The 230,686-nt window shown below is 73.4% G+C and carries 189 protein-coding genes (2 of these 189 only partly in view); 79 read left to right on the top strand and 110 right to left on the bottom strand.

What is annotated here, in order from left to right:
• Together ACZ6O5_RS01350 and ACZ6O5_RS01345 are read left to right on the top strand one after the other, a co-directional pair.
• Positions 1 to 190: the 3' portion of a SpoIIE family protein phosphatase gene (locus ACZ6O5_RS01350; RefSeq protein ID WP_465973936.1), read on the top strand. 3,965 nt of this gene lie to the left of the window's left edge; 190 of the gene's 4,155 nt are visible here — the last part of the coding sequence; its start codon lies off the left edge, out of view; its stop codon occupies positions 188 to 190.
• Entirely contained in the window at positions 187 to 486 is a 300-nt protein-coding gene (locus tag ACZ6O5_RS01345) for an STAS domain-containing protein (RefSeq protein ID WP_465973935.1), read from the top strand. The genes ACZ6O5_RS01350 and ACZ6O5_RS01345 overlap by 4 nt, the downstream gene beginning before the upstream one ends.
• An 11-nt stretch (positions 487 to 497) precedes the next feature.
• Here ACZ6O5_RS01345 and ACZ6O5_RS01340 read toward each other — a convergent pair whose 3' ends face one another.
• Positions 498 to 1,163 (bottom strand): GAF and ANTAR domain-containing protein, encoded by a 666-nt coding sequence (locus ACZ6O5_RS01340; protein WP_465973934.1) that lies wholly within the window; start codon positions 1,161 to 1,163, stop codon positions 498 to 500.
• 370 nt (positions 1,164 to 1,533) lie between these two features.
• Here ACZ6O5_RS01340 and ACZ6O5_RS01335 point away from each other — a divergent pair, with 370 nt between their 5' ends.
• The 6 genes from ACZ6O5_RS01335 (at position 1,534) to ACZ6O5_RS01310 (ending at position 9,457) form a co-directional block, all read left to right on the top strand.
• Positions 1,534 to 3,516, top strand: coding sequence for an alpha-L-fucosidase (locus ACZ6O5_RS01335; protein WP_465973933.1), 1,983 nt, complete (start codon positions 1,534 to 1,536; stop codon positions 3,514 to 3,516).
• 34 nt (positions 3,517 to 3,550) lie between these two features.
• Positions 3,551 to 4,621 (top strand): sugar ABC transporter substrate-binding protein, encoded by a 1,071-nt coding sequence (locus tag ACZ6O5_RS01330; protein ID WP_465973932.1) that lies wholly within the window; start codon positions 3,551 to 3,553, stop codon positions 4,619 to 4,621.
• Positions 4,618 to 6,159, top strand: coding sequence for a sugar ABC transporter ATP-binding protein (locus tag ACZ6O5_RS01325; protein WP_465973931.1), 1,542 nt, complete (start codon positions 4,618 to 4,620; stop codon positions 6,157 to 6,159). Before ACZ6O5_RS01330 ends, ACZ6O5_RS01325 begins: the two co-directional genes overlap by 4 nt.
• The gene (locus tag ACZ6O5_RS01320) at positions 6,152 to 7,198 is read left to right on the top strand and encodes an ABC transporter permease (RefSeq protein WP_465973930.1); all 1,047 of its coding nucleotides are present in this window, start codon (positions 6,152 to 6,154) and stop codon (positions 7,196 to 7,198) included. The genes ACZ6O5_RS01325 and ACZ6O5_RS01320 overlap by 8 nt, the downstream gene beginning before the upstream one ends.
• A gap of 61 nt (positions 7,199 to 7,259) precedes the next feature.
• Positions 7,260 to 8,579, top strand: coding sequence for an enolase C-terminal domain-like protein (locus tag ACZ6O5_RS01315; RefSeq protein ID WP_465973929.1), 1,320 nt, complete (start codon positions 7,260 to 7,262; stop codon positions 8,577 to 8,579).
• Positions 8,576 to 9,457, top strand: a complete 882-nt coding sequence (locus ACZ6O5_RS01310; protein WP_465973928.1) for an amidohydrolase family protein — start codon at positions 8,576 to 8,578, stop codon at positions 9,455 to 9,457. Before ACZ6O5_RS01315 ends, ACZ6O5_RS01310 begins: the two co-directional genes overlap by 4 nt.
• 9 nt (positions 9,458 to 9,466) lie before the next feature.
• Here the strand turns inward: ACZ6O5_RS01310 and ACZ6O5_RS01305 are convergent, their stop codons facing one another.
• Complete coding sequence (locus tag ACZ6O5_RS01305) at positions 9,467 to 10,162, bottom strand: FadR/GntR family transcriptional regulator (protein ID WP_107155194.1); 696 nt, start codon at positions 10,160 to 10,162, stop codon at positions 9,467 to 9,469.
• A gap of 157 nt (positions 10,163 to 10,319) precedes the next feature.
• Between ACZ6O5_RS01305 and ACZ6O5_RS01300 the strand changes: the two genes are divergently transcribed.
• Genes ACZ6O5_RS01300 through ACZ6O5_RS01285 form a run of 4 tightly spaced genes read left to right on the top strand, consistent with a single transcriptional unit; the run spans position 10,320 to position 13,381 of the window.
• On the top strand, positions 10,320 to 11,264 hold the full coding sequence (locus ACZ6O5_RS01300; RefSeq protein WP_465973927.1) for an aldo/keto reductase: 945 nt from the start codon (positions 10,320 to 10,322) through the stop codon (positions 11,262 to 11,264).
• 19 nt (positions 11,265 to 11,283) lie between these two features.
• The gene (locus ACZ6O5_RS01295; protein ID WP_425786781.1) at positions 11,284 to 11,601 is read left to right on the top strand and encodes an L-rhamnose mutarotase; all 318 of its coding nucleotides are present in this window, start codon (positions 11,284 to 11,286) and stop codon (positions 11,599 to 11,601) included.
• Complete coding sequence (locus ACZ6O5_RS01290) at positions 11,598 to 12,623, top strand: zinc-dependent alcohol dehydrogenase (protein WP_465973926.1); 1,026 nt, start codon at positions 11,598 to 11,600, stop codon at positions 12,621 to 12,623. The genes ACZ6O5_RS01295 and ACZ6O5_RS01290 overlap by 4 nt, the downstream gene beginning before the upstream one ends.
• A complete protein-coding gene (locus tag ACZ6O5_RS01285; protein ID WP_465973925.1) occupies positions 12,620 to 13,381 on the top strand; it encodes an SDR family oxidoreductase in 762 nt (253 codons plus the stop codon). The genes ACZ6O5_RS01290 and ACZ6O5_RS01285 overlap by 4 nt, the downstream gene beginning before the upstream one ends.
• 85 nt (positions 13,382 to 13,466) lie before the next feature.
• Here ACZ6O5_RS01285 and ACZ6O5_RS01280 read toward each other — a convergent pair whose 3' ends face one another.
• Both ACZ6O5_RS01280 and ACZ6O5_RS01275 read right to left on the bottom strand, forming a co-directional pair.
• Positions 13,467 to 15,116, bottom strand: a complete 1,650-nt coding sequence (locus tag ACZ6O5_RS01280; RefSeq protein WP_465973924.1) for a glycoside hydrolase family 27 protein — start codon at positions 15,114 to 15,116, stop codon at positions 13,467 to 13,469.
• Between the two features lie 103 nt (positions 15,117 to 15,219).
• Positions 15,220 to 17,295, bottom strand: coding sequence for a family 43 glycosylhydrolase (locus ACZ6O5_RS01275; protein ID WP_465973923.1), 2,076 nt, complete (start codon positions 17,293 to 17,295; stop codon positions 15,220 to 15,222).
• 310 nt (positions 17,296 to 17,605) lie between these two features.
• Here ACZ6O5_RS01275 and ACZ6O5_RS01270 point away from each other — a divergent pair, with 310 nt between their 5' ends.
• The 3 genes from ACZ6O5_RS01270 (at position 17,606) to ACZ6O5_RS01260 (ending at position 19,599) form a co-directional block, all read left to right on the top strand.
• The gene (locus tag ACZ6O5_RS01270; RefSeq protein WP_465973922.1) at positions 17,606 to 18,085 is read left to right on the top strand and encodes a hypothetical protein; all 480 of its coding nucleotides are present in this window, start codon (positions 17,606 to 17,608) and stop codon (positions 18,083 to 18,085) included.
• A gap of 77 nt (positions 18,086 to 18,162) precedes the next feature.
• Entirely contained in the window at positions 18,163 to 19,431 is a 1,269-nt protein-coding gene (locus ACZ6O5_RS01265) for an MFS transporter (RefSeq protein WP_465974317.1), read from the top strand.
• A gap of 3 nt (positions 19,432 to 19,434) precedes the next feature.
• Positions 19,435 to 19,599, top strand: a complete 165-nt coding sequence (locus ACZ6O5_RS01260; protein ID WP_465973921.1) for a hypothetical protein — start codon at positions 19,435 to 19,437, stop codon at positions 19,597 to 19,599.
• A 53-nt stretch (positions 19,600 to 19,652) separates the two neighbouring features.
• On the opposite strand, the gene ACZ6O5_RS01255 is transcribed toward ACZ6O5_RS01260, so the two are convergent.
• Entirely contained in the window at positions 19,653 to 21,854 is a 2,202-nt protein-coding gene (locus tag ACZ6O5_RS01255; RefSeq protein WP_465973920.1) for a carbohydrate-binding module family 20 domain-containing protein, read from the bottom strand.
• A gap of 299 nt (positions 21,855 to 22,153) precedes the next feature.
• Between ACZ6O5_RS01255 and ACZ6O5_RS01250 the strand changes: the two genes are divergently transcribed.
• Positions 22,154 to 22,981, top strand: a complete 828-nt coding sequence (locus ACZ6O5_RS01250; RefSeq protein WP_465973919.1) for a hypothetical protein — start codon at positions 22,154 to 22,156, stop codon at positions 22,979 to 22,981.
• On the opposite strand, the gene ACZ6O5_RS01245 is transcribed toward ACZ6O5_RS01250, so the two are convergent.
• Positions 22,959 to 23,642 (bottom strand): hypothetical protein, encoded by a 684-nt coding sequence (locus ACZ6O5_RS01245; protein ID WP_465973918.1) that lies wholly within the window; start codon positions 23,640 to 23,642, stop codon positions 22,959 to 22,961. The genes ACZ6O5_RS01250 and ACZ6O5_RS01245 overlap by 23 nt on opposite strands.
• A 134-nt stretch (positions 23,643 to 23,776) precedes the next feature.
• On the opposite strand from ACZ6O5_RS01245, the gene ACZ6O5_RS01240 reads away from it, so the two are divergent.
• The 3 genes from ACZ6O5_RS01240 (at position 23,777) to ACZ6O5_RS01230 (ending at position 26,308) form a co-directional block, all read left to right on the top strand.
• Positions 23,777 to 24,940: a sensor histidine kinase gene (locus ACZ6O5_RS01240; RefSeq protein WP_465973917.1), complete on the top strand. Its 1,164-nt coding sequence runs from the start codon at positions 23,777 to 23,779 to the stop codon at positions 24,938 to 24,940.
• Entirely contained in the window at positions 24,919 to 25,641 is a 723-nt protein-coding gene (locus tag ACZ6O5_RS01235; protein WP_465974316.1) for a response regulator, read from the top strand. Before ACZ6O5_RS01240 ends, ACZ6O5_RS01235 begins: the two co-directional genes overlap by 22 nt.
• Before the next feature lie 103 nt (positions 25,642 to 25,744).
• Positions 25,745 to 26,308, top strand: coding sequence for a GNAT family N-acetyltransferase (locus ACZ6O5_RS01230; RefSeq protein WP_465973916.1), 564 nt, complete (start codon positions 25,745 to 25,747; stop codon positions 26,306 to 26,308).
• 77 nt (positions 26,309 to 26,385) lie between these two features.
• Here ACZ6O5_RS01230 and katG read toward each other — a convergent pair whose 3' ends face one another.
• The 3 genes from katG to ACZ6O5_RS01215 all read right to left on the bottom strand — a co-directional run bounded on the left by katG (position 26,386) and on the right by ACZ6O5_RS01215 (position 30,250).
• Positions 26,386 to 28,662 (bottom strand): catalase/peroxidase HPI, encoded by a 2,277-nt coding sequence (gene katG, locus ACZ6O5_RS01225; RefSeq protein WP_465973915.1) that lies wholly within the window; start codon positions 28,660 to 28,662, stop codon positions 26,386 to 26,388.
• A gap of 43 nt (positions 28,663 to 28,705) precedes the next feature.
• Complete coding sequence (locus tag ACZ6O5_RS01220; protein WP_465973914.1) at positions 28,706 to 29,134, bottom strand: Fur family transcriptional regulator; 429 nt, start codon at positions 29,132 to 29,134, stop codon at positions 28,706 to 28,708.
• A gap of 117 nt (positions 29,135 to 29,251) precedes the next feature.
• A complete protein-coding gene (locus tag ACZ6O5_RS01215) occupies positions 29,252 to 30,250 on the bottom strand; it encodes a glycoside hydrolase family 11 protein (protein ID WP_465973913.1) in 999 nt (332 codons plus the stop codon).
• 481 nt (positions 30,251 to 30,731) lie between these two features.
• Between ACZ6O5_RS01215 and ACZ6O5_RS01210 the strand changes: the two genes are divergently transcribed.
• On the top strand, positions 30,732 to 31,130 hold the full coding sequence (locus ACZ6O5_RS01210; protein WP_465973912.1) for an ArsR/SmtB family transcription factor: 399 nt from the start codon (positions 30,732 to 30,734) through the stop codon (positions 31,128 to 31,130).
• A 3-nt stretch (positions 31,131 to 31,133) separates the two neighbouring features.
• Positions 31,134 to 31,601 carry an SRPBCC family protein gene (locus tag ACZ6O5_RS01205; RefSeq protein WP_465973911.1) on the top strand — a complete coding sequence of 156 codons (468 nt, stop codon included), beginning with the start codon at positions 31,134 to 31,136 and terminating at the stop codon, positions 31,599 to 31,601.
• Between the two features lie 18 nt (positions 31,602 to 31,619).
• Here the strand turns inward: ACZ6O5_RS01205 and ACZ6O5_RS01200 are convergent, their stop codons facing one another.
• A complete protein-coding gene (locus tag ACZ6O5_RS01200; protein ID WP_465973910.1) occupies positions 31,620 to 32,483 on the bottom strand; it encodes an NmrA family NAD(P)-binding protein in 864 nt (287 codons plus the stop codon).
• A gap of 85 nt (positions 32,484 to 32,568) precedes the next feature.
• Here ACZ6O5_RS01200 and ACZ6O5_RS01195 point away from each other — a divergent pair, with 85 nt between their 5' ends.
• The gene (locus ACZ6O5_RS01195) at positions 32,569 to 33,291 is read left to right on the top strand and encodes a TetR/AcrR family transcriptional regulator (RefSeq protein WP_465973909.1); all 723 of its coding nucleotides are present in this window, start codon (positions 32,569 to 32,571) and stop codon (positions 33,289 to 33,291) included.
• 22 nt (positions 33,292 to 33,313) lie between these two features.
• On the opposite strand, the gene ACZ6O5_RS01190 is transcribed toward ACZ6O5_RS01195, so the two are convergent.
• A complete protein-coding gene (locus ACZ6O5_RS01190) occupies positions 33,314 to 34,279 on the bottom strand; it encodes a PaaX family transcriptional regulator (RefSeq protein WP_465973908.1) in 966 nt (321 codons plus the stop codon).
• Positions 34,280 to 34,466: 187 nt separating this feature from the next.
• On the opposite strand from ACZ6O5_RS01190, the gene ACZ6O5_RS01185 reads away from it, so the two are divergent.
• Entirely contained in the window at positions 34,467 to 35,822 is a 1,356-nt protein-coding gene (locus ACZ6O5_RS01185; RefSeq protein WP_465973907.1) for an extracellular catalytic domain type 1 short-chain-length polyhydroxyalkanoate depolymerase, read from the top strand.
• A 157-nt stretch (positions 35,823 to 35,979) separates the two neighbouring features.
• Here the strand turns inward: ACZ6O5_RS01185 and ACZ6O5_RS01180 are convergent, their stop codons facing one another.
• Positions 35,980 to 36,957 (bottom strand): aldo/keto reductase, encoded by a 978-nt coding sequence (locus tag ACZ6O5_RS01180; protein WP_465973906.1) that lies wholly within the window; start codon positions 36,955 to 36,957, stop codon positions 35,980 to 35,982.
• Positions 36,958 to 37,056: 99 nt separating this feature from the next.
• On the opposite strand from ACZ6O5_RS01180, the gene ACZ6O5_RS01175 reads away from it, so the two are divergent.
• Both ACZ6O5_RS01175 and ACZ6O5_RS01170 read left to right on the top strand, forming a co-directional pair.
• Positions 37,057 to 38,223, top strand: a complete 1,167-nt coding sequence (locus ACZ6O5_RS01175; RefSeq protein ID WP_465973905.1) for a sensor histidine kinase — start codon at positions 37,057 to 37,059, stop codon at positions 38,221 to 38,223.
• Positions 38,220 to 38,870: a response regulator transcription factor gene (locus tag ACZ6O5_RS01170; protein WP_465973904.1), complete on the top strand. Its 651-nt coding sequence runs from the start codon at positions 38,220 to 38,222 to the stop codon at positions 38,868 to 38,870. The genes ACZ6O5_RS01175 and ACZ6O5_RS01170 overlap by 4 nt, the downstream gene beginning before the upstream one ends.
• A 5-nt stretch (positions 38,871 to 38,875) precedes the next feature.
• On the opposite strand, the gene ACZ6O5_RS01165 is transcribed toward ACZ6O5_RS01170, so the two are convergent.
• On the bottom strand, positions 38,876 to 39,190 hold the full coding sequence (locus tag ACZ6O5_RS01165) for a hypothetical protein (RefSeq protein ID WP_465974315.1): 315 nt from the start codon (positions 39,188 to 39,190) through the stop codon (positions 38,876 to 38,878).
• A gap of 186 nt (positions 39,191 to 39,376) precedes the next feature.
• Here ACZ6O5_RS01165 and ACZ6O5_RS01160 point away from each other — a divergent pair, with 186 nt between their 5' ends.
• Together ACZ6O5_RS01160 and ACZ6O5_RS01155 are read left to right on the top strand one after the other, a co-directional pair.
• Entirely contained in the window at positions 39,377 to 40,174 is a 798-nt protein-coding gene (locus tag ACZ6O5_RS01160) for a helix-turn-helix domain-containing protein (protein WP_465973903.1), read from the top strand.
• Positions 40,165 to 40,365 (top strand): DUF397 domain-containing protein, encoded by a 201-nt coding sequence (locus ACZ6O5_RS01155; RefSeq protein WP_465973902.1) that lies wholly within the window; start codon positions 40,165 to 40,167, stop codon positions 40,363 to 40,365. The genes ACZ6O5_RS01160 and ACZ6O5_RS01155 overlap by 10 nt, the downstream gene beginning before the upstream one ends.
• A 242-nt stretch (positions 40,366 to 40,607) precedes the next feature.
• Here the strand turns inward: ACZ6O5_RS01155 and ACZ6O5_RS01150 are convergent, their stop codons facing one another.
• From ACZ6O5_RS01150 to ACZ6O5_RS01085, 14 genes are all read right to left on the bottom strand, one after another.
• Entirely contained in the window at positions 40,608 to 41,624 is a 1,017-nt protein-coding gene (locus ACZ6O5_RS01150) for an ABC transporter permease subunit (protein ID WP_465973901.1), read from the bottom strand.
• Positions 41,621 to 42,499 (bottom strand): ABC transporter ATP-binding protein, encoded by an 879-nt coding sequence (locus ACZ6O5_RS01145; RefSeq protein ID WP_465973900.1) that lies wholly within the window; start codon positions 42,497 to 42,499, stop codon positions 41,621 to 41,623. The genes ACZ6O5_RS01150 and ACZ6O5_RS01145 overlap by 4 nt, the downstream gene beginning before the upstream one ends.
• Before the next feature lie 116 nt (positions 42,500 to 42,615).
• The gene (locus ACZ6O5_RS01140) at positions 42,616 to 44,046 is read right to left on the bottom strand and encodes a glycoside hydrolase family 19 protein (RefSeq protein WP_465973899.1); all 1,431 of its coding nucleotides are present in this window, start codon (positions 44,044 to 44,046) and stop codon (positions 42,616 to 42,618) included.
• A gap of 6 nt (positions 44,047 to 44,052) precedes the next feature.
• Positions 44,053 to 45,795 (bottom strand): type IV secretory system conjugative DNA transfer family protein, encoded by a 1,743-nt coding sequence (locus tag ACZ6O5_RS01135; protein ID WP_465973898.1) that lies wholly within the window; start codon positions 45,793 to 45,795, stop codon positions 44,053 to 44,055.
• Positions 45,792 to 47,555 (bottom strand): ATP/GTP-binding protein, encoded by a 1,764-nt coding sequence (locus ACZ6O5_RS01130; RefSeq protein ID WP_465973897.1) that lies wholly within the window; start codon positions 47,553 to 47,555, stop codon positions 45,792 to 45,794. Before ACZ6O5_RS01130 ends, ACZ6O5_RS01135 begins: the two co-directional genes overlap by 4 nt.
• Positions 47,552 to 49,051, bottom strand: coding sequence for an SCO6880 family protein (locus ACZ6O5_RS01125; protein ID WP_465973896.1), 1,500 nt, complete (start codon positions 49,049 to 49,051; stop codon positions 47,552 to 47,554). Before ACZ6O5_RS01125 ends, ACZ6O5_RS01130 begins: the two co-directional genes overlap by 4 nt.
• Positions 49,052 to 49,071: 20 nt before the next feature.
• Entirely contained in the window at positions 49,072 to 50,424 is a 1,353-nt protein-coding gene (locus ACZ6O5_RS01120) for a hypothetical protein (RefSeq protein ID WP_465973895.1), read from the bottom strand.
• On the bottom strand, positions 50,417 to 51,163 hold the full coding sequence (locus ACZ6O5_RS01115; protein ID WP_465973894.1) for a DUF8175 domain-containg protein: 747 nt from the start codon (positions 51,161 to 51,163) through the stop codon (positions 50,417 to 50,419). Before ACZ6O5_RS01115 ends, ACZ6O5_RS01120 begins: the two co-directional genes overlap by 8 nt.
• A gap of 2 nt (positions 51,164 to 51,165) precedes the next feature.
• A complete protein-coding gene (locus ACZ6O5_RS01110) occupies positions 51,166 to 51,537 on the bottom strand; it encodes a hypothetical protein (protein WP_465973893.1) in 372 nt (123 codons plus the stop codon).
• A gap of 65 nt (positions 51,538 to 51,602) precedes the next feature.
• Complete coding sequence (locus ACZ6O5_RS01105) at positions 51,603 to 52,292, bottom strand: hypothetical protein (RefSeq protein WP_465973892.1); 690 nt, start codon at positions 52,290 to 52,292, stop codon at positions 51,603 to 51,605.
• A complete protein-coding gene (locus tag ACZ6O5_RS01100) occupies positions 52,289 to 52,792 on the bottom strand; it encodes a hypothetical protein (RefSeq protein ID WP_465973891.1) in 504 nt (167 codons plus the stop codon). Before ACZ6O5_RS01100 ends, ACZ6O5_RS01105 begins: the two co-directional genes overlap by 4 nt.
• A 206-nt stretch (positions 52,793 to 52,998) precedes the next feature.
• Positions 52,999 to 54,219, bottom strand: coding sequence for a ricin-type beta-trefoil lectin domain protein (locus ACZ6O5_RS01095; RefSeq protein ID WP_465973890.1), 1,221 nt, complete (start codon positions 54,217 to 54,219; stop codon positions 52,999 to 53,001).
• A 129-nt stretch (positions 54,220 to 54,348) separates the two neighbouring features.
• On the bottom strand, positions 54,349 to 55,530 hold the full coding sequence (locus tag ACZ6O5_RS01090; RefSeq protein ID WP_465973889.1) for a zf-HC2 domain-containing protein: 1,182 nt from the start codon (positions 55,528 to 55,530) through the stop codon (positions 54,349 to 54,351).
• A gap of 99 nt (positions 55,531 to 55,629) precedes the next feature.
• The gene (locus tag ACZ6O5_RS01085) at positions 55,630 to 56,196 is read right to left on the bottom strand and encodes a sigma-70 family RNA polymerase sigma factor (RefSeq protein WP_396773271.1); all 567 of its coding nucleotides are present in this window, start codon (positions 56,194 to 56,196) and stop codon (positions 55,630 to 55,632) included.
• A 532-nt stretch (positions 56,197 to 56,728) separates the two neighbouring features.
• On the opposite strand from ACZ6O5_RS01085, the gene ACZ6O5_RS01080 reads away from it, so the two are divergent.
• Complete coding sequence (locus tag ACZ6O5_RS01080; RefSeq protein ID WP_465973888.1) at positions 56,729 to 58,225, top strand: ricin-type beta-trefoil lectin domain protein; 1,497 nt, start codon at positions 56,729 to 56,731, stop codon at positions 58,223 to 58,225.
• A gap of 73 nt (positions 58,226 to 58,298) precedes the next feature.
• Here the strand turns inward: ACZ6O5_RS01080 and ACZ6O5_RS01075 are convergent, their stop codons facing one another.
• On the bottom strand, positions 58,299 to 59,783 hold the full coding sequence (locus tag ACZ6O5_RS01075) for a S8 family serine peptidase (RefSeq protein WP_465973887.1): 1,485 nt from the start codon (positions 59,781 to 59,783) through the stop codon (positions 58,299 to 58,301).
• Positions 59,784 to 60,031: 248 nt separating this feature from the next.
• On the opposite strand from ACZ6O5_RS01075, the gene ACZ6O5_RS01070 reads away from it, so the two are divergent.
• Positions 60,032 to 61,990, top strand: a complete 1,959-nt coding sequence (locus ACZ6O5_RS01070) for a hypothetical protein (RefSeq protein WP_465973886.1) — start codon at positions 60,032 to 60,034, stop codon at positions 61,988 to 61,990.
• On the opposite strand, the gene ACZ6O5_RS01065 is transcribed toward ACZ6O5_RS01070, so the two are convergent.
• The 7 genes from ACZ6O5_RS01065 to ACZ6O5_RS01035 form a co-directional block, all read right to left on the bottom strand.
• On the bottom strand, positions 61,951 to 63,729 hold the full coding sequence (locus tag ACZ6O5_RS01065) for a hypothetical protein (protein ID WP_465973885.1): 1,779 nt from the start codon (positions 63,727 to 63,729) through the stop codon (positions 61,951 to 61,953). The two genes, ACZ6O5_RS01070 and ACZ6O5_RS01065, sit on opposite strands and share 40 nt — an antisense overlap.
• Before the next feature lie 118 nt (positions 63,730 to 63,847).
• Complete coding sequence (locus ACZ6O5_RS01060; RefSeq protein WP_281942285.1) at positions 63,848 to 64,333, bottom strand: hypothetical protein; 486 nt, start codon at positions 64,331 to 64,333, stop codon at positions 63,848 to 63,850.
• A gap of 69 nt (positions 64,334 to 64,402) precedes the next feature.
• Positions 64,403 to 65,347 carry a hypothetical protein gene (locus tag ACZ6O5_RS01055; RefSeq protein WP_465973884.1) on the bottom strand — a complete coding sequence of 315 codons (945 nt, stop codon included), beginning with the start codon at positions 65,345 to 65,347 and terminating at the stop codon, positions 64,403 to 64,405.
• A 41-nt stretch (positions 65,348 to 65,388) separates the two neighbouring features.
• Complete coding sequence (locus ACZ6O5_RS01050; protein ID WP_465973883.1) at positions 65,389 to 67,041, bottom strand: class I adenylate-forming enzyme family protein; 1,653 nt, start codon at positions 67,039 to 67,041, stop codon at positions 65,389 to 65,391.
• Between the two features lie 109 nt (positions 67,042 to 67,150).
• The gene (locus ACZ6O5_RS01045; protein ID WP_396773283.1) at positions 67,151 to 67,915 is read right to left on the bottom strand and encodes an ABC transporter permease; all 765 of its coding nucleotides are present in this window, start codon (positions 67,913 to 67,915) and stop codon (positions 67,151 to 67,153) included.
• Positions 67,916 to 67,917: 2 nt separating this feature from the next.
• On the bottom strand, positions 67,918 to 68,895 hold the full coding sequence (locus ACZ6O5_RS01040) for an ATP-binding cassette domain-containing protein (RefSeq protein ID WP_396773284.1): 978 nt from the start codon (positions 68,893 to 68,895) through the stop codon (positions 67,918 to 67,920).
• 150 nt (positions 68,896 to 69,045) lie between these two features.
• A complete protein-coding gene (locus ACZ6O5_RS01035) occupies positions 69,046 to 70,197 on the bottom strand; it encodes a glycosyltransferase (RefSeq protein ID WP_465973882.1) in 1,152 nt (383 codons plus the stop codon).
• A 71-nt stretch (positions 70,198 to 70,268) separates the two neighbouring features.
• Between ACZ6O5_RS01035 and ACZ6O5_RS01030 the strand changes: the two genes are divergently transcribed.
• Both ACZ6O5_RS01030 and ACZ6O5_RS01025 read left to right on the top strand, forming a co-directional pair.
• Positions 70,269 to 71,207: a 3-oxoacyl-[acyl-carrier-protein] synthase III C-terminal domain-containing protein gene (locus tag ACZ6O5_RS01030; RefSeq protein WP_465973881.1), complete on the top strand. Its 939-nt coding sequence runs from the start codon at positions 70,269 to 70,271 to the stop codon at positions 71,205 to 71,207.
• Positions 71,208 to 71,219: 12 nt separating this feature from the next.
• The gene (locus tag ACZ6O5_RS01025) at positions 71,220 to 72,038 is read left to right on the top strand and encodes a serine/threonine-protein kinase (RefSeq protein ID WP_465973880.1); all 819 of its coding nucleotides are present in this window, start codon (positions 71,220 to 71,222) and stop codon (positions 72,036 to 72,038) included.
• Between the two features lie 48 nt (positions 72,039 to 72,086).
• Here the strand turns inward: ACZ6O5_RS01025 and ACZ6O5_RS01020 are convergent, their stop codons facing one another.
• Positions 72,087 to 72,989: a LysR family transcriptional regulator gene (locus ACZ6O5_RS01020; protein ID WP_465973878.1), complete on the bottom strand. Its 903-nt coding sequence runs from the start codon at positions 72,987 to 72,989 to the stop codon at positions 72,087 to 72,089.
• Positions 72,990 to 73,194: 205 nt separating this feature from the next.
• Here ACZ6O5_RS01020 and ACZ6O5_RS01015 point away from each other — a divergent pair, with 205 nt between their 5' ends.
• The 3 genes from ACZ6O5_RS01015 to ACZ6O5_RS01005 are packed head-to-tail and all read left to right on the top strand — an operon-like array spanning position 73,195 to position 75,461.
• Positions 73,195 to 73,344 (top strand): hypothetical protein, encoded by a 150-nt coding sequence (locus ACZ6O5_RS01015; protein WP_465973876.1) that lies wholly within the window; start codon positions 73,195 to 73,197, stop codon positions 73,342 to 73,344.
• Complete coding sequence (locus ACZ6O5_RS01010) at positions 73,341 to 74,633, top strand: MFS transporter (RefSeq protein ID WP_465973874.1); 1,293 nt, start codon at positions 73,341 to 73,343, stop codon at positions 74,631 to 74,633. Before ACZ6O5_RS01015 ends, ACZ6O5_RS01010 begins: the two co-directional genes overlap by 4 nt.
• A 48-nt stretch (positions 74,634 to 74,681) precedes the next feature.
• Positions 74,682 to 75,461 (top strand): GNAT family N-acetyltransferase, encoded by a 780-nt coding sequence (locus tag ACZ6O5_RS01005; protein WP_465973872.1) that lies wholly within the window; start codon positions 74,682 to 74,684, stop codon positions 75,459 to 75,461.
• Between the two features lie 132 nt (positions 75,462 to 75,593).
• Here ACZ6O5_RS01005 and ACZ6O5_RS01000 read toward each other — a convergent pair whose 3' ends face one another.
• The 6 genes from ACZ6O5_RS01000 to ACZ6O5_RS00975 form a co-directional block, all read right to left on the bottom strand.
• A complete protein-coding gene (locus tag ACZ6O5_RS01000; RefSeq protein ID WP_465973870.1) occupies positions 75,594 to 76,616 on the bottom strand; it encodes an aminotransferase class I/II-fold pyridoxal phosphate-dependent enzyme in 1,023 nt (340 codons plus the stop codon).
• Positions 76,613 to 77,890 carry an FAD-dependent oxidoreductase gene (locus ACZ6O5_RS00995; RefSeq protein WP_465973868.1) on the bottom strand — a complete coding sequence of 426 codons (1,278 nt, stop codon included), beginning with the start codon at positions 77,888 to 77,890 and terminating at the stop codon, positions 76,613 to 76,615. Before ACZ6O5_RS00995 ends, ACZ6O5_RS01000 begins: the two co-directional genes overlap by 4 nt.
• Positions 77,887 to 79,587: a prenyltransferase/squalene oxidase repeat-containing protein gene (locus tag ACZ6O5_RS00990; protein ID WP_465973866.1), complete on the bottom strand. Its 1,701-nt coding sequence runs from the start codon at positions 79,585 to 79,587 to the stop codon at positions 77,887 to 77,889. The genes ACZ6O5_RS00995 and ACZ6O5_RS00990 overlap by 4 nt, the downstream gene beginning before the upstream one ends.
• Entirely contained in the window at positions 79,584 to 80,612 is a 1,029-nt protein-coding gene (locus ACZ6O5_RS00985; protein ID WP_465973864.1) for a UbiA family prenyltransferase, read from the bottom strand. Before ACZ6O5_RS00985 ends, ACZ6O5_RS00990 begins: the two co-directional genes overlap by 4 nt.
• Positions 80,609 to 81,628, bottom strand: a complete 1,020-nt coding sequence (locus ACZ6O5_RS00980; RefSeq protein ID WP_465973862.1) for a polyprenyl synthetase family protein — start codon at positions 81,626 to 81,628, stop codon at positions 80,609 to 80,611. The genes ACZ6O5_RS00985 and ACZ6O5_RS00980 overlap by 4 nt, the downstream gene beginning before the upstream one ends.
• 209 nt (positions 81,629 to 81,837) lie before the next feature.
• Complete coding sequence (locus ACZ6O5_RS00975; protein ID WP_465973860.1) at positions 81,838 to 82,860, bottom strand: methyltransferase; 1,023 nt, start codon at positions 82,858 to 82,860, stop codon at positions 81,838 to 81,840.
• 159 nt (positions 82,861 to 83,019) lie between these two features.
• Between ACZ6O5_RS00975 and ACZ6O5_RS00970 the strand changes: the two genes are divergently transcribed.
• A complete protein-coding gene (locus ACZ6O5_RS00970; protein ID WP_465973858.1) occupies positions 83,020 to 83,883 on the top strand; it encodes a TauD/TfdA dioxygenase family protein in 864 nt (287 codons plus the stop codon).
• A gap of 9 nt (positions 83,884 to 83,892) precedes the next feature.
• Here the strand turns inward: ACZ6O5_RS00970 and ACZ6O5_RS00965 are convergent, their stop codons facing one another.
• Entirely contained in the window at positions 83,893 to 85,086 is a 1,194-nt protein-coding gene (locus ACZ6O5_RS00965; RefSeq protein ID WP_465973856.1) for a cytochrome P450, read from the bottom strand.
• Between the two features lie 156 nt (positions 85,087 to 85,242).
• Here ACZ6O5_RS00965 and ACZ6O5_RS00960 point away from each other — a divergent pair, with 156 nt between their 5' ends.
• Both ACZ6O5_RS00960 and ACZ6O5_RS00955 read left to right on the top strand, forming a co-directional pair.
• Positions 85,243 to 86,412 (top strand): nucleotide disphospho-sugar-binding domain-containing protein, encoded by a 1,170-nt coding sequence (locus ACZ6O5_RS00960; protein ID WP_465973854.1) that lies wholly within the window; start codon positions 85,243 to 85,245, stop codon positions 86,410 to 86,412.
• A gap of 22 nt (positions 86,413 to 86,434) precedes the next feature.
• A complete protein-coding gene (locus tag ACZ6O5_RS00955; RefSeq protein WP_465973852.1) occupies positions 86,435 to 87,637 on the top strand; it encodes a cytochrome P450 in 1,203 nt (400 codons plus the stop codon).
• A gap of 15 nt (positions 87,638 to 87,652) precedes the next feature.
• Here the strand turns inward: ACZ6O5_RS00955 and ACZ6O5_RS00950 are convergent, their stop codons facing one another.
• Positions 87,653 to 89,065 (bottom strand): condensation domain-containing protein, encoded by a 1,413-nt coding sequence (locus ACZ6O5_RS00950; RefSeq protein ID WP_465973850.1) that lies wholly within the window; start codon positions 89,063 to 89,065, stop codon positions 87,653 to 87,655.
• 65 nt (positions 89,066 to 89,130) lie between these two features.
• Between ACZ6O5_RS00950 and ACZ6O5_RS00945 the strand changes: the two genes are divergently transcribed.
• Genes ACZ6O5_RS00945 through ACZ6O5_RS00935 form a run of 3 tightly spaced genes read left to right on the top strand, consistent with a single transcriptional unit; the run spans position 89,131 to position 91,456 of the window.
• Positions 89,131 to 89,856 (top strand): 4'-phosphopantetheinyl transferase family protein, encoded by a 726-nt coding sequence (locus tag ACZ6O5_RS00945; RefSeq protein ID WP_465973848.1) that lies wholly within the window; start codon positions 89,131 to 89,133, stop codon positions 89,854 to 89,856.
• On the top strand, positions 89,850 to 90,131 hold the full coding sequence (locus ACZ6O5_RS00940) for a phosphopantetheine-binding protein (protein ID WP_281942333.1): 282 nt from the start codon (positions 89,850 to 89,852) through the stop codon (positions 90,129 to 90,131). Before ACZ6O5_RS00945 ends, ACZ6O5_RS00940 begins: the two co-directional genes overlap by 7 nt.
• Entirely contained in the window at positions 90,128 to 91,456 is a 1,329-nt protein-coding gene (locus tag ACZ6O5_RS00935; protein WP_465973846.1) for a glycosyltransferase family 2 protein, read from the top strand. The genes ACZ6O5_RS00940 and ACZ6O5_RS00935 overlap by 4 nt, the downstream gene beginning before the upstream one ends.
• A gap of 83 nt (positions 91,457 to 91,539) precedes the next feature.
• Here ACZ6O5_RS00935 and ACZ6O5_RS00930 read toward each other — a convergent pair whose 3' ends face one another.
• The 4 genes from ACZ6O5_RS00930 to ACZ6O5_RS00915 form a co-directional block, all read right to left on the bottom strand.
• The gene (locus tag ACZ6O5_RS00930) at positions 91,540 to 92,784 is read right to left on the bottom strand and encodes a beta-ketoacyl-[acyl-carrier-protein] synthase family protein (protein WP_465974314.1); all 1,245 of its coding nucleotides are present in this window, start codon (positions 92,782 to 92,784) and stop codon (positions 91,540 to 91,542) included.
• The gene (locus tag ACZ6O5_RS00925; protein ID WP_107155127.1) at positions 92,781 to 93,041 is read right to left on the bottom strand and encodes an acyl carrier protein; all 261 of its coding nucleotides are present in this window, start codon (positions 93,039 to 93,041) and stop codon (positions 92,781 to 92,783) included. The genes ACZ6O5_RS00930 and ACZ6O5_RS00925 overlap by 4 nt, the downstream gene beginning before the upstream one ends.
• 40 nt (positions 93,042 to 93,081) lie before the next feature.
• Complete coding sequence (locus tag ACZ6O5_RS00920) at positions 93,082 to 94,362, bottom strand: cytochrome P450 (protein WP_465973844.1); 1,281 nt, start codon at positions 94,360 to 94,362, stop codon at positions 93,082 to 93,084.
• Positions 94,363 to 94,455: 93 nt separating this feature from the next.
• Complete coding sequence (locus tag ACZ6O5_RS00915) at positions 94,456 to 95,250, bottom strand: endonuclease/exonuclease/phosphatase family protein (protein WP_465973843.1); 795 nt, start codon at positions 95,248 to 95,250, stop codon at positions 94,456 to 94,458.
• 214 nt (positions 95,251 to 95,464) lie between these two features.
• Here ACZ6O5_RS00915 and ACZ6O5_RS00910 point away from each other — a divergent pair, with 214 nt between their 5' ends.
• Together ACZ6O5_RS00910 and ACZ6O5_RS00905 are read left to right on the top strand one after the other, a co-directional pair.
• Positions 95,465 to 95,806 carry a GlsB/YeaQ/YmgE family stress response membrane protein gene (locus ACZ6O5_RS00910; protein ID WP_465973841.1) on the top strand — a complete coding sequence of 114 codons (342 nt, stop codon included), beginning with the start codon at positions 95,465 to 95,467 and terminating at the stop codon, positions 95,804 to 95,806.
• Positions 95,806 to 96,345 (top strand): P-loop NTPase family protein, encoded by a 540-nt coding sequence (locus ACZ6O5_RS00905; RefSeq protein ID WP_465973839.1) that lies wholly within the window; start codon positions 95,806 to 95,808, stop codon positions 96,343 to 96,345. The genes ACZ6O5_RS00910 and ACZ6O5_RS00905 overlap by 1 nt, the downstream gene beginning before the upstream one ends.
• A 37-nt stretch (positions 96,346 to 96,382) precedes the next feature.
• On the opposite strand, the gene ACZ6O5_RS00900 is transcribed toward ACZ6O5_RS00905, so the two are convergent.
• The 3 genes from ACZ6O5_RS00900 to ACZ6O5_RS00890 are packed head-to-tail and all read right to left on the bottom strand — an operon-like array spanning position 96,383 to position 98,887.
• Entirely contained in the window at positions 96,383 to 97,324 is a 942-nt protein-coding gene (locus ACZ6O5_RS00900; RefSeq protein WP_465973837.1) for an acyltransferase domain-containing protein, read from the bottom strand.
• 54 nt (positions 97,325 to 97,378) lie between these two features.
• Complete coding sequence (locus ACZ6O5_RS00895; RefSeq protein WP_199199507.1) at positions 97,379 to 97,549, bottom strand: hypothetical protein; 171 nt, start codon at positions 97,547 to 97,549, stop codon at positions 97,379 to 97,381.
• A gap of 54 nt (positions 97,550 to 97,603) precedes the next feature.
• Positions 97,604 to 98,887, bottom strand: coding sequence for a multidrug effflux MFS transporter (locus ACZ6O5_RS00890; RefSeq protein WP_465973835.1), 1,284 nt, complete (start codon positions 98,885 to 98,887; stop codon positions 97,604 to 97,606).
• Positions 98,888 to 99,056: 169 nt separating this feature from the next.
• On the opposite strand from ACZ6O5_RS00890, the gene ACZ6O5_RS00885 reads away from it, so the two are divergent.
• Positions 99,057 to 99,659: a TetR/AcrR family transcriptional regulator gene (locus ACZ6O5_RS00885; protein ID WP_465973833.1), complete on the top strand. Its 603-nt coding sequence runs from the start codon at positions 99,057 to 99,059 to the stop codon at positions 99,657 to 99,659.
• 26 nt (positions 99,660 to 99,685) lie between these two features.
• Complete coding sequence (locus ACZ6O5_RS00880) at positions 99,686 to 100,354, top strand: lysophospholipid acyltransferase family protein (RefSeq protein ID WP_465973831.1); 669 nt, start codon at positions 99,686 to 99,688, stop codon at positions 100,352 to 100,354.
• A gap of 29 nt (positions 100,355 to 100,383) precedes the next feature.
• Here ACZ6O5_RS00880 and ACZ6O5_RS00875 read toward each other — a convergent pair whose 3' ends face one another.
• Genes ACZ6O5_RS00875 through ACZ6O5_RS00845 form a run of 7 tightly spaced genes read right to left on the bottom strand, consistent with a single transcriptional unit; the run spans position 100,384 to position 109,725 of the window.
• Positions 100,384 to 100,737 carry a CU044_2847 family protein gene (locus ACZ6O5_RS00875; protein WP_465973830.1) on the bottom strand — a complete coding sequence of 118 codons (354 nt, stop codon included), beginning with the start codon at positions 100,735 to 100,737 and terminating at the stop codon, positions 100,384 to 100,386.
• Positions 100,738 to 100,752: 15 nt separating this feature from the next.
• Positions 100,753 to 102,096, bottom strand: coding sequence for an ABC transporter substrate-binding protein (locus ACZ6O5_RS00870; RefSeq protein ID WP_465973828.1), 1,344 nt, complete (start codon positions 102,094 to 102,096; stop codon positions 100,753 to 100,755).
• Positions 102,093 to 103,205, bottom strand: a complete 1,113-nt coding sequence (locus ACZ6O5_RS00865) for a hypothetical protein (protein WP_465973826.1) — start codon at positions 103,203 to 103,205, stop codon at positions 102,093 to 102,095. The genes ACZ6O5_RS00870 and ACZ6O5_RS00865 overlap by 4 nt, the downstream gene beginning before the upstream one ends.
• Positions 103,202 to 104,680 (bottom strand): VWA domain-containing protein, encoded by a 1,479-nt coding sequence (locus ACZ6O5_RS00860; RefSeq protein ID WP_465973824.1) that lies wholly within the window; start codon positions 104,678 to 104,680, stop codon positions 103,202 to 103,204. The genes ACZ6O5_RS00865 and ACZ6O5_RS00860 overlap by 4 nt, the downstream gene beginning before the upstream one ends.
• Before the next feature lie 29 nt (positions 104,681 to 104,709).
• Positions 104,710 to 106,944, bottom strand: a complete 2,235-nt coding sequence (locus ACZ6O5_RS00855) for a serine/threonine-protein kinase (RefSeq protein ID WP_465973822.1) — start codon at positions 106,942 to 106,944, stop codon at positions 104,710 to 104,712.
• The gene (locus ACZ6O5_RS00850; RefSeq protein WP_465973820.1) at positions 106,941 to 108,617 is read right to left on the bottom strand and encodes a S1 family peptidase; all 1,677 of its coding nucleotides are present in this window, start codon (positions 108,615 to 108,617) and stop codon (positions 106,941 to 106,943) included. The genes ACZ6O5_RS00855 and ACZ6O5_RS00850 overlap by 4 nt, the downstream gene beginning before the upstream one ends.
• A gap of 52 nt (positions 108,618 to 108,669) precedes the next feature.
• On the bottom strand, positions 108,670 to 109,725 hold the full coding sequence (locus ACZ6O5_RS00845; protein ID WP_465973818.1) for a LacI family DNA-binding transcriptional regulator: 1,056 nt from the start codon (positions 109,723 to 109,725) through the stop codon (positions 108,670 to 108,672).
• A 536-nt stretch (positions 109,726 to 110,261) separates the two neighbouring features.
• On the opposite strand from ACZ6O5_RS00845, the gene ACZ6O5_RS00840 reads away from it, so the two are divergent.
• Positions 110,262 to 112,298, top strand: coding sequence for a cellulase family glycosylhydrolase (locus ACZ6O5_RS00840; RefSeq protein ID WP_465974313.1), 2,037 nt, complete (start codon positions 110,262 to 110,264; stop codon positions 112,296 to 112,298).
• A 48-nt stretch (positions 112,299 to 112,346) separates the two neighbouring features.
• On the opposite strand, the gene ACZ6O5_RS00835 is transcribed toward ACZ6O5_RS00840, so the two are convergent.
• Positions 112,347 to 113,831 carry a hypothetical protein gene (locus ACZ6O5_RS00835; RefSeq protein ID WP_465973816.1) on the bottom strand — a complete coding sequence of 495 codons (1,485 nt, stop codon included), beginning with the start codon at positions 113,829 to 113,831 and terminating at the stop codon, positions 112,347 to 112,349.
• A gap of 179 nt (positions 113,832 to 114,010) precedes the next feature.
• On the opposite strand from ACZ6O5_RS00835, the gene ACZ6O5_RS00830 reads away from it, so the two are divergent.
• The 3 genes from ACZ6O5_RS00830 (at position 114,011) to ACZ6O5_RS00820 (ending at position 116,710) form a co-directional block, all read left to right on the top strand.
• Positions 114,011 to 114,604 carry a TetR family transcriptional regulator gene (locus tag ACZ6O5_RS00830; RefSeq protein WP_465973814.1) on the top strand — a complete coding sequence of 198 codons (594 nt, stop codon included), beginning with the start codon at positions 114,011 to 114,013 and terminating at the stop codon, positions 114,602 to 114,604.
• A 118-nt stretch (positions 114,605 to 114,722) separates the two neighbouring features.
• Positions 114,723 to 115,919 (top strand): SRPBCC family protein, encoded by a 1,197-nt coding sequence (locus tag ACZ6O5_RS00825; RefSeq protein ID WP_465973812.1) that lies wholly within the window; start codon positions 114,723 to 114,725, stop codon positions 115,917 to 115,919.
• Positions 115,916 to 116,710 carry an alpha/beta fold hydrolase gene (locus ACZ6O5_RS00820; RefSeq protein ID WP_465973810.1) on the top strand — a complete coding sequence of 265 codons (795 nt, stop codon included), beginning with the start codon at positions 115,916 to 115,918 and terminating at the stop codon, positions 116,708 to 116,710. Before ACZ6O5_RS00825 ends, ACZ6O5_RS00820 begins: the two co-directional genes overlap by 4 nt.
• Before the next feature lie 5 nt (positions 116,711 to 116,715).
• Here ACZ6O5_RS00820 and ACZ6O5_RS00815 read toward each other — a convergent pair whose 3' ends face one another.
• Positions 116,716 to 117,612, bottom strand: a complete 897-nt coding sequence (locus tag ACZ6O5_RS00815; protein WP_465973808.1) for a LysR family transcriptional regulator — start codon at positions 117,610 to 117,612, stop codon at positions 116,716 to 116,718.
• 95 nt (positions 117,613 to 117,707) lie between these two features.
• Here ACZ6O5_RS00815 and ACZ6O5_RS00810 point away from each other — a divergent pair, with 95 nt between their 5' ends.
• Together ACZ6O5_RS00810 and ACZ6O5_RS00805 are read left to right on the top strand one after the other, a co-directional pair.
• Positions 117,708 to 118,757: a saccharopine dehydrogenase family protein gene (locus ACZ6O5_RS00810; protein WP_465973806.1), complete on the top strand. Its 1,050-nt coding sequence runs from the start codon at positions 117,708 to 117,710 to the stop codon at positions 118,755 to 118,757.
• Complete coding sequence (locus ACZ6O5_RS00805; protein ID WP_465973804.1) at positions 118,754 to 119,203, top strand: SRPBCC family protein; 450 nt, start codon at positions 118,754 to 118,756, stop codon at positions 119,201 to 119,203. Before ACZ6O5_RS00810 ends, ACZ6O5_RS00805 begins: the two co-directional genes overlap by 4 nt.
• 20 nt (positions 119,204 to 119,223) lie before the next feature.
• Here ACZ6O5_RS00805 and ACZ6O5_RS00800 read toward each other — a convergent pair whose 3' ends face one another.
• The 3 genes from ACZ6O5_RS00800 to ACZ6O5_RS00790 are packed head-to-tail and all read right to left on the bottom strand — an operon-like array spanning position 119,224 to position 122,662.
• Positions 119,224 to 119,877, bottom strand: a complete 654-nt coding sequence (locus ACZ6O5_RS00800; RefSeq protein ID WP_465973802.1) for a nitroreductase family protein — start codon at positions 119,875 to 119,877, stop codon at positions 119,224 to 119,226.
• 44 nt (positions 119,878 to 119,921) lie between these two features.
• Complete coding sequence (locus tag ACZ6O5_RS00795) at positions 119,922 to 120,629, bottom strand: VOC family protein (protein ID WP_465973800.1); 708 nt, start codon at positions 120,627 to 120,629, stop codon at positions 119,922 to 119,924.
• Positions 120,630 to 120,655: 26 nt separating this feature from the next.
• Positions 120,656 to 122,662 carry a putative bifunctional diguanylate cyclase/phosphodiesterase gene (locus ACZ6O5_RS00790; RefSeq protein ID WP_465973798.1) on the bottom strand — a complete coding sequence of 669 codons (2,007 nt, stop codon included), beginning with the start codon at positions 122,660 to 122,662 and terminating at the stop codon, positions 120,656 to 120,658.
• A gap of 217 nt (positions 122,663 to 122,879) precedes the next feature.
• Here ACZ6O5_RS00790 and ACZ6O5_RS00785 point away from each other — a divergent pair, with 217 nt between their 5' ends.
• Positions 122,880 to 123,428 (top strand): hypothetical protein, encoded by a 549-nt coding sequence (locus ACZ6O5_RS00785; RefSeq protein WP_465973797.1) that lies wholly within the window; start codon positions 122,880 to 122,882, stop codon positions 123,426 to 123,428.
• Positions 123,429 to 123,463: 35 nt separating this feature from the next.
• Positions 123,464 to 123,589 carry a hypothetical protein gene (locus ACZ6O5_RS00780; protein ID WP_465973795.1) on the top strand — a complete coding sequence of 42 codons (126 nt, stop codon included), beginning with the start codon at positions 123,464 to 123,466 and terminating at the stop codon, positions 123,587 to 123,589.
• An 88-nt stretch (positions 123,590 to 123,677) separates the two neighbouring features.
• Here the strand turns inward: ACZ6O5_RS00780 and ACZ6O5_RS00775 are convergent, their stop codons facing one another.
• Entirely contained in the window at positions 123,678 to 124,583 is a 906-nt protein-coding gene (locus ACZ6O5_RS00775; RefSeq protein WP_465974312.1) for a TerC family protein, read from the bottom strand.
• Between the two features lie 302 nt (positions 124,584 to 124,885).
• On the opposite strand from ACZ6O5_RS00775, the gene ACZ6O5_RS00770 reads away from it, so the two are divergent.
• The gene (locus ACZ6O5_RS00770; RefSeq protein WP_465973793.1) at positions 124,886 to 127,057 is read left to right on the top strand and encodes a BTAD domain-containing putative transcriptional regulator; all 2,172 of its coding nucleotides are present in this window, start codon (positions 124,886 to 124,888) and stop codon (positions 127,055 to 127,057) included.
• A 33-nt stretch (positions 127,058 to 127,090) separates the two neighbouring features.
• On the opposite strand, the gene ACZ6O5_RS00765 is transcribed toward ACZ6O5_RS00770, so the two are convergent.
• The 7 genes from ACZ6O5_RS00765 to ACZ6O5_RS00735 all read right to left on the bottom strand — a co-directional run bounded on the left by ACZ6O5_RS00765 (position 127,091) and on the right by ACZ6O5_RS00735 (position 133,658).
• Positions 127,091 to 127,645: a murein hydrolase activator EnvC family protein gene (locus ACZ6O5_RS00765; protein WP_465973791.1), complete on the bottom strand. Its 555-nt coding sequence runs from the start codon at positions 127,643 to 127,645 to the stop codon at positions 127,091 to 127,093.
• A 255-nt stretch (positions 127,646 to 127,900) separates the two neighbouring features.
• The gene (locus ACZ6O5_RS00760; RefSeq protein ID WP_465973789.1) at positions 127,901 to 128,836 is read right to left on the bottom strand and encodes a peptidoglycan-binding protein; all 936 of its coding nucleotides are present in this window, start codon (positions 128,834 to 128,836) and stop codon (positions 127,901 to 127,903) included.
• 289 nt (positions 128,837 to 129,125) lie between these two features.
• Entirely contained in the window at positions 129,126 to 129,503 is a 378-nt protein-coding gene (locus tag ACZ6O5_RS00755; protein WP_465973787.1) for a UBP-type zinc finger domain-containing protein, read from the bottom strand.
• 109 nt (positions 129,504 to 129,612) lie between these two features.
• On the bottom strand, positions 129,613 to 129,843 hold the full coding sequence (locus tag ACZ6O5_RS00750) for a ferredoxin (RefSeq protein WP_465973785.1): 231 nt from the start codon (positions 129,841 to 129,843) through the stop codon (positions 129,613 to 129,615).
• The gene (locus tag ACZ6O5_RS00745; RefSeq protein WP_465973783.1) at positions 129,840 to 131,060 is read right to left on the bottom strand and encodes a cytochrome P450; all 1,221 of its coding nucleotides are present in this window, start codon (positions 131,058 to 131,060) and stop codon (positions 129,840 to 129,842) included. The genes ACZ6O5_RS00750 and ACZ6O5_RS00745 overlap by 4 nt, the downstream gene beginning before the upstream one ends.
• 343 nt (positions 131,061 to 131,403) lie before the next feature.
• A complete protein-coding gene (locus tag ACZ6O5_RS00740; RefSeq protein ID WP_465973781.1) occupies positions 131,404 to 132,543 on the bottom strand; it encodes a glycoside hydrolase family 53 protein in 1,140 nt (379 codons plus the stop codon).
• An 11-nt stretch (positions 132,544 to 132,554) separates the two neighbouring features.
• Positions 132,555 to 133,658, bottom strand: a complete 1,104-nt coding sequence (locus ACZ6O5_RS00735) for a cellulose binding domain-containing protein (protein ID WP_465973780.1) — start codon at positions 133,656 to 133,658, stop codon at positions 132,555 to 132,557.
• Between the two features lie 123 nt (positions 133,659 to 133,781).
• On the opposite strand from ACZ6O5_RS00735, the gene ACZ6O5_RS00730 reads away from it, so the two are divergent.
• On the top strand, positions 133,782 to 134,768 hold the full coding sequence (locus ACZ6O5_RS00730; RefSeq protein WP_465973778.1) for a TIGR01777 family oxidoreductase: 987 nt from the start codon (positions 133,782 to 133,784) through the stop codon (positions 134,766 to 134,768).
• 56 nt (positions 134,769 to 134,824) lie between these two features.
• Positions 134,825 to 136,339 carry a cellulose binding domain-containing protein gene (locus tag ACZ6O5_RS00725; RefSeq protein WP_465973777.1) on the top strand — a complete coding sequence of 505 codons (1,515 nt, stop codon included), beginning with the start codon at positions 134,825 to 134,827 and terminating at the stop codon, positions 136,337 to 136,339.
• An 88-nt stretch (positions 136,340 to 136,427) separates the two neighbouring features.
• On the opposite strand, the gene ACZ6O5_RS00720 is transcribed toward ACZ6O5_RS00725, so the two are convergent.
• Positions 136,428 to 138,857, bottom strand: a complete 2,430-nt coding sequence (locus tag ACZ6O5_RS00720) for an ATP-binding protein (protein ID WP_465973775.1) — start codon at positions 138,855 to 138,857, stop codon at positions 136,428 to 136,430.
• 263 nt (positions 138,858 to 139,120) lie between these two features.
• On the opposite strand from ACZ6O5_RS00720, the gene ACZ6O5_RS00715 reads away from it, so the two are divergent.
• Both ACZ6O5_RS00715 and ACZ6O5_RS00710 read left to right on the top strand, forming a co-directional pair.
• The gene (locus ACZ6O5_RS00715; RefSeq protein ID WP_465973773.1) at positions 139,121 to 141,877 is read left to right on the top strand and encodes a glycosyltransferase; all 2,757 of its coding nucleotides are present in this window, start codon (positions 139,121 to 139,123) and stop codon (positions 141,875 to 141,877) included.
• Positions 141,877 to 143,331: a radical SAM protein gene (locus ACZ6O5_RS00710; protein ID WP_465973771.1), complete on the top strand. Its 1,455-nt coding sequence runs from the start codon at positions 141,877 to 141,879 to the stop codon at positions 143,329 to 143,331. Before ACZ6O5_RS00715 ends, ACZ6O5_RS00710 begins: the two co-directional genes overlap by 1 nt.
• A 4-nt stretch (positions 143,332 to 143,335) precedes the next feature.
• Here ACZ6O5_RS00710 and ACZ6O5_RS00705 read toward each other — a convergent pair whose 3' ends face one another.
• The 10 genes from ACZ6O5_RS00705 to ACZ6O5_RS00660 are packed head-to-tail and all read right to left on the bottom strand — an operon-like array spanning position 143,336 to position 154,740.
• Positions 143,336 to 144,577 carry an MFS transporter gene (locus ACZ6O5_RS00705; protein ID WP_465973769.1) on the bottom strand — a complete coding sequence of 414 codons (1,242 nt, stop codon included), beginning with the start codon at positions 144,575 to 144,577 and terminating at the stop codon, positions 143,336 to 143,338.
• Positions 144,574 to 146,337, bottom strand: a complete 1,764-nt coding sequence (locus tag ACZ6O5_RS00700) for a carbamoyltransferase family protein (RefSeq protein ID WP_465973767.1) — start codon at positions 146,335 to 146,337, stop codon at positions 144,574 to 144,576. The genes ACZ6O5_RS00705 and ACZ6O5_RS00700 overlap by 4 nt, the downstream gene beginning before the upstream one ends.
• Before the next feature lie 37 nt (positions 146,338 to 146,374).
• Complete coding sequence (locus ACZ6O5_RS00695; RefSeq protein WP_465973765.1) at positions 146,375 to 147,733, bottom strand: ATP-grasp domain-containing protein; 1,359 nt, start codon at positions 147,731 to 147,733, stop codon at positions 146,375 to 146,377.
• Positions 147,721 to 147,966, bottom strand: coding sequence for a hypothetical protein (locus ACZ6O5_RS00690; RefSeq protein WP_107155089.1), 246 nt, complete (start codon positions 147,964 to 147,966; stop codon positions 147,721 to 147,723). The genes ACZ6O5_RS00695 and ACZ6O5_RS00690 overlap by 13 nt, the downstream gene beginning before the upstream one ends.
• Before the next feature lie 11 nt (positions 147,967 to 147,977).
• Positions 147,978 to 148,904 (bottom strand): ornithine carbamoyltransferase, encoded by a 927-nt coding sequence (locus ACZ6O5_RS00685; RefSeq protein ID WP_405090020.1) that lies wholly within the window; start codon positions 148,902 to 148,904, stop codon positions 147,978 to 147,980.
• Positions 148,901 to 149,959 carry a hypothetical protein gene (locus ACZ6O5_RS00680; protein ID WP_465973763.1) on the bottom strand — a complete coding sequence of 353 codons (1,059 nt, stop codon included), beginning with the start codon at positions 149,957 to 149,959 and terminating at the stop codon, positions 148,901 to 148,903. Before ACZ6O5_RS00680 ends, ACZ6O5_RS00685 begins: the two co-directional genes overlap by 4 nt.
• The gene (locus ACZ6O5_RS00675; RefSeq protein WP_465973761.1) at positions 149,956 to 150,876 is read right to left on the bottom strand and encodes a diiron oxygenase; all 921 of its coding nucleotides are present in this window, start codon (positions 150,874 to 150,876) and stop codon (positions 149,956 to 149,958) included. The genes ACZ6O5_RS00680 and ACZ6O5_RS00675 overlap by 4 nt, the downstream gene beginning before the upstream one ends.
• Entirely contained in the window at positions 150,873 to 151,883 is a 1,011-nt protein-coding gene (locus ACZ6O5_RS00670) for a pyridoxal-phosphate dependent enzyme (protein WP_465973759.1), read from the bottom strand. Before ACZ6O5_RS00670 ends, ACZ6O5_RS00675 begins: the two co-directional genes overlap by 4 nt.
• Before the next feature lie 4 nt (positions 151,884 to 151,887).
• Complete coding sequence (locus ACZ6O5_RS00665; RefSeq protein WP_465973757.1) at positions 151,888 to 153,291, bottom strand: amino acid permease; 1,404 nt, start codon at positions 153,289 to 153,291, stop codon at positions 151,888 to 151,890.
• 3 nt (positions 153,292 to 153,294) lie between these two features.
• Positions 153,295 to 154,740 (bottom strand): coproporphyrinogen-III oxidase family protein, encoded by a 1,446-nt coding sequence (locus ACZ6O5_RS00660; protein ID WP_465973755.1) that lies wholly within the window; start codon positions 154,738 to 154,740, stop codon positions 153,295 to 153,297.
• A gap of 474 nt (positions 154,741 to 155,214) precedes the next feature.
• Between ACZ6O5_RS00660 and ACZ6O5_RS00655 the strand changes: the two genes are divergently transcribed.
• The gene (locus tag ACZ6O5_RS00655; protein ID WP_465973753.1) at positions 155,215 to 155,706 is read left to right on the top strand and encodes a YbaK/EbsC family protein; all 492 of its coding nucleotides are present in this window, start codon (positions 155,215 to 155,217) and stop codon (positions 155,704 to 155,706) included.
• Positions 155,707 to 155,709: 3 nt separating this feature from the next.
• Here ACZ6O5_RS00655 and ACZ6O5_RS00650 read toward each other — a convergent pair whose 3' ends face one another.
• Together ACZ6O5_RS00650 and ACZ6O5_RS00645 are read right to left on the bottom strand one after the other, a co-directional pair.
• Positions 155,710 to 156,924, bottom strand: coding sequence for an MFS transporter (locus ACZ6O5_RS00650; protein WP_465973752.1), 1,215 nt, complete (start codon positions 156,922 to 156,924; stop codon positions 155,710 to 155,712).
• Positions 156,921 to 157,898 carry a GNAT family N-acetyltransferase gene (locus ACZ6O5_RS00645; protein WP_465973750.1) on the bottom strand — a complete coding sequence of 326 codons (978 nt, stop codon included), beginning with the start codon at positions 157,896 to 157,898 and terminating at the stop codon, positions 156,921 to 156,923. Before ACZ6O5_RS00645 ends, ACZ6O5_RS00650 begins: the two co-directional genes overlap by 4 nt.
• Positions 157,899 to 158,380: 482 nt before the next feature.
• On the opposite strand from ACZ6O5_RS00645, the gene ACZ6O5_RS00640 reads away from it, so the two are divergent.
• From ACZ6O5_RS00640 to ACZ6O5_RS00610, 7 genes are read left to right on the top strand one after another with little or no spacing between them, the layout of a single operon-like run.
• Entirely contained in the window at positions 158,381 to 159,397 is a 1,017-nt protein-coding gene (locus ACZ6O5_RS00640; RefSeq protein ID WP_465973748.1) for a hypothetical protein, read from the top strand.
• Positions 159,394 to 160,002, top strand: a complete 609-nt coding sequence (locus ACZ6O5_RS00635) for an anthranilate synthase component II (RefSeq protein WP_465973746.1) — start codon at positions 159,394 to 159,396, stop codon at positions 160,000 to 160,002. The genes ACZ6O5_RS00640 and ACZ6O5_RS00635 overlap by 4 nt, the downstream gene beginning before the upstream one ends.
• Positions 159,995 to 161,401 carry a coproporphyrinogen-III oxidase family protein gene (locus ACZ6O5_RS00630; RefSeq protein WP_405090032.1) on the top strand — a complete coding sequence of 469 codons (1,407 nt, stop codon included), beginning with the start codon at positions 159,995 to 159,997 and terminating at the stop codon, positions 161,399 to 161,401. Before ACZ6O5_RS00635 ends, ACZ6O5_RS00630 begins: the two co-directional genes overlap by 8 nt.
• 7 nt (positions 161,402 to 161,408) lie before the next feature.
• Positions 161,409 to 162,731 carry a chorismate-binding protein gene (locus ACZ6O5_RS00625; protein ID WP_465973744.1) on the top strand — a complete coding sequence of 441 codons (1,323 nt, stop codon included), beginning with the start codon at positions 161,409 to 161,411 and terminating at the stop codon, positions 162,729 to 162,731.
• Between the two features lie 14 nt (positions 162,732 to 162,745).
• Entirely contained in the window at positions 162,746 to 164,542 is a 1,797-nt protein-coding gene (locus ACZ6O5_RS00620) for a carbamoyltransferase family protein (protein WP_465973742.1), read from the top strand.
• On the top strand, positions 164,532 to 166,331 hold the full coding sequence (locus ACZ6O5_RS00615; protein WP_465973740.1) for an anthranilate synthase family protein: 1,800 nt from the start codon (positions 164,532 to 164,534) through the stop codon (positions 166,329 to 166,331). Before ACZ6O5_RS00620 ends, ACZ6O5_RS00615 begins: the two co-directional genes overlap by 11 nt.
• Positions 166,316 to 167,614: a hypothetical protein gene (locus tag ACZ6O5_RS00610; protein ID WP_465973738.1), complete on the top strand. Its 1,299-nt coding sequence runs from the start codon at positions 166,316 to 166,318 to the stop codon at positions 167,612 to 167,614. Before ACZ6O5_RS00615 ends, ACZ6O5_RS00610 begins: the two co-directional genes overlap by 16 nt.
• Here ACZ6O5_RS00610 and ACZ6O5_RS00605 read toward each other — a convergent pair.
• From ACZ6O5_RS00605 to ACZ6O5_RS00590, 4 genes are read right to left on the bottom strand one after another with little or no spacing between them, the layout of a single operon-like run.
• On the bottom strand, positions 167,579 to 169,126 hold the full coding sequence (locus ACZ6O5_RS00605; RefSeq protein ID WP_465973736.1) for an amino acid adenylation domain-containing protein: 1,548 nt from the start codon (positions 169,124 to 169,126) through the stop codon (positions 167,579 to 167,581). The two genes, ACZ6O5_RS00610 and ACZ6O5_RS00605, sit on opposite strands and share 36 nt — an antisense overlap.
• Positions 169,123 to 169,884, bottom strand: a complete 762-nt coding sequence (locus tag ACZ6O5_RS00600) for a hypothetical protein (RefSeq protein WP_465973734.1) — start codon at positions 169,882 to 169,884, stop codon at positions 169,123 to 169,125. Before ACZ6O5_RS00600 ends, ACZ6O5_RS00605 begins: the two co-directional genes overlap by 4 nt.
• A 14-nt stretch (positions 169,885 to 169,898) precedes the next feature.
• Entirely contained in the window at positions 169,899 to 172,832 is a 2,934-nt protein-coding gene (locus ACZ6O5_RS00595) for a type I polyketide synthase (protein WP_465973733.1), read from the bottom strand.
• Positions 172,829 to 176,260, bottom strand: a complete 3,432-nt coding sequence (locus ACZ6O5_RS00590; protein ID WP_465973731.1) for a non-ribosomal peptide synthetase — start codon at positions 176,258 to 176,260, stop codon at positions 172,829 to 172,831. The genes ACZ6O5_RS00595 and ACZ6O5_RS00590 overlap by 4 nt, the downstream gene beginning before the upstream one ends.
• 295 nt (positions 176,261 to 176,555) lie before the next feature.
• Between ACZ6O5_RS00590 and ACZ6O5_RS00585 the strand changes: the two genes are divergently transcribed.
• Entirely contained in the window at positions 176,556 to 177,752 is a 1,197-nt protein-coding gene (locus ACZ6O5_RS00585; protein ID WP_465973730.1) for an MFS transporter, read from the top strand.
• An 87-nt stretch (positions 177,753 to 177,839) separates the two neighbouring features.
• Positions 177,840 to 178,895, top strand: coding sequence for a thioesterase domain-containing protein (locus tag ACZ6O5_RS00580; protein WP_465973728.1), 1,056 nt, complete (start codon positions 177,840 to 177,842; stop codon positions 178,893 to 178,895).
• A gap of 60 nt (positions 178,896 to 178,955) precedes the next feature.
• Here ACZ6O5_RS00580 and ACZ6O5_RS00575 read toward each other — a convergent pair whose 3' ends face one another.
• Positions 178,956 to 179,495 (bottom strand): copper resistance CopC family protein, encoded by a 540-nt coding sequence (locus ACZ6O5_RS00575; RefSeq protein ID WP_465973726.1) that lies wholly within the window; start codon positions 179,493 to 179,495, stop codon positions 178,956 to 178,958.
• On the bottom strand, positions 179,492 to 179,965 hold the full coding sequence (locus ACZ6O5_RS00570; protein WP_396773445.1) for a hypothetical protein: 474 nt from the start codon (positions 179,963 to 179,965) through the stop codon (positions 179,492 to 179,494). Before ACZ6O5_RS00570 ends, ACZ6O5_RS00575 begins: the two co-directional genes overlap by 4 nt.
• A 253-nt stretch (positions 179,966 to 180,218) precedes the next feature.
• Here ACZ6O5_RS00570 and ACZ6O5_RS00565 point away from each other — a divergent pair, with 253 nt between their 5' ends.
• The gene (locus tag ACZ6O5_RS00565) at positions 180,219 to 181,571 is read left to right on the top strand and encodes an FAD-dependent oxidoreductase (RefSeq protein WP_465973724.1); all 1,353 of its coding nucleotides are present in this window, start codon (positions 180,219 to 180,221) and stop codon (positions 181,569 to 181,571) included.
• A gap of 74 nt (positions 181,572 to 181,645) precedes the next feature.
• Here ACZ6O5_RS00565 and ACZ6O5_RS00560 read toward each other — a convergent pair whose 3' ends face one another.
• From ACZ6O5_RS00560 to ACZ6O5_RS00525, 8 genes are all read right to left on the bottom strand, one after another.
• Positions 181,646 to 182,494, bottom strand: a complete 849-nt coding sequence (locus tag ACZ6O5_RS00560) for a maleylpyruvate isomerase N-terminal domain-containing protein (RefSeq protein ID WP_465973722.1) — start codon at positions 182,492 to 182,494, stop codon at positions 181,646 to 181,648.
• Positions 182,495 to 182,716: 222 nt separating this feature from the next.
• The gene (locus ACZ6O5_RS00555) at positions 182,717 to 183,772 is read right to left on the bottom strand and encodes an enediyne biosynthesis protein (RefSeq protein WP_465973720.1); all 1,056 of its coding nucleotides are present in this window, start codon (positions 183,770 to 183,772) and stop codon (positions 182,717 to 182,719) included.
• Positions 183,769 to 185,739 carry a CRTAC1 family protein gene (locus ACZ6O5_RS00550; RefSeq protein WP_465973718.1) on the bottom strand — a complete coding sequence of 657 codons (1,971 nt, stop codon included), beginning with the start codon at positions 185,737 to 185,739 and terminating at the stop codon, positions 183,769 to 183,771. Before ACZ6O5_RS00550 ends, ACZ6O5_RS00555 begins: the two co-directional genes overlap by 4 nt.
• Before the next feature lie 87 nt (positions 185,740 to 185,826).
• Positions 185,827 to 187,155, bottom strand: coding sequence for a cytochrome P450 (locus ACZ6O5_RS00545; RefSeq protein ID WP_425786970.1), 1,329 nt, complete (start codon positions 187,153 to 187,155; stop codon positions 185,827 to 185,829).
• Between the two features lie 29 nt (positions 187,156 to 187,184).
• A complete protein-coding gene (locus ACZ6O5_RS00540) occupies positions 187,185 to 187,718 on the bottom strand; it encodes a flavin reductase family protein (RefSeq protein WP_465973716.1) in 534 nt (177 codons plus the stop codon).
• A complete protein-coding gene (locus ACZ6O5_RS00535; protein ID WP_281942478.1) occupies positions 187,715 to 188,155 on the bottom strand; it encodes an acyl-CoA thioesterase in 441 nt (146 codons plus the stop codon). Before ACZ6O5_RS00535 ends, ACZ6O5_RS00540 begins: the two co-directional genes overlap by 4 nt.
• A 2-nt stretch (positions 188,156 to 188,157) precedes the next feature.
• Positions 188,158 to 193,944 carry a type I polyketide synthase gene (locus tag ACZ6O5_RS00530; RefSeq protein WP_465973714.1) on the bottom strand — a complete coding sequence of 1,929 codons (5,787 nt, stop codon included), beginning with the start codon at positions 193,942 to 193,944 and terminating at the stop codon, positions 188,158 to 188,160.
• Positions 193,941 to 194,936, bottom strand: a complete 996-nt coding sequence (locus tag ACZ6O5_RS00525; protein WP_465974311.1) for a DUF1702 family protein — start codon at positions 194,934 to 194,936, stop codon at positions 193,941 to 193,943. The genes ACZ6O5_RS00530 and ACZ6O5_RS00525 overlap by 4 nt, the downstream gene beginning before the upstream one ends.
• 948 nt (positions 194,937 to 195,884) lie before the next feature.
• On the opposite strand from ACZ6O5_RS00525, the gene ACZ6O5_RS00520 reads away from it, so the two are divergent.
• The 4 genes from ACZ6O5_RS00520 (at position 195,885) to ACZ6O5_RS00505 (ending at position 200,785) form a co-directional block, all read left to right on the top strand.
• Positions 195,885 to 196,712, top strand: a complete 828-nt coding sequence (locus ACZ6O5_RS00520; protein WP_465973712.1) for a helix-turn-helix domain-containing protein — start codon at positions 195,885 to 195,887, stop codon at positions 196,710 to 196,712.
• 896 nt (positions 196,713 to 197,608) lie between these two features.
• The gene (locus ACZ6O5_RS00515; RefSeq protein ID WP_465973710.1) at positions 197,609 to 199,153 is read left to right on the top strand and encodes an MFS transporter; all 1,545 of its coding nucleotides are present in this window, start codon (positions 197,609 to 197,611) and stop codon (positions 199,151 to 199,153) included.
• Positions 199,131 to 199,781 carry a MerR family transcriptional regulator gene (locus ACZ6O5_RS00510; protein ID WP_281942485.1) on the top strand — a complete coding sequence of 217 codons (651 nt, stop codon included), beginning with the start codon at positions 199,131 to 199,133 and terminating at the stop codon, positions 199,779 to 199,781. Before ACZ6O5_RS00515 ends, ACZ6O5_RS00510 begins: the two co-directional genes overlap by 23 nt.
• Positions 199,782 to 199,909: 128 nt before the next feature.
• A complete protein-coding gene (locus ACZ6O5_RS00505; RefSeq protein ID WP_465973708.1) occupies positions 199,910 to 200,785 on the top strand; it encodes a S41 family peptidase in 876 nt (291 codons plus the stop codon).
• Positions 200,786 to 200,988: 203 nt separating this feature from the next.
• Here ACZ6O5_RS00505 and ACZ6O5_RS00500 read toward each other — a convergent pair whose 3' ends face one another.
• The 6 genes from ACZ6O5_RS00500 to ACZ6O5_RS00475 form a co-directional block, all read right to left on the bottom strand.
• Positions 200,989 to 202,581: an alpha/beta hydrolase gene (locus tag ACZ6O5_RS00500; RefSeq protein ID WP_465973706.1), complete on the bottom strand. Its 1,593-nt coding sequence runs from the start codon at positions 202,579 to 202,581 to the stop codon at positions 200,989 to 200,991.
• A gap of 192 nt (positions 202,582 to 202,773) precedes the next feature.
• Positions 202,774 to 203,490 (bottom strand): enoyl-CoA-hydratase DpgB, encoded by a 717-nt coding sequence (gene dpgB, locus ACZ6O5_RS00495; protein WP_465973704.1) that lies wholly within the window; start codon positions 203,488 to 203,490, stop codon positions 202,774 to 202,776.
• On the bottom strand, positions 203,487 to 204,674 hold the full coding sequence (dpgA, locus tag ACZ6O5_RS00490; protein ID WP_465973703.1) for a 3,5-dihydroxyphenylacetyl-CoA synthase DpgA: 1,188 nt from the start codon (positions 204,672 to 204,674) through the stop codon (positions 203,487 to 203,489). The genes dpgB and dpgA overlap by 4 nt, the downstream gene beginning before the upstream one ends.
• A gap of 490 nt (positions 204,675 to 205,164) precedes the next feature.
• Positions 205,165 to 206,325 carry an epoxide hydrolase family protein gene (locus ACZ6O5_RS00485; protein WP_281942497.1) on the bottom strand — a complete coding sequence of 387 codons (1,161 nt, stop codon included), beginning with the start codon at positions 206,323 to 206,325 and terminating at the stop codon, positions 205,165 to 205,167.
• Positions 206,326 to 206,449: 124 nt separating this feature from the next.
• Positions 206,450 to 207,631, bottom strand: a complete 1,182-nt coding sequence (locus tag ACZ6O5_RS00480; protein WP_425786915.1) for an acyl-CoA dehydrogenase family protein — start codon at positions 207,629 to 207,631, stop codon at positions 206,450 to 206,452.
• Between the two features lie 137 nt (positions 207,632 to 207,768).
• The gene (locus tag ACZ6O5_RS00475) at positions 207,769 to 209,151 is read right to left on the bottom strand and encodes an FAD-dependent oxidoreductase (RefSeq protein WP_465974310.1); all 1,383 of its coding nucleotides are present in this window, start codon (positions 209,149 to 209,151) and stop codon (positions 207,769 to 207,771) included.
• Between the two features lie 403 nt (positions 209,152 to 209,554).
• Between ACZ6O5_RS00475 and ACZ6O5_RS00470 the strand changes: the two genes are divergently transcribed.
• Positions 209,555 to 211,192: a B12-binding domain-containing radical SAM protein gene (locus ACZ6O5_RS00470; protein WP_465973700.1), complete on the top strand. Its 1,638-nt coding sequence runs from the start codon at positions 209,555 to 209,557 to the stop codon at positions 211,190 to 211,192.
• A 534-nt stretch (positions 211,193 to 211,726) separates the two neighbouring features.
• Complete coding sequence (locus ACZ6O5_RS00465) at positions 211,727 to 212,848, top strand: pyridoxal phosphate-dependent aminotransferase (protein ID WP_465973698.1); 1,122 nt, start codon at positions 211,727 to 211,729, stop codon at positions 212,846 to 212,848.
• Between the two features lie 74 nt (positions 212,849 to 212,922).
• Here the strand turns inward: ACZ6O5_RS00465 and ACZ6O5_RS00460 are convergent, their stop codons facing one another.
• The gene (locus ACZ6O5_RS00460; protein ID WP_465973696.1) at positions 212,923 to 217,917 is read right to left on the bottom strand and encodes an amino acid adenylation domain-containing protein; all 4,995 of its coding nucleotides are present in this window, start codon (positions 217,915 to 217,917) and stop codon (positions 212,923 to 212,925) included.
• An 811-nt stretch (positions 217,918 to 218,728) separates the two neighbouring features.
• Here ACZ6O5_RS00460 and ACZ6O5_RS00455 point away from each other — a divergent pair.
• Positions 218,729 to 220,456 (top strand): hypothetical protein, encoded by a 1,728-nt coding sequence (locus tag ACZ6O5_RS00455; protein ID WP_465973694.1) that lies wholly within the window; start codon positions 218,729 to 218,731, stop codon positions 220,454 to 220,456.
• A gap of 91 nt (positions 220,457 to 220,547) precedes the next feature.
• Here ACZ6O5_RS00455 and ACZ6O5_RS00450 read toward each other — a convergent pair whose 3' ends face one another.
• The gene (locus ACZ6O5_RS00450; RefSeq protein WP_281942511.1) at positions 220,548 to 222,302 is read right to left on the bottom strand and encodes a hypothetical protein; all 1,755 of its coding nucleotides are present in this window, start codon (positions 222,300 to 222,302) and stop codon (positions 220,548 to 220,550) included.
• A gap of 198 nt (positions 222,303 to 222,500) precedes the next feature.
• Positions 222,501 to 222,899 (bottom strand): hypothetical protein, encoded by a 399-nt coding sequence (locus ACZ6O5_RS00445; protein ID WP_465973693.1) that lies wholly within the window; start codon positions 222,897 to 222,899, stop codon positions 222,501 to 222,503.
• Positions 222,900 to 223,158: 259 nt separating this feature from the next.
• Here ACZ6O5_RS00445 and ACZ6O5_RS00440 point away from each other — a divergent pair, with 259 nt between their 5' ends.
• Positions 223,159 to 224,364, top strand: a complete 1,206-nt coding sequence (locus tag ACZ6O5_RS00440; protein WP_465973691.1) for an FAD-dependent oxidoreductase — start codon at positions 223,159 to 223,161, stop codon at positions 224,362 to 224,364.
• Positions 224,365 to 224,470: 106 nt separating this feature from the next.
• Positions 224,471 to 225,268: a hypothetical protein gene (locus tag ACZ6O5_RS00435; protein ID WP_465973689.1), complete on the top strand. Its 798-nt coding sequence runs from the start codon at positions 224,471 to 224,473 to the stop codon at positions 225,266 to 225,268.
• Between the two features lie 412 nt (positions 225,269 to 225,680).
• Here ACZ6O5_RS00435 and ACZ6O5_RS00430 read toward each other — a convergent pair whose 3' ends face one another.
• Entirely contained in the window at positions 225,681 to 226,676 is a 996-nt protein-coding gene (locus ACZ6O5_RS00430; protein ID WP_465973687.1) for a DUF1702 family protein, read from the bottom strand.
• Positions 226,677 to 226,732: 56 nt separating this feature from the next.
• Positions 226,733 to 227,812 (bottom strand): carboxymuconolactone decarboxylase family protein, encoded by a 1,080-nt coding sequence (locus ACZ6O5_RS00425; protein WP_465973685.1) that lies wholly within the window; start codon positions 227,810 to 227,812, stop codon positions 226,733 to 226,735.
• A gap of 310 nt (positions 227,813 to 228,122) precedes the next feature.
• Here ACZ6O5_RS00425 and ACZ6O5_RS00420 point away from each other — a divergent pair, with 310 nt between their 5' ends.
• Positions 228,123 to 228,935: a TIGR03084 family metal-binding protein gene (locus tag ACZ6O5_RS00420; protein WP_405090068.1), complete on the top strand. Its 813-nt coding sequence runs from the start codon at positions 228,123 to 228,125 to the stop codon at positions 228,933 to 228,935.
• 353 nt (positions 228,936 to 229,288) lie between these two features.
• Entirely contained in the window at positions 229,289 to 230,185 is an 897-nt protein-coding gene (locus ACZ6O5_RS00415; RefSeq protein WP_465973683.1) for a helix-turn-helix domain-containing protein, read from the top strand.
• A gap of 73 nt (positions 230,186 to 230,258) precedes the next feature.
• Here ACZ6O5_RS00415 and ACZ6O5_RS00410 read toward each other — a convergent pair whose 3' ends face one another.
• Positions 230,259 to 230,686: the 3' portion of an SCP2 sterol-binding domain-containing protein gene (locus ACZ6O5_RS00410; protein WP_465973681.1), read on the bottom strand. It continues 22 nt past the right edge of the window; 428 of the gene's 450 nt are visible here — the last part of the coding sequence; its start codon lies beyond the right edge, outside the window; the stop codon is at positions 230,259 to 230,261.

Raw genomic sequence — 230,686 nt, 5'->3', positions numbered from 1 at the left:
CGCCGCCGCCACCGCCGACGCGTTGCGGCTGAGCGTCACCGACAGCGGGCACTGGCGGGACCGGGACCGGCCGTCGGACCCGCACCGGGGCCGCGGGCTGGTGCTGATGCGTGCTCTGATGGACTCCATCACGGTGACCCCGGGGGCCACCGGCACCACCGTCGACATGCAGGCAAGGATCATCCGATGAGTACGGCCCTGACGCTCACCACCGGCGGCGACCCCGACGGGGGTCGCGTGCTGACCGCGGTCGGCGAGATCGACATGAGCAACGCGGCTGCCTTCGCCGCCGCGCTCGACGACGCCGTCCGGCCCGACGGCGACCCCCTCGTGGTGGACCTCACCGCGGTGGAATATCTCGACAGCGCCGGCCTGGCCGTGCTGTTCCCGCACGCCGAACGCATCGCGCTCGTCGCCGGTCCGCTGCTGGAACCGCTGCTCACCATCTCCGGGCTGGCCGACCTCACCACCGTGCGCAGCGGTTGAGGCGGGGACGGTCACCCCGGGGCGGGGAGTTCGCCGGACTCGGCCAGGTGACGCGCCACGTCGAGCAGCCTGGTGTTGGTGTGCTGGCTACTCAGGGCGAGTAGGCGGAACGCCTGCTCGCCGGTGAGCCGGTGCCGTTCCATCAGGATGCCCTTGGCCTGGCCGATCACGTCCCGCGCACCGAGGGCCTGGGTGAGCTGGGTGATCTGCCGGGCGTCGGACATGGCGACCGCGGCGTGCGCGGCGAACAGCAGACCCACCTGCTCCGACTCGTCGGTGAACGCGTCCGCCCGCCGGGCGTAGAGGTTCAGCGCACCGAGGTTGTCGTCCGAGACGTAGAGCTGGAACGACAGCATGCTGCCGATGCCCAGCCCGGCCGTCCCCGCGCTGAACCGGGGCCAGCGGGCGTCGTTGCGCACGTCGGCCACCCGCACCGTCGTCTCGTCGTACAGTGCGGACAGGCACGGCCCCTGGTTCGTGTCGTACTGCACCTGGTCGACGTCGCACACCACCTGCCCGGTGGCGGCGGTGGTGCGGATCCGCCGTCGAGCGCGGATCTCCGAGATCGCGGCGTGCTCGGCGCCGGGGATGGTGTCGACGGCGGACCTGACGATCGCGTCGAGGGTGCTCTGTTCGTCCTTCTCGTGTTCGAGGCGACGCGCCAGGTCGACGAGCACGGCACCGAGGTGGTCCAGTTCCGCCCCGCCGTACTCCGACGACGGCTGGCCCGTCCGTTGTCGTTCCGGTCGCCCATGGCCGTCCCTCGCTTCCGCTCGGGCGGCTCCGCCCGCCGGATCCCCTCGGAAGCTGTCCTCCCTACCCGGTTCCCGCAGCGCCGAACCGCCGCGCTTCCGGAGACCTTCAGCACCATCGATGTTAGCGTTAACGCAGGTGGCGGCGTTGACGCGGAATTCATAAGACGTGTGGCCTCTTGACTGGTCGCTCCGGCCGGGACGAAGACGTTGACGTTACGCAGATGTAACGCTTAACGTCTGATGTCTCAGCCCTGTGACCCCCTCACCCACCACCGCTTCCGGAGGGATCACCATGTCCCGTCCCCACCTCACCCGTCGTTCACTCCTGGCCGCTCTCGGTGCCGGCGGGGCCGCGGTCGCCGCCGGCGGCGTCCTCCGTCCCGGGTCCGCCGCCGCCGCCATCCCCGGGCCCACCAGCTACGCCGAGACGTGGGCGTCGGTCGGTCAGCACCCGGCCGCGCCGGAGTGGTTCCAGGACGCCAAGTTCGGCGTCTACTTCCACTGGGGAGCGTTCAGCGTGCCGGCGTACGCCAACGAGTGGTACCCGCGCAACATGTACAACAACGGCTCCAACGAGAACAACCACCACAAGTCCGTCTACGGTGACCCGTCGGTCTGGCCGTACCACCACTTCATCAACGGCGCGAACGACCGGTCGGGCCGGTTCGTGCAGTTCGCGCCCCGGCTGCGCTCGGCCGGCGGCAACTTCGACCCCGGCGAGTGGGCCCAGTTGTTCGCCGACGCCGGCGCGAAGTTCGCCGGGCCGGTGGCCGAGCATCACGACGGCTTCTCCATGTGGAACAGTCAGGTCAACGAGTGGAACTCGGTGGCCCGCGGCCCACGGCTGGACCTGCTCCGCCTGCACACCGACGCGATCCGGGCCCGCGGCCTCAAGGTCATGGTGGCCATGCACCACGCCTACAACTTCACCGGCTTCTACCAGTGGGCGCCACAGCAGTCCGACGCCAGCCTGCGCAAGCTCTACGGGCAACTGGGCACCGCGGCGGAGGAGCAGCTCTGGTACGACAAGCTCCGCGAGGTCATCGACCAGGCCCAGCCGGACATGATCTGGCAGGACTTCAACCTCACCCGGATCAGCGAGGCGCAGCGGCTGCGGTTCCTGGCCTACTACTACAACCGGGCCGTGGCGTGGAACAAGGAGGTCGTCGCCACCTACAAGGACGGCTTGGACCTCGGCGGCACGGTCTTCGACTACGAGCGCGGCGGACCCGCCGCACTGCGTCAGCCGTACTGGCTCACCGACGACAGCATCAGCAGCTCCAGTTGGTGCTACACGGTGGGGATCGGCTACTACTCGCTGAGCCAGATGCTGCACTCGCTGCTCGACCGGGTCAGCAAGAACGGCAACATGGTGCTCAACATCGCGCCGACGGCCGACGGCACCATCCCCGACGGACAGCGCAGCATCCTGCTCGCCATCGGCGACTACCTGCGCCGCTTCGGCGAGTCCGTCTACGCCACCCGGGCCTGGACCACGTACGGCGAGGGGCCCACCCAGATGGGCGGCGGTTCGTTCAGCACCCCGCGCGCCGGCACCGCCCGGGACATCCGGTTCACCCGCAGCAAGGACAACCGGGTGCTGTACGCCACGTTCCTCGGCTGGCCGGGCAGCACCGCCACCATCACCACGCTGGCGTCGGGCCGGATCAACCTCGGCACCCTGACCGGCGTGCAACTGCTCGACACCAACGCCGGCAGCTACGTCAACCTGCCGACCCGCACCCAGGACTCCGGCGGCCTGCGGATCACCATGCCGTCCGCCGGCGCGCCGTTCAACGCGCCCGCGTACGTGGTCAAGCTGACGTTCAGCGGCCCGATCCCGGCGCTCGGCGGCGGCTCGACCACCTGGCAGCGGATCACCAACGTGACCAACGGCCTGGCGCTCGACAGCGGCGGCAACGTCGCCTCCGGCTCCCCGCTGAAGCAGTGGAGCTGGGACGGCAGCCCGAACCTCCAGTGGCAGCTCGTCGACCTGGGCACCGGGTACCACCGGATCGTCAACCGGACCAACGGCATGGTCGTCGACGGGTTCGGCCAGACCACCAACGGCGCCGCCGCCCAGCAGGCGCCCTGGAACGGCGGCAACAGCCAGCAGTGGCAGCTCACCGACCAGGGCAACGGGCGGTACCGGATCGCCAACCGGGCCACCGGCCTGGTGCTCGACGGGGGCGGCCAGGTCGCCTCCGGCTCCCCGGCCAAGCAGTGGAGCTGGGACGGCAGCACCAACCTGCTGTGGACCCTCGCCACCGTCTGAATCTTCGCGTCCACGTCCGACCTGGAGGACCACGATGACCAAGAGAGCTCTGCTGGGGCTGGGCCTGACGATGACGCTCGTCGCCTCGGCCACGCTCGCCGCCGGCTGCGGCGACGGTGCGGGGAAGGACAGCGGCTCGGGCGGCTCCGCCCCGCTCGTCGGGGTGGACTACCCCCGATCCGACACCGACTTCTGGAACTCGTACATCAGGTACGTGCCGACGTTCGCCGACGAGCTGGGCGTCGACCTGAAGACCACCAACTCGCAGAACGACATCGCCAACCTGATCTCGAACGCCCAGACCTTCATGAGCCAGGGGGTCAAGGGCGTGGTGATGGCCCCGCAGGACACCGCCGCGATCGCGCCGACGCTCCAGCAACTGGCCGCCAAGAAGATCCCGGTGGTCACCATCGACACCCGCCCGGACACCGGCGACGTGGCGATGGTGGTCCGCGCCGACAACCGCGCCTACGGCACCAAGGCGTGCAAGTTCCTCGGCACCAAGCTCGGCGGCAGGGGCAAGGTGGTGATGTTGCAGGGCGGCCTCGACTCGATCAACGGCCGGGACCGGACCGAGGCGTTCCACGAGTGCATGCGCGCCGACTACCCGGGCGTCACGGTGTTCGGCGAGGCGACCGACTGGAAGGCCGACGTGGCGGCCAGCAAGCTCCAGACCCGGTTCGCGTCGGACCCGGACATCAAGGGCATCTACATGCAGTCCTCGTTCGCGCTCTCCGGCACGCTCCAGATCCTCAAGCAGCGCGGCCTCCAGGTCCCGGCGAGCGACCCGAAGCACGTCTTCGTGGTCTCCAACGACGGCATCCCGGAGGAACTGGCCGACATCGGCCGGGACCTGATCGACGCCACCGTCAGCCAGCCCGCCGACCTGTACGCCAGGTACGGCCTGGAGTACGTGAAGGCGGCGATCGACGGCAGGACGTTCCAGCCCGGCCCGACCGACCACCACAGCACGATCATCCAGGTACGGGAAGGGCTGCTGGAGGACCAGCTCCCCGCGCCGCTGGTGACGAAGGACGGCGCGCCGGTCGCGGGCGAGCCCACCCTGAAGTTCGACGACAGGTCCCTGTGGGGCAACACCGCATGAGCGTCCGCTCACCCGCCTCGACCGACCCGCCGGCCGGCGACCTCCGGCCCGTCGTGGAGGCCGTCCACATCACCAAGCGCTTCGGGTCGACGACCGCCCTCTCCGACGCCGGCATCCTGGTCCGGCCCGGCGAGACGCACGCCCTGGTGGGCCGCAACGGCGCCGGCAAGTCGACGCTTGTCGGCATCCTCACCGGCCTCCAGGCGCCGGACGACGGGGCGGTGGCCTTCGACGGCCGGCCCGCGCCGCCGCTCGGCGACCGGGCCGCCTGGCGGCGGCGGGTGGCCTGCGTCTACCAGAAGTCCACGATCATCCCCACGCTCACGGTGGCGGAGAACCTGTTCCTCAACCGGCACGACCGCGGTCGCGGCGGGCTGATCCGCTGGTCGCGACTGCGTCGCGCGGCGCAGGACCTGCTGGCGACCTGGTCGGTCGACGTGGACGTACGGCAGCCCGCCTCGACCCTGTCGGTCGAGCAGCGGCAGTTCGTGGAGATCGCCCGGGCGCTGTCGTTCGGCGCCCGGTTCATCATCCTCGACGAACCGACCGCGCAGCTCGACGGCGCCGGCATCAACCGACTGTTCACCCGCCTCCGTGACCTGCGTGCCCACGGGGTGACCTTCCTGTTCATCAGCCACCACCTCCAGGAGATCTACGAGATCTGCGACCAGGTGACGGTCTTCCGCGACGCCCGGCACGTCGTCACCGCACCGGTGGCCGAGCTGAGCCGTCCGGCCCTGGTGGCGGCCATGACCGGGGAGGACGTGACCATGCCCGCGGCCGACCACCCGCCGCTGCCGGCCGACGCCCCGGTGCTGCTGTCCGTCCGCGACCTGGTCACCCCGTCCGGCGCCGAACTGTCCCTGGAGACCCGGGCCGGCGAGGTGGTCGGCATCGCGGGCGGCGGCGGCAGCGGCAAGGTCGAGGTGGCCGAGGCGATCGTCGGCCTGACCCGCCGCGCCGGTGGAACCGTCGCCGTCGACGGGCGCGTGCTGCGGCCGGGCAGCGTGCCCGACGCCCTCGACGCCGGGGTGGGCCTGGTGCCGCAGGACCGGCACCGCGAGGGCCTGGTGCCACTGCTGTCCATCGCGGAGAACGTCACGATGACCGTGCCGGAGCGCATCGCGCGGCATGGGCTCATCTCGCCGGGACGTCGGGACGTCGTGGCCCGCACCGCCATCACCGAGCTGGCCGTCAAGGCGGCCGGACCGCACGTCCCCGTCGCCGACCTGTCCGGGGGCAACCAGCAGAAGGTGGTGATGGGCCGAGCGTTGGCCAACGACCCGAAACTGCTGGTGCTCATCACGCCGACGGCCGGCGTCGACGTGCGGTCCAAACAGACCCTGCTGGGTGTGGTGGAACAGGTACGCCGCCGGGGCGCCGCCGTCCTGATCGTCTCCGACGAACTCGACGACCTGCGGATCTGTGACCGCGTCCTGGTCATGTTCGCCGGGCGGGTCGTCCGCGAGCTGGCCCACGGCTGGCCCGACAACGAGCTGGTAGCCGCCATGGAAGGGGTGGATCTCCACCATGCCTGAGACGCTGTCCGCCACGACGTCGCCGCCGGCCGGGGCGTCCCCGCCGGCCCCGCCGTCGCCCTCCGCACGGAGCCTGGTCCTCACCCGCCTGCGGGACCTGGCCCTGGTGCCGGCGATCGTCGCGGTCGCCGTCGTCGGCTCGCTCGTGAACCCCGTCTTCCTCAGCGCCGACAACCTCCTCAACGTGCTCCAGAGCATGTCGGAGATCGCCATCCTGGTGCTGGCGCAGACCATCGTGCTGATCACCGGCAAGATGGACCTGTCGCTGGAGTCCACGTTCGGCCTGGCCCCCGGCATCGCGGCCTGGCTGGTCGTCGACCCGGCGCTCACCCGCGGTCTCGGGCTCGACGTGCTGCCCGACGGCCTGGCGGTGCCGGTCGTCCTGCTCGTCGGCGCCCTGGTCGGCGCCGTCAACGGGCTGCTGATCGTCCGCTTCGGCCTCAACGGCTTCATCGTGACGCTGGGCATGCTGATCGTCCTGCGCGGACTGCTCACCGGGATCTCCGGTGGTCAGACGTTCTTCGCGCTGCCCGGGTCGATGACCTACCTCGGCTCGGCCACCTGGTTCGGCGCGCCGGCGTCGATCTGGGTGTCGCTGCTGTTGTTCGCGGTCGGGATCGTGGTGCTCGGCTACACCCGTGTCGGCCGGGCGTTGTACGCCATCGGGGGCAACGCCGACGCGGCCCGCGCCGCCGGCATCCGCACCGACCGGGTGTTGTGGGCCGCGCTCGTGGTGGCGAGCGTGCTGGCCGCGCTCGCCGGGTTGCTGATCAGCGGGCGGCTCGCCGCGGTGCCGGCGGCGCAGGGCGACGGCGCCATCTTCCAGGTGTTCGCGGCGGCGGTCATCGGCGGGGTCAGTCTCAACGGCGGCAAGGGCAGCGTGTTCGGCGCCTTCACCGGCGTCCTGCTCCTCTTCATGATCATCAACGTGCTCACGCTCGCCGGGGTGCCCGCCCAGTGGACCAACTTCCTCAACGGCGCCGTCATCCTGGTCGCCCTCACGGTCTCCCGGATCACCGGCGGCAAGGCGCAGACATGACGCCACCGCCCCGTCCGGCGCCGCCGACGAGCCAGCCCACCTCGACCGACCGGGAGAACCGTTGTCCGAGCACATCACATCCGTAGAGACCATCGACGTCCGGTTCCCGACGTCACGCCACCGCGACGGCTCGGACGCGATGAACCCGTTCCCGGACTACTCCGCCGCCTACGTCATCCTGCGCACCTCGGCCGGCGCCGAGGGACACGGCCTCGTGTTCACCGTGGGGCGGGGCACCGAGATCCAGATCCGGGCCCTGCGGTCGCTGGCCCCGATGCTCGAGGGCCAGCCGGTCGACGCGCTGGTCGCCGACCCCGGGGCGCTCGCGCGCCGGTTGGTCGGCGACAGCCAGATCCGCTGGCTGGGCCCGGAGAAGGGGGTCGTGCACATGGCCGCCGGCGGCCTGGTGAACGCGGTCTGGGACCTCGCCGCCCGGCGGGCCGACAAGCCGTTGTGGAAGCTGCTCGCCGACCTCACCCCGGAGCAACTCGTGGCGCAGGTCGACTTCCGCTACCTGCGCGACGCCCTCACCGAGGACGAGGCGCTGGCGCTGTTGCGCGCCGCCGTCGACGGGCGGGCGGACCGGGAACGCCGCCTGCTGACCGAGGGCTTCCCGGCGTACACCACGACGCCGGGCTGGCTCGGTTACGACGACGACAAACTGGCCCGGCTCTGCACGGAGGCGGTCGCGGCCGGGTTCCGGCTGATCAAGCTCAAGGTGGGCGGGGACCTCGCCGACGACGTACGCCGGCTGGGCATCGCCCGCCGGGCCGTCGGGCCGGACGTGCGCATCGCGGTCGACGCGAACCAGGTGTGGGGCGTGCCCGAGGCGATCCGCTGGATGCGCGAACTGGCCCCGTTCGACCCGTACTGGATCGAGGAGCCGACCTCACCCGACGACATCCTCGGGCACGCCGCGGTCCGCTCGGCCGTCGCCCCGACGAAGGTGGCCACCGGCGAGCACGGACACAACGCGGTGATGTTCAAGCAACTGCTCCAGGCCGACGCCGTCGACGTGGTCCAGATCGACGCCTGCCGGGTCGCCGGGGTCAACGAGAACCTGGCCATCCTGCTGCTCGCGGCCAAGTTCGGCGTGCCGGTCTGCCCGCACGCCGGCGGGGTGGGGCTGTGCGAGCTGGTGCAGCACCTCGCCATGTTCGACTTCGTCGCCCTCACCGGCAGCACCACCGACCGGGCCATCGAGTACGTCGACCACCTGCACGAACACTTCGCGGATCCGGTCCGGATCCGTGACGGCCGCTACCTCGCGCCCCGCTCCCCCGGCATGAGCGCGGAGATCCTCGCGCCCTCGCTTGCCGACTACCGCTTCCCCGACGGACCCCGGTGGGCGATGGCGACGACCGGAGCCGCATTCACATGATCATCGACGCGCATCACCACCTGTGGCAGCCCGACCGCGGGTACCACTGGCTCGACGACCCGGCGCTGGCGGCGATCCGCCGCCCCTTCACCCCCGCCGACCTGACCGCCGAGCTCACCTCGGCCGGCGTGGACGGCACCGTGCTGGTGGAGGGCGGCCGCTGCCACCCCGACGAGGCCGCCGAGTTCCTCGGTCATGCCGCGCACACGCCGGCGATCCTCGGCGTGGTCGCCTGGGTCGACATCGCCGGGGGCGAGGTCTCCGCCACCGTCCGGCGCTACCGGCACCTGCCCGGCGGGGAGCTGCTGGTCGGGGTGCGGTCGCAGGTCCAGGGTGAGGCGGACCCCGACCACCTCGACCGTCCCGACGTACGGCGCGGGCTCGCCGAGGTGGCCGACGCCGGCCTGGTGTTCGACCTGGTGATCCGGGCCGACCAGCTGCCCGCCGCGGCGCGGGCGGCCCGGGCGGTGCCACAGCTCTCGTTCGTCCTCGACCACCTCGGCAAGCCGCGCATCGACCGGGGCGCGGCCGGGCTGGCCAACTGGCGCGCCCCGCTCGCCGCGCTGGCCGCCAGTCCGAACGTCACCGGCAAGCTGTCGGGCCTGGTCACGGAGGCGGCACCGGACTGGTCGCCGGCCGACCTGAGCCCGTTCGTCGAGGTCGCCGTCGACGAGTTCGGCCCGGGCCGTCTGATGTTTGGCTCGGACTGGCCGGTGTGCCTGCTCAGGTCGGACTACCCGGGGGTACGGCGGGCCCTGACGGCCGCCCTGCCGCCGCTGTCGCCCGGGGACCGGCGGGAGATCTTCGCCGGCACCGCCGTGCGTACCTACCGCCTGACACCACCGGCCGAACCGGCCGCGCCCGGGCCGGCGACATGAGCCGGCCGGTCAGGCGTCCCCCGCCTGGGCGGCGAGCACGGTCCGCAACCACGCCTCGGAGGTGTTGACATGCATCAGCGCGGTGGCCTGGGCGAGCAACTGGTCGCGCGACCGCAGGGCGAGGTAGATCGCCTGGTGTTCGTCGATCGTCTTGTGTGCCGCGTTGGCCTCGATCAGCCCACGCCAGACCCGGGCCCGCAGCGTACGGCCGGAGAGCCCGTCGAGCAGCGAGGTGAGCGTCTCGTTGCCGGTGGTCGCGACCACGGTGTGGTGGAAGGCGGTGTCGAACTGGATGAGCTTCTCGGCGTCGTCGGCGGCGGCCCGCATGTCCTGCAGGATCCGGTCGAGTTCGTCCAGCTCGGTGTCGGTCATCCGCAACGCGGCGAGGCCGGTGGCCACCGGCTCCAGCATCCGGCGGACCTCCATCACCTCCAGCAGCGTGTCGTCGCGCAGCAGCTCCACCGCGACGCCGAGACCTTCCAGCAGCAGCCGCGGGGCGAGGCTGGTCACGTAGGTGCCGTCACCGCGACGCACGTCGAGCACCCGGGCCGACTCGAGCACCTTGACCGCCTCCCGCACCCCGCTGCGCGACAGGCCCATCTGCGCGGCGAGCTGCGGCTCCGGTGGCAGCCGCGCGCCCGGCGGCAGCTCACCGCTGGAGATCATGCCGCGGATCCGCGCGATCGCGTCGTCGGTCAGTGCCATTGCCGCCCCCTTCGGACCGGCCCACCGGGTGCCTGGGAAGTGGCTCCGTCGCCGGCGGCGGGCAGCGGCCGTTCCCACCACTATAGATTCATCCGACGTCTGCCCGACTCCGGCCGCCGCCGCCGGCCCCGCCGTCCGCGGAAAGGGTCCTGACGCCATGCGATACCGTCCGCTGGGCCGCACCGGCCTGACCGTGTCGATGCTCGGGTACGGCGCCTCCCCCCTCGGCGGCGTCTTCGGCCGGATCGACGAACGGGCCGGCATCGAGGCCGTGCGCGCCACGCTGGAACTCGGCGTGAACATCATCGACGTCTCGCCCTACTACGGCGCCACCACCGCGGAGACGGTGCTCGGACGCGCCCTGCGTGGCGTCGACCGGGCCAGCTACGTCCTGGCCACCAAGGTCGGCCGGTACGGCGAGGCGGCGTTCGACTTCTCCGCGGCCCGCACGGTCCGCAGCGTCGAGGAGAGCCTGGCCCGCCTCGGCACCGACCACCTGGACCTGGTCCAGTGTCACGACATCGAGTTCGGCGACCTCGACCAGATCATCGGCGAGACGTTGCCCGCGCTGGCCCGCCTGCGCGAGGCGGGGAAGATCCGCTTCATCGGCGTGACCGGCTACCCCCTGGCCGCGTTGCGTCGGGTCGCGGCGGCGGTCCCGCTGGACACCGTGCTGTCGTACTGCCGCTACACCCTGCTGGACCGCGCGCTGGCCGCGGCCGAGCCGGAGTTCACCGCCCGGGGCACCGCGGTGCTGAACGCCTCCCCGCTGGCCATGGGGCTGCTCTCCCGGCGCGGCGCACCCGACTGGCATCCGGCCCCGCCGGAACTCCGCCGGGCCGCGACCGCCGTGGCCGACCTGTGCGCGCGACGTGGCGTCGACATCGCCCGGGTCGCGCTCGGCTTCGCCGCCGCGCCGACCCGGTTCGCCACCACGTTCGTCGGTTCCGCCGACGCCGCGGACATGGCCCGCAACGTGCGCTGGGCCCTGTCCGAGCCCGATCCCGACCTGCTCGACGACATCGAGAAGTTGCTGACGCCGGTGCGTGACCTCGCCTGGCCCAGCGGCCGACCGGAGAACACCCCTATCGGAGAGGCATGAGGTGCGACGTTACGGCTGTGTGATCCGGCTGCGGCCGGACCACCGGGAAACCTACCTACGGCTGCACGCCGCCGTCTGGCCCGGCGTCGAGCAGACGCTGCGGGCGGCGCGCATCCGCAACTACAGCATCTTCCTGCACGGGGACCTGCTGTTCGGCTACTACGAGTACGTCGGCGACGACCACGACGCGGACCAGCGTCGGATCGCCGCCGATCCGCAGACCCAGGCGTGGTGGCGACTGACCGACCCCTGCCAGGAATCGCTCGCCGAGCCCGGCTCCGGCCACTGGTGGGCACCGATGCACGAGGTTTGGCACCTGACCGAGGAGGCTTGGTGAACCGCAGCGCGCACTACGTCGGCGACCGGAGGTTCGTCGTCGAGGACACCCGGGAGGTGCCACCCGGCCCCGGCGAGGTACGCATCGCGGTGACGTACACCGGCATCTGCGGCACGGACCTGCACGTCGCGCACGGCGCGATGGATCACCGGGTCCACGTGCCGGCGGTGATCGGGCACGAAATGTCCGGTCGCATCGCGGAGATCGGCCCGGGCGTCACCGACCGGCGGGTGGGCGAGCCGGTGACGGTGATGCCGCTGGACTGGTGCGATCGGTGCCCCGCCTGCCGGGCCGGTCACCAGCACATCTGTCACCGACTGAACTTCATCGGCATCGACTCCCCCGGTGCAATGCAGCGCTCCTGGACGGTGCCGGCCCGGATCGTGGTGCCGCTGCCGGACGACCTGCCGCTGGCCGAGGCGGCCCTGGTCGAGCCCACCGCGGTGGCCGTGCACGACGTGCGGCGTTCCCGCCTGACGGCGGGCGAACACGCGGTGGTCATCGGCGCGGGTCCGGTCGGTCTGCTCATCGGCGCGGTCGCCCGGGCGGCCGGCGCCACGGTGACCGTGCTGGAGATCGATCCGCGACGCCGCGCGCTCGCCGTCGACCTCGGCCTGTCCGCCGTGGACCCGGTGACGGCGGACCCGGTGGGACTCGTCCAGGAGGTGACCGGGGGCGCCGGCGCCGACGTGGTCTTCGAGGCGTCCGGGTCGGCGACCGGGGTACGCCTCGCGACCGACCTGCTCGCCGTACGCGGGCGGCTGGTGGTGGTGGCGATCCATCCCACGCCGCGGGAGGTGGACCTGCACCGGATCTTCTGGCGCGAGCTGGAGGTGGTCGGGGTGCGGGTCTACCAGCGGGAGGACTACGCCGAGGCGGTGCGCCTGGTGCACCGCCGGGAGGTGCCCGCGGCGCGGCTCATCTCCCGGATCGTGCCGCTGGAGGACGTGACCGAGGCGTTCCGGGCGCTCGCCGCCGGCGGCGACGTGAAGGTGCTGGTGGACTGTGGAGGTGGGGTGTGAACCCGTTCGACCTGAGCGGCCGGCTCGCCGTGGTCACCGGCTGCCGGCGCGGGATCGGCCTGGCGATGGCGGAGGCGCTGGCGGCCGCGGGCGCGGACGTGATCGGCGTCAGCGCCGCCCTGGAGGAGACCGGCAGCGAGGTCGAGGCGCGGGTGACCGCGCATGGCCGCTCGTTCGTGCCACACCGGTGCGACCTGGCCGACCGGGCTGCCGTGCACGCGCTCGCCGGGTGGCTGGGCCGGCGGGAGCAGCCGGTGGACATCCTGGTCAACAACGCCGGCACGATCCGCCGCGCCCCGGCCGTCGCGCACCCGGACGAGGACTGGGACCAGGTGCTGGCGGTCGATCTCACCGCCCCGTTCGTCCTCGCCCGCGAGGTCGGCCGGGACATGGTCCGGCGCGGCTCCGGCAAGATCATATTCACCGCCTCGATGCTGAGTTTCCAGGGCGGCGTGACCGTGCCGTCCTACGCGGCGGCCAAGTCGGGGATCGCCGGGCTGACCCGGGCGTTGGCCAACGAGTGGGCACGCCACGGCGTCAACGTCAACGCGATCGCGCCCGGCTACATCGCCACCGACAACACCCAGGCGTTGCGGGACCAGCCGGAACGCGACCGGGCGATCGTGGCACGCATCCCGGCCGGACGCTGGGGCCGGCCCGAGGATCTCGCCGGGGCCACCGTGTTCCTGGCCTCGGAGGCTGCCGCGTACGTGCACGGCACGGTGCTCGCGGTCGACGGGGGCTGGCTCGCCCGCTGACTCCCCCGGCACGCGACCTTCTCACGACGACGCGCCCCGGCCGGACCGGGTGGGACCCGGCCGGGGGCGACGTCGGGTGGACGTACTAGCGCACCGTCCACCGCTGGTTGGCGGCGGCGGTGCAGGTCCACTGGATCACGGTGGTGCCGTTGGCGGTGGCGGCGCCGTTGACGTCCAGGCAGAGGCCGGACTGCTGGTTGCGGATGGTGCCGTCGCTGTTACGGGTCCACCGCTGGTTGGCGGCGCCGGTGCAGTCCCAGATCTGCGCCTTCGTGCCCGCGCCGGCGTTGGCCGGCGAGTCCAGACACTTGCCCAACGCCTGGATGGCGTCCCCGCTGAACGTCCACCGCTGGTTGGCGGCGCCGTTGCAGTCCCAGATCACCGGCTGGGTGCCGTTGGCGGTGTTGCTCTGCGGCACGTCCAGGCAGCGGCCGGAGGCGGCGCTGACGAGCGCCCCGCCGGTGGTCGGGGGCGGGGTGCCGGTGCCGCCGCCGCTGACCCGGTAGACGACCGTGCCGTGCCCCGGGACAGTGGCCGAGATGGCGCCGGAGGTGGTGCTGGTCGCGTTGGTCCACGCGTCCAGCAGGGTGAACGACGTGCCGGTCTTGCCGATGGCGGCGGCGGTGGTGGAGATCGTCGTGCTGGCGCTGCCCTGGTTGAACAGGGCGACCGCGACGTCACCGTTGGCCAACCGCTTGGCCAGCACCCGACGGGTGCCGTCGAACGACACCTGACCCGCCTGCAACGCCAGCGGATCCTGGCTGATGCCGATCAGGTTCGCGTTCTTCAGGATCGTCTGCGTGGCCGCGGTCATGTTGCGCAGGTCGTTGCCGGCGATCAGCGGCGACGCCATCACCGCCCACAGCGCGAAGTGACTGCGCATCTCCGTGTCGGTCATCCCACCGCGACCGACCTCCAACATGTCCATGTCGTTGAACGCGCCCGGCTTCGCCCGCCCCGCCAACGGCACCGTCACGTCGACGATGTTCTGGATGCCCATCGGGTAGCCGTTGGTCTGACCGGTGTTCCACGCGTTGGTGATGTCCTCCGTGGTCCGCCACATGTTCGCCACGTCACCCCAGTCCCGCTGCGGACCGGTCTTCGAGTGGACGCTGTTCGAGTTGATGCTGTAGACGATCGGCCGGCCGGTGGCGGCGAGGGCGTCGCGCATGATGTTGAACACGCGTACCTGGTCGTCGATCGTGCCGCTCGGCGAGCACCAGTCGTACTTGAGGTAGTCCACCCCCCAGGCCGCGAACTGACGGGCGTCCTGGGCCTCGTGCCCCTGGGCCCCGGTCGAGCCGGGATAACTGTTGAAGTACTGCGCGCACGTCTCGGTCAGCGGGCCCTGGTAGATGCCGAACTTCAACCCCCGGCCATGGATGTAGTCACCGAGGGCCTTCATCCCCGACGGGAACCGACTCGGATCACCCTGGAGATTCCCCGCCGAGTCCCGGTTCTGGTTCATCCAACAGTCATCCACCACCACGTACTGGTAGCCGGCGTCCCGCATCCCCGAACTGACCATCGCGTCGGTCATCTGCCGGATCAACGTCTCGTTGATGTTGCAACCGAACGTGTTCCAACTGTTCCAACCCATCGGTGGCGTCCGCGCCGCGCCGTTCTCCAGCGCCGAGGCCGTGGACGGGCGCAGGCCGACCAGGGCGCCGGCCAGCAGCAGTCCGGCCGCCAGGACGGCGGTGGCCCGGCGGCGGGCCGAGCTGAGGTGTCTCATCGGTGATCCTCTCCGCGACGGTGGTACGCCCGCCGCAGGCTTGTCCGGTGGTGGTCAGGACAGCGCGCGGGCCGGGCGCGGATGCGCGCCCGGCCCGCGCCTGTCACGGGGTGGTCAGGTCGAACCGGCGGACGGTGGCCGCGCCGCCGAGCGCCTGGGTCGCGTAGTTGAAGATTCCGAAGCGGTAGCCCATGAAGAACTGCCAGGCGTTGTTCAACGTCAGCGCGTTGCCCAGCGGGACGAAGTTCGTCCCGTCGGTGCTGTAGGAGAAGGTCGCCTGCCGCCCGCTGCCCGGTCTGATGTCGGCCTTGGCCCGCAGCCAGATCCGACCACCGCTGACCGCCGCGCCGGCGATCTCGGTGCCGGTGTTCGTGGTGCGCCAACCGCTGTCCATGGTCAGGTTGTTGGTCATCACCACCCTTGTCGCGCCGTTGTCCCGGCGTACGCCGATCCAGGCCGACGAGTCCCGCAGCATGGCCAGCCCGGTGCGGTCGCCGTCGCGCATCGTCGAGTAGTCCAGTTCGATGGTCGCCGTCGAGGTCGGTCCCTGGATCCGCCGCGTCACCGTGTTGCGCGCGCTGTAGAGGTCGTTGGTGACGGTCGCCGTCTGCAACCGCAGTCCGTCACCGACCGACCACCTGGTGTTGTCCGGGTTGTGGTTCCATTCCCACAGGTGACTCAGCGTGGTGCCGGTGAACGTGTCCGCGCCGGTCATCGGTTGCACCGGGCGGGTCGGCAGCGGCGACGGGTAGGAGCTGCCCCAACCGCCGTTGACGGTCTGGATCTGGGGCCAGCCGTCGCTGGTCCAGGTGATCGGGGCGAGGGCGGGCACGCGACCGCCGGGGTACGCGTCCACGAACGCCATGTAGTACCACTGGCCGTTCTGCGTCTGCACCAGGCCGCCCTGGTGCGGCACGCCACCGCCGGCGATCGGGCCGGGCATGTTGAGCAGCACCTGCCGCGTCTCGTACGGCCCCCACGGGCTGGTGGAGCGCAGGATGTACTGACCGTTGGCGGGCCGGGTGACGAAGATGTAGTAGTAGCCGTTGCGCTTGTAGAAGCGGGAGCCCTCCAGCGTGCCGATGGACGAGGGCGTGGTGTAGACCTGCTGTGTGCGCACCTGGCTCAGGCCGTCCGCGGACAGTTGCGCGACGCTCAGGGTGCTGTTGCCGTAGGCGACGTACATGGTGTCGTTGTCGTCGATGAGCAGGCCGGCGTCGTAGTAGCAGTTGTTGATCTCGGAGCGCTTCTGCCAGGTGCCGCTGACCGAGGTCGAGGTGTACACGTACGACTTGTTGAAGTCGATGCACCCGATCCAGTAGAACGTGCCGTTGCTGCTGCGGTAGTTCAACGTCGAGGCCCAGATGCCGTTGACGTACGCGCGGGCGCCGTTGAGGTCGTACTTGGTGCCGAAGTCCAGCCGGGGCACCGAGTGCCCGGCGATCTCCCAGTTGACCAGGTCGTAGGAGCGCAGCACCGGCGCGCCCGGCGAGTAGTGCATGGTCGACGAGGACATGTAGTAGGTGTCGCCGACGCGGATGATGTCGACGTCGGCGAAGTCCTGCCAGACCACCGGGTTGGTGTACGTCGACCCGCCCGGGGTGCCGCTGTCGCCGAGCTTGACCAACTGCCACTGCTGGTTGTTGCCGCCCCAGTCGCTGTACTGCACCACGTTCGCGCCGTCCGCGGTCGAGGCGTTCTGCACCTCGACCGCCTTGCTGGAGTGCCGGGCGATCAGCCGCACGTAGCCGCCGGCGGAGTCGGCGAGCCGGAACTGCTGGTTGGTGGCGTTGTTGTCCGACCACTGGACGATGCCGGCCCCGTCGGCGGTCGAGACGCCGGAGACGTCCAGCACCTTGCCCGAGTGACGCGACCGCAGCCGGTAGTAGCCGCCGCCGGAGTCGACGAACTGCCACTGCTGCCAGGCGCCGTCGTTGCGGGACCACTGGGTGATCCGGGCCCCGTCGTTGGTCGCCTGGTTGTACACGTCGAGCGCCTTGCCGCTGTTGCGGTTGACCAGCACGTACCACGCGTTGGTGTCGACGGTCGCCGCCGACGCGCCGGACGGCGTCACCGCGACGATGCCGGCGCCGAGCAGCACCGCCAGCGTCGCGGCCACGACGCGCGACCACCGGCCGCCACGTCCCACCCGGGCCGCGAGTCTATCGATTCGCACCATGCTCCTCCTTCGTTCGGGCCGGCGCGCGGTGCGAGGACGACGGACAGCTCAGTCTGTTAGCGCTAACATGCGAGCTGTCACGCGAGAGGGGTGCGCGCCCGGGCCGGGCGGGCACTCCGGACCGCCGACGTTGCGCCACGATTCCGGAGATGCACACATCGACTGTGAGCGATAACACGGCGGACGTCAAGTCGTCACAATCATCGATGCCGCCGGGTGGGCGAATGCGTGGTCGGCCGGCGCAGACCGGCGGGCCGACAGGCTCCCGGGGGCGGCCCGCCGGCGGGGTACGTCAATGTAATGTTGACAGATGACGCCGGAGCTGGCACACCTGTCCGAGATCGGTGCCGCCCGGGCCCGGTTGGACGAGCGGGAGCTGGAGCTGATCGACCGGGCCCGGCACGACGGCGCGACCTGGGCCGAGATCGCCGACGCGTTGGGGTTGAGCAGCCGGCAGGCTGCCGAGCAACGCCGGCAACGGCTCGTGGCGGCCCGCCGGTCCCGGCTCGGACGGCTCGACCGGGCCTGGTCGGCCGAGGTGGTGGCGCTGCGGGCCGCCGTCTCCGAGCTGCACCGCTGGATCGCGGCGGACCGGGCGTGGGACAGCCGGTTCCGCCGCGCCGCGCTGGTACGCGCCACCACCGCGTCCGCCCTCGACGCCGAGCCGGGGCCGTTGTATGCGCTGGCCGCGTACCTCATGGCGGACCTGGCCGGCGTCGGACCGCGACTGCCCGCGCCGGCCCGCGGCGCGGCGGACCGCATCATCGCCGCACTGTCAACGAAGGATTGACGTTGCCGGGCGGCATTGCCGCTCCCCCACTCAAGAAATGAGGATGTGAGTCTTCCCCGCTCAATGTTGGAGGGCTCCTGCGCCGCAACGCCGCGCTGTTCGTGGCCATCTCGCTGCTGTCCGGCCTCGGTGGCAGCGCCATGGCCCTGGTCGCCGGCATCTGGGTGCTGGACCTCACCGGCTCCACCGGGCAGGCCGCGCTCGCCGGGCTCTGCGGGTACGTGCCGGTGCTGGCCGGACCGTGGCTCGGCGGGCTGCTGGACCGGGCGCCCCGGCGACCGCTTGTCATCGGCGTCAACCTGGCGCTGGCCGCGGTCCTGCTCTGCCTGCTCGCGGTGCGCGGACCGGACCAGACCTGGCTGATCTTCGTGGTCGCCGCCGCCTACGGGGTCAGCTACGTGCTGATCGACGCCGGCGAGACGGCGCTGCTGCCGGCGGCGCTGTCCCCGGCGCAGCTCGCCGACGTCAACGGCTGGCGGTCCAGCGCCCAGGAGGGCATGAAGCTGGTGGCGCCGCTGGCCGGCGCGGGACTCTACGCGTGGCGGGGCGGCTACCCGGTGGCCGTGCTCAGCGCCGCCGCGCCGGTGCTCGTCGCGCTCCTCTACGCCGCGCTGCGCCTACCCGCCACCGGCGGCGTCCCGGCCACTGCCGAGCCGCCGACGTCGCCGTCCGACCCGACGGCGGGACGCCCGCCCGGTCTGCGGGCCGGGCTCGCCGCCCTCCTCGGCCGGCGCGCGGTGCGCGTACCGGTGACACTCGCCGCCGTGTCGATCGCGATGTCCGGCTTCACCACCGCCGCGCTCTACACCGTGGTGACCACGGAACTGGCCCTGCCGTCGACGTTCCTCGGCGTGCTGGCCAGCGCGCAGGGCGGCGGGTCGGTGCTCGCCGGCCTGGCCGTGGGGCGACTCGTCGACAGGTGGGGCGCGGTCGCGGTCGGCGTCGCCGGCACGGCGCTGTTCGCCGCCGGCTGCCTGGGTCGGTGCCTGCCCTGGTCGCCGGCGACCGTCGCCGCCTCGGCGGTGATCGGCGTCGGTCTGCCGTGGACGCTCGTCGCCGCCGTCACCGCGGTCCAGACGCACACGCCGCCGGCGCTGCTCGGCCGAATCTCCGGCACCGCGAACACGCTGATGTTCGGGCCGATCACGCTGGCCATCCCGCTCGGCTCGGCGGCCGTACGCCTCGGCGGCCGGCCGCCACTCGTCGCCGCCGCGGTGACCTGCCTGGTCGTGGCGCTGCTGGTGGTTGCCGGACGCGGGCAGCCACCTCACGAGGCGTCGGACACCGACCGGCGGGCCAGGTGGCGGATCAGCCACGTTCGGGAGCGGAGCGGCACCTTCCGGTAGACGTTGCCGGGGTGGTACCCGACGGGCGCCAGCTCGCCGGCCAGCCGGACCAGCCCCTTCGGCCAGGACGTGCGCGCCGGCTCCTCCGCCGACGGCGCCACCGTCCGGGTCTACCACTGCACCGGGTTCGACAATTCGGCCCAGGTCCGGTCGTTCTCGCCGGCCTGAGCGGTGGGCGCGGCCCGTCCCCGAGGTGCGGGGGCGGGCCGCGCCGTGCGCGGTCAGCGCCAGGTGTCGGTGGCGGTGCGGGTGCCGCCGGCCGGCGTGGTGAAGCTCCGGTTCGCACCGGACTCCCAGGTCACCGAGCCGTCCGGGTTCTTCTTGACGTACTTGTACTCGACCGCGGTGTTCGGCGGCAGGTCGACAGTGGCCCGCCAGACCGGGTAGGTGGCCGGGGAGAGCGCGACCGCGTTGGCCGGGTTCCACCCGCCCAGCGCCGCCACGTTGCCGACCACGAACACGTTCTGGCCGTAGGCCGTGGTCGCGGTGACCGCGAACGAGGTGGCCACCGCCGTCGAGACGGTGTCGCCGCGGAACGTCTCGGTCACCGCGTACGTGCCGGCGGCCGGCGTGGTGAAGCTCCGGTTCGCGCCGGTCTCCCAGGTCACCGCGCCGGCGGCGGTCACCTTGACGAACTTGTACTCCACCGCGGTCGACCGGGGCAGGTCGACGGTGGCACGGTAGGCGCCGCCGCCCTGCGCGGTGAGCCGGACGCCGTTGGCCGGCGTCCACGACCCCAGCTCGGGGACGCTGCCGACGACGTACACGTCCTGGCCGGCGCTCGGGGTCGCGCTCACGGTGAACGTGGTGGCGACCCGGTCGGTGGGGCTGGTGGTCGGGCTGGCCGTGGGCGACACCGTCGGCGAGGCGGTCGGGGAGGCGGTCGGCGACGGGCTCGTGCCGGGCCGCGCGCCGACGTGGACCGCGACCGCGCCGTTGGCCGGGACGGTCACGGTGGCCCGGCCGCCGGAGACGGTCACCGTGGCACCGGTGCAGCCGGCGGCGGTGGCGCCGCCCGTGATGACGTCGCAGTACCGCCCGTCGGCCAGGCCGGTGGTGAATGTGGCGGTGGTGGCGGTGCCGGAGTCGTTGATACCGATCCACGCCCGGTCGCCCCGGTGGAAGCCGACCACGTTGCTGTTCACGGTGGTGAAGTCCGAGACCGTCTTCACCGGGCGGGCCGCGTTGGCCCAGCCGACCATGCCCTTGATGCCGACGCTGCGGGTCAGACAGTTCCAGGCCGCGCCGCAGACCGTGTCGGTGACACGCCCGGTGCCGTCGCTCGGCGGCGACTGGTTCCGGTTGGACCAGGTGAAGCTGTCGTAGACCGACGGCTTGCCGTGCGGGTACGCCAGCGCGAAGTAGTTGGCGAGCACGTAGTCGCTGCCGTTCTGGTACGACAGCACCACCCCGTCGCGCTCCAGGTCGTGGTTGGTGACCATGGCGAAGACGTTGGCGCTGGGCGCGTCGAGGTTCCAGTTCGGCACGTTGGCCAGCGAGGAGATGGAATCCAGGAACGCCGAGCGGATGCCCTTGGCGTACCCGAAGTCGAGCACGTCGCCGTTGCCGATGAACGCCCGGGCCTGCAACGCCGGGTTGCTGGCGCCGTCGAAGATCTCCTGCGCGACGTACGGACGGCGGCCCTCCGCCACGGTGTTGTTCAGCTTGCCGAGGATCGCGGCGAAGTCGTCCTTCCTGACGTGCTTGACCGCGTCCACCCGGAAGCCGTCGACGCCGAGGCCGATCAGGTCGTTCAGGTAGCCGGCGATCTTGCCGCGGACCACGTCCTTCTCGGTGTAGAGATCCGACAGGGACAGCAGCTCACAGCTCGTCACCTGGGACTCGTTGTTCCAGTCGCTGATGCCGCCGGAGGTCGGGCAGTTGTCCCCCGGCCGGTGGAAGTCCCCGCTGCCGTAGGGCACCGCCGGATAGCTGTAGCCGCTGAACTCGGTGCCGGCGTACCCGCGCGTGCCGGCCGGGTTGTTGGTCCCGGCCATGTGGTTGACCACCGCGTCCACGTAGACCCGGACGCCGGCGGCGTGGCAGGCGGTGACCATGGCGGCAAACTGCTGCCGGTTGCCGAACCGGCTGTCCAGCCTGTACGACACCGGCTGGTACACCTCGTACCAGGGGTGCGCGCCGTCGGGGCTGTTCGGCAGGCTGACCGACTCCTGCGGTGGGGCCACCTGCACCGCGCCGTAGCCGGCGGGGCCGAGGTGGTCGGTGCAGGCGGCGGCGACCGAGGGCCAGTTCCACTCCCAGAGGTTGGCGGTCACCTCGCTGTCGTTGAGGACGGTGGCGGCGCGGGCGGGGGTGGCGGTGGTGGCAGCGGCGACGACCGCCGTCCCGCCGGTCGCGACGAGCGCGGCGGCGAGCAACAGGCGAGCGACGCGACCACGCGGGTGTGGCCTGGGGGATTCCATGGCAGGGGTACCTCTTCCGGGGTGCTCGAAAGGGTGCGCGGGGGTGGACGGCCATCCGGGTAGCGAACACCATGCGGGATTCATGAAAGTCTTTGCAATACCTTGCGGCAAACTTTTCGAAACCGGTCCGCAACATCGACCGCCCCGAGACGCCCACGAGCAGGCCAAACGCGCCCCTGACGGGCCCGCGTCCGGATGGCAAGAATTCCAACGCTGTGGGACCAACGGCACGACCGTTGACCGGGGCCGGCATGATCGGGGGCAGCCACACCGCCGCCCGCACCCCGAAGGGACCCGTCATGGCACACGCCCCGACCACGCCCGCCCGCGGACCGGCCCGGCGGCTGCTGCCCGCGCTGGCGGGGCTCGCGCTGCTGGCCGCGCCCACCGGCTGCGGCGGCGCGGCCGAACCGGTGAGCGGCCCGACGAGCACCGGCTCGGCCGGCACCTCCGCGCCGACGCGCCCGTCGACCGACCCGAGCCGGGACGGCGGCACGACAGTGGACGGACGCACCGTCCCCGCGGTGGCGCCCGGACTCGGCTTTCCCGACGGCAGCAAGGTCGACACCGTGTTCGGCGACCCGTCCTCGGCGACGGTGATCCTGACCGCTCCCCCGCCGGAGCAGGTGCTCACCCACTACCGTCAGGCCGGTCCGGCGGCCGGGTACCCGGTGGGCACCGACACCGCCGGGACGCTGCACCTCGCCGGACGCGGCTGGACCGTCACGGTCGTCACCAGCTCCCGGGACACCACCGTCACCTTCGCCCACACGCAACCGGCCGGGACGACCGCGCCGCCGCCGCAGGACGACACCGAGGTCGCGCTGACCGGCCGGGACCTGGGCGTGACGAACCTGCCGTTCAACTTCCGCTTCCCGCCGGGCAGCCGGCTGCGCGACCTCTCCGACACCACCGCCGGCGCGCGGCTCACCCTGGTCGAGCCCGCCCCGGAGCGGGTGCTCGCGTTCTACCGCGACCACCTGCCCCGGGGCTTCTTCGACGTCACCGGCGACCGCACCGTCGACGGGACCACCACCATCACGTTCGACAAGGACGACGGCGAGTGGACCGGCACCATCGAGGCGACCGGCGACCGGGTCACCGTCACCACCGTCCACCACCGGTAGCCCGGATCCGCCGGGCGCCGACCACGTTGAGCGCCACGCCCCACAGCAGTGCCGCGCTCGCCCACCGCGCCCACCCCGGGCCCCCGGCTGATTCGGCGAGCACCGCCCGCAGGGCCGCGTACGGGGTGAGCCAGTCGCGGACCCCGGCCAGCGGGGTCAGCAGCGCGTACGCGCCGAGCGGCAGCGCGATCGTCGCCAGGCAGGCCCACGCCGGCCGTCCGATCAGGAGCCCCAGCCCGGTCCCGACGAGCTGCGCGAGAACCTGCACCAGCACGCCCGCCACGGCGATCGCGCCGACGTGCGCCCACGGTTCCGGCGCGGTGGACCCGGCCGCGGCCAGCGCGGCGACGGAGAGGGCGTCGCCGGCCAGCCCCACGACCACGGCGATCGACACCGCCGCGACGATCGTGGGCCGCACGCCCACGCCGGGGCGGCGGCGGAGATCGTTCGCGAGCAGCACACCCACGAACGGCAGCGGGACGGAGACGGCCCCGTGGACCAGCTCGCCGACCGTGGCGACGGTGCGCTCGCCGGATGGGAGCCCGGCCGTGAGCGCCGCGGCGGCGAGTCCCACGCCGATCGTCACCGCCAGGAGGACCCGCCGGCCCCGTGTCCCGACCGCCCGCCGCAGCGCCTGCGCGACCGCCCCGTCTCCGACCATGTCACCCTCCCGCTCGGTACTCCGACCGGGACGACGATCGCCGATGGAGCCGCCGGGCCGCACGGGCCGGAGGATCCGGCCGCGCCCCTACTTTGGTAGCTACCGTCCACCGCCGAAACGCCTAGGCTGCGGGCATGGCCGCCGCGCTGATCGCCCTGCTCGTGCCGGACCCGCCAGGTGGTCGGGCGACCGTGCGGGACCGCGTCGCCGACGCCGTGGCGGCCACCGTGGCGCTCGGGTACGGGCTGACGATGCTGCGGATCGGCGACGCGACCGCGGCCGGCGCGGCGATCCCGTGGCCGGTCGACGTGCTGCTCGGGGTGCTCTGCGCCGTTCCGTTGGCGATGCGGCGACGACGCTCGTTGGCGGTGCTGCTCGCCCTGCTCCCGTTCGGCGCGATCTCGGTGACGGCGACCGGGCCGATCCTGGTGGCGCTGTTCACCGCGGCGATCCGACACCGGGCCCGGCTGCTGTTCACGTTGGGCGCGGCGCACGTCGGCACCGGCGTGGGCTACTTCCTGCTCCAGGGCGATCCGCCGTATCCGGTCTGGGTGGACGTCGTCCTCCGCGCGGTGACCGGCGCGGCGGCGATCGGCTGGGGCCAGTTCGTGCAGGCCTACCGGCGGCTCACCGCCTCGCTGCGCGCACACGCGGCGCGGTTGCAGGCCGAGCAGCACCTGCGCGTCGAGCAGGCACGGCTCACCGAACGGGCCCGGATCGCCCGCGAGATGCACGACGTGCTGGCGCACCGGATGTCGCTGATCAGCCTGCACGCGGGCGCGCTGGAGGTGCGTGTCGACGCGCGACCCGACGAGATCGCGGTCGCGGCCGGGGCGATCCGGTCCAGCGCGCACGAGGCCTTGGCGGAGCTGCGGGCCGTCGTCGGCGTGGCGGGCCGGCCCGAGCCGCCGCAACCCGGGCTCACCGACGTGCCCGACCTGGTGGCCAGCGCCCGCGAGGCGGGGATGCGCGTCGAGTTCGCCGACGAGGTGGCCGGCGACGAGCCACCGACGATGGTGGGGCGGACGGTCTACCGGATCGCGCAGGAGGCGCTGACCAACGCGAGCAGGCACGGCAGCGACGCGAGCGCGACGATCCGGCTGACCGGCCGGGTCGGCGAGGGGCTGCGCATCGTCGTGGCCAATCCCCATCCGGGTACCGGCGGGCGTGCCGGCCGGCCCGGCGGGATGGGCCTGGTCGGCATCGACGAACGGGTGGCGATGGCCGGCGGGCGGGTGCGGTACGGCGCGGAGGGCGGGGAGTACCGGATCGAGGCCTGGCTGCCGTGGCCAGCCTGACCGACGCACCCGACGGACCGTCCGCCACCGCCTCGGACCCCGGCCGGCGGCCGATCCGGCTGGCTGTCGTGGACGACGACCCGCTGGTCCGCTCCGGGCTGCGCATCCTCGTCGGCGGATCGCCCGACATCGAGGTGGTCGCCGAGGCGGCCGACGGCGCGCAGGCCGTGTCGATGGCGCACGCGCACTGGCCGGACGTGATCCTCATGGACGTCCGGATGCCCCGCGTCGACGGGCTCACCGCCACCCGGCGCATCCGGTCCCGTCCGGGCGCACCGGAGATCATCGTGCTGACCACGTTCAACGCCGACGAGTACGTGCTCGACGCGCTGCGCGGCGGCGCGTGCGGGTTCCTGCTCAAGGACACCCCGCCCCGGGAGATCCTCGCCGCGGTCCGCACCGTCGCCCGGGGTGCGGCGATCCTCTCCCCCGCCGCGGTCCGTCGACTTGTCGACCACATCGCGGACCCGGCCGCGGGGATCCGTCGGGCCCGTGCGCGGGACCGGCTGGCCGCCCTCACCGACCGGGAACGGGACGTGGTGGTGCTCGTCGGCGAGGGCCGGTCGAACGCGGAGATCGCCGCCGGGCTGGGCATGAGCGTGCCGACCGTGAAGGGCCACGTGTCGCGGCTGCTGGCCAAGCTCGACCTGAACAACCGGGTGCAGCTCGCCCTGCTGGTGCACGACGCCGACCTCGCCTGAGCGTCGGCTGCGCCGCGCCGAGGAGTCACCGGGCGGGATACGTGAGAGCGTGGCGCCGGGAAAAGCTCTGGGCGGCCGGACGTGCTTCCCGCATGATCGGCTCGTGGAGACCTACCTGGAGACCGAGCGCCTGCTGCTGCGCCGGTTCACCGCCGACGACGCGGAACTGCTCATCGAGTTGGACAGCGACCCGGCGGTGATGCGCCATCTGACCGGTGGCAGGCCGACCGCGCCGGAGACCATCCGCGAGCGCTCCCTGCCGAACATCCTGGCCGGCTACCAGAAGTGGAACGGCGACCTCGGGCTGTTCGCCGCACACGAGAAGGACGGCAGCGCGTTCGTCGGCTGGTTCATCCTGCGTCCGGCGCCCCAGGGCCCGCTCGACGACGTCGAACTCGGCTACCGGCTGCGGCGGGCGGCCTGGGGCAACGGCTACGCCACCGAGGGCTCACGGGCGCTGCTGGGCAAGGCGTTCACGGAGCTCGGGGTGCGCCGGGTCTGGGCGGACACGATGGCGGTGAACCAGGGTTCGCGCCGCATCATGGAGAAGCTCGGCATGACACTCGTGCGGAGCTTCCCCACCCCCGCCGACATCGGGGTGATCGAAGGCGCCGAGCACGGCGGCGTGGTCTACGAGATCACCAGGGAACGGTGGGGGCGGCAGTAGCCGCCTGCCGGCCGGAAGACCGGACGAGCCCCGGCCGATCCGTGACGGATCGACCGGGGCTCGCCGGTGCGCGCGGATCAGGCCAGGTCGAACCGGTCCAGCTCCATCACCTTGGTCCAGGCGGCGACGAAGTCGGTCACGAACTTCTCGCGGGCGTCCTCGCTGGCGTAGACCTCGGCCAGCGCCCGGAGCTGCGAGTTCGAGCCGAAGACGAGGTCGACCGCGGTGGCGGTCCACTTCACCTGGTCGGTCGCCACGTCCCGGATCTCGTACACGTGCTCCTCGGACTCCGACGCCTTCCACCGGGTGCCCGGGGAGAGCAGGTTGGCGAAGAAGTCGTTGGTGAGCACACCCGGCCGGTCGGTGAGCACACCGTGCGCCGCGCCACCCACGTTGTTGCCGAGGGCGCGCAGACCGCCGACGAGGACGGTCATCTCCGGCGCGGTCAGGCTGAGCATGTACGCGCGGTCGACGAGCAGGACCTCCGGCTCGGTCTTCTCGCCCGGCCGCAGGTAGTTGCGGAACCCGTCGGCACGCGGCTCCATCACCCGGAACGACTCGACGTCGGTCTGCTCCTGGGTGGCGTCGGCGCGACCCGGGTGGAACGGCACCGTCACCTCGACGCCGGCGTCCCGCGCCGCCTTCTCGACCGCGGCCGAGCCGGCCAGCACGATCAGGTCCGCGAGCGAGATCTGGGCGCCGCCGGCGGCGTTGAACTCCCGCTGGACGCCCTCCAGGGTCGCCAGCACGGTCGCGAGCTGCTCGGGCTGGTTGACCTCCCAGTTGCGCTGCGGCTCCAGCCGGATCCGCGCGCCGTTGGCGCCACCGCGCTTGTCGGTCGAGCGGTAGCTCGCGGCCGAGGCCCAGGCGGTGGAGACGAGCTGCGCGGTGGTCAGGCCGGAGTCGAGCACCTTGGCCTTCAGCGCGGCGACGTCGGCGTCACCGACCAGTTCGCGCTCGGCAGCCGGCACCGGGTCCTGCCAGAGCTGGGCCTCCGGCACCCACGGACCGAGGAAGCGGCTGACCGGGCCCATGTCGCGGTGCAGCAGCTTGTACCACGCCTTGGCGAACGCCAGCGCGAACTCGTCCGGGTGCTCCAGGAAGCGGCGCGAGATCTTCTCGTACGCCGGGTCGACGCGCAGCGACAGGTCGGTCGTCAGCATCGTCGGCTTGTGCTTCCTGGCCGGGTCGTGGGCGTCCGGGATGATCTCCTCGGCGTCCTTGGCGACCCACTGCTTCGCCCCGCCCGGGCTGGTGGTGAGCTCCCACTCGTAGCCGAACAGGATCTCGAAGAAGCGGTTGCTCCACTCGGTCGGCCGGTCGGTCCACGTCACCTCGAGGCCGCTGGTGATGGTGTCCCCGCCCTTGCCGCTGCCGTGCGTGCTCAGCCAGCCCAGGCCCTGGTTCTCCAGCGGGGCGCCCTCGGGCTCCGGACCGACGTGGTCGTCGGCGACGCCGGCGCCGTGGGTCTTGCCGAACGTGTGGCCACCGGCGATGAGCGCGACGGTCTCCTCGTCGTTCATCGCCATCCGGCGGAACGTCTCGCGGATGAAGTGCGCCGCCGCGGCCGGGTCCGCGTTGCCGCGGGGACCCTCCGGGTTGACGTAGATGAGGCCCATCTCGGTCGCGCCGACGCCGGCCGCCATCTCCTTCTCGGAGGCGTAGCGCTCGTCACCGAGCCAGGTGTCCTCCGGGCCCCAGAAGATCTCCTCGGGCTCCCAGACGTCCTCGCGGCCGAAGCCGAAGCCGAACGTCTTGAAGCCCATCGACTCCAGGGCCACGTTGCCGGCCAGCACCAGCAGGTCGGCCCAGGAGATCTTCTGGCCGTACTTCTGCTTCACCGGCCAGAGCAGCCGGCGGGCCTTGTCCAGGTTGGCGTTGTCCGGCCAGCTGTTCAGCGGGGCGAACCGCTGGCCGCCGTCGCCGGCGCCACCACGGCCATCCTCGATACGGTAGGTGCCCGCCGCGTGCCAGCTCATCCGGATCATCAGGCCGCCGTAGTGGCCGAAGTCGGCCGGCCACCACTCCTGCGAGGTGGTGAGCACCTGGGTGATGTCCCGCTTGAGGGCCTCGACGTCGAGCTTGGCGAACTCCTTGGCGTAGCTGAAGTCGGCCCCCAGCGGGTTGCCCTTCTCCGAGTGGGCGTGCAGCACCGACAGGTCGAGCTGGTTGGGCCACCAGTCCCGGTTGCTGCGCGGGCGACCACCGGTCTTCGGGGTCGGCGAGTCGATCGCCGGGTTCTCGCTCTCGCTGCCGTGCGCGGTCACGGAGTCGTGCGCGACCGGGCAGCCGGCCGCCTCCTTGGCGTCCACGCCCTGGGCGCTGACGGGCCCGTTGTCCTGGGTCTCGCTCATCTGTTTCCTTCCGAACTGGCGGATGACTGGCCGAACTCGCGGATCACTGGGCGGTGCGGGCGGTCGCACAGTCGGGGCAGGTGCCCCAGTAGACGACCTCCGCCTCGTCGACCACGAAGCCGTGGTCGTCGGAGGCGGTGAGACAGGGGGCGTGACCGACGGCGCACTCCACGTCGGCGATCGTGCCGCACGAGCGGCAGACGACGTGGTGGTGGTTGTCTCCCACCCGCGACTCGTAGCGGGCGACGGCGCCGGCCGGCTGGATGCGTCGCACCAGACCGGCGTCGGTGAGCGCGCGGAGCACGTCGTAGACGGCCTGGTGGGAGACGGTCGGCTGGTCCGCCCGGACCAGCGCGATCACGGTGTCGGTGTCGACGTGCGGATGGTCCCGCAGCGCGGCGAGCACCGCCAGGCGGGGTCGGGTCACGCGCAACGAGACCGCCCGCAACTGGGTCTCGAAGTCGGACGTCATGCCCGCAACCCTAGTCCAGTCTTCTGGAATGAATCAAGTTTCCGCCCCGGCGTGTCGGCCGGCACACGCGACGACGGGGCGCCGCGAACGCGGCGCCCCGTCGGGCGGGAGATCGGCTCAGGCGGCCGAGCAGCTCGCCGTCGGCGTGTTGCTGTTGCCGTTCTTGTAGAGCGTGATGCCGAAGTTGTTGCCGTTGCCGTTCGGGCGCGCGGTGAGCGTACCGCTGGTGCCGCTCACCGACGCGTTCCAGCTGTTCTGGAGCGTCTGACCACCCTGGGTCTGGATGTTGACCGTCCAGTTGCTGCTACCGCTGACCGAGAACGTCACGTTGAACCGGTCGCTCCAGTCCTCGGCCCGGCTGACACTGACCGTGCAACCGCCGTTGTTCGGCGGCGGGGTGGTCGGGTTGGTGCCGGTGCCGCCGATCGTGATGTTGGAGTTGCCGCTGCTCTGGTAGCCCTCGGTGGCCAGGATCTGGTAGTCGTGGCTGCCCAGGTTCATGCCGGAGCGGGCCCAGGCGTCGAAGTGGTTGCCGGCGGTGATCGTGCCACCGACCCGCTTCGACTGCCGCACGCTCCAGTACTGGTAGAACGTCCGGGTGCCCTCGATCGAGGGCGCGTTGACGCGCTGGGTCCGGTAGATGTCGTACGTGCCGCCGTCCGAGGTCACCGTGCCCATGAAGCCGCTGCCCGGCGGGCGCCAACTGCCCCAGCTGTCGACGATGTAGTACTCGACGAGCGGGTTGCGGGTCCACCCGTAGAGGGTGAGGTACGCGTTGCCGGACGGGTTGAAGCTGCCGGAGTAGCTGACCGTCCGGCGCCCGCCGGGGTTCCAGCCCTTCCCGGCGACGAAGTTGTTGATGCCGCTCCACTGGGTGCTGTACTGGCCACCGTTCCCCATGGTCATGGAGACGTTGCCGCTGTCCTTCCAGAACGAGTAGAAGTAGCCGTTGTTCGTGCCGGTGGAGTTCGACGTGACGGTCTGGTCGGCGTAGGCGGGACCGGACAGGACCGCGGTGGTCCCGGCGGCGGCGAGCGCCACGGCGCAGGCGCCGCCGAGGAGCATCCTGAGGCGTCCGCGCCTGCGGCTGCCCGAGCGGACGGGGGCGTCGTTCATGGGCGTGTTCCCTCCCTGTGGTGGCGGGCACGCGGCCGGCGGGTGGCAGCACCACCGCCGACCGACGGACATCGACCGTCATCGAGGCGAGTCGATGGCCACAGTATTGGAGCCGCCCCTTCACAGTGTCAACAACTTCCGGAAACATCATGGAAACCGGCGGCGGCGTGCGACATCCCGCCGCAGCCCCGTGATTGCTGCTCAGCACCATTTTGAAGCGCTTCGACAGCCCGCCTCAAACGACGCCGCCCATGACCCAGCGGGGCCCGCCGAAGCCCGAAACCCGAAACTTTCGGAGACTTTCCGGACCGCCACACCGGCCCCGCCACCCCCTCCACCCCGACGCCCGCCCCGCTGTTTCACGGAAATAGTGGCCATTCGAGCGCCGATGAGCCCGCTTCCCGTGAAACAGCGGGGTGCGGGGTACGCCTCGCCCCCGGTTTCGTTGAACCTTATGGTTCAGTGTTTTAAGGTGAACCCTGTGGTTCAGCAAGAGACTCTCAATCGGGTGTTCGCCAGCCTGGCCGACCCCACACGGCGCGACATCCTCGTCCGGCTCGGCGCGGGCCCGGCCACCATCAGCGAACTCACCGAACCGACCGGGATGAGCCTCACCGGCATGAAGAAGCACGTCCAGGCGCTGGAGAACGCCGGGCTCGTGGTGACCCGGAAGGTCGGCCGGTCCCGGCAGTGCCGGCTCGCCGACGCCCCACTGGACGACGCGATGGCCTGGCTCGCCTTCTACCAGCGGCTCTGGGCGCGTCGCCTGGACGGCCTCGACGCCTACCTCACGCTCCGGCCCGAACCGAGCAGCCGGCCCGAACCGAGCAGCCGGCCCGAACCCGAGCAGCCGGACCCGACACGACCCGAAGGACCGTGACACATGACGACCGACCTGACCGTGACCCGACAGCTCCCCGCCTCCCCGGAGGAGGTCTTCGACGCCTACACCGACGCCGAGAAGCAGAGGACCTGGTTCGGCATCCTGGACACCGAGCCCGGCATCGTCGAGATCGAGGTCGACCTCCGGGTCGGCGGCAGACAGACCGCGGTGTGGGGCCCCTCCCCGGACGCGCTGTTCCGTGAGACGCAGACCTTCCTGGAGATCGACCGGCCGCGCCGGCTGGTCACCGAGTCCACCGGGAGCAGCCCCGACGGCGCCACCATGACCACCCGCATCGAGGTGACGTTCGAGGAGAAGGACGGCGGCACCCTGATGACCGTGGTGCAGTCCGGCTTCCCCACGCCGGAGCTGCGCGACTTCTTCGCCGGAGAGGCGTGGACCGGAGCGTTCGACCGCATCGAGGCGTACCTGGCGCGCGGGCGGGGGCGCGCGGATGGGGACGGCTGACCGCCGGCGGGGCGGCCGTCAGGAGTCGGACCCGGCCGCCGCCCGCAGGGCGTCCCGCGCGCCGCGGGGCGCACGGCCGAGGAGTTCGCCGAGCAGCGGGTCGACGCCGGCGAAGAAGCCGTCCCGCGCGGCCCGGTAGAAGCCGAGCAGGAAACGCGTCCGCTGCTCCGGCACCCCGGCCGCGACCTGCGCGGCGATCCAGTCCGCCTCGTCCACCGGTCGGCACCGGATGGTCCGCCCCGCCAACTCGGACGCGATCTCGGCGATCTCGACGAAGGTCGGGGCCGCGGACGCGGTCAGGGTCGTCGGGCCGTCGTACCCGCCGTCGGAGGCGAGGATCGTCGCGGCGGCCTCGGCGGCGTCCTCGCGGGCGGTCCAGGACACCGGCCCGTCGCCGGGTACGGCGATCACCCCGGTCTCGCGCCAGGGGCCGGCGAACCACGGAAGGCTGTGGGCGTAGAACCCGTTGCGCAGCGAGGTCCAGGCGATCCCGGAGGCCGCCAGGAGCTGCTCGGTGGCGAAGTGGCTCCGTCCGGGGGCGAACGGGTTGTCCGGCGCGGCGGCCTGGTGACTGGTGTAGACGATCCGCTTCACCCCGGCGGCGACCGCGGCGTCGACCGCCGCGCGGTGCAGGGCGGTCACGTCCTCGACCGGGTCGTTGGAGGAGACGAGCAGCAACTGGTCGGCGCCGGCGAACGCCGCCGGCAGGGAGGCGGGATCGGCGTAGTCGCCACGCCGGACCTCGACGCCGCGCCGCGCGAAGCGCTCCGCCTTCGCGGTGTCGCGCACGGCGACCACGATCTCGCTCGCCGGCAGCCGGTCGAGCAGGTGGTCCACGGTGGCGCCGTTGAGGGCGCCGGTCGCCCCGGTGACAATAATCATTGATTCGCCTTTCATGTTACCAATGGAAACACGACGACCGTAGCCGCCCGGATCGTCGATAGCAAGCTGGTGTTATCGTTGATTCATGAGCGATGGCGTCAAGAGTCGGGCGGACACCCGGGCGGCGATCGTCGACGCCGCCGCGTGGCTGTTGCACAGCGGCGGGCCCGGTGCCGTGACGACCCGGGGCGTCGCGGAGCGGGCCGGCGTGCAGGCCCCGACCATCTACCGCCTGTTCGGCGACAAGGACGGCCTGCTGGAGGCGGTCGCCGAGCGGGTACTGGCCACGTTCGTCGCGGACAAGGCCGTCGCCGTGGCGGCGGCCACGGCGGCGGACGCCGACCCCCTCGACGACCTGCGGGCGAGCTGGCGCCGACAGATCGAGTTCGGGCTCGGCAACCCGGCCGTGTTCCGCCTGCTGAACGACCCGGAACGCGTGGCCGGCTCACCGGCGGCCCGCCTGGGCAGGCAGATCCTTCAGACACGTGTGCACCGACTGGCGGCGGTCGGCCGGCTCCGGGTCCCCGAGCCGCACGCGGTCGACCTGATCCACGCCGCGGGCGTCGGCACGATCCAGACACTGCTCGCGACTCCGCCGGAGCAACGGGATCCCACCCTCGCCGACGCGATGATCGACGCCGTCCTGGGCCGGATCCTGACCGACGCCCCGGCCGAGGCGCCGGACGGCTCCCGCGCCACGGCCGTCGCCCTGCGGGCCCTCGCGCCGCACCTGCCGATGTTCAGCGACGCCGAACGCCACCTGCTGGTGGAGTGGCTCGACCGCATCACGACGGCGGCCGGGAGGTAGCGCGCGTACCCCGCCTCGTTCGTCAGCCCGGCGTGCCGCAGCCGTCCGCGCGCACCCCGGCGAGCATGTCGGCGGTGGTGTGCGCCCGGACGTCCGGCGGCGCGCCGCCGGCGTGTCGCGCCACCACGGCCCGGACGTGGCGCTCGGCGGGGTCGGCCAGGCCGTCGTAGACGGCCGCGAACAGGTCCCGGGCCGCCTGTCGCGGCCAGCCGGCCGGCAGGAGTTCCAGCGGCAGGTGCGGGTCGAGCGTCGGGAACCGCCGGTAGGTGTCCATCACCTCGGTGCGCGCCCGCACCGCCGCCGCGCCGTCGACCGAGCCGGTCCGCGCCGCCAGCGGCGTCCACCGGCGCAGAAACTCCTGGTACTGCCCGCGGATCGCGCCGACGTCCCAGGCCTCGATGGGCGCGCGCCCGCCGGCCGCCTCCAGCGCCGCGTGTCGGCCCCGGAACACCGTGACGACGCCGAGGGTGAGCTGGGCCAGCCGCGCCCGGGCCGGCGGCGTCAGCTCGTTCGGCGAGATCCACAACCCGTCGTACAGGGGTGCGTAGCCGAGCCAGCGGAGCTGACCGCGCAGCGCCCGACGCTGCGCGCTGTGTTCCTGCGGCAGCGAGAACGCGACGATCGTCCAGCATCCGTCCCACGGCGTCGCGGCCGTGGTGGAGGTGAGGATCCAGTTCCCCCCGGCGGAGAGGTCGGCGGCCACGGTGGGGCTCAGCCGGTAGGAGCTGTGGCGACCGTGCCGGCTGCGCTCCAGCACACCACGGCGGGCCAGCCGGCTGATCGCGGTGCGGGCGCCGGCGCTGGTCACCCCGGCCTCCGCGAGCAGCGCCACGATCGCGGCGGAGGGAAGCGCCGCCCGGGTACGCAGGGTGTAGTCCGCCAGGAGCGTCACCGCGACGCCCTGCGGCGCCGGGCCGGACTGTCGCCGGGGCAGGCGCACCGACGGCTCGTCCGGATAGATCTCCTCGATGTCGAACGCGCTGGCCACGGGCGCTCCGGACTCGGCTCGGGGACGGGACCTCGACTGTAGACGGATCATCCCCGGGCCATACACATCGTGATACGTCGATTGACACTTCCGGGACCGGCGGGAACACTATCTGCTACCCGACACGGAGCCGGGCAGGGCGCACCACCGACGACCTCAACCTGCACAGGTGATCGAAGGAGTCTCCGTGAGAATCAGAGCGAAAATGCTGCTCGCGCTGGCCGCGACGCTGGCCGCGGCCGGCCTGGTCATCCCCGCCACGCAGCCCGCGTACGCGGCGTCGCTGACCGAGGTGACCAGCTTCGGCGACAACCCGGGGCGGATGCGCATGCACGTCTACGTGCCGGACAACCGGCCGACCCGACCGGCGACCGTGGTGGCCATGCACGGCTGCGGCGGCTCCGGCCCCGGCTTCTATTCCGGCAGCGAGTTCGCCTCACTGGCCGACCGCTACGGGTACATCGTGATCTACCCGACCGCGACCCAGCAGGCCGGCTTCGGCAACTGCTTCGACACCTGGTCCGACGCCGCCAAGCGCCGCGGCGGCGGCAGCGACCCGGTGTCGATCATCTCGATGATCCGCTGGGTCCAGCAGCAGTACGGCGCCGACCCGGGCCGGGTCTACGCCACCGGCAGCTCGTCCGGCGGCATGATGACCAACCACATGCTGGCGCTCTACCCCGACGTGTTCTCCGCGGGAGCCGCATTCATGGGCGTGCCGTTCAACTGCTTCGCCAACGCGGCCGACTATCCGCCGCAGAGCAGCCAGTGCACCGGCGGCAGCATGAACCGGACACCGCAGCAGTGGGGCGACGCGGTCCGTCAGGCCTACCCCGGCTACGCGGGCCCCCGCCCCCGGGTGCAGTTGTGGCACGGCACCGCCGACACACTCGTGCCGTACTCGCTGCTCCAGGAGACCATCGAGCAGTGGACCAACGTGTTCGGGCTCAGCCAGACGCCCACCTCCACCGACACGCCGCAGACCAACTGGAACCGGCGCCGCTACGCCGACTCCGGCGGCACGGTGCAGGTCGAGGCGTACAGCGTCCAGGGCGCCGGGCACAGCCTGCCGGCCAGTGGGATGGCCGCGGCCGCGATCGCGTTCTTCGGCCTGACCGGCACGCCGAGCCCGACGACCTCGCCCAGCCCCACCACCTCGCCCACCACGTCGCCCAGCCCCACCACGTCGCCGACCCCGGGCCCGACCACGCCCCCGCCGGGCTCCGGCGCGTGCCGGATCAGCGTCGAGGTCAACGCCTGGAACTCCGGGCTGACCGAGAACATCACCATCACCAACACCGGGGCCGGTGCGGTCAACGGCTGGTCACTGGTGTTCACGCTGCCCGGCGGCCAGACCATCACCTCGGGTTGGAACGCCTCCTACTCCCCCGCCGCCGGCCAGGTGACGGCCCGTAACGTCGCCTACAACGCCGCCATCCCGGCCAACGGGTCGACCACCATCGGCTTCCAGGCCAACCACAGCGGCAACACCGCCAAGCCCGGTTCCTTCACCCTCAACGGCGCGCCCTGCACGCTCACCTGACCGGGGTCGCCCCCCGGGTCGCGCCCTGCCCGGGGGCGACCCCGGGCAGGGCGCAGTTTCACGGAAAGTGTGGCCATTCGAGCCCGAATGGCCACACTTTCCGTGAAAGCGGGGGGTGGGGGGTGGGCGGCGCGGGGCGCGGAGGCGCGGGGGCGGGTCAGGGCAGTGGGGTGCCGCGGGCGACGATCCAGAGGTCGTACCACTCCTCGCGGGTCAGCTCCGGGTCACGGCCGGCGGCGTCCCGGCAGGCCCGGATGCGGTCGGGGCGGGCGGTGCCGATCACCGGCGCCACCCGCGCCGGGTGCCGCTGAATCCACCACAACACGATCGCCTCCGGCGTGGTGCCCTTCGCCTCGGCCAGGGCCGCGACCCGCTCGGTCGCCTCCCGGTCGGCCGGCGTCTGGGCGGCGCCGGTGAAACGCCCTCGGGCCAGCGCGCCCCACGCCTGGAGGCCGATCCGGTGCGTCCGGCAGTGCTCCAGGGTGCCGAGCGGAAAGCCGGTCCCGGTGGACTCCGCGGTGTTCACCAGCACGCCGGCCTCGACCCAGTCGCGCCGACCCAGGCTGATCTCCAACTGGTTGGCGACGAGCGGCACGTCGAGGGCGGCCTGGAGGTGGGCGATCTGCGGGGCCGCCATGTTCGACACGCCGAACTGCCGCACCAGCCCCTGCCGGTACAGCGAGGTCAACGCGCCGGCCACCTCGTCCGGGTCGGCCAGCGGGTCCGGCCGGTGCAGCAGCAGGACGTCGATCACGTCGGTCCGCAGCCGCGCCAGGCTCCGCTCGACGCTGCGCTCGATGTGCGCGGCGCGCAGGTCGTACCGGCCCGGCCCCTCGTCGCCGGGTAGGCGGATACCGCACTTCGTCTGGATCAGCACCCGGCGGCTCAGCTCCGGCGCGCGGGCCAGCACCTCGCCGAAGACCGCCTCCGACTTGCCGTTGCGGTAGATGTCCGCGTGGTCGAACGCGGTGACGCCGATCTCCAGCGCGGCCTCGACCGCCGCCTCGGCCGCCGCGATCTCCGGCGCGCCGTACGGCTCGGCGTCCCACCCGCCGCCCAGCCCCATGCAGCCGTAGATCAGTCGGTGGTCGCGGATGTCGGCGCTCGCCGGGGAAACGTGCTGCTCGTCGGCCATGACTCGTGGATAGCACAGGAACCGATCATCGGCGCGGCGAGCACCGGGACCGTACTTTCGACCGGTTCGGCGTGGGCCGGGACTTCCTAGCCTGGTGCCATGAGCGACACGCGTCGACCGGCCGGCCTGCTGTGCGACCTGGGCCTCGCCGTGGTGTTCGTCCTCGGCCTGGCGTTCACCGCCGTCATGCTCGCGGACAGTTGGGGTCCCCGGTACGCCGTGCTCGACGGGACGGTCGGGGCGACCGTCTGTCTGCTGGCCCTGCGCCGCCGCCGGGACCGGGTCCGCACGGCGGCGGCCGGGCTCGGCGTGGCGGCCGTCGCCGTCGGGGTCGCCCATGTCGCGGGCCTGCCGCAGGAGCCCGGCCCGATCACCGGGCTGGCGCTGGCCGTGCTGGTCGGCTCCGTGATCCGGGCCCGGCCGGTGCGGACCGCCGCCGCCGTCGGCGGCGCCGGTCTGCTGGTGATCGTCGGCAGCCTGCTCACGTCGCTGGACAACCGGCACGGCTTCTCCGCGGTGACGGTGCTCGCCGTGCTGTGCTGGCTGGCCGCCGTCGCGGTCGGCGTCGCGCTGCGCCTCGCCGACGCCCGGGGCCGGGCCACCACCGAGCGGGTACGCCGGGACGAGCGGCTCGCGCTGGCCCGTGAGCTGCACGACGTGGTCGCCCACCACGTCACCGGCATCGTCGTGCAGGCCCAGGCCGCGCAACTGGTCGGCGCGAAGCGGCCGGCGGAGGTGCCGGCGATGCTGGCCGGGATCGAGCTGTCCGGTGCCGACGCGCTGGCCGCCATGCGCCGGGTGGTCGGGCTGCTCCGGGACACCGACGACGCGGCCCCCGCCCCGCCCGACCCGGAGCAACTCACCGACCTGGTGGCCCGGTTCGACCGGCTCGGCCCGCCGGTGCGGCTCCGGTTGCCCGCCGGTGACCACGGGTGGCCACCCACCGGTGACCTCGCCTGGCCGCCGGAGGTGACCACCACGGTCCACCGGATCGTGCAGGAGTCTCTGACCAACGTGTCCCGGCACGCCCCACACGCCGGGTCGGTGACCGTCACGGTCGACAGGTGCTCCGAGGGGGTGTCCGTCGAGGTGGTGGACGACGCGCCGGCGGCGCCCGCCCGGGTCGGCCACCGCGGCGGCTACGGCCTGGTCGGCATGCGCGAGCGCGTCCGGACGCTGGGCGGCACGCTGACCGCCGGCCCCCGCGACGGCCGGGGCTGGGCCGTCCGGGCCACGCTCCCCCTCCCGGTCCGGAGCCCACGATGAGCATCCGGGTGCTGATCGCCGACGACCAGGCCATGATCCGGGGCGGGCTGCGGCTCATCCTGGAGGACCAGCCCGACATCACCGTGGTGGGTGAGGCGTCCGACGGCGTCGGGGCGGTGGCCGAGGCCCGCCGGCTGCGCCCGGACGTCTGCCTGGTCGACATCCGGATGCCCCGGCTCGACGGCATCGAGGTGACCCGCGCGCTGGCCGGCCCGCCGAACCCGCTGCGGGTCATCGTGGTGACCACGTTCGACCTCGACGAGTACGTCTACGGCGCGCTGCGCAACGGCGCGGTCGGTTTCCTGCTCAAGGACGCCGGGCCGGCGCTGCTGGTCGAGGCGGTGCGGGCCGCGCACAACGGCGACGCGCTGGTGTCCCCGTCGGTGACGCTGCGGCTGCTCAGGCACGTCACGGCCGCGACCCGGCCCGCGGCGGCCCGGTCGACGGCCCGGCTGTCCGCGCGGGAACTGGAGGTGGTCCGGGCGGTCGCGCGCGGGCGGACGAACCAGGAGATCGCCGCCGAGCTGTTCATCTCGTTGAGCACCGTGAAGAGCCACATCTCCGGCATCCAGACGAAGCTGGACGCCCGCAACCGGGTGGAGATCGCCGCCTGGGCCTGGGAGAACCGGGTGGTCGAAGGCGCCTGACCGGCTCATGCCGGCGGCTCGACGAGCGGCCGGCGGAACGGGCTCCAGCCGAGGAAGCGCTGGTACATCTGCTGCGGGCTCGGACCGTCGTGCGGGTTGAGGTGGTAGAGGTCGCGCATCGCCTCGTAGAGCAGCCCGGCCAGGTAGATGGTCATCGCGGCGAGGTTGCGGTCGTACTCGGCCTTGAGCGCGAGCCGGGCGTGCGGGCAGGGCCACGGCTCACCGTCGGCCCGGCACGCCCACGTCGGGCGCACCGGCGTGTGCGGTACGGCCGTGCCGTAGCCGTGCGGGCGGTCGGGCTCCGGGCCGCGGCCGGGCATTGGCAGTCTCGTCGTGATCACGGAACCTCCTCCGTCGGACGGCGTGGACCGGCGCCACACCGGTGACAGTCTGGTGAGGACTCGACTACTGTCGACAGATGCTCGGCGCGTCCGCGCAGCTCAGGTGGATGGCTGGGCAGCCGTGGGCGGGTCCGCCGCGGCGACTGGGCGGAGGTTGGGGAGACGATGGGTAGCGCGACCAACTACGTGCTCGGCGAGCTGCGTCTGTTCCGGGCGTCGGTGGAGCTGAGCCAGGAGGAGTTCGGCCGGCGGATCGACTACTCGGGGTCGCATGTCAGCTCGGTGGAGACCGGCGGACGCGCACCGACCCGGGAATACATGAGGGCGGTCGACGAGCGGTTCGCGACCGGCGGGCGGTTCGAGCGGATGCTGCGCGCGCTGGCGTCGCTCGACGCCGATCCGGCGTGGCTGCGCGAGTGGATCGAGGTGGAGCGGGAGGCGACCACGTTGCGCTGGTTCGAGCTGGCCTACCTGCCCGGCCTGCTCCAGACCGAGCGCTACGCCCGCGCCACGCTGGCCGGCGGCCGGTTCACCCCGGAGGAGTGCGACCGCATCGTGGCGGGCCGCGTGGAGCGGCAGGCGATCCTGACCGGGCCGCGACCGCCGCAGCTCATCGCCGTCGTCGACGAGGCGGTGCTCCGCCGGCCGGTGCTCGACGCGCCGGGCCTGATGGCGGAGCAGTTCGACCGGCTGGTGGAGCTGGCCGCGCTGGAGCACGTCCAAATTCACGTGGTGCCGGTCGACGCCGGGATGTACCTGGGTCTGGCCGGGCAGTTCATCATCGCCGAACTGCCCGACGGCGGCCGGGTCGCATATGCCGACAATCAACTCAACGCGCAGATCGTCGACGCGCCGGCCGACGTTGCTAGGCTCGCCCGGACGTGGGAGATCGTGCGCAACGAAGCGCTCCCCCGCCGCCAGTCCCTCAAGCTGATCAAGGAAGTGGCGAAGGTATGGAACTGACCACCCCTACGTGGCGGAAGTCGACCCGGTCCGGCGGCAACGGTGGAGCATGCGTGGAGGTCGCCGACAACCTGCCGGGCGTCGTGCTGGTCCGCGACACCAAGGACCGCGACGGCGGCACCCTGCACGTCGCCGCCGCGTCCTGGCAGTCGTTCGTGGAACTGGCCAAGCGGCTCGGTCCCACCGCCTGACCCACCCGCGACGGGCTCAGTCCGGGGGCGTCACCCGCACGCCGAGCCACTGCTCGGCGTCCCAGGCGTAGAACCGTTCCAGCTCGGTGAACCCCCCGCTTCGCCGCAAGGCGAGTCACCCGCAACACGCGCGACGAACACGGACGCCCGACGATCGCCGGGCCCATCCGCCTGACCCGTCCTCGCCATCAAGTTTGTAGCGTGCCGGGACCACTGTCCCCACCGGACTTCGACCAGACGCGTCAGCTCGGACGGCGCTGGACCCGCCGGAACGCGACCGCCGCCAGCAGGCCGGCGAGCACCAGGTAGCAGCCCGACTCCAGCCACTGGACCGACCAGTACCGAGCGACCGGCTGGTAGGCGACGTCCACGTGCAGGTCGTGGTCGGCCAGGCAGGTCGCGGTGTCGCCGAACGGCCCCTCCGCCGCGCCGGTCCTCGGCGGGTCGGTGAAACACCTGTCGAAGATCGCCCGGTCCAGTGGCGTGCCATCGCGGGTACGCAGCTCGCTGACATCGGTGATCCAGGCGTCCGGCAGGGTCAGCCCCTTCACCACCGGCGCCCCGGTGATGCCGCCCAGGCCGCGTGCCTGGTTGATGGCCGCGGCGGTCATCGGCAGCGTGACGTGCTCCGCCGGCAGCAGGTGCGGCCGGACCAGGTTCGGCACCAGGAACTGGACGACCACGAAGACCAGCGCGGTCACCGCCATGGCCGGCACGGTCCGGCGCACCACCAGCCCGATCAGGACCCCGAGGACGACGGCGAACACCGCGTACGCCACCGGGGCGAGGTTGCGGGCACCGAACAGGACGGTGCTGAAACGGTTGTCCGCGACCCGGTCGACCGGGCTCATCGCCCAGGTCACCAGCGCGGCGGCGACACCGGTCACGGCCATGGCGGCCAGCCCGACCACGGTCAGCTTGACCGCGAGCCAGCGGCGGCGGGTCACGCTCTGGTTCCAGACCAGTCGTTGGGTGCCGGCCTCCAGCTCCCGGGCCACCAGCGGCGCGCCCCAGAACATGCCGAGCAGGCCGGGCGCCGGCGCGAGCAGCGCCGCCAGATAGAGCGAGGTGTTCTCGTAGTCGACCGCCAGCTGGGCCAGCCGGGGGCAGTCGGGCCGGCCGGCGCACTGGGACCGGTAGGCGTCCTCGGCGTCCCGGACGTCCAGGCCGAGATGCACGACGTACGCGGCGAACAGCGCCAGCGCGACCACGCCGACCAGGGCCGGCACGCGAAACTGCCGCCAGGTGAGCCAGCTCATCGGTTTCCCTCCCCCGCCGCCCGGGTCAGATAGCTCAGCACCAGGTCCTCCAGCCCGACCGGCGCCACGCGCCACGGCCCGCACGGCGGCGGGCCGTCGACCCGCACGACGGCGTCGATGTGCGCCCCGGTGTGCCGTGTCGCGACCGCCTCCACCCCGGCCGGCAGCCGGTCCCGCTCATCGCGCGGGCCGACCAGCCGGTGGTGCCGGGTCAGCAGGTCGGCCACGTCGCCGGCGACCTGCACCCGGGACCCAACCAGGACGACGAGGTGGTCGCAGGCCCGGGCCACGTCGCCGAGCAGGTGGGAGGAGAGGATGGCGGTGGCACCCAGTTCGGCGACCACCTCCATCAGGTCGCGCAGGAAACCGTCGCGGGCCAGCGGGTCCAGCGCGGCGGCCGGCTCGTCGAGGATCAGCAGGTCGGGACGCTTGGCCACGGCGACGGTGAGCGCCAGCTGCGCCCGCTGGCCGCCGGAGAGCCGGCCTGCCCGCTGACCCGGGTCGAGTCCCACCCGGGCGATCCGCCGCGCCGCCAGCGCCGGATCCCAGGACGGGTTCAGCTTCGCCCCCATCCGCAGGTGGTCGGCGACCGAGAGGGCGGCGTACACCGGGGTGTCCTGGGCGACGAAACCGACCCGGGCCAGGTGCGCGGCGTTCGCCGCGGGCGGCGAGCCGAGCACCCGCAACGTGCCCGCGGTCGGCGTGGTCAAGCCGCAGGCGAGATTCAGCAACGTGGACTTGCCGGCGCCGTTCGGGCCGACCAGCCCGACCACCCGGCCCCGGGGAACGTCGAGGTCGCAGTCGACGAGCGCGGGCCGACGACCGTACCGTTTCGTCAGGCCCCGGGCGTGGACGGCGAGTTCGGAAAGTGACATGCCCCGATCCTGCGGATCGGGGCCGTCGCCGGCATCGGTCCGGAGAAGGGCCGACCGCCCCGGCCGTCGTCCTTTCGGCCGGTTTCCGGGCCGGGGGCGGCGGGTCCGTCAGCCGGTCAGCACGACAGTGTCCCCTCGTCGCCCGGGTCGACGCCCAGCACCTCGGTGAACCGGCGGTACGCGTCGACCCGGTCCCGCACCTGCCCGGGGTTGCCGCCGCCGCACTCCAGCGCCCCGTTGATGCTGCTGACCGTTCCGGCGAACCCGGCGCCGCCGGTGATCGCCGCGTGCGGCGTGGTGGTGCCCGCGCCGGACTGGGTCATCCAGAACCAGAGCGCGGTCCGCCACGCCACCGCCGGGTCGGTCGCGACCAGGTCCGGGTTGCCGAGCAGGTCGACCCCGAGCGCGTCGCCGGCCGCCTGGTAGTTGTAGTTCCAGCTCAGTTGCAGCGGGCCGCGCCCGTGGTAGGCGGTCCGGCCGGCCGGGCACCCGTAGGGCCGGGAGCCATCGCAGTAGGTGCCCCACGCCGCCCGGTCGATCTCGTCGACGTGGACCAGACCCTCGGTCTCGTGGTCGACGTTGGCCAGGAACGCGGCCAGTTCCCGCTTGCGGGTCCGCTCGTCGCCGGTGGTGGCGAACGCGGGGAACGTCGCCATCGCGTCGGTGAGCCCGGCGTACGTGTAGAAGGCGTTGCGGCTCGGGAACATGGCGTCGAACGTGGACCCGGTCAGCGTGCCGTCGTTCTCCGGCACCACCCGCTTGTTCGATCCGGCCCTCGGGGGCACCGACGGGGTCGGGGAGCCGGTGGACGTGTCCGTCCCGCCGACCGTGTAGCCGGCGAACAGGCCGCGCACCCGGAACGGGTAGCTGTCCAGCAGGATGACCGGCATGCCGCCCTGGGCCTCGACCGCCGCCGTGCCCTGGTCCCAGGCCATCAGCGTCAGCGTGAGATGGTCACCGACCACCTTCTTGTCGTCGAGCATCCGCTGGGTCTCCTCGGCCAGGTGGCAGAACCACCGGGCGTGGGCGTGGATGGAGTCCTCCGGGTCCAGCGCCGACGCCTCGCCGCTGTCGTCGTCGTCCTCGCCGTACTGCGCGAAGACCTCGGGCGTCAACTGGGACAGGCCCTTGCGGCCCTCCTGGCCCTCCTTGTCCGCGTCGAAGTCCGACGCGTACTCGATCTGGGCGGCGAGGATCACGGGGGTGAGCAGGTCGCACTCCCGGGCCGCCGCCTCGATCGGCGCGACCAGGTCGGCGTCGGGCACACCCGAGGAGTCGAACCGGCCGCGACCGTCGCCCCCGGCCAACTGGGTGAGGACGCTGCCCCCGGCGCCGGGGCCGAGCGTGCTCTCCGGATCCGGCGAGTACGAGGTCAGCTGCGACCCGCTGAGCAGGATGATGATCACCAGGACGATAAGGGCCAGCGCCGCCATCGCCGCCAGCGGGAACATGCCGACCATCGAGAGGAGCAGCCAGGTGAGCTGGGTGGCGCCCAACCGGCCCGTCGCCGTCTGCTGCGCCGCCCGCGCCGCCGCCACCTTCGACACCGGCCGTCACCCGGCCCGCTGGTGCCAGGCCGCCGACGCCCGCTCGGTGACCGCCCGCGCCTCGGCCTTCGCCGCCGCCGCGATCGGCGCCGCGTCCGGCTCCTTGTACCAGGGACGCAACCGGATCACCGCCGGCCGCACGCCGGTCGCCAGCAGCAGCGCGGTGCCCTTCGGCAACGCCCGGATCCGGTCCGCCGGCAGCACCTGCTCCTGCCGGTACGACACCGACCGGCTGCCGCCGTCGCGGGACCGGGAGTAGGTCGGGGTACGCACGTCGTGCTGGCCGACGAGGCGGGCGACCTTGTCCACGAAGTCGGCGTCGTCCAGCCCGGCGCCCAGCAGCTTGACCGTGGCGGCGCTCCACAACGCGTCCATCCCCGCCTCGCCCCAGACCCGCACCCCCTGCCGGTAGCTCTGCAACAGCGTCACCACGCTGACGCCACGGGAGCCGAGATGGCTGTAGAGGTCGGGCAGGTCGGCGATGCGGCACACGTTCGCCGCCTCGTCCAGCACGGCGGTCATCGGCGGGTCCAACCGGCCGCCCATCCGTTCGGCGGCCACCACGCCGGCCCGGACCACGGCGTCCGCCAGCCCGGCGATCACCCCGGCGGCGGACCCGCCGCCGTCCTTGGACAGCAGGTAGAGCGTGTCCCGGCCGAGCACGTGCTCCGCCGGGACGAACTCCGGGCGGTCCGGGTCCGGGCTGACCCAGGCCAGGATCTCCGGGTCGAGCAGGCAGGCCACGCACTGTCGGGCCGTCTCGTAGATGCCGTCCCGGGTCTCCACCGCCCCGCGTACGGTGCCCTGGAGCTGGTCGGCCATGGCGGTCAGCCCGGCGTCGCGGAGCAGGTCGATCGGACTACGGTCGGCCGGGTCGGCGAGCCAGGCCAGCATCTCGACGACCGGCACGCCGCCGCGGGCGGCGGCCAGGAAGAGCGCGGTCAGCGTGTTCTGCGCCGCGGCGGTCCAGAAGTCCCGCTTCGACGCGTCGTCGTTGACCGAGCTGACGAAGTGACCGGCGAGCCGCCGCGCGCCCTCCGGGTTGTGGCAGCCGCCGAGCATGTCCCACCACATCGCCCGCTCGGTGTACGCGATGCCCTGCGGGTCGAACGTCCACACCCGGCCGATCCGGGCCCGCTCCTGCCGGGTGACCAGGTAGACGTCCGACTTGTTGGACGTGAGCAGCACCGCGCCGGGCGCGCGCAGCACCCGTGGGATGGCGATCCCGGTGGACTTCCCGGAACGCGGCGCCATCAGGTCGAGTTCCACGTCCTCGTAGGAGGACCGCAGCTCGGGGCCGGACGGCAGCAGGTCGCCGAGCAGGTTGCCGGTGTCGTCGGGGCGCAGTCGGGGCAGGTCCCGCAGCGACGGGCGCAGTTCGCGGGCCCGCGCCTCGGCCGCCCTGCCCGTCATGGTCCGCAGGTCGGCCGCACCGGCGAGGTTCGCCGGCCGACCCAGCCGGCGGACCACGGCGCGGGTGGCCGCGACCACCGGGACGGCGGCGAACGGGACAAGACCGGCCGCGCCGCCGTACACCAGGGCCGACGGCACGCCCGGCCACACCGCCCCGGCGTCGCCGGCGAGCAGGCTCAGGTAGACGTCGAGGCGGAACGGCGGCGGGCGCCAGCCGTAGCCGCCCACCGCGGCGGCGAGCGTGCCCCCGAGCCAGAGCAGGGCGAAGGCGGTGAGGTTGATCAACGCGAGCACGGGGACCAGCCAGGCCAGGTGGTCCCCGCCGCCGCGCTTCACCGGTGCTCCAGGTCGGGCCGGGAGCCGGCCGTGACGGCCCGCACCACCGCGTCCCGCTCGGCGCGCATCCGGTCCGCGTCGCCGTTGGCGATCCACCGCGTGTTCGTGTCGTGCAGGTGCCGCTCGGCGTCGGTGATCGCGACCCGGATCGGGATGCCGGGCCGCCCACCGACCTTGATCAGGAAGCGGCCCCGGCCGGGCGGTTCCTCGTTCCCGCCGTCCTGGGCCCAGCCGGCCGGCGAGGACCAGGACGAGACCAGCTCGATCTCGCGCCGGGACAGCCCGACCACGCGGGCCAGTTCCTCCATCTCCGCCCTCGGCAGCCCGGCGCAGGCGACCATGCCGGCCCGCTCGACGAACCCGCGCGCCTTGGCCTTGTCCGCCTCGCTGCCCAGCGCCTCGGCGTCCTTCAACGTGTGGGTGATCTTCGCGTCGGCCAGACCGAGCGAGCGGTTCAGCCGGGTGAGCGCGTCGATCCGGTCCACGATGCCGGAGGCCGCCCGCAACGGCCGCCACAGCTCGTCCAGCACGGTGAAGAACCAGCGCCGGGGCGCCAGGCCCGCGTCGGCGAGGGCGTGCGACGCGGACACCGTGCCCAGGCCGTCCGACCAGGCGGCGAGCATCGCGGCGGCGGTCAACTGCCCGTCCGCCTCGCCGATGCGGGAGATGTCGATGCAGACCGCGGTGGCGTCCGGGTCGATCCGGGTGGCCGTCTCCGACGCGAACGTGTCGCCGAGCGGGCCGTCCACGATGCCGAGCAGCGACCGGTGCAGCGGGTCCACCGCGTCCCGGTACCGGGACTCCTGCCCCCGGTCCAGCGTGACCTGCCGGACCTGCGGCGGCCCGGCCTCCAGCACCGCGAGCAGGTCCGGCAGCCGGTACGTCCGGCCCGGCGCGGTGCGCTCGCGCAGGTGCCGCAGGCAGGCCGAGAGCACCGACTGCTCGTGGTCGCTGATCGGCGCGCCCCGCACGATGGTCAGCAGGGCGGCCACCATGTTCAGCACCCGGCCGTGGGACTCGGCGGACAGCGCCTCGCCGGCCTGCCCGCCGATCCGCGCCGCCGCCGCGCCCATCGCGCCCGGGTCGAGCACGTTGAGCCCGCCGACGCCCCGGGCGATGGAGATGACCTGCCCACCGAGCGCGCGGACGGTGTCCGCGTAGTCGGGCTTGAGGTCGCCGAGCACCAGCGGGACGACGCCCTGCCCGGCCAGGCCGATCAGCATCCGGTTGATCAGCGTCGACTTGCCCAGACCCGGCATGCCGAGCATGAACAGCGACGGGTTGGAGATGTACCGCGCCCGGGTGAACCAGTTGAGCGGGTCCCCGCAGACCGTGGCGCCGGTGCTGATGTGCTGCCCGAGCGGTACGCCGGTCATCGGCGCGCCCGAGCCGGAGGCGAACGGCCAGAGCCCGCACGCCTGCACCGTGGTGGCCCGCCACATGGCCGGCGGGTCCAGCGTGGCCACCCGGCCGCCACCCAGTTCGGGCGAACCGCGGTGCGGCACCACGTCGGCGCGGTCCATCCGGGCCAGCCGCTGCCGGTACCGGTGCTCGGCGGCCTCCTCCGCGGCCCGCCGCCGGCGCGCCCGCCGCAGCGCCCGCGGAGTCTGCTCGCCGGTCTCGTCGGGCTCCCGGTCCTGCGCCTCCACGGGTGGCACCACCAGGCCGGACATCGCGGTGTCCGGCCCGGACGTCCCCCGTGGCCAGCCCGCGCCGAGGTCCAGCACCCGCGCGCCGTCCGCGCCCACCCCGGCCGTCACAGCGCCTCCTGAAGGTCCTGCGGGACGATCGACTGCTCCCAGGGCAGGATGCCGACCGGAAGCGCGCAGGTGAACGCCGCGGCCTGCAACCGGTCCGCCGGTCGCATCGCGATCCGGGTCGCGCCGAGCAGGTTCCGCATGGTCACATTCGCGTCGCGCACCTCGGCGACCGAGTCGACGGTCAACGTCACCAGCATCGAGAACTCCACCAGGCCGGCGCCCGAGGCCTCCTCCGCCGCGGTCTGCTCGGCCGCCTGGATCTCCGCGACCGCCCGGGCGCGGACCAGGCCCTTGGTCGAGTTCGCCATGAACTGGGCGGACCGGCGGTCGGACTCGACGATCCGGGCGGAGGTCGCCGGGTCGATCGGGCGGTAGACCAGGGCCACCCGCTTGCGGCGGATGCCGGCGGCCGGGTCGAGCAGGCTGCGCAGGATCCCGGAGCGCACCACGCCGCGCGGCGCCATGGTCAGCAGCCAGCTCCGGGACACCCCGGAGTCGTGCTGGTACGCGGTGACCGTCTCGACCGTGGCGGCCGGCCCGGCGTCGTCCCACTCCAGGCCGGTGCCGCCGTGCTGGGCGCGTACGTCGAGCACCTCGGCCGCGGCGGCCGGGTCGTACGCGACGCGGACGACCTCGGCGATCCGTTCCGCCGACAGCGGCTCCGCCGCGCCCCCACCGGCGGCCACCAGCCCGTTGAGCACCCCCTGCAACCGCAGCGCCAGGTCCGCGAGCATGGCGTCGTCGTCGCGCCGGCCGCCGCCCGGCGCCGAGTAGGTGAGCGTCAGGTAGGTGTTCATCTCCGAGGACGCCTCCGGGTAGGAGCGCACCACCTCCTCCATCACCGCGCGGGCGGCGGGCGGCGCGTTCGGGGAGAGCCGGCCCAGCACCTCGGTGGCGAGCCGGGTGCCCGGGTCGGGGGCGGTCTCCACCACCACCGACGCGCCGCGCAGCCCCGGCTCGTGCGCCAGCCGGGACAGCCACTCCCCCCACAGCGCCACCCACGTGTCGACCTGGTCCGGGTCGACGAGCGACCCGCCGTCCGGCTCGCAGCTCAACACGATCGTGTACTGGTGCCGGTTGCGGTGGTGCAGCACGCCGAACGGCCGGTCGTACGGGTCGCGTCCCTCCAGCATGGTCACCCGGCTCAGCAGCCCGGGCGGGCGGAACCGGCCACCCGGCCGGGTGGACAGCGGTCCGGAGACGTAGAGGTGCTGCCGCTTGGACCGGCGGCGCATCCACCCGACCCGGACGCCGGCCATCTGGAAGACGTTGCGGCCGTCCTGGGTGCGGATCGCCAACGGCGCCAACACCAGCGCGAACGGAAGCCCCACCACCAGGGCCGCGTCCAGCGAGATCATGGACGCGATCAGGACCACCACGAGACCGCCGAAGAGGCCGAAGGTCCCGATCAGGCCCAGCGAGCCCAGGCCGGCCTTGCGGGGACGGCGCCAGTTGCCGTACGTCGGTGTCTTGATCTGTTCGGTTGCCGTGCTCATGCTCGTCCTCCTGGGCCGGCCTACTGTCGGTCGGATTGCGGCAGCGCTCCCCCGGCGATGCCGGCGGCGTGCCGGTGGGTGCCGGCGAGGGCGCCGGCGCTCTTCTGCGCGGTCCAGGCGGCGGCGCCGACCGCGCCGACGACCGCGCCGCCGACGACCCGCCCGGCCGTCGACGCGACGCCGCGTCCGCCGCCACCGGACGAACCGCCGCCGGACGGCGCCGCGTTCTCGGGCGCCGGGGCGCCGCCGCCGGACGCGGGCTGCCCGCCGGACGCCGAACCGCCACCGCCGCTACCTGACCCGCCACCGCTGCCGGCGGACCCGCCGCCGGACGTCGCGGCCCCGCCGGCCCGGGATGCCCCGCCGGTCTTCGACGCCCCGCCGGACCCCGACCCGCCACCGCCCCGGGCCGCGCCGGAGGGTGAGCCGCCACCGCCACCGCGCGGCGCCCGGGCCGCGCCGCCGCCGTGACCGCCGCCGGCGATCCGCCTGGCCCCGCTCGCCACGGTGCCCGCCGCCGCCGCGCCGGCGCCGACGCCGGCGCCCACGCCGTCGCCCGAACCCAGTGCCGCCATGGCCGGTACGACCAGCCGCATCAGCGCGGGCAGCGCGACGGCGGCCATCAGCAGGATGGCGGCCCCGGCCAGCTTGTAGTGCTTGGCGTCGCCGTCGACCGAGCCGATCATGGCGGCCCCGGAGTACATGATCAGACCGACCACCGGTTTGAACGCCAGCCAGGCCACCATCCAGGCGATGTGCTTGCGCCACCACCCGCCGCCCGACTCGGTCATCGACGCGGCGGCGGCCAGCGGCAGCGTGCCGGTGAGCAGCACCATCGCGCCGAGCCGCAGATACATCAGGATCACGTGGATGCAGCCGGCGACCAGCAGCAGCAACCCGATGATGATCAGCAGGAACGCGGTCAGCCCGTCGGTCCCGCAGTTGGCGATCAGCTTGAGCTGCGCCTTGATGCCCTGGTCGTACAGGTGGTCGCTGTAGCGGTCGGCCTCGGTGGCGAGCAGGTTGAGCACGGTCCACGCGGCGCCCACCGTGAGCACCATCCGGACCAGGCCCAGCAGTGCCGTCCAGAGCGCCTGCCCCCGGCGCAGCAACGCCATCCGGAACGCCGCGGCCAGCAACGACGCCACCGCGATGGACACCACGAGCCAGTTGGTCTGCAGATGGATCTGGTTGTTGATGGTCTCGTCGCCGAGCGTCGGCACGTCGCCGAGGTTGGCGAACAACTCCACCGCCGCGCCCAGGATGGCGCCCGCGATGTCGCTGAGGATGCCGTCGATCCCGCGCTCGAAGAAGCCGACGACCTGCCCGATCTCCCCGATGTAGACGGCGTCGCCGGTCGCGCACTCAGCCATCGCCGACCCCCCGCCACAGCACGAACCCGGTCAGCGACACGACCGCGGTGACCGGCCCGTACAGGCCGCCGGAGGTCAACGGGCGCAGCCGCCAGTCGACGTCGTTCCAGTCCGCCGTGTAGTCGACCGAGAAGTACCGCGCGGTCGCCTGCCGGACCAGCACCCGGACCACCGCCGTGCGGGGCGTGTACCGCACCACCAGGAACCCGGCCAGCCGGTTGGAGGTCTGCGGCGGGCCGCCCTCCTCCAGCGACTCGCGCATGGCGTCGAAGTAGTCCCGCCCGAGCCCGGGCACGAGCTGCTGCCGGCTGACCGTCCGCCAGTCCGGACCGCTCATCTGGCGGGAGATCGTGTGCACCGCCAGCACCGCCCCCATCGGGGTGTGCGCGAAGCACCAGCGCAGCGGCCCGGTGGTGCGCAGCGGCCCGGCCGAGGCGGAGAACGGCGTCTGCGCCCCGTTGACCGGCCGCCAGGTGACGTCGTCCGGCGCCTCGACCGGGATCTGCTGCGCGGTGTCCACGGTGCGGCAGCCCTGCGGTCGCGACCCGTCCGGCCCGAGACCGCCGATCACCGGCCCGGTCGCGGGCGCGGCCCGGGTGGCGTCGTCCCCGCCGCCGTAGACCGCCGCGCCGACGCCGGCGCAGAGGGCCAGCACGACGAAGGCCGCCGACACCTGCCACCGGCGTTGCCGCCAGAACGGCCCGCCCTCCACCGGCCCGGACGCGTGTCGTGAGCGCACGGTCAGTTCCCCTCGGCCTGGCCGCCGGTGCCGAATACCCAGCTCACGATCGGGCCCGCGGTGGCGACCAGGATGCAGCCGCCCAGCACCATGCCCAGCCGGCTCATGTGCTCCGAGCTCTCGCCCCGCTTGTGCGAGATGGCCATCACCGCGCCGGTGATCAGCACGCCGAGGACGCCGGCGGCGGTGCCCGCCCAGGCGACCAGGCCGAGCGCCTGCTCGACCTTCGTGGCGAGCTGGCCGGGCACCGAGTTGCCGCCGGTGGACGGCTGCGGCACGCCGCCGCCGGACGACTCGGGGGTGGGCTCGAGGCGGAGGCGGAACCCGACCGGGATCCGTACCAGCCCGCTGTAGTAGATGTCGGAGAGGGCCATGGGGTGCTCCTTCGCTGTCAGGGAGGGGGTCGGTCAGCCGGCCGGCGGCCGGCCGGGTCGGGTGGTCACTGGCTGAACCCGAGCGCTTCGACGATCGGCCCGGCGGTGGTCGCGAGCAGGCACGCCGCCATCACGAACGCGATCTGCTTGGTGTACTCGGTCCGCTCCTCCAGCGCGCCGCGCCGCAACTGCGACGCCAACGTCATGCCGGTCAGTAGCAGGCCGACCACGGCGGCGGCGCTCACACACCACGCCATCAGCGTGAGCAGCTGCACGACCGGCGCTTCGGCGTCGTCGACGTCCACCTCGTACGGTGCGATCGACGGGGTGCTGAAGCTCTTCTTGTTGATCGCGTTCTCACACGTGAACTTGCCCGCGTACAGGGCGCCCTTGAGCGTGCACGAGTGGGATCCGGTGATCTCCACGTCGTCCTTGGTCCGCGAGTGGCCGCTCAGGTCCACGAGCATCTCGACGTCCATCCAGACCGTGTCCCCGTCGGTGTACTCGGCGGTCAGGTCGAACGAGCCGTCGGTCGAGCCCTTCTTGCCCGAGCAGACCCGGTCGCCGTGCCCGGCCGGGTAGGTGTTCACCGTGGTGGTGGTCTTCAGGCAGATCTTGTAGAGGAACGCGGCGTCGCCGCCGTCGACGGTCACCGTGTAGCTGCCCGCGGCCACCGCCGCCGTCGGCGGGGCGAGGGCGAGCAGCGCCAGGACCAGGGCGACCAGGACCGGCCAGGACCGGCCCGGCCGGATCACCGCGTCCCCCGTCCCGGCCGGGCCTCCGCCAGGGCGGCCAGCCGGGCCAGTTGGCGGGGTAGCTGCCTCGGCTCCACCCCCACCCGGTACGACGGGATCCACGGCACCCGGTGCACCGGGGCGATCGCGCGCAGCAGCCGGATCCGGCCGAGCAGCGGCGCCGGCAGCCGGCCCGGGGCGTCGGCGATCAGCACCACCCCCACCAGCCACATCCCGGCCGGGTGCCGACCCTCCCGCATCGCGTTCAACGCGCGGGAGACCGCCCGCAGACCGTCCAGGCCGGTCCGGCCGACCACCGCGACCCGGGCCGGTTCGCCGATCGCCGGGTCCGGCCACCGGCACCCGACGTCGGTGCCGCCGAGCAGCCGGGTGAGGGTGCTGGCGCCGGCGCCGCCGTGCGCGCCGATCCAACCGATGCCCTGGTCGGAGAGGACGTCGCGGTGTCGGGCCGGACGCTCGTCACGCTCGGCTGGTCGCCGCAGCATCACCGGCTGGCTCATCGTCCGTCTCGCCTCCCTCGTTGCTCGCATCGCGTCTGCCGGCCGCACTACGACGCGACCGCCCACCCGGTTCAGCGCGGATCCCAGGTTTTTTCCGGAGCCCGCCCCGGCCCGGCCCACCGGTCGGGCGGGGACGGGGACCGCACGGCGGTGGCACGACGGGCCCGGGCGCCGAAGCACCCGGGCCCGTCCCGGGGCCGGTCGGATCAGCGGGCGGTCTCGCGCCAGTTCTGGTTGCTCTGGCTGGCGGCGCACTCCCAGATCTGCAGCGGCGCGCCGTCGTCGGAGTTCCAGTCGCGCACGTCGAGACACTTGCCGGAGTGCGGATTGCGCAGCAGCCCGCCCTCGGCCACCCAGACCTGCGCCGGCCCGCCGTTGCACCACGCGAGCTGCACCTTGGCCGCGTTGTCCCGGGACGCCCACGCCACGTCCATGCACTTGTCCAGGACCGTCAACGTGTCACCGGGTCCACGGGTGAAGCGTTGGGCCGGGGTGCCGTTGCAGTGCCAGAGTTGCAACCGCACCCCGTCGGCCGACTCGCCGCCCGGCACGTCGACGCACTTGTCCGCGTACCCGCGCAGCGCGAAACCGGAGGTGGAGCGGACGACCGTACGCTTCGGCGCCGGCGGGTCCCCACCGCCGCGGAACGTCACCACGACCTCCGCGCAGCCCGGACAGTTGTAGACCGTCTCGTTGCCGGCGACCCGGTCGTGGGTGGACCACAGGTAGGCGCGCGGGCCGAACGGAAGCAGCGCGGCGGTGTACGCGCTCTCCGCGTCCCGGTTCGGGTTGACGCAGTTGATCCGGTCGCCCCGGGCCGGGTCCCGGACGGCGTGCGCCTCCGGGCAGGCGGCGAGGAGCTGCCCGGCGGAGCAGTCCCACCGCGCGCAACTGCCCGCCGGCTCCGGCCTCGGGGCGCCGGGCGCGTCGATCGTGATCGTGGTGGAGACCGCGTCGACGTAGCTGACGTTGTACCAGGGCGCGGCGGCGTTGTTCCGGTCGAAGTTGAACTCGGCCAGGCTCACCGGCTCCGCGCCCCGCTCACACCTGTCGGCGAACGCGCCGCAGTCACCGACCCGGCAGCGGAACGACCCGTTCGGGTCGCCGTCGCAGCGCTGGCGGGCGAAGAACCGGCCCCGCCAGTGGCCCGGCTCGCCGGCGTCCGGGATGACGATGGTGCCCTTCTCGCCCGGACGCAGGGTGGGCAGGCCGGTGATCGGCCGCGAGCCGTCCCCGCTCTCCCCCGCGCCGATCCACAGCGTCTCCGCGGTGCCGTTGACGAACGTCACCCGCTCCCCGGTGGCGGCGGTCGCCGTGCCGCCCGGCACGCCCACGATCAGCCCCGACCCGAGCAACACGACGGCGAGCAGGGCGGACCTCCTGCGCGTCGGTCGCCCGCGGGTCGACGATCCGGTGTTCACTGCCATGTAGCCCTCCCTCGGCCTGACGCGGGGACGCGTCACGTCCCCCGACGAGTGCGGCAGGCGCACGGCCACACGACGGCGCGGGCGGGCTTCCGGTTCAACCGGATTCGGTGCGGATCGGAGGGGCCGCGGTCAGCGGGAGATCGGCGCGGTCACCACGGAGGTGCCGTCCGGCCGGCCCACGCCGACGAAGGAGAGGTCGTCGACCGACGGCGACAGCTCCCCGGTCACCTCCTGCGGACCGGCCGAGGCGGTCCAGTCCCGGACCGGGTGGGTGACGCCGTCCCGGGTCACCGCGAAGAGCCGGTAGCGCAGGCCGGGCCGCAGCCCGGTCGCGGTGATCCTGATCGTGGAGCCCTGGCCCTCGTGGGTGGTGATCGACACGGAGAGGCTGACGCCCTGGCCGGGCGCCTCGCCGGTGGCGGTCAGCACCAGGTCGTCGCGGCCCCCGCCGCCGCCGACAACGGCCACGATCCCACCGGTGAGCACCGCGAGCGCCAGCGCCACCGCCCCACCCCAGAGCAGCAACCGGCGCCGGGCGGAGAGCGGCCGGGAACGACCGTCGCCGGGGCGGGAGCGGCGACCGGACGACGGCGCCGGCCCGGTCGTGCCGCCGGGCCCTCGGCCGGGCCGCACCGGCCGCCGACCCGCCGGCACCGGCCCGCCGTCCGGCGGGGTCGGGCCGTCCGGGTCCGGCCCGGAGCGGGGCACGGCGGGCAACGCCGGGCGCGCACCGGCGTCCGACGGGGATTCCGGAACGACGGGTCCACCGGCGACCGGCACGGCCGGCTCCCCGGCGACGGGCGGGGTCGGCTCCCCGGCGACCGGCGTGGCCGATTCCCGGACGACGGGCGCGGCCGGCTCCCCCGCGGCCGGCGCGGCCGATTCCCGGACAACGGGCGCGGCCGGCTCCCCGACGACCGCCGGGTCGGGGACGGCCGGGTCGGGAACGGCCGGGTCGGGGACCGCCAGGTCGGGGACCGCCGGGTCGGGGACCGCCGGGTCGGGAACGGCCGGCTCGACGACGGCGGTGGACGCCGGGTCGGGGCGCACGGCCGGGACGGCCCGCGGGGGCAGCACGGAGGCCGGCGGCAGGACCGCGGCCGGTGGGACGTCGAACTCGGCCCAGTCGGCCGCGTCGAGCGCGCCGAGCCCGCTGGTCACGCCACCCAGGTCGGCGGCGGCGGAGAGGCACTCGTCGCAGCCGGCCAGGTGCGCCTCGAACGCGACGCGGTCGGTCTCGTCGAGCGCGCCGAGCAGGTAGAGCGCGAGCGCCTCGTGCGCGGACGTGGGGTGTTCACCGCCGGTGCGCATCACGCCCCCCTTCCCGACCCGACGAAGGGTGCGCCGGAACGACGACCCGGGTCACCGCGTCGGTGCCGGGATCGGACGAGGAGCCGCTGGGACGTGACATCAGGCCGACTCGATCGGGCCGATCGCCGCGTGCAGCGCCCGCACCGCGTAGTACGTCCGGGACTTTACCGTACCCTCGGGTATCCCGAGCCGCTCCGCCGCCTCCGCGACCGAGGCGCCCTTGTAGTACATCTCGATCAGGACCGCCCGGTGCTCCGGCTTGATCTGCCGCAGCGCCAGCCGGACGGTGTGGGCGGTGACCACCCGGTCCATCTCGTCGTCGGCCGAGGTGAGCCGGTTGAGGTCCGGCACGGCGACCTCGGGCGGCCGGGCCTGCCGGGCCCGGCCGGCGTCGACGGCCACGTGCCGGGCGACGGTGTAGAGCCAGGGGGCGATCCGGCGCGGCTCCTCGGCCAGCGTGCCGAGGTTGCGCCAGGCCCGCAGGAACGTCTCCTGCACGAGGTCCTCGGCCAGCTCCTGCCGGCCGAGCACCAGGCGGGTGACGAAGCGCAGCAGCGGTTCGCGGTACTGCTCGTGGATCCACCGCATCAGGCTCTCGGCGGAACCCTGACCGACGGCCTCGCCCGGAACTCCGGGCTCCACCGCCTCGTTGGGCACCGCCGACACAGAACGCCTCCCCCTGACGTGTCGGGCGTGCCCGCCCGGCCGGCCCGGCGCCACGGCACCGGACCCCTCTGAGGGAGAAGGATAACCGTACTCATCGGACGCCGTCGCCGGCCGGCGGACCGCGACCAGGGTGGCGGTGCTCACCGGACGCGCCCCGACCGACGGACGACGACCCGGCGCGGGCCGGCCCCGCCCACGACGACGCTGGTCAGCCCCGCGCCGGGCGAATGGTGGCGAGTCCACATCGGGCACTCCGATCGACGATCCGGCGGTGTTCGGCGGCGGAAACCGGTCCGTCCGGCGCCGTCCACGTTGACGGCCCGGTGCGCCGGTCGGTTCAATGGCGGCCGGACTGGAATCGGAATGATTCCGGTCGGGTGAACCGAGGACGTCGCGCATCCGTCACGCCAGGCGACGTCATCACCGGAAGGGAAGTCCCGTGACACCCGATCTTCCTGGCCTCCGATCCCGGCTTGCCCGGATACCGCGTCGTGTCGTCGCCGCCATCGCGGCCGGCCTCGCGGTGCTGCTCATGGTGGTCGCCTCCGTGAGCTGGGGCATCGCCACCGCCCGCGACGACAAACTGACCGGCCGCAAGGTCTCCGCCGAGCATCTGACCGCGATCCGGGCCGCGGCCCGCTCCTGCCCCACGCTGACCCCGGCCCGGCTGGCCGGGCAGCTGATGACCGAGTCCGGCCTGGACGGACGCGTCGGCAAGACCACCTCGGGTGGGCGCGGCTTCGCCGGCCTGGACGACGACCGGTGGAAGTCCTGGGCGCCGTGGCCGGGCGCGGACCGCACCGACACGGCCGCCAACATCCTGGCGCTGGCCCACCAGATGTGCGACCTCAGCGGGCAACTGCGCCTGGCCGCCATCCCCGGCGACCCGTGGCGGCTGTCCCTGGCCGCGTTCCACACCGACCTCGACCGGGTACGCGAGGCGAAGGGCGTCCCGTCCGACGCGGTCACGTACGTCGACGACGTCAGCCGCTACGCGGCGTACTACGGCGAGCTGACCGCGTTCGGCGGCTCCGGCACCACCCGATCGGACACCGAGCGCCAGCAGCCGAAGGCGGTGCCGGCGAGCTACGTGCGGCTCGTGGTGCGGGCCGGTTCGGTGTGCCCGGAGGTGCCGCCCGCGGCGGTGGCGGCCCAGCTCATGGCGGTGTCGGGTTTCGACCCGAACCTGCTCGGCGACGACGGCCGGCGAGGCATCGCCCAGTTCCTGCCCGAGGTGTGGCGGGCACACGGGCCGGCGGGCGCCTCACCGTGGGACCCGCAGGTGGCCGTCCCCGCGGTCGGCGTCGCGCTCTGCGCGCTGCGTCGCGACCTCGCCGGCCTCGAGGGTGACCCGGGCCTGCTGGCGCTGGCCGCGTACCGGAACGGGCCGACCGCGGTGCGACAGACCGGCGGTGAACTGGACGACGACACGCAGGCGTTCCTGCGCCGGGTGAAGGAGTTCACCGACTTCTACGCGCTCGACGGGCGGCTCACGGCGGCACCGGCCAGCCCGAGCCCCTCCCCGTCCGCCACGCCCCGGTCGCCCAGCCCGACGCCGAGCGTCAAGCCGCCCGCGCCACGACCCAGCGTGTCGCCGTCGACCCGCCCACCGGCCGAGCCGGAGAAGCCGGCCCCGCCGAAGCGCCCGACCGGCGCGAAGCAGCTCGTCGGCAAGGAGACCGGGCTCTGCGCCAGCGGCGGCGCCGGGGACGGCATCCCGGTGGTCCTGCGGCCGTGCCGGGAGGAGCGGGCGCAGTGGTGGACGTTCCAGTCCGACGGGAGCGTCCGCGCCAACGGTCTCTGCCTGGACGTGGCCTGGGGTGAGAAGCGGGACGGCGCGCCGGTGCAGAGCGCCCTGTGCAGCGGCAACCCGGCCCAGAAGTGGAGATGGACCGAATACAAGGGCATCCGGTCCCTGTTCAACCCGGAGACCGACCGCTGCCTGGACGTGGACGGGCACGGGACGGGTGCTCCGCTGAACGCGTGGACCTGCGTGTTCAACCCGAAGCAGACCTGGTCGCTGCGCTAGCCGGAGGTGTAAGGAGGGGCCCCTTTTTAACAGACGTCTGTTAAAAAGGGGCCCCTCCTTCACTGCGTGGCGGTCAGCCGGCCCAGCGGCGGCGGCGCAGCCGGTAGACCAGGAAGCCGCCCGCGCCGAACAGCAGCGCGAACCCCAGCAGCACGGCGACCAGCGCGCCCCCGCCCCGGCCCGCCTGCGCGGCGGCCGGGGCCTGGGCGTCCACCGACGGGGCCACCGAGGCCGCCGGATTGATCATGCCGGAGCCGTAGCGCGGATCTCCCTCGGCGACCTGCCCGCCCACCGGTTCGGCGGTGGCCCGGATGCGCTCCTCCACCTGCGCGGCGCTGAGGTCGGGCTGGGCGGCCCGGATCAGCGCGGCCTCACCGGCCACGAACGCCACCGCGAACTCGGTGCCGGTGTTGCCGATCACCTTGCCGCCGCCGACACCGAGCGTCGCCACCTCGATGCCGGGCGCGACCACCTCGACCGAGCCGTCGACGTACTTCTCGGCGAGCTGGCCGCCCGCGCCGACGCCGCCGGTGAGCACCAGCGACCCGCCGGATCCGCCCCGCGGCGACGGGAGCGTGGTGGGCTTGACCGGCGCTCCCGCCACCACCAGCACGTCGTGCTCCAGCGCGGTGGCCAGCGACGCCGCCACCGCCGGGTCGGCCAGGTCGACCCGGGAACCGAGCGCCACCACCGAGGCGCCGGTGCTGACCGCCACCTCGATGGCCGTCGCGGCGTCGGCCGGGCGCGCGTCGCCGGAGGACCGGACCATCCGCACCGGCACGATGGTGGCGTCCGGCGCCAACCCCACCGGGCGGTTCTCGACGCTGTCGTCCGCCGCGATGATGCCCGCCATCGCCGTGCCGGAGCCGAGGCAGTCCTCGTCCCCGCGTCCATTACCGACGGTGACGTCCGCGCCCACCGCGACCCGGCCGCTGAGCTGCTGGAGGCCGGCGTCGACGCCGGTGTCGACGACCGCCACCTTGACACCGTTGCCGCGGGTCAGGGTCCACGCGCTGTCCGCCGCCATGCGTAGCTGCGCCCACTCCGACCGGCCGCTCGACGCGGTGGTGGCGGTGCACTTCCCGTCCCGGCCGGGGCCGGTGGGCGTACCGGAGGGCGTGGGACTCGCGCCCGGTGACGGGCTGCCGTCCGGCCGCGCGCCCGGCGACCGGGTCGGCGTGGGGCGGGCCGACGGCCGGCGGGGGGCCGGCAACTGTCCGTACTCGACCCCCTCACCGGCGGCGTCCCACGGCAGCACCAGGTGCCACCCGGCCCGCAGCGTGCCCGGGTCGGTGAGCCGGGCTCCGTCCGGCTGGACCCGCCCGGTGTTGAGCTGGTAGATCTCGGCGGCCCGCGCGCCGCTGCCCAGGAACCGCCGGGCGATCTCGGTGAGATCCTCCGGCTGGCCCTGGTACTGCGCCGCGACCACGTAGTACTTCACGTACGGCTCGGTGTCCGGCCCGGACCGGGCAGCCGAGGGCCGTGGCACGGCCAGGATCGCGCAGCCGACCATCACCACCACGAGCAGTCTTGCAAGGATGGAGTGCTTCGCCAGCACCTCGGGTCCCCTTCCGTCACCGCGGCCCAGACCGACCGGCCGTCACCGTCTATTGCGGATCCGCGCCGACTTCGTTCAAATCAATCTGAACCAGATTTCCATGGCGTCCGTCATGGAGACCGCCGAGGGTACCGGCCCTCGATGTCGAACGGCTCCGGCCGACGGCGGGACGACTGTGTGACGAAGGCGGGGCGGCGGTGACAGGGCTGGCACGGACCGCCCCCGTGGACGGCCGGGGGATCGACCGGATGCCGACCACCCGCCGCTTCGACCCGCGCCGGCACCGGCGGGTGCCCGGCCTGCTCGATCTGTGGCTGGTGTGCGGCCCGCGCGGGAAGCCGGCGCTGCCCACCGCGCCGGACCGCCCGCTGGACGCGCCCGCGCTGGCGGACCTGGTCCGGCGGACCGGGGACGCCGCCGACGACGTCCGGATCCTCACCGACGACGGGGCCCGCCACGCCGAGCTGTTCACCGAGGTGGCCGGCCTGCTCGGGCACGACGTGCTGGTCAGCCCGGACGGCGCGGACATCCGGCAGGTGCTGCCCGGCCGGGTGCCCGACGCCGGCGACGGGCCGCTGCACGCGTTGCCGCTGGACCGCGTGACCCGGCAGCCGATGGACTGGCTGATGCTGCAACCGCCGGACCTCGCCACCCCGCTGCCCGGCTGGTTCGCGGTGGAGGACGGTCTGGTCCGGCCCCGCACCGGCGTGGTCAACCTGCCGCTGCCCACCGGTGTGGCGTTGGCCACCCGGGCCGACTTCGTGGCCCGCCGGGCCACCGCCCACCGGCTCGGCGCCACCGCGACGGAACTGGTCACGGTCTCCGTCACGGCCCGCTCCGGCGGCTTCCTGATCGGCGACTACAGCGGCACCCAGCAGGTCCGCGACGCCGGGCACCTGGCCGCGCTCCTCGGTGAGCTGCCGCTCTACGGCGCCGACCTGCGGCTCTGGCTCACCTGGCCGTCCGAGCCGGACGAGCAGGCGAAGCTCGCGGCCCAGGCCGCCGAGCTGGCCGAGACCACCGGCGCCACGGTCTGGACCCCGCCGCCGGGCGGACGCGCCGAACTCGTCGCCGACCATCGCCACCTGCGCGCGCTCGACGCGGCCGGCGGCGTCGCGCCGTGGCAGGCCCACCGCCCCCGGTACGCCGAGGGCCCGCCGGGCGTCGACGCGACAGCGGACGGTCTTCTGGTGCCGCGCCCGTCGCGGCAGCGCATCGTGGTGACCGACGCAGACGCCGACGTCGACGCCGAGGGGATGCGGGCGGTCGAGCCGCCCACCGCCGACGTGCCCGACGACCACGACGTCAGCGTCCCGGAGTCCTCGCCCCGTCCCCCGCTGGCCGCCGAGCAGCGCCGCGCCGGCCGGTACGGGCCGCCCTGGCTGCGCCCCGGCCAGCAGGTCACCGTCGAGGCGTTCGAGGCGTTCGTGCCGGTCACCGGCGACCTGGAGCGGGCCGCCGCCGACGGCGTACCCAGCGCCGAACTGTTCCTGGTCGGCTACCTGGACCCGCGGTCCGCGCCGGACCGGGCCGACCTGCTGCGGGTACGGGTCGAGCCGGGTGGCGCGATCCCGGTGCAGGTGCTGCGCTCGCACGTCCCGGCCCGCCTCCAGTACCTGCTCGGCGCCCCGGACACCTACCTGCTGCCGGCCGGCCGGCTGGACCGGGCGCGGGTGCGGGGCGCGTTCCGGGCCACCGACGACGGCCGGCTGCGCCCCGTCGACGGGCTCGACGGCGGGGCGCTGCGCATCCGCCCCGCGCCGACGAGCGCGTCGAGCGCCGGGCTGCCGCACGACGTCAGCCGCTGGCCGGCACACGGCACCCGGCGGGCGTACGCGCTGCTGCCGGCACACTCGCGCGGCCTGGCGCCGGGTTGGTTGCCGCTGTCCCGGCGGCGGCCGGCGGCCCGGGCCGGCCGGCTGCTCGTGGAGGTACGGGTGCCGCGTGGCCGTACGCTCGACGTCGTCGCCACCGCCGACGCCCTGGCCGCGCTGCCGCTGGCCCGTGGCCGCGCGGAGCGGCTGCGGCAGGCCGGCGTCGAACTGATCCTCACCAGCCGCTCCTACGACCGGGTCCAGGTGGACCGCGTCCACCGGGCGCGGGACGGGGCGTGGGAGGCGGTGCCCGGCGTGGCGGCCGGCCCGCTGCCCGTGGTGGCGCGCGGCGTTCAGTCCGCCCCGACCGGCCCGGCGGCCACCTCGAACTGAAGCGACCAGCGGCCGGCCGGGACCGGCCCCAGCACCACCGGCACACAGCGTCCGTCGGTGGCGGCGGCGAGGCCGCGCGCCCCGGCCGGGGACGGGCCCGCGGTGAACACCACCGACGGCGCCGGCAGGTCCTCCCCCGGCCGCGGCGGCTCGGGCAGGCCGGCCAGGCGGCGGTAGCCGTCCGGCAGCTCGGCGCCCAGCGCCTCGCCCACCACCGCGACGGCGACACCGGCGTCCGCCAGGCGTCCGGCGAGGGTCGCGGCGGCGCGGCCACACACCGCCGCCGGCCCGACCAGCGTGAACACGTCGGGCACCCGGGCCAGGTCCACGTGCAGCCGCCACGGTCCGCGACGCCCCAGCACCAGCGGCAGCACGGCCGGCGGGGCCGTCTCCCCCGGGCCCAGCCAGGCGTACGGCGGCACGCCCCGCCCGGCCGCCACCCCGACCAGCCGCACCCGGGCCGGGCCGACGTCGGTCTCCAGGTCGGCGGTGAGGTACGGCGCCTCGTCCGCGGCGGGCAGCGGCGGGCGCGGCACGTCCGGCGTCGTCCCGGTGGCAGCGGGACCGGTCCCGGTGCCGGTCCCGGTGCCGGTCGCGTTCCCCGGCGACGCGGCGGGACGGGGGGCCGGGGACGCCGTCGACGGTGCCGGACGCGGCTTCGGCGTGTCGGCCGCGCCCTCGACCGACGCCCGGGGTGTGGCCGGCGGGGCGACCCCGGCGGTGGGCGGGCCGGCCGGCGGCGGGGCCGGTGACGGCGCGGGTCGGGAGCGGCCGGCACCGGCCTTCGTCGCGTTGCGCGCCGGCGACGCCGTCGAGTTCGTCGTGGTGCTCCCCGAGCGGCCGGCCGGCTGGTCCGGGGCGACCGCCCGGGACGGTCCGGGCGGGTCGCCGACGGGCCGGCGGACCGCCGTCGCGGCGTCGTCCGCTGCCGCTGCCCCTCCCGCCACCGCCGGCGCCGGCTCGGGCGCGACACGGTCACCGGGCGCGGGCGTGACGCCGTCACCGGGCGCGGGCGTGACAGGGCCGCCGGGCTCGATCGCGACACGGTCACCGGGCGCGGGCGTGTGGTGCCGCGCGGGCGGCCACGGCCCGTCGTCACCGGCCAGGGACACGCCACGAGCGGCGCGACGCGGGCGCAGCAGCACGATCGCCACCGCCGCGAGCAGCACCGACAGCACGCCCGCGCCGACGCGGATCACCATCGGGTCGACCCCGCCGCCCGAGGCCCGGCGTCCTCCGGGCGGCGGAGCGGCCACCTCGGTGGCGACCGGGGGACGCGACGCCGCCTTCGTGGTGGCGGGCGCCCGGGTCGACGGCGGTACGCGGCTCGGCGGGGCCGTGGTGCGGGCCGGCGTGGACGGGGCGGGGTCCGGCGACCGGGTCGCCGGCGGGGCGGACCGGGTTCGGGTCCGGGGCAGCGGACCGATGCGTACCCCCTGGCCCTTGGCGTCCCGGGGCAGCACGAGCACCCAGCCCGGGTTCAACACCAGCCCGTCGGTGAACGTCTCCCCGTCCGGCTGGGCGCGACCGGTGTTCAGGTCGACGATCTCCCGGTAGCGGTTACCGTTGCCGAGCGTGCGCAACGCGATGGCGTACAGGTATTCCCGCTGTCCGTCGACCGGCGGACCGACCACGTAGTACCGGCCGGTCTCCGCCGGCGCGGCGCGCGCCGGACCGGTCGGCACCAGCCAGATCCCGACCAGCACCAGCACCGCCAGCACGGCCCACCGCATCCGCACGCGTCGCCCTCCCTCTCCTCCGCCACCGCCACCCTGCCGTCGGGCTCACTACGGACCGGATCGCCGGCGGTTCAACGGTGATCGTGGTCGGATCACGGAGCGGGCCGGCGGAACGGTGTCACGGGGAGGTGGAGAAGACGCCCATCAGCGCGAGCCCTCCGCAGCAGAGCGGCACGACGACGACCAGCGCGGCCAGCGCGACGCTGTAGTTCGACCACAGGCCGAACCGCGTCACGTCGGTGCCGTAGGCGTCGTGGACCCGGTTGCGCCAGCCACCGAACCGGAACGACAGGTGATGCGCGGCCCCCGGCTGGGCCAGCACCGACGTGGTGATGATCGGGATGCCCATGAAGTCGGTGTAGCGGACGTCGCGCGGACCGGCCGGGACCGCGATGTGCCAGGTTCCCTCACCGGGGATCGGCACCGACCGCCCGTCCACCTTGAAGCGGCTGGTCGTCGGCGCGGGCACCAGGTAGGGCCCCCGGTTCACCGAGACGACGAGCACCGCGAAGCCCGGCGGCGGCGCGATCGGATGAGGGTAGGCGACCAGGGGCGTGACCGCGCCGGGCATCGGCGGGTACGGCTGCGAGGGGAGGTAGGACACGGCTGACGATTCTGGCACGGCGGCGCACCCCCGCGCCCGCGGGCCAACCTCCGGCCACCGGCGGTCCGGTCAGCGCAGCTCGACGACCGGGCGGGTGAGCACCTCGTCGGCGTAGCCGTCGTCGGCGGCGAGCCAGCGACCGAAGTCGTCATCCCGGTAGGCGGTCGCCAGGGTGAGCCAGCCCAGGAAGAATCCGCTGCCACCACAGGTCGCGCCGCCCCCGTCGCCGCCGCACACCACGGTCCGCTCGGTCGTCGCCTCGTGCCGGTAGGGATCCTGCCCGATCGCCAGGCCCCACCGGTTCTCCTCCCGGTGCGGACCGGTGCGGTGGTCGAAGGGGTATCCGTCGGCAGGGTGGTCGTCACCCCAGCGGAATAGCGTCGTCGCGCCGGCCCCGCACGCCCACTCCCACTCGTCCGGGGTGGTGGTCCGCAGGTCCAGACGCGCGAGCCCGGCCATCGCCTCGTCGTACGAGACCTGTCGGATCAGCCGGGCCCGCGTCACCCGGCCGGTCCGGTCGAACTCGACGTGCAGCCCGCCGTCCGGCCCGACCCGCCGTATCCCGCCGACCCCCGGCTCCGCCGACGCGGCCACCTCGCGCACCCGGGGATCGTCCGGTGCCAACGGCATGCCGCAGGGGTCGAGCGCGTCCACCGCCACCAGCATCGCCGGCATCTCCACCACCCGCTCCGGCGACGTCATCGCGTCGACGAACTCGGGCACGGGCGGCAGGTCGTACTCGTCGGCGCTCTCCGCGTAGTCGGCCGCCTGGGCGGCGTCCGGGCGGAACCGTGAGCCGTCGTACCCGAGTGTCGGTCGCCCGCCCGGGACGAGCGCGAACCGCGTGCCGTCCCGGTCGAACCGGGCCTGCCGGTGCGACCACCCGGCGCCGGCCCGGACCGCCAGGCCCCGCAGCGTCAGGCCGTGCCGGTCGGCGATCCCCGCCGCGACCCGGTGCGCGGCGTCGTCGGACATGGCGTGCCACTCGGCGGACGTGAGCGCGGCGTAGGACACGGCACGAGGATAGGGTCCGCACGCCGACCGCGCGGCCCGGCTCACCCCGCGGGGGACGCTCCGGCGTCGGCCAGCAACCGCTGGCGCATCAGGAACTTGCGGACCTTGCCGGTCGGACCCATCACCACGCCGTCGTCGGGCACGGACACCACCCGGCGCAGCGTCGCGGCCACCGCCGGGCCCAACGCGGCCCGGACCCGGTCGGTGCGGTCCAGCGCCGGGTCGGCGGCGTCGGTGAGCAGGAGCAGCACCTCGGTGACGGTGGCGCCGTCGTCCCCGGCGGCGGCGATGACGGTGCAGTCCCGCACGTCCGGGCAGTGCGCGAGGATGCGTTCCTCGGACAACGCGGTGTAGAGCCAGGTCCCGCCGCCCAGGTCGACCGCGTCGCTGGCCCGGTCGACGTGGTGGTAGTCGCCCCGCGCGTCGCGGTACATCAGGTCGCCGGTCAGGTAGTAACCGTTCAGCCGGGTCCGGTACGTGGTGACCGAGTCGTTCCAGTAGCCGATGGCCAGCGTCGGCGACCTCAGCCCGACGTGCCCGACCTGCCCCTCCGGCACCTCCTCGCCGGTGGCCACGTCGAGCAGCGCGATCTCGGCGAACGGGTACGGCTTGCCGACGCAGCGGTCGTAGCGGTCGCTGCCGGGCCGGTGGGTGATCCGGAACGCGCCGTGCCCCATCTCGGTGGAGCCGAGCATGTCGACGAACTTCGAGCCGGGCACGTCGACCGGCCCGTCGGGGGTCCAGGTGGGATGGCTGCCGACCGCGACCAGCCGGCGGACGTGCGACTCGTGGGCGCAGTCACCGGTGTTGAACCAGTTGCGCACCGAGCTGAGGTCGCGGGTGGTCAGGTCGACGCGGGCCAGCTCGGACCAGGTCACGGCGAAGCCGAACACACCGGTCGGGCGCCACCGCTCGATGGCGTCGAGGACGGTCTCGGCGCTGCGCGCGAACGGGCCGCCCTGCGCCGAGAGGCAGAGCAACTGGTAGCCGTTGCAGAGCGCCTGGTTGAGCGTGATGATGCCGGCGGCGTGCGCGGCCGGCAGCGCGGACATCTCCCGCACCTCGCCGTGCGGCCGGGACTCGGTGAGCCGTACGGCGCGGATCGCGGCGAACAGGCCGTGGTGCGAGTGGACGATCGCGGCCGGCACCCGGGTGGTGCCGGAGGAGTGGGTGATGACGACCGGGTCCTCGGGATGGTGCCGGTGGTGCGCGGGCGCCCGCGCCGGGTCACCGGTGCCGGTCTCGGCGGCGTCGCCGAGGACCGGTACGCCGAGGTCGTGCCCGCGCAGCGCGTCGTGGTCGGCGTCGACGAGCACGCCGACGCCGCGCAGTCGGCGGACGAACTCGGCCGCCAACTCGATCGGCATGTTGCCGTTCATCAGCGCCGGGATCGCCCCGAGCCGGGTGAGGGCCAGGAAGTTGAGGAACACGTCCGGCGCGGAGGTGACGTAGACCGCGACCGGGTCGCGCCGGCCGATGCCGCGCCCGGCGAACCAGGCCGCCCGGGCGGCTACCCGCTCGGTCAGGGTGGCCAGCGACAGCGGCGTCCAGGCGGGGATGCCGTCGACGTCGACGTCGAACGTCACCCGGGGCGTCCGCATGTCGGCGCCGTGCTCGGCCAGCCGGAGCAGCACGTTGCCCGCGCCGAGTTCCTGGTCCGCCGCCAGGGTCGCCCGGAAGTTGTCGGCACCCAAACGAGTCGCCTCCCCACGTGACACGCTCACCGAAAGCGCCCCCGCCGCGCCAGGACACGATCAGGCTAGAGCGCCGGCCACGGCGAGACAATGGTCGATGGACGGACGGTCAGGAAACCTCGCGGTTGAACAGGTGCGACGACCAGAACAGGCTGGCGGCGGCCAGCCCGGTCATGATGAGCGCGCCCTGCCAGACCACGGTCTGCAGGATCTGGCCGGCGAACAGCGCCCGCATGCCGTCGGTGGCCCAGGCGAACGGGTTCCAGAGCGCCGCCCGCTGGATCCACATCGGGGCGAGCACGAGCGGGATGAGCACGCCGGCCAGCAGTGAGATCGGCTGGCCCACGGTGTTCACCAGCACGCCGAGGCTGTTCTCGTTGCGGACCAGCAACGCGATGTCGTACGAGATGGACGTGCTCAGCAGCACCATCACGGCCAGCAGCGCGTACGAGACGAGCAGGTTGGCCAGGTGCACGCGCAGCCCGAACGGCAGCGCCACGAGCGTGATCACGACCGCCTGCACCACGTTGAGGCACACGTGCATCAGGGCGCGGCCCAGCAGCAGGGCGGTCCGGCTCACCGGGGTCACCCGGCAGCGTTCGATGATGCCGGCGCGCAGCGCGCTGAGCAGCCCGTAGCCGGCGAACAGGCCACCGAAGAGGCCCATCGCCACGAACAGGCCCGGGACGTAGATGCGGTAGGCGTCCGCGTACGTGGAGGCGCCCCGGTCGACCATCACCACCTTGAGGAACGGCGCGAACAGGATGAGGTAGGTGATCGGCTGGGCCAGGCTGAACGCGACCATCACCGGGTTGCGCACCATCAGGCCGGCCTCCTGCTGGAAGATCAGCCAGGTGTCACGGACGACTCGCACGGTCACTCCTCCAGCGAACGGCCGGTCTTGGCCAGGAACACGTCGTCGAGGCTGGGCCGGCGGGTCTCGATCGCGCCCGGCTCGATGCCCCGGTCGTAGAGCGCCCGCATGATCTGCGGGATGGCCGTGGCGGCGCTGTCCACGTAGAGCCGCAGGGCGCCGTCGACCGGTTCGGACCCGCGCACGTAGGGCGCCTCGGCGAGCACCTTCGTCGCGGCCGGCAGGCCGCCGCCGGCCGGGTCGGCGAGGTCGGAGGCGGTGAAGTCGATCGCGACCACGTCACCGGATATCTCCCGTTTGAGCGCCGACGGCGTGCCCTCGGCCACGATCCGGCCGGCGTCGATGATGGAGACCCGGTCGCACAGGCTGTCCGCCTCGTCCAGGTAGTGCGTGGTGAGGAAGATCGTCATGCCGTCCTCGCGCAGCCGCCGGACCTCCTGCCACATCCGGGCCCGGCTGGGCGGGTCGAGGCCCGCGGTGGGCTCGTCCAGGAACATCACCTGCGGCGAGTGGATGACCCCGAGCGCGACGTCGAGCCGCCGGCGCTGCCCACCGGAGTACGTCCGGATCCTGCGGTCGGCGAAGTCGTCGAGCTGGAACGCGCGGATCGCCGCCGCCGCCAGTTCCTGCGCCACGCCCTTCGACCGGCCGTGCATCCGCGCCTGGAGGATCAGGTCCCGGCGGGCGGTGGAGTCGTCGTAGGTGCCGCTGGCCTGCGCCACGAACCCGATCCGGTGGCGCACCTGGGCCGGCGAGCGCAGCAGGTCGACGCCCGCGATCGTCGCCGCGCCCCCGCTGGGACGCAGCAGCGTGGCCAGCATCCGCAGGGTGGTGGACTTGCCCGCGCCGTTCGGGCCGAGGAAGCCGACGATCTCGCCCCGCCGGACCGCGAAGTCGACGCCGCGGACCGCCTCGACCGTGCTGGCGCCGCGACCACGCCCCACCCGGAAGGACTTGCGTAGGCCGGTGGCCTCGATCATCGAGCCTCCTCGTGCGGCGACGACGCGGGGCCGGCCCGCGTCGCGCACCGTCCGATCACGACGTTGGCCGGACGGGGGCGTCAGGTCAGGCTAGTGCGGGCCCGGGCGTGGGACAACGGTCGATGCGTTCCGGTTCGCCGCGGGTCGGCGTCACGGCGTCGCGGCCAGCGCGGCGAGGTGCGCCGCCGCCGCGCCCGCGCCGCCGGCCGCGGCGAACGAGTCGCGGACGCGGGCCGCCCCGGCCCGGTACGCCGGATCGTCGAGGACCGCGGTCACCGCCTCGGTCAGTTCCGCCGGGGTCGCCTCGTGGAAGGAGACCGCACGGCCGGCGCCGGCCCGGGTCACCTGGCGGGCGATGGTCGGGTGGTCGTGCCGGATCGGCGCGACCACCACCGGCACGCCGTGCGCCAGCGCCTCGGAGACCGTGCCCAGCCCGCCGTGCGAGACCACCGCGTCCAGCCGGGGCATCAGCTCCAGCACCGGCACCCGAGGCGCGACCAGCACGTGTGCCGGCGGGTCGGGCACCAGGTCCGCCGGGGCGGTGAGGATCACCTGGAGCCGGTCGGCGAGCGGCGCGGTGGCGGCCGTCACCCGCCGGTAGAAGTCGCGGGCCAGGTGCTCGGCCATCGTCCCGACGGTGACCAGCACGTGCCGGCGGTCCGGCGCCCAGGCGGCCCAGTCGAAGTCGGGCGCGTTCGGCCGCCGCCCCAGCGCCGGCCCGGTCAGCACGCACCGCGCCGGCATCGGCGTCGGGCCGGTGAGGGCCGTGGTGGTCAGCCCGATCACCAGGTACGGCGAGAAGCGCAGGTCGAGCGTCTCGTCGACGGGCAGGTCGGTCATCGCCCACACGTGCCGCACCTGGGCCGCCACCCAGTCGGTGAACTCGGGCATCTCCGCCGTCGGCGGGGTCAGTTCCAGCATGCCGACGCAGAACGTCGCCCAGGGCACGCCGTGCCGGTGTGCGGCCAGCGCGCCGGCCATCGCGTACTGGTCGACGACGACGACGTCCGGCCGGTACTCCGTGACCGCCTGCTCGGCGGCGTCCCGGATGAAGCGGTTGGCCGGCAGCACGTGCCCCGCCCAGAGGCTGCGCACCGCGGCCATCCCGGACTCGCCGTCCGGGCGGTACCAGCGCTTCCCGGTCGGGAACAGCGTGGCGTCCGGGCCGATCAGCGGACGCAGGTCGCTGCGCGGACCGCACCAGGCCACCTCGTGTCCGGCCGCCGTCAGCGCCTGGCCGATGGCGAGCGGGGCGTTCAGATGGGAGACCACCGGCAGCACCACGAAGAGGAACCGAGCCACGTCGATATGATGCCACGCGCGTTGACATCCACCGGCGTCGTTGATCTGATCCTCTCCGTGACGGTGTGCGGATGACGGCTGTCGACGCCGTCTCGGTGTTCCTGCCGGCCCGCCGCGTGCCGATCGAGAGTCTGGCCGCGCCGCTGCGCCTGACCGAGATGCAGATCCGGCTGTTCCGGCGGTTCCACGGGCTGACCGAGGTGCGCCACGACCCCGACCTGTCCCTGACCGACCTGCTGCGGCACGCGGTCGACGGCCTCACCGCGCTGCGCGACGTCGCGCACCGGGTGCGCTTCGTGGTGTACGCGCGGGCCTTCCCGGTGGTGGCGCCGTACCCGGTGAACCCGCTGCACGACGTCTGCCGGGCGGTCGGTCTGGGCCACGCGGTGGCGTTCACGCTGACGCAGCAGTCCTGCGCGAGCGCGCTGGCCGCGGTCGACGTGGCTGGCCGGCTGCTGGCCGCCGAGCCGCACCCGCCGGGCGACGAGCCGCTCGCGCTGGTCCTCACCGGGGAGAAGGCGTTCACCCGCGACGCCCAGTTCATCCCGGAGACGTCGGTGTTCAGCGAGGGCGCGTCCGCGTGCCTGGTCAGCGCGCACGGGCGCCGGGACCGGCTGCTCGCGTACGCCGCCGCGCAGCGGGGCGAGTTCGACGTGGCCGGCGGCGCGTCGCCGGCCCGGTTCCAGCGCGAGTACCGGCCGGTGCTGGCCGAGGTGATCGGTCGGGCCCTGGCGCGGGCCGGCACGACGCTCGCCGACCTGCGGCTGATCCTGCCGCACAACGTCAACCTGATGACCTGGAAGCGGCTGGTCAAGCTGATCGGGTTCCCGCTGGACCGGGTGCTGCTGGACAACGTCACCGGCGCCGGGCACGTGTTCTGCGCGGACGCGTTCGTCAACTACCGCACCGCACGGGAACGCGACCTGCTGCGGCCGGGCGACCGGTACCTCGTCGCGGCCGTCGGCGCCGGGGACGGGGCCACGTTCGCCGCCATGGTGTTCGAGCACTGACCGGGGAGCGTCATGGGCACCGACCTGCACCTGATCCGCGCCGCGCGCCGGGAGTTCACCGGCCCGGCGGTCCTGCTCGACGATCCCGTGCTGCGCGAACGCGCCGGCGAGTACCTGACCGACCTGGTGCGCCCGTACGGCCTGCGGGTCGACGCGGCGGCGCGGGGCCAGTCCTACGGGGAGATGGCCGCCGAGCTGATCGGGGCGCTCGTGCCCGAGGACGAGCCGGTCGACCTGCTGGTGCTGGCGTTCGCCGTGCACGACGCGCTGCCCGGCCGGGCCACCGCGGCCTACCTCAGTCACGTCTGCCCCGGCACGCCGATGTCCTTCGCGCTCTGCGACCAGGGGTCGGCGGCGGCGTTCACCGGGTTGCGGATCGCCGGTGCCCACGCGTACCGCCGGGCCCTGCTCCTCGTCGTCGAGCAGTCCGTGCTGCCGTACGACCCGGGGGTTGCCGTGCCGGACCGGCACCGGGCCGTGGCGTTGCTGCTCGGCGACGGCCCGGCCGACGGCAGCGCGCGGGTGACAGCGGTCCGGCAGCACGCGGACGTCGGGCCGGACGACGTGGCCGATCTGGCGGCGGCCGAGTTGCGCGCGCTGGGCGCCGGGCGCGCGGCCGTCGCGGTGGTGCTCGGGCCCGGCCTCGCCGGGGTCCGGCCCGCGACCGGCGGGCCGGTCACGGTCGTGCCGCCGGGACAACCGTCCACCGGCGTCTGGTGGGCGCTGCTGGACCGGCTGGCCGACGACGCCGCTTCTCGGGTGGTGGTGGTCGACTACGACGCCGAACTGCGCTATCTGTGCCTGGTGGCGACCTCCACCGACCGTCCCTGACGGGATCGGCCGCAAGTGACCTACCGTCGTCCGGACGCAGCCGCACGATCACATCATCGGCGCGGCCACGCCAGCGTGTACCGCTCCGGCGGCGTGGATGAAGGCGCGGATCAGTGTGGTCTCTGCGGCGCTGCGCCAGACCGGGGCGTACTGCAGGACCGGGCCGTCGGTGATGGGCACGAATGCGAGGTCACGACGTTGCCGGGAAGCGGCCGCGTATGACCCGACGGGGGACACGACGCTGCCGGCGCCGATCGCCGTGAGGGCCTCTTCGAGGGTGGCCGCGGTGGTGCCGCGCCGGATGGGCCGTCCGGACGGTGTCACGGCCGGGGTGTGCGCCTGCCACACGTAGGCCGGAACGGGTCCCTCCAGGTCCACCACCGGATGATCGCCGAGGTCCTCCATCTCGACCCGGTCCCGTCCGGCCAGCGGATGAGCGGAGGAGACGGCCAGTACGAGCCGCTCGGTGTACAGCTCTGGCCCGACGGTGAGGTCGGGCTCGCGGATGGGCATCCAGAGCAGGCCGATGTCGACCCGGCCGGCACGCAGCCCGCCGAACGGGTCGGAAGGGAGGATCTCGCGCATGCGCAGCTCGCATCGCGGATGCCGCTGCCGGAACAGGTCGAGGACGGCCGCGATCTCCCGGTGGTGGGTGTCGAAGGTGCCGATGGTCAAGGTGCCGACCTGCCCGCGGGCGGCGGCGGTGGCTTCGTCGATGCCTGCCGTGATCTCGCGGTAGCCCGCGTCGAGCCGGTCGCGCAGTCGCTCGCCGAGCGCGGTGAGGCGCACGCTGCGGCTGGTCCGTTCGAACAGGGCAGCGCCGATCCGGCGCTCCTGGTGTTTGATCGACTGGCTGACCCTCGCCTGGGACACGTGAAGGCGTTCGGCCGTGCGCCCGAAGTGGAGTTCGTCGGCCAGTGTCAGGAAGATTTCGATGTCGCGCAGCTCCACCAAGCCGCCTCCCCTCCGGTCGTTGCGTAGTCCCGATCCTGCCCCTGAACTGCGTGGATCAGGGAAAGTTTACGGCTTCGGCGCCGAACGATAACCGGTGGCTTAAGCGGCGGTTCGATCTTTCGCGTTGTTCCTCCCGGTGGCGGGGGGCGATCGTGCGTCCATGAGCAAAAACCTCGATCGACTCGGGACAAGGACATCACCGATGAGCAACGCCGAGGACCACCAGGCCGCCGCGCAGCTCTTTCGGCCGGAGGCGTGGCCGCAGGCGCTGGAGGCGTCGCCGGTCCTCGCGCTGATCCAGCCGGCTCCGCGCCAGCCGGTTGACCAGCAGGTCGAAGGAGACGGCAAGTGACCTCGGACGCTCGGACGTTGCCGACCGGGTTCGGACGGCTGTGGACCGCCCAGACGGTGTCCTCGCTGGGCGACGGGGTGTCGCGTGCCGCGCTGCCGCTGCTCGCGCTGACGTTGACGCGGGATCCACTGGCGCTCGCCGTCGTCGCGGCCGCGGGGACGCTGCCCTGGCTGCTCTTCGGAGTGCTCGGCGGCGCGCTGGTGGACCGCTGGGACCGCCGGCGGACGATGTGGGTCACGGACGCGGCGCGTGCGGTGCTGCTCGGGATACCCGCGGCGGCTGCCGTGCTCGACGTGCTGACCATTCCACTGCTCGCCATCGTCGCCTTCCTGCTCGGCCTCGGAGGGCTGTTCTTCGACACGGCCGCCACGGCCTATCTGCCGGACCTGCTCGGCCGGCAGCCCGCGCTCCTCCAGCGCGCCAACGCCCGCCTGCGCGGCGCCCAGACCGCCATGTCCGGCTTCGCGGGGCCGCCCGCGGGCAGCGCCCTGCTCGCGCTCGGGCGGGCGGTTCCGCTGCTCGCCGACGCGGTGTCGTTCGCGCTCTCCGCACTGCTCGTGCGATCGCTGCCCGCCGTGTCCCGGCCCGTGCCGCAGGTCCGTGAGTCGTTGCTGCGACAGGCGCGAGCCGGCGCCTCGTACGTCTTGCGGGATCGGTTGCTGCTCGGGCTCGCGCTGCGTCCGGCGGTCGGGAACGTCGCCTTCCTCGCCGTGGAGACCGTCCTCGCCCTCTTCGCCCACGACCGCCTCGGCATCGACACCTACGGCTTCGGCCTACTCCTCACCGCGGAGGCCACCGGCGGTCTGCTCGGCGCGGGAATCGCCTCCCGCCTTGGCCGACGACTCGGTACCGGCGCCGCACTGACCTGCACAGCCGCCCTCGAAGGGCTTGCCATCCTGGGCCTGGCCGCTGCCCCGAACCCGTACGTCGCCGGTCTCGCGCTCGCCGTCTGCGGAGCGGGAATGGGCGCCACGATGGTGCTCGGCCCCTCCCTGCGGCAGACGATCGTCCCCGCCCACCTGATGGGCCGGGTCGCCTCCACGTCCCGCATGCTCGCCATGTGCGCCGCCCCGCTCGGCGCCTTCCTCGGCGGGTGGCTCGCCACCGCCTACGACGTACGCACCCCGCTCTACGCCGCCGCGGGCCTCCTCCTCGCCATGACCGCCGTCACGGCGACCATGACCAGCAACCGCCGGGTCGAGGCAGCACTGCGTGGTTCCTCCGACCCTGGGAGCCCGGCAACCCACAGCAGGCCCGCCCCGGTGCCCGATGCAGTCACAACTGCCTGATCCGTGCACCCGCCACCTTTGACGTCACGACCGCCGGAAAGGCATCAGATGCTCTACTCGACCGCACGCGTCGTCACCGACCGCCCCCACCGCTACCTCAAGCAACTGGTCTCGCACCTGGGGCACAAGGTGCCCACCGAGCTCGACGAGGAACGCGGGTCCGTCATCTTCAGCCTCGGCAGGTGCCTGCTGGTGGCCTCGACAGCCCACTTCGACATGATCGTCATAGCCGGCGCGGCGGACGCCGCGGCGGCGGTGGAGGACACCATCACCAGCCACCTGCTGCGCTTCGCGACCAAGGATTCGCTCGTCGTCGACTGGCTGCCCCTGGTGCGACCCGCGACCACCGAGGATGACGGCGCTCTCCTCGCCCTCGACCGTGCGGCGTGGACCGCCGGGTCTGGGCTTCCCTCGACCCGGGTCGAGGAGCGGACGGCGTACTTCAACGAACGACGGAAGCCCGAGTCCCACCTGGTCGCCGCGCTCGGCGGCCAGATCGTCGGCGCGATCAGCACCCACCAGACGACCCCGTTCCCGGAAGGGGCTCACGTCTTCGGCCTGTGGAACCTGGTGGTAGCCGAGCCGGCCCGCCGCATGAGCATCGCCTCAGCCCTGCTTGCGGCCGCCGAGCATCGTGTCGGCGCGCAGGGCGCCAAGAAGATCGGACTGCGCGTCCTGGCGACCAACACCGGCGCCCTACGGCTCTACGAACGGCACGGTTACGCCGTCGAAGGCCGACACGTCGACGAGTTCCTGATCGACGGCAGCTACGTCGACGACGTCAGCATGGGCAAGCGCCTGACGTCGCCCGCGCCGGGGACCGTCTGATGGTGTCCTGGTAGCCGCCGCGGCCGGCGAGGTGGATCGCGAAAGCCGAGGCGGGCGGGACATCGCCGAACCGCAGGCGGAACAACGGCAGGAGTGCCTCGGCCGCCGCCGGCCCTCGGCGGTCACTGGTGCTCAGAAGCCCTCGTCGAGCGCCGCCCGGACGAACGCGCGGAGCCGGTCGTTCGCCTCGTCCGAGCCGACCGTGATCCGGACACCGGCGCCGGGCAGCGCCATCACCAGGATGCCGGCCGCCCGGGCCCGGTCGGCGAACGGCACCGCCCGCTCCCCCAGCGGCAGCCACACGAAGTTTGCCTCGCTGGGCGCCACGGTGAGCCCCAGGCCCCGCAACGCGTCGGTCAGGCCGGCGCGCGCCGCCACCAGGTCCGCGCACCGCCGGGTCAGCTCCGGCGTGACCTCCGGCGCCAGGCTCGCCACGGCCGCCGCCTGGGCGAGCGCGTTCGGGAAGAACACCGCCCCGGTCAGCGCCGCCGCCGGGAGCAGCCGGGGCGGCACCACGGCGTAGCCGACGCGGAGCGCGGCCAACCCGTACGCCTTGGAGAAGGTGCGCAGCACGCAGACGTTGTCGTACGCCCGGAACAGCTCCATCCCGTCCGGCGCGTCCGGGTCGGTGACGAACTCCCGGTACGCCTCGTCCACGATGACCGGGACGTCGGCCGGGATCCGGTCGAGGAAGGCGCGCACCTCGGCGCGGCGCAGCGCCGTCCCGGTCGGGTTGTTGGGGTGGCAGAGCAGCACGCAGCGGGTCCGGTCGGTCACCGCCTCCGCCATCGCGGGCAGGTCGTGGTCGTAACCGTCCAGCGGCACCGGCACCGCGGTCGCGCCGGCGTTGCGGACGATCAGCGGGTAGCCCTCGAACGACAGCGCCGCGTGGACGACCTCCGGCCGGGGGCCCAGCGACTGCACCAGGTGCTGGCACAGCCCGGCCGAGCCGGGGCCGACCAGTATCGACTCCGGCCCCACCGCCAGCCGGGCGGCCAGCGCCGCCACCAGCGCCGACGAGGTGCGGTCCGGGTACCGCTGGAGGGTCGCGGCACCGTCGGCGACGATCCGTCGGATGCCCGGCAGCGGCGGGTACGGCGTCTCGTTCATCGACAGGTCGACCGGCGGCGTGTCGACGGCGGTGGCAGGGGTCATGATCGCTCGCTTCTGGACGGGGCCGGCGGGGACGGGACGCGGGCGTGCCGATCGGTGAGCAGCCCGAGCTGGTAGAGCCGGTCGACGAGGGAGAGCGGCCGGACGTCCGTGCCGGAGAGGTTGCCGGCGGTGAGCCCGAGCAGCCTCGGGTTGGCGGCGGTGCGGCGCATCATCCGTACGCCGAGCAGTTTCGGCAGCCCGGAGACGCTGGTGATCATGCGCGAGGCGTTGTGGCTGACGGTCGCGACGTGGTCGAGGCGGGGCCGGCGCGCGGCCTCGAAGGCCCGCAGCGCCCGGTCGACGGACGCCGGCGCCGGCGTGCCGCCCTCGGCCGCCAGGCTGGCCGCGAGCGTCTCCGCGTCGCCCAGGGAGCTGTTCACGCCCTGCGCGGCCATCGGGTGCACCGCGTGCGCCGCCTCGCCGACCAGCGCCAGGCCGGGCACGGCCAGGCGGTCGGTGCGCAACCGGTAGACCGCGAGGAGTTGGCGGCGGTGCAGGCTGGCCCGGATCGCGGCGCCGATCGGCCGGACCGCCGGCACGTCGGCGAGCAGCCTGTCGCACCACGCGCCCAGGTCGGCCCGGCCCCGGAACTCGTCCCCCGTCACCTGGACGTAGAGCCGGCACCGTCCGCCGGGCAGCGGGTAGACCAGGCACAGGCCGCGCCCGGTCCGGTACGCCGTCACCTCGTCGGCCACCTCGGCGTCGGCCACGTCGAACGCGACCAGGCCGTGCGGGTACTCGCGGCGTTCGACAGTCACGCCGGCCGCCCGTCGCAGCGGGGAGGACATGCCGTCCGCGGCGACCACCAGCGCCGCCGGAACGTCCTGCTCGCCCCCGTCGCCGGCGACCCGGACGCCGGTGACCCGCCCGTCGTCGGCACGCAGCGGGCCGGTCACCCGCCGGCCCCACCGGACCTCCACGGTGGCGGGCAGCCCGTCGGCGAGCACGCCACGCAGGTCGCCGTAGTCGGCGCAGAGGATCTCCCGGTACCCGCCCGGCAGGCCGGCGTAGTCGAGGCAGAGCAGCGGCCCGCCGTCCGGGTCCCGGATGGCCAGCCGCCCGACCGGGCGGGCGCCGGTGGCGCGCAGGGCGTCGAGGACCCCCCACGAGTCGAGGATGCGGACGGTCTCGGGCTGGAGGATCTCGCCCTTGGCGATCGACGCGGGGGTGCGCTGGCGGTCGAGCACGAGCACCCGCAGCCCGAGCGCGCCCAGCGCGCGGGCGGTCGCCAGGCCGCCGGCGCCGGCGCCCACCACCACGACGTCCGGGCTCATCGGGCCACCGCGCCGGGCGCGACGTCCGGCCGTCCGGCGGTGGCCCGGCGGTACTCGCCGAGCGCGCGCAACGCGACCGCCTGGGTGATCACCGCGTTGGGGTAGCGCATGTGGTGGCGGATGTAGTTGCACACCCGGGCCGCCGGCCACCCGCCGTCCGGGCCGGCCGCCGCCACCAGCCAGGCGACGCCCCGCTCCACGGCGGCCTCGACGTCGGGATCGCCGGTGGCGAGCAGGCCCTGGACGGCCCACGACGTCTCCTCGACCGTGCCGGGCGTACCGTCGCCCGGGCCCCACGAGCCGTCCGGCAACTGCGTCCCGCGCAGCCACCGGACCGCCCGTCGCACCACCTCGTGCCGGGCGTGGCCGACCCGCGACAGCGCGCCCACCACCACGGCCGTGCCGGAGGTGTGGTCGCGGTACCAGAGGTTCTCGAACGTGCCGTCGGGCGCCGCACGGGTCAGCAGCCAGGCCGTCGCCCGGGCGATCGCCGGGTGGTCGTCGGGATGGCCGGCGTCGTGCAGGGCCAGGATCGCCTGACTGGTGATGGCCGGGCAGGGACCGTCGTTGGCGAGCTGCGTGTCGCGGACCCACAGGCTCCACGAGCCGCGGCTGTCCTGGCGGTCGACCAGCCAGGCCAGGCCGGTACGCAGCACCGGGTCGGTGTCCGCGTCGGGATAGCCGGCGAGCGCCGACAGGATCTCGGCGGACTCCAGTGTCACCGGCCAGCCGCCCACGTTGGAGTAGCTCCACCCGCCCGGCGGCACGTCCAGCACCTCGAAGGCGGTGGGCTTCTGGGTGGCGTGGAAGACGTCGCGGGTGGCCCGCAGCCGCGGGTCGGCGGCGTACCCGGCGGCGATCAGGCCGGTGACCGCGTACCCGGAGCGGGTCAGGTCCAGGTTCGTCACGGCGTCCCAGGCGCCGTCGGGGCGGACCGCCCGCCGCAGCCAGCCGACCACGGCCGCGGCGATGTCCGGCGCCTCGCCGCTGCGGGCCAGCCCGAGCAGCACCAGCGCGGCGGGCCACGGGTCCTCGCTCAACGCGCCGGTGCGGCCCTCGTGGTCGAAGATGGCGCGCAGCAGGCGGACCGCCACCGGGCGGGCCCGGCGCAGCGTGGCCCGGCGCAGGCGGCCGGCGGGCAGCAGGTCGGCCTGCATCAGGGCGAGCCCGACGAAGGGCGCGGTGCGGAACGACAGCCGCCGGCGGCGGACCCGGTCGAACAGCACGATCTCCAGCGGCAGCCGGCGCAGCGGACCGGCCTCGGCGGTCATCCCGGCCATCGTGAGCAGTTGGCGGCAGAGCAGCGAGATGGCCCGGTCGGTGACCGCGTCGACGCCGCCCATCCCGGCCAGCCGGGCCCGGCCGGCGGCGATCGCCTCGGCGCTGGCCGCCGGGGCGCTCAGCGCCAGCGCCGCGACCGCGACCGCGGTCGGGACGACCTCGCTCTCCGCGCCCACCACGCCGCCCCAGCCGCCGTCGTCGTGCTGCTGCCGGCGCAGCCAGCCGGCACCGGCGTCGACCAAGTCGGCGCTGCCCACCGGGTCGGCGGCGTGCAGCGCGGCCACCGCGCCGGCGGTGCCCAGCACCGAGGCCGGCGGGTCGTCGCCGAAGACGCCGTCGGGGCGTCGGCGGCGCAGCAGCGCCTCGGCGCCGGCGGTGATCGCTCGCCCCACGGCCTCGGCGGTGACAGCGGTCATGGCGCGTCCTCCAGGGACATTCGACGGGGGGTGGCCAGGGCCAGGTCGGCGGGGGCCGGCCCCAGTTCGTGCCGGGCGCGCATGCCGCGCTGCGCCCACCAGGTCAGCGCCACCATCGGCAGCGCGAGCACGAGCTGCACCGCGACGCCGAGGCCGAGCCCCACCACGGCCGAGGCCAGCACGACCCGCTCGACGACCAGCACGGAGTGGGCGCGCAGCGCCACCATGACGGGCATGTCGGTGTGGTGTGCCAGCAACGGCCTCAGCGCGGCGAGGCCCACGGCGCCGACGACGAGCAGGGTCGCCAGGTAGCCGGCCCGCCCGCTCCGGTCGGCCAGCAGGCCGGCGGTGAGGGCCGCGCCGAGCGTGCCGGCGTAGAGCGCCAGCACGGTCCGGACCGCGAACGGGACACCGCGCCCGACCGGCAGCGTCCGGTAGCCGCCCGCGCGGTCGCCGTCGATGTCCCGCAGCGCCCCGACGAGGTTGGACATGGCGTCGTGCGCCCAGAACGTGACGGTCAGCGCCAGCAGGACGGGCAGGACCGCTGACGGGTCCGCCGGCAGCCCGACGGCGAGCGCGCCGTAGAGCAGCGCGACCGCGCCGAGCCCGCCGCGCACCAGGTTGCCGGCGAACCCGCGGGCCTTGAACCAGCGGCTGTAGGCGACGATGCCGCAGCCGGCCAGCAGCGCCGCCGTCGTGGTGCCCCAGCCGCCGGCCACCGCGAGGACCGCGAGGACCGCGAAGCAGGCGAAGCCACACCCCAACGCGGTACGCGCGCCCAGCCGGCTGGACGGGATCGGCCGGTGCGGTTTGCTGCCGGCGTCCAGCTCCCGGTCGAACCAGTCACCGAGGTAGTGGCCGCCGAGCCAGCCGGCGGTGGGCGCCGCCCAGGCCGACAGGAGCCGCCACGGATGGTGGGCTCCGTCGACCACCGCCGCCCCGCCGAGACCCACCAGCCCGACGTACCAGAGCGTGTAGGGCCGCCAGGTCTCCACGTGCGCCCGCAGCGCCCGGGCGGCCCTCACGCCATCTCGCTCGTCATCCAACGCGCGATGCCGGCCAGCACGTCCGCGCTCGCGGAGGGGGCGAGCACGGCCAGTTCGGCCCGGGCCCGCTCGGCGTGCTCCGTCATCCGTCGGCGCGCGCCCGCCACCGCGTCGACCTCGCGGAGCAGCGCGGTGACCCACTCGACGTCGCCGGGGCCGGCACCGCGCCGGTGCAGCACCGCCATCAGCTCGACGCGATCCGTGTCGGTGGCCGCGTCGTACGCCAGCAGCAGCGGCAGCGTCGGTCGGCCGTTGTTGAGGTCACTTGTCGCCGGCTTCCCGGTCTGCTCCGGGGTGGCGACGTAGGACAGCAGGTCGTCGCGGATCTGGAACGCCGTGCCGAGGTGCTCGCCGTAGCGGGCCAGCGCGGACGCCACGCCCGGTTCCGCGCCGCCGAGCAGGGCGCCGATGTGGCACGCGGCGCGGAACAGGGAACCGGTCTTGAGGCGGATCATCTCCGCGTACCACCGGGCGCCCGCGTCCAGGTCGCCGACGAGCTGGGCCTCGACGGCCTGGCCCCGGCACAGGTCCTGTCCCGCCTCGGCCAACGCGGTGACCGCGGCGACGACGTGGCCGGGCGGGACCGCGCCGCCGCCGTCCACGATGGCCTGGAACGCCTGGAAAATGAGGTGGTCGCCGGTCACGATGGCGTTCGGGATGCCGAACGCGACCGGGACCGCCGGCCGGCCGCGGCGCATCGTGTCGGCGTCGATGATGTCGTCGTGCACGAGCGTCGCGACGTGCAGATACTCCATGCCGAGCGCGGCGGCGAGCACGTCCCGGGGAGACCCGCCCACCGCTTCCGCGGCGTGCAGCGTCATCATCGGGCGGAGCAGCTTGCCGGCGGGCAGCAGCGCGTACCGGGCGATCGCGGCGGGCTGCTCGGCCGTCTCCGGCCACCGCCGGAGAAGTTCGGCGTGCAGCAGCCGCCCCGATTCGCTGCGGGCGAGGTCGTCGATGAAGGGCGGATATCTCGTGAAGCCAGCAACCGTCATGACGCGTCGACCCTTTCACGAGGGCTCGGCTAGTCGCCACGCGAGACGTTACCGGCCGGAACTCCCACGAACAACCATTGATAAATGTGCCGATTCATGGGTGGAGGCGAATACGATGACGATATTCTTCGGCAAATTGGACGATGCGCAGTCAAATCGTCGACGGCCCGGCGCACCGGTGGGTAAGGGACGCGTGGCGGCCCGACCGGTCAGGCGGGCGCGAACTCCATCAGCGTGAGCCCGTCGGGGCCGTGCCAGGTGCGCCGGGGCGCCAGCCCCGCGGCGGCGGCCAGCGCGGCGTGCTCGGCGGCGCTCCGCTCGCGACCGCCCACCAGCACCAGCATCCGCAGGTCGTACGGGGACAGGTGCGGCACGTGCGGCACGGTCGGGAGCACCTCGATGACCAGCACCCGGCCGGTGTCGCCGGCCGCCTCCGCGCAGCGGCGCAGGATCGCCGTCGCGTGGTCGTCGCTCCAGTCGGTCAGCGCGCGGGACACCACGTAGACGTCCGCGCCGGCCGGCAGCGGGGCGAAGAAGTCCCCGACCACGCCCGCGGCCCGGTCGGTGAGGCCGTGCTCGGCGAACGTCGCGACGGCGGTCGCCACCGGCTCGCCGCGGTCGACGAGCGTGCCGCGCAGGTGCGGGTGGGCGCTGAGCAGTTCCCGCAGCAGCCCGCCGGAGCCCCCGGCGACGTCGACCACGTGCGTCACCTCGGCCCAGGGGTAACGCGTCGCCACCTCGGGGGCGGTGAACCGCTGCTGGCTGAGCATCAGCGCGTCGAAGTAGGCGCGGTGGTCCGGGTGGGCGTCGAGGTCGGCCCAGAAGTCCCGGCCGTGCACCGACCCGTAGCCGGGCCGGCCGGTGCGGATCGCGTGCGGCAACCCGGCGAAGGCCAGGTCCATCCGCGCGCCGAGACCGCCGAGGTCCAGGTCGGCGCCGTGCCCGCCGCCGTTGCGGTCGCAGAGCAGCTCACCCACGTCGGTGAGGGCGAAGACGTCCGGTGACACCTCGACGAACACGCCCCGGTGGGTCAGGTAGCGCAGCAGCCGGCCGAGCGCGCCCGGGTCCGCATCGCACGCCGCGGCCAACGCGTCCAGGCTCGTGACGCCGGCCGCGATCCGGTCCGGCACGCGGAGGGTCACCGCCGTGCGTACCGCGAACGGGGTCGCCAGATCGGTGAGCCGGTCGAGCCGCGCGGCGGCGTCCCGGTCCCCGTTCGCATCGATCGTCACGAGTCTCCCCTCCCCCACCGACGGGCCCGGATCATGGCCCGCGGCCCCGAATGATCCCAAGCCGGCCTCCGGCGCGTCAACGACGACGCTGGTGAGGACATTCACGATCGTGGAAGAATGCGGCGACGGGGCCGTCGCGCGCAGACCGGAGGATCATCGATGACCACTTCCACCGCCGTCGACGTGCGGCTCGTCGCCGGAGCCCTGGGCGCGCGGATCCGCGGCATCGACCTCAACACGCTCACCGACGCCGGTTTCGCGCTGGTCCACGACCTCCTGCTGAAGCACCAGGTGGTGTTCCTGGCCGGCCAGACCGGGCTGACCCCCGAGGCGCACGTCGCGTTCGGCCGCCGCTTCGGCGAGGTCGAGCTGCACCCCTACCTGCCCCGGCTGGAGGGGCACCCGGAGATCGTGGTCATCGACTCCACCGACGGCGGCAAGGTCGACGTCTGGCACACCGACATGACGTTCCACCAGAGCCCGCCGATCGCGTCGATCCTGCACCTGACCGAGTTGCCGGAGGTCGGCGGCGACACCATGTGGACCAACCAGTGCCGGGTCTACGAGGCGCTCTCCGCGCCGCTGCGCGACCTGCTCGACGGGCTCACCGCCATCCACGTCATCCGGATCTGCACCGAGTTCACCAGCCGCGCGGAGCACCCGGTGGTGCGCGTCCACCCGGAGACCGGGCGTCGCTCGCTGTACGTCAACCGGCTCTTCACCTCGCACATCCCGCAACTGACCCGCACCGAGAGCGACGCGCTGCTGGAGCACCTGTTCCGGTTCTCCGAGAGCCCGCAGTTCACCTGCCGGTACCGCTGGCGGGTCGGCGACGTCGCGGTGTGGGACAACCGGGTCACCCAGCACTACGCGATCAACGACTACGACGGTCTCCGGCGTGGGCAGCGCATCACCGTGCTCGGCGACCACCCGGCCGGCGACCCGCCCCGGTGGGAGCACTACGCCCCGGCGCCGGGCGAGCGCTACTGGCCGGACCGGGTCAACGCGGTGGAGAGCTACTGACCGCGGCGCTCACCAGGTGACCGGGAACGACGCGATGCCGCCGTTCATCCGGTCGTGCCGCCACGGGATGTCCTCGACCGGCACCGCCGGCGCCAGCTCCGGCATCCGGTCGAGCAGCACCCCGAGGGAGAGTTCCACCTGCATCCGGCCCAGCGCCGTGCCGAGGCAGAAGTGCGGCCCGAAGCCGAAGGTCAGGTGCGGCGCGGTGGGCGTCCGGTCGATGTCGAAGACGTTCGGGTTCCGGAAGTGCCGGGGATCGCGGTTGCCGGCCCAGGGCAGCGCCATCACGCACTCCCCGGCCCGCATCGCGACGCCGCCGAGGACCAGGTCCTCGCGCACCACCTGGACCCGGAACATGCTGCTCACCGACGTGTAGCGGAGGATCTCGTCGGTCGCGGCGGACAGCTTCTCCGGGGCCGCGCGCAGCTTCGCCAACTGCTCCGGGTGCTGGAACAACGCGCGCAGGCCGGCACTCGTGGAGTTGATCTCCAGGCCGCCGAGCAGCACTCCCATCGCCAGCTCGACCAGCTCGGCGTCGACCAGCTCGTGCGCGTCCTGGCCGCGCACCCACGCCGAGAGCAGGTCGTCGCCGGGCGCCGCCCGTTTCCCGGCGAGCTGCCCGGCCAGGTAGGCCCGCAGCTCGGCCTGCGCGTCGGCGGCGCCGGCGGAGCCGTACGCGGTGATCGAGTTGAGGCCGGAGATCCAGTCGTAGAAGCGGGGGCGGTCGGCGACCGGCACGCCGAGCACGTCGCACACCACGTGCACCGGCAGCGGCGCCACGAGCCCGGCCACCAGGTCGGCCGGGCGGGGACCGGCGAGCATGGCGTCGACCAGACCGTCCACCAGCCGTCGTACCCGGGGCCGGAACGTGTCCATCCGGCGCGCGGTGAACGCGCGGCTGGCCACCCGGCGCACCACCGCGTGCGCCGGACCGTCCATGTTCAGCTCCCGCGGGCCGGTGGCGCCCGACGCCTCGGTCGCGCCCAGCGGCAGCCGGGAGAACCGGGGATCGGCCAGCACCGTGCAGCAGTGCTCGTAGCTGAGCACCAGCCAGGCGGCCCGGCCGTCGGGCAGCCGGACCCGGCTGATCGGGTCGCTGACCACCATGTCGAGCAGCTCGGCGGGCAGATCGCCGGTGAACGGCTCGAACGGATAGGCGCGCGGGCCGGAATTGACGGCCACGTCGAGGTCCACGTCGGACATCGGGTAAGACTCCAACACACGTTAGTCCGGCGTCAATATCTATTGACGGTGGCGGCGACCTTCCGCGTACGGACATCCATCGCCTAGCATCTGTGGTCCGGAGCTGCCGTTTCACGTGCGGATTGGTCGGGTTTGACTGCGCCTTTGCGAATTCTGATGTCGACGTGGGGCTGGCGGTCGCATTTCTACAGCCTGGTCCCGCTCGCTTGGGCGCTCCAGGCGGCCGGGCACGAGGTGCGGGTGGCCAGCCATCCCTCGCTGGTCACGGCGATCACCTCGGCCGGGCTCGCGGCGGTGCCGCTGGGCGAGGACGTCGACTTCGCCGAGGCGTTCGCGGGACGGATCGGCGCGGTGGGCGACCTGGACCGGCCCGGGGCCCAGCCGGCGGACCGGCTGGAACCGGCGATCACCGCCGACGGCGGCGTGGTCCGGTTCGCCGACGCCCTGCTCGACGACCTGGTCGCGTTCGGCCGGGCCTGGCAACCGGACGTCCTGGTCTGGGAGCCGTTCAACCTGGCCGCGCCGGTGGCCGCCGCCGCGCTGGGCGTGCCAGGCGTGCTGAACCTGTGGGGGCCGGACTCCTCGGTGACGCTCCGGCTGGACCCGGAGTCGGTGCTCGGGCCGCTCGCCGCCCGGTTCGGGCTCGCCGCCGCCGACGTGTCGCCGCACGGCGACCTGACGCTCGACCCGGCGCCGCCGCCGCTCCAGGCGCCGACCGCCCGGCCGGGACGGCCGGTGCGCTTCGTGCCGTACAACGGCACGGCCGTGCTGCCGCCCTGGCTGCACCGGCCGGCGGCCCGGCCGCGGGTCTGCGTCACGGCCGGCACCATGATGGCCGGCGTCGGGCTGCACGACCGGCTGGACCTGACCCGGGTGATCCGGTCCGTGGCCGAGCTGGACGCCGAGGTCGTCGTGGTGGTCGAACCCCGGCAGCAGCGCGGCCTGGGCCCGCTGCCGGCGAACGTCCGGCTGGCCGACGCGCCGCTGGCGATCCGGCTGGTGCTGCCGACCTGCGCCGCGCTGGTCCAGCAGGGCGGGGCCGGCACCACCATGACCGCGCTCGCGTACGGCGTGCCGCAGCTCATCCTGCCGCAGGTCAGCGACCAGCACTTCAACGGCGAACGGCTGGCCGCGACAGGCGCCGGCACCTGGTTGGCGCCCGAGCACGCCGGGGGCGCCACGCTGCGGGACACCGTCGGCGAGCTGATCGGCGACGGCCCGGCGCGGACGGCCGCCGCGTCGATGCGGGACCGGATCCGCGCGCTGCCCAGCCCCGCCGAGGTGGTGCCGGTCCTGACCGCCCTCGCCCGGCGCACCCGGACCTGACCAGCCGCCAGAGGAGTCGCAGATGACGCAGCCGCAGCCCGTTCCGTACCCGCTCGCTCCGGCTCCCACGATCTACCACCCGTCACCGGACTACACCCGGTTGCGGGAGACCTGCCCGGTGGCCCGCGTCGAGCTGCCCGACGGGGCTTCGGCGTACCTCGCCACCCGGCACGCCGACGTCCGCCGGGTGTTCACCGACCACCGGTTCAGCCGGGCCGCCGCGGCCGGGCCGAACCGGCCGACCCGCGAACTCGGCTCGCTCGCCGAGGACTCGCTCATCGGCATGGACCCGCCCCGGCACACCACGATGCGCCGGGCGGTGTCGCACGCGTTCACCGTGCGCCGGGTGGAGGAGCTGCGCCCGACGGTGGCGGCGCTGGTGGCCGGCATGATCGACCGGATGGAGGCGGCGGGCCGCCCGGCCGACCTGATCACCCACCTCTCCGCGCCGCTGCCGATCTACGTGATCAGCAAGCTGTTCGGCATCCCGGAACGCGACCAGGAGCGGGTCCGGGAGTGGTCCGACGCGCTTGTCGGCGACTGGGACGCCGACCCGGCGGCCCCGCAGGCGGCGCTGGACGCGTTCCAGGAGATGATCGTCGAACGCCGGCGCCGGCCCGGCGACGACCTGATGAGCGCGCTCATCGCGGCCTGGGACGCCCACGGGGACCTCACCGAGCGGGAACTGGTCTCGGTCACCGCCGGCATCTTCGTGGGCGGGCACGAGACCACCACCAACCAGCTCAACCTGTTCCTGCTGGTGCTGGCCCGCCACCCGGAGCAGCTGGCCGGGCTGCGCGGCGACGACCCGGACGCGGTGGCCCGCGCGGTCGAGGAGCTGTCCCGCTTCATCCAGCTCGGCGACAACGGCGTGCTGCTGCCCCGGGTCACCACCGCGGAGGTGGAGCTGGGCGGCGTACGCCTGCCGGCCGGCACGGCGGTGCTGCCGGCGATCGCGTCGGCCAACCGGGACGCGGCGGTGTTCCCCGGCGCGGACACGCTCGACCTGTCCCGCACGCACAACCCGCACCTGGCGTTCGGCGCCGGCCCGCACCACTGCCTCGGCGCGGCGTTGGCCCGGATGGAACTGCAGGAGGCGCTGGGCGCGTTGCTGCGTCGCCTGCCCGGCCTGCGGCTCGCGGTCGACGAGTCACAGCTGCGGTTCCGGCCGGGACTGGTGGTGCGCAGCCTGGAGTCGTTGCCGGTGACGTGGGACGACAGGTGAGCGCCAGGCGACCGGTCAGCCGCCGGCCGACCCGGGTGTGACCCGGGTCGGCGCCGCCGCGTCGAGCGCCGCCTCCACGGCGACCTCCTCCACGCCGCGCAGCAGGCGCTCCGCCTGCGCCTCGGTGAAACTCGCGAAGTCGAAGATCACCTGGAGGTGCACGGTCCCCGGATGGTCCTCGACCGTGATGAACGCCTGCTCGGGAAGGTGGTCCAGCGGGCCGTCCCAGACCAGGAACGTCTCGGCGGCCCGGCGGCGGAACGTGTCCGCGGTCACCGGCTCGTCGCGGGCGTGGTCGTCGGCCGCCGCCCGGGTGGTCACCCGCCGGTCGTTGATCCGGCAGCTCACGCGCGCCGGGTAGCCGCGCTCCGCGTCCAGTCGCGCCCCGGTCTCGGCGAGCTGTGCCGGGTCGTAGTAGGCGTACATGCCGGCGGTCATCGAGGCCCGCCGGGCCCGGGACACCACCTCGTCCACGGTGGTGTCGGCGGTGTCGACGGTCAGCACGCCGTTCTGGCTGAGCGGGGCGATCGCCTCGGCGAAGCCCGGCCGGAACCGGTTGCCCACGATCAGCTTCGCGGTGAGCGGACTGACGCCGGTGGCCCGGCCGATCGCGACGGCGATGACCGCGAGCAGGACGCGCGAGGTGTCCGTCCGGGTCCGCCGGGCGACGGCACGCACCGCGAGGTACGCCGCGGGCGAGCTGAACCGGCCGTGCCAGTACCGGTGGCCCCGCCGACCGCCACCGGGCCGGGGCGGGCCGAACGTCAGCGGCGGGACGGACCGCAGGTGCGACGCCCAGTGGCGGACGGCCCGGTCGCTGACCCGCCGCAGCGGCGGCGTCTCCTCACGCCGCCCGAGGTCGAGGATCCGCACGGTGCGCGGGTCGTGGCCACGGCGGACGGCCGGCCCGGCCAGCCCGAGGTCCGCCAGGAGCAGCGACGTGGCGGTCCCGTCCACCACCAGGTGGTCGAAGGTCAGCACCCGGTGCACCGGCGCGCCCCGGTGCCGGACCACCGCCATCCGCACCGACCAGTCCCGGTACAGGTCGTAGGGGGCCAGCAGGCGGGCGTGCCCGAGCTGGTAGGCGAACGTCGCCACGTCGGCCGGGTCGGCGTCGTCCGGCACGTCCACCACGTCGAGCACCGTCTCCCCGGCGGCGGACACCACCTGGCACGGCCCGCCCCGGTCGTCGGTGCCGAGCCGCATCCGCAACGCCGGGTGCCGGGCCAGCAGGTCGGCCAGCTCCGCCGCCATCTGCTCGACCGTGACGCCGGCCGGCACCGGATGGGCGCCACTGACGTTGTGCGTCCACCCGGTCTCCCGCATGTCCTCAAGGATCGCCTTCTGACCCCAGGTCAGCGGCGCGGTCCCGGCCCCGGGGCCGGCGAACGGGACGGGAATCCGCACCTCGGCCGTCTGCGCGATCACCGGGCTATCAGAGCAACGCGCATCGGCACGTGTCAACGCCCGGACGGACCGTTACGCTGCCGTCCATGCCGGACCGCGTACGCGTCTGCGTCGTCGCCGCCGACGGCTCGCCGGACGAGCTGGCCCGGTGCCGGGCGGTGCTCGACCGCGACGAGCGGGCCCGCGCCGCCGCGCTCGGCGCACCCTGGCTTCGGGACCGGTTCACCGTCGCGCACGGCGCGCTGCGCGTCCTGGCCGGGCACGCGGTGGGCGTCCCGCCGTCCGCGCTCGTCTGGCGGCGGGGCCGGCACGGCAAGCCGACGTCGGACGGGCCGCACACCAGCCTGTCGTACTCCGGCTCGCTGGTCGCGGTGGCGATCAGCCGGAACCGCCCGGTCGGGGTGGACATCGAGCACCTGTCGCCGGGCCGGGACCCGGTCGGACTGGCCGCGCGCTTCTTCCACCCGGCGGAGGCCCGGCACGTCGCCGCCGGGCCCGACGCCGGGGAGCGGGCCCGGCGGTTCACCCGGCTGTGGGTCCGCAAGGAGGCGGTGGTCAAGGCGGCCGGGGGCCGGCTCTGGCCCAACCTGGCGGTGGCGGTCCACCCCGACGACGTGGTCGCGTGCGTCGAGCCGGCCGGCGCGTACCGGGTCGCCGACCTGGTCACGCCGGCCGGGTACCGGGGGGCGGTCGCGTCGCCCGGCGACGCGCCGTACGCGGTCGAGTTCCACCCGTTGACACTCGCCGATGTCCTTTGCTCTGATGAGTCCATGCTGGAGCGCTTGATCGACCCGCCGGCACCCCGGTGCTAGAACACGACACGTCGACCACGTCGCCGCAGCGCGACCAGGTGGTCGAGAGCCTCACGGCGTTGCTGGGCCGCATGCTCAGGCCGGCCGCCCCGGTCACCGAGCGAACCCAGCTGATGGACGACCTCGGCCTCAGCTCGTCGCTCGCCCTGGAGCTGCTGCTGGAGCTGGAGGACGAGCTGGAGATCCAGATCGACGTGGAGGATCTGGACGAGGACCGGATGACCACCCTCGGCGACCTGGCGGACTACATCACCGCCAACTCCACGCCCCGTTGAGCACGGCGAACGGGCGGCAGCCGGCCCTGAGCGTGGTGGTGCCCGCGCACAACAACGGCTCCGCGCTCGACGCGACGCTGCACTCGCTCACCCGGCAGACCCTGCCGCGCGACGACTTCGAGGTGATCGTCGGCGACGACGGCTCCACCGTTGCGCTGGGCCCGGTCGTGGACCGCTACCGCGACCGGCTGGCCGTCGAGTACGTGCGCAGCGACACCAACCGGGGACGCAGCGCCAACCGCAACGCGGCGGCGGCGCGCGCCCGGGCCGACACGTTGATGTTCCTGGACGCCGACACGGTGGCGCACCCCGGGTTGCTGGAGCGGCACCGGGACTTCCACGCCGACCGCGCCGGCCGGCCCGGGGTGCTGCTCGGCCAGCGCTACGACCTGGACTGGGCCGGCGCGGACGCGCTGCGTCGCGGCGAGCCGATCGTCCCGGCGATGCTGGACGCCGAGCGCGGCGACCCGCGCCTGGAGGACATCGCCCATCCGCAGCGGACGGGCGACTTCCCGAGCGCGCCCTGGGTGCTCGGGCTGACCCACAACGCGTCGGTCGACCGCCCGTCGTTCCGGCGGGTCGGCGGGTTCGACGAGGCCATGGTGAAGTGGGGCTTCGAGGATCTCGACTTCTTCTACCGGGTCTTCCACCTGCACGGCGCGCCGCCGGAGCTGTTCCACCTCGACGTCGACGCGTGCTCGTACCACCTGCCCCACTTCCGGCGGACCACCAACGGGCTCGCCTCGATGGACAACATGAAGTACATGCTGCGCAAGCACCTGCGCTACGACGTCGAGGTGCTGTACGCGATCAACACGTTCGGCCGGCACCTGGGCCGCATCCGCCTCTACCGGGACGCGATCGACGCGTACCGGCGGGCCGGGCTGGGCCGGCCGGCCGCGCTGTCCGCCACGCTCCGGGAGGAGCTGGCCACCAGCCGGGCGTTGCTGATCGGCCACGGGGTGTCCACCGTGGACGTCGGCGCCGGGTCGCACACGTTCGACCACGCGGCGCCGCCCGGCGACACGAACTCGCACCTGCTCGGCACCGTGCTCCAGCAGTTCAAGACCGGCGCGCTGGACGTGATCGTCAACGTCGACCTGTGGCGCTGCCTGCTCCCCGAGGACCTGCCGGCGTTCCTGACCCGGGGGCTGCTCAAGGCCGACCGGATCGAGCTGGTCGCCAGCCACGTCGACGTGGACCAGCGGGCGCTGCTCCCGGTGCCGCTCGTCGCGGACCTCGACTACCTGGTCGACATGCTGAACCCGCACTTCGCCCTGACGGTGACGACGCACGACGCCGCCACCCAGATCACCCTCCACTGACACCGTCCTCCCCTCCCTCCCCCTCCCCTCCCCCGCGCGCACTTTCCGTGAATCTGCGCGGGGAAGGGGGTGGGGGGAGGTGGTCAGGGGGTGGTGGGGTGGGTCAGGACGAGGCTGACGTTGTGGCCGCCGAAGCCGAACGAGTTGGACAGCACGGCGTCCACCGCGACCGGGCGGGGCTGCTTGCGGATGTGGTCGACGTCGCCGGCCGGGTCCGGGTCGTCGAGGTTGTGGGTGGGCGGCAGCAGGCCGCGCCGGAGCGCCTCGACGCCGACGGCCGCCTCGAGCACGCCGGAGACGCCGAGCAGGTGCCCGGTCACGCCCTTGGTCGAACTCATCGGCGGCGGGTGCGCGCCGTAGACGTCGGCCAGGGCGGCCAGTTCGGCGGCGTCGCCGGCCTTCGTGCTGGTGCCGTGCGCGTTGACGTACCCGATGTCGTCGAGGCCCAGGCCGGCGTCGCGGACGGCCATCCGCATGCAGTGCGCCGCGCCGGAGCCGTCGGGCCGGGGCGTGGTCGGATGGTACGCGTCGTTCGTGGCGCCCCAGCCGAGCACGTCGGCGTGGCGACGGGCACCCCGCGCGGCGGCGTGCGCGGCGCGTTCCAGCACCAGCACGCCGGCGCCCTCGCCGAGCACGAGGCCGTTGCGACGGCGGTCGAACGGCCGGCTCGCGGCGGTCGGATCGGCCCAGCCCCGGGCCAGCGCCCGGGCGTTGCCGAAGGCGTCGGCGAACGTGGGGAACAGCGGCGCCTCGGCGCACCCGCACAGCACCACGTCCGCCTCGCCGGCGCGCAGGATGCGCAGCGCCTCCCCGACCGACTGGGCGCCGGCCGCGCACGCCGTGCCGACCGACGAGGTGTAGCCACGGATGCCGAACGTGATGGCGACCCGCGCCGCCGCCATGTTCGGCAGCGTGCCGGGCAGCATGTACGGGCTGACGCCGAAGCGGCCCCGCTCGGCCCGCCGCAGCACCTGGTCGGCCAGTGTGGACAGCCCGCCGACGCCGGAGACGACGACCGCCACCCGGTACGGGTCGACGTCCCGACCGACCCGCAGACCGGCGTCGGCCAACGCGTCCCCGGCGGCGCGCAGCGCCATGACGATCGACCGGTCCACGACGCGGGACTCCGGGCCGGGCAGCACGGAGGCCGGGTCGATCGGCGGGGCGATCGCCGCGACGTCGACCACGCCGTGCACCGGATGGCCCTCCGGCGGGCGGGACAGCCCCGACCGGCCGTCGCACACCGCGTCGAACACCTCGACGGCGGTCGAGCCGACCGGGCTCACCAGCCCGATGCCGGTGATCGTCGCGCCCGGCCGCACGCTCAGTGCGCCGAGGCCGGCTGGATGCGCTGCGCCACCGTCCGGGAGAACTCGCCGAGCGTCATCATCGCGAGCATCTCGGCCTCGTCGTCGTCGAACGCCACGCCGAACCGGTCCTCCACCCGGACCGCCAGCTCGGCGAGGCCGAGCGAGTCCACGTCCAGACCGGCCGGCCCGAAGACGGTGTCGTCGTCGACGTCGTCCACGTCGTACTTCATCTCGGTCAGGGCGGCGAGCAGGAACGCGCGGATCTCATCGGTCATGGCCCGGTGTGTCCTTTCCCCAGCGTGGCATCGACCTTACTCAATCGGGATGGTTTGGCAAGGTCCCGATCGGCCGGTGGACCGCCGGCCCCGGCGACGTGAGACGCACCGGCAGGTGGTCGTACCCGCGCAGCATGAGCTGACGCCGCTCGCCGGGCTCGGCGGCGAGCGCCAGCGCCGGGAAACGGTCCAGCAGGAGGGGCAGGACCAGCCGGCCCTCCGCGCGGGCGAGGGCCGCGCCGAAGCAGTGGTGCGGCCCGGCGCTGAACGCCAGGTGGCGGTTGTCCACCCGGGACGGGTCGAACACGTCCGGGTCGGGAAACCGGCGCGGGTCGCGGTTGGCGGCGCCGGTCAGCACCACCACGGTCCGACCGGCCGGCACCGGCAGCCCGGCGACCTCGGTGTCCGCCGCCGCGTACCGGAGCGCGAAGTGCACCGGCGGCTCGTACCGGAGGATCTCCTCGACGTACGCCGGGGCGACCGACGCGTCGGCGCGCAGCGCGGCCCGCGCGTCCGGCCGCGCCACGAGCAGGACCAGGCCGTTGCCGAGCAGGTTCGCGGTGGTCCGGAACCCGGCGTTGTACATGATGATCAGGTTGGCCAGCAGCTCGTCGGCGGAGAGCTGGTCGGGGTCGCGGTCCCGGATCCGCACGAGCGCCGACACGAGGTCCCCGCGCGGCCGGTCCCGGCGCGCGGCCAGCAGTTCGGTGAAGTACGCGGTCAGCTCCGTCGCCGCGACGTTGGCGGCCCGCACCTCCCGCATCGATCGCCGGCCGATCTCCAGCACCGCGTCGAACGTGCGCACCCGGGACGGGAACCAGGCCCGGTCCCGCTCCGGCACGCCCAGCAGCTCGCCGACGACGTCGCTGGGCAGGGTGAGCGCGAACCCGTCCATGAAGTCGACCGGTCGGCCGTCCGCGCCGGCCGCCGCGAGCCGGTCGAGCAGGCGGTCGGCGATCCGCGTGATCGCCGGCTCCAGGGCGGCGACCCGGCGCGGGGTCAACGCCTGGCCGAACAGGCGCCGGACCCGGAGGTGGTCGCCGGGCGCGGCGTTGAGCATCGACGTCTGGAGGATCCGGGTCACCGGGTGCTGGCGCCAACGGGTGCCGGCCCGGTCCAGGAACTCCGCGCCGAGCACCCGGAAGACCGGGTCCCGCAGCACCCGGTGGACCGCCTGGTAGCCGTGGACGACCAGGGCGTGCGGTTCGCCGGGCCGGAAGGCGACCGCCTCCCCCATCCCGTGCAGCCTCGCGTAGAACGGGTACGGGTCGCGTCTCACCTCCTCGCCGAGCAGGTCGTCGAGGGAGATGGAGACACCCATGGGCCGCTCCTCGGGACACCGGTGCGCCCGACCTTAGACGCGTCGCCACGGGCTGTCCACGGTGTCCGGACACCCGGTGGCGCCGGCCGACCGTCAGCGCGGCGGCCGGTCGACGGTCAGGGTGGCCACCAGCGCCGGATGGTCCGTCGTGCCGCGCATGTCCACCGCCCGCCGGCAGCAGATGGTGACGTCGGTCGTCGCCACGATCTGCTGCCGGGCGCCGTCGTCGACGCGGCGGTAGCCCGGCGGTACGCACGACCGCACGTCGGGCACGCCGCCCGCACGCAGGTTCAGGTCGCCGCCGAGCACGGTCGGGGCGTATCCGGCGTCGCGGCGGATCGCCGGCACCACGGTGGCGAGCAGCTGCGCGCACTGGGCCAGCGCGACGGCGCCGTCGGTGTTCGCCAGGTGCGTGGTGCAGGCGTGCAGCACGGCGACGGCGTGGAGGCAGAGCCAGACCCGCTCCTCCGGGTCCGCGAGGTCCTGCGCCGGATAGGTGCCGCGGTGCGCGCCGGCGCGGGCCCCCGGGCCGGCGAGGCGGGCCACCAGGCCGATCCCGTACGGCTGGCCGTTGACGCAGCGGGTCGCGGCGCGGCTGGGGCGGTCGCCGGCGGCCTGGAACGCGGGGACGACCCGGCCGCCCGGCCGGACCGCCGCGAGCGCGCGGGCCAGCGTGTCCACGTCGTCCCGGCAGATCTCGTTGAGGGTGACCACGTCGGGCCGTTCGGCGGCGATCACCTCGGCGGCCCGCCGCACGGAGCCGCCGGTGTAGCAACCCGCCCGGCCGCTGTTGCAGAGGTTCATCTGGAGCATCCGGACGGTGCCCGGCCCGCTGCCACCGGCGCTTGACGAGCCGGCGGGCAGCCCGGCCACGACGAGCAGGAACACGACGGCCAGCGCCCGGCGCAGCGGCCGGGCGACGCGGGGTGCGGGCGACTCGGGCAGCGGAACTCCGGCGGGGGTGGCGGTCTCGGCGGGGTGTGCGTGATCCTACGTGCCGGCGTCCCGGCACCACCGCCGCCCGCCGGCTCGACGTGCGCGGGGTTTCCGGTGGTGCGGTGGGCGGGCATGAGTGCCGGAACCGGTGGGAGGAGTGACGGCAATGCTCGTGGGTGGTTATCTGGGCGCGGTGCTCATCGGCGCCCTCATCGGGCTGCTCGGGCGGCTGGTGCTGCCGGGCCGGCAGCGGATCGGCATCTTCGCCACGTTCGTCATCGGCGTCGGCGCGGCGGTGCTCGGCACCGTGGTCGCCCGCTGGGTCGACATCGCCGACGACGCGCCGGTGCGGCTCTGGGTCCTGCGGTGGGACTGGATCGTGCTCGCGCTTCAGGTCGGCTTCGCGGTGGTCGGTGTCGCGGCGGCGAACGCGCTCACCTTCACCCGGCTCGCCGGCGGCGACGAGGAACCACGCCGGCGGAACGCCCGCGGCAAGGCCCGGAGCTGATGCCGGCGGCGGCCCGGATCCTGGTCTACGGCGTGTACGGCGCCGGCAAGTCCACCCTGGCGGCGCGGTTGGCCGAGCGGCTCGGGCTGCCCTGGCGCCCGGTCGACGACCTGCTGTGGCAGCCCGGCTGGGTCGAGGTGCCGGTCGCCGAGCAGCGCCGCCGGATCGAGGCGGTCTGCCGGGGCGACCGGTGGATCCTGGACGGTGCCTACCACGGGTGGCGGGACGTGGTGCTGTCCCGCGCCGACCTGGTGGTGGGCCTGGACTATCCGCGGGCGCTCTCCTTCTGGCGGTTGCTGCGGCGCACCGCCGGCCGGCTGGTCAGCGGCGAGGAGATCTGCAACGGCAACCGTGAGTCGCTGCGCAGCGTGCTGTCCCGGGACTCGATCCTGGTGTGGCACGTGTCCGCGTTCGGTCGGGCCCGGCGGCGGATGCGGGCCTGGCGGGCGGACCCGGCCGGCCCGCCGGTGCTGCTGTTCCCCAGTCCGGCGGCCCTGGACCGCTGGCTCGCCGAGCTGCCGTCGTCGTTGCCCCGCTGACCGGCCGGCCCGACGGCAGCGTCGCCTCCGGCGTCGGTCAGAACGGGAAACGACCGACGCGCCAGCGCCAGTGACGCCCGGCGGCCAGGTGGTCGACGGCCGCCCGCTGGAGCGCCGTGCGGCGCTCCAGCCGGTCGAGCGGCGTGCTCAGCGTGCGGAAGACGAACCGCAGCACCTCGACATCGGCGTCGATGCCGTCCGGCTTCTGGTAGGGCTCCAGCTCGAACCGGCGCTGGAACCGGACGATGTTGGAGTCCGCCGGCAGGTATTCCCGTAGCTGGGGGTCGAGCAGCCAGGAGCCGCAGGAGAACTCCGTGTGGCGCTCGTCGGGGAAGTGGCGCGGAAAGAACGCCCGGGCCCGGTCGAGCGACGCGTCCACGGCCGCCGGGCTCAGCGGCCCCGCCTCGGGGATGTGCAGGCCGATGGTGTCGCCGCGCTGGTGCTGGAGCCGACCCAGCTCGTAGAGCCCGCCCCGGGTGTGCAGCGTCAGCCAGCTCTGCATGACCGGCCAGCCCTCGCCGGTCATCCGCCTGTCGATCGCCAGGTTGCGGCCCAGGTCGGCGAGGGTCGCCCGGGTCACCGCGTCGTCGATGCCGTGGTCGCGGTGGTACGCGGTGACCACGTCGACCAGGGCCAGGTACGCGTACACGTAGAGGTGCCGCCAGGCCGGGCCCCGCTCGCGGGGCAGGGCCGGGCCGGGCGGCAGCCAGTCGTGGCCCCCGAGATCGGCGCGGACCAGGGCGATCGAGCGGTCGAGCAGCCAGCGCAGCTCCGGGGTCCACAGTGGGGAGCCCGGGTCGGGCCAACCCGCCATGACCTCGGCGGCGTCGTCCGGGCGGACCCCGAGCCGGTCGAGGATCGCCGGCGCGTCGGCCCGGGCCGGCAGCGGCGCCGACGGCCGGTCACCGGCGAGCCGGTGCACGCGTGCGAGGTCCTCGACCGGCACTCCGAGCCGGACGGCGGTGTCGTCCAGATCCACGCCGACGACCCTACCGACGGCGCGGTCGCCGCGACAGGCCGCGCCCGGGGCCGGTCAGGCCGGCTCCGGCACGCCGCCGGGCTCCCCGTCGTCGGGCATCGGCTCGGTCGGCGCCTCCGGCAGGACGTCCGGCGTGTCCGGCAGCAACTCCCCCGGGTCGTCCGGCACGTCCTCGCGTGGATCGATCGGTGGGTACAGCGCGGGGTCGAGGTCGGGATTCGTCATCGGCCCAGTATCCGACGGGATCGCCCCGACCGCCCGGGACGGCGTCGGGTCCGGTCAGTGCACCGCCACGACCGCCGGCGCGGGCTCCAGGTCGGCGAGCCGGGCCGGCCGGACCACGACCAGCAGCACCGCCAGCGCCGCCACCATGCCGCCGGCCACCACCAGGGCCATCGCCAGCGCGCCGGTGCCCAGCACGCCCACCAGCGGCGCGGCCACCGCACCCACCCCGAACTGCACGGCGCCCAGCAGCGCGGACGCGGTGCCGGCCGCCTCGCCGTGTCGGGACAGCGCCAGCGCCGGCGCGTTCGGCATCGCCAGGCCCGCCGCCGCCAGCACGAGCCACAACGACACCAGCAACGCGGGCAGCCCGCCGACGTCGGTCGCGGCGAAGACCGCCAGGGCCAGGCCGGCAAGCGTCCCCGCCGCCAGCGAGGCGACCAGGATCCGCTGCGGCGGGAAGCGGCGCAGCAGCCGGACGTTGTACTGGGTCGCCCCGATCAGGCCCACCGCGCCCGCGCCGAACGCCAGCCCGAACTGCTGCTCGTCGAGCCCGTAGCCCTGTTGCAGCACGAACGACGAACCGGCCACGTACGCGAACAGCGCGGCCATGGCGAGGCCGGCCACCAGGACCAGGCCCACGAAGACGCGGTCGCGCAGCAGCGACCCGTACAGCGCCGCGGTCGCGACGACGCCGCCGCGCCGGCGCCGCGCGGGCGGCAGCGTCTCCGGCAGGCCGAGGGCGGCGACCACGACCAGCAGTACGCCGAAGACGGCCAGCGCGACGAAGACGCCGGTCCAGTCCGTCCAGCGCAGCAGCCCGCCGCCGAGGGTCGGGGCGAGGATCGGCGCCGCCCCCATCACCAGCAGCAGCCGGGACAGCAGGGTGGCGAACGCCGCGCCGCTGAACAGGTCCCGGACCACGGCCATCGCGACCACCGCGGCGGCGGCGACCCCCAGGCCCTGCACCACCCGCAGCGCGCCGAGCACCGCGACGTTGGGCGCGACCACGCAGAGCGACGACGCGACGACGTGCAGGACGAGCCCGGCGATCAGCGGGCGCCGCCGCCCGACGGCGTCCGACAGCGGGCCGATCAGGAGCTGGCCGAGGGCCAGCCCCGCCAGGGTGCCGGTGAGCGTCAGCTGGACCGCCGCCGAGGTGGTCGCGAAGTCGTCGACGATCGCGGGCAGCGCCGGCAGGTACATGTCGATCGTCAGGGGTCCCACCGCGATCAGCGAACCGAGGACCAGCACGAGCCGGGCCCGCTGTCCGCGGCTCATCAGGTCACCGGGTGTCCGGGTGCCGGGCGTCGACAGCTTGTCGGGACGGACATCGGTCATCGGGAAGCCTCCGCCCGGTCAGGGCGCGGCCGGGCGAGGTTCGGTGCGGTAGTCACACCTCGGTTCAAATGCGGTGGCGCCGACCTGATTCCCGGCTGGCCGAGAGGTAACGCGGGTCACTCCGCCGAGGCCGGTAGACACTGTCTACGAGGGGTGGTAGACAGTGTCTATGCCGCCGTCCGACAGCACGCTCCGGGCCCGCCTGGTGCGGGCCGGCGTCGACCTGCTCGCCCAGGAGGGCACCGCGGCCCTCACGCTGCGCGAGATCGCCCGGCGGGCCGGCGTCTCCCACGGTGCGCCGCGGCGCCACTTCCCGACCCACCTCGCCCTGCTCGCGGCCATCGCCCAGGAGGGTTACCAACAGCTCGGCGCCGAGGTCACCGCCGCGATCGGCGGCACCGGACCGGATCCGTACGACCAGGTGCTCGCACTGGGCCGGCTCTACCTGCGGTTCGCGCGCACCAACCACGGCATGTTCGAACTCATGTTCCGGCACGACCTGCTGCGGGGCAACGGCATCGGCCTGCGGGACGCCAGCGAGGAACTCTTCGGCGTCCTGGTCGACCTGGTCGCCCGGGCCCGGCCCGACGCGCCCGACGCCCCCGCGCCGCCGGTCGTCGCCGGCGCGCTCTGGGCCAACCTGCACGGCATCGCCGAGCTGCGACAGTGGGGCAGCCTCCAAACCATGGTGCGCAGCGACGACGTCGAACCGCTGCTGCGCGCCGCCGTGGCGGCCCACCTCGGCCGGCCCGCGCCCGGCGTCCCACGGTGACCGGGACCCACCCTCGGAGGGAACACGTGCTGCTGCAGACCGGCACCCGGCTGGTGCTCGCCCCGCTCGGCAGGATGGCCTTCCGGCCGGTCGTCGAGGGCCGGGACAATGTGCCGCGGCACGGGCCGGTGATCCTGGCCGCCAACCACCTGTCCTTCATCGACAGCGTGGTGATCCCGCTGGTGGCGCCCCGACCGGTCAGCTTCCTGGCCAAGGCCGAGTACTTCCGGCGGCCCGGCCCGCGGGGGTGGCTCACCCGCAACTGCCTCACCGGCATCGACGCCATCCCCGTGGAGCGGGGCGGCCACCGGTCCGCCCAGGACTCGCTGCGGGTGGCGCTCGACGTGCTCGCCGCCGGGCGGGCCTTCGGCATCCACCCCGAGGGCAGCCGCTCCCGCGACGGGCGGCTCTACCGTGGTCGCACCGGCGTCGCGTGGCTCGCGCTGGCCTCCGGCGCCCCGGTGGTCCCCGTCGCCGTCCTCGGCACCGACCGCATCCAACCGGTCGGCGCCCGACTGCCTCGGCCCGGGCGGGTCATCGTACGGTTCGGCGCGCCCCTGCACTTCACCCCGCCGGTCACCGGAAGCGGCGGGCGGGCCCGGCGGGCCGTCACCGACGAGATCATGACGGCCATCCAGGCGTTGTCCGGTCAGGAACCCGCCGGCTGCTACCTCGACCTGCCGTCCGAGGGATAGCGAACACCGTGCCGGCACGTCGACCGCGCTCACCCGGTCGGACCGGTCCCCGCCACCGGCTCCGGGCCCGAGGCGCGCTTCCACCGCAGCGTGACCGTCAACTGCCCCTGCACCCCGGTACGCGCGATCACGGCGCCGGCGTCGGCGGTCACCTGGACGCCGAACACGATCTCCACCTCGTCCGGTCGGTGCGCCATCGACTGGAACTGGCCGAGCGCGGCGGAGGCGGCGTCGCGAACCTCCGACAGGGCCCGGTCGAACGTCGCCCCCGCCGCACGGATCACCCTGCCCGCGTTGCCCGCCGGGGTCATCCCGGGCTTGCCGTCGACCTCGACCACCACCGAGCCGCCCCTCTCCAGGTCGAACCGCCGTAGTTCGGTCATCCGTCACATCCCCTGTCACTCGGCCGCCGGGTGGCAGCGCAGATCCATCCAATCGGTACGGGACACCGTGCCGGCCAACCCGTCGAGTTCCTTGAGCAGCTCGTCGAGGCGTTCGGGCTGGTGCAGGTAGACCAGGGTGGCCCGCTCGAACGCGGTCGCCACCGGCGCCGGCAGCAGGTCCGACCCGTCCCAGCACAGCGTGCCGGTGCCGAGCCGGGCCGCGACCCGGCCGGTGACCTGATCGGGATAGGAGTCCGCGGGCCCACGCCGGCTGAAGAAGAGCCCGCCGCTGGCGCGGCGCCAGACCTGCTGCGCCGACTCCGAGGCCAGGAACGCCATCAGCTTCCGGGCCGGCCCGGTGTCCCGCAGCATGGCGGCGATGTCGTCGGACACCTCCTGCAACCCGCCGGTGTCCGCCGAGCCGATCGGTGGCGTGGGGAAGAAGTCGACGCGGTTCCCCGCGCTCCGGGGCGGTTTGCGGTATTCGCGGACCGCGAAGGACGCCTGATGGTCCAGGTGGCAGCCGCCCCGCGCGTCGAACAGGCCGGCGCCCGCCTCCGCCCAGGTGGAGAACAGGCCGGCCCGCCTGGCCTCCGGCGACGGCGTGGCGCTCAGCAACTGCCCCCAGGTCCGCCAGGCGTCCCGCACCTGCGGGGAACTCCAGGCCAGTTCGCCCCGGGTCCACGACTCGTACGCCCGCTGCCCGGACCGGTGCAGCAGGATGTCCTCGATCCAGTCGGTGCCCGGCCACCCGGAGACCGGTGGGGAACTCAGCCCCAGGCACCACGGCATCCCGCCACCGTCCCGGACGGTCCGGGCCCGGTCGACCAACTCGTCCCACGTCCTCGGCGGCTGCCGCAGGCCGACGGTGGCCGCCCGCACGCGGTCGTACCAGAACACGCTCTTCAGGTGGGTGGCGATGGCGACGGCGTAGACCCGCGTGGGGGCGTCGTCCGACCCGGTCCGGGCGGCCAGGCGAATGAGCTGTCGACCGGCGGCCGGGTCGTCGGTCAACCCGGCGACCCCGTCCAACTGTCGGACGGCGTCCTCGTTGACGTAACGCTGGAGGTCGTTCAGGCGGGGCAGGACCGCCACGTCGGGTGGTCGCTGCCGCTCGATCCCCGCCTGCAACACCTGGCTGACGTCCCGGTGCCCCTGGTACTCCGCCCGGATGCCGGTCTCGTCCTCGAACCGGGCGAGCACCGCGCGGAAGGTCGTCTCCTCGTCGCCGGTCCAGGAACCGAGCACGGTCACGCGTCCGGCCGGCTCGGCGGCCCCGCAGCCGATCAGGCCGACGCCGGCCAGCAGCGTCACGACCAGGGCCAGCGCCGCCCGCGACACTCCACTCCGGCCGGTCATGACGCCCGGTGTCCGTATTCGGCGAGGCGGGGCTGGAACCCGGTGAGGACCAGCACCACGATGCCGAGCGCCAGCACCGGCAGGACGTACTCCACCTGGCGGCTGTCGGCGGCCCGGCCGGCGCGGGTCACGGTTCTCGCCTCCGCCCCGGCCGCGGTGCCCGGCTCCGGTGGTGGCCCCGACGCGCCCCCGGCGTCCTGCTCGATCGCCGCCAGCACGCTGGCGCACGCCGACTCGCACTCTCGGCGCACCTCCTCGGCGAGTCGGGTGGCCGCGTCGGCACGCACCTCGCGGAGCTGACCCTGCCGGACGTCGTGCACCACCCGGAGGTCCGCTCGGGCCTGGTCGAGCTGCCCGGCCGAGCGCAGGCTCAACGAGGTCAGCAGCACCAGACCCACCGTCGCCGCGGTGGCCAGCAGGAGCGGGAGGTTCCAGGTCCGCCGGAACCGCCGGGACAGGTAGGTCTGCGCCAGCACCAGCAGCACACCGAGCACGGCCAGCGGCGCCAGCCAGGCCAGGGCGGTGGCCGGATCGGTCCAGCCGGTGTTCACCTGCTGGTCGAGGACGGCGAGTTGCTTTCCCCGCAGCGTGTCGAGCAGCCCCATGATGTCGGCGAGCAGACTCGCCGCGTCCCGCAGCGCCACCGCCCCGAGCGTGTGCAGGTCGGCCTCCCGGTAACGCGCGTCGGCCTGCTCGATCAGACCGGTGTACGTGACCAGGAGCGCCTCCACCGTCTGGATGTCCCGGGTGCCGTCGTCACCGGCCGCGTTGTTCTCCGCCACCAGGGTGAGGTACTGGCCGGCGCCGGCGATGTCGCGCTGATATTCCACGCCCGGCCCGCCCAGCACCACGCCGCCGACGGTGAGGTTGCGTACCGCGGCGGCGTGCGCCCGCAGCAACGCGTTCTGCGCGTCGTAGACGGCGAGGACCGCCGGGACGGAGCGGTCGGCGGCGGCGTCGGCCGTCCGGGCGACGCCGAGGAAGACCGCCAGGCAGCCGGCGAGCGCGAGCGCGGTGGCGGCGAGCAGCGCTGCCCGCAGCCGCACCAGATGACGGCGGGTGTCGCTCACCCGCCGCGCCGGCGGCTCGGGGATGCGCTCCGCCGTCACGCCTCCGCCCGCCCGACCGGACCCCTGTCGTCCAGGTCGTGGCTGCACCGCTCGCAGTAGGTCGCGTCCCCCGGTGACCACCAGCCGCAGTTGCCGCAGAGCCGGTCCGCGTCCACCCGCCGCGGGGCGGGCGGCGCGGACGGCGCGGACGGCGCGGACGGCGCGGACGGCGCGGTCGGGTCGTCGCCGAACATGACCTGGCTGGACATCACGGAGCTGACGATCACGTCGGTGCGGCTGAGGTTCGGCCTGAGCCGGACCACCCCGCCCGGCTCGATCTCGACGAGGTAGCGCAGTTGCTCCAGCGCCGCCTCGTCGCGCGTGGCGGTCGCCAGTTCGACCGCCCGCGCCCACTGCGCGTGCGCCCCGGTCAGATCACCCCGGTCGTACGCGTCGCAGCCGGCGTCGATCGCCTGCCGTACCTGCTCCTGCCCGGTCACCTGGGACACGCCCGGGTCCAGTCGGGCGGACCTGACCAGGTCGTCGGTCCAGTTCACCAGCACGGTCGCCGGCGCGGTGCGCGGCTCCCCGTCGACCAGCAGGTCCACCCGGGCGGCCAGCCGGTCCTGGTCCAGGACCGCGTCCGGCGCCGTCACGTCGAGGCAGAGGTGGTACTCGCGACGCTCGACGCCCCACGCTCCGGCGGCGAACTCCACCGTCCGGTCGTCGACGCGTTCCGCGTACTCGGTGAGGTCCATGACGGCCGGCCGGGCCTGCTTGACGAAGGCCACCCGGGCGTACGGCAGCGTCTGTAGGCGGATCCGCACGGCGGGCTGGAGCTTGGCCGTCGCGGCGCGGATCGTCTCCCGGAAGCCCGCCTCCAGCTCGGCCGGGCGGCGCACCGCCTCGGCGGTGCCGCTCAGCGCGGCGGCGATCCGCAGCAGGTCCCGGGGGCGCCAGCCGTCCCCGACGCCCAGCGCGTCGCAGGTGAAGCGGCCGGCGCAGGTCCGCAGCACCCGGTCGAGTTCCGCCTCGGTCTCGTGCTGGTTGATGCCGTCGGTGAGCAGCAGCGTGTGACAGATCGTCGACGACTGCCGGGGCAGCAGGTCCCGCGCCGCCGCCAACCAGCTACCCATCGCCGTGCCACCGGCGGCGGCGAGCCGGGCGACCACGGCCTTGGCCCGCTGTCGGGTCTCCACCGACGCGGTGGCCAGCCCCGGCTCCGGCGGGTAGACCACGCGGGCCTGGTGGGTGCCCTCGACCACGGCGAAGCGCACCCCGTCGGGCAGGACGTCGAGCGCCGCGGCGGTGGCCCGTCGGGCCGCCGCGATCTTGGTCGGCGGGTCGGCCATCGATCCGGAGCAGTCGATCACCAGCACCTCGGCCAGCCGCGGTGGATCGGGCCGGACCGGCCGGCCGTCCTCGCCGGTCGCCCACCGCCCGGTGACCGAGACGATGGCGTGCATCTGCGTGCCGCCGGCCGGGAGATATCTGTTCTGGTTGACCTCCAGGCCGAACTCGATGCCGGTGTCCACCCGCGCCACGCTCCGTTCAGGTCGGTCGGTCACCATCGGGTCCGGGGCCGGACGGCGTTCGCCCGGTCGATCAGCACGTTGTGGTCCTCGACGCGGTGGGCCTGCTGGGCGAGGACCCGGTAGGACCCGCCCAGCAGGTCCCGCACGGTCCGTTCGGTCGGTGGCTCACCCCACAGCGCGTCGCCGGCCAGGCCGGTCGGGTCGCCGGAGCGGATCAGATCCAGCGCCGCCTCCCGGATCGCCGCGGTGAGCCGGTCGCGCGACTCGCCGTGTCCTTCCCCACCGTCGAGGTGCACCGACGCCAGCCGGTCCACGGCCCGGTTCAGCTCGTCGGCGCTGGGCGGCCCGCCGGGCAGCCGGGACGCCAGCACCCGCACCGCCGCGATCCGGGCCGCGTCGTGGTGTCGGGACAACGCGGGGACCTCGTCGAGCAGGGCCACGGCGCCGGCGCGGTCGGTCACCGCCAGCCGGAGCCGGGCCAGCCCGAAGGCGGCGCTGGCCTGGAACGGGTCCCGCCGCCAGACCGCGGCGTAGAAACGGGCCGCCGGCTCGGCCTGGCCGCGCCGTTCGGCGCAGTAGCCGAGCGCGAGCTTCGGAGCGATCTCGCCCGGGATGTCGGCGTAGACCGCGTCGAACTGTCGGGCGGCCTCGTCGATCCGGTCGGCGGCGAGCGCCAGCAGCCCCTGGTGCCAGGCGATCCGCCAGTCCGTGCCCGCCCGGGCGCCGAGGATCGTCACGGCGGCGGCCAGCGCGGCGGCGGCCGCCGTCGGATCGGCCAGGTCGAGGTACGCCCGGCAGCGACTCAGCTCGACCTCCACCGACGCGTGCGGCACCGTGGCGAGCTTGTTGAGCAGGCTCTGCGCGTCCGGCGCCTCCACGGCGCCCAACTCGTCGACGGCCGGGTCGTCCGGGTCGGGGCGGGGCGCCGGCAGACCCCGTGCCACCGTGGTGGCGGCGGGACGGCCGTCGTCGAGCACCGCGCTGTCGTGCCCGCCGGTCCAGGTGTGCAGCGGCGGCACCAGTCCGAGGCCCGCGTCGAGCAGCCGGGCGGAGGGTCGGAACAGCGAGACCGGCTCGGCCTGGCGCCGGTCCGGCGCGCCCGCCATGATCTCCCGCAGCACGCCCAGGAGCTGCTCGGACATCTCGGTGGCGGTGGCGAACCGCCGGGTCCACTCCGGGTGCGTGGCCCGCGCGACGAGCCGCTCGAACGACTCGACCCCCAGGGCGTCGGGCGCCGCGCCGGGGGTGTCCGGTCCGGGCGTACGGTGCTCGAACAGCTCCGCCAGCGTCCGGCCGAGCGCGAACAGGTCGGAGCGTACGGTCGCGCCCCGGGTCTGGAGTTCCGCCGCGCTGACCAGGAAGTCGGGCGAATGGACGAGCCCGGCCGCGCCGCCGTCGTAGCGCCGGACGCCACCCAGGTCGACCACCTTGACGCGGTCCGCGGTGCGCATCACGTTGTCCGGCTTCATGTCGGTGTAGAGCAGCCCGCGCCGGTGCAGGTAGTCCAGGGCGGCCAGGATCTCGTGGCCGTAGGCGAGGATGTGGTCCAGCGGCAGGGTGACGTCCGGTTGCCGGGGGTCCGCGGCGGCGGCCATCAGCCTGCGCAGCGACATGCCGTCCAGGTAGTCCATCACGATGTAGCCGGTCGGCCCGACGTCCGGGTCGTCGTGGGTGGCGAAGTCGATGCTGCGCACGATGTTGGGGTGGTCCAGCGCGTTGAGGAACTGTCGCTCCTGGACCGCGGCGGCGAGCGCCCGCTCGTCGTCGGCGTGCAGCACGCCCTTCAGCGCCACCTCGATCTGGTCCTGGTGGGCGTCCCGGGCCAGGTAGACCCAGCCCTGCCCGCCCCGTGCCAGGTAGCGCAGCACCTGGTAGCGGCCCGCCACGACGTCCCCGGCGGACAGGCTGGGCCGGAAGCTGAACGCCGCCCGGCAACGCGGGCAGAACCCGTGGTCCAGGCCGGGCCGGCCGTTCCGGCTACGGCCCACCGGGTGGCCGTTGCGGCACACCCGCGCGTCGTCCGGAACCCGGGGCGGCGTGACCGCCGTGGCGTCGGAGGAGAACGTCAGGACCGGCAGCGAGACGAGACCGGCCACGCTCCAGGTGTCCCCCTGGGCCGCGTGCCGTAGCACCGTGACCGCCGGACCGGCGACTCTCGGGCCGGGCGGCGCGTCCGGCCCGGGGGCCAGCCCGCAGCCGTCGCAGTAGCCGAGGTCCGGCAGCACCGTCCCCGCGCAGCCCGGCGTCCGGGTGCACCGGCTCATGCCGCGCCCCGGCCGGCCTCGATGCGGCCCAGCAGCGCCTCGCCGTACTCCCGGACCGCGGCCTCGGCCGCCGCCAGGTCGCACGGACCGTCGACGAGCAGCCCGTGCGCCCGGCGCTGGTCGGGGCCGAGGCCGGGATCCTCGGAGAGCCCGTGACGCACCGCCATGGCGAGGAACGCGTCGAGCCGACCCCGCAGCTCGGACCAGCGGTCCCGCATCGCCACCAGCCGCTGCCGCACCGACTCGGCCTCACGCAACGCCCGGTCGGTCGTCCGCTCGGTGTCGGCGAGCCGGGCCGGAAGTGACGCGTCGCCCTGGGCGGCCGCGGCCCGCAGCGCGGTGAGACGGACCCGCAGCCGGGTCGCCCGGGCCGGGACCGGCGGGGCGTCGGCGACCAGCGGCGCGACCACCCGGTACGCCGCGCGGGCGGCGTCCTCGGTGGACCGGAGCGCGGCGACGCGGTGCGCCAGCAGGGCGGTCCGCAGCGGGACCGACTCGCCGCGGAAGGTCAGCAGCATCCGCAGGTCACGCGCGGGCGCCTGGTCCACCAGGGGCAGCACGACGTCGGTGAGCAGCGTCTCCGGCTCGGCGGCGGCGTCGAGGTTGTTGATGATCAGCGAGCGCGGGGGTGGTTCCGCGTCCTCGTCGGGACGTGGCCCGGTCTGCGTGCCACCGGCCGGGCCGGCCCAGCCGGCGATCCGCTGGGACATGTCTCCGGTGCTCCGGCCCGCCGCATCCACGGCCAGGTCGATGCTGCCGATCGGCGGCGCGGCGAGGTCGTCGTCCGGCCCGGCCGACGGGCCGCCGGACGGCCGGAACTCCCGACTGGACCGGACGGCCGCCCGACGCACCGCCGCGGCGGCGCCGGAACCCGGATGGACGGTCACCATGACCAGCACGTTGGCCGGCAGCCGATGGCCGAAGAAGTCGGCGATCCGGCGTGCGGTGGACGGGTCCACCGGGGTCGGGTCGGGCCGCAGGAAGTCGAGGTCCACCGAGGGTGCCCCGGACACCCGGTCGCGGAGGGACGGCAGGTGGTGCACGATCGTCTCGACCGGGATCATCCAGGACAGGCCGCCGGCCGGCGCGCCGACCGCGACGGCCTCCCGGCCCCCCTCGGCGTCGTCGTAGGTGCTGACCACCATGCCGACGACGTGCCCGGTGATCTCGTCGACCACGGCGGCGCCGCTGAACCCCTGGACGATCTGGGCCCCGGTGGCCGGGGAGTCCATCTGGACCCGTTCCCGGCCGGCCCCGGAGCGACCGCGGAGCCGGGCCCGCACGTAGGCGCCCTGCTCCAGCGTCTGCGGGTAACCGCAGACCACCACGCGACGGCCCCAGGACCGCAGCCGGCGCAGCGGCGCGAACGGGCCGTGCGGCAGCGGCGTCGCCAACTCCAGCAGCGCGAGGTCACCGCGCCCGTCGGCGGTCGGTGGGACCCAGCAGTCGGGCAGGACGCGCGCCGAGGTGGTCGGGGCGCCGGGCTGGCCGACGAGGTCGACGCCGACCGGACCGGCGGGCGGGTCGGCCGCGCCGTCGCCGCCGGCCTCGGCGACGACATGGGCGCAGGTCAGCACGTGCCGGTCGTCGACGGCCAGGCCGGCGCCGAGGACCTCGCCGTGCGGGCCACGGATGCGGGCGGGCCACGGCTCGGTCCCGTGATTCACCGCCATCTTGCTCACGGTAGTCGATAGATGCCGGATCCGTTGCCCCCGCCGCCGGCTCTCACCGGGGCGGCGCGGCGGTGCTCTCCCGGACCGTGAGGCTGGTCGCCAGCTCCAGACCGGTCCGCTGCGTCGGTTCGCCGCGCCCGAGCGCGAGTGCCAGCTCGGTCGCGGCCACGGCCATCTCGGCCAGCGGCTGACGCACGGTGGTCAGCGGGGGATCCAGCAGTTCGGCGATCGGCAGGTCGTCGAAGCCGACCACGCTCAGGTCGGCGGGGATCCGCAGCCCGCGTTCCCGCGCGGCCCGGTAGACGCCGACCGCCTGGAGGTCGTTGCCGGCGAAGATCGCCGTCGGGCGGTCCGGCCGGCCGAGCAGCCGCAGGGCGGCGGCCCGCCCGCCGTCCACGGTCAGGTCGGTGCGGGCCACCAGGTCCACGTCGACCGGCAGGTGGGCGGCCTCCATCATCGCGCGGTAGCCGTCGAGCCGCGCCCGGCAGCAGAGAATGCGGTCCCGACCGCCGATCATCGCGATCCGGCGATGCCCCAACCGGAGCAGGTGCCCGGTGGCGGAGCGACCGCCCGCCCAGTTGGTCGCCCCGACGAAGGGCACACCGTCGGGCAGCTCGCTCGTGGGATCGAAGACCACGAAAGGGATGCCGCGCGCTCGCAACTGGTCGCGTTGCTCGCCGGACAGCTGCGCGACGGAGACGATGCAGTCCGGACGACGGGCGAGCGTGTCGTCGATCCAGTAGCGGACGCCACCGCGCTCCGGCCCGAACTCGGTCAGCACCACGCCCACCCGGTGCGCCCGGGCCACCTGCTCGACGCCGCGGACGACCTCGACGCCCCACATGTGTTCCAACTGGTCGAAGACCAGTTCCACCAGGTTGCTGCGGGTGGACGAGGTGGGCCTGCGGTAGCCGTACCGGCTGATCAGCGCCTCGACCCGGGCCCGGGTGTCCGAGGCCACGCCGGTCCGGCCGTTGATGACCTTCGACACGGTCGGGACCGACACCCCGGCGGTCTCCGCGATGTAGGAGATCGTGACCGGCCGGCCCGGAGCCGCGGCGGTGTCGTCCGGCCCGACTGCCGACGCGTCCGGCTCGATCTGCGACAAGCTGGCTCCTCCCCCGGCCGGCCTGCCCTCCGGGTGGCCACCGCTGCCCGGCCCCAGGATAGCCGTCCGTCCATGCCCGTCGGTGCCGTCGAGCGCCACCGGTGCGTAGCGGGTGGCCCGAAACTTTCCAGTGGATCTCGCGCTTTTTCTGCACCGTATCGCACCGTTGACGTCGCACGACGTTGAAGATCGCCGCCGAGCCCGCCTTCTCATTGACCACCATCGAAGAAACGCGTAGCGTTCGACCCGAAACTTTCCAGGGAGCCGGGAAGTTGCTGCCGCGACGCGGCGATCGGCGGAGGCATCGGGCGGCGTCCGCGAGAAGCACTCCAGCGCGCGACGGGTCGCCGGGTGGCCGTGCGAGGCCACCCGGCGACGCCGGGCGCGCGCCCCCACCCGTCCGGAACCGTTGGCCACCGGCCGCGTACGGGCGGACAACGGCAAGGGAGAACACGATGATCCTGCGCACCCGAAGAATCCGCCTCCGGGGCGGTCCGCTCGTCGGTGCCGTGGCAGCCCTGCTGGTGGCGTCGACAATGACGGCCGTGGGCGCCCAGGCGGCCGGCGGCTGCCGCGTGGCGTACGCGGTGCCGTCGCAGTGGTCGGGCGGGTTCACCGCCGCGGTCGACGTGACAAACCTCGGCGCACCGGTCAACGGCTGGCGGCTGGCCTGGACGTTCCCGTCCGGGCAGCGGGTCACCCAGGCGTGGAACGCCACGGTCACCGCGACCGGCGGCCAGGTCACCGCGACGAACGCCGCCTGGAACGCGAGCGTGCCGACCAACGGCACCGTGTCGTTCGGCTTCAACGGTTCGTGGTCGGGCGTCAACACCGCGCCGACCGGCTTCACGCTCAACGGCGTCACCTGCGCCGGGGACGCCGGCGGCACGCCGTCCCCGACCGGTGGCCCGTCGACCACTCCGTCGACGAGCCCGTCGCCGACGGCCACGGCGTCACCGTCGACGCCACCGACCACCCCTCCCCCGGCCGGGAACCCGATGGCCACGGTGGCCGCGATGCAACCCGGCTGGAACCTCGGCAACACGCTCGACGCCATCCCCGACGAGACCGCCTGGGGCAACCCGCTCACCACCCAGGCGCTCCTGCGTCACGTGCGCTCGCAGGGCTACCGCAGCGTCCGGCTCCCGGTCACGTGGAGCAACCACCACGGCCCGGCGCCCGACTACACCATCGACGCGGCCTGGCTGGGCCGGGTACGCCAGATCGTCGACTGGGCGCTCGCCGAGGACCTCTACGTGATGATCAACCTCCATCACGACTCCTGGCAGTGGCTCAACACCTACCCCACCGACCGGGCCGGCGTGACGAATCGATACCGGGCACTGTGGACGCAGCTCGCCACCACGTTCCGCGACCACTCACCGAGGCTGGTCTTCGAGAGCATCAACGAGCCCCAGTTCGCCGACACCACCGACGCGCAGGGCGACACCGCGACCCGGGACCTCAACGCCGAGTTCGTCCACCTGGTCCGCGCGACCGGCGGGGCCAACGCCACCCGGCTCCTGGTCCTGCCCACGCTGCACACCAGTGGCGAGCAGGCGCGGCTGGACGCGTTGTCCGCCGGCATCGCCGCACTGCACGACCCCAACCTCGCCGCCACCGTGCACTTCTACGGGTGGTGGCCGTTCAGCGTGAACATCGCCGGCGGCACCCGGTACGACACGAACGTGGAACAGGACCTGGTCGGCACGTTCGACCGGCTGCGGGACACGTTCGTCGCCCGTGGCATCCCGGTCGTCATCGGCGAGTGGGCGCTGCTCGCCTGGGACCACACCCGGCCCGGCATCATCGAACGGGGCGAGTTCCTGAAGTACCTCGAGGCGGTCGGCTACCACGCCCGCACCCGCAACCTCACCACGATGCTGTGGGACGCCGGTCAGTTCCTCGACCGCACCACGTTGCGCTGGCGCGACCAGCGCGTCGCCGACATGATCAGGGCGAGCTGGACCAGCCGATCCGGCACCGCGTCCAGCGACCAGGTGTACGTGCCGCACACCGGCGCGATCACCGGCCGGGCGCTCACCCTCAACCTCAACGGCCTGTCGTTCCGCGGCCTCTGGCAGGGCGACACCCCGCTGGCCGCCGGCGCCGACTACACCGTCACCGGCACCACCGTCACGCTCACCCCGGCGGCGCTGACCCGCCTGGTCGGCAACCGGGCCTACGGCGTCGACGCCACCGTCGAGGCCCGCTTCTCCCAGGGTGTGCCCTGGAAGATCGACATCATCAGCTCCGACCCGCCCACCCAGGCAGCCGCCACCGGCACGACCAGCTCGTTCACCATTCCCACCCGGTTCCACGGTGACCAGCTCGCCACCATGGAGGCCACCTACGCCGACGGCAGCCCCGCCGGCCCGGCCAACTGGACGCCGTTCAAGGAGTTCTGGGGACACTTCCAACCCGACTACACCGCCGACACCATCATCCTGAAGCCGGAGTTCTTCGCCGAGGTGAACGACGGCACCGTCACGCTCACCTTCCACTTCTGGAGCGGCGCGCGGACCACGTACCGGATCACCAGGGCCGGTACCGCGGTCACCGGCGCCCCCTGACCGGCCCCGGTGCCGCGGTGGACGCCTCGGCACCGGCGGCGGGTCCGGTCAGCCGAGGCCGGGCCAGGCGGCGAGGTAGCCGCCGCCGGTGCCGAGGGACGGCCCCGGACCACGCCAGAACCCGGCCTTGTCGACCTGCGCCACCGCCGCCGCGACACCGCCGGCCGCGGCCACCCCCCGCACCGTCCCGGCGCCGCCGTCGGTGAGCACCACCCAGCTCAGCCGCCGCCGCAGGTCCGGGGCAAGCACCAGCACCCAGGCGTCCCCACCGGCGTACGGGGCCAGCCGCCGGCCGCCGAGCGTCACCCGGGACCGGTCGGCGATCTGGTACGCCGACACCCCGCCGGCGTAGATCCGGCCCGACTCGTCGGCGCCGATCGCGAGCGGCGTGATGGTGTTGCCCCGGTTCCCCTTGCTGTCGATGCGGCTGATCACCACCTGCCCGGCGAGCTGGCGTCCCGAGGCGGGGTCGAACCGGGCCAGGTAGGTGTGGTGCGCGTCGCCGGTGTTGGTCGCCCGGCTGAAGTCGTCGGTGACCACGTTCGGTGCGGGCCGTCCCACGTCGGCGGCCGAGCGGGCGAACACGCTGTTCCCGCCGGCGGTCTCCCCGGCCAGGTAGAGCCGGCCGTCCCGGCCCATCGCGACGCGGTCGGCCCGGCTGTCCGCGCACAGGTCGCCCAGCCGGTCCGCCGGATGGTCGTACGCCCGCCAGCGCAGTCGTCCCCGCCGGTCGTAGGCGTGCACGTAGGCGATCTGCACCGGCACGCACCGCCCGCCGGAGGTCTGCCGGAACCCGCTGACGAAGACCAGACCGCTGCGGTCGTCCACCGCCACGTCGCTGACCGTGCGACCGCTCGGGGCGATCCGGGCCAGGGTGGCGCCGGTCAGGTCGTACACCGTGACGGTGGCGCCGGTGACCGCCGCGACCGTGCCGGCGGATCCGACCGCGACCCGGCTGGCGGGCCCGCCGCGCTGCCAACGCGCCCGCCCGGCCGCCGCGTCCAGCAGCAGCACGCCCCGGTCGGTGGCCACGGCGATCTCCCCGCCGGTGCGGCGCACCTCCAGGTCCTCGACCGCGCCGGCCAGCCGGACGGTACGCAGCAGCCGCCGACCGGTGCCGTCCAGGAGCAGCACCGCGCCGGCGCCGCCCCGACCGATCGTGGTCGCCTGCTCGCCGGGCAGGCCGGTGAACCGGCCGCCGACGACGAGCTGGCAGGTCGGGCTCACGTCCACCGCCGTCGCCACGCCGCCGGCCCGTCCCAGGTAGGAGCCGGCGGTCGGGTCGAGCCGGCTCGCCGACCGCGACGCCCGGCCGGGTGGCGGGCAGTCGAGCGGCGCGGGTCCCAGCCCGGCCCGGCCAGCACCCGGCGTGCCGGTGACTCCCGCGGCCGGGCGGTCGGGAGCCCCGGCGGTCGGCGCGGTGGTGGTCGGCGCGCCGGTCCGTGGTGCCGGGCCCGGGGCACAGCCGGACAGGAGGAGCAACAGGCCGGCTCCGGCCGCCGTCCATCGGCGGCCCCGGGGGATCGTGGGCACGGTGGTTCCTCCCTCGGCCGCGACGCCGCCCCGGGCGCTCCCGCGGCGACGCGCAGACTAGCAACCCGCGGCGGCACGAACGGGTGGCCGGGCCGCAGCGCCGCGCGGGGTGCGGGCGCGGCGTGCCCCGACGCCCGGGCCCGGCCGAGGGGTGCGACCATCTGCGCTAACGTGGCCGGATGACCTCTCCAGCGACGCAGGCGCGGGGCCTGGAGACCCGGCGGCGGGTGCTCGACGCGGCGATGGTGGAGTTCGCCCGGCACGGCGTCGACGGCGCGCGGATCAACCGGATCGCGGAGCGGGCGCGGGCCAGCAAGGAACGGATCTACGCCTGGTTCGGCGACAAGGACGCCCTGTTCGACACCGTGATGGAGGTCGGGCTCGAGGAGTTGTCCCGGGTGGTGCCGATCACGCCCGACCTGGTGGACTACACGGTCCGGCTGCACGACACGTTCGCCGCCCGGCCCGACCTGCAACGCATCGCGGCGTGGGCGTGGCTGCACGAACGCGGGCGGGCCGAGCAGGTTTCCGAGAAGCGCGTGACGGGCTACCGGCACAAGATCGCGGTGATCCGGGACGCGCAGCGGGCGGGACTTGTCGATCCGGAGTGGCCGCCGCACCACCTGCTGGCCGCGTTGATCGCGGTGGCCACGTCCTGGCTCACCGCCCCGGTCGAGCTGCACCGGGCGCTCGGGCCGCAGCCCGACTCGGACGACGACGCCCGGGCCCAGGTCCGCCGCGCCGCGCAGCGGTTGGTCCGTCCGCCGGGCTGACGTCGTCCGCACGGGGCGTCGACCCACGCGAGGCGAATCGAACCAGACGGTTTGATTTTCCCGCGACCGGTGCTATACCTGAACCGAACCAAATGGTTTGATTTTAGGAGGCGGAGCGATGCGCGCGGTGCTGATGGTCCTGTCCGCGGCCGACCACTGGACGCTGCGGGACGGCACGCGGCACCCCACCGGCGTCTGGGCCGAGGAGGTCGTCGAGCCGCACCGGATCTTCTCCGCCGCCGGCTGGCGGGTCACCGTGGCGACCCCCGACGGCGTGCCCCCGACGGTCGACCCGCTCAGCCTGCGGCTGCCCGCGACCGGACCCCGGCGCGCGCGCCGGCACCGCCGCTATCTCGCCGCCCACGCGCGGGAGTTCGCCCACCCGCGGAAACTGTCCGAGGTGGACCCGACCGACTACGACGCGATCTTCTACCCCGGCGGGCACGGCCCGATGGAGGACCTCGCCGTCGATCCGGTCTCCGGCGCGCTGCTGACCCGGGCCCTGCGCGCCGGCACGCCGCTGGCCCTGCTCTGCCACGCCCCCGCCGCGACGCTGGCGGCGACCGGCGAGGACGGGACGTGGCCGTTCGCCGGCTACACGATGACCGGCCTGTCGAACCGGGAGGAGCTGCTCAACCGGTTCGCCCGCAAGGCCCGCTGGCTGCTGGAGGACGAGCTGGTGGCCCGCGGCGCCCGCTACGTCCGTGGTCGCGTGCCGTTGCGGCCGTTCGTCACCGTGGACCGCAACCTCTACACCGGGCAGAACCCCGCGTCGTCCGCGCGGCTCGCCCGCCGCGTGATCGCCGACCACGAGGCGCGGCCCGCGCTCTCGGTCCGCGTCAGCCGCACCGTCCCGGCCGCCCCGGACCGGGTCTACGCGTTGGTCAGCGACATCACCCGGATGGGCGAGTGGAGCCCGGAGACCTACGCCGCCCGGTGGCGCGAACCGGGCCGGCGGTTCACCGGCAGCAACCGGATCGGTCCGTTCTACCGGTGGCGCATGGCGGCGACCGTGACGGAGGCGGTGCCCGGCCGGGTGTTCGGGTTCACCACCGCCTGGCCGTCGTCGTCCACCTGGCGTTACGAGCTGGAGCCGGTCGACGGCGGCACCCGGGTCACCGAGTCGATGACCCGGGCGACGCCCCAGATGGCGGGCGTCCGCGCCGTCCAGCGCCTGGTCGGCGTCGCGGACCGGGCCGCCCACCTGCGCGCCGGCATGGCGACCACACTGGAACGGCTGGACGCGGCGCTGCGCCGGGAGGACGACGGGGCGGACGGCGCGGCCCGCCCGACGACGGAGGGGAGCACCCGGTGAGCGAGGGCACCTGGCAGCCGTTCCGGACGCCGCTGCACTACCTCGGGCTGCCGCGCAGCGTGACGCCGCCGATCTGGCGGGAACGGCGGGCCGGCGCCGAGCTGGCCGCCCTGCGGGCCGCGCGTCCCGCGCCGCCGACGCCGCCCGAGCCGGGGGCGCCGGTGCTGGTCGTGCCCGGCTTCGCCGCCGGCGACGACCGGGTGGCGTTGCTGCGGGACTGGCTGCGCGAGGGCGGGTGGGACGCCCGACCGACCGGGCTCACCGACGGCCGACGCTGCTCCAGCCGGGACCTGGCCGTCGTCGAGGCGGCCCTGGTCCGCCTGCACACCGAGACCGGGCGGCCGGTCACCCTCGTCGGCCACAGCCGGGGCGGCATGTTCGCGAAGGCCCTCGCCGTCCGCCACCCCCGGCGGGTACGCGCCCTGGTCACGCTCGGCTCGCCGCTGACCGACCCGTTCGGGATCCACCTGGCGGTACGACTGCTGACCATGTGGATGGCCACCATGACCCGGCTCGGCCGCCGGGACTGGGTACGCAACTGCCCGTTCGGCGACTGCTGCCGCGAGGTCCACGACGACGTGCTGGCCGCCGCGCCGCCCGGCCTGCCGTTCACCTCGATCGCCAGCCGCAGCGACGGCATCGTGTCCTGGCACGCCTCCCAGGACCCGGCGGCCCGCTGCGTGACGGTGGACAGCTCGCACGGCGGGATGGTCGCCCACCCGGGCGTGTGGGCGGCGATCGCCGACGCGCTGACCAACGGCGACGCCCCGGGCCGGTCGCGGGCCGGGTAGCCCGGTCAGTCCGCCGGCCCGCCCCGGGCCCGGCGTGCGGCGGCCCGGAGCGCGTGGTCGATCTCGGGGTGCGCGTCCACCCGCCAGGCCAGTGCCAGCGTCGCGGGCGGCGCCCCGCGCACCGGGACGTACGCCACGCCCGGCGTGGCCGCGGTGCGGGCCAGCAGGGACGGCACCGGGCAGCAGCCGACACCGCCGGCCACCGCGCGCAGCAGCCCGGCGACGTCGGTGACGGGCTCCCCGGCGCCGACCGGCGCGTCCGGGGTGAGCCGCCACCCGGCGACGAAGGCGGCGTCGACGTCGTCCGGCATCGGCACCTGCGGCTCCCCGGCGAGGTCGGCCACGGTCAGCTCCGGTCGTCCGGCCAGGTGGTGCCGCGCCGGCACAGCCAGCAGCCGCCGGAACGCGCCGACCGGCTCCAGGTGGAGGTCGCGAACGGCGTCCGGTGTGTACGGCGGCCACAGGTAGCCGGCCTCGGCGGTGCCGTCCCGCAGCCGGGAGAGGTGCTCCCGGAACGGCACGCCGGTGAGCGTGACCTGCCAGTCCGGCAGGTCACGCCGCAGCCCGAGGACGGTTTCCGCCTTCAACTCGTCGAGGCTGGCGGCCAGCGTGGTGATGAGCAGCCGGCGACCCGGCGCCGGGTGCGCGGCCCGGCGCGCGTCGCGGCGCGCCTCGGCGGCGAGGTCGAGCAGGGCACGCGCGTGCGGCAGGAACGCCCGGCCCGCCGCGGTGAGCGCGACCTGCCGTCTGCGTCGGGAGAACAGCTCGACGCCGAGGTCGGTCTCCAGCGCCCGGATCCGCGCCGACAGCGACGGCTGTGCCAGGCCCAACTCCTCGGCGGCGGCGGTGAAGTTCATCCACTCCGTCGCGGCGACGAAGGCCCGTACCCGCTCCAGGTCCACCGGCCCCACCCTAGCCAGGTCGGATAGGAGAAACCTCTCGACACCGTGCCGGCGTCTCTTGGACACCGGCGGTCCCGGCGGGTCATGGTCGGGGCGTGTCTTCCCTCATCATCTACGGGGCCACCGGGTACGTCGGCCGGCTCGTCGCCCGCCTCGCCGTCGACCGCGGGCTCCGCCCGGTGCTGGCCGGCCGGGACGCGAACCGGCTCGCGGCGCTGGGTCTCGACGCCCCGGTCCGTACCGCCGCGTTGGATCAGCCGCGCGCGCTGGACCGGCTGCTCGCCGACGCCGCGGTGCTGCTGAACGCGGCCGGTCCGTTCGCCCGGACCCAGCAGCCGTTGCTCGACGCCTGTGTCCGGACCGGAACGCCCTACCTCGACCTGTCCGGGGAGGCGGCGGAGTTCCTGACCGTGTGGCGGCGGGACGCCGAACTGACCGCCGCCGGGGTGATGGCGATGCCCGGCGTCGGCTTCGGTGTGGTGCCGACCGACGCGGTGGCCGTGCACCTCGCCCGGCGGCTGCCGACCGCCCGCCGGCTGGAGCTGTCGTTCGCCACCGTCGGCCGGGTGTCGCGCGGCACGCTCGACACGCTCACCGGGGGCATGGCGGACGCCGGGGTGCAGCGACGCGACGGGCGGCTGGTGCCGGCGCGCGCCGCCGCCGAGCACCGGTGGATCGGCGACGGCGCGACGCGTACCCGGGTGGTCACCAACCCCTGGCGCGCGGACGTCGTCTCCGCCGCGCGGTCCACCGGCGTCGCGGACGTCGCGACGTTCTTCGCCGCGCCCGCGCCGATCCGCCTGGCGCTGCGCGCCGCCCCGGCCGCGCCGTGGCTGGTCACGTCCCCGGCCGCGCGGCGCGTCCGGGCCGCGTTGCTGGCCCGGCTGCCGGACGGGCCCACGCCGGCGCAGCTCGACGCCGGTCGCACGCTTGTGCACGGGCTGGTCCGCGACGACGCGGGCACGGTGGCCGAGGCGGTGCTGACCGGCCCGGACGCCTACCGGTACAGCGCCCACACCGCGGTCGAGCTGCTGGCCCGCACCGCGGCGGGGGACGCGCCGCCGGGCTACCGCACCCCGGCCGAGGTGCACGGCCCGCAGATCGCGCTGACCACGCCCGGCACGTCGCTGCGGGACCTGCGGTGACCGCCCCCGGATGGCCGCCCGGCCGGGAACCGGCGCGCTGCCCCGTGCACATTCGCAACGAGGCGTTCGTGCCGCTGCCCCCGCAGGCGGTGTGGGCGCGGCTCGTCGACGCCACCGCCTGGCCGTCGTGGTACCCGAACGCCCGGCGCGTCGTGCTGACCGGCGCGCCGCTCCTCGGCCCCGGCGTCGAGTTCCGCTGGACGACGTCGCGGGTCCGCGTCCGGTGCGTGGTCGACCGCTGGGAGCCCTACCGGCTGCTGGGCTGGACCGGTCGGGCGGTCGGCTCGTCCGGGCACCACCGCTGGGTTCTCACCCCGGTGCCGGGCGGGACCCGGGTGGTCACCGAGGAGACGCAGACCGGGCTGCTGCCGCACCTGGCCGCTCCGGTGCTGACCCGGTCCCTGCTGCACTGGCACCAGCGCTGGCTGGACGGCATCGCGGGCTGAACCCGGCGCGGCGGGGAATCTCACCAGCGGTCGACGTGCAGCACCTCGTCGAGTGGCTGGCGCTTCGCCGGCCGGAACGTGTCGCCGGTGTAGTAGGCGGTGGGGATCAGGGCCGCCTGCCGGACCTCGGCCGGGAGGCCCAGCAGCTCGGCCACCTCCGCCTCGTACGCCAGGTGGAGCGTGGTCCAGGCGGTGCCGAGTCCGCGGGCGCGCGCCGCCAGCATGTAGCTCCACGCGGCCGGCAGCAGCGACCCCCACAGCCCGGCCTGGTTGCCGGCCGGCAACTCGCCGCCGCCGGAGAGCCGCAGGCACGGGATGAGCAGCACCGGCACCTGGCCCATCCGGTCGCCGAGCCACGCCACGCTCTCCCCCACCCGCCGCTGCACCGCGGCGCGCTCGGGCTCGTCGACGAACAGCCGTGCCGCCGACCCTTCCGACGCCAGGTAGCTCTCGACCGCGCGGCGGTAGAACCCGCCGATCGCGGACCGTACGCCCGGGTCGGTGACGACCATCCAGTGCCAGCCCTGCCGGTTGGAGCCGGAGGGCGCCTGCAGGGCGATCTCCAGGCACTCCCGGACGAGGTCCATCGGCACCGGACGGGTCAGGTCCAGCCGCTTACGCACGGTTCGGGTGGTGGTGAGCAGGTCGTCGGGGGTCAGTGGCAACGTCGGCATCCCGCCAGCGTGGCACGCCGGCGGGCCGGTCGTCCCGACGGGTGTCAGCCGCCGGTGGCCACCGGCCGGATCACGGTGAGCACCGCACCCGCCGGGTCGGCGAGGGCGCACACCCGACCGGTCATGACGTCGCTCGCCGGCACCAGCACCCGGCCACCCGACCGGACGGCCCGCGCGGCGGTGTCGTCCGGATCGGTCACCGCCACGTAGACCATCCAGCCGGTCGGAAGCAGGTTCCGCAACGGCGGCGGCATCCGCAGCCGGCCGGCGACCGGGCCGGCCGGGCCGGCGAGCAGGGCGTAGGAGTCGTCCGGCGCGCCCGGCGGCACCGAGGCCCGCAGGCCCAGCGCGTCGGCGAGGAACCGGTCGGCCGGCCCCGGGTCCCCGGTCATGTACTCGTACCAACAGGGCTGTCCCACCCCGGAGGCCGCCGTCGGCGCGCCGGCCCGCAGGCGGAAGGCCGCGCCGAGCGGATCGCGCACCTCGTCGCCGGTGACCCGGGCTCCGGCCCGCTCGGCGGTCGCCCGGACGCCGGCCGGATCGGCCGCGCCGAAGACCGTCCACCACCGGGCCACGCCGTCGCCGCGGCGCAGCTCGGCGGCGACCACCCCACCGGCGTACGCGGTGCCGCCGTGCGCGGTGGTGGTGAACGTCCAGCCGAACAGGTCACCGTAGAAGTCACGTGCCGCATCGAGATCGTCGGTGACGAGTTCGGCGCCGATGGGCGACGCCGGGGCGGGGGGTGGGGTCACGGGGTCCTCCGGGTGCGGTCGGTCGGTCAGGGCTCGGGCGGCCGGACGACGGTCGGCACGACGACGGTGTCCTGCCAGGCGTGGGCGGTCCGACGCAACAGCTCGTCCAGGGGCGCGGGACGGCCCAGATGGAAGCCCTGCCCGGCGTCGACGCCGAGCGAGCGCAGCGCCGGAACCAGGGGCGCGTGCTCGACCGACTCGGCGACGGTCCGCATGCCCAGGCCGTGCGCGGCGCGGACGACGGCGTCGATGAGGACCGGGTCCGCGCCACCGCGGTCCGCCTGCCGGACGAAGTCCCCGGCGATCTTCACGGTGTCGAAGGGCAGGTGCTTGAGATAGGCGAACGACCCGAAGCCGGCGCCGAAGTCGTCGAGGCTCAGCCGGCAGCCCGCGGCGCGCAGCGCGTCGGCGAGGTGTCGGACCGCGGCCACGTTGGTGATCGCCGCGGTCTCGGTGACCTCCAGTCCCAGCCGGTCGGCCTCGATGCCGGCGGCACGCAGGGTCCGCACCACCCAGTCGCCGAACCCCGGTGACTCCAGCGAGCGGGCGGAGATGTTGATGTCCAGCCGTAGGCGGGCCCGGGTGGGACCCGGCGCGGCCAGGGCCGCCGTCGCCGTGGCCACCACCCAGCGGTCGAGGTCACCGATGAGGTCGTCGCGTTCCACGGTGGGCAGGAACTGCGCGGGCGACAGGGCCGGCTGCACCCCGTCGCGCAGTCGGATGAGCAGCTCGTGGCTGATCACCCGGCCGGTCGACAGGTCGACGATCGGCTGCGCGTCCAGACCCATCCGGTTCTCGTCGAGCGCCCGGCGCACCCGGGTCGTCACGCTGACCCGGCGCACGGCGTGGCGGTACTGCTCGGGCAGGTAGAGCCGGGCCCGGTTGCGGCCGGCGTCCTTCGCCTCGTAGAGGGCCAGGTCGGCGTGCGCCAGGAGGGTGTCGCGGGTGTCGCCGGGCTGCCGGGCGGCGGCGCCGATGCTGAGGGTCACCCGCAGCCCGGCGCCGGCGGTCGGCACCGGGGCACGCACCACGGCGTCACACATCGCCTCGGCGAACACCACGGCGCCCGCCGCGTCCGCCCCGGGCAGGACGACGGCGAACTCGTCCCCGCCGAGCCGGCCCAGCACGGTGCCGGGCGGCAGCTCGTGCGCCAGCAGCCGGGCCAGCGCGCGCAGGACCTCGTCGCCCACCGCGTGCCCGTGCACGTCGTTGATGTCCTTGAAGTTGTCGATGTCGACGAGCAGCAACGCGCCGGTGCCCTGGTCGTCGGCGAGCAGCTCGTCGATGCGGGCCAGCAGGGCGCGCCGGTTCGGCAGGTCGGTCAACGGGTCGCGCTCGGCGAGGCGGGTCAGCTCGTCCTGGACCCGGCGTATGTCGGTGATGTCGTGGGCGGTGCCGAGCACCCGCGTCGGCGCGCCGGCGTCGTCGGTGAAGACCTCGCCGTAGCACTCGAACACCCGCATCGTCACGCCGTCGGCGAGGAACATCCGGTGCGTGTACGAGAAGGGTTCGCCGGTGCGCAGCGCCGTGTCGAGCGTGCTCTCGATCATCGCCACGTCGTCGGGGTGCAGCATCCGGCGGTACGACCCGTAGTCGAGGGTCGTGCCGGGCGGCAGCCCGAACATCTGCAGCAGCACGTCGCTCCAGACGACCGCGTTGCCCCGCACGTCCCACTCCCAGGTGCCGACCTTGGCGAGCTGTTCGATGTGCGCCAGCCGCCACCGGTAGTTGCGTCCCCGCTCGCGCTCCTCGCGTTCGGCGCTGACGTCACGCACCTCGACCAGCCGCAGCCGCTGGCCCGCGTGCTCCATGCCATGGCACCGCATCTGAAACCACCGCAGGGTGCCGTCCGCGGCGGGGACCGGGAGGTCGGTCATGCTCTCGCCGGGTGCCAGGCCGGCCAGCGGCAGCTCGTCCAGGCCCGGCCCCAGCCGGTGACCGGCCAGGTTGCGCCACAGTGGCCGACCGTCGGAGGCGAGGACCACCAGGGCCGTGGTGATGGTGTCGGCTGCGATCACCGACAGAGCGCTCACTCGGGATCACCCACTTTCTGCACCGACCGGGAGCCCGGCACGCGACGGACGACGGAAGGTCATCTTGCCGCGACGCGGAGTCTATCGACGCACCCGGCCGGTCCGCCCGTCGAGCACCCCCTCCGGTGGCCGCGCCGACGGTGTTCGCGGTGAGCGGAACACTAGCCACGTAACTCCGTAATCGTGTAATCATGTAATCACGAGCAAAGGAGTCGTCATGTCCCCTCGCCACACCCCGCCCCACGCCCGATCGGAATCCCCCGCCGACGCCACCGGCTGGATCACCGGCGTGACCCCGGACGGATGGTTCTCCGAGCCACCGCAGGTCGTGATCGACCGCGACGAGATCACCATCTGGGGCCGCCTGCCCGAACCCCAGCTCGCCGCCGACGTCACCGACGCCGACCGCACCGCCGCCCAGGCCGGGCGGATCCTCCGGTTCCGGGAGGACACCCGCGACGACCGCATCCGCGTCGCCCGCCAGGTCGAGCACCGCTACCAGCGCAAGGTGAGCTGGGGGGTGCGCTGCGGGGCGACCGAGCAGTTGTTCTCCCACCTCGCCGCGCCGGTGATGACCCGGCTCCGCCAGCCGGAGCGGCAGGTCCTCGACACCCTGGTGGACGCCGGCGTCGCCCGCTCCCGATCGGAGGCGCTGGCCTGGTGCGTCCGGCTCGTCGGCCGGCACACCGACGACTGGCTGACCCAGCTACGGCAGGCCATGACGACGGTCGACGACCTGCGCCGACAGGGCCCCGACGGCGTCTGACCGGCGCGGCCGGGCCGGCAGGCGCCGAGGCGAGCATGCACGCCTACGAGCAGCGGTTCGGCAAGACCTGTGGCGTCACCTACCGCGACGGCAACTGGCGGAGCGGCGGCGGGTACGGCGTGATCCTGGCCGACTACCAGATCACCGCCGACTGCGTCTGATCCACCGCGTGCCGGGCGGCCCCCGGTCGCCCCGGAATCCGCCCGGCACGGGCGGCGCCCGCGTCGTGGCGGGCGCCGCCGCAGCGGTTCAGCGGGCGGTGGGGGTGCGCGGTCCGTCGCCGGTCGACTGTCGGCCGCGGGTGGCCACGAGGCTCCAGCCGACGGAGACGGCGAGCGTGCCGACGATGACGCCGAGGGTCAGCGGGATGGGCAGCTTGCCGACCGGGGTCTCGGAGAGGATCAGCTTCACCCCGGCGAACGCGAGCAGGAACGCCAGGCCGTGGTGCAGGTGCACGAACCGGCGCAGCAGGCCGGCGAGGCAGAAGTAGAGGCTGCGCAGGCCGAGCACCGCGAAGGCGTTGGCGGTCCAGACGACGAACGTGCTGGTGGTGATCGCCAGGATCGCGGCGACGGAGTCGATCGCGAAGATCAGGTCGGTGGCCTCGACCGCGACGAGGACGACGAACAGCAGCGTCGCGACGCGCCGGCCGTCGACCCGGGCGAAGAACCGGTCGCCGTGGTAGCGGGCGTCGGTGGGGACGACCCGGCGGACGAGACGGACGACGAGGTTGCGGTCGGGGTTCATCTCGGCGTCGTGCCGGAACGCCATCTTCCAGCCGGTCCAGACCAGGAACAGGCCGAACACGTACGCGGTCCAGAAGAACGTCTCGAGCAGTTCGGCGCCGACGAAGATGAACACCAGCCGGAACAGCAACGCGCCGATGACGCCCCAGAACAGCACCTTGTGCTGGAACGCGGCCGGCACGGCGAAGTAGGTGAAGACCAGGGCGAAGACGAAGACGTTGTCCACCGACAGCGCCTTCTCGATCAGGTACCCGGCGTAGTAGGCGCCGGCGGCCTCGTCGCCCTGCCACAGCCACAGCACCACGCCGAACGCCAGCCCGGCGGCGATCCAGACGGCCGACCAGATCGCGGCCTCGCGGAAGCCGATGACGTGGTTGTCACGGTGCAGGAACAGATCGACCGCGAGCATCGCGGCGATCACCAGGCTCAGGGCCAACCAGGCCCACAGGGGTACGGACACGGCGAGCGCTCCCTCCGACCGGGCCGGCGGGTCGCCGGCGAACGGGTCGAAGGTCTCCCCTGGCCGCCCGACGGGTGCGGACGGTTCGCGTGGCCGGAGCCCGTGGGCGGGCTCGTCCTGACGGCCGACGCGTCCGGTGCGGGATGGGTACTCCCCCTCGAATTACGATCCATTATTCGGTAATCTGAGTTCGCAAGTCAAGGGTCGGGCCCGGCCCCGGCGACGCCTAGACTTGACGTCGAGGTGCATCGATGGACAGGGGCCCTGGGCGGCTGGCGTGGGACCGGCCCGACCCGAATCCGACGACCGGGCGCGACGAGCCCGGGAGCCGTCCCCCGCTGTGGTGCGGGGTCCTGGGCCCGCTGCACGTACGGGTCGCCGGGACCGACGTGCTCGGGCCGGGCCCGCGACAGCGGGCGCTCGTGGCCGCGCTGGCGCTGCGGTACGCGGCCGGCGTGCCCCTGTCCGCGCTCTCGGCCCGGGTGTGGTCCGAGCGCCACGACGTGGACCGCGGCGCGATCCGCGTCCTCGTGCACCGGCTCCGGCAGCGGCTTCGGACCGCCGGTCCCGACGCCGACGCCGGTCTGCGCCGCACCGCCGACGGCTACCGGTGGGACCTCGGCCCGGGGAGCAGCGATCTCGCCGACCTTCGTCAGCTTCGGGACCAGGCCCGTCGCGCCGAGGCGAGCGGGGATCTGGCCCGGGCCGTGGACCTGCTCGACCGCGCGTCGGCGCTGGTGCGCGGTGCGCCGTGCCAGGGCGTCTGGTCGGATCCGGACCGGTGGCCCGAACTCGTGGCGGTCGGCGAGGAGGTGCGGGAACTGCGGCGGATGTCGTTCGACGCGCGCCTGCGGCTCGGCGACCACCGGACGGTCCTGCCCGACCTGGCCGCCCTCGCCGCGCAGGAACCCACCGCCGAGTGGGTGCACGACCTGCACCTGCGCGCGCTGTCGCTCGCCGGCCGGTACGACGAGGCCGTCACCGCCCATCGGGCCTTCCGCCGGCGGCTGCGTGACGACCTCGGGGTGGAGCCGAGCACCGCGCTGGTGCGGACGTACCGCCGGATCCTCGACCACGACGAGCCGCTGCCGGGAAGCTCGCCGCCGGCGCGCGAGGTGATCCGGGCCGGCGCGGACGACCGGTCGCCGTCGCCGGGGAGCCGAGCCGCGCTGCGGGCGTTGACCGAGGCCGGCGCCTACATCGCCGACCGGGGCGACTACCGGCGGGCGGCGCACTGCCTCACCGCCACCCTGCGGCTCGGTGGGGACCCGGCCTCCCGCGCCGAGGCGTTGCTGCGGCTCGGCGAGGTCCGCTACCACCAGAGCGGCGCGGGGCTCGACGAGCTGACCCGCGCGGCGACGCTGTTCCGCCGGGAGGACCGGCGGCACCAGGCTGCCGAGGCGCTGTCCTGGCAGGCCCGGGTGCTCTGGCTCCGCCCCGGGGACGGCGACTCCGCCCTCCGGCGGGTGGCGGAGGCCGTCGACCTGATCGACGACCGCGCGCCCGACCCGGCCGGCGCGGCGGCCCTGGTCAACATCTGCGGGATCCTGGCGGTCAGCGACCGGGGCCGGCCCGCGCGGCGAGCGGGACTGCTCGGGCTGGCCTGGGCCCGGCAGATGTCCCTGACGCCGCTGGACCTGCGAGCCCGCGCCAACCTGGCGCTCGTCGACCTGACCGCCGGGGACGCGGACGTGGTCGCCGAACTCGCACACCTCACGCAGGCGTACCGGGGCCGTCTCGGCTGGGTGCCGCCGACGCTCTGGGTCGCGCTGGCCGACGCCGAGGACCGGCGGGCGCGGCTCGGCCCGGCGGCCACCTACCGGGAGCTGGCCGTGGGGAGCATCCGCGGGCAGGAGGCGACCGCCGACGTGCCCTGGTTGGTCGCCGAACGGGTGCGGGAGGCGTTCCAGCGCGGCCGGTGGACCGCGGCGCGCGGCGCGGGCGTCCGCTACCTGCGCGGCGAGCACCGCCACCACCGGATGGCCTCCGAGGTGCACGTCGTCCTGTCGCGCCTGGCCCTGCACCAGGGCGACCTGCCGACCGCCGACCGGCACTCCGGCGCCGCGGAACGCCTGGCGCGGCGCGACGGCGGGGCGACGCTGCTCGGCCCCGCGCTGGTGCAGCGGCTCCGGGTGCGGATCGCTCTGGACCGGCCGCGCGCCCGCATCACCGCGACGGCGGAGGAGTTGCTGGACCGGGTGCACGGCGCGGCGCTCACCAGCAGCTTCGGCGTCGACCTGCCGTTGGCGTTGCGCGAGGCGGGCCTCGACGTGCGCGCCCTCGCCCGGCACGCGCCCGTCGAATCGCCGTGGCGGCAGGCGGCGGAGGCGGTGCTGGCCGGCGACATGGCACGCGCCCGGCGGACCTACCTCGCGGTGGGCAGCCGGGGCGACGCCCGCCAGGTGACGGCGGCGGGCGGGTGACCGCCCGCCCGCCGCCGTCGGGGCGGTCACCGGTCAGTTCAGGCCGGCGAAGTCGAACGGGATCGCGCTGCCCCGGCTCACGCTCTGGCCACAGGTGCCGGCCGAGTTCCAGACCTGCGGCGAGTCGTAGCGCAGCATCTCGAAGTGCAGGTGCGTGCCGCCGATGCCGGGCGGCGAGACCCCGCCGGTGTAACCCATGTAGCCGATGCCGTCACCACGGTTGAAGTACTCCCCCACCCGCATCCGGGAGACGAACCCGTCGAGGTGGCCGTAGAGGGTGCTCCAGCCGCTGGTGTGCGTGATGATGACGAAGTTCCCGTAGCCGCCGGCGTCCCAGCCGATGTAGCTCACCGACCCGGCGTAGGCGGCCGAGATCACCGACCGGTAGTTGCCGGCGATGTCGTAGCCGTCGTGGTTGTCGTAGCCGGGGCACCGGTCGTCCACCTTGCTGGTGATCACCCCGGTCGCCGGCCACTTGACCGCACCGTAGGCCGCCAGGGCCGGTGCCGGCGCGGCGCCCGCACCGAGGCCGAGGCCGCCGGCCACCAGGGCGGCGATCATGAGTACGCGGAGAAATGTCCGTCGCATGGCGGAAGTCCTGTCGTAGACGGTGGGTTTCCGAAGCGCGCGCCGCTGAACCAGGACAGTAACGACAGGACCGTTTCATCACCGTTACACCGGCCGCGACCCGTGCCGACGCCGGACCCCCGGGCGTCGAGGGACCCGACAAGCAGGATGTGGACGTGGGATCCCGGCGGCCGGCCAGTGGCGGGAGCGCCCGGAGAAGTTCGGGTCGCTGATGCGGCCGGGGGCGCACGGCGATCACGACGGGGCGGCCGGCGGTCAGTAGAAACATCCGGTGGCGGGCAGCGCCGAGGGCGCCGGGACGGCGGCGCCGTCGTAGACGGCCAGCAGGAGCTGCTGCGGGCAGCGGTTGGCGCCGTTCACCCGGATCTCCAGGTGCAGGTGCGGCCCGGTCACGTTGCCGGTGGCCCCGGTGTAGCCGACGACCTGCCCGGGGGTGACCCGCGCCCCGGCCGCGACGACCCGGGACGACAGGTGGCAGTAGAGGTAGTACACGCCGTCGTCGGCGGTGAGGCCGATGCCGTTGCCACAGCTGCCGCCCGCGTAGCCGACCGTACCGGCGGTGATCGCGTACGTGGTCACGCCGGTCACCGTGGGCAGGTCGATCGCCGGATAGTCGTGGTGCGGATCGTCGTACTCCGACCGGGGCAGGACCGAGCGGTCGATGATCGGCGCGTAGAGGCCACCGCCACCGCCCCCGCCGAGCAGCCACTGCCAGGTCGTCGCGCCGACGGTGGTGCCGCCGGTGAGTCCGCGCCCGGTCTTGAAGGCGGTCACCGCGTCGGTGGTGCCGGCGCCCCAGGCCCCGTCGACAGTCAACCCGTACCCGTACTTGTTCAACGCGGTCTGCAACGCGCGTACCGCGTTGTTGTTCGCGCCGGGGTCCAGCGTCACGACGAGCCGCGACCAGGTCAGGGCGCCGACGACGCCGTCGGCGGTGAGGCCGTTCGCGGACTGGAACGCCTGCGTCGCCGCGGTCGTGCCGGCGCTGAAGGCGCCGTCCACGGTCAGGGTCTGGCCGTGGTGCCGGAGCAGGAACTGGGCCGAGGCGACGTTGGCGCCGGACATGCCGGCGCCGATGGTCGGCCAGGCAGGTGTGGCGGCCTGCGCGGCGGCCGGGCCGACCAGGACGGCGGTGAGGGCGAGCACCACCACGGCCAGTCGGCCGGTGAGGCGTCGGAGGGAAGTCGGCATCGGCGCTCCTCATCCAGGAGATGACCGGCCGGTTCGCTGGCCCGGCCCGTCCGGTCCGGGACGGCTGCCGGACCCGGCACCAGTATCACGACGGCGATAAATATTTACAAGGATTGAGAAAGTGTAAAAGGTCTTCGCCGGCGGATCTGCGGTGGACAGGGCAGTTCCTGGCCGCCGCCGAGACGGTGCTGCTGGGCAGTGGTGCCGCGCGGCCGGGCTGGTGCCGCAGCCGGAGTGAGCCGGCGACGCGGGCGCGGCGGCCGTCGCCGTCCCCGCGTCGCCGGTCGGCTCAGTGCAGCCGGGTCTGCCAGTCGCTCGGCACCCGGCCCTCGGGCCCCGGGGCCGGCTGGTCGAGCGGATGCGCGTGCGGCTCGGCCAGCTCCGGCCCGCCCGCGTGGAACCGGCCGCGGGAATAGTCCCAGAACCACGACTCGCCGGGCTCGAAGCTCTGCACGATCGGGTGGCCGGTGGTGGCCGCGTGCGCGGTCGCGTGCTGGCCGGGCGACGAGTCGCAGCAGCCGACGTGCCCGCAGGCCGCGCAGCGGCGCAGGTGGAACCACCACCCGTCGGTGGACTCGCACTCGACGCAGCCCGGTCCGCTGGGCGGCACGGCCGGGTCGATCGCCACGGTCTCGGCCGGCGATGCCGACTCGGGCAGGTCGTTCACGATTGTTCCCCTCCGGTTGGTGACCGCGTGCACGCTCCGGCCTGCATCATGTCGCCTTCCGGCCGGCGGTGCATCCGCGTGTCGCCCGATCCCGCCGTGGACGTCCCCGTCAGGTGACCCGGATCGCCCCGGCCGGGCAGAGGTCGGCGGCGCGGCGTACCCGCTCGGCGCACTCCGCCGGCGGCGCGGCGGCCAGCAGCAGCACCAGCCCGTCCGCGTCGTCCTGGGTGAACACCTCCGGCGCGGCGAGCACGCAGTTCCCCGAGCCGCAACAGGCGCCCCGGTCCACCTCCACCCGCACCGTCCACTCCTCGCCGACGGGGCCGCCGGCGGCGGTCACCAGGTCACCGGCAGCGCGTCGAGACCGAAGACGATCGAGTTGTCCCGGGTGCTCAACTCCTCCGGGGCGGCCGTCACGCGCAGGTCGGGAAAGCGGCGGGCCAGCCCCGTCAGCGCGATGCGCAACTCGGCGCGGGCCAGCGGCTGCCCGATGCACTGGTGCACCCCGAACCCGAAGGCCACCTGCTGGTGCGCCTGCCGGTACGGGTCGAACCGGTCCGGATCGTCGAAGACCTCGTCGTCCCGGTTGGCCAGGGAGATCAGGGCGATCACGCCCTCGCCGGCCCGGATCGCCCGGCCGCCGATCTCGACGTCCTCGGTGGCCACCCGGAGCACCCCGGTCCGCAGGACGCTCAGGTAACGCAGCAGCTCCTCCACCAGATCCGCGGTCCGGTCGGGCTCGTCGCGCAGCAGCGCGTACCGCCCGGGTTCCCGGGTCAGCAGCAGGACACTCAGCCCGATCATGTTGGCGGTGGTCTCGTGACCGGCGACGAGCAGCAGCATCGCCATCCCGACCAGTTCGTCCACGTCGAGTTCCCCCGGCTCGACCCGTTCCCGGATCAGCCGGCCGAGCAGATCGTCCGATCCGTCGGGCCGGGCCCGCTTGGCGTCGATCAGCGCCCGGAGGTAGTCGCGCAGCGCCCCGAACTCGTGCCGGAGCTGTTCCGGCGGCAGCTCGCGATCGAGCAGCGAGCGGCTGCGGGCCTGGAAGAAGTCGTGGTCGGCGTAGGGGACGCCGAGCAGGTGGCAGATCACCATGGACGGCAGGGACAGGGCGAAGGTCGACACCAGATCGGCCGGGGGCCCGGCGGCGGCCAGGGCGTCGAGCGACTCCTCGACGCTACGCCGGATCAGCGGCTCGATCCGACGGACATTCTTGATCATGAACTCGGCGGTGAGCATCCGGCGCAGCCGGGCGTGCTCGGCGCCGTCCATCCGGAAGAACATGCCCTTGCCCTCCTCGGCCTCCCGGGGCGGCAAGGGGCGCAGCAACGGAAAGCCGGGGCGGTAGAAGTCGGCGCTGAAGGCGGGGTGCCGCAGCACTTGACGGACGTCGGCATGCCGGGTGACCAGCCAGGCCGCGGCCCCGGTGGACAGGCGCACCCGTCTCACCGGGCCGCCGTAACGCTGGCGCTCCGCCTCGTCCAGCGGGGCGAACGGACCTCGGGTGGGATTGACCGGCGGCCAGAGCGGCAGTTCCGCCTCCACGGCACCCATCACATGTACCACCTCCGATTGAAGCGTTGAGTAGTCACATCGGTGCGCCACGTTACTCATCGATGAAGGTCGACACAATCCCCACGGTCGAGGCCCAGGACGCGGTCAGCGTGCGCGCCGTACTACCGGCGGCGGCGCGATCGTCAACACCTCCGGCATCGGCAGCCGAAGGGCGGACCTATCGACGCCTGGGAGGCGGCGTCCCCGGGCGTCCGGGCGAGGATCAACGGCGGCATTCCACTCGGGCGGATGGCCCGAGCCGCGGGAGGTCGCCGAAGCCGCCGCCCGGCTGCTCAGCGACCCCGCCTCCATGGTGACCGGCGCGAGCCTGCCGGTGGGCAGGTCAGGGCGTCCAGCGTACGCCCGGGTTCACCCGCCCGGACCAGTCGAAGACGGCCATGTTGTCCCACTGGTTGCCGGTGCCGTTGATGTTCCCCGGGTCCCAGCCGTTGCCGCGCACGGCGTACCAGGTCGGTTCCCAGTAGAAGACCCCGATGGCGCCGGCGTTGCGCGCGGTGTTCTGCACCCAGTCGAACTCCTGGGCCTGCCCGGCCCAGGTCGCGGCGATGCCGTCACAGGTCGCGTCGCCGACGGCGTTCGGCTCGCCGTCCGCGTCGTCGCGGGTGAAGGGGTACGCGGTCTCCACGATCACCACCGGTTTGCCGTAGCGACCGCGCAGGTCGACGATGTTCCGGTAGAGGTTCGCCAGCGTGCCGTGCCACATGCAGTAGTACGACAGGGCGGTGACGTCCCACTGCACGCCCTGGGCGCGGATGCCGTCGTAGAACCAGCGGGCGTTGGCGTTGCTGTCGGCGTCCGCGGTGTGGATCATCACCGGGATGTCGCCGCCGCACGCCTTGGTCGCCTGGTAGCCCTGCTTCAGCAGGCCGGCCAGCGGCGCGAAGTCGTTGTTGACGACTTTCCCCTCGTTCCACAGCATCCCGACGTTGATCTCGTTGCCGATCTGCACGCTGTCCGGCGGGGTGCCCTGCGCCCGGAGGCTGGCGCAGACGTCGTAGGTGAAGGCGTACACGTCGGTCCGCAGCTGGCTCAGGCTGTGGCCGGCCCAGGCGGCCGGCTTGTACTGCTTGCCGGGGTCGGCCCAGGTGTCGGAGTAGTGGAAGTCGATGAGCACCTTCAGGCCCTTCGCCCGGGCCGCGCTCGCCTGGGTCAGCACCCGGCTCTTGTTGTTGTAGCCGCTGGCCGGGTTGTTCCAGACACGCAGCCGGACGTAGTTGACGCCGACGGACTTCAGGATGTCCAGGGGGTCGCGGGCGACACCGCCGGCGTCGTAGTACCTCGCGCCCAGGTCCAGGCTGCGCTGCAACGAGGAGACGTCGGCGCCCCGCATGCTGAGCGTGTTCGCGGCGGCGGCCGGCGCGGGCGGGCCGCCGAGCGTGGCGGTGACGGCGAGGACGCCGGCCGCGACGGCCGCGGCCAGGGCCCGGGGGCGGCGGTGGGATACGGCGGGACGGTTGCTCACTGCCCTGCCCCTCACGCACCGACGGCGCAGGGTGCGCCGTTCAGCGAGAAGCCGGTCGGCGCCGCGTCGCTGGCGCCCCACCGGCCCTGGAGGCCGAAGGTCGCGGAGCCGTTCGGCGCGAGCGTCCGGTTCCAGTCGACGTTCCGGGCGGTCACGGTGGCGCCGGTCTGCCCGACCGTGGCGTTCCATCCCGAGGTGACCTGCTGGTCTCCGGGGAAGGTGAAGGTGACGGTCCAGCCGTCGATCGGCGCCGCCCCGGTGTTCCGGACCGTCACGGTGGCCACGAATCCGCCCGGCCACTCGGACTCGTTGCGATAGCTCACCCGACAGGTCGACGGCGGCGGGGTGGGCGGGGTGTCCGCCGTGGGCAGGGTGACCGAGTTGGACGCGATCGACACGTTGCCCACCGCGTCCCGGGCCCGCACGTAGTACAGGTTGCGGAGCGGCGTCGACGGGGGCAACGCCGCCGTGTAGGTCGTGCCCGCCACGGTGGCGACGCGCGTCGAGGTGAACCAGCCGTCGAAGCGGTAGACGTCGTATCCGAGCACGCCGACGTCGTCGGTCGACGGCGACCAGGACAGCGCGGCGGTCGTGCCGGTCACCTCGCCGACGGTCAGGTTCCGGGGGGCGGTCGGCGGCGTGGTGTCCGGGCCGGTGTCCGTCACCGGGGTGACCACGGTCACCGTGTCCGACGAGCCGGAGCGGTGTCCGAGGCTGTCCCGGGCGGCCACCCGGAACGAGTACTGGCGGCCCGGCTGGATGTAGCCGGTGATCGTGGTGGTGGTGACGTCCCCGACGCTGGCGCTGTAGAGGACGTCGTCGAACGGCTGGTAGTACGTGATGTCGTAGCCGGCGACGGGGCAGCAGCCGGGCGTGGCGGCGGTCCAGGTGAGGGTGACCGAGCGGGTCGTCACCTCGCTGGCGGTCAGGTTCGTGGGCGGGCTCGGCGGGAAGGGCGTGGTGCTCGGCGCGCTGGGCGCCGCGGCCGGACCCGAGGACCCGATCGCCGGTGTGGTGCCCACCATGGTGCCGAGCACCGCGACCACCAGCACGAGGACGGCCAGCAGACCCGATCGAGGACGGCGGAACGGCGAGGACGAGCAGACGCCTGTCATACCTCGACGATGCCCGCAGATATCGATGATCGCCAACATGTCCCACACCTCGGTCGATCTTGACCACCCGACCGCCCGCGGATAAGTTGAACGCGTTCAAACAAGGTCGGGCGAGGAGGGGCCATGAAGGTCGTCATCCCTGGCGGCACCGGACAGATCGGCACCATCCTGGATCGGGCGTTGACCGCCGACGGCCACGACGTGGTGCTGCTGACCCGCTCACCGGCGGGGCCACGTCAGGTCCGGTGGGACGGCGTCACGCTCGGCGACTGGGCCGAGCGGATCGACGGCAGCGACGTGGTCGTCAACCTGGCGGGGCGCAGTGTGAGCTGCCGGTACACCGCCGCGAACCTCGACGCCATGATGAGGTCCCGGGTGGAGTCCACGCGGGTGGTCGGCGAGGCCATCGGCCGGGGGGCCCGACCGCCCCGGGTGTGGTTGCAGATGAGCACCGCGACGATCTACGCGCACCGCTTCGACGCCGCCAACGACGAAGACGCCGGCCTGATCGGCGGCGACGAGCACGGCGTGCCCGGATACTGGGCGTACAGCGTCCAGATCGCCCGGAACTGGGAGGCCGCGCAGGAACAGGCGGCGACTCCCCACACGCGCAAGGTCGCCCTGCGGTCGGCCATGGTGATGAGCCCCGACCGTGGTGGCGTGTTCGACGTGCTGAGCTGGCTGGCGCGGCTCGGCCTCGGCGGACCGGTCGCCGGCGGCCGGCAGTACGTCTCCTGGATCCACGACCGGGACCTCGTCCGCGCCGTCCGCTTCCTGATCGCCCGCGAGGACCTCGCCGGGGCGGTGAACCTGGCCGCGCCGCACCCGTTGCCTCAGCGGGAGTTCATGCGCGCGCTCCGGTCGGCCTGGCGGATGCCGGTCGGCCTGCCCGCCACCGGATGGATGGCGGAGCTCGGCGCGCTCGCGCTCCGGTCGGACACCGAACTGCTGCTGAAGAGCCGGCGGGTCACCCCGGGACGACTCACCGACGCCGGGTTCACGTTCACCCACCCCCACTGGCCGGCCGCCGCCGGGGAGCTGGCCCGACGGCGTCGCCGGGGACAGGGCCGGGCGACGGCCGACGGCACCGGCCGTTCCCCGGCAGGTTGACTCCTGCCGGACGTCCTGCCTGTCCCCCCACATCGGACGTTGCTTGACTCGGCGTCATGACACACATTCGGAAAGCGATCGCCCGTACGGTGGTCGCCGGAGCGGTGATCGGCGCGACGACGCTCACCGGGCCCCTCGCCGGACACGCGGCGTCCGACCGGCCGGAGGCCACCCGCGCCCCCGGCACCATCCTCGACGTCATCCCGGCCCGGACCGTGGACCGGATGGTCGCCCAGGCCCCGCTCGTCGACGCCGCCAACGTCATCCGCACCGCGGTGGAGCGCACGCCGGCCCGCGGCTACGCCGGCATCGGCCTGGTCGACGACCACGTCACCCTGTGGTGGAAGGGCGCGCCACCCGCCGACGTCACGGCAGCCGTCACCGCCGCCCGCCGCACCGCGCCGGTCCAGGTGGCTGGTGCCACCTGGTCCCGCGCCGACCTGCGCAAGGCCGCCGCCCGACTCACCCCGGTGGTGGAGGCCGGCCCGGCGGGCGCCGGCCGCTCGGTGCGACTGCGCACCGACGGCAGCGGCATCGAGATCGCCGTCGACCGCACCCCGGGCGCCGCGCTGCCGAAGCTGCCGGCCACCGGCGTCCGGACCAGCGTGGTCACCCGCGACCGGATGGTGCCCCGGTCGCGGGCCAGCGACGCCGCGCCGTTCGACGGCGGCGCGGGCATCGGGTTCACCACCCCCGGGTGCACCGCCGGCTTCGGCGTCCGCAACGCGGACACCAACGCCGGCTACGTCCTCACCGCCGAGCACTGCGGCGCCGTCGGCTCGCCCTGGCACGTCGGCTGGAACACGTCCACCGGCACCGGCACGCTCGTCGGCTACGCGGTCGACAGCAACGACGACCACGACACGATGATCATTTCGACGTCCACCCCCGGGGACCACATCTACGTCGGCGGCCAGCACGACGAGGTCCGGGCCCGGGTGGCCGGCTGGACCGAGGTCTTCCCCGGCCAACTGTTGTGCCAGTCCGGGTACACCTCCGCCGGCGCACTCGGCGGCCCGGTCTGCAACCTGCGGGTGGAATTCCACTACGACGACATCGAGGACCTCGTCGAGGCCACCCAGCTCGACGGCGACGAGGCCGCCCGGGGCGGCGACAGCGGCGGTCCGGTCTACGCCGTCAACGCCGACGGCACCGTGCTCGCCGCCGGCACCACCACCCGGTCGGCGGGCCCGGGCTTCGGCTTCCAGGACTTCGCCACCGCCCGCGACGACTACGGCAACCTCGTGCCGGCGACGGCGAGCGCCAGCACCTGCCGGGTCTCCTTCGTCGTCACCAACTCGTGGAGCACCGGATACGCCGCCAGCGTCACCGTCTACAACGACGGCCCGGCCGTCAACGGCTGGTCGCTGGGCTGGACCTTCCCCGGCGGCCAGGTCGTCCAGGGCCACTGGAACGGCGTCTTCCAGCAGACCGGCCCGGCGGTGACCGTCACCAACGAGGGGCACAACGCCGCCATCCCGACCGGGGGCGCGGTGAACGTCGGCTTCACCGCCGACGGCTCCCCCGCCGTGCCGGCGCCGTTCACGCTCAACGGCACCACCTGCAACTGACCTCGTCCACCGACCCGGGCCCCGCCGCACCGCCGGCGGGGCCCGGCCGTCGCGCCGGCCCGGTCCGGCCCGGCCCGGTCCGGTCCGCTCAGGCCGGCCGGTTCCGCCGCACCAGGCCCTGGACCAGTTCCCGGCGCAGCGCGGCGCGCAGCGTCCGCACCTCGGGGGCGTCCAGTTCGCCGCACCTGTCGAGCGCCCGCCGACGCAGCCGGCCGGCGTCGTCGCCCAGGTCCGGGTTCGCGTCGGCCAGGACCGCGAGCGCGTGCAGCGTCTGCGCCTCCCACCACGGGCAGGACAGCGCGGCGTACAGGGCCAACGCCGCCCGCAGCGCGTCGGCCGCCGCCTTCGCCCCGCCCAACGCCTGAAGCGCGAGCCCGTACCGGTGCACGGCGTTGGCCTCGCTGAACGTCGCACCGCACCGCTGGAACACCCAGCGGGCACGGTCGTACTGGTCGGCGGCCTCCCGCCACCGACCCATCCCGGCCAGGTCCGCCCCCAGGCTCATCATCGCGCCGGCCCGGGCCACCGCCGCGCCGGTACGGCTGAGACCGTTACCCCGGCCGTAGAACGCCAGCACCTCGCGGTGCACGCCGGCCGCCTCGGCGAACCGGCCGAGCGCGGCCAGCGCGGCGCCCTGCACGCTCGCCGCGCTGTACTCGCCGAGCGCGTACCCGATCTCGCGGAACAGGCCCACGGCCCGGTGGCTGTGGTCGATGGCCGACCCGCCGTCCCCGGTCCGGACCTGGATCGCGGCGATGTAGGTGAGCGCCCACGCCTCCTCGCGGCGGTCCCCGATCCGCCGGGCCAGGTCCAGCGCCCGGCCGAAGGCGGCCAGCCCGTCGGTGTTGCGGTCCCGGCAGAAGTACCGGGCCCACCCCAGGAAGTTCAGGAGCACGGCCTCGTCGTGCGGACTGCCGGCGGCCTGGGCGGCGGCGAGGCCCAGCGAGAAGATCTCGTCCCAGGAGTGCCGGTGGCTGTTGGCGTCGGAATACCAGTGCAGCGCCCGGGCGACCGCGACCACGTCGGCGTGCCGTCCGCGCCGGGACGCGTCGCGCAGCGCCGCCAGCCAGTTGCCGGACTCCCGGTCCAGCCAGTACGCCGCCGCCCGGTCGTCGTCGAACTCGGAGTCGGCCCGGGAGGCGACCGGTTCGAACATCGCACCGGCCTGCCGGGTACGCCACAGCAGCCAGTCGACCATCCGGTCGTGCGCCCTGGTCCGGGAGACCCGGTGCTCCTCGGCGTCGAGGCGCTCGGAGGCGTAGAGCCGAACCAGGTCGTGGAACTGGTAGCGGTCCCCCACGGTCAGGAGCACCCCGGCCTCGACCAGCTCCTCCAATGCCGCGGACGCGGTTTCCTCGTCGGTGCCGGCCACGGCGGCGACAAGCGCGGCGGCGAAGTCGGCGCCGGGAATCAGCGAGGCACGTCGGAACACCCGTGCGGCCATCGGGTCCAGTTGCCGGTAGGAGACCTCGAACGCGGACCGGACGTCCAGGTCACCGGCGGTCAGCACGGTCAGCCGCCGGCGCTGGTCGTGGAGCAGGTCGACGAGCCGGCCGACCGTCCACTCGGGTCGGCTGGCGAGGCGGTTGCCGGCGATCCGGAGGGCCAGCGGCAGCCGGCCGCAGAGCTTGACGAGTTGATCGGCGGCGGCCGGCTCGGCGGCTATCCGGTCGGCGCCGACGATCGCCGTGAGCAGCAGTCGACCGGCCGCCGGCGGGAGCAGGTCGAGCGGCTGCCGGACCGCGCCGGCCAGACCGGTCAGCGGACGCCGGCAGGTGACCAGCACGAGACACCGGTGCCCGGCCGGCAGCAGCGGACGCACCTGGGCCTCGTCCGCGGCGTCATCCAGGACCAGCAGCAGCGGCCGGTCCCGCGAGAGGGTGCGGAACAGTCCACCCCGTTCGGCCGGTGACACCGGCACCCGGCTGTCCGGCACCCCGAGCGACCGTAGCAACCCGGCCAGCGCCTCGGCCGGGTCGACCGGTCCGGCCGGTGGGCCACCCCGCAGGTCGACGAAGAGCTGCCCACCGGCGAAGGCCGGACCGAGTCGTTGACCGGCCGCGACGGCGAGGCTGGTCTTGCCGATCCCCGGCGGGCCGTGCACCACCACCACCGAGGCGGTGCCCGGTCGCCCGGCGACGACGTCGGCGGCCAGCGTCGCGAGCCGGTCCAGGATCTCCGCGCGGCCGGCCAGGTCCGGCAGGGGCGCCGGGAGTTCTCCGGGCACGGCCACCGCCGGGTGGTCCTCCGGCCCGACCGGACGGTCGGACGACTGCCGCTCGGCCCGGGCCAGGGCGACGAAGCGGTCGCGGTCCGCCCCGGCCAGCCGCAGCGCGTCGGCGAGCAACACCACCGTGCGCCGTTGCGGGTTGCGGACCCGACCGCGTTCCATCTCGCGGATGCCGCGGACGCTGGAGCCGGCCGCCTCGGCCAACTCCTCCTGGGTCAGCCCCCGCTCCCGACGGAACGCCCTGAGCACCGCCCCGAACCGGTCACGCTGCACCTGACTTGTCGGCATGTTCCCCCCACCACCCGACGCCCCACAGTGACGTAACGCGGATCGATGATCCCACGGTGGTGACCCTCCGCAGGGCACTGTGGACGGACTGTGATCATTGCCATGTCGGACAGCGCACCACCCGTAACGCGTCCTAGGAAACTGGTTTACCTGCTGGCCGATCGGCCGCAGCGCGTCGGCCGGCGGGTCGTCGTAGGCTCGGCGGAGCGCCACCGCTGCGCGGCGTGATCGCCGTCCGTGCCCCTCGGACAAGGGAGATCCGGATGCACCTGCCCCTCGACACACCACTGTCGAGCGCGCCGAAGACCGCCGTCCTCTGGGGTGTCTCCTTCGACGGCACGCCGATGTCCGGAGTCGTGGTCGAGTTCGTCAAGCTCGCCGACGTGTTCCGCCAACGCGGCCACCGCGTGCTGCTGGACATCGGGTACGACATCAAGGAGGACAAGAACCGCTTCTTCGATCCCTACACCGACGAGGCCCGATGCCTGCCGTCCTGGATCGAGCTGGCCCGGGTGGACGGGCTCGCCGACGTCGCCGGCTACGACCCGGCGTTCGTCCGCGACACGCTGCACGCGGTACGCCACGGCGACCCCCTGCCGTCCCGGACCGACGCGGTCAGCGACGCGATCGCCGACCGGATCGTCGCCACCTGGCGTCGCCACTCGGTGACGGCCGTGCTGGTGGAGAACGGCACGCTGCCGGAGAACGTCGCGTACACCCGGGCGCTCTACCGCGCCATCGAACGGTACGGCCGGGAGACGGGCCAGGGCACCTACGTGCTGTGGCGTGACCACGACCTGATGTGGACCAGTGAGCCGGCCACCGGGAAGTACGGCGTTCCGCCCTACCCGCACGCGGTGCGCCCGGTCGACTCGCCGCACATCCGCTACCTCGCCCTGCACGAGCAGGCCCGCCGACGCACCCTGGACTGGTCCCCCGGGCTGCGGGACATCCGCGTGCTGCACAACTCGTTCCGGTTCGAGCCGGCGGAGCCGGCCCCGGTCGACCGCCGGTTCCGGACGCACCACGGGATCCCCGACGACGCGGCCCTGATCGCGCGCTTCACCCGGCTGGTGCCGCAGAAGCGGATCGACCGCGACATCGACCTGCTCGCCCGGCTGATCCGGTGGTTCGCCGACCGAGGGGTCGACCGGCCGGTCTACCTGTTCGTCGCCGGCGATCCCACCGAACACCCGGCCACGGCCGCGGCGCTGCGGGCGTACGCCGCACACCGGCAGGTCGCCCACCGGGTGGTCTTCGGTGGCCGGCTGGCGCCCCGTGACGTGCCGCCCGGCCCGGAACGCGGCCACACGGTGGCGGACCTGCTCGCGCAGGCCGACCTGACGTCGTTCCTGACCTCGTACGACTACGAGAGCTACGGGAACCCGATCGGCGAGTCGATCGCCTCCGGGGTGCCCTACCTGACCACCCGCTACGAGATGTACGACGCCGTGTACGGCAGCAAGGGGCTGCACGCCCCGGTGCTCGACGTGACCCCCACCGATGAGGCGCCGATCACCGACGCCTTCGTCGCCGAGGTCGCCGAGCTGCTCACCAATCCGGTCCTGCACCGCCGGGTGGCGGCCTTCAACCACACCCGCGGCAAGCGCTACTTCGCCGCCAACCGGGCCGCGGAGCTGGTGGACGAGTTGCTCGGCGCCGCGCCGGCACCCGTCCCGCGGCCCGGGCCGGCGGCCCCCGAGGTGTACGGCCGGGCCGGGCGGGCCGCCGTGCCCGCCCTGACGGCGGAAACCCGGATGACGGTCGTCCTGCCGGTGCTCAACGAGGCGGCCAACCTCGCCGCGGTGCTCGGATCGCTGGCCGGCCAGCGCGGGCCCGACGGTCCCCTCGACCGGGCGCTGTTCGACGTGCTGCTGGTCGACAACAACTCGACCGACGACACCGTGGCCCGGGCCCGCCGACTGGCCGCCGCCCATCCGGGGTTGCGCGTGCACGTCATCGGGGAGTCCGCACAGGGCGTGTCGTGCGCCCGGAAGGCCGGCATGGACCTCGCCGCCGAGCGGGCCCGCCGGCGCGACGCCGCCGACACCGGTCTGCCCCCGTTCTACCTCGTCTCGGCGGACGCCGACTGCCGCGTCGACGGGTACTGGTTGTCGGCGCTGCTGACGGCGATGGACGGCGGCAAGGCCGCGATCGGGGTCTGCGACTACCACTACGACCGGGAGCACTTCACCGACCGGCCGTTGCTCTGGGACGCGATCGACCGGACGCTGCGGTGCCGGGCGGTGACGTTCGGCCTGTTCGGCGGATTCCCCGACGGCAAGGGATTCGCGGTGGAACGGCAGGCCTACGAGCGGGTGGGCGGCATCGAGCTGTCCTACCAGGTCAAGGACGGCCGGTTCGTCAACCACCTCTCCGACGACTGGGACTTCGGCATCCTGGTCCGGGCCAGCGGTGACGACATCACGTACGTGCCCCGGTCCCGGGTGGAGATCAACCCGCGCCGGGTCGACCACGCGATCGACGAGGTGATCGCCGGGCGGGCGTACGGCGCCGGCGGCATCATCACCATGCGCGACATCCGCCCGGACGCCGCCCACTCCCCGGCCGTCGACCTCACCGAGGACGAGGCGGTCCAGGCGTGGGAGTTCTCGATCAAGGACTTCGTGCCGAAGAACATGATCCTCCCGGTGCTGCTGACCCCGGCCCTGCTCGACGAACGCGCGGTGATCGAGTTCTTCACGCCCGCGCTGGCGGACCGGCTGGCGCGACGCATCGCCGAGATCAGGGCCGAGAGTCGGCTGATCGACTTCGTCCCCATCCACTCCTACAAGTCCCCCAGCTTCCGGCTCTACTTCGAGTTCGCGGCGGAGTTGTTCGCCCGGCTCCGCGCCACGGTCGGGCCGGACATCGGATATCCGCCACCGCTGCCCGACTGCCTCCAGGAGATCCGGGAGGAGGGCGATCCCGGGCGGTTCCGCGATTTCGTCCGCCACTACTGCGAGGACCGCGAATCCGGCGCGGCCCACGACTACTTCGGCAACGGAGGGGTGTTCTGATGAGCGACACCTACGAGGACGCGCTGGCCTCGCTGTCCCACCTCGACCCCGACCATCCGCGGCCCGCCGTCGTGGACGTGCTCGCCGCGCCGGAGAACCGCCGGCTGCTCGAGTACGTCGCCCTCGACCCGTTCGGGTCGCACGTCTTCCCCGGCGACATCCCGGACGCCCCCGTGGACTCCTTCCTCGACGACCTGAACGCGCAACTGGCGAGCACCCGGCCCATCCACCTGTGGTCCTACATCCCGACGTGCAGCTACCGGTGCCGGTTCTGCCAGTACCCGGTGGTGCTGGTGAAGGGCGACCCGGCGGTCACCCGGGCCAAGGTGGACCGGTGGGTCGACCTCAACATCCGGGAGGCCCAGCTCTGGCTCGACCGGGTGCCGAACCTCCGCGACGCGCCGATCGGCGAGTTCAACGTCTTCGGCGGCACCCCGTCCCTGATGTCGCTCGACGCGGTGGCCCGGCTGCTCGACTTCTACCGCGACAACTTCGCCTTCGCCCCGGACACCGCCATCCGGTTCGAGGGCGACCCGACCACCTTCACCGAGCCGCTGTTGGAGTTCCTCCTGGAGCAGGGCTGCCGCAAGCTGTCCTGCGGGGTGCAGTCGTTCGACGACCCGGTGCTGCGGCTGTCCGGGCGGGAGCACGAGGCCGTCGAGTGCCGGGCCTTCCTGGCGAACACCCGCCGGCTCGGCTTCGACTGGGTGACCGTCGACCTGATGTACGGCCTGCTCGACCAGACCGTCGACAGCGTGCGGCGTGACCTCGACACCGTTCGGGAGTACGAGGTGCCCGGCCTGGTCTGCACCAAGCTGCACCTGCGCTCGTACGCCGACACCCGCACCGGGGTCGCCGGTGACCGGCCCGCCGCCTGGCAGTTCGCCGGCTACCGGGACCGGCTCGCCGCCGCCGGCCACCACTGGCCCACACTCGGCGAGCAGTACCAGATGCGCGACGTGCTGGCCGGTGGGTTGACCGCGGCGGGCTACCGGGAGCACCCGACCATGTACTTCCACCGGGCCGGGCACGCCCCGGAGATGTGGAAGGCCATCATGGTGGACCAGGACCGGCAGGACGCCGAGGTCGCCATCGGCCTGGGCGGCAGCTCCAGTTGCCGGCGCTCGGAGGCGATGACCGAGGTCAACGAGCGGCGTTACGTCGAGGCGGTGGAGGCCGGTGTGCTGCCGCTGGCCTCGGCCACCCGGTTCGGGCCTCTGGCCACCGAGTCCCGGTCGATCAAGATGGCCCTGTCGACGCTGCAACCGCTGCGGGACGACCTGCACCGGGAACGGTTCGAGGGCCGGTCGCTGTTCGACGAGCCGTGGGGCGGCGCCTTCGCCGCCCTGGAGCGCCGCGGTCTGCTCACCACGGACCGCGACGCCGGCTCCGTCACGCTGACGTCCACCGGCGAGGTCCTGGTGGAAGCCATCATGCACACCGACCTCGGGTAGCGCCTCACTGATCCGCGCCTCGACGGCGGAGCCCGACGTGCGACTGGACCAGGTACGTCACGCCGGCCAGGAGGGAGAGCACGCCGGAGAGGACGACGGCCCCCCGGTAGCGGCCGGCGGACATCAGGGTCCCGTAGGCGAGGGAGGCCGCGGCGCTGCCGGCGAAGATGCCCATCCGCTGGACCCCGTTGACGAACGCGCGGGTGCCCTGCGCGGCCCGGCTGTTGGCGAGGTTGTCGAGGACCGGCATCTGGGCGTAGTGCGCCCCCTGGCGCAGCAGGTACCAGAGCACGAAGAGGCTGGCCGTGCCGGCGGTGGCGCTCAGGATCTGCAGGAACAGGGCCGCGATCATGGCGAAGCCGGCCACCCGGAGGGCGCCGCCGCGCTTCATCAGCGGGAACAGGACGAAGATGCCCAGGACGCTGGCCAGGCGGTCCGCGACCAGGAGCCAGCCCAGCGACTCGGTGGCCAGGTGCAGGTAGTTGACGGCCACCAGGTTGATGAAGCGGATGGCGAGGACCCCGGCGCCGCCGACGAGGACGGCGAGGACGAACAGGCCGGCGAGGTGACCGGCGTTGGCGCGCAGGGCCGGCAGCACCGGGGGGCGGGGCTCGCCGGGCACGACGGCCGGCGCGGCGTCGCGGCGCCACATCGCGATGCGGGCCACGCCGATCAGCACCGCCAGGACGGCGGAACACAGCAGGTCGAAGCGGTACCAGCCGGCGGTCTCCGCGCCGACGCGGGCGAGCAGCACGCCGGCCACGTTGCCGACCGCGGAGGCGGTCAGGAAGGCGACGAAGCCGGTGCGGAACAGCGCGAAGCGTTCCTGCTCGTCGTGGATGGCCGAGGCGAGCACGGCGTTGACGCTGACCAGCATCAGGGCCGAGCAGACGCTGTTGAGGCCGAACAGCAGCAGGTGGGCGGAGAGGCTGTCGACGAACGGGATCGCCAGCATCGTGCCGGCGAAGCCGAAGCTGCTGAGCAGCATCATCGGCTCCAGGCCGAGCCGGTCGGTGAAGGCGCTCAGCGGCAGCACGATCACCGCCATCACGGTGAAGCCGACCGAGAAGACCTGCCCCGCGCCGGCCGGCGGGATGCCCACCTGCCCCAGGAACAGGGCGTAGTACATGTCGAACAGACTGGTCGCCAGGCCGAAGAAGACCTGGCTGAGCACGAAGCCGGTGCGGACCCGCCGCAGGTGGTGCTCGCGGCGGGTCACGGAACCGGTGTCCGGAAGCAGAGTCACCGAGCAGAGTCTCCCGTCAGCGGGGTGCGCGCCGGGTGCGACGCGCCGAGCTCTCGCCCGGCCTTGGACACCAGGATGCCGTCGAGGTAGAGGTGGTCGAGTTCGGTGCGGACGAAGGTGCAGAGCGCGTGCAGCGGTGTCTCGACGATCGGCTCCCCGGCGTCGTTGTACGACGTGTTCAGCACGATCGGCACCCCGGTCAGCTCGTGGAAGGCGGAGATCACCGCGTGGTAGGCCGGGTTGTCGTCCGCCGAGACCGTCTGCAGGCGGGCGGTGCCGTCGACGTGCGTGATGCTGGGGACGCTCTCCCGGCGGGCCGCGACGACCTGCGGGACGAGCAGCATGAAGTTGCTGTCGCCGGTGAAGTCGAACCACTCCCCCGCGTGCTCGGCGAGCGCGGACGGGGCGTACGGGCGGAACGGCTCCCGGTGCTTGACCACGTTGTTCAGGTAGTCGCGCATCGCGGGGTGCCGGGGGTCCGCCAGCATGCTGCGGTTGCCCAGCGCGCGCGGGCCGATCTCGGAACCGCCGTTGAACCACCCCACCACCCGGTGCGCGGCGAGCAGCTCGGCGACGTCCCGGGGGCCGGCCTCCCGCGAGGTCAGCTCGACCCCGGTGTGGTCGGCGACCCGGCGCACCGCGTCCAGCACCTCGTCCCGGGAGTACGCCCGGCCGAACGACGCCGTCCGCATCACCGCGGGACGCCGGTTGCCGAGCAGCTCGACGCTGCCGTAGAGGGCCGCGCCGATCGCGACGCCCGAGTCGCCGGCCGCCGGCGGGATGAAGAGGTCACGGAACGGCGACTCGGTGCGTACCCGCTCGTTGGCGACCGAGTTGAGCATGACGCCACCGGCCATGCAGAGGTTGTCCGAACCGGTCAGCTCGTGCGCCACACCGGCGAGGTGCAGCATCGCCCGCTCCAGCTCGGCCTGCACGTGGTGGGCGACGTCCTCCGCGAACGGCGACTGCCAGCGCAGCGGGTCGGCCGGGTCGTAGTCGGCGCCCTCCTCGGCGAGCAGCCGTTGCCAGATGTCCTCGAGATCCTTCTGGGCGGAGCGGATGTCGAACCCGTCCAACGTCAGCCAGTGCCCCCAGTCGGGACGCGGCCGACCGTAGGGCGCCAGCCCCATGGTCTTGCCCGCCTCGGGGTAGCCGCCGCAGCCGAACACCCCGAAGTCGGGGGTGCCGTACCGGGTGACGAAGCCCAGCCGGGCGGTGAAGAAGTCGTAGAACAGGCCGAGGCTCAGGTCGGAGTAGTCGGCCGGGTAGCGGCAGGCGGTCACCGGCGCCAACCGGTCGCCGTCGCCCCGGAAGAGGGTGTGCTTCTCGATGGTGCCGTCCGGGAACCGGGCGCCGGCCTGGTCCACGACGAGCACGGCCGCCTCGTCGTACCCCGACGGGTGGTAGGCGACGGCGGCGTGGGCGCGGTGGTGGCCGGGCAGCGGCAGCGCGCGGACCTTGCTCTTGTCCTTGATGGGCAGCTCGCGCAGGATGCGGTGGACGGCGCCGTCGCCGAGGGGTCGGTTGCCGACCACGAGGTCCACGTCGTCGATCCCGGCGCCGACCGCGTCGAGGCAGTAGGCGATCGCCTTCATCGGCAGGGTCTTGGTGATGCGTTCGAAGTGGCCCTGCACGAGGAAGCCCTCGGAGTGCTTGATGCGGTCCAGGCGCTCCTCCTCGACGGCGACGGCGATCTCGCCGTCGCGAACCAGGCAGGCGGAGCGGTCGTGGCTGAGGTTCAGACCGAGCACGAGAGACATCGGACTCCATTTCCTAAGTCGGAGCGGTGCGGGCTGGTCAGGGCGTCGTGCGGCAGCGGTCCATCGCCTCGGCGAGGCCGTCGAGGATGCGGACCGCGTCGTCGCGCAGCGTCAGCGGGTCGGTGGTCCGCAGGAAGAGCAGGCCGGCATAGCCCAGCACGCCGGTGTTCGGGTGGTAGCGGGGCATCGGGCTGCCCGGCTCCTGGGACTGGCCGCGCACCAGCTCGACGCTGGTGGCGGGCGACACGAGCGACGACCAGTCGACCCGGTCGGGGTCGAACGGCGGCAGGACGGGCCAGGGCTTGCCCGCCGAGTCGGACGCGATGACCGAGAGGGACGCGGCGGCGCAGGTGGCGTCCGAGGGCAGGAGCAGCCGCCCCGGCAGCTCGGGCCGGTCGCCGAGCGCGGCGGCGTGCTGGAGGGCGACGAGGTCGACGCCGTAGACCTCGAGCAGCTCCCGGGTGACCGCGGCACCGCCGGCGCGGGCCGCCGACTCCAGCAACCGCACCGTGCCGTCGGCCATCAGTTTGAACTCGGTGTGGGTGGCGCAGGTGTCCAGGTCCAACGCGTCGACGGCGCGGCGGGCGACGTCCGCGACGCGCTGTTGCAGCTCCGGCGCCAGCACGCACGGCGCCTGGTTGCTCAGCTCCACGTACACCGGGATCGTGGGCAGCCGCGCGGTGATCGCCAGGGGGTGGTAGGTGCCGCCGGTCACCAGCCCTTCGACGCTGAGGTAGTCGCCGAAGCCCGGCTCGGTGTACCAGCCGTCGGTGCTCGACTCGATGACCTCCTCGGCCAGGAACCTGGGTCCGCTGGAGCTGCCGTGCTCGTACATGCCCGATCTCCTCGCGGCGTCGACGGCCGCCGCGAGTTCCCGCCACACCGGTTCGACGTCGTCGCCCGGCTGGATCGTGGCCTGCCCGATCGAGCCGGCGCCCAGCACCGACTTGACGATCACCGGACCGGCCAGCTCGGCGCAGGCCGCGGTCAGGTCGTCGAGCGAGTCGACCGGGCGGAACGCCGGGTTCGGCACCCCGGCCGCCGCCCAGGCGCGGCGCATGAGCAGCTTGTTGCGGGAGGTCGCCGCGCCCGGACCGGGCCCGGGCAGGCCGAGCCGCCGGCAGGCCGCCGCGGTGGGCACCACGCAGTACTCGGAGAAGGTGAGCACGGCGTCGGCGCGGACGGCCGTGGCGTGCGCGACGATCTCGTCGGCCAGCGGGGCGTCCGGCCGGGCGTGGTGGAGCCGGCGGCACAGCCGGAACAGGAGTTCGCGTTGCCAGGGCTGGGGCTCGCCGACCAGCAGCACGTCGACGATGGCCCGGCTGGTCAGCCTCGGCAGCAGGTACTCCAGCGCCGGGCCGCCCTTGCCGTACACCAGCAGGGTCACTGGTTGCATGCGTCATCGCTCCTGTTCGCGGGGGCCGACCGGGAGAAGCCGGTCGGCGTCTGCCAGAGATGGGTACGCAGGGACGTCCGCATGGCCCGCAGTTGTCCGTCGATGGTGTGCAGGTCCTCGCGGCTGGGGCGCCGCGGCGCCGGCCCGAGCAGGGGCAGCAGCACCTCCACCGCTTCCAGCAGGCACAGCACCGCGTCCCGCTCGGCGGTGACCGGCCCGGCGTGCACCGCCACCGTCAGGCGGCTCAGGTGCCCCAGCAGGTCTGCAGGACCGCCGTCGCGCTGTCCAGTTTCATCCGGGCCTGCTGCCACACCAGGCTCCGCGGCGACTCGAGGACGGCCGCGGCCACCTCCTCCCCGCGGTGCGCCGGCAGGTCGTGCAGGAACACCGCCTGCGGCCAGCGGCTCAGGAAGGCCTCGTCGATGTGGAAGGGCCGGAAGGTCTGGCGCCACAGCGGGTCCTCCTTGACGGTTCCGGTGGTCTGCCACCGTGTGGTGTACACGCAGTCGGCGACGTCCGGCAGGTCGTCTCGTTCGTGGGTCTGGCGCACCCGGGCGCCGGCCACGGCGTCCTCCGCCGCCGCGGCCAGGGTCGCGGCGTCGAGGCCGTAGCCCGGCGGGGTGTAGAGGGTCAGCTCGGCACCCGGGATCCGGGCCAGCGCGTGCGCCAGCGCGGAGGCGGTGTTGTTGCCCTCGCCGACGTACACCACCCGGATGCCGTCCAGCGGGCCGAGGTGCCGTCGCAGCGTGGCCAGGTCGCACACCGCCTGGGTGGGGTGCTCCTCCCGGGCCATCGCGTTGATCAGCGGCAGGTTTCCGGCGTCGCGCATCCGGGCCAGCTCGGCGACGGTGCGGGTGCTGCGGATCACCACCCCGTCGAGCATCAGCCCGAGGATCCGCGCGGTGTCCTCGGCGGACTCGCCGGTGTTGGTCTGGAGGCTCTCCGGCCCGTAGGGCAGCACCTGCGCGCCGAGTCGGAGCGCCGCCACGCTGAACGCGGTGCGGGTCCGGGTCGAGGTGCGTTCGAAGAGCGTCGCCACCACCGCGCCGGTCAGGCTCGGCGGCACCGCGGCCGGGTCGTCGGCGACCCGGACGGCGGCGTCGACCAGGTCGGTGAGCTGCGCGGCGGTGAGGTCACGCAGGGAGATGAGGCTGCCCCGACGGCCGGTCATCCGAGGTCCACCGTCGACCCGAGACCGGCGTGGACGGCGTGGCGACGCACCGCCTCGATCAGGGCGACGTCGAGCACGCCCATCCCGAAGGGGTTCACCACGGTGAAGGAATCCGTGCGGACGAGCCGGTGCCGGCCGGTGACCAGGCCGCCGATCGTGCCGTCGATCGCCCGGCCGGTGGCCGAACCGGGGCGGGTGACCCGACCCTGCGCCATCAGCGCGCCGAGCGGGCGCCGGGGATTCTCCGCGACCAGGTCGACGTCGTCGACGTAGAGGGCGCCGGCGGCGAGCAGCGCCTCGACGGTCAGGTCGGCCAGCGACACGTTGACCACCAGGGCGCCGGCGGGTATCCACGCCGGCGGCAGGTAGCCCGCGTCGGCGGTGGTCGTGGCGATCGTCACCTGGCTGGCCGCGACGGCGGTGGCCGCCTCGGCGGCGACGCGTACGTCCAGCTCGGGGCGGAGCCGGCGCAGGCGTTCCGCGAGGCCGTGGGCGGAGGCGTCGACGTGGTCGTGGAGGGTGACCCGGGACAGTCGCGGGAGGGTCTCCAGGAGCAGGGCCGCGTGGGTGCCGCCCTGCGCGCCGCAGCCGAGCACGGTCAGGCTCTCCGCGTCCGTGTGTCCGGTGAGGTCCACGGCGAGGGCGGAGACGGCGGCGGTGCGTACGGCGCTGACGATCCCGACCTCCACGACGGCCATTATCCGGGCGGTCTCCGGGTCGAAGCAGAGTCCCACGCCGCCGGCGCGTTCCAGTCCCGCCTCCGGATTGGAGACGCTGGCGTTGATGATCTTCATGCCGTAGGCGCCCGGCACCGCGCCGGGCATCCCGATGGACCGGGTGTACGCGCCGCGGCTGTTGTCCCAGCGCAGGTACGCCTCGCCGGGCAGCACGCACCGTCCCGCGTCGTGGTCGGCGAGGGTACGCCGGACCAGCGCCACCACGTCCAGCGCGTCGAGGCAGCGCAGGACGTCCGCGCGGGACAGCACCGCGACACTGCCCGGCCCGCGGAGCCCGGGCAGCCCGGCCGTGAACCATCGGTCGACGGAGGTGGTCACAGAAGTCCCTCCTCGTGGAAGGCGTCGAGCCCCTCGGGCAGGTCGAGGACCCCGCAGGAGCGGAACAGTCGGACGGACTGGACGGCCTGGTCGCGCGTGGTCCGACGCACCGACTCCGGTGGGTAGACGTCGCGGACCACGTCCTCGACCTGCGTGGGGGTGAGCCCGGCGGCGGCGAGGTTGGCCCGGGCGGGCCGCAGGTCCGGCCGCAGGCTGTGGCCGATCAGCCGGGGCAGACAGCGTGCGGTCTCCCGGCGGGCGGCCGGGTCGAGCCCGGACCACACCTCGCGGAACAGGTGCGCGAAGAAGACGTGGTGCCTCCCCTCGTCCCGGGCGTGGTCGCGGACCGTCTCGCGGACCAGCCCGACCACGTCCGGGTCGTTCGGCAGCTCCGCCAGCAGCGTCGTCACCAACGTCTCGAAGACGACGACCTGGAGCAGTTGCGGCAGCGTCCCACGGTGCGGCATCGCGCCGGAGGAGATGTCGTCGAGGCGGTTCAGGAACGGGGTGAAGTCGTACGGCAGCGCCTCGACCCGGCTCGCGGACTCCAACTGCCGCACCACGTCGAACGAGTAGAGCGCGTGGTACGCCTCGTCACAGTAGATCTTGAACGCGTCGAGCCGGACGTCCCGGCGCAACGGCGCGTCCACCCGGCCGTTCGCGAGCATCTCCGCGGCCCGGTTGACCACCCTCGTCTCGAAGTGGGCGGTGAACGCGAAGTAGTGGTAGGCGTGTCGGGCCACCAGCGCGGTCCGGGCCTCGTCGGCCAGGCCGGCCAGCAGCTCGTGGTCGAGGTAGGGGATCAACCTGGCCGGGAAGAGCACCTTGCCGCCGTCCGTCTCGTCGGCCAGCACCCGGCGCGGATCCACCCGCACGCCCGCCCGGTCGAACCAGTCCCGCAGCGGATCGGCGTTCATGCGGTGCTCCATTCCACCGGACCGCGCACGACAGCCGGCGGGTCCGTCCGGAACCCGTGCGCCGCCCGCCAGTGCGGGGAGTACACCGTGTCCAGGTAGTTGCCGGCGCCGTCGGCGCAGACGCAGACGACGTCGGTCAGCCGGTCCCGCTCGATCAGCCGCAGGGCCGCCGCGACCAGCGCGCCCGAGCTGGCGCCCACCCCGATGCCGGTCTGCTCCAACAGCCAGACGGCGGCGGCGACCGCCTCGGCGGGACGGACCCGTTCGACCGGTCCGTCGGCCGCCGAGACGAAGCCGGAGCACTTGCTGGAGCCGATCCCGGACAACAGTCGCGGACCGTCGGTGTGCCCCACCGCGTGCGAGCCCGGCACGTCGACCCCGACGACCGTCCACTTCGCGGCGCGGGCGGCGTAGCTGCGCAGGCCGGACAGCGTGCCGCCGGTGGAGACGGCGGCCAGGACGACGGTGTCGGCGGGAACCTGCCGGGCCAGCTCCGGCGCGGTGCCCCACTCGTGCGCGGCCGGGTTGGCGGGATTCTCGTACTGGTTGGTCCAGCACAGGGTGGGCCGCTCGGCGAGCATCCGGTCGACCATCGCGAGGCGGCTGAGCAGGTAGCCGCCCCGACCGTCCTCGTCGGTGGCCACCACCACCGAGGCGCCGAAGCGCCGCATCTCGCGCACCGCGTAGGCCGGGGTGCGCGGGTCCACGACCGCCGTGAACGGCACGTGCGCGGCGGACGACAGCGCGGCCAGGGCCACCCCGAGGTTGCCCGAGGTGGACTCGATGATGCCGGTGGCCGGGTCGACCTGGCCGGCCACGGAACCGAACAGGGCGACGGCGGTGCGGTCCTTGATGGATCCGCACGGGTTGAACGACTCGAGTTTGAGCCGCAGCGTCCCCTCCCGGCCGCCGGCCGTGACCGGCACGGAGACCACGGGGGTGTCGCCCACCAGGAGCGGGATCAGTCCGGCCCGTGGGGTCGGGACGGCGAGGTCGGGACCGGTCATCGGGTCACCGTGCCCCGACGGGCTCGGGGGCGTCCGGATCCGGCGTCCCGGCCGCCCGACGGCGCCGGGCGTGGACCGCGTACGCCACCGGAACCGCCACCAGCAGCGGCACCCCGCTGAGCATCGGCAGGCCGAACGTGTCGCTGAACGCCATGGACCCGAGCACCGCGGCCAGCACGACCATGGCCAGCACCACGGCCACGGCCAGTCCGCGGTCCGCGGGACGTTCCGCGCGCCGGTAGGCGAGGTAGGTGGCGAGGATGAGGATCCAGGTCAGCAGCGCGCCCGACAGCGAGAACCCGATCAGCGCCAGGAACGCCCGCTCGGGGGCGACCGCCGCGAGCAGGGCCGCCAGCAGCAGCCCGGCCCCGGAGACCAGCAGCGCGGGCAGCGGCACGCCGCGCCCGTCGACCCGGCCGAACAGCCGTGGCGCCTGGCCGCTGCCGGCCAGTCCGTGCAGCGTGCGGCTGGCGACGTAGACGTTGGTGTTCATGGCGGACAGCGCCGCGGTCAGCACCACCGCGTTCATCACGTGCACCGCGGCCGGGACCCCGGCGATGTCGAACAGCCGGACGAACGGGCTGGCGTCCACCGAACCACCGGCCGCCGCCTCGTTCCAGGGCACGAGCGAGACGACGACCGCGGTGCCGAGGACGTAGAACAGCAGCAGCCGCAGCACCACACCGCGGGTGGCGGCAACCAGGTCCCGGCTGCCGGCGCGCGCCTCGCCGGCGGCCACGGCGAGCGCCTCGGTGCCCATGTAGCTGAAGGTCACCAGCACCATGGCGAGCCAGATGCCGCCCACGCCGTGCGGCGCGAACCCGCCGTGGTCGGTCCAGGCCGACAGGCCGGTCGCCGACCGGCCGCCGAGACCGACGAAGATGGCGACGGCCCCCAGGCCGACGAAGACCACGATCGTGATCACCTTGATCATCGCGAGCCAGTACTCGAACTCGCCGAACACGCCGACGGTGAACGAGTTGACCACCAGCACCAGCGTCGCGAAGAGCACCGCGGGCACCCACAGCGGCAGCCCCGGCCACCACAGTTTCAGGTAGATGCCGACCGCCAGCGCCTCGCTGCCGATGTTGACGACCCCGGCGATCCAGTACCACCAGCGCTGCGCGAACGCGGGGCCCGGGCCCAGGTAGCGCTCGGCCAGGCCGCCGAACCCGCCCGCGTCGGGATGCGCGGCGATCATGCGGGTGAGCGCGTACGCGAGGGTCACCGCGACGGCGCCCCCGATGGCGTAGGCGACGGTGACCGCCGGGCCGGCGGTGGAGATCGCCTGACCCGAGCCGAGGAAGAGGCCGGTGCCGATCGCGCCGCCGAGGCCGATCATCCTCAACTGACGCCCGGAGAGCTCCCGCCGCAGCGATGCGCCACCGGAGGTCGACTGTGCGGTCATGGCCTAGTGCTCGACAGTCGGCAGCAGGGGGCGACGGCCGGCGGTGGTCACGCCGGCGCCGACCGGGTCACGTTCCAGCGGCGAGAAGTCGTACCTGTCGAGCGGATCCCGCTTGAGGTCGACGATCCGCGAGTTGGCGTCCTGGATCCGGGCCAGGACCTGCGGGCTCACCAGACGCAACGCAATGCTGTCGGCGACCGGTACGCCCTTGTCGGTCAGCCGGATGGCGTCGTCGTCGATCCGGATCAGGTCGTGCTCCCGGTACGGCGCCAACTCGGCGGCGAAGTGCTCGGCGGGGTCGACGCCGTAGCGGCTGCGGAAGTCGTCGCGCCCGACGCCACGCGAGCGCAGGTTGAACATGACCGCCCGGCGCATCCGCTCGTCGGTCGACAGGTGCACGCCGTGCCAGACCGAGGGGCGACCCGCCTCGACCCGCTGCATGTAGCCGTCCATGGTGCAGTCGTTGTAGTACTGCGTGTTCCCGACGTAGCCGAACCCGGAGACGCCGAACGGCAGCAGGTTGGTGTCCTCGATCGAGTCGTACTTGTTCTCCTGCTGGCGGGAGTGGGTGGCCGCCTTCGAGTAGTAGAAGAGCGGACCGCGCCGGAAGCCGAGCCGCCGGGTCAACGCCTCGGTCATGAAGTGCATGCGCAGCCGCTGCCGCAGGTCGGGGAAGATCCCCGGCTCGTTGCGGTAGTGCGCCGAGATCGGGTCGGCCTGCTTGAACATCAGCGGGAAGATGTTGAACTTGTCGACGCCGTACCCGATCAGGCTGGTCAGTGTGGTGTACCAGTTCTCCTCGGTCTGGTACGGCAGCCCGAAGATCAGGTCGACCGAGTGGTTGTCCAGGCCCCGCTCGTGCAGCAGGTCGAGCAGCCGGTAGACGTGGGACGCCTCATGCCCGCGGTTGAGCTTGCGCAGCACCCGGTCGTCCATGGACTGCACGCCGAAGACCCACCGGTTCACCCCGGCGTCGCGCAGCGCGTCGAGCCGGTCGGTGTAGTCGGGGGCGTCGATGACCGACGGGTGCAGCTCGAAGGTGATCTCGGCGGTGCCCGGGACGTCGATGTGCTGCCGCAACCGGGCGAAGAGCGCCGTGATCTGCGCGGCGGACAGGTAGGAGGGGGTGCCGCCGCCGAAGTAGACCGTCTCCGCGGTGACCCGGTGCGGGAGCATGTCGGTCACGATCTCGAGCTCGCGGTGCAGCGCGGCGAGGTACCGGGTCACCCGGGGCGAGTCCGGCCGGATCTCCTTGGCGAAGTGGCAGAACGTGCAGCGCTGTTCGCAGAACGGCAGGTGCAGATAGATGTTCGCGTTCCGGGTCAGACCGGCGAAGGTCTCGGCCGGGGTGATCTCCCCCATTGCCTTGAGCGGCGGGTAGGTGCCGACCAGATAATAGTTTTCGATCGGTTGCAGAATGCCGATGTCGGCCAACTGGTCGATCGGCATCGCGGCCAGGCTGCGCTGTGCTTCCGCGCGGATTTCCGAAAAGGGGGGAAAGGGTGGGGACATGGGTAGGCCCTCCTGTTGTCCCGGGCGGGCGGAACGGCATGGGTGGCGGCTTCGGTCATGCGGTGGCCGCCACCGCGGTGTGGTGGCCGTACCTGCGAAAGAGCAGGAAGAAGCTGTCGCCGCGGCGACAGCACAGGGCGACGTCAACAGGTTGACAGATAACTCAGGTCTGCCGAATGGCGTGGCTCATGCGCGAGAACTCCCCGTGTCAGCGCTGCGTCGAGTTACCGCGAAGACCTCGCGGCTCACTCTGGTGGCCGGGAAATAGTTAACCCCCGCCCCTCGGGCGGTGTCAACGGAACTTCCATGATCCTTTGTCGGCATTGCCTCGCGCTACTGACACTTCCCCATCGAACATACAAGTCGGACATTGTCCGGATACTCTTGCACCGGACCGGTAGTGTCGGCGACATGACACATTCCCGCGATGCGGTACCGACGCCGATGCGCATTCTCGACCGGGCCGGGGCAACCTATGCGGTGGCCACGCATCGGGCCATCCGCACCAGCGACGACGTGGCGACGTTGCTCGACTTCCCGGTGACCCGATCGGTGAAGACCCTGGCCTTCCAGGGCCCCCCGGACACCGTGGTGCTGGCGGTGCTGCCCGGGCCGGCCCGGCTCGACTACCGAGGGCTCGCGGAAGCCGTCGGCACCTCACGGTCGCGGCTGCGCCCCGCCGACCCGGCCGTGCTCGACGTGCTCGACATGGAGCCGGGCGGCGCCAGCCCGCTCACCGACGCCGACGGCGTGATCACCGTCTTCGACGTCGCGGTCGCGGGCATGGGCCCCGTCTACTGCGGCAGCGGCCGCAACGACCGCACCCTCCAGGTCGACGGTCGCGACCTGCTCCGGCTCGCCCGCAACCCCCGGGAGGCGCCCATCACCCGCGCCGCGGACTGACGCTCACCCGGGCCGGGCGAGGGCTGTCCGCCGGGCCATCGCGCCACGCAGCGCGAAGGCCGCGGCAGCCGCCGCGAGGCCGGCCACGGCGCAGGCCACCCAGAGCGTCGTCGGCCCGGCCGCCGCCAGCACCGTGGTGCCGGTGAGCGGCCCGACCAGGCTGGAAGCGCCGTACGCCATGCCGAACAGACCGCTGTAGCGCCCCTCCGACCCCGGCGGGGCGAGTTCGGTCACCAGGGTCGGCCCGACCGTGGCCACGCCGATCTCCCCGATCGTCCAGATCAGCACCGCCAACGCGTAGCCGGGCACGTTGCGCGCGGCGGCCAGCAGCCCGAAGCCCACTCCCGTGACGGCCAGGCTGCCGGCGTAGACGGTCGGTCGCGGCCAGTCGGCCAGCCGGCCGGCGAGCAGCGGCTGGAGCACCAGGATCACGATCGGGTTCACCGCGATGACCAGCCCGTACGCGGTGGACGGCAGCCCCTGGTCGAGCATGGTCAGCGGCATCGTCACGTACGCCTGCACGAGCAGCACCGCGAACACCAGGAAGGTGCCTGTCACCGCCCACAACAGGGCGTCGGAGCCCGGGCTCCCCGCGCCGCCCCGGCCGCCGTCGTGGGCGCCCCGCCGCCGGTCGGGCGGCAGGAGTCGCGCCGCGACCAGCGCGAAGATCACGCAGCTCGCGGCGTCGACGGCGAACAGCAGCACGAAGCCGCGCGCCGCCATCAGACCGCCGGCCAGCCCGGCCACCGCGCTGCCCAGGTTGACCGCCCAGAAGATCAGGCCGAAGGCGCGCGCCCGGTGCTCGCCGGGGACCGTGACGACGACGAGCGCGGCGAGGGCCGGCCGGTAGAGGTCCACGGTGAGGCCGTAGAGCACCACGGCGCCGACCAGCACCGGCAGGGTGCCGGCCCAGGGGATCAGCATCGCCGTCACCGCGGTGGCCAGCAGGCCCGCGACGAGCGTGCGCCGCCCGCCCCAGCGGTCCGTCAGCCAGCCACCGAGCGGCTGGGACACCACGGCCCCGGCGCCGAAGCTCGCCAGCACCAGGCCGACCGTGCCGGGCGACAGGCGCCACTGACCCGACAGGTACAGCGCGAGGAACGGTTGGATCAGGTAACCGAGCCGGTTCACCAGGCTGCCCGTCCAGAGCACCCAGAAGGCACGCGGCAGCCGGCGCCGCCCGGTGGCGGAGCCGCTCTCCTCGACCAGGTCCGTCATCGCCGCACGGTCACCCGGTCACCGCCGGTGGACTCGAGTTCGCCGATCACCCGGTCGAAGAAGTCGCGCAGCTTGGCGCGCATCGGCGCGAACCCGGCCGGATCGGCGCCGGACACCCCGCGGATGTGGTTGGCCAACAGGTGGTAGGTGTTCGCGCCGACGTCGAGCTTCTTGACCTCGTTGCCGCGGCCGAGGCTGAAGACGCCGATGCCCTGGCCCGCGCCCCACCGGAAGATCTCGTAGAACGCCGCGCGGTAGACGTTCTGACCGGGCGTCACCAGGGCGGGGTCGATGCCCTGGGCGAGGATGGTCAGCTCGGTGCCGGTCGGGTCGAGGAAGCAGAGCACGGCCTGGACGGTCGCGCCGTCGGCCCGCGACTGCCGCAGGAAGAGCCGCGTGCGGTCGCGCAGCGGCGAGTCCAGGACCAGTTCGAGGGCGGTGGACGACAGGTGGTTGAAGCGGTGTCCGTACTTCGCCAGGTTGAGCGCGTGCAACCGGTCGAAGTCCTTGAGCGCCGCCGGGTCGGCCGCCGCCCCGGCGCCGTCGAGGACGCGGTGGTCGTACTCGGCGTCCGCGCGGCGCACCAACCGGCGCAGGTCCCGGTAGCGGGAGTTGCCCAGTTGGGCCCGCAGGTCGTCGTCGACGCCGGCGCGCACCCGGTACTGGGCCTCCATGAACCAGGGCAGATCGAGGAAGCCGTCGCGGGCGAGCGCCGTGGTGTCGGCGGTGGTGCGGATCTGCGGGTAGAGCAACCAGTCCGCGCCGGCCTGCCGGGCACGGTCCCGATCGATCCTCCGACGCTCGGCACCGGGTGCCGGGATGTGCATCTCGTAGAAGTGTCCGGCCGGCACGAAGGCCGTGCCGGAATTGCAGTCGTCGTCCTGCATTCCGACATCGGCGGTGACGGCCCACCAGTGGATTATCTTGTGCAGCGGCACCGCCGGCTCGGCGACGCCGTACATTCTGCAGAACATTTCCTGGAAAGCCGACCCGGCCGTTTCCCACATGGTCAGAGAACCCTTTCTCCGTACACTTTCCACGGAGCCCCCGCCGCGCGCTCCGCGCCCATGATGTCAAACCGCCCTCCGGTCCGCGCACCCCGCACAGTCGGTGTTTCATCCACTTCTGCGGCTTTTTGGCTCACCGGTTGGGGTTTGCCGATCACGCTGGTGGACCTTCCCGGGCCACGACTTCGAGCGTGCTGAACTGGCGAAACCGCCGCCGCATAGATCAACGACTAACTGCCGACCGACTGTCGGGTGGACGCCGCTGCCGTCGCGTGTCAGGATGGGCGAGCCGTCGCGGCGTTGACCGGAGTGGGACACGACGACGTTCCCCACGGTTTCGCAGAGCCAGATTACTCGTTCTGGCGGCCAGCCCTGCCGCCGAACGCGACAGTCACCACGGGGAGGGCGTCATCGTCATTCGACGTGTCCGCGGAATCCGGTACGACGAGGTGCAGGCCTACCAGCCGGCGGCCCGGGATGTCATCACGCAGGCCGAGGTCGACGCCGCCGTCGAACACATCACGAGGGAGCCGGGCGCCGAGTGCCTGCGCGTCGTGGTCTTCGGCGCCGCCGAGCTGGCGCCCGAGGGCGAACGGTCGCTGCGGGCCCTGACCGCCGGCCCCCAGTACCCGGCCACCGGCCGGCCCGGCATCGAGGTCACCGCGATCGTTCCGCTGCCCGGTGCGGACGTGGAGGTGGTCGCGCTCGACGCCGGCACCCGCCTGGTCCGCACCCACGAGGACGGGGCCGAGGTCCGACGGCTGGTGCACGTCGCCGCGCCCGGTCGCGACGGGTCCACCTTCGAGCAGGCGCTGGCGGCGCTGCGCGGGCTGGAGGAGGCGCTGTCGCGGGCCGGCATGGCTCCCGACCACATCGACCGGACCTGGTATTTCCTCGCCGACATCGAGGAGACCTACGACGACCTGAACAAGGCCCGGGACGCCACGTTCGACAGGTGGAAACTCACCACCTACCCGGCGAGCACCGGCATCGGCGCCGGGCTGCCCCCCGGCCAGGCGGTGGCCGTGATGGCCGAGGCGGTCGCGCGGGACGGCGTGGCGGCGGCGACGCCGTTCGGCACCGACCTGCAGTGCGCGCCCTACGACTACGGTCCACGCTTCGTGCGCGCCAACCGGTCGCGTCGCAACGGTTGCCAGGTGGTGCACGTCTCCGGGATCTCCAGCATCGACAAGCAGGGCGTCTCCCTGCCGCAGCACGACGTGCGGGCCGCCGTGGACTACGCGATGGCCAGCTTCACCGACCTGCTGGCCGGTGCCGACCTGTCCCCCGCAGACCTGGTGAGCTGCTACGTCTACTGCAAGGACGCGGAGGCGCGGAGCGCCTTCGAGGCACACTGCTCGGACGCCGGCCTCACCCTGCCGCACCTGTCGAACACCGTGGACGTCTGCCGCCCGGAACTGCGCTTCGAGATCGAGGGCCGGGCCGTGCGGCGGGAACCGACATGAGCCCCCGCGTCGTCGTGCTGGACAACTTCGACTCGTTCACCCACAACCTGGTGCAGTACCTGGCGGTCGCCGGCGCGCGACCGACGGTCCTGCGCAACACCGCGGAGCTCACCGAGATCGCCGCGCGGCGCCCCACCCATCTGGTGCTGTCGCCCGGTCCGGGCTCCGTCGAGAATCCCGGTTCCTACGGCGTCTGTCTCGCCGCCCTCGCCCACTACACCGGTCGGATCCCGGTGCTGGGCGTCTGTCTCGGGCACCAGGCCATCGGCCGGTTCTACGGGGCGCGTACCACGCGACTCGCGACCGTGCGGCACGGCCACGTGTCAACGATCCGGCTGCGCCGAACCAGCCGGCTCTTCGCCGGGGTGTCCAGTGGCTTCCCCGCCATGCGCTACCACAGCCTGGCGATCGCCCCGGCCACCCTGCCGGCCGACCTGAGGCTCGTCGCCAGCGCCGACGACGACGAGTGCGTGATGGCCGTCGAGCACGCCAGGCAGCCGGTGTACGGCGTCCAGTTCCATCCGGAGTCGATCGGCACGCCGGCCGGGCAACTGATCATCGAGAACTTCCTGTCCGTGACAGGTTCGAGGAGCGACCGTGGCTGAGGAATTCATCTTCGATCTGACAGACGCCGGCCGGTCGGAGGTCGTCGACCAGCTCATCGAGGCCGCCGAACACATCCCGGGGCTGGTGTTCACCTATCCGCCGATCTCCCTCTGGGAGCCGCGGGACGCCACCGCCTCGGACCCGGACACGCTCTGGGCCGGCAGCGACACGTTCTCGCACAACCTCTACATCCACATTCCGTTCTGTCGCCAGAAGTGCAGCTTCTGCTACTACAGCGTGGCGGTCGTGCAGAACGACACCCAGGTCATCTGGGACTACCTGCACTGCCTCGAGAAGGAGGCGCTTCAGTACCTGCCGATGATGCGGACCAAGAAGATCGAGACGGTGTTCATCGGGGGCGGCACGCCCAGCCGGCTCAACCCCGAGCAGATCGACTTCCTCTTCGAGCGGGTCATCCGACGCTTCGACCTGTCCGAGTGCCGCGAGATCACCTACGAGTGCTCGCCGGACTCGGCCACCGAGGACCGCATCGCGACCATGGCGGCCAACGGGACGAACCGGCTCTCCATGGGGGTGCAGTCGCTCGACCCGGAGATCCTGCGCAAGTCGCGCCGCGCCGACACCCCGTCCAGTGTGGTGCGCACCTACTACCACATGGCCGACAGCGGGGTGCCCAACGTCAACATCGACCTCATCGCCGGCATCGAGCGCGAGGCGTTCGACAACATGCAGCGGACCATGGACGCCGTCACCGCGCTGGAGCCGATGCCCACCCAGATCACCCTCTTCACGCTCTCGGTGCGCAAGGGCGCGATCAACGACACCACGCTGCGCGAGGAGGACCACGCCAAGCTCTTCCGGCGCAGTCTCGCCCTGTTCCGGTACGCCAAGCGCCGGATGACGGCGAACGGCTACTGGCAGTACTCCCGCAACCTCTTCCCGCGCGACAACTGGATCTTCCACTACCAGGACAACCACTGGGGCAACAACGGCTACGTCCTCGGGCTCGGCGCCAGCTCCTACAGCCACTCGCACGGCTACACGTACGGCAACGCGTTCACCTTCCGCGAGTACATGCGCCGGATACAGGCGGGCGGGTCGGCGGTGGAGAAGGCCTTCCCGCTCTCGGAGGACGAGTCACTGCGCCGGCACCTGGTGCTGGCGATGAAGCACCGCGAGCTGGACGTCGCGCGGTTCAACTCGTTCTATCCGGCGGGCTCCGAGCCGCTTCGGCAGTTCCGACCGGTCTTCGACGCGCTCGCCGCGCTGGGCATCGTCACGGTGGAGGACGGGCGGATCGCGTACACGGAGGACTATGCCGACCTCAGCGACCGCTACACCCGGTTGTTCTACTCCAGCGGCGTCAGCGAGGCGGTCCGGCGCGGCGTCGGGCAGCTCACCGGCGCCGGCAGCAACGCCTTCAACTTCACGCTCTAGGGCGTCGATGTCGGCGCCCACGTCCACCGCCACCACCGTCCGCGTCTCCTTCGCCGGTGACCCGCACGATCTCGTCGAGCCGCTGACGGAGCGGTTCGGATCGCTGTTCTGCTACCGCCTGCCCGGACGGGAGCGGCGCACCCTGTTCGCGTCGCTGTCGGACGTGTGGCGGGTCACGGCCGACGGGATCGAGCGGGACGGCGAACGCTTCGACGGCGACGTCGCCGCCCTGCTCGACCAGCTGCTGGCCGAGGCGCGGCGCGGCCCGGGCCCCGACGTCGCGTTCGCGTTCTCCTACGACCTGTCGCTGCGGCTGCGGGCCGAGGCCGGCATCCCGGGCGGCCCGCCACCGGCCACGGCCCCCGGGCGGCTGCTCGGCTTCGCCGGGCCGCTGCGGCGCGCGGTGGTCCACGACCCGGCCACCGGCACCCTGAGCTGCGCCGCGGAGGACCGGGCGGACGTGGCGGCGGCCTGCGCCCGGGCCACCGCCCGGACCGCGCCGCCGCTCACCGCGCCGCTGACCGAGGTCGTCGTCGACATCGACCCGGTCCGGTACGCGGGGCAGCTCGCCCGGGCCCGCGACCACCTGCTGGCCGGCGACGTCTACCAGGTCGTGCTCTCGGTGCCGGTCCGGGTACGCCCCCGCACCTCGCTGCCGCGCTACTACGCCGACGTGGCCGCCCGGTACGCGACGGCCGACTACTCCTACTGGTTCGACCTGGCCGGGACCACGGTGTTCGGCAACTGTTCCCTGCCGCACGTGCTGGCGCGCGACGGCCGGGTGAGCAGCCGGGTCTTCGCCGGCACCCAGCCGGCCGCGCGGACCGACCGGGAGCGACAGGATCGGGGCGCGCTGCTGCGCGGCGACCCGAAGTACTTCGCCGAGCACATCATGCTCGTCGACCTCGAACGCAACGACCTCGGCTCGTACTGCGAGCCGGGCACCGTGGTGGTCGACCGGTTGTGCGAACCGTTGGTGATCGGACCCACCACGTATCTGGCCAGCGACGTCTCCGGCCGGTACGACCCGGCGCGCGGGCTCGGCCCGGTCCTGCTGGCCAGTTTCCCGCGCGGGGTCGTGGTCGGCGCGCCCAAGCTGCGCGCCCAGGAGGTGCTGGCCGAGATCGAGGGCGAGCCGCGCGGGTTCTTCGCCGGCGCGGTGGGGCTCTACGACGCGGCCGGCGACGCGTTGACCTCCAACATGATCGTCACCTGCGCCGAGCAGGACGGGCCGGACGTCCTGCTGCGCTGCGGCGGCGGCGTGGTGGCCGGCTCGGAGGTCGCGCAGGAGCTGGCGGAGTTGGAACTCAAGCTGCGGTATCTGCGATAGCGGGGTGAGTTGGCATGATCGTCGTCGGGTTCAACGGTTTCACACGGTCCGCGGAGCTGTTCGGTCGTCTGTACCGGCGCTCGGGCCTGGACCGGTACCGGGTGCTGGGGCACGACGCGGCCGTCGCCGTGGTGGTCGACGGCGAGCTGGTCGCCGCCGTGGAGGAGGAGCGGCTCAGCCGGGTCAAGAAGACGTCGGACCTGCCGGTCAACGCGCTGCGCTGGGCCCTGCGGGAGGCCGGCGTCGAGCTGGCCGACGTGGACCGCTTCGCCTTCCCGTGGAGTTTCACCGCGGAGGTCTGGGCGACCGAGCGGGCCGGGATCCTCCGGTCGGCCGCCGCCGAGCAGGAGCGGGCCGACCGCCTGGCCCGGCTGGAGGAGCTGCGCACGACGCTGCTGACGCCGGAGGCGATCAGGGCGGACTTCGCCGCGCGGACCGGCTTCACCATCCCGCCCGACCGGCTCCGGCTCGTCCCGCACCACCTCGCCCACCTGTCGTGCGGCTACCACACGGCCGGCTGGCGGGACGCCGCGTTCCTGGTCAGCGACGGGCGGGCGGAGCGCTACTCGTCGATCATGGGAGAGATCCGGGACGGCGAGGTGACGATCCTGGCGGACGCCACCGTCGACATCGCCAACAGTCTGGCGCTGCTCTACAGCAAGGTCACCCGCTATCTCGGCTTCGTGCCGAACAACGACGAGTACAAGGTCATGGGGCTCAGCGGCTTCCATCCGCCGCTCGGCGCGGACAATCCGCTGCTGCGCGAGGTGGTCACGCTGGAGGACACCGGCGGCTACCGGCTGCGGGTCGGCAACCCGCTGCTGGACACCCAGGCGTACTACCCCTTCTTCGATCAGATCTTCGAGTGTGCGGGCGACCGCACCGACTGGGACTTCCGGTGCCGGGTGGCCCGCGCGGTCCAGGACACGGTCGAGGTGGTCACCCGACACCAGGTGGCGGCGCTCGAACGACGGACCTCCGCGCGGCATCTGATCATCGAGGGCGGCCTGGCGCTGAACTGCGTGAACAACACCAAGCTGCTGGAGGGCTCCCGGTTCGAGGACGCCTCGGTCAGCTTCGGCGCCAGCGACCCCGGCGTGACGATCGGCGCGGCGGTGTACGCGTCGCGGGAGCTGGGTCGCCCGGTACGCCCGTCACCCGTTCCCTACCTGGGGCCGAGGTACACCGACGACGACGTCCGCGCGGCCCTCGCCGCGGTGGGCGACCGGGTCGAGTGGCGTGAGCTGGCCGAGGACGAGCTGTTCGCCGAGGTGGCCAAGCTGCTCGTCGACCCGGTGGTGATCGGCTGGTTCCAGGGCGCCGTCGAGTACGGTCCGCGCGCCCTCGGCAATCGCAGCATCCTGGCCAACCCCGCGTTTCCCGATATTCAGGACGTCATCAACATCCGCGTGAAGCGGCGGGAGCCGTTCCGACCGTTCGCGCCGGTGCTCCCCGCGGCCTCGGCGCCGCGCGTCCTGGAATTGGGCAAGAAGAGGGCCTCCCCCTACATGACATTCGTCTTCCCGGTCCGGCCCGAATACCGGACGCTCGTTCCGGGCGCCGTGCACGTGGACGGCACGGCTCGCGCCCAGACCGTCGACGAGGCGGACAATCCGCTGCTGGCGGGCCTGCTGCACGCCTTCGAGCAGGTCACCGGCGTGCCGTGTCTGATCAACACTTCGTTCAACGTCGCGGGGCAGCCAATCGTCGGGTCACCGGCCGATGCGCTAGGCTGCTTCCTCGATACGGAAATCGATTACCTGGTGCTACACCACTTTCTGATCAGCAAGGTGGCTTCCGGTGAGTCCTGACTTTGTCGGCCCTTATTGCCTCATTCATTCCGAGGGCAAGGTCAACTACGCCCGCGGTGAGGCCGTGCGCTCCTGGTCACTCGCCGAGGTTCCCCGCCCGGCCACCCACCCGGTGTTGACCATGGTGCCCTACGCGCAGCTACGCGAGCGCGGCTACGTCTGCCACGACGACAACGAGCCCCTGATCTCCCTGGTGCCCAGCGAGTTCCGTGAGGTCGAGCTGGAGTCGTTCGCCGACGCGCACGCCGACGTCCGGGTGGTCTCCGACCCCGTGCACACCCCCGGTGACGAGGAGTTCGCCGCCCGGATCGACCGGGTGATCAAGGAGGAGATCCAGCGCGGCGAGGGCTCCAACTTCCTCATCTCGCGGCGCTGCGACGTGACCATCGGCGACTTCGGGCCCGACGTCGCGCACACGATCTTCGCCCGGCTCGCCCGCAACGAGATCGGGGCGTACCTGACGTTCTGCTTCTTCGACGGGGAGCGCTACTTCATCGGGTCCTCACCCGAGCGGCACCTGACCTACCGTCGTGGCACGGTCACGATGAACCCGATCTGCGGCACGCTGCCCCGGGCGGCGCTGCAGAGGCGGGCCGACCTCATCGAGTTCCTCTCCGACCGCAAGGAGGTGAACGAGCTCTTCCAGGTCGTCGACGAGGAGCTCAAGATGATGTCGCGGATCTGCGGCGAGGGCGGCGTCGTGCACGGGCCGTACCTGAAGGAGATGAGCGCGCTCGTCCACACCGAGTACGTGCTCGAGGGCAGCGCCACCATGAGTCCGCTCGACGCGTTCCGTGAGTCGATGTTCGCGGCGACCATGGTCGGCAGCCCGCTGGAGAACGCCGCCCGGGTCATCCACCGCCACGAATCCGAGTCCCGGGGCTACTACTCGTCGGCCCTGATGATCCGGGGTCTCGAGGACGACGGCCAGGAGTGGCTGGACAGCGCCATCACGATCCGGACGATGGCGGTGGACACCGACGGCCACGCCGTGATCCGCAGCGGCGCCAGCGTGGTGCGCGACTCCGTGCCCGCGAAGGAGTGCCGTGAGGTCCGTACCAAGGCCGAGGGGCTGCTGAAGGCGATCACCACCGCGGAGCCGCCCGGCCCCTTCCTCGACCGGTTCGTGGACGACAAGGTCATGGAGGTGCTCAACAGCCGCAACCGCTACCTGTCGCGCTTCTGGATCAACAGGCAGTTCGACGACCGGTACGCCGCGCCCGAACTCATCGGCCGCTCGGTGCTGATCGTCGACAACGAGGACCAGTTCACCGAGATGCTCAAGCACATCCTGGAGCACCTCGGGCTCAAGGTCACCATGCGCGACTACCGGGAGTCCGGCATCGGCCTGACCGGTTACGACCTGGTGCTTGTCGGGCCCGGGCCCGGCGACCCGAACCAGCTCGACGACCCGAAGATCGCCCAACTGCACCGCATCGTGGGCGAGCTGATGGCGGCCGGCACGCCGTTCCTCGCGGTCTGTCTCGGCCACCAGATCCTCTGCCGTCTGCTCGGCATGACCGTGCACCCGGTGGACCCGCCGCTGCAGGGCGTGCAGGAGACCGTCGACCTGTTCGGGCGGGCCGAGCCGGTCGGCTTCTACAACACGTTCTTCGCCGACGCCCCGGCCGAGGCCCCCGCGGGGGTGACCATCGCGGTGGAGCCCGACGGCCGGGTCGTGGCGCTGCGCTCCGAGGGCTTCACCAGCTTCCAGTTCCACGTCGAGTCCGTCCTCACCACCAACTGCATCACCATCCTCCGGGAGGCGCTGTTGTGGCTGTTGACCTGAGCCTGCCGTTGTCGGCGGGTTACGGCGATCTGACGCTGCTGGTCTGTGGGTTGTCCACGGACGGCACACGCGAGCGGTACCTCTTCGTCGACCTGGGCGCCCGCACGGTGCGGGAGACCACGATCGACATCGGTGACCTGCGCGCCCGCCAACTGGCGGTGCTGCGGGACCGGCTCGGCGACGGTCCGGTGCCGTACGGGCTGGGTCGGCTCGAGGACCTGCTCTCGTACTTCCTGCACCCGCACAGCTTCGTGCAGACCGCGGACGGCGAGGTCGTCGTCTCCTTCAAACAGGCGCCCTACCTGCGCCGACTCGGCCGCGACGGCGGCTCGCACCTGTGGCCGCCGGCGACCGAGCTGGACTTCGCCGCGATGCAGAGCTCCACCAAGTGCGAGGTGGAGCCGGGCGTGATCGGGTTCGCGATGACCGACACCGAGGACCGCCTGCGCCGCTACCACGACCCGGAACAGCCGTTGCGCAGCAGCGCCTGGCGCTACGACCTGCGCACCGGCGCGGCGAGCCGGCTGGGCGACCTGCCCGAGTTCGCCTGCGACACCATCCACGAGCTGGAGGCTTCGCCGAACGGGTTCATGGTCGGCGTCGACATGGACCTGTCGGTACGCCCCGGTCCCGACGGCCGGGTGCGGGGCACTGACGGCGGCAGCTTCGACGTCGCGCGGTACGCGGCCAACGAGTTCCCCACCGGTCGATTCGTGGTGGCGGACGAGAAGCTGACCAACGCCTCGGTGCACACCACCGGCGCGAGCTGCTCCGCGCACGTCGACGTCGACCTGGACGACCCGAACGTCTTCTACGTCTCCTGCAACAACATCTCGAAGTGGCAGAACAACGTCGTCGTGCACGGGCCGGGCGTGCTGGAGCGGTGGCGGTACCAGGACGGCGCGGCGGTCCGGGAGGCGGCCCACACCGGGCCGACCTTCCTGCGCATCACCTCGCAGCAACTGTTCCACCGCGACGGCCGACAGCTGATCGCGGTCACCGGCTTCCCGAACCGGCTGTTCGTCCTCGACCCCGCCGACATGTCCACGGTGTTCGACCTGGAACTGTTCGCGCACGAGCCGGTCCAGCCGCCGTTCATCTGCGCGAAGAACAGCCAGTCGCCGCTCTACCTCGCGGTCGAGCCCGGCGGCCGGTACGTCTTCATGACCGGCGCCTCGACGCTCTTCGTGGTGGACCTGGACGAGGGCCGGGTCGTCGAGCAGGTGCCGTTCTGCGAGCCCGGCTCGCTAATGGCCACCGCCCACATCGGGTTCGTGCGCTGACGGACGCCGGCGCCGTGGTGGTTCCGGCAGGGCCCGTCGATCCAGCTTGCCGTTCGCGGTGAGGGGGAAGGCGTCCAGGCGCACCACCCGGGCCGGCACCATCGACGCGGGCAGCCGCTCGGCGAGATGGGTGCGCAGGTCCCGCTCGCCGGGGCCGTCCGGCGGCCCCACCACGTAGCCGACCAGACGTTCGGCGCGTCCCTCGTCCCGGCGCAGCACGACCACGGCACCGGTCACCGCCGGATGCCGACGCAGTGTCTCCTCGATCTCGCCCGGCTCGATCCGCTGGCCGCGCAGCTTGATCTGGTGATCGAGCCGACCGAGGAACTCCAGCATCCCGCCGGGCAGCCAGCGCACGAGGTCGCCGGTCCGGTACAACCGGGCGCCGTCGCCGAAGGGATCCGCCGGGAACCGTTCCGCGGTGAGACCCGGTTGGCCGAGATACCCCCGGGCCAGGGCGTGGTCGCCACCGAGGTGAAGCTCCCCCGGCACGCCCTCGGGCACCAGGTTCCCGTCCGCGTCGAGGACCCGCACCACGACGTTGGCGATCGGCCGGCCGATCGGCACCGAAGCACCGTCCTCCACCGGGCGGCACGGCCACCAGGTCACGTCGATCGACCCCTCGGTCGGCCCGTACAGGTTGTCGATCCGGGCCCGGCTCCGCGCCCGGAACCGGCGCACCGCGGCCGGCGGGAGGGCCTCACCGCTACAGACGACCAGCCGCAACGCGTCGCACCCGTGCCAGCCGGGCTCATCGAGCACCGACTCCAGCATGGACGGCACGAAGTGGACGACGGTGATCCGCTCCCGCCGCATGACGGCCATCAGGTATTCCGGGTCGCGCTGCCCGCCGGGCCGGGCCATGACCAGACGGGCGCCCTGCGCGAGCGGCCAGAACAGCTCCCACACCGACACGTCGAACGTGGCGGGGGTCTTCTGCAGGACGGCGTCGGCGCTGGTCAGGGCGTACTCGTCCTGCATCCACCGCAGCCGGTTGACGATGCCGCGGTGCGGCACGGCGACGGCCTTGGGGCGCCCGGTGGAGCCGGAGGTGAACAGGACGTAGGCCAGCCCCAGGTCCGAGCGGAGCGGCACCGGCGGCGCCGGGACGCCCGCGCGCAGCTCGGTCGCCGAGACCGCGAGCACGGGACGGCTGCCGGCGACGGCCTCGGCCGCGGCCTTCAGCTCGGGTTCGGTCAGCACGAGGACCACGCCGGCGTCGTCAAGCATGCCGGCAAGGCGGGGCGCGGGGTCGCCCGGTTCCAGGGGAAGGTACGCGGCGCCGCCGAGCAGCACCCCGAGCAGCAGCACCGGGAAGCGGGCCGAGCGTTCGGCGTGGACCGCCACCACGGCGTCCCGTTCCACCCCCGCCGCGGTGAGCAGCCCGGCCACCACGCCGGCCTGCCGGACGAGTTCCTCGTACGTCAGCGACTCACGCTCGTCCACGACGGCACACGCCCCGGGTGTCCGGGCGGCCTGCGCCAGGACCAGGTCGGGCAGGAACGCCGTCACCGGGCCACTGCCGTCGGTTCGGCCAGCGCGGTCAGGGCGGCGCGGGTGGCGGGCGCGGTCGGCATCTCGTCGGCGGACAGGTCGAGCCGGAGCGTCTCGACGCCGGGGTGCTCGCCCAGGTAGTCCCGGCTGGCCAGCACCACGTCGGCGGGCCGGGGCGGCACCGGGTCCGCGGACGCCGAGAGCAGCACGTGCAGCCAGGCCACGTACCTGTCGACGAGTTGTTCGCGGGTGTCCTGGCGTTCGTCGTCCGGCAGGTCGTTCGCCCGGGCGAACGCGTCGAGGTCGTCGTCCAGCGTGCTCGTGATCACCGCGAGGGCCCGGGCCGGGTCGGCGTCGAGCGGGACCGCGGCCGGCTCGCCCTCCCGCAGGGTGGCGCGGAAGGCGCGGAAGTCGTGCTCCACGGCGCCCCGGTCCTGCCAGGTGGGCTCCACCAGGACGAGCGGCACGCCGGTCCGCTCGGCGGTGCGGACGGCCGTCGGCGCGGCGCTGCAATATCCCACGATCAGGGCCGGGCGTACGGGCAGCCGACGCACGGCCGCGGCGTACTCCTCGGCGAGGTCGGTGGTGGCCCGGAACCCGGGCCCGCCCAGGAGCGTCTCGACCGGGTCGGCCCGGTACACGGGCCGGTCGTGGGGCGCCGAGGCCAGCAGTTCACCGAGCCCGGCCCCGGCGGAGATGCGGATGAAGTCGATGATGACGAGCGGTGCGCCCGGACCGTCCGCGAGGACCTCCAGGGTGGGCGCCGGTGCGGTCACTGTCTCTCCCTGTGTCACTGGTTCGCGCCGGCCGGCAGGCGGTCGAGCGCCGCCCGGGTCAGCCCGCGCACGGTGGGGTCCTGCGCCAGGATGCGCAGCGGCACGCGCACGCCGCACCGCTGTCGCAGCCGGCTGAGCATCCGCACGGCGACAAGCGACTCCCCACCCAACGCGAAGAAGTCGGAGTCGGGTGCCACGTCGGTCGCCCCGAGCAGGTCCCGCCACGCCGCGATGATCTCCCGTTCCACGGTGGCGGCGGGCGTCTCGGGTTCGTCCGGCTCGGCGGGCGGCTCCGGGGCCGCGGTGTCCGCCGCCTCCTCCCCCGCCGCCGGTTCGGTGAGGTCGACCCAGTGCCGGACGCGCTCGAAGGGGTACGTCGGCAGCGGCACCCGCCGGGCGTCCGGGTCGAGCCGGAACGCGGCCCAGTCCGGCTCGACGCCGGCGGTCCAGGCGGTCCCGAGCGCCCGCAGCAGCACCGGCGGCGCGGCGGTGCCCGGCTCGGCCGGCATCGTGGGCGCCACCGGCACCCGCCCGCCGCCCGCCGCCCGGATCAGCGCGGTCAGCGCCCGGCCCGGCCCGACCTCGAGGACGACCGGGTGGCGCGTGGCCAGCAGCTCGGCGGCGGCCTCCCGGAACCGCACCGGCTCGCGCAGCTGCCGCACCCAGTGCTCCGCCGGACGGGTCGCGCCCTCGACCACCGACCGGCCGGTCAGCCCGCAGTGGACGGTGGTGGTGACCGGGTGGTGCGGCACCGCGCCGACGACCGCCCGGAAGTCGTCGAGGACGGGGTCGAGCAGGCTGGAGTGGAAGCCGTGCGCGGCGGGCACCGGGCGCACCCGGAGGCCGGCGGTGGCGCACCTGTCGGTCAGCTCCCGCACCCCGGCCGGCGAGCCGGAGACGACGGTGACGCCGGGAGCGTTGTCGGCGGCCACCTGCACGTCCGGCGGCAGCAGCGTGGCCACCCGCTCCCGGTCGGCCAGCACGGCGGCCATCCGGCCGGGCGGGGTACGCTCCACCAGCCGCCCGCGTTCCACCAGCAGCGCCAGGGCGTCGGTCAGGCGCAGGCCGCCGGCCAGGCAGAACGCGGCGTACTCGCCGACGCTGTGCCCGATCATCCGCTGCGGTCGCAGGCCCCAGTCGAGGAGTTGGGCGCCGAGCGCGTACTCCACCAGGAACAGGGCGGGCTGGGCGATCGAGGGACGGGCCGTCCAGTCGGCGGCGTACGGGTCCAGGAGCGCGGCGCGGACCGGACCGGCGGTGCCCGCGGGCAGTGCGTCCAGCCCGGCGTCGAGCCGCTCCCGGACGCCGGGCAGCCGGGCGTGGAGGTCGACGGCCATCCCGGGGAACTGACTGCCCTGCCCCGGGAAGGCGAACGTGAGCGTCGCCCGGCGGGGCACGACGACCGGTTCCGGATCGGTGCCGAGCTGCCGCAGCAGGTCGGCGCGGTCGGTGGCCACGATCGCCCGCCGGACCGGCCAGGCGGTACGGCCGACGCGGCTGGTGTGCGCGACGTCGGCGAGTTCCCGCCCGGGTGCCGTCGTCAGGTGGTCGGCGAGCCGCCGCGCCGCCGCCCGTACCGCCTGCGGGGTGCGCCCGCTCAGCACGACGAGGTCGGCGTCCGGCGCGGACCTGGACGTGCCCGGCGTCGGCGGCGCCTCCTGGAGGACCACGTGGGCGTTGGTGCCGCCGATGCCGAACGAGCTGACACAGCCCCGGCGCGGCCCGCCCCGCGCCGGCCAGGGCTCGGCCGTCGGGTTGACGCGCAGGCCGGCGTCGGCGAACGGGATGTCGGGGTGGGGCCGGTCGTGGTGCACGGTGGGCGGCACGACGCCGTGGCGCAGGGCCAACAGCATCTTGATCATCCCGGTGATCCCGGCGGCGGCGTCCAGGTGGCCGAGGTTCGGCTTCACCGACCCCAGCAGGCGTCCGCCCGCCGGCCCGCCCGGTCCCAACGCCGCGCCGAGGCCGGCGACCTCGATGGCGTCGCCCATCTCGGTGCCCGTGCCGTGCGCCTCCACCACGTCGACGTCCGCCGGGTCGAGGCCGGCCCGGGCCAGGGCCATGCCGATCACCTCGGCCTGACCGGCGACCGCGGGCGCGGTGTAGCCGACCTTCGCGGCCCCGTCGTTGTTGACCGCGGAGCCGAGCACCAGCCCCAGGATCGGATCGCCGTCGGCCAACGCGTCGGCGAGGCGTCGCAGCACGACGATCCCGGCGCCGTTGCCGGCCACCGTGCCGGCGGCGTCGCGGGAGAAGGCCCGGCAGTGCCCGTCCGGCGCGCCGATGCCGTTCGGTTCGTAGCGGTAGCCGCGCTGCTGCGGGGTGCTGACCGTCGCGCCCCCGGCCAGGACCAGGTCGGTGTCCCCGCTGTGCAGGCTCTCGCAGGCCAGGTGCACCGCGACGAGCGAGGTCGAGCAGGCCGTCTGGACGCCGATCGCCGCGCCGCGCAGGCCGAGACGGTACGCGATCCGGGTCGCGGCGTGGTCCTTCTCGTTGCCGATGATCATCGGGAGCGCGCCCAGCTCGGCGAGCAGGTCCGGTCGCCCGAGCAGATGGTTCGTCAGGTAGGTGTTGACGCCGGTGCCGACGAAGACGCCGATGCGGCCCGGTTCCCGGCCGGGCGGGTGACCCGCGTACTCCAGCGCCTCCCACGCGCACTCCAGCAGCAGCCGGTGCTGGGGATCGGTGATCATCGCCTCCCGGGGTGGGAGGCCGAAGAAGGCGGCGTCGAAGTCCTCGATGCCGTCGAGCACGCCACGCACCGGCACGTAGTCCTCGTCGTCGCGCTCCGGTTCGGGGACGCCGGCGGCGGCGAGCTGCGCCGGCGTGAACCGGGTGAGCAGCTCCCGGCCCTCGACCAACGCGTCCCACAGTTCGTCGAGCGACGCGACGCCGGGAAAGCGGCCGGCGACGCCCACCACGGCGACCGGTCCGCGTTCGACGCTCACCGCGTCGCCGCCGTGGTCGCCGGGCCCGCGCCGCGCAGCCAGCCGGCGAGCGAGTCCACGGTGGGGTGGCGGTAGAGGTCCAGCAGGACGATCGACCGGTCGGGCAGTCTGTCCCGCAGCAGCCGGTGCACCCTGGCCAACTGCAACGAGTCGCCGCCCACCTCGAAGAACGGCTCGTCGAAGTCGAAGTCGTCGTCGCCGAGCACGGTGGCCCAGACCTCGGCGATCAGCGATTCGAGATCCTCCGCCGGTGCGCCGGGCGGGGTCGGGGCACGGTGCGGCGTCGGGGCCGCCTGCTCCTCGACCCGGCGCAGGATCGCCCGGGCGTCGACCTTGCCGTTGCTGGTGAGGGGAAGCGCGTCGAACAACACCCAGCGTCTCGGTACCGCGTACGCCGGCAGGCTCCGCGACACCGACGCGCGCACCTCCTCGACGAGGCCGGCCTCCGGCGGGGCGACCAGCGCCGCCACCAGGAAGCGGCCGTTCTCCGCGTCGCCGGCCACCACGACCGCCGCGTCGGACACCCGTGGGTGCGCCGACAGCCGGTGGGTCACCTCGTCCTGCTCGACCCGGTGGCCGTCCAGTTTGACCTGCTGGTCCCGGCGGCCCAGGAAGCGCAGTCGGCCCTGCTCGTCCCAGCGTACGAGGTCGCCGGTCCGGTAGCAGCGGGTGCCGTCGCCGAGCCGCCGGAACGCCTCCGCGGTCCGCTGCGGATCGTCCAGGTAGTCCAGGGCCAGCCCGGCGCCGACCGCGCACAGCTCGCCCACCGCGCCGGGCGGCAGCAGTTCGCCGTCGTCGTCGACGACCAGGACGCCGGTGCCGCACACGGGCCGCCCGATCGGGACGTCGTCCGGCAGCTCGCACGGGTCGTCGACGTGGTGCACGGTGGTGAAGACGGTGTTCTCGGTGGGGCCGTAGCCGTTGGTGACCCGTAGCCCCGGACAGGCCCGCAGCACGGCCGCGACCGGCCCGGCCGGCACCACGTCGCCGCCGGCGAGCAGTTGCCGGAGCCCGCCGAAGGCCGCCGGGTCGTAGTCGGCGAGCACCCGGAACAGGCCGGCGGTCAGCCAGGCGACGGTGACCTCACGCTCGGCGAGGAACCGGGCCAGCTCACCGGGGTGCGGCACCGGGCCCGGGAAGATCTCGACCCGGCCGCCGGTGAGCAGCGGGACGAACAGCTCCATGGTGGACGCGTCGAAGGCCAGCGGTGCGAGCCGCAGGAAGCCGTCCCCGGGCTCGGACCGGAACACGTCGGGGTCGTGCACGAGGCGCAGCACCGCGGCGTGGGTGATCCGGGCAGCCTTGGGCTCGCCCGTCGACCCGGAGGTGAACGCCAGGTAGGCGACCCGCTGCGGCTCGGTCGGCGCGGCCACGGGAGGGACGGCGGCGGCACCGGCGGGCCGGGACGGCCCGTCGAGGGCCGGGCCGACCCCGGCGAGGCGGGCGATCCGCGGATCACCCACGACGGCGGCGGGACGGCACCGGGCCAGCTGCGCCGCCACCCGCTCGTCCGGGGCGTCGGCGTCGACGCCGGTGTACGCCGCCCCCAGCCGCAGCGTCGCCAGCACGGCCACCACCTCGGCGGTGGCCGGCGGGGTCGCCACCACCACCGTCGACCCGGCCGTCACCCCGGCCTCCGCGAGGTCGGCGGAGAACCGCTCGGCCAGGTCGAACAGCTCGGCGTACGTGGTGCTGCCCTCGCGGTCACGCACGGCGATCGCCCCGGGTCGCCGGCGGACCTGCTCCGCGAACGCCTGCCACAGCCCGGTCACCGGGCCGGCGTCCGGGCCGCGGCCCCACTCGTCGAGCCGGGCGCGCTGCCGCTCGGACATCCCCCGGACCGTCCGTAGTGGCAGGTCGCGGGCCTGCGCCAGCGCCACCAGCGTCGCCTCGAACGCCTCGGCCAGCTCCGCCGCGCCGGCCGGGGAGAGCGCCGCCAGCCGGTGCTCCAGCGCGAACCGGGGGCGCTCCCCCCATGCCTGGAGGTAGAGCATCGCGTCGAAGACCGAACCCCCGTCGTGACCCTCGTGGACGGTCGCCGTCCCCGCGGGACCCGGCAGCGCGGCGGGGATCAGCTCGTCGTGGGCGGCGAACCCGATCTGGACCAGCGGGTTGCGGTCGATCGCCCCGGCCGCGCCCAGCTCGGACACGAGCGCTTCGAACGGCAGCTCGGCGGCGGCGACCGCGTCGGCGAGGGCGTCGGCCACGGCGGGGCTCCACGCGCTCGCGGGCGCGTCGTCGTCCCACCGGCAGCGCACCGGCACGACGCGGGTCGCGAGGCCGACCACCTCGCCCAGCTCGGCGGTCGGGCGGCCGGCGGCCGGCACCCCGACGAGCAGGTCGTCGACCCCGCACCGGCGGCCCGTGACCAGCGCCCACGCGGCCAGCAGCACCGCGGGCCGGGTCACGCCGGCGTCGCGCGCCAGGTCGTCGCACGCGGCGGTGGCCCCGGCCCCGAGCGTGAAGGTCAGCCGCGAGCCCGGTCGGCCCGGCCGACCGATGGCGCCGGGCCGACCGGGCAACTCCACCACCTGCGGCGCCCCGGCCACCTGACCGGCACGCTGCCGGCGCAGCTCGTCGGCGGGGCGGGCGTGTTCGAGCAGGACGTCAGGGGGGACGCCCGGCTCGGCCGGTGGCACGGTGCCGCCGAGGTAGGCCGCGGCCAGTTCCCGCAGGAGCAGCCCGACCGCCCAACCGTCGAGCAGGGCGTGGTGGGCCAGCAGCGAGACGACGTGGCTCCCGCCCCCGGGCAGTTCGGTCAGCAGCCACTCGGCGGGCGGCCGGCGGAACGGGTCCAGCCCGGACGCCAGCTCGGCGAGGTGGGCGTGGGCGGCCGCGACCGGGTCGCCGTCCGGGGTGTAGTGCCCCTGTTCCCGCAGCACTGGACGCCACCGGCGCAGGACGCGACGCCCGGGCTGGTCGGCGTCGGCGTCGAACACGGTGCGCAGCGTCTCGTGGCGGGCGGTCAACGCGTCCAGGCAGTCCCGCAGGTGGCGGGCGCGGGCGGGACCCGGGCAGCGGAGGCTGAACAACAGGCGGTAACCGACACCCGGCCACTGCTGCTCGTGCACCAGCATCGCGTGCTGCGCGGGCAGCAGGGGACGCCGGTCCGCCGCCGGGTGCTCCCGCGGCCCGCCGCGCTCCAGCGGTCCGCTGCGGCCGAGCGCGGAGACGAGCGGCTCGGGACGCAACAGGTCGGCGAGGTCGATCCGCAGGCCGAGCTCGCGCTCGGCCCGGGCGACCAGCCGCATCGCCCGCAGCGACGTGCCGCCCAAGGCGGCGAAGGATTCCTTCGAATCAGCGGGAAACCGATTCTCGGAAATGCCGAGAACATCGCGGGACAACTCAAGGAGGGCAGGGGAAAATGCATTTTCCAAGACGTCAGAACCCCCGTTTTGACGACGCCTGCGCGAGTGCGGGCCTCCCATTGAGAGGTCCGCACCGGACCCTAGCACGCGACCGCAGCACGAGCAATCCACGCGGATCAGTGCCCGCGGCGCGGGTGCGGCGTGCTGTTAGAATCGCTCGCGTCAATGCGCGTGTTCAGGTGTCCCGTCCCCGGGCACAGAAAGATCAATGAGCCGGGATTCGCCATCTCGCACGCGGAACACGCAGCTCAAACGGGGGAACGGCATGGCGTCACCGCAGTCCACTCTGTCCGGCGCGGGAGGCGGCGGGGCGCCGCGGGGGCGCCTGGGAGCCGCGCTCGGCGCCCTCCTCCCGGTGAGCGGCCCCGCCCGCTGGCTCGCGGCCGCCCAGTTGGCCGGCAGTGTCGGCGCCGGGCTCTACCTGGCCGGAGCGCCGATCTACTTCCTCCGCGCCGGTGAGCTGACCGTCGGCCAGGTGGGAGCCGGTCTCTCCGCCGCCGCCCTCGCCGGCATCGCGGCGAGCGTCCCGGCCGGCCGGTTGGCGGACCGCTACGGCGCCCGCCGGATGTCCGTCGTGTTCGTGCTGCTCCAGGCGCTGTTCGTGCTCCTGCTGTTGGCGGCCGACCGGTTCTGGCTCTTCGTGCCGCTGGTCGCGCTGGTCGCCGTCGCCGAGCAGTCCTGGGACATCAGCCGCGACGGCATGATCGCCGCCGCGGTCACCGGAAGCGACCGGGTGCGCGTCTCGGCGTACCTGCGGAGCGTGTTCAACGCCGGCTTCGCGCTCGGCACGCTGGCCGCCGGCCTGGTGCTCGCCGTCGACTCGCGGGCGGCGTACCTCGGCATGCTGGCGGCCGTGGCCGCGTGCTGGGTCGCGGTCGCCGGCCTCTACCTGCTGCTGCCGGCCTGGCCGCGGCCCGCACCGGCGGACGGCGCCCGGGAGCGCGTCCGACCCCTCGCCGACCTGCCCTACCTGCTGGTGGCGCAGGTGAGCTGTCTCACCCGGATCGGGGAGACGATCCTGCTGGTCGGGCTGCCCCTCTGGATCGTCTCCGCCACCGACGCGCCCCGCCCGCTCGCGGCGTGGCTGACCGGCATCAACACCGTGCTGGTCGTGCTGCTCCAGGTCCGGGTGTCGCGGGCCGGCGACACCATTCCGTCCGCCGCCCGCCTCCAGCGGTTCGCGTTCCTGCTGCTCGCCGCCGCCTGTCCGGTGGCCGCGCTGACCGGCCGGCTGCCGGCGGCGCCCGCGATCGCGGTGCTGGTGCTGGTCGCGGTCCTGCTGACCTTCGCCGAACTCGGCGGCGAGACGGCGCGGTGGACCATGCAGTTCGGTCTCGCCCCGGAGCGCGCGCAGGCCCGCTACGCCGGGGTGTTCCGGCTCGGCCAGGCGGTCCCGGCGGTGGCGGGCCCGGCCCTGGTGACCGGCCTGACCGGCGGTCTGGGCGCCGCCGGCTGGCTGGTCCTCGCCCTGATCCCGCTGGCCGGCGCCGCGCTCAGCGGCCCGGTCGTGGCCTGGGCCCGCCGCACCCGCCCGGAGCCGGCCCCGTCCTGACCCGTCGGGCCACGTCGCGGGTCAGGACACCAGCAACGCCGCGGACCTCCTGTCCGCGCCAGTCGACCGCCAACGGGGGACACCGGAATGACACAGACGACCACGGCCGTCCGGGACGGCCGGCCACGAGACGCCATCGAACTGGTGCTGCTGCGCATCTGGCGTGACCACCTGCGCAACCCCGCCCTCGGCGTCGACGACGACTACTTCTCCCACGGCGGCACGTCCCTCCAGGCGGTGCGCACCCTGTCCGAGATCCGACGACGCACCGGGGTGTCCCTGCCGCTGCCCGTCATGGCGCGGGCCAGCAGCGTCACCGCGATGGCCCGGCTGCTGCGCGACGGGTTCACGGACACACCCACCCCCGTCGTGCCGATCCGGCCCGGGGACCCCGGCGGTCCGGTGGTCGCCTGTGTGCACCCGCTCGGCGGCAGCGTCCTGTGGTACAGGCACCTCGCCGACGCGCTGCCACCCGGCCACACCTGCCTCGGGTTGCAGGCGCGCGCCCTCGACCCACGGATGCGGCCGGACCACACCATCGGCGAGATGGCCGCCGCCTACCGCGCGGAACTGGCCCGCACCTACCGCCCGGAGCAACTCGTCCTGGTCGGATACTCGTTCGGCGGGCTGGTCGCATACGAGATGGCGAGCCGGATGGCGGACGACGGCGAGCGACCCGCCGCGGTGGTGCTGCTGGACACCGCCGTGACCCGCCGCGCGCAACCACCGGCCTCCCGCGCCCGGCTGCTCTGGTCCCTGGTCAACCACAACCTCGGCCTCGACCTGCCGGCGGACGAGTTGGCCGGGCTCTCCCCCGAGGCGATGTGTACGCGCATCCTCGACGAGGGGACCGCCCGGGGTGTCCTGCCGCCCGGCTTCGGCGCCGAGCGGCTGCGCCGCCTCGTGGAGATCTATCCCATCAACGCCGAGGCGGAGCGCGTCTACCGGCTGCCGTCCTACCCCGGGTCACTGGAGCTGGTCCGCCCGCAGGAGCCCCGCGTGGACGAGGAGAGCCTGGAGATCTGGTCGGAACGGTGCCGGGGCGGCGTGCGCGTGCACCGGGTGCCCGGTTCCCACCTGGATCTGCTCGCCCCGGCCCACGCCCCGGCGGTCGCCGAGGTGATCGCCGGGCTGCGAGCCTGACCGGCCGGCGTCCCGGCGCCGCCCGCCCCGGGGACCGGGCGGCGCCGCCGGGTGGCCGGGTCAGCGCACCCGTGGCCGAAGCAGCAGGACCGACACCAGGCCGGCCACCAGCACCAGATCGATCAGGACGAGCACCAGGGTGCTCGTGTCCCGCTCCAGGTGGTGTTCGTGCGCCGGGGCGGCGGCCTCGACCGGTCCCGTGGGGGTCCCCGTCCCCTGGCCGACCGTGAAGGTGGCGATCCCGGCGACAGGCGTGCCGTCGTCGAGTTCGACGTGGTAGCCGACCTGGTAGGGGCCGGGGCGGCTGGCCGAGACCGGGACGCTGATCCGGTTGTCGTTCAGGACCGGATCGCCGGTGGAGACCTTGTCCCCGCTGGGGCCGATCACCGTGAGGTGCATGACGCGCGGGTGCGGGGCGGCGTCGAACCGCAGCGCCACCTGGGTGGGCGAGACGGCGACCGACGCGCCGTCGACCGGCTCGACGGCCTCCAGCCGGGCCGGCGCCGCCCGGCCGAAGACGAGGTAGACCACCAGCAGCGCCAGCCCGACGCCGGCAGCGCCGAGGAGCAGCCGGCGACGGGTCGGTGACACGGAGGTCATGCCGGCAGTGGACGGCAGCTGCAGATCATGTCCCGCGACTCGGCCCGCGATGGCCGCAGGTGGTAGTACATGGCGACGACCATCGGCAGGAACACCACCGTGTTGTAGAACAGGTGCAGCTCGACGCGGGGCAGCACCAGTTGCAGGATGCTGGTCGGCACCGTACGACCGGCCAGGAAGTGCCCGCTCTGCGCCTGGACCAGCAGCAGGAAGTGCTCGATGTGGTGCCAGAACTGGATGGCGAGCGCGACCGTCCACCAGGTTCGGCTGCGGCCGACGAACCCGGGGCGCAGCAGGAACAGGAAGACCAGCATCACGATCGCGTACCCGTAGTGCAGCCATTCGGACTTGATGAGCCACGGGAACGGCATCCCGAGCACGCCGCGCGCCTGCGCGGGCGTCCAGCCCAGCACCCAGATCTGGTACGCCTGGGTGAGGTGCTCGGCCCAGTGCGCCAGGACGATGACCATGAACACGGAGAGAGCGGCTCGGTGGTGGCGACCGTTGAGCCCCCAGGGGCGGCCGGTTCTGGTGGCCGGCGAAGACTCCACGAGGTTGGACACGGCGACTCCCAAAGTCTACTAACACGAATCGCTCCATTGTGTAATGCAGCCGCCACGGATAGCTATCTTTAAATGTGCTGCCTTGCCCTGGGGCGCACGCCGTCGAGGTGCGCACGTCGAGAGGCGAGGCGCCCGTCCGGCCCGGCCTAGCATTCCGGTCATGGTCTCCGCAGGCGACGCCGTGGTGCTCGGCGGCAGCATGGCCGGCCTGATCGCCGCCCGGGTGCTGAGCGAGGCGTACGACACCGTCACCATCGTCGACCGCGACCCGCTGCCCGAGGCGGCGGCGGCCCGGCGCGGGGTGCCGCAGTCCCGCCAACTGCACGTGCTGCTGGCGCGCGGCCGGCGGGCCCTCGACGAGCTCTTCGAGGGGCTCAGCGACGAGCTGTCCGCCGCCGGCGCGCCCCTTGTCGACCTGCACGACCAGGTGCACTGGTGCAACGACGGCCACCCGATGCGGCGCGCCGCCTCGGACCTGGTCGGCGTGGGCGTCAGCCGCCCGTTGCTGGAGAGCACGGTGCGCGCCCGGGTGCGGAACCTGGGCAACGTCCGGTTCTGCCCGCCCGCCGAGGCGACCGCGCTGCTGAGCACCGAGGACCGCAGCCGGATCATCGGGGTGCTCGTGACGCCGCGCGTCGGGGCCGCGTACCCGATCCACGCCGACCTGGTGGTCGACGCCTGCGGTCGGGCCTCCCGCAGCCCGGTGTGGCTGGCCGACCTCGGCTACCCGACCCCGCCGGAGCAGCGGGTCCCGGTGGACGTCACCTACGTCACCCGCGTCTACCAGCGCGAACCCCGGCACCTCGACGGACTGCTCGGCGCGTTGACCAACGCCGTGCCGGGTCGCCCCCGCACCGGCATCGTCGCCGCGCAGGAGGACGGCCGGTTCGCGGTGGCGCTCAGCGGAATGCTCGGTGAGCAGCCGCCGTCGGACCACGAGGGTTTCACCCGCTTCGCCGAGTCACTGGGCATGCCGGTGATCAGCCGCTTCGTGCGCGACGCCGTCCCGGTGGGCGGCCCGGCCCAGATGCGCTATCCGGCGAGCGTGCGCCGACGCTACGAGCGGCTGCGTCGCTTCCCGCTCGGCTACCTGGTGGTCGGCGACGCCGTGTGCAGCTTCAATCCGGTGTACGGCCAGGGCATGACGGTCGCCGCCACCGAGGGCCTGCTGCTCCGCTCGCTCCTGTCCGGCGGCCCGGACCGGCTGGCCCGGCACTTCTTCCGCGGCGCGGGCAAGTTGATCGACGGCCCGTGGTCCATCGCGGTCGGCACGGACCTGCGGTTCCCGCAGGTGCCGGGCCCGCGCTCGGTGCGGGTCCGACTGGTCAACTGGTACGTGCACCGGCTGCACGCGGCGGCCCGGACCGACGCGGTGCTGGGCGAGGCGTTCCTGCGTGTGCTCAACCTGGTGGACCCGCCGACCCGACTGCTCCGCCCCGCGATCGCCCGTCGGGTCCTGCTCGGTGGCGGCGCCGACCCGGTGCCGTCGGCGGGTGTCGCGGGCGGTCGGTGACCGTCGCGGGGTCGCCGGGCTCAGCACGGCGCCGACGCCCCGCGCCGCCGGGTCACCGGCGGCCCGCGCACCCGTCAGCTCGGGCAGCGGACCTTGCGCATGAACGCGAGCATCAGCCACGGCCTGGGGCCGCCGACCCGGACGCCGCGGGAGAGCATCGCCCGCACGGGTGAGACCCGGCCGAAGAGCATCAGGTTGAGGACCACCGGGTCGTAGCTGACCCGGACGTCCGGTCGGGTGCCCGGATCGGCGACGCTCACCACGTTCCGGTCGAGCAACAGGGTCACCGGGCGCGCGTGCCGCGACTCGAAGGCGACCGCCACGCGCACGTCGGGCAGCGGCTTCGGGGTGTCGAGCAGGTGACCGTACCCGTCGCGGACCAGCCCGACGAAGAAGACCTCGAAGAACGCCGCCGCCTCGCCGGGCGGGATCTCGTGCGGGAGACCGGCGGCCCGGGCGATGTCCCAGCCGTGGATGTTGAACTCGTTGACGATGTGGGCGAACAGCCCCGCCATGGTGAGCGTCGAACTGCCCAGCCAGGGCAGCGGCGCCGACGGGTCGACGTCGCTCGTGGCGTCGAGCATCGCCGCGCAGTTCGCGCGGATCCGGGCCGCCAGCGCCGCCGGGTCACGCTCCTCGCACAGGCGCATCACCTCGACGTTGAGCAGGGCGAGATCGTCGACGTTGGTGCGCTGCCACTGCTCGTACAGGCCGGGGTGCGGAAACGCGGGTTCGGGGTAGGACCGGGTGATGACGGCGTCGAGGTCGGTCACCGTGACGAGGTGGACCGCGGTGTCGACGACCGACCACTCCCGGGTCGCCCGCACGTCCGCCGGGGCCTTCTCGACCAGGGCGGCGAACCGTTCGCCGGCGGCGGTGACGTCGTCGCGGATCGACTCCCACTGCTGGGTGGACACTTCCATGCCGGTGCCTCCGTCCGGTTGCCGAGCATCGTGGGAAGCCCGCGGTGACCGAACATCACGGGTACCCAGTGTGCACAGTAGACGACGGAGGGAACATCCGGGGGGAAGCTTTCCGCGCCGCGACAGCGCGCAGGTGTCGGTAAAGCGACCGGACCGTCCTCCCCACCGCGGTGCCCCGCGGGGGTGGAGGACGGTCCGGTCGGTGTCGTGACAGGTGGCGGGTCAGCGGGCGATCGGTAGCTCGACCGCCGCGGGCGGCGGCACCGGCTGCACCGCGGTGCGCTCGCCGCGCCGCGCCATCAGCCACTTGCCCCACCAGAACAGGCCCCGCGCCAGGCAGACGATGGTGACCGCGAAGAACAGCGTGTAGACCACGTTGAAGACCATCAGGACGCCGTACACCATGGCCACCGAGGAGCCGAACATGAACTGGTTCCGCGCCTTCGACGGCGTGGTGCCCGGGTCGGTGATCATGTAGTTGGTGAACAGCACGAAGGCCACCCCGGTCATGATGCTCAGCGCCGACCAGAGCTGCACGTCCCAGACGTAGTGCCGGATCAGCGCCTGGATGACGAAGCCACCGACCCAGCCCACGATCAGCGCGACCTTCTTGGTGAGCATCGCGTTGAGGATGGTGCCGGCGGTGAGGACCACCATCGGGATGAACATCCGGAACACGTCCGGCACGTTCTCCGTGAAGTGGTACGGCGGGGCCACGTTGACCCACGAGAACGTGATCAGCGCGATCGTGATGCCGAAGTTCGACGGGTTCATGAAGTGCCGCATGCGCCCGCTGATCGGCGCCTGCAGCACCGCCTTCTGACCGATGGCCACCACCACCGCGAAGGCGATCGGCCAGAACATGTCGTTGGCGTAGAGCAGCATGTTCACCGCGAGCGCGGTGATGTGGGTGGGCAGCAGGAACGTGTAGACGCCCCACGCGCCGTTGCCGCTGTAGGCCGGCCGGCGGCCCAGGGACCGGGCCGCGACCGCCTCGATCACCAGCTCCACCGTGTACCCGAGCGCCAGGACGAACAGCGGCCAGGTCCAGGGCTGCTCGAAGCCGAGGATCGTGTAACCGAGGATGTTGAGGATGGACATGGAGATGGCGAAGTTCCGCAGGGCGAGGTAGCGCGGGTCACGCTTGTCCACCCGGGGTACGGGCGGCCGGGTGTCGACGCCCCGGTGGGCCCCGGCCGGGCCGGCGCCGTTGCGGGCCGCGTCGGCGGCCTCGACCGTGGTGGTCGCGCCTTCCGGGGCGCGTTTGACGTCCGTCATGGCTTGGTCAGCTCCTGGGCTCGGTCGGTGAGCATGAGGTCGTGCCACCCGGCGGAGAGGGACAGCGTCTGCTGGTGCCGGGCGCCGGAGAGATCGCGCCAGCTCAGCTCGACGGTGACGGGTGCGGCGCCCTGGGCGCCCAGCCCGACGAACACGTCGAAGCTGCGCTTGCCCGAGTGCCCGCCACCGCCGTCGAGCTGGGCGAGCTGGGTGCGGCCGTCGGCCGTGGTCACCCGCGCCTGCGCGCCGTACGCCGGGGTGCCGGCGTCGCCGGACTGGCCGGCGCCGAGCGCGGGCCGGTGCAGCCGCAGCCCGAGGAAGTTGCCGATCTCCGTCTTGGTGTTCTTGTAGAAGGCCGGTGGCCCCCACTGCCGCGCCACCGCGAAGTCCTGGCGGCCGTCGCCGTCGGTGTCTCCCACGGCGACCCCGCGCGTCGGGGTCCGGTCGGCGAGCCCGAGCTGCGGACTCAGGTCGACGTAGCGACCGTTGCCCTCCGGCGCCCAGAACGCCAGCGCGTTGGAGCCGGCGATGTCGTCGCCGGGCTGGGCGTTGGGCCACATGTCGGGCTCGCGCAGCATCAGGTCGTTGCTGGCGGCCAACTCCTGGAGCCAGTTGAACCGGTTGATCGTGCCCTTGACGAAGCCGCAGGACTGCACCACGACGAGCCGGCCGCTGTTGTCGAAGTCGGCCATCTTCGCGTCCCAACCCCAGCCGACCCAGGCGAGGTTCTTCGCCGCGGCCTCGTTCTCGAAGGGCGCGATGCCCTTGCTCATCCGGTCGCGCGCCTCCTGCGGGGTCTTCGCGGTGTTCAGCCAGACGAAGTTGCTCTCCTCCAGCCCCCACGACTCGGTGATGTTGCTGACGAAGGCGTCGAACCGGCCGGTGCCGGACAGGTCGGCGAAGTCGACCGACATCCCCTTGAAGGAGTCGTGCCCCATCACCAGCGACTTCGGGTCCAACGGGCCGCGCCGGCCCTCGGCCAGCTTGAACCTGATCCGGCCGGGCGTCGACACGTTGTGGAAGAACCGGTCGTTGCCGAAGTCGTTGGCGAGGTACAGCTCCGGCAGCAGGTCACCGTCGAGGTCGGCGGAGGCCGAGGCCAGCGTCCACCCGGTGGCGTACCGGGGGTCGATCGCGCTCTGCACCTCGTAGGTGGCGGTCGGCTCGGCGCCGCTGGTGGCCCCGGTCCAGCGCAGGATGTGCGCCCCGCCCGCGTTCTGCGCGCGGGACATGGAGTGGTTCATCTGCACGTTGGGCAGGCCCTGCGGGTCGAGCACCTGCGAGTCCGGGAAGTAGTTGAAGATGCCGATGTCGGGTCGGCCGTCGCCGTCGAAGTCGGCGACCGCGGTCGCGTTGGTGTTCCAGAGCGGCCCGCGGTAGAGGCCGTCGGTGGTCTTCTGCTGCGGGATCAGCTCGACCGGGTGGTACGACGCCAGGCTCAGGCCCCGCGCGTCGCTCTTCTGCAGGAACAGCACGGGCGTCCGACCCCAGTAGTTGACCAGCAGGTCGGTGCGGCCGTCGACGTTGAAGTCGCCCGGCACGCATCCCATCGGCGCGATCGCCGGACCCATCGGCAGCGGCGCCGGCTCGACCACGAACGGCGCGTACGTGGCGCCGCCGCCGGGCGCGGGGGTGACGACGACGCTGTCGCTGCGCGGGTCGACGAGGCACAGGTCGTTGGCGCCGCCCTTCCCGTCGAGGTCGTTGAGCGCCACACCGGCGCCGACCGACGAGATCCAGGAACGGATGTGCTTGTACTTCGGGTTCACGGTGCGGACCGTGCGCTGCGGCAGGCCCGGCGGGAAGGCGATGGGCAGTTCGGTGAACGCGAACCGCGATGCCATCGCCTCCCGGTCCGCCGCGGACGCGGACGGCAGTCGCGAGATCGTGAACAGCCCCGCGACGAGCACCAGAACGAAGATTGCGGGAATGAGCCGGCGCAGCGGACCCACTGGTTTCGGTGGCAACGCTCCCCCTCGGGGTGACGCCCGTCGAGGACGGGCTCCTTGTGTGGTGCGGTCACGGGTGACGGCGGTCCGTCACCCGGTTGTCCGTCAGTCGGCCGAGCTGATGGTCATCGGCATGCCACCGCGCATACGCAGCGACAACATCGGCTCCGGTACGACCTGGTGGGTGGCGACCTTGGTGAGCCGCAACTCCCGGACCAGCATCGAGAGCACGAAGGCGGCTTCCATCAGGCCGAGATGGTTGCCGACGCAGAACCGCGGTCCCGCGCCGAACGGGATGTAGGCGTACCGCGGGCGGTCGGTGGACCGGACCGGGTCGAACCGTTCCGGGTCGAACTCCTCCGGGCGGTCCCAGAAGGCCCGGTGCCGGTGCAGCGTGTAGGGACAGATCAGCACGTCGACGCCGGCCGGCACGTGATACCCGCCGACCACGTCGTCGGCGAGCGTCTTGCGCGGCAGGATCCACACCGGCGGGTACAGCCGCACGACCTCGTCGATGACCATCGCGGTGTACCGCAGCCGGCCCAGGTCGTCGAAGGTCGGCAGCCGGTCCCCGAGTACGGTGGTGGCCTCCTCCCGCAGCCGCTCGCGTACCTCGGGATGCTTGTCGACCAGGTAGAGCGCCCAGCTCAGCGTGCTGGCGGTGGTCTCGTGCCCGGCCAGCAGCAGCGTCACGAGCTCGTCCCGCAGCCGCTGCCGGCCGACCCGCGGGTCGGACTCGGCCCGGGCGGACACGATGAGCCGCGACAGCACGTCGTCGCGGTCGCCGGAGTGGTCCCCGCGCTCGTCGACGAGCTGGTCGACGATCGTCTGCAGCCGACGACGGGCGCGCCGGAACCGCAGCTGACGCGGCAACGGCACCCAGGGCGGCACGGCGCTCAACGTCGCCAGCTCGAACATCGCCTGGTCCTGCACCGCCGTGAAGTCACGGCCGATCGACGGGAACCGGCCGAGGTCGGTGTCGAGCAGGGTGCGCCCGAGCACCCCGAGCGTCAGCCCGGTCATCTCGTGGAACACGTCCACCGGGCCCTGGCGGCCGAGCGTCCGGAGCCGGTCGACGAGGGCCGCCGCCTCCTCGGCGACGATGCCGGCCTGCGCGGCGATGCGTCGGCTCTGGAACGCCGGCTGCACCACCTTGCGCTGTTTGCGCCACAGCTCGCCCTCGCTGGTGAGCAGTCCGTCGCCGAGCGCCCGGCGGGCGTGCACCAGACCGATGCCCTTGTGGTAGTTGGCGGCGTTGTCCGCGAGCACGTGCTTGGCGTGACCGGGGTGGTTGAAGAAGTAGAGCGTCTTCGGCCCGACCGGCAGCCGGGCGGCGTCGCCCCAGCGGGCCGCCGCGGTGGTCATCATGCCGAGCCGGTCCCGGTTCATCATGATCAACATGTTGACCGCGGCGGCGCGCGACGGCCCGTTCATCGACGGCGACGCCGGGCGCACGACCGCGGTCACGACGTCACCACCGCGGACGGCGCCATCTCGAGCCGGCGGAACTGGCCACCGAGGAAGATCAGGGCGTCGCCGTCGCCGTACCGGCGCATGCCCCGCGGACGACCCAGGAAGATCGTGTGGTCTCCCCCGTCGTACGACCGCCAGAGCTCGCACTCGAAGTGGGCGACGGCCCCGGCGAGCAACGGCGCGTCCGTCCGCCCGCCCGGCCGCCAGTCGGCGAACTCGAACTGTTCCAGGCCCAGTGGCCGGCGCCGGTCCGCGTAGTAGCGCGCCACCGCCTCCTGGTCGGGGGCCAGCACGGAGATGCCGAAGGTGCCGGCGCGGCTGAGCGCCTGGTGCATGAGGGCGTCCCGGTCGATGCAGACCAGCACCAGCGGTGGATCGAGCGACACGGCGCTGAACGAGTTCGCGGTCATGGCGTGCGGCTCGTCGCCACCGACACTGACCACCGTGACGCCGGTGGCGAAGGTTCCGTAGACGCGACGCATGTGCGTCGAGTCGGTCACCTCTTCGGTGTCGAAGGTCGTCATCGCCGGGCCCCGACGGCGAGGTACGGCTCAAGGGCGTCCTCGAGCGCCTCCGGAACCCGGGTGGGCACGGTCCGGTTGTTCGGGCCACGCATGCAGGCGACGCGCTGGATCCCCCGGGCGGCGAGGACCTCGCCGGCCGGGCCGAGGCGCACGTAGTCGAAGCCGAACTCGAGTTGCGTCTGCGCCCGCTCGATCAGCCGCATCCGGACGGCGATCTCGTCGAACGCGGTGAGTTCGGAGAAGAACTCGCACTCGACCTTGAGCGTGAAGAGCTTGAGGTCGGCCTGCAGGTCGGCGAGGACGGCCGGCGCCCGGTCCTTGAGGAACATCTCCCGGCAGCGGCCCTGCCACCGCAGGTAGTTGACGTAGTAGACGTTGCCGACGATGTTCGTCTCCTCGAACCCGACGGTGTGCCGCAGCTCGTAGTAGCTCTCCATGGTCATCCCTTCGCACCAGCCAGAACAGTGATCACCACTTGCCCCTCGCCGCCGCGCAGACTGGTGACGAAGGAGGCGGCCCGGGCGCCGCCGGCGCCGAAGAGCACCCAGCCGGGACGTTCCTCGTCGGACACGACGAGCGGTCCGTGCATCGGCAGTCCGGCCTTCTGCATCGCCTCCACCACGGTCCAGACGCGGGTCGCGGCGGTGTCCGGGGTCTCACCGGGGTTTCCGGCCAGCAGTTCCGCCACCCCGGCGTGCGGGCCGAGCAACCCCTGCCACTCCTCGGGGCCACGCGGCGCCACGCTCTCGACGTCGCAGCCGAGCACGCCCTCCGCGGCGACGGCCAGCGTGATTCCGGCGCCGTGCGCGATCGAGATGGTGCGCTCCCCCGGGACCTCGGGTCGCCCGTCGGGCCGGTACGTGATCTCGACCGGCCGTCCGAGCGCGTGCCCGGCGGCCACCGCGCTGACCCGGCGACGCGCGGCGGTCCGCTCGGCCGGGTCCGCCGGCGCGGGCGGGTCGGGCTCGATCGCGACCGCCACGTCGGGCATCCCCAGGTCGCCGAGCCCACGCTCCAGGAAGGAGCCGAGCAGCGGGGGCACCCAGGGGCCGGAACCGTCCTGCTTCCGGACCGCGCGCAGCCGCAGCCCCTCCCACCGCTCCACGGTGGTCCCGGCCTCGTCGCGCAGGGCGATGTCGTAGATGTACGTGTCGCCGTCGCGCTCCCGTTCGGTGGCGCAGTAGCGCAGCTCGCGGGCGGCGAAGAGCTTCGCGCCGCCGGGGTGGATCCGTTCCACGCCGGCGGGCAGCAGCGTGGCGTCCGGCACGCACACCTGGTTGCCGTGCATGAGCGCGTCGCGGACGCCCGGGTCACCCAGCAGCAACGTCGGGGAGACGTACGGGGCGAACCAGGTGGTGGACTCGTCGGCCGCCACGATCGCGTCCACGTGGCGGGCCGCGGCCCGGTGGTACTGCCGGAGTCGCTGGAACCTCGCGCCCTGGAAGAGGATCTCGCCGTACAGGTCGTCGGACGGCGTGATCGAGGCCGGTGCCAACCCGTCCGACACCTGCTCCGGCGGGCCGTCCGGGGCGGCCTCGCCACTCAGCCGCAGCCGCGCGGTGAAGTGGTCGGCGGCGAAGCCGGTCTCCTCGCTGCGGATCGCGACCTCGACGGTGTCGTCGTCCGTCACCAGCGCGGCCACCTGGATCTTCGTGTGCCCGTGCGGCGAGACGATGATGGGTCGCAGGAACTCCGCCCGTTCGATGACCGGGACCGCGTCGACGCCCGAGACGGCCGTGGCCACCTGCGCCATGGCCTCCATCCCGAACACGGCCGGGAACAGCAGGTTGCCGTCGAGATCGTGGTCCGCGAGGTAGCGGTCGGCGCCCACGTTCAGCTCCGTCTCTACCACCAGTTCGACCTGGTGGTAGCGGATCAGCACGCGGTCGACGAACCGCAGCAGCGGCAGCGACGGCAGGTCGTAGCGAACCGTGTGGACGCTCTCGGTGCGCCCGCTGATCACCACCACGCCCGGCGTCGCCGGGTCGGTGACCAGACGCCGCAGGATCGCGATGCCCTGGTCGGGCGTGATGGGCATGACGCCCTCACGGCTGAGCGACTCGACGACCGACAGTCGCTCGCCCATGCCGACGCCCGACCAGACCGACCACTCCAGACACATGGTGCGGCAGTCGGGGTACGCCCGGGCGAACGCGGTGGTCTCCTCGGCCAGCCAGTCGTTGGCGGTGGCGTAGTGCGCCTCACCGCGCAGCCCCGCCCGGCCGATGATGCTGCCGAGCGTCACGAGCAACCGGAGCCGGGCCGGGTCGACCGCGTCGAGCACCGCCCGCAGACCGTCGACCTTCGGCGCCAGGGCGGCGCGGAACGCGGCCGGGTCGAGGCTCGGCAGTGCGGCCGGCTCGTTGCGGCCCGCGCCGTGCAGGACCGCGGTGACCGGCCCGAGTTCGGCGGACAGGTCCCGCACCGCCTGGCCGACGGCGGCGGCGTCGGTGACGTCGGCGCGGGCGTACCGCACGGTGACGCCGGCCTCCGCGATCCGGGCCAGGTTGGCCGCCAGCTCGCTGTCCTCGGCGGGGTCGGAGCGGCCCAGCAGCGCCAGCCGGGCGCCGCTGTCGCTGGCCAGAGCCAGGGCGCACTCGGCGGTGATGCCCTTGCCCCCACCGGTGACCAGCAGCACGTCGTCCGCGCCGAGCGGGGCCACCGGGGTACCCGGTCGCACCGGCATCGCGCGCAGGGTCGGGACCCGCCGGACGCCGTCGTCGTGGTGCACCTCGGTGAAGGAGGTGGTGGCGGCGACCTCCTTCACCACCAGCTCGACCGCGGCCTCGGTGGCGGCGGGCAGGTGCACGACGGTGACCAGCACGGTCGGCGCCTCGAGGTGCAACGTCCGGGCGATCGCCGCCGCGCCGCGGCCGTGTCCGACCAGGACGAAGCGGGTGCTGCCGGCGGTGAGCGCCTGCTGGGCGCCCCGCAGCGCGGACTCCAGTTGCTCCTCCGTGCAGTCCGGCGGCAGGCAGACGAGGACTCCGCTGCCGAGCCCGGACTGTTCGAGCGTGCTCGCGAGCTCCGCGGCGAACGGGTGGTCCGCGTCGGCGTGCAGGTGCCACGGGCCGTTCTTCGCGGTGGCGTCGGCGGGCACCGCCGGCAGCGGCACCTCGTCGAGGTCGACCCGCCAGGGCCGGGCCCAGGCGGCCACCCCGGACACCACCGGGGTGGCGGCGGTATCGCTGTCCCGGGCCGTCTTCGCGAGGTTCTCCATCGTCTCGGCCAGCTCGCGGATGGTGGCGGTGGCGAAGTTGATCGGCATCTGGGCCGGCGGCACGTCCAGGCGCTGGGCGAGCTGGTTCACCACCTGGCCGACCGTGATGGAGCTGAGGTGCAGGTCGTCGAGGAGCCGGCTGTCCGGGCCGACGAGTTCGAGCGGCAGCTCGGCGCGGTCCGCGGTGAGCCGCCGCAGCAGGTCCTGGGTGGATTCCCCGTCCGGCCCGGCGGAGTCGGCGACGACGGACGGCGCCGCCACGGCGGGACCACGCTCGATCGCCGGGTCGAGTTCCGGCGCCCGCTCGCACGGGCTGGTCAGGAACGAGAACGTGGCGCCCACTTCCAGCGGTCGGACGAGCCGGCCGTCGAACAGCGCCGCCGGGGCGGGCGCGGCGCCGGTGACGTACGCGGCGCCGGCGACCCGGAGCAGACTCGCGAGCGATTCGCTGTCGGTGTCCAACGCGACCACCGGAACATCCGTGACCGTGCCGGCCAGCCCGGTGAGCACCTGCCCCGGCCCGACCTCGACGAACAGGTCGGTGTTCTTGGCGGCCAGCGCGACGGCCTGGTTGAACAGGACCGGGTCGGTGATCTGGCGGCGGAGCAGGGCCCGCACGTCGGTCCGGGCGGGGAGCACGTCACCGGTGACGGTGGAGACGACCCGGGCCCCCACCCGCTGGAACGTCTCGTCCGCGAGGGTGTCGGCGAAGGCGTCGGCGGCCGGAGCCACCAACGGGGAGTGGAACGCGTGCGAGACGCGCAGCCGCGTCGCGCTCAGTCCGGCCGCCTGGGCCTTGCGGCAGACCGCCTCGACCGCGTCGACCGACCCGGAGACGACGGTGTGCTCAGGCCCGTTGTAGGCGGACACGACGACCGGCAGGTCCCCGATGATCGTGTCGAGCATCTCGGGAGGCGCCCCGATGTCCGCCATCGTGCCGGCCCGGCTGTGCCCGGCCATGGTCCGGCCCCGCAGGCCGGCCACCCGCAGCAGGGTCTCCTCGTTCATCGCGCCGGCCCACTGCAGGGCCACGATCTCACCGAGGCTGTGCCCGATCGCGGTCGACGCCTCGATGCCGAGCAGCGCCAGGGCGTGCTGCCCGGCGACGGACCCGGTGACGATGCGCGGCTGGGCGACCTCGGTCGCGACGACGTCGCTACCGGTCGGCAGCGCGGCGCGCAGGTAGACGTCCTCGACCTCGGCGAACCGCCGCCGCAGCGCGCCGCCGCTGACGCCGCGTCCGGAACCCTGCCCCGGGAAGAGGAAGCTGATCCGGGCCGGGCCGCTGACGTGTCCGAGCAGGAACCGGCCGTCCGGGCGGATCAGCTTCGCCTCGCCGGACTCGACGGCCTCGCGGGCCGCGGTCAGCAGCCGCTCGGCCTCCTCCGGCGACGAGGCGACGATCGCCGCGCGGAACGGCCGGCCGCGCAGGTCGCGGTGCAGCGTCGCGGCGAGGTCGCCGAGCTGCGCGTACGAGATCGCCGGCACGAAGGCGCTCAGCTCGGCGAGCCGCTCGGCGAGTTCCTCCGCCGAGGCGGCGTCGACAAGCAGCAGCTCGGCGTCCTGGACCGAGGTGGCGAGGGCCCGCACCCGGCGGTCCGGCACCGACCGGCGCGGCCCGTGCCGTTCGAGCACGACGTGCGTGTTGATGCCCCCGAAACCCATCGCGGTGATCCCGGCCCGCACCTCCACGTCGGCCGGCCACGGCTCGGCCTTGCGCAGCGTGCGCAGCCGGGCCCCGTCGTCGGTGAGGATCTCGTGCGGGTCGACGGAGCCGACGCTCGGGGGAAGCACCTCGTGGTGCACGGCCATCGCGGCGCGGATGAACCCGGCCACCCCGGCGGCGGCCTTGGTGTGGCCGATCATGCCCTTGACCGAGCCGATCACGGCCGGCGGCGCCTCCGGGTTCGCCGCCTCCCGGGCGCTGGACAGCGCCGTCAGCTCGGTGGCGTCCCCGACCTTGGTGCCGGTGCCGTGTCCCTCGAAGAGCCCGACGGTGTCGACGCCGAAACCGGCCCGGGCGTACGCGCGGCGCAGCGCGAGCCGGTAGCCGTCGACCTCGGGCCTGGTGATACCGCCGTGGCCGTCGGAGGAGATTCCCCACCCGGCGACCGAGGCGTAGATCCGGTGACCGGCCTCGACGGCCCGGTCGGTCCGCATCAGCACCACCATGCCGCAGCCCTCACCGGGCCAGAACCCGTTGGAGGTCCGGTCGTAGACCCGCATCTCACCGGTGGCCAGCGCGCCGGTCTTGGCGAAGCCGATGACCTCGAACGGGTCGATGGACAGGTCGACACCGCCGGCGATCGCGACGTCCAGGTCCCCGTCGAGCAGCGCCCGGCACGCGGTCACCACGGACAGCAGCGACGAGGAGCAGGCGCCGTCGACGGTGTAGCCGCCGCCCTTGAGGTCGAAGTAGTTGCAGATGCGGCCGGCGATGGTGTTCGACAGCGCGCCCGCGAGGGTGTCCTCGTCCAGCGGCGGGAACGGGCTCTTGTACGCCGCCTCGTAGCTGGCGAGGAAGGTGGAGATCCGCTCGTCGTCCCAGCCCTCCGCCCGCAGCGCCGCCGCCACGGTCCGCCGCACGTACGGCCAGCGCAGGCGCATCTGGTTGGCGCGGGAGAACTCACCGGTCAGGGTGTTGCCGACGACCACGCCGGTCCGCTCCTGCGGCAGGCCCTCACCCATCGGGAACCCGGCGTCGGCGAGCGCCGTCGCGGCGGTGTCCAGGGCCAGCCAGTGCGCCAGGTCCGTGGACCGGTAGGTGCTGCCGGCGACCTTGTAGGCGACCCGGTCGAACTCGTAGCCCTCCAGGACGGCGGCGTTGCGCGCGTAGAAGCGGTCCGGGGCGGCCGGATCGGCGTCCCAGTAGTCGTCATGGTTCATGCGGACGTCGGGGAGCCGCCGGAACGCCCGGCGACCCGCGACGGCGTTCTCCCACAGCTCCTGCGGCGAACGGGCGTCGGGGTAGTGGCACGCCATCCCGACCACGGCAATACTGGTCATTGCTCACTCGGCTTTCGTGTCGCTACCAACGGAATGAAGGCGCTCTTGATGCGCTGGCGCCAGACTTCGTAGGCGGGCAGGACGTCGTCGGTGGGTAGCCCGACCCGCGCCTCATCGGTCACTCGTGTGGCCTCGTCCACCGACATTCCACACAGGACGCTGGTGGCGAGTTCGTTGTGCGGCATCACCAGGCCGGCACGGACGCGGGCCGCGGCGCCGAACGCGGCGCCCTGCGCGAGTTCCAGCCGGTACGCCCCCACGGTCCGGGCGAGCCAGGTCAGTTCCTGCTCACTCCCGCCACCGGCGTAGCAGACGGCGAGCCCGGCGCCGGCGTACAGGTCGGAGCGGCGGTGCGCGGGGAACGCGTCGAGGAGGCGGACGAGCTGCTGGGCGTCCGTTCCGGCCACGAACCAGCAGGCCCGTCCGATGCCCTGGTCGATCGCCCGCAGGGAGTAGTCCCGGGAGTAGTCCCGTGGACCGTCGGTGGGCCACGGAAACGCCGACGGAGCGTCCCGCCGGCGAACGTAGCGGTCGGTCTTAAAGTAGGCCTGGTGGAACCCGTACCCGTCGAGGACGAGCCAGCGCAGCAGGGGATCCGGGGCGTGCAGGCGCGACCACAAGGGACGCGGCAGGCGGGCCATCGCCCAGCCCACCCCGACGTACGCCATGTAGACGTGCTCGTCGTGGTCGGCGAGGAAGCGGGCGACGTGCCGCGACCGCCCGGGCAGGGCGTCGCGGATCGCGAACGCCATCGCCGCGCCCTCGTAGGCGAAGCCCCGGAATGCGGCCGGCGACGACTCGACCACCGGCGCCGCCTCCGGCGGGCCGTCCGCCTCCGCGGCGGCGGCGAAGCCGTGCAGGAACGAGCTGCCGACCGTTTCGAGGCGGTCGCGGGCCTGCTCGTCCTTGAGGTGGAATCCTCGCGTACTGAGTTTTGTCTGCCCCACATCGGGGGTCAGAATGCGGCGTCGAAGCTTGTTCCAAGCAGTCATCATCTTCTCCGGTCTGCCCACTTGAGCCTCATTGTTACGCATCCGTGGGCAGAAAATTCTCCTGCCTTGCGCTCGTTCGCATTCGCCACGGCGATCGCGCCGGTAAACCGCAATAAAATCGACTCCACGCGCCACGAAAACGGGAACTGGAGAGTACGCATTACGGTTTCCCGCAGATCAGCGCAATGCAGGAGACGGATGCGGAGGCTCCGCCGATACCACGATGGACGTCGTCGGCCCCCGTCCGGAAGCGGCATCCGGAACTTGGCGAGGGAGCGTGCCGTGGATTCCGACGGAGCGGCAGCACACCGGGTACGCACGAATGATTCTGCGGGCACCCACCATCGCGGCCAATCAAGGAATGGACTTTCCGCAAATCTACGCAGCGGCCAGTGGACCGTCATCTTCAAACTTGCCTATCCGGCAACCCCCCACAATTACGGGATGACCAGCGGAGACACCCGTCGGCAGCCGGCGACGGAAGGCTTACTAGACGCACCGGACAGATCCGGCCATTCCCGAACATCCACCCCGCGACAAGGCGGCACCAAGTGCGGCGCTTCGGGGAAATTGGACCTGGCTAATTATGGCGACTGGAGATTCGTACTATCAGCAGCGGAGTGTGCTGCTATCCGCCCGCCGCCATCCACCAATGCGGCCCTGACGTGCGAGGACAGCACTTCTGTGCATGCCACTCCATGACTGCGCTCCGTGCTCGCGTCGTCATTGACGGTGTTGCCATCGCCCGATGGCTCGGCTAACCTCGACGCCAGCAATACCGCCGGTCTCAGGGGGTGGGAATAGGCTAATTTCATGGATAGCCCGCATAAATGCCAGCGGCGGTGACCACCGCCAATATTCGCCACACCAAAGCAGACTGGACACGCGGGGGCCATCCGCTAGGCAGTGTCAACATGATGAAATTTGCAGGTCATTGGGGGAACCGCTGTGGAAGATCCAATCGAGAAGGCTGTGCGGCGAGCGATCGCCGCCATGCACGAAAAACTAGGCGAGCAGCTCACCGTCGACGACATGGCCCGCGCCGCCATGTTCAGTAAGTTTCACTTCACGAGGGTCTTCCAGCGAGCCACCGGCGTGACACCGGGCCGCTTCCTCTCCGCCCTGCGCCTGCAGCGCGCCAAGCACCTGCTCGTCTCCACCTCATTGAGTGTCGCCGATATCAGCATGCGCGTCGGGTACAACAGCGTCGGGACTTTCAGCTCCCGGTTCACCCGGAGCGTGGGAATGCCACCCACGTCGTACCGCCGACTGGCCGGCTTCGCCCCGCAGATCGCGACCAACCCCGATTACCGGATGGGGCACTCGCACCACGCCCGGGTGCAGGGCCGGGCCTGGGCCCCGGAATCGCATGTGGACAGTCCAGTATTCCTGGGCCTGTTCCCGGACCGCATCCCGGAAGGGCAGCCGGTCCGCTGCACGGTCCTGTCCCGCCCGGGCGCATACCAGCTCGACGGCGTGCCACCGGGTAACTGGTTTCTCCTCGCCCAGTCGGTCAACGGGGAACTGGACGCCGACACGGTCGCCGACGACGGGGACCAGACCGTCTGCGTCGCCACCGTCGGCCCGCTGCCCATGCGGGGCGACGGCGTGGTGCACGCCGACCTCGACCTGCAGCCGGTCCGCGCGATGGATCCCCCGGTCCTGCTGGCGCTGCTCGACCAGCGCAAGTTCGCGCTGGCCCGGGTGGCCGAGGAGCGGATGGGCGCGGTGTCGTCGATCGGCGCCGCGGTCACGGCGGGCCGCTCCGCGGCGTGAGCGGTCCGATCTGATTCCGATCCGATGAGGTCGACGGCCCGGCCCGGCCAGGTGGGGCGGGCTGGCCACGGAACGACCCGGGTGACGGGCGACCGGATCGCCGCGCCCCGACTCCCACCGCGGCCGCCCGCCGTTCACCGTCGCCGCCGCGCCCGCCGGGCCGGCCGGCCGGCGTGACCGAAACGCCGCCCCCGAGCGCTCGGGCAGTGGCCCGCGAGGCCGTCGCGCCGTCGCCGCGAAGGCCGCCCGCGCAACACCTCCGGGATGCGGCGGCCACGCCCCCGCGCGTTTCGCCAGGATGGCGGACACCCACCGGCACGCCCTCGCGCGCCGAGCGCGGTCCCGGCCCGACGAGGTCGCGCCGGCGCTCGACCGTCCACCGGTCGCGGCGTTCGACGGGCGACCCGGACCCACCCTCCCCGGCGGTTCTCACGCGATGAGCGCGGCGTGGGAATCTCCCGCGCGTCAAGAACTCCCGCCTGGTCAGAAGACATTGTCATCCACTGTCGTCGATGGGAAGCAACCACGGAGGTGCACCCGATCCGGGCCTCCCAGACGATTGATCCGCAATTCCTGATCCCACCGACAGGGGGCGACACCGTGGCACCCGGCAGACCGGCGACGTAACCATCACCGACGCCCCGGCCGGCAGGGGCGCCGCCACGGCCGGCGCGTCGGACCGGGGCGCCAGGTCGCCGAGGCGCCTCCGGTCGACGCACGGACCCGGGTCGACGTGCCGTACGCGGGCGACAGCCGCGGGCGCGCGGGCCGGGACCGCCCTCCCCGACGTCCACGGCCGTCGGCCCGGCGCCGTACCCGCGGACCCGTCGCCGAGCGGCGCGTCGAGGAGTGCCAACCCCTCGGCACCGTGGCCGGGAATCGATGCGAGGAGTGACATGCCCCACCGACCGGCGCACCGCAACCCGTGGTCCGTCCTTGCCGTGCTGTGCCTGGCGAACTTCCTCATCCTGCTGGACACCACGATCGTCAACACCGCGGCGCCGCACATCATGGCGGAACTGCGCACCCCGGTGGACGGGGCGCTGTGGGTGCTCAACGGATACCTGCTGGCCTTCGCCTCGCTGCTGATCACATTCGGCCGGCTGGGTGACCGGGTCGGCCCGCGCCGGGTCTTCGTCGTCGGCCTCGCCGTGTTCACCGTCGCGTCGGTCTGGTGCGCGTCGTCCCGGCACACCGGCGAGCTGGTCGCCGCCCGGGTGTTGCAGGGGGTCGGCGCCGCGGCGTTGCTGCCCCAGGCCCTGGTCCTGATCTCCGCCGTCTTTCCCCCCCAGCGCCGCGGCGCCGCCTTCGGCATCTTCACCGCGGTGGCCGGCGTCGCCGCGGTCAGCGGCCCCACCCTGGGCGGTCTGCTCGTCACGGAGGCCGGCTGGCAGTCGATCTTCTACCTCAACGTGCCGGTGGGTCTGGCCGGGCTGCTGCTCGCGGCGCGGTACCTGCCCCGCCTGCGGCCCGACCGGGCGCACCGGTTCGACGCGGTGGGCGTCGCGCTCGCCACCGGGGGCCTGCTGGCCATCGTGTTCGGCCTCGTCGAGGGGCAGCGGTACGCGTGGGGTCGGGTGCTGGGACCGGTCGGCATCCCGCACGTCCTCGTCGCCGGCGTGGTGCTGCTCGCGCTGTTCGTCCGGTGGGAGCGGCGGGCCGCCGAGCCGCTGCTGCCGCTGGACCTCTTCGGTGACCGGAACTTCACCATCGCCACGGTGCTGACGGCCATCAGCTCCCTCGCCCTGTACGGCTTTCTGTTCGTCTTCGTGCTGGAGACCCAGAACATGCTCGGCATGAGCCCGCTCGCCTCCGGCCTCGCCGCGCTACCGTGGACGGTCACGCTCAGCGCCGTCGCGCCGGTCGCCGGCCGGCTCGCCGACCGGGTGGGCGGCCGGATCCTCCTCGTCGTCGGCCTCGCCATGCAGGCCGTCGGCGTGCTCGGAGTCGCGCTGCTGCCCGGCCCCTCGTCGACGTGGCGAACCTTCGCCGGGCCGCTCGTCGCGATCGGCGTCGGCATGGGCCTGTCCATCGCGCCCACCACCACCGAGGCGATGCGTCGCATCACCCCGCGACGCGCGGGGGCGGCGTCCGGCCTGCTCAACACCGCCCGCCAGGCCGGTGCCGCGCTCGGCGCCGCGCTGATCGGCGCCGTGCTGCAGAACCGCCTGCCCGACTCCACGCACCGCGCCGCGTTCCACGACGGCTTCGCCACGGCCAGCCGGCCGGCGCTCTCGGTGGTCGCCGGCGTGCTGTTCGCCGGCGCCGGGCTGGCCGCGGCCATGCGGCGGCACCCTCGGGCACCGACGCCTATCGATCCGTGGGAGCAAGTTGCACCAAACGCAACATCGAAGGTGACGAACATGCAGCCCGACCCTTACTCTGGTCTGGCCGGTGCTGTCGACAGCGGGGAACCTGATGCGTATCTCAGATCTCAGTAGGCAGACAGGCGTACCGATCGCAACGATAAAGTTCTACCTCCGGGAGCGCCTGCTCCCACCCGGCACCCCGACCGGCCGTAACCAGGCGGCGTACGGCGAAGCGCATCTGCGACGGCTGCGGCTCATCCGGGCCCTGACCAACATCGGTCAGCTGGAGCTCACCTCGGTGCGGGAGCTGCTGACCGCGATCGAGAACGACAAGGTGCCGCTGCCCGCGCTGTACTCGCTCGTCGACCGCGCCCTGTTCCCGCAGGAGCCGGCGCTGCACAGCGTGGACGGCGCGAAACAGGTGCGCGCCGACGTCGACCGTTTCGTCAAGGAACTCGGCTGGTCGCTCGACATGGACGCGCCCAGCCGGGACCGTCTCGCGCTCGTGGTCCTCACCCTGCAGCGGCTGGGCTGCGAATGCGGGATGGAATACTTCCTCCCGTACGCGGAGGCGGCCGAGAAACTCGCGGTCCAGGATCTCGACCTGCTGCCCGCCGACGGGGTGGGCGCCGACCGGGCCGCCGTGGTGGTGCGGGGGGTCCTGCTCGACGTGGCGCTGTCGGCGTTGCGGCGGATGGCCCAGGAGCACCACGCGACACTGCGCTTCGGCCCGAAGACGGCCGACGCCCGGCCCGCGTAGCGCCCGGCCCCGACCCGCGGTCACGCGCAGGCGCGCACCGCCGTGCACCGCCCGGCCGACGGTTCGGGCCGGCCGGCTGCGGCGACGACGCCCAGCGACGGCCCCCACCTCGACGAATGTGAGTTCTCATGATCGTCACCCATCCCGACACGGTGCGCGTGCACCCGGTCGAGCGGGCGATCGAGCTGATGCGGGAGCGCTACGTCTCCCCGGAGCGGGCCGAGGCGGCAGCCACGACACTGCGGCAGCGGCTGACCGCCGGCGCCTATGACGGCCTGGACGACTCGACGCTCGCCGAACGCCTCACCGAGGACCTGCTCGACGCGTGCCCGGACACGCACCTGTGGGTCCGGGTGCGGGACGAGCACCGCGCTCCCGCCGGCGCCAGCGTCCGTCGGGTCGAGATCCTCGACGGCAACATCGGCTACCTGGACGTACGCCGCATGAGCGGCTCCACGAACGGGGCCCGGGCGATCATCGGCGCGATGGAGCTGGTGTCCCGCACCGACGCGCTCATCCTCGACCTGCGGGAGAACGGCGGCGGCTCACCGGACGGCGTCGTGCTGTGGAGCAGCTACCTCCTGCCGGCCGGACCGACGCACCTGAACAGCATCTACGACCGGGTCACCAACCGGACGCGACAGTTGTGGAGCCTGGCGTGGCTGCCCGGCGAGCGGTACCTCGACCGTCCGCTGTACGTGTTGACCAGCGACCGGACGTTCTCCGGCGCCGAGGATCTCAGCCTGAACCTGAAGGTGCGTGGTCGGGCCCGGTTGGTCGGCGGGACGACGCGTGGCGGAGCGAACCTCGCCACCGTCCACGAGCTGACGCCGACGATGGAGATCGCGGTGCCGCACGCCTATTCGATCAACCCGATCACGGGCGGCAACTGGGAGGGCACCGGTGTCGAGCCGGATCTCGCGGTGCCGGCGGCGACCGCGTTCGACGTGGCGTACGCGGAGCTGCTCGACGCGCCGGGGGAACCGGGGCGGCGCGGGCACTGAGCGGCGGTCCCAAGGATCGGCCACCCGGCCGCGCCCCGGGACCGCCTCGCCACCGGTCCCGCGCTGCGCCGTCCGCGGCTCCGGGCAGCCCTCGACCGGCCCGTCAGCGGCGGTCCGGCGCGAGGGCCTGTCCACCCTCGTCCGCGTCGACGGCCACGCCGCGGCACGTCACCCGGAGCCACGCGACGTCGACAGGTGACACCTCAGCGTCGTGCGCCGTACCCCGACGCCCACGCCGCGCCGGTGTCGACCAGTCGGGACAACGTCCGCGACGAGGTGGCCGTCGGGTCGGGCGGCGGCAGGGCGTCGCAGGTCGCGTCCGGTCGGTCGCCGGCCTTGCGCTGCGGCAGCCGCCCCGTCGTGAGGTAGTCGGCGATGACGCCGGTGACGCACGGATTGCCGCTGAACGAGAGGACGTGCGTGGTCTGGCCGACCTCCGCCAGCAGCGATCCGTTCGGGAAGCGGCGCCGGGCCTCGAGGCTGCCCTCGAACGGCGTGGCCGCGTCCAGCGTGCCGCCGACGAACAGCACGCTCCGCACCTTCGAGCCGTCGACCTCGACCGGCGTGGAGACCTTGCCGGGCCAGAAGAGGCACGGCGCGTTGCCCCAGGCGTTGTACCAGGTGGCGAACGGTGCGTCGCGGAACGTACGCCAGTTGTCGCGCCGCCAGGTGGCCCAGCTCCGCGGCCACCGGGTGTCGGTGCACTGCACCGCGTTGAAGACCGCGAAGACGTTGTCGTCGGCCGGGCGGAAGGAGCTTTCCCACGCCCCGACCAGCACCTCGGCGTCGGGGTCGTCGACGGCGCTGACGAACAACTCGGCCAGGGTCGGCCAGATCGCCTGGAAGTAGCCGGCGTAGATGAAGATGTCGGTGAACTCGGCCGGGCCGACGACGCCGCCGGCCGGCGCCGTACGCAGCTTGTGCTGCGTCGCGTACCAGCGCTTCCGGACCTGGTCGGCGGTCCTGCCGAGGTGGTAGACGCGGTCGAACGTCGCCACCCACGCGAACCACATGCGCAGGCTGCGTTCGAAGTTGACGTCCTGGGCCAGAGCGGCCTGGTACCAGACCTTGCGCGGGTCGATGTTGCTGTCGAGCACCATGCGGCGCACCGTCCTCGGGTACACCGTGCCGTACACCTGGCCGAGGTAGGTGCCGTACGAGATGCCGTACAGGTTGACCCGGCCGATGCCGAGCGCCTTGCGGATCGACTCCACGTCCCGGACCGTGTCGAGCGTGGTCATGTGGTCCAGCAGCGCGCCGCCGGCCACCCGGCAGGCTTCGGCGTAGTTCCGCGACCGGCGGAGCCAGGTCTGCTCGATGCCCGGGCGCCAGGGGACATACTCCGGGCGCGGCCCGTGGAGGTAGTCCTCGTCACAGGACAACGCCGGAACGCTGGCGCCGACGCCACGCGGGTCGAAGCCGATCCAGTCGTAGGCGCCGCCGACGGCGGCGGGGACGCACACCGCCGCCGACGTGCAGAGCCCGGAGTTGCCGGGCCCGCCCGGCAGGGCGATGATGACGCCCTGGTAGTCCTCGGCGGGCACCGTCGCCCGGATCCGCGAGACCGCGATCTGGATCTTCCTGCCGGTCGGCCTGCGGTAGTCCAGCGGCACGTCGAGCAGGCCGCACTCGGCGCCGCCATCGTGCGGCTCGGGCGTCCCGCAGGGTTTCCAGGCGATCCTGGCGGTCGTCGTCGGCTCCACCGCGGGCGCCGCCGAACCGCCCGCCGCGGGCGTGACCGCCACGATCACCGCGGTGACGACGAGGGCGAGGCCCTTCGCGATCTTTCGATCCACAATTCCCCCTCATCGCGGGACTCGTCTCTCCGCCCGGGAGAGGTCCACTGTAGATGCAGCGACGGGCCGGCGATTCTCGCAGAGTGCGGCGTCAGCATCCGGAGACAGCACACACGGTGAGCGGGGCCGGCGCCGCCAACGGGCTCCGGCCCCACTCCCACCCCGGCTCCCCGTTGCGCGGGAGCGGATCCGCTACCGTGCCCCGGGGCCGGCCGAGCGCCGCAGGGCTCTGTCGCAGGCCGCGAGGTGACGGCCGAGGGCATCCTCGAAGCTGGTGGTCGGCGCGTCGAACATCAGTTGTCGACGGACGGCCACCTCTCTGCCGGAGAGACCGCTCACCATCTCGGCCGCGGCGGTCAGGGCCATGGCCGGATCGCTCGTCACCTCGTCGACGATGCCCAGGTCGACGCTTTCGGTGGCGTCCAGATGGGCGCCGAAGAGGATCGCCCGGCGCAGCCGGGTCCCGCCGGCCTGCTGGGCGAGTCGGAAGATCGCCATGCCGGGCCAGGTGGCTTCGCCGTCGACGTACAGGGACAGCCGGACGTCGGGCGCGGCGATGCGGTAGTCCGTCGCCAGCAGGGCGTCCAGGGCGAGGCCCCCGCAGTCGCCGGAGGCGACCGCGACGGTCGTGACGGTGAGCCGCTCGAGCCGGCGCAACGACCGCTCCCACTTGCTGACCAGCGCCACCTCCAGGCCGTTCGTCCAGTCCTTGCCGGGGGTGCCGGTCAGGTGCACCGCGAGCATGGTGGTGGCCTTGGTCGACTCGGCCACCGTGCAGGCGGCGTCCACCGCGGCGACGGATTCCATCGTCAGGGGTTTCGAGCCGTCGATGCGAAGCTCGACATCGCCTCGCGTGCCGTCGGCGGCGCCACGCTCGCCCCGACCGGTCCGGACGGTTGCCGCGCTCACCACTGGATCAACGCTGTCTCGATCGTGGAACCAGGACCCATGGTCATCAGCACTCCATAATCGCCCGGGGCCGTCACTCTCTCCTGCTGGAGCCGTTCGTACGAGAAGATGAACGAGCCGCTTGATACGTTGCCGTAGTCACGAAGCACGCTGGTGGTGTGCCGCACCTCGTGACGGTTCAGTCCGAGATTCACCGTCACCGCGTCGACGACCTTCTTGCCGCCCGCGTGCACGAGCCAGTGCCCGATGTCGCTACGACGCAGACCGGTGTTCGCCAGCAGCCGGTCCGTGACGATTTCCGCGTGCGCGCCGACGACGTAGGGAATCTGCGGGTCCAGGAAGAAGCTGAACCGGTTCTGGACGCTGTCCCAGTCGTAGCGCATGGCGTCGATCGCCTCGGGGATGATGCAACTGGCGAACTTGAGGATGCGAGGACCGTCGGCGGCGCCCGAGGAGTCGCCGCCGGTGGCGTCCAGGAAGTCGCCGGCGGGGCGGCCGACAAGGGCCAGCGCGGCGGCGCCGTCGCCGAACAGACTGTTCACCACCGCGGTGCGCATGGTCGAGTCCATCACGTACGCGGCGGAACACGCCTCGGTGCACAACACCACGGCGAGCTCGCCCGGATTGGCCACGGACCAGCTCGACACGACGTTCAGCGCGTTGAGCCCCGCGTTGCAGCCCATCCCCACGATGTCGCTCCGGCTGCAGTGCCGGTCGATGCCCAGCTCACGGATGAGCAGGGCACTGAGCCCCGGCGTGAGGAATCCGGTGGACGTCACGCAGCAGAGGTGGCGGATGTCGGCCAGCGACGCTCCGGCATCGTCCAGGCAGGCCTGCAGGGCACGCCGCCCCATGTCCACGGCCAGCCGCTTGTGCCGGTCGAGCAGGTCCGCCTGGGTCTCCGCGGACGGGAGGCCGTCGTCTCCCGGCAACGGCAGGTCGAGGAAACGCCGGCGGATCGCGCTGTTGAGGAAGACCGACCGGATCTTCGGATCGGAGATCGCGAAGGTGTCCAGCAGGTCCTGCTGGGAGAAGGGTGTGGAGGACGAGGCCGTGCCCACCCCGACAATTGTGGACTCGCAGGGGCTGGACTGGAAAATGGGAGACTCTGCTGCCAGTGTCCGAGCGTACGGCCTCTGGGTGTTGGCGATGTCAACGGTCACGCGCAGATCTTCCTTCCGCATCTCAGCAAGCCTGACTTATTGGCCAGGCGCATTATGCTCGTACGCCCACGATGCGGTCTCAGGTTGGGACGCCGCATCTTGGGGGTTGCGCGGTGTCGGCTCGAATGAGTCACGCTCGCACCTAATCAACAGCTAAGACTCTATCGCCCACCGGATACCCGCTCACATCCCATAGTGCGCCGTCGAATGTGACCGGCGTCCGTGCCGACGTAGTCAGGAAATGTGTTTCCGATGTCCGCCGGAGTCGCCCGAGGCTTCGGGGCGGGGATTGTCGGAACCCTTTCCGCACGCCCTGTCGGTCGCGTGAGCGCCGCATCGGCGACCCCGGATCCGTCATGTGCGCCGACCCGCCGGCGCACGATCCGAGGGCCCACTCGCCGAAGCGGCCACCGCGTCCCTCGTCCTTCGTCGACGTGGTCGTCGTGAAGGACCGACGCGGTGGCCGCCTCTCATCCCGCCGGTCCGCCCGGTCACGGGCGGAACCAAGCGGTCAGCGTGCGAGCGAGCGGACGAACGTGCGGACGTCGTCGACCAGCAGCTGGGGCTGCTCCAGAGCGGCGAAGTGCCCTCCCCGGTCGAACTCGGTCCACCGGGTGAGGGTGGGCAGGATCTGGTCGGCGAACCGGCGCACCGGCCGCACCGCGTCCTTGGGGAACGACGCGACGCCCACCGGCATCGTCAGCGGCCACGGCCCGGCCCAGGTCCGGACGAAGTCGGCGTCCATCCGGCTGGACTCGTAGTAGAGCTGGGCGCTGGACCCGGCCGTCGCCGTGAACCAGTAGATCGAGACCGCGGTGAGGATGTCGTCGCGGCTCACGGCGTCCTCCGGCACCTTCGCCGAGTCGGTCCATTCCTTGTACTTCTCGGCGATCCAGGCGAGCTGCCCCACCGGCGAGTCGGTCAGCGCGTAGGCGAGCGTCTGCGGCCGGGTCGACTGGATCCGCTGCCAACCGGTCCCGTCCTGCATGAACGTGCCGGTGAACTGGAGGCGGGCCAGGTCGGCCTCGCCCAGCCCCTCCATGGCCGCGGGGTCGGGCGGCGGGAACGCCACGCACATGTTGAGGTGGATGCCGATGACGTGCTCGGGGTCGGCCAGCCCCAGTCGCAGCGAGATCGGCATCCCCCAGTCACCGCCCTGCACGGCATACCGCTCGTAGCCCAGGCGGCTCATCAGCTCCTTCCACGCGCCGGCCACCCGACCGGTGTCCCAGCCCACCTGACCCGTCGGGCCGGAGAAGGCGTAGCCGGGGATCGACGGGATCACCAGGTGGAAGGCGTCGGCGGCGTCACCGCCGTGCGCGACCGGGTCACTGAGCGGCCCGATGACGTCCAGGAACTCGGCCACCGTGCCCGGCCAGCCGTGGGTCAGGATCATCGGCGTCGCGCCCTCCTCGGGCGAGCGGACGTGCAGGAAGTGCACGTTCACGCCGTCGATCTCGGTGACGAACTGCGGGTACGCGTTCAGGCGCGCCTCGGCCGCCCGCCAGTCGAAGCTGTTCCGCCAGTGGTCGGCCAGCTCCTTGACGTACTCCAGCGGCGCACCGCGATCCCAGCCCACACCCGGCATCTCGTCCGGCCAGCGCGTGTGGTCGAGCCGCCGGTGCAGATCGTCGAGATCGGACTGCGGCACTTCGATACGGAACGGACGCATCTAACAACCTCCCTGTGTCGGTCGAGAGCCGCCAGGAGCGGCGCTGGGCTCAGATCGAGGACGGCGGCGCGCCGGAGCCCGAGGCGCTGACGAGAGCGCCCCGGGCGGCCGGCGAACGCGCCGATCAGATGAACGGGGTGTTCGGGCCCAGACCGCAGACGATCCGGCCGTAGAGCTCCAGGTTGGTGCTCGGGTGCAGGATGGCGTGCAGGTTGAGCGTCTGCACGTCCCGCTGGATGCGCTGGATCGGCACGTCGCGGTAGATCGACGAACCGCCACTGGCGCCGACGAGGATGTCGACCGCCTCCTTGGCCCGCTGGCACGCCGCACCCAGGTCGAGCCGGACGCGCGCCCGCTCCTCAAGCGTCCACTGCTCCCCCGCGGCCCCCTTGGTGTCGAGCATGCGGGCCGCCCGGTGGGCGTGGAACCCGACCTCGTCGATCTTGGTGACCGCCTCGGCGATCTCCAGGTGGGTGACCGGCGCCTCGCTCTGGTTCTCGTATGCGGTGTAGGTGATCTTCCGGCCGGGCAGCCGCTCCAGGAACACGTCCTTGGCGCCCATCGCGAGGCCGAGCGCGGGCGCGCTGATCGTCGCGCACGCGGTCGGCATGAACGGCGCCTTGAAGATCGGCGAGTCCGCGTTCAGCTTGGACATGTGCTGGCCCTGGAGCACCGGCCCCATCTGGAGCACCCGCTCCTTCGGGATGAAGAGGTCCTTCGCGATCGTGGTGACGCTGCCGGAGCCACGCATGCCCGAGGTGTGCCAGTCGTCGACGACCTGGAGGTCGGAGTTCCGGATGAGCGTCATGACCGGCGCCATCCCGCCGTCCTCGGTCGGCGTGACCGCCGCGTTCGTGTTCCACGTGCTCTGCTGCACGCCGCTGTTGAACGACCACTTGCCGTTGACGATGTAGCCGCCGTCCGTCGGCACGGCCACCGCGCCGGGGCTGAGGATGCCGCTGATCCGGACGTCGGGCGTCGCGAACACCTCGTCCTGCACCTCGTCCGGGAACAGCCCCATCATCCAGGTGCTGATCGCCCACACCGAGGCCGTCCAGGCGGTCGAGCCGTCGCCCCGCCCGAGCTCGGCGATCACGTCCACGACGGTCTCCATGTCGGACTCGAAGCCGCCGTAGCGGGTCGGCACCCGCATCTTGAGCAGGTCGGCGCTGGTCAGCGCTTCGATGACATCGGGATGGAGCCGCCGGTTCTCGTCCATCCAGGGCGCCTTCTCCCGCAGGAGCGGAACGAGCTCGGACGCGCGCTTGACGAGTTCGGTCTTGCCCGGTGCGTGAACAGTCACCATCGTGTTCCTCCTAAACGGACGTCCGCTGACGCGGGGTCGCCTCGCAACGGGCGACGCGGGGTGGAGCTGAGCAGGTGGCTCGCTCGGAAGGGAGAAGCAGAAAATCGTGGCGTACGCGCGGACGGCACGTCCCGGCGCTAGTCGCGGCCGGCGCCGAGCGGCGCCGCTGCCGGGACCCGGTTCGGCCGGCGACCGGCCTGCCGCAGCACGCGGAGCATCCGGCCCGGGCGGAGCAGGGACGTCGGCTCGTCGATGAGGCCGGCCACCCGCATGAGGGCATTGGTGAGGCTCGGGTCGTGCACGGCGGCCCGCTGGACCTTCGCCACGTAGGCGTTGATCATGCGGATCTTGGCGGTCCGCCGGCCTTCCACGCCCGCGTAGCCGAGGTCCGCGGTCGCCGCGAACTCCCAGGGCGAGTCGATCTGGCGGGAGATCTCCTGGAAGAACTCGAGCGGATCCGGCACGGTCGTGCTGCTGAGCTTGTCCGCCAGGACGCGGGACTCGACCGCGGCGATGGCCATGCCCTGGGCGTAGATGGGATTGAAGCTGCAGACCGCGTCGCCGATGACCAGGAACCCGGCCGGGAAGCGCGTCAGCCGCTCGAAGCGGCGGCGAACGCTCGCCGGGAAGCGGAACATCACCGGGTCGTTGAGCGGCTCGGCCTCGCGGACGGACTCGTAGATCTCCGGCACCGGAACCGACCTGACGAACTCGAGGAACTTGTCCGGGTCGGTCGGTGGATGGTCGCCGAGAACGCCGGTGAGCGACAGCTCGACCCGTCCGTCGTCGCCGGGCAGCCGGTAGTAGAACGCGCCGCGCGGATGCGTGGGTGTCGCCGCCGCGATGACGGCGATGTCGCTGCCGAACGGGTCGTTACGGACCCGGTAGTGGCGGGTGGTGTAGGCCAGGTCGACCTTCACCCGGTCCTCCTCCGGCCGGGAGTAGCCGAGTTCCTCCAGCCAGGTCGGCGTCCTCGACCCCCGCCCGGTGGCGTCGATCACCAGGTCGGCTCGGAGCACCTCGGGGTCCGAACCGCCGTCGCGACGCTGCACCCGCGCGCCGACGACCCGGCTCTTGTCGGGCGTCGCCTCCACCCCGACGATGTCGTACCCCTCCAGGAAGCGGATGTTGCTGACCTTCTCCACCCGGTTCCGCACCTGGTGCTCGATGACCGGCCGGGTGCACGGCACCGAAAGCAGGCCGGTGTTCGCCTGGCGGAGCTGCATTCCGTTGAAGTACCAACGAATCGCGCCGCTGAAGTCACCCGGCTGGACGCCGGCGGCTTCCATGTCGGCCGTCAGCCCGGGAAACTGCTTCTCCAGGATCTGTTGCCCGCGGGCGACCAGACCATGGGCGTGCCGACCGTGCGGAACGCCCTTCCGGTAACCCGCCACTCCGGCCAGTTCGTCGCGGTCCACGACGAGCACCTCGGGATACACCTCGGCGAGCACATTGGCGGCGAGCAGGCCGGCCAGGCTGCCGCCGAGTACCACCGCGCGGCCGACAGGCTGTTCAGGCATCGCGATCTTCCTCCTCTGCGAACCAGAAACGTGCGCCTTCCCCATGCCGTCAGCCGTGGTGTCGGACGAGCGAAGCCGCTGCCCGCTGCGTGAGCCCGGCAGGGCCGACTGGGTGTCAGAGCCATCTTCGGCGCTACCGGCACCGATGGCGTCTTTCTCATTGCGGAGCCCGCCGGGCGGGAACGACGACCAGGTGAGCAGGGATGCGTGCACCCCAGCAAGCTGCGAGATGCCGCCCTCCCTGGTCGCTCTGAAGAATGGGGGCTTGAATACTTTCGGCCGGACCGTCCCGCGTCGGAAGACGTGACGCTTTACAACGAGATATTCGGGACAGGGCCACAGGACCTGTGAATAGTCGGAGGTGGTGGCCATGAAAATGAGCCTCAAGCCCATTCAGGAAATCGTGGGGGCCGATCCTCGCTACCGCTGGGACTATCCCGGCTCCTCGGTGCCGACGCCATCGAAGAAGCTTCGATCGGTGTGGTATTTCGGCCTGCCGCTCACCTCCGCGCATCGCGATGCCCACGACGCCGGCAACGCCATGCTCGACGGGAGGTCCGAGGAGGAACGGCACCTCAACGAGGGGTCCGTGTACCCGCACGCCGCCCTGGTCGAGATGATCACGTATCAGGACAGGTGCTTCCCGGACCTCCCCTGGCGCTACATCGACATGAGCCACCTGGACTGGCAGCACGTCAGGGCCGCCATCAACGAGGACCCGCCCGACGTCGCCGCCTTCACGGTCTACACGGCCACCACGCTGTGGGCCATGATCGTCGCGGCGGAGATCAAGCGGGTCAACCCCAAGGCCGTCGTGGTCTTCGGAAACGACCACGCCGGCATCCTCTACCAGGAGACCCTGACCGGGAAGTACGGCAGTCGCCTGGTGGACTTCATCAGCACCGGCAACAACGGCCCGTTCACCATGATGGGCCTGTTGACCCACCTGCAGGGCGGGCTGGAGCTGAGCAAGGTCCCCTCCGTGGCGTACCGGTCGGCCGGTGGTGAGGTCGTCAACCAGGACGCCGGCACGTTCCCGCTGGACCGTCGGATCCTGCCCGACTACCGACTGATCATCGACCAGCTCGAAAAGCACTACGACCGCGCGTTCAACATCTGGTACTCCCAGCACTACGACCTCAAGCGGATGGTCACCGTGCCGCTGGACGGCGGGTGCACCTGGGGAAAGCGGCCGGGCCGCCGGTGCAAGCACTGCTCGATCCAGGGGCTGACCCCGAAGACGACGGATGTCGCGTCCGCGATCCCGGTGCTGGAGAACATCGTCGGGGACATCGGCGCGAACGTGTACGCCGCCGGCGACTCGACGCTCGGCTTCTCGCGTGAGCAGTGGGAGGGAAACATCTCCTACCTCAACGACATGGCGGAGGCCTGCGCCAAGTCGCCGATCCTGCAGAAGCACCGGTTCATGCTGGCCTACGGGCTGGTCTACGAGTTCCTCGAGTCGGCGGAGCTGTGCAAGGGGTTCGTGCGCACGTGGAACGTGGGGCTGGAGGCGTTCGACCCGAAGTTGCTCAAGGCCGACTCCAAGGGGATCAACAAGGGGCCGGAGCGGATCGGGGAGGCGCTGGAGCTCGCGCGCGACCTCGACTACAAGCTGTACGCGTCGGGCATCATGGGCCTGCCGGGCACGACGATGAAGAACCTCAAGACCGAGGTGAACAGCTGGCTGTCGATGGCCGAGGAGTACCGCGACCTGATCACCAGCATCTCCGTCGCGGCGCCCGGGATCATTCCCGGCTCGCGCATGTACTGGGACACCTACAACGAGTCCCCCCAGGTTCGGGCCTGGCACGGTGAGATCCTTCCCGCGCGACGGATGACCGCCCTCTACATCCGCGAGAACACCGAGGTGGAGCTCGAGGACGTGGAAGCGGCGATCACCGACCTCCGGAACGGGATCCTCCAGATCAACGGCCCGATGGAGCACATGAAGTTCGGCTACTACATGCTGGGCGGTCGAGACGAGGACGAGGCGGCCGAATACCGCCTCCTCGAGGAGATCTGCGCGCAGCTCGACTAGTCACCGGTGCCACCCCCTCCCGTCGAGATGGTCCACGAGCCGCGTCGTCGTCCCGGGCTGCTGCCCCGGACGGCCCGGCTCGTGGCCGGATCCGCCGCGCGGTCGGCCCCGCGACCGGCGACCGTGGCGTGGCCGTCCGCCCGCCCGGCGCCGCGATCCGCGCGCCCCGCCCGCGATCCGGCCGTCCCGACCGAACCGCGGCCACCGCGTCGGCGCGTGCGCCCCCTCGCCGGGCCCGCGCCGGACCGCCCCACGACTCCGCGCGTCCCGGCGCACCACGGCCGGCGACACGAGCCGGGGACCGCCGTGGCACGCTCGGGGACACACATCGATCGACATCTTCGTGACCCCCCGTGAGGCCGGCCCCTCGAACCGATCACGCGCGGCGGCGGCTCGACCGCGCAGACCGTCGGGGTTCCACCCCGGCGCCACGTCAATCCCGGAAGGAAGCAGCTCATGTCGGTGACGTCAGATCTGGAGAACATATTCAGGTCGCCAGCGAACATTCCCGCTGGCGAGTCGGTGATCCGCGGGATGACCCGCGCGTGCCAGGCGGCGGACGCGGTGAACCTGGCCCAGGGCATCCCGAGCTATCCGCTTCCGCTGAGCCTTCAGGAGGCCGCCGTGGCGGCCATCCGCTCGAACGACAACCAGTACACGTCCCCGCGCGGCAGCGAGCCGTTCCTTGCGGCCATCAGTGACTTCGAGCAGCGGCGCTGGGAGATGCCGACGCCCTACGACCCGGAGACGCAGATCTGCGTCACGTGCGGGGCGACCGAGGGCATGCTGGCCACGCTGCTCGCCGTGGCGGAGAAGGGCTCCAACGTCATCATCGTCGAGCCGGCCTACGAGTCCTACGCGGTCAACCTGCGGCTCATCGACGTGGAGGCCCGGTACGTCCAGCTGAAGGGGCCGGACTGGGTGCTGGACCCGGCCGAGATCGCCGCCGTCGCCGACCGGAACACCCGCGCGATCATCATCAACTCACCGCACAACCCGACCGGGCGCGTCTTCACCCGGGAGGAGATCCAGGGCCTGGCCGACGTCTGCCTGCGGCTCGGCATCATCGTCATCCACGACGCGATCTACGACGAGCTCTACTTCACGAACGAGCGGCCGCCCCGGATCTCCGACGTCCCCGGGATGGACAAGCAGTCGATCACGATCAACGCGCTCTCCAAGATGTTCTCCGTGACCGGCTGGCGGGTCGGCTGGGTGACCGGGCCGCAGCGCCTCATGGAGCGGGTGGCCCGCGTGCACGACTTCCTCACCATCGCGGCGCCGACCCCGTTCCAGGCGGCCGGCGCCGCGGCGCTCTCGCTGCCGAACAGCTACTTCGAGGAGCTGCGGGAGGTCTACGGCAAGCGGCGCGACATCCTCGTCACCGGCCTCGAGAAGTGCAACATCGAGTTCCAGCGGCCGGCCGGCGCCTACTACGTCATGTGTGACGCCAGCTCGTTCGCGCGCCCCGGCGAGGGGGAGGCGGAGCTGACCCAACGCCTGCTGCGCGAAGGCGGCGTCGGCGTCGTACCCGGCCTCTGTTTCTACGGCTCGGAGCGGAGCGGCCCGCCGCAGATCCGGATCGCGTTCGCGAAGGGCGAGGACACCGTCGCCGAAGGCGTCCGCCGCCTCTACAACTACCTCAGCGCGGGCTGACCGAGCCCGCCGGCGCACAACCCAAACGCACCGGGCCTGGTGGAGTCTCCACCAGGCCCGGTGCGTTTCCGCGTTCAGACCGCGTTGACGGGGGCGCTGGGCTTCGGCGCGTCGGCCGACGACACGTAGCTGGTGACGCCCTTGACGGAGGGGTTGGCGAGGAACGCCTTCAGCCCGATCTTGATGTCGAGCTGGTCCTCCAGCCGGGCCAGCAGGATGGCGGCGAGCAGGGAGTGGCCGCCCAGGTCGAAGAAGTTGTCGTCGACCCCGACCCGGTCGACACCCAGGGACTGGGCGAACAGGTCGCACAGCACCGACTCGCGCGCCGTGCCCGGCGCCTGGCCGCTGGCCACCGCGCTGTAGTCCGGCACCGGCAACGCACGCCGGTCCAGCTTCCCGTTCACCGTCAGCGGCAACGCATCCATCACCACCACCGCCGACGGGACCATGAACTCCGGCAGCGTCCGCGCGATCTCCTGCCGGGCCGCCGCCGGGTCCACCCGACCACCGGGCGTCGGGACCACGTACGCCACGAGCCGCCGGTCACCGGGACGGTCCTCCCGGGCCACCACCGCGGCCTGGCCCACCTCCGGCTGCGCGACGAGCACCGCCTCGATCTCGCCCGGCTCGACCCGGAAGCCCCGGATCTTCACCTGCAGGTCGACGCGTCCCACGAACACCAGCAGGCCGTCGGCGTTCCACCGGACCAGGTCGCCGGTGCGGTACATCCGCTCGCCCGTCTCGAACGGGCAGGCCACGAACCGCTCGGCGGTCAACCCGCGTCGGTTCATGTACCCGCGCGCCATGCCCGCGCCGGCGATGTACAGCTCACCCGTCACGCCCACCGGCACCGGCCGCAGGCTGCCGTCGAGCACGTACAGCCGCATGTTGGCCATCGGGCCACCGATCGGCACCGGCTGCGCCGCCTGCTCGTCCGAGAACTCGGTCATCGCGTGCAACGTGGTGAACGTGGTCGACTCGCTCGGCCCGTACCCGTTCACCATCAGCACGCCCGGGCACCGCTCGACCACCCGCCGCACCGCGGTGCCGGACACCGCGTCGCCGCCGACCACCACCATCCGCAGCCCGGCGAGCGCCGACGGCTGCTCCGCCGCCACCGCGTCGAACAGCGCCGACGTGAGCCACATGGCCGTCGGGGCCGCCCAGGCGATCACCTCCGCCAGGCGGGAGATGCTCATCTCCTCCGGCGGCGCCGCCACGTGCGTGCCGCCGCGCAGCAGCGCGATCCACAGCTCGTACGTCGAGATGTCGTACGAGTGCGGCGAGTGCACCAGCATCCGTTCGTGCACGCCCGCCGGCCAGCCCGGATCCCGCACCATGTCCACCACGTCCTGGTGGGTCACCGCGACGCCCTTGGGCACCCCGGTCGACCCGGACGTGAAGATCACGTACGCCAACTGGTCCGGGTGGATCTCCGCGTCCCGGAAGTCCTCCCGCGCCCCGGCGGCGGCGTCCCCGGCGGTCGCCAACAGGATCGGCGCCCCGTCCGGGCGCACCCGCTCGGCGAGGTCCGTCAGCTCCTCGTCGCACAGCACCGCCACGCTGTCCACGTCGCCGGCCACGAACGCGATCCGCGACTCCGGCCAGCTCACGTTGACGGGCACGTACACGCCGCCCGCCTTCAGGACCGCCAGCAGCGCCACCCACAGCTGCGACGACCGCCGCATCACGACGAGCACCCGCGACTCCGCGGTGACGCCCGCGTCCACGAGCATCGCCGCCAGCCGGCTGGACCGCTCGTCCAGCTCCCGGAAGGTCAGGCTCGTCCGGCTGTCGACCACCGCGACCGCCTCCGGGTTCCGGGCCACCTGCGCCGCGAACACCCCCGGCACCGTCGCCGCCTCCACCTCGAGGGCGGTGTCGTTCCACCGGTGCAGCACCAGCTCCCGCTCGGCCGGCGTCAGCAGGTCCAGCTCGCTGATCCGCCGGGTCGGCTCGGCTGCGGCCTGGTCCAGCAGTCGCGCCAACCGGCCGCCGAGGGCGTGCACCGTCGACTCGTCGAACAGGTCCCGGGCGTACTCGAACGAGTAGCGGATCCCGGCCGGCGAGCCGTCGGCTTCGTACTCCGGGCGGAAGAACATGCTGAGGTCGAACTTGGCCGTCTCACCGGCCAGCGACTCGGCCCGCGCCTCGAGGCCCGGCACCTGCCACTGCTGGCTGGTGTCGTCGTCGATGGTGAGCATCACCTGGAACAGCGGGTGCCGCGAGGCGGACCGGACCGGGTTGAGCTCCTCCACGAGGCGCTCGAACGGCACGTCCTGGTTGGCGAACGCGGTCAGGTCCAGCTCCCGCACCCGACCCAGCAGCTCGCTGAAGTTCGGGTCCCCGGACAGGTCCACCCGCAGCACCAGCGTGTTGCCGAAGAACCCGACCAGATCGTGGAGCGCCTCGTCGGTGCGGCCGGCCACCATCGTGCCGATCGGGATGTCGGTGCCCGCACCGGAGCGCGACAGCAGCATGGCCAGCCCGGCCTGCAACACCATGAACACCGTCACCCGGTTGGCGCGCGCCACCTCCTCGAGACCGCGGTGCAACCCGGCGTCCAGCTCCAGCTCGACCAGGCCGCCACGATGCGACGGCTGCGGCGGGCGCAGCCGGTCGGCCGGCAGGTCGAGCTGGTCGGGCAACCCCGCCAGCGCGGAGCGCCAGAAATCGAGCTGCCCTGCCAGCACGCCGTCGGAGTGGCGGTCCTCGCCGAGCAGTCGGCGCTGCCACAGCGTGTAGTCGGCGTACTGCACCGGCAGCGGCGCCCACTCCGGCGCCCGCCCCGCCAGCCGCGCCCGGTACGCCTCGCTCAGGTCCCGTACCAGCACCTCGGCCGACCAGGCGTCGCTGGCGGTGTGGTGCATCACCAGCACCAGCACGTGCTCGGTGGGCCCGGTCCGGAACAGCCACGCGCGCAGCGGCAGCTCGCCGGCCAGGTCGAAGACGTACCGCACGGCCTGCTCCAGCAGGCCCGGCAGGCTGGCCTCGTCGGCCACCGCCATGGTCACCTGCGGCACCGCGACCGCGGCGTCCACCACCCGCTGGTACGGCTGGCCGTCGGCGACCGCGAAGACGGTACGCAGCGCCTCGTGCCGGCCCACCACGTCCCGCAGCGCGGCCATCAGCGTCTCCGCGTCCAGCCCGCCGCGCAGCCGCCACGCGAACGGCACGTTGAACAACGGGCTCGGGCCGTCGTACTCGTTCATGAACCACAACCGCTGCTGCGCGAACGACAACGGCAGCCGCTCCGGCCGGTCCACCACCCGGGTCAACGGCGTACGCGCGCCGGTCGCCTCGCGGAGCGACCGGGCCAGCGACTGGACCGTCGGATTCTCGAACACCGTCCGGATGTCCAGCTCCACGCCGAGCGCCGAGCGCACCCGGCTGATCAACCGCGTCACCATCAGCGAGTGACCGCCCAGGTCGAAGAAGTTGTCCTCGACGCCGACCCGGTCGACGCCCAGCACCTGCGCGAACAGCTCACCCAGCACCGCCTCCTGCGGGGTGCTGGGTTCCTGACCACCGGCGGCGGCGGCGAAGTCGGGCGCCGGCAGGGACAGCCGGTCCAGCTTCCCGCTCACCGTCAGCGGCAGCGTGTCCAGCACCATCACCGCGGCCGGCACCATGTATCCCGGCAGCTTGCGGGCGGCCTCCTGCCGTAGCGCCGCCGGATCCACCTGGCCGCCGGGCCGGGGCACCACGTAGCCGACCAGCCGCGGGTCGCCGGGGCGGTCCTCCCGCATCACCACCACCGCGCGGCCCACCCCGGGCTGCGCGGCGAGCACCGCCTCGATCTCACCCGGCTCGATCCGCAGTCCCCGGATCTTCACCTGGTCGTCGGCGCGTCCGAGGAACTCCAGTTCGCCGTCAGCGGACCACCGGACCAGGTCCCCGGTGCGGTACATCCGCTCCCCCGTGCCGAACGGACACGCCACGAACCGGTCCGCCGTCAACGCCGGCCGGTTCAGGTAGCCCCGCGCCAGCCCCGCGCCGGCGAGGTACAGCTCGCCGGTCCCCCCCATCGGGACCGGCCGCAACCGGTCGTCCAGCACGTACACCTGCGCGCCCGGCAGCGGCCGGCCGATCGGCACCGGGCGGTCGTCCCGCTCGGGCCCGGCCGCCAGGTCCCCGGTGGTGGCGGTGGCGTACACCGTGGCCTCGGTCGGGCCGTACGCGTTGATCACCTGGGCGTCGGGCACCGCCGCCCGCACGGCCCGCAGCACCGGCCCGGTCAGCGCCTCGCCCGCCAGCACGACCGTCTGCGCGGTCGCGGACGTCTCCGCGGCGGCGAGTACCCCCGCCATCGCCGACGGGGCGGTGCTGATCAGGCTGCCCGACCAGCCGCCCCGCGCGAGCACCAGCACATCCTGCACCACCTCGATACACCCGCCGCAGGCCAGCGGTCCGAACACTTCGAACACCGACACGTCGAAGCTCAACGACGTCGACGCCAGCACCCGGCGGAACCGGTCCGCGCCGAACGTCGACGCCGCCCACGACACGAACCACGCCGCGGAGTGGTGCTCCACCGTGACGCCCTTGGGCCGGCCCGTCGAGCCCGACGTGTAGATCACGTACGCCGGGTGTCCGGGCAACAGCGGCGCGACGCGGTCCGCGTCGGACACCGCGGTGTCGGGCAACGCGGCCACCTCGGCCTGCACCGCCGGGTCGTCCAGCATGATCGTCAGCCCGTCGCGCGCGCCCGGCTGTCCGCCGTCCGACGCCGAGCCCGGCGTGGTGGTGGCCAGGGCGCGCGAGGTGAGGATGGCGGCGGGGGCGGCGTCGGCGAGCATGAACGCGATCCGGTCGGCGGGGTTGGCCGGGTCGATCGGCAGGTAGGCCGCGCCGGACTTGAGCACCCCCAGGACCGCGACGATCATCTCCGCGGACCGTTCGGTCGCCACCGCGACCAGCCGGCCCGGCCCGGCGCCGTGCGCGGCCAGGTACCGGGCCAGCCGGTTCGACCTCGCGTCCAGCTCCGCATAGGACAGCGACACGTTCCCGGACACCACCGCCACCGCGGTGGGGGTCCGGGCTGCCTGCGCCGCGAACAACTCACCCAAGAGCTCCTCCGCCGGAGCAGCGGAATCCGGCGTTTCCTGATCACTGACGCGCGTTGTCACGGCTGCTCCACTCACGCTCGACTTTGATTGGACTGTTGAGCCATATGGCGGTCCGATGCTCTGCTACGCACCTGAGGCAAGCGGCGCTGGTTCTCGTTATCACGAGAACCAGGTAAAGGACATCGCTCGCTCACACCGGTCGATGACCCAGGATCACACCCTGTTTCCGGCGGCGCATCTCCGGGAGTGCTCGCCCGTCGTTTTGTCCGCCGCGGCCCACATCCTGGCAGGTCCGACGGCCAGCGCCGCGGTATGCGTACCGGCCTGCGACATGTCATCACCGATGCGCCCCGGCCAGCCACCGGACGCGCATGTCCGCCATTGCCCCGAACAATAGAAGACGCGCGTGAGCGGTGTCGTGACGTAGGCGCTCAAATGGTGTTTCGAGAGCCGCGGTGACTCGCGGTTCCCCATTTTCCGGCTCGAATCGTCAGGACGGCGCGGCTGCCGCCGAAAACGACGGTGAACGGGATCGGCGGCGCGTCCGCCGGCACACGGCCGTACGCCCCGACCGCCGGCGGCGCCACTCGGCGGGCCCGCGACCGCGCGCACGGGCGGTGGTCGACGGGCCGGTCGGACCGGTCCGGGCCCGGCCCGGACGCCCACCGGCCCGCCGGCGTCGCGGACGGACGACATGGAATTCCGTGACCGCATTGTCTATGGTGCGGTAGGTGATTGATCGTCGTAACTGCCTGGGACTGGAGTCGCCGGTGCCGATCATCCTGCGCCGTGTCGTCAGCAGCCGCGTCCGATGAGGACCCACGTCTACCGCGCCGGGACGGTGGCCGTCCTGGCCGCCGTGGCGGTCGGAATCAGCACCGCCCCGGCCTGGGCGCAGGCGCACGATCACGAGGCCCCGGCGGGCGTGGCCCCGAGCGGTGGCCTCGCGGTCGTCATCCACTGCCTGAGCCTGCTGGCCACCGCGGCGGCCGTGGCGACGGCCTGGGGCGGCGGCCGGGCGGAGCGGTCGCGGACCTCCGTCGCCGCGGTCGTCGCCGCCGTCGCGGACATCGGCGCGATCCAGGCGTGCGGCACCGCGGTGGTGCCCTCGGTCCTCCTCGCGCTCGGCACGTTGACGCTGCCGTGGCTGGTGACCCGCCCCCGGGCGGCGCTCGCGCTCGGCGCGGTCCTCGGCGCGGGTCGCGTCCTGCAGGCCGTGCCGGACGGGTCCCCGGCCCGGGCACTCACCGCCGCCGGGCTCCTGGCCGCGATGTGCTGTGTGGGCGCGATCTCCGCGATGCTGGCCGGTCGCCGTGGCGCCGGCAGGGTCGCGTTGGGTCCGGTGGCCACCGGCGCGGCGTTGGTCACCGCCGGCGTCGCCACGGCGTCCTGCGTGCGCGGCGAGGTGCGGCTGGACGCCACGCTGCTGTGGTTCACGTTCGGCTGGCTCAGCGTCGCGTACTTCGGGCTCGCCGCCCTGGCGGTGACGATCGGGCCCGCGTCGCGCCGGCTCCAGGCGGTGACGGCGGCGGCCGCGCTGGTGGCGGGCGTCGGGCTGGTCGGTGTCCCACTGCCGCCCGCGCCGGCCGACGTCGGGATCCCGATGGTGCGGCAGGTCGACGCCGCCGGCCACCGGCTGCCCGTGCTCGTCACCCCGCAGCGCCCGGGCTGGAACCTCGTCCACGTCGGCGCCGACGACGTGCGGGTCGGCCTCGACCCGGGCCGGCTGGCCGCGGCGGGCGCCCGGCCCGGCACCACCGGATCGTGGGGGCTGGTCCGGCTGCCGGCCGGCCGCAGCCGGCTCTGGCTCGCCCACGGCGGCGCCACCGCCTCCCTCGCCGTCGACACGGGCCGGGCCGGCCCCGGCCCGGACGTGACCACCCCCGACGGCCCCGAGTGCGCCAGCGCGAGCCTGGGAGCCGTACTCGCCGGCACCGGGCGACCCCTGGCGGCCTGTCCGGCCCAGGAGCTGACCGCCGAGGACGCCGACGCGCTGCGGGCGATGGTGTCCTTCATCGCGGGGCGCGGCGTCACCGCGATCTCCGTCCGGTCCGACGACTCGCCCCGGGGCGTCGCGGCCCGGCAGCTCGTCGAGGCCGCCGCTGCCGCCGGGAAACTCCGCGTCACCGACCCCGGCGACCACCCGCTGCTGGTGGTGTCCGGATGGGCGGCGGCCGAGACCACGCTCCGTGCGGTGGCGGCCGACCGGTTGCCCGCGCAGGGCAGCTACCTGGCGCCATGGCTGCTCACCGGGCCGCTGCTGGCCATCCCGAGCGGTCCGCTGCTGCCGCTGCGCTTCGATGTGCGCGACGACGCCGCGACGGCGTACCTGACCGAGCTCTCCGAGCTGTTCCCGCTCGAACCGCCGACCGGAGTCGGGTACCTGACGTGGATGCGCCGGCGCGCTGTGCCCGCCGGGCCGCTGCGCCTCTACGCGGCGAGCCAGCTGTTCGTTCCGGGCGCCGGTGGCCACGACCACCGGAGCACCACCTGGGTGCCCCACGGCACCGTCACGGCGGTGAGCGGCCAGTTGCCCTGACCGACACCCCGCGCGACACCCGGACAGCGGACGAGGCGCAGCGGTCGCCGCGCCTCGTCCGGTGCACTGTCTGTCCGGCGTTGCTACCCGGTCAGCGGAGGACCTTGTCGCTGACCACGAAGAGCACGCCGTGCGGGCGGGCCACGCCGACGCTGCCGTGCGGCCAGTCCTGGCGGTTGAAGCTCACGCACGACTGGTGCGTCTGCTCGTCCCGGAACGCGGTGTCCGGGGACAGGACGCCGGCGCGGTCGAAGTTGAACATGCAGATGCGGTGGTCACCGTCGAGGCCGGTCTTGGCGACGAAGTAGTTCGAGGTGGCGACCCGCTCGATGTGGTCGGCCTCCCGGTAGAAGCCGTTCCGGTCCCGGGTGAACATGTCCTGGCTGCCCCAGTGCGGCCCGACGCCGATGTTCGGCGTCACCTTGTCGGCGACCGGCACGACACTGGTCAGGGCGGGACAGTCGGACTCCGCCCCGCCGGCAGCGACCTCCTCGATCGTGTCGATGTTGCAGGCGGGGTTGGCCCCGGACGCGAGGAGTTTCTGGATGTCGAGCACGAAGACCATGCCGCTGGTGACGTCGCGGGGCAACCGCGGGTCGGTACCCATCACGGTGTGGATCAGGAACCGGTCGTCGGGGGTGACCTGCAACCAGCTACCGCCGGCGTTCGACCCGGTGAGCACGCCGGTCGGATCGAACCTGCGGTACGCCGCCGTGTCGTCGAAGATCTCCCGCCACTTCGGCGAGCGACTGGTGATGTCGGGGGTGTAGAAGATCGATCCGCCGGCCATCGTGGAGGCGAAGGCGCCCCGGTGCCGACGCTGGTTGGTGAGCGCGTTCTCCATCACCATGCGGTTCTCGTTGACGGCGATCGAGTCGTCCACGCGCGGCCCGTCGGGCAGGTACGACACCGAGCGCAGCTTCGGATTGTTCCGGTTGGTGATGTCCAGGACCCGGATGCTGGTCCGCAGCAGGAGCGGGTCGGTCTCCACATCGGAGGGTTCGAGGAAGCTCCTGAGTTCGGCGAAGTCGCTCGCGACCAGCACGTTGAGGTCCTCGCGGACCTGGAGCCCGTGCGGGTTGGCGCACGTCGCCGGCGTGATGCTCGGCCGGTTGTGGCAGATCGCCGGGTCCTCGCCGTTCGGCAGCGCCATCGGGATCTCGGCCAGCGTGCGCCCGTCGGCCGACATCCGGACCACCTGGCCGGGCGAGCCGTTGGCGCCGTTGCCGACGCGGACCTGGCCGTTGGTGTAGCGGCAGGGCCCGGCGATGTCGGGGCCGCCGAGGTAGGTGGCGTAGGCGGTGCCGTCGCGCAGCGACCAGAACGCGTCCGGCGCGGAGCCGCACGGCGTGTCGACGGGGAGGTTCACACCGGTGAGGCGGAGCACCGGCAGGCTCCGCGAGTCGAACACGTAAGCGGTGTCGCTCAGGATGCTCGCGGCGAAGATCCGTTGGCCCTTGTGCCAGATGTACTGCATGTGGTGCGGCTCGTTCTGACGTTGCGGACTCAACGTCACGGTGTTGACCACCTGCCCGTAGGTCCGCGAGCCCCGGGTCGCGTCGATGACGGCGATGAAGTCCTTGGCCGCCGGGTTCGACGCGTCCGCCGCACCGGCCCAGGCCAGCAGCCACTCACGGGGACCGCCGCGGAACGCCGCCGCCGTGAGGTGGTTGGTGGCGGTGTACGTCCGGTGGTCCGAGCCCTGCACGCTCGAGGACACCTGCGTGACGGCGAAGGCCGTGCTGCCCGGTGCCGCGACCAGGCCCGTGCTGGCCACCAGGACCAGCGCCGCCGCGAGGCCGGCGACGCGAGGGATGTGCAGTCTCGGCACGTGCTGTCTCCACATGGCTTGCTCCTGTCAGGACAAGTCGGCGGTGAATTGGATCGGGGGTCACGTGACCGGCCGGAATGCCGGCGATGTGCAGCGGGTCGTACGAGCGACAACCCGTGTTGCGTCATCCCGTCCGGCGCATAGAGCGTAGACGATATTATCATCGCCGAAAGTTTCGTCAAGGGAATGACGATTGCCGACAGAAGGCGGAGATCAATTGCCCAGGTCGACAGTCGTCCACCATTCCGACCTGGCCATTGACCAGCAAGCAGTGGCAAAACGTTCGGGACAGACGCGGACCGCGGCCGTCACTGCTGTCGTGCTCGTCGGGCCGGTCGCCGCCGCGTGCGGGGCGGCCCCGCACCGCACCAGGCTGTTCGCGCCGCCGCCGCCGGTGAGCCGGGCCGGCAGCGCGGCGCCGCCGAGGCGTTCGGCCAGCCGGAGCGCCCGGAACATGGGCTTCGCCAGATTGGCGACGATCCGCAGCCGGACAAGCCAGTCCGAGGTACGCGAATCTGGGCCAGGTCGGAATCGGGCGCGAATGTCCGCCATCGCCGCCGACAATGCGATACGCGCCGACGCGACGTCGCGGCACACCCGCTCGAATGTCATTCCGGACGACGCGGTGAACCCGGAAGGCCCTTTTCCTGGCGGGAATCATCAGGTAGGGCGACCGCCACCGAATACGACGGCGAACGCGACACCGGTCACCGGGGCCCGGCCACGCGCGTCGTCCACCCGGCACCGGATACGCCGGCATCGCCCGCTGCGCTCCGCTTCGGCCCGGTTCGATCTCCGGATCGGGGCGACAGCCGGCGGCAGGTCGGGCACGAGCAGAGTTGGTCGGGCCGGTGACCGGCCCGACGATGGAGTGGTGACCTATGACGCCATTGTGGTGGGGGCGCGTTGTGCGGGTGCCACAACGGCGCTCCTGCTCGCCCGAGCGGGACACCGGGTGCTCCTGCTGGAACGTGCCAAATACCCGAGTGACACGCTGTCCACCTTGTACATTCACCAGTCCGGGGTCGAACGGCTCGCCCGCTGGGGCCTGCTCGACCGGATACGGCAGACCGGCTGCCCACCGCTGACCACGGTCAGCTACCGCGTGGCCGACGTCTACCTGCGCGGGCCGGCGCCGACGCTACCGGGTGTGGTCGGCGCCTTCGCTCCCCGTCGATACGTCCTCGACCCCATCCTCGCCGAAGCCGCCGCGGAAGCCGGCGTCGAGGTCCGGGAACAGACACTGGTCACCGGCCTCACCACCGAGGACGGCCGGGTGACCGGCGTCCGGCTGCGCACCGCGAACGGCGCCGAGACGACCGAACGGGCCAACCTGGTCATCGGCGCCGACGGGATGCGGTCCAGCGTCGCCAAGTTCGTCGACGCGCCCCACTACGCCGAACATCCCAACCTCACCTGTGTCTACTTCACCTACTGGTCCGGGATTCCGGCCCACTTCGAGATCTACGAACGCACCGGCGGCTGGGTCGCCGCGGTCGGCACCCACGACGACCTCACCCTGATCGCCTCCTACCTGCCCCAGGAGCAGTTCGCGCAGGTACGGCGCGACCCCAAGGCCGCCTACCTGGCCAACATCCAGGCCACCGCGCCGCCCCTCTGGGAGCGGCTCGCCGAGGCGACCATGGCCGAGCGCCTCTACGGAACCGGCGACCAACGCAACTTCTTCCGCCAGGCGCACGGTCCCGGCTGGGCCCTCGTCGGCGACGCCGGCCACCACAAGGACTCCATCAACGCGCACGGCATCACCGACGCGTTCCACCAGTCGGAACTCCTCGCCGCCGAACTCACCAGCGGCGACGACCCGTCGGCCACGATCAACGACCCGGTCCGCCAGCAGGCCGCCCTGGCTCGCTTCGCCAGCGCCCGGGACACGCAGATGAAACCGACCTACCACACCAACCTCGTCACCGCTCGCCTCGACCCCGACCCCCACCTGCTCAGCCTCCTGCGCGCCGTCCAGGACTCCCCGGAACTCACCGAGCGCTACTTCAGCGTGGTCGCGGGCATCCTCTCGCCGGAGGACCTCTTCACCAGGGATCTGCTCGCCCGGCTGTGAGCGGCGGGCACGGACCCGAGACCGCAGTTGTCCGACAAGAATCAGCGCGCCGGCACCCGACGACGGCCGTGAGCGGCGCGCGATGACCCGAGCGGATAAGGATGACATGACCCGTTCAGACCTCGACGAACCGGTGCTGCGACGGCTCAGTCCCGGCGACGCCGATCCCATCCTGGTGGCCGACTTCCAGGCGCTGTCCATGGCGCCGCGTCTGAGCGAGATGCTCAGCGAGCGCCTGCCGGGCCGGCCGGTGTTCCAGATCGACCCCATCGGCGCGCTCAGCGGCAAGCGCCTCTACATTCCGCTGCCGGAGCTGGCCGAGGCCTGCGCGGACGAGTTCCTGAAGTCCGGCGCGGACCAGGGCCGGGTGTACGTGATCGGGCACTGCAGCTCCTCGGCGGTGGCCCTGCGCGTCGCGGGCCTGTTGGCGGCCACCCGGCCGGTGACCGCCCTCCTGGTCCAGCCGGGATGGCCCGACGACGAGCTCGTGCGGGAGAAGTTCGACGAGTACCTCGGGAAGTTCGGTCCGGCCACCCGCTCGTGCCCGGATCTGGACGGGGACCCGTCGGCGGTGGTGGCCGCGATGGAACAGGTCTTCCAGGACGAGGTGACCGCGTTGGCGGCCGGCCGGGGGCTCGGCGGCACCATGGGGGCCTTCTCCGACCTGATCGTGTGGTACCGCGGCTGGCTCGCCTTCCTGCTGGCCGGCCGCAACGACACGTCCAGCACGGAGGCCGTCGGTCGGGCCACGGTGGCGGCGCTTACCGACTCCCCCTCGACGGTCGAGGTGAAGGGCCTCAGCCGGGACGCCTACCAGGTGGTGGAGCTGCCGACGACCCAGCCGGCCGGTCCGATCAAGCCCGAGCTGACCGAGTTCATCGCGACGCGGGTCGAGCCGCGCTGACCGGCGCCGCCCGGGCGATCCGGGCGAGGACCCGCTCGACACCACGACCTGTGCCGGCCGGTGGCCGGCACAGGTCGTCGCGTGTCACGCCATTCGACGGATTCCGGCGGGTCGCCATTTCTCGACTGCGATGTCGCCGCGTGGACCAACTCCTCCACGGTTTCCCGGAAACCGTCGGGAGAATGCCACAGCCGCGCTGAGTTGGAAGGGCCGAACGCGGTCGTCGTCAATTCGATCGACCGCGCCCAGCCCTGCTTCTCAATGGTGCGGTGTCCGATGTCGCGGACACATCTTCAACGGTGCGGAACGCGTTCCCGGCGCCCCGTGCGCGATGACGCGTCCGGTCGGACCCGCACCGCGACACCGGCGGGCCGGCGCAGGGGCACGCCGGGCGGTCCCACCGACGGGCGGCTCAGCGCGCGCCGTGCGCGGTCGACGCCGCGACGGCGGTACGGATCCGCTGACGCCACTGCTCGTACGCGGGGCTGCCGTCGGCGTCCCGTTCGGCCACGGCGACGTCGTCGGCGAGCGCCGCGGCCTTCTCGACGGTGAGCCCGGCCAGCGCGGCGATCGCGGCCTCGGTGTGCGGCGGCACGGTGCCCGAGTAGTGGCGCGCCTTGGCGGCGAACACCGAGCCCTGGGCCACCTCGGTCCAGTGCGGCCCGGCCAGTCGCCGTAGCGTCGCCAGGTCGGCTGCCGCGCACCCGCCGGCGAACGTCGACGCCAGGCCGACTCCGCTCCACAGGTCGGCCTGGCGTTCGGTGGCGAAGCGCCCGACCGCCGTGGCCACGTCGGTGACCCGTCCGTCGTGGATGAACCACAGGGCCCGGCCGATGCCCTGGTCCACGGCACGGTGGAAGTAGTCCGGACAGCCCTGGAACGGATACGACGGCGGCACCCGCTGCTCGTCGACCCACCGCCCGGTCTTGAAGTAGGCCAGGTCGAAGCCGTATCCGTCGACCGCGAGCCAGCTCATCGTCGGGTGGTACGGCGTGCCGTCGAGGTCGGGGACGATCCGCTTCCACAGCGCCCGCGGCAGCTTCGCCATCGCGAAGCCGATGCCGATGTAGGCCAGGAAGATGTGCGGCTGGCCCGGCCCGAGCAGCAGGTCACGGGTTCGGTGCCCGCGTCCCCCGCGCATCGCGTCGAGGACGGTGAACGCCATCGTGGCGCCCTCGTAGGCGAACCCCCGCTGCTCCGCCTCGACGAGGCTGAGCCGCCGCTCCACCTCCCACTGGTCGCGGGCGTCGATCCCCCACTCGAAGCCGCAGATCACCGCCTGCGGGATCGCTTCGAGGCGGCTCGCCGCCGACGAGGACGCGCCCGGGAACCCGCGACGTTCGAACGTCACCTCGCGGAGCGGGGGTGTCAACACCAACCGGCGTAGCGATCCAAGCGTGGTCGGCATGCGCCCTCCCATATATCAACATCTCGGTACAGACTTGTGTGTTCGGCACGAAAGAGCTACTCCGGAAGTGCGTTGCTCCCGGCGGTCACCTGCCACGCGCCCACCTGCCTGGCGGCCGCGTAACTCGCCCACGCGACGACCTCCACCAACGCGGCGTCGCCCGGCTCCCGGGCCCGGAACTCGGCGACCACGTCCTCGTCCACCTGGTACGACGCGAAGACGGTCAGCAGCGCGAGCCGACCGGCGGCGCGGTCCGCCTCGGGCAGCTCGGCGACCAGCCGTTCGCACCACTCCCGGCTGAGCCCGGGATCCTCGCCCCGCCAGGTCGACAGGCGCTCGCCGACCAGGTGCCGCACGTCCGGGGACAGCGCCCGCGCGCCGACGGCGTCCAGCGCCGCGAAGGAACGCGCCACCGCCGCGGCCACCGCCGGGTGCCCCTCGGCCCAGGCCGCGTCCGCCGGCAGCGGGGCGTCGTGCAGCAGCGCCAGCGCCCGCCCCGACAGGCGGGTCTCGCGCAACAGCGGACTCAGGACCTGACTCAGCCCGTGCTTGAACCGGCGGCGGGCGTTCGGCCCGAACCGGCGAGGGACGAGGAAGCCCGGCAGGAACACGTTCACCACCCTGGTCAGGTAGTGGAACGTGACCGCCACCCCGACGAGTTCCGGCCGGTCGGACGGGGCGAACGGCGGCTGCCGCACGGCCGGCTCGTCCGGTCGGTGCGCGACCCGTGCCCAGCCGGCCACGGCACGCAGTCCCGGGTCCGGGACCTCACCCGCGCGGTCGGCGACGATCGCCTCCGCGGTCTGTTCGCAGGACAGGTCGTACAGGCCGATGCTGTGCATGTCGACGCAGTACGGGCAGGTGTTGGCCACCGACACCGCCGCCGCGACGACCTCCTTGCGGGCGCGGTCGACCCGACCGGTGGCGGTGAGCGTCTCGCGGGTGAGCATCCAGTAGGCGGCCAGCGCCGCCGGCGACGGGGACTGCGCGAGGATCGGCGGAATGACCACCCGCATCTCGTCGGCGGCCTGCGAGTAGACCTCGGCGACAAGGCCGGCGGCGGCAGTGGGCGACACCGGGCTGATGTACCTGACCTGCCGCTGGAGTACGGAGGAGATGACCCGCCTGGCGACCATGACCGGGTCTCACGAACTCGGTGCGGTGAGGCGCCGCGGCGGGGTCGGGGCAGGCGGTTCCGATCGGAAAAGCGGATAGGTGACCATGCCCTCAGCATGGGCGCGCCGTACGCGCCACCACGTCTCCGGAAATGCGCAGCGGTCGAAGAAATGCGCAACCGGGAAGACTCCGCGTTCCGGTGACGGGCACGTCAGCAACGACGGAGATGAATGCCGACAGGGCTCGGTCATGCTGAAATGGACCGCGCCAAGTCCAGGCCCGAATTATTCGTGACGCCGGGGGCGCGGGCTATCCAGAAAGGACTGTCTGTTGCCCGACCATGAGCAGATCATCTCCGCACTGGTCGCCGACGGCGACGATGTCGACCGCCTGGTGGCGAACCTGACGCCGGATCAGTGGGCCCTGCCCACGCCCGCCGACGGGTGGACGATCAGAGACCAGATCGCCCACCTCACGGCCACGTTCCATCTGGCCGGCACCGCCGCGTCCGACCCGGAGGGCTTCGCCAGGATCGCCGCGAAACTGACGCCGGATTTCGACGCCAACGTGCGGGGCGCCATGCAGCGCTTCCTCGACGACCCGCCCGAGGTCCTGCTGGGGCAGTGGCGGGCCGTGCGGGCCGCCGCCGAGAAGGCGCTCGCCGCCGCGCCGCCGGAACAGCCGGTGCCCTGGCTGGTCCGGCCGCTGCCGCCGGGCGTCCTCGCCGCCGCCGGCATGATGGAGTTGTTCGGGCACGGCCAGGACATCGCCGACGCGCTGGGGGTGCGGCGCACGTACACCGACCGGCTGCGGGTCCTGGTGGCGTTCGCGGTGCGGGTCTGGGACTTCGGTTACCTCGCGCGTGACCTGACCCCGCCCGACGTGGAGTTCGGCTTCGACCTCACCGCGCCCTCGGGCGCGCACTGGCGGTTCGGTCCGGACGACGCCGCCCAGCGGATCACCGGCCCCGCGGTCGATTTCTGCCTGCTGGTGACCCGTCGCCGGCACCGCGCCGACCTCGCCGTGACCGCGACCGGTCCGGACGCCGAGTCCTGGTTGGACATCGCGCAGGCGTACCGCGGGCCGGCCGGGTCGGGACGCCGGCCGGGCCAGTTCGACCACATCCCGGCCACCGCCGGCTGATCATCGAGGACGTTTCCATCCGGCCCCGGGGCCCGGGGCCGGTCGACCCGTACGGCATTGTCGTGCGCCTATACCGAAAGCCCCGGCGACCGCATCCGCGTGTCGATTGTGGGCCATACCGCCGGAAAGCGGTCACGCGGTCACAGGGCACGTGAAAGCAATCCTAAAGATGCGCCCCGGCCGATTGGCTCAGAGACTCAGTGGTGGGGCGGCAGGCAGCCGTGGGAGATCGCCACCGAACGGTGGCGGTCTCTTTTCTGAAGCCCCGCGAACCATTTTTGCGCTCATCATGTCGATGCGGTCGTGCGGCACGCTACCCCGGGCGGGATCCCTGGGGAACCGGGGGAGGCGACATGGACAAGGCAATCGAGCAAGCGGTCCACCGGGTCATCAGGTTGATGCGGGAGCGCCTCGGCGAGCCGCTCACGATCGACGACCTGGCCCGCACCGCGATGTTCAGCAAGTTCCACTTCTCGCGGATCTTCCAGCGGGCCACCGGCCTGTCCCCGCGGAAGTTCCTCTCGGCGATGCGGCTCCAGGAGGCCAAGCAGCTCCTCGTGTCGACCTCCCTGAACGTCGTCGACATCAGCCACCGGGTCGGCTACAACAGCGTCGGCACGTTCAGCACCCGGTTCACCAGCAGCGTCGGGGTGTCGCCGACGACCTACCGGCGGTACGGCGGTCTCGTACCGCGGATCGCCGTCGACGACCGGTCGGACGGGGCACGCAGCCCGTCGGCGACCGTCGGCGGCACCATCTCCTCCGCTCCGGACATCCCGCTCGGCCACACGTTCATCGGTCTGTTCCCGCAGCAGATCCCGCAGGGGCGGCCGGTGAGCTGCACCGTGCTCGAGCGACCGGGGCCCTACCTGCTGGACAAGGTACCGCCGGGATCCTGGTTCCTCCTGGTGCACGCCCTGCCGCCCGGCGTGGTCAACGAGCCCGCCGCTCGTGGCGTACGGCCGTACGTGTTACGGCACGGGCCGATCCGGGTCCACGACGACGGCGAGGTCGCCCTGCCCGACCTGGCGCTGCGTCCGCTCCGGCTGCTCGACCCGCCGGTTCTGCTGGCGTTGCAGGACGTCCGGTCGACGGCCCGGCGCATCGTCGAGGCGCGCTCCCGGCAGGGGCACGGGTTCGGCCTGTCCACACCTGGCGAACCCACCACCGACAGGCCGGAACACGGGGGCGTCGGCGGGCACCTCGGCACGGCCACCCGCGCGCCGAGCGACGCGGCCCGCGCCGCCTGACGTCCGGCACCGCGACGCCGTCGGCGCCCCCGGATCCCACCGGGGGCGCCGACGGCGACGGAGCGACCGGGCGTCAGGGCTTCGGAACGTCGAACAGGGTCGGGAACTTGGCGGTCAGCGCGAGGTCGCCGCTGGTCTTCAGCTTGCCGCGCATGACCAGCGCCACCGCGTGCGCGTTTCCGGTGACCAGGTTCAGGAAGTCCACCGCACCGAGCGCCAGGGTCAGCCTGGGTTCCGCGCGGGGCGCCGGCGACAATGCACACGCACCATTCGCGATCACCATTTCATAGGTGTCCGTACCGCCGTCGGGCCGGTCGCCGATGACCCAGTGAATCACCGCGTCGAGAGTGCGCGCCCGATCGGCCCGGAACACCCCGGGCATGCTGCTGAACAGCTCGTCGAGGACGGCCGTACGCCGCTCGCCGTGCATCATCTGGCGCAACTCGGCGGTCGGGGTTTTCTTGACCAGCCGGGCGAACTCGCGCGGATCCATCGTGGCCG

The sequence above is a fragment of the Micromonospora sp. NPDC049201 genome (assembly GCF_055586805.1).
This window is presented reverse-complemented; position numbering and strand designations above follow the sequence as displayed.

Bases quoted from the DNA above. Each gene is read 5' to 3' on its own strand.
- ACZ6O5_RS00575 (WP_465973726.1), bottom strand. From the start codon at position 179,495: ATGACCTCCGTGTCACCGACCCGTCGCCGGCTGCTCCTCGGCGCTGCC.
- ACZ6O5_RS01100 (WP_465973891.1), bottom strand. From the start codon at position 52,792: ATGAGCCAGCCGGTGATGCTGCGGCGACCAGCCGAGCGTGACGAGCGT.
- ACZ6O5_RS00800 (WP_465973802.1), bottom strand. From the start codon at position 119,877: ATGCCGACGTTGCCACTGACCCCCGACGACCTGCTCACCACCACCCGA.
- ACZ6O5_RS01095 (WP_465973890.1), bottom strand. From the start codon at position 54,219: ATGGCAGTGAACACCGGATCGTCGACCCGCGGGCGACCGACGCGCAGG.
- ACZ6O5_RS01300 (WP_465973927.1), top strand. From the start codon at position 10,320: ATGCGATACCGTCCGCTGGGCCGCACCGGCCTGACCGTGTCGATGCTC.
- ACZ6O5_RS01175 (WP_465973905.1), top strand. From the start codon at position 37,057: ATGAGCGACACGCGTCGACCGGCCGGCCTGCTGTGCGACCTGGGCCTC.
- ACZ6O5_RS00510 (WP_281942485.1), top strand. From the start codon at position 199,131: ATGCGTATCTCAGATCTCAGTAGGCAGACAGGCGTACCGATCGCAACG.
- ACZ6O5_RS00895 (WP_199199507.1), bottom strand. From the start codon at position 97,549: ATGACGAATCCCGACCTCGACCCCGCGCTGTACCCACCGATCGATCCA.
- ACZ6O5_RS00770 (WP_465973793.1), top strand. From the start codon at position 124,886: ATGGACAGGGGCCCTGGGCGGCTGGCGTGGGACCGGCCCGACCCGAAT.
- ACZ6O5_RS00455 (WP_465973694.1), top strand. From the start codon at position 218,729: ATGAGGACCCACGTCTACCGCGCCGGGACGGTGGCCGTCCTGGCCGCC.
- ACZ6O5_RS01090 (WP_465973889.1), bottom strand. From the start codon at position 55,530: ATGCGCACCGGCGGTGAACACCCCACGTCCGCGCACGAGGCGCTCGCG.
- ACZ6O5_RS01345 (WP_465973935.1), top strand. From the start codon at position 187: ATGAGTACGGCCCTGACGCTCACCACCGGCGGCGACCCCGACGGGGGT.
- ACZ6O5_RS01325 (WP_465973931.1), top strand. From the start codon at position 4,618: ATGAGCGTCCGCTCACCCGCCTCGACCGACCCGCCGGCCGGCGACCTC.
- ACZ6O5_RS00675 (WP_465973761.1), bottom strand. From the start codon at position 150,876: ATGAACGCCGATCCGCTGCGGGACTGGTTCGACCGGGCGGGCGTGCGG.
- ACZ6O5_RS00560 (WP_465973722.1), bottom strand. From the start codon at position 182,494: ATGGAAGTGTCCACCCAGCAGTGGGAGTCGATCCGCGACGACGTCACC.
- ACZ6O5_RS00980 (WP_465973862.1), bottom strand. From the start codon at position 81,628: ATGACGGTTGCTGGCTTCACGAGATATCCGCCCTTCATCGACGACCTC.
- ACZ6O5_RS01015 (WP_465973876.1), top strand. From the start codon at position 73,195: ATGAGCAACGCCGAGGACCACCAGGCCGCCGCGCAGCTCTTTCGGCCG.
- ACZ6O5_RS00760 (WP_465973789.1), bottom strand. From the start codon at position 128,836: ATGCCGACTTCCCTCCGACGCCTCACCGGCCGACTGGCCGTGGTGGTG.
- ACZ6O5_RS00580 (WP_465973728.1), top strand. From the start codon at position 177,840: ATGACACAGACGACCACGGCCGTCCGGGACGGCCGGCCACGAGACGCC.
- ACZ6O5_RS01080 (WP_465973888.1), top strand. From the start codon at position 56,729: ATGGTGGTCGCCTCCGTGAGCTGGGGCATCGCCACCGCCCGCGACGAC.
- ACZ6O5_RS00765 (WP_465973791.1), bottom strand. From the start codon at position 127,645: ATGCGACGGACATTTCTCCGCGTACTCATGATCGCCGCCCTGGTGGCC.
- ACZ6O5_RS00850 (WP_465973820.1), bottom strand. From the start codon at position 108,617: ATGGCGGTGAATCACGGGACCGAGCCGTGGCCCGCCCGCATCCGTGGC.
- ACZ6O5_RS00885 (WP_465973833.1), top strand. From the start codon at position 99,057: ATGCCGCCGTCCGACAGCACGCTCCGGGCCCGCCTGGTGCGGGCCGGC.
- ACZ6O5_RS00875 (WP_465973830.1), bottom strand. From the start codon at position 100,737: ATGACCGAACTACGGCGGTTCGACCTGGAGAGGGGCGGCTCGGTGGTG.
- ACZ6O5_RS00670 (WP_465973759.1), bottom strand. From the start codon at position 151,883: ATGACCGGTCCCGACCTCGCCGTCCCGACCCCACGGGCCGGACTGATC.
- ACZ6O5_RS00545 (WP_425786970.1), bottom strand. From the start codon at position 187,155: ATGAACGGGCCGTCGCGCGCCGCCGCGGTCAACATGTTGATCATGATG.
- katG (WP_465973915.1), bottom strand. From the start codon at position 28,662: ATGAGCGAGACCCAGGACAACGGGCCCGTCAGCGCCCAGGGCGTGGAC.
- ACZ6O5_RS01280 (WP_465973924.1), bottom strand. From the start codon at position 15,116: ATGAGACACCTCAGCTCGGCCCGCCGCCGGGCCACCGCCGTCCTGGCG.
- ACZ6O5_RS00650 (WP_465973752.1), bottom strand. From the start codon at position 156,924: ATGACGGACCTGGTCGAGGAGAGCGGCTCCGCCACCGGGCGGCGCCGG.
- ACZ6O5_RS00655 (WP_465973753.1), top strand. From the start codon at position 155,215: ATGACACATTCCCGCGATGCGGTACCGACGCCGATGCGCATTCTCGAC.
- ACZ6O5_RS00525 (WP_465974311.1), bottom strand. From the start codon at position 194,936: ATGACTGCTTGGAACAAGCTTCGACGCCGCATTCTGACCCCCGATGTG.
- ACZ6O5_RS01195 (WP_465973909.1), top strand. From the start codon at position 32,569: ATGAGCGATGGCGTCAAGAGTCGGGCGGACACCCGGGCGGCGATCGTC.
- ACZ6O5_RS01070 (WP_465973886.1), top strand. From the start codon at position 60,032: ATGCCGACCACCCGCCGCTTCGACCCGCGCCGGCACCGGCGGGTGCCC.
- ACZ6O5_RS01305 (WP_107155194.1), bottom strand. From the start codon at position 10,162: ATGGCACTGACCGACGACGCGATCGCGCGGATCCGCGGCATGATCTCC.
- ACZ6O5_RS01155 (WP_465973902.1), top strand. From the start codon at position 40,165: ATGGAACTGACCACCCCTACGTGGCGGAAGTCGACCCGGTCCGGCGGC.
- ACZ6O5_RS00725 (WP_465973777.1), top strand. From the start codon at position 134,825: ATGACACACATTCGGAAAGCGATCGCCCGTACGGTGGTCGCCGGAGCG.
- ACZ6O5_RS00775 (WP_465974312.1), bottom strand. From the start codon at position 124,583: ATGCTCGCGGTCGATCTGTTCCTGCACCGTGACAACCACGTCATCGGC.
- ACZ6O5_RS00960 (WP_465973854.1), top strand. From the start codon at position 85,243: ATGTCGACGTGGGGCTGGCGGTCGCATTTCTACAGCCTGGTCCCGCTC.
- ACZ6O5_RS01125 (WP_465973896.1), bottom strand. From the start codon at position 49,051: ATGAGCACGGCAACCGAACAGATCAAGACACCGACGTACGGCAACTGG.
- ACZ6O5_RS00720 (WP_465973775.1), bottom strand. From the start codon at position 138,857: ATGCCGACAAGTCAGGTGCAGCGTGACCGGTTCGGGGCGGTGCTCAGG.
- ACZ6O5_RS00745 (WP_465973783.1), bottom strand. From the start codon at position 131,060: ATGGGTGCCGTGGAGGCGGAACTGCCGCTCTGGCCGCCGGTCAATCCC.
- ACZ6O5_RS00660 (WP_465973755.1), bottom strand. From the start codon at position 154,740: ATGCCGATCGACCAGTTGGCCGACATCGGCATTCTGCAACCGATCGAA.
- ACZ6O5_RS00970 (WP_465973858.1), top strand. From the start codon at position 83,020: ATGACCACTTCCACCGCCGTCGACGTGCGGCTCGTCGCCGGAGCCCTG.
- ACZ6O5_RS00515 (WP_465973710.1), top strand. From the start codon at position 197,609: ATGCCCCACCGACCGGCGCACCGCAACCCGTGGTCCGTCCTTGCCGTG.
- ACZ6O5_RS00430 (WP_465973687.1), bottom strand. From the start codon at position 226,676: ATGCCGACCACGCTTGGATCGCTACGCCGGTTGGTGTTGACACCCCCG.
- ACZ6O5_RS01145 (WP_465973900.1), bottom strand. From the start codon at position 42,499: ATGTCACTTTCCGAACTCGCCGTCCACGCCCGGGGCCTGACGAAACGG.
- ACZ6O5_RS00785 (WP_465973797.1), top strand. From the start codon at position 122,880: ATGTCCCCTCGCCACACCCCGCCCCACGCCCGATCGGAATCCCCCGCC.
- ACZ6O5_RS00715 (WP_465973773.1), top strand. From the start codon at position 139,121: ATGCACCTGCCCCTCGACACACCACTGTCGAGCGCGCCGAAGACCGCC.
- ACZ6O5_RS01040 (WP_396773284.1), bottom strand. From the start codon at position 68,895: ATGATCGAGGCCACCGGCCTACGCAAGTCCTTCCGGGTGGGGCGTGGT.
- ACZ6O5_RS01165 (WP_465974315.1), bottom strand. From the start codon at position 39,190: ATGCCCGGCCGCGGCCCGGAGCCCGACCGCCCGCACGGCTACGGCACG.
- ACZ6O5_RS00645 (WP_465973750.1), bottom strand. From the start codon at position 157,898: ATGTTCTGCAGAATGTACGGCGTCGCCGAGCCGGCGGTGCCGCTGCAC.
- ACZ6O5_RS00475 (WP_465974310.1), bottom strand. From the start codon at position 209,151: ATGCCTGAACAGCCTGTCGGCCGCGCGGTGGTACTCGGCGGCAGCCTG.
- ACZ6O5_RS00415 (WP_465973683.1), top strand. From the start codon at position 229,289: ATGGACAAGGCAATCGAGCAAGCGGTCCACCGGGTCATCAGGTTGATG.
- ACZ6O5_RS00925 (WP_107155127.1), bottom strand. From the start codon at position 93,041: ATGACCGATGAGATCCGCGCGTTCCTGCTCGCCGCCCTGACCGAGATG.
- ACZ6O5_RS00635 (WP_465973746.1), top strand. From the start codon at position 159,394: ATGAGCCCCCGCGTCGTCGTGCTGGACAACTTCGACTCGTTCACCCAC.
- ACZ6O5_RS00530 (WP_465973714.1), bottom strand. From the start codon at position 193,944: ATGACCAGTATTGCCGTGGTCGGGATGGCGTGCCACTACCCCGACGCC.
- ACZ6O5_RS01160 (WP_465973903.1), top strand. From the start codon at position 39,377: ATGGGTAGCGCGACCAACTACGTGCTCGGCGAGCTGCGTCTGTTCCGG.
- ACZ6O5_RS00695 (WP_465973765.1), bottom strand. From the start codon at position 147,733: ATGCAACCAGTGACCCTGCTGGTGTACGGCAAGGGCGGCCCGGCGCTG.
- ACZ6O5_RS00425 (WP_465973685.1), bottom strand. From the start codon at position 227,812: ATGGTCGCCAGGCGGGTCATCTCCTCCGTACTCCAGCGGCAGGTCAGG.
- ACZ6O5_RS00735 (WP_465973780.1), bottom strand. From the start codon at position 133,658: ATGACAGGCGTCTGCTCGTCCTCGCCGTTCCGCCGTCCTCGATCGGGT.
- ACZ6O5_RS00825 (WP_465973812.1), top strand. From the start codon at position 114,723: ATGCGCGCGGTGCTGATGGTCCTGTCCGCGGCCGACCACTGGACGCTG.
- ACZ6O5_RS00830 (WP_465973814.1), top strand. From the start codon at position 114,011: ATGACCTCTCCAGCGACGCAGGCGCGGGGCCTGGAGACCCGGCGGCGG.
- dpgA (WP_465973703.1), bottom strand. From the start codon at position 204,674: ATGCGGAAGGAAGATCTGCGCGTGACCGTTGACATCGCCAACACCCAG.
- ACZ6O5_RS01270 (WP_465973922.1), top strand. From the start codon at position 17,606: ATGACGCCGGAGCTGGCACACCTGTCCGAGATCGGTGCCGCCCGGGCC.
- ACZ6O5_RS00620 (WP_465973742.1), top strand. From the start codon at position 162,746: ATGATCGTCGTCGGGTTCAACGGTTTCACACGGTCCGCGGAGCTGTTC.
- ACZ6O5_RS00625 (WP_465973744.1), top strand. From the start codon at position 161,409: ATGTCGGCGCCCACGTCCACCGCCACCACCGTCCGCGTCTCCTTCGCC.
- ACZ6O5_RS00995 (WP_465973868.1), bottom strand. From the start codon at position 77,890: ATGAGCCCGGACGTCGTGGTGGTGGGCGCCGGCGCCGGCGGCCTGGCG.
- ACZ6O5_RS01255 (WP_465973920.1), bottom strand. From the start codon at position 21,854: ATGGAATCCCCCAGGCCACACCCGCGTGGTCGCGTCGCTCGCCTGTTG.
- ACZ6O5_RS00665 (WP_465973757.1), bottom strand. From the start codon at position 153,291: ATGACCGCACAGTCGACCTCCGGTGGCGCATCGCTGCGGCGGGAGCTC.
- ACZ6O5_RS00870 (WP_465973828.1), bottom strand. From the start codon at position 102,096: ATGACCGGCCGGAGTGGAGTGTCGCGGGCGGCGCTGGCCCTGGTCGTG.
- ACZ6O5_RS00780 (WP_465973795.1), top strand. From the start codon at position 123,464: ATGCACGCCTACGAGCAGCGGTTCGGCAAGACCTGTGGCGTCACCTAC.
- ACZ6O5_RS00435 (WP_465973689.1), top strand. From the start codon at position 224,471: ATGACCCGTTCAGACCTCGACGAACCGGTGCTGCGACGGCTCAGTCCC.
- ACZ6O5_RS01240 (WP_465973917.1), top strand. From the start codon at position 23,777: ATGGCCGCCGCGCTGATCGCCCTGCTCGTGCCGGACCCGCCAGGTGGT.
- ACZ6O5_RS00990 (WP_465973866.1), bottom strand. From the start codon at position 79,587: ATGACCGCTGTCACCGCCGAGGCCGTGGGGCGAGCGATCACCGCCGGC.
- ACZ6O5_RS00855 (WP_465973822.1), bottom strand. From the start codon at position 106,944: ATGAGCCGGTGCACCCGGACGCCGGGCTGCGCGGGGACGGTGCTGCCG.
- ACZ6O5_RS00905 (WP_465973839.1), top strand. From the start codon at position 95,806: ATGCCGGCGGCGGCCCGGATCCTGGTCTACGGCGTGTACGGCGCCGGC.
- ACZ6O5_RS00445 (WP_465973693.1), bottom strand. From the start codon at position 222,899: ATGACATTCGAGCGGGTGTGCCGCGACGTCGCGTCGGCGCGTATCGCA.
- ACZ6O5_RS01335 (WP_465973933.1), top strand. From the start codon at position 1,534: ATGTCCCGTCCCCACCTCACCCGTCGTTCACTCCTGGCCGCTCTCGGT.
- ACZ6O5_RS01275 (WP_465973923.1), bottom strand. From the start codon at position 17,295: ATGGTGCGAATCGATAGACTCGCGGCCCGGGTGGGACGTGGCGGCCGG.
- ACZ6O5_RS01320 (WP_465973930.1), top strand. From the start codon at position 6,152: ATGCCTGAGACGCTGTCCGCCACGACGTCGCCGCCGGCCGGGGCGTCC.
- ACZ6O5_RS00920 (WP_465973844.1), bottom strand. From the start codon at position 94,362: ATGGGTGTCTCCATCTCCCTCGACGACCTGCTCGGCGAGGAGGTGAGA.
- ACZ6O5_RS00465 (WP_465973698.1), top strand. From the start codon at position 211,727: ATGACCCGCGCGTGCCAGGCGGCGGACGCGGTGAACCTGGCCCAGGGC.
- ACZ6O5_RS01000 (WP_465973870.1), bottom strand. From the start codon at position 76,616: ATGACCCCTGCCACCGCCGTCGACACGCCGCCGGTCGACCTGTCGATG.
- ACZ6O5_RS01205 (WP_465973911.1), top strand. From the start codon at position 31,134: ATGACGACCGACCTGACCGTGACCCGACAGCTCCCCGCCTCCCCGGAG.
- ACZ6O5_RS01330 (WP_465973932.1), top strand. From the start codon at position 3,551: ATGACCAAGAGAGCTCTGCTGGGGCTGGGCCTGACGATGACGCTCGTC.
- ACZ6O5_RS01215 (WP_465973913.1), bottom strand. From the start codon at position 30,250: ATGAACGACGCCCCCGTCCGCTCGGGCAGCCGCAGGCGCGGACGCCTC.
- ACZ6O5_RS01245 (WP_465973918.1), bottom strand. From the start codon at position 23,642: ATGGTCGGAGACGGGGCGGTCGCGCAGGCGCTGCGGCGGGCGGTCGGG.
- ACZ6O5_RS00890 (WP_465973835.1), bottom strand. From the start codon at position 98,887: ATGACCGATGTCCGTCCCGACAAGCTGTCGACGCCCGGCACCCGGACA.
- ACZ6O5_RS00730 (WP_465973778.1), top strand. From the start codon at position 133,782: ATGAAGGTCGTCATCCCTGGCGGCACCGGACAGATCGGCACCATCCTG.
- ACZ6O5_RS01200 (WP_465973910.1), bottom strand. From the start codon at position 32,483: ATGATTATTGTCACCGGGGCGACCGGCGCCCTCAACGGCGCCACCGTG.
- ACZ6O5_RS01030 (WP_465973881.1), top strand. From the start codon at position 70,269: ATGACGGCTGTCGACGCCGTCTCGGTGTTCCTGCCGGCCCGCCGCGTG.
- ACZ6O5_RS01180 (WP_465973906.1), bottom strand. From the start codon at position 36,957: ATGGCCGACGAGCAGCACGTTTCCCCGGCGAGCGCCGACATCCGCGAC.
- ACZ6O5_RS00910 (WP_465973841.1), top strand. From the start codon at position 95,465: ATGCTCGTGGGTGGTTATCTGGGCGCGGTGCTCATCGGCGCCCTCATC.
- ACZ6O5_RS00485 (WP_281942497.1), bottom strand. From the start codon at position 206,325: ATGCGTCCGTTCCGTATCGAAGTGCCGCAGTCCGATCTCGACGATCTG.
- ACZ6O5_RS00965 (WP_465973856.1), bottom strand. From the start codon at position 85,086: ATGTCCGACGTGGACCTCGACGTGGCCGTCAATTCCGGCCCGCGCGCC.
- ACZ6O5_RS01310 (WP_465973928.1), top strand. From the start codon at position 8,576: ATGATCATCGACGCGCATCACCACCTGTGGCAGCCCGACCGCGGGTAC.
- ACZ6O5_RS01220 (WP_465973914.1), bottom strand. From the start codon at position 29,134: ATGACGTCCGACTTCGAGACCCAGTTGCGGGCGGTCTCGTTGCGCGTG.
- ACZ6O5_RS00480 (WP_425786915.1), bottom strand. From the start codon at position 207,631: ATGGTGACTGTTCACGCACCGGGCAAGACCGAACTCGTCAAGCGCGCG.
- ACZ6O5_RS01110 (WP_465973893.1), bottom strand. From the start codon at position 51,537: ATGGCCCTCTCCGACATCTACTACAGCGGGCTGGTACGGATCCCGGTC.
- ACZ6O5_RS00505 (WP_465973708.1), top strand. From the start codon at position 199,910: ATGATCGTCACCCATCCCGACACGGTGCGCGTGCACCCGGTCGAGCGG.
- ACZ6O5_RS01025 (WP_465973880.1), top strand. From the start codon at position 71,220: ATGGGCACCGACCTGCACCTGATCCGCGCCGCGCGCCGGGAGTTCACC.
- ACZ6O5_RS00955 (WP_465973852.1), top strand. From the start codon at position 86,435: ATGACGCAGCCGCAGCCCGTTCCGTACCCGCTCGCTCCGGCTCCCACG.
- ACZ6O5_RS00555 (WP_465973720.1), bottom strand. From the start codon at position 183,772: ATGACGGACGTCAAACGCGCCCCGGAAGGCGCGACCACCACGGTCGAG.
- ACZ6O5_RS01120 (WP_465973895.1), bottom strand. From the start codon at position 50,424: ATGGCTGAGTGCGCGACCGGCGACGCCGTCTACATCGGGGAGATCGGG.
- ACZ6O5_RS00945 (WP_465973848.1), top strand. From the start codon at position 89,131: ATGCCGGACCGCGTACGCGTCTGCGTCGTCGCCGCCGACGGCTCGCCG.
- ACZ6O5_RS00450 (WP_281942511.1), bottom strand. From the start codon at position 222,302: ATGTGGAGACAGCACGTGCCGAGACTGCACATCCCTCGCGTCGCCGGC.
- ACZ6O5_RS00710 (WP_465973771.1), top strand. From the start codon at position 141,877: ATGAGCGACACCTACGAGGACGCGCTGGCCTCGCTGTCCCACCTCGAC.
- ACZ6O5_RS00570 (WP_396773445.1), bottom strand. From the start codon at position 179,965: ATGGTCATCGTCCTGGCGCACTGGGCCGAGCACCTCACCCAGGCGTAC.
- ACZ6O5_RS01150 (WP_465973901.1), bottom strand. From the start codon at position 41,624: ATGAGCTGGCTCACCTGGCGGCAGTTTCGCGTGCCGGCCCTGGTCGGC.
- ACZ6O5_RS01170 (WP_465973904.1), top strand. From the start codon at position 38,220: ATGAGCATCCGGGTGCTGATCGCCGACGACCAGGCCATGATCCGGGGC.
- ACZ6O5_RS01250 (WP_465973919.1), top strand. From the start codon at position 22,154: ATGGCACACGCCCCGACCACGCCCGCCCGCGGACCGGCCCGGCGGCTG.
- ACZ6O5_RS00565 (WP_465973724.1), top strand. From the start codon at position 180,219: ATGGTCTCCGCAGGCGACGCCGTGGTGCTCGGCGGCAGCATGGCCGGC.
- ACZ6O5_RS00540 (WP_465973716.1), bottom strand. From the start codon at position 187,718: ATGACGACCTTCGACACCGAAGAGGTGACCGACTCGACGCACATGCGT.
- ACZ6O5_RS00535 (WP_281942478.1), bottom strand. From the start codon at position 188,155: ATGGAGAGCTACTACGAGCTGCGGCACACCGTCGGGTTCGAGGAGACG.
- ACZ6O5_RS00685 (WP_405090020.1), bottom strand. From the start codon at position 148,904: ATGACCGGCCGTCGGGGCAGCCTCATCTCCCTGCGTGACCTCACCGCC.
- ACZ6O5_RS01005 (WP_465973872.1), top strand. From the start codon at position 74,682: ATGCTCTACTCGACCGCACGCGTCGTCACCGACCGCCCCCACCGCTAC.
- ACZ6O5_RS00590 (WP_465973731.1), bottom strand. From the start codon at position 176,260: ATGGGAGGCCCGCACTCGCGCAGGCGTCGTCAAAACGGGGGTTCTGAC.
- ACZ6O5_RS00840 (WP_465974313.1), top strand. From the start codon at position 110,262: ATGACGGCCGTGGGCGCCCAGGCGGCCGGCGGCTGCCGCGTGGCGTAC.
- ACZ6O5_RS00700 (WP_465973767.1), bottom strand. From the start codon at position 146,337: ATGTCTCTCGTGCTCGGTCTGAACCTCAGCCACGACCGCTCCGCCTGC.